Here is a 227471-nt window from a genome sequence, read left to right on the forward strand (position 1 = left end):
CGTACGACCCGGCGTCCTGGCTTCCGGCAGGGCCCGCCTCCGAAGCGCGACGGCTGGAGGCGGCGTGGCGCGGGCTCGACCTGCCGGGGCCGTGGGCCGCGACGGACGACGGGGCCTCCCCGGCGGAGCTGTTCGCCTCCCGGTTCGACCTCCCGGATGGTGCGGAGATCCGTGAGGTCCAGGCGGAAGCCCTGCGGTTGGCGCGTACGATGCCGACGCCCGGGCTGCTGATGATCGAGGCGCCGATGGGCGAGGGAAAGACCGAGGCGGCCCTGGCGGCGGCCGAGGTGTTCGCCGCCCGTAGCGGTGCCGGTGGCTGCCTGGTCGCGTTGCCGACCCGGGCTACAGGCGACGCGATGTTCCCCCGTCTGCTGGGCTGGCTGGAACGACTCCCCCACGACGGCCCCCGCTCGGTGGCCCTCGCACACGCCAAGGCGGCCCTCAACGACATGTGGGCCGGCCTGTTGCAGGAAGGGAACCGGGCGATCGGCGCGGTGGACGCCGATGCCGACCAACGCATCACCCGGCATGACGGCGGGCGGCAGGCCCCCCCGGGCCTGCACGCCCACCAGTGGTTGCGGGGACGCAAGAAGCAGTTGCTCGCGAGCTTTGCCGTGGGCACCGTCGACCAGGTGTTGTTCGCCGGCTTGAAGAGCCGCCACCTGGCGCTACGGCACCTGGCCGTCGCCGGCAAAGTCGTCATCATCGACGAGGTCCACGCGTACGACGCCTACATGAGCCGTTATCTGGACCGGGTACTCGAATGGCTGGCCGCGTACCGGGTTCCGGTAGTGCTGCTGTCGGCCACCCTGCCCGGCGACCGGCGGCGCGCGCTGGCCGCCGCCTACGGGGGCTCCGTCGCCTCGCTCCCCGAGGAGGCGGCCGGGAGCACGGCGTACCCGTTGCTCACCGCCGTGGCGCCAGAGGTGCCCGGGGCGCGGCATACCGCCGTCCTGTGCTCGACGCCCGCGCCTGCCGCCGGGCGGGACACCGTCGTGACGCTGGAACGCCTTGACGACGAGGTGTCGTCACTGGTGCAGCGGTTGACGGACGAGTTGGTGGACGGGGGGTGCGCCCTCGTCGTCCGGAACACGGTGAAGCGGGTGCAGGAGGCCGCGGACGCGCTGCGCTCGCGGTTCGGCGAGGACGTGGTCACCGTCACGCACTCCCGCTTCGTCGACGCCGACCGGGCGGCCAAGGACGTCGACCTCCGGGAGAGGTTCGGCCCAGACGGCACCCACCGTCCAGGCAGGCACATCGTGGTGGGCAGCCAGGTCGTCGAACAGTCGTTGGACGTGGACTTCGACCTGCTCGTCACTGATCTCGCTCCGGTGGACCTGATGCTCCAGCGCATGGGGCGGCTGCACAGGCACCCCCGCTCCCGGCCGGAGAGGCTCGCCGCGGCACGCTGCCTGGTGACGGGCGTGGAGGACTGGGCCTCGACGCCCCCGCTGGCGGACCGGGGATCGCTCTTCGTCTACCGCGCCCACCCCCTCCTACGGGCGGCCGCCGTTCTCGAACCCCACCTGGACGGAAAGCAGTTGCGGCTGCCCGAGGACATCAGTCCGCTGGTGCAGGCCGCGTACGGGGCGGAGCCTGTAGGTCCCGGGGCATGGGCCGATGCGATGCACGAGGCCGCGGCCGATCAACTGCGGTTCGTCCAGGCGCAGCGCGACGCGGCGCGGGGCTTCCTCCTGGACCGGGCGGGACGGGACGGCCGGCCCCTGTACGGGTGGCTCCAGGCGCACGCAGGAGACGCCGACGAGTCGCCTCGGGGGCGCGCCCAGGTGCGTGACACGGAGGACTCCCTCCAGGTGCTGGTGGTGCGGCGGATGCCGGACGGCCGGCTGACCACCCTGCCCTGGCTCGACGGGGGGCGCGGTGGACTGGAGCTGTCGACGGACTTCCCCCCTGAGGGCAGGCCGGCCCGAGCGCTGGCGGCGTGCGCCCTGACCCTTCCCCCGTACTTCTCCCAGCCGTGGATGGTCGACCGGGTGATCGCCGAGTTGGAACGGTTCATGGTTCCGGCCTGGCAGGTGAAGGAGTGCCCCCTGCTGGCGGGGGAGTTGCTGCTCGTCCTCGACGAGGACTGTCAGACCCGACTGGCAGACTTCGACCTCGTCTATGACCGGTTCGACGGCCTACGGGTCACGACCACCGAATCGTCCGGGCGCGAAGGCGCTCATCGTGCGGAAGCGGGAGGACATGGGGAAGGTCTTATCGAGGTGTCCCCGGAGGCTGAACGGGAGCAGCAGGCCGCCGGGGCCGCAGCGGCGTCCGACGGCAGTGGTGGTGAGGCGGTGACCGAGGTGAGTCCCGCGCCCTCCTTCGACTTGGTGGACCGCCCTTGGCTGCTGGTGCAGCGCGAGGACGGCACCACCGGCGAGGTGTCCCTGCGCGAGGTGTTCGCCCAGGCGCGCACGCTGCGCCGGCTCGTCGGGGACCTGCCCACCCAGGAGTTCGCGCTACTGCGGCTGCTGCTCGCCGTGCTCTACGACGCGCTGGATGGGCCCGCCGAACTGGAGGACTGGGAGGAGCTGTGGCAGGCGGACGACCCGTTCGCCCCGGCCCTCGACTACCTGGACGAGCACCGGGACCGCTTCGACCTGCTGCACCCCCAGAGGCCGTTCTTCCAGGTGGCGGGGTTGCGTACGGCCAAGGACGAGGTGTCCTCGCTGAACCGGATCGTCGCCGACGTGCCCAACGGCGAACCGTTCTTCGCGATGCGCAGGCCCGGAGCCGAGGAGCTCTCCTTCGCGGAGGCCGCCCGATGGCTGGTGCACACCCACGCCTACGACCCCTCCGGCATCAAGTCGGGCATGGTCGACGACAGCCGGGCGAAGGCCGGCAAGGTGTACCCGCTGGGTGTCGGATCGGTCGGCATGCTGGGTGGACTCCACGCGGAGGGCAACAGCCTGCACGAGACGCTGCTGCTGAACCTCATTCCGTTGCGCGAGAACGTCCTGGGTGGCGACGAGGAGGTCGGCGGAGCCGGGGTGGACCTTCCGGCTTGGCGCCGTGAGGGCTGGACGGGCGGGGCCTGGCAGCCCCCGGCCGGTCAGGAGCAGGCCGTGGACCTGCGCCCGCACGGCCCGATAGACCTGTACACCTGGCAGTCCCGCCGGGTACGGCTGCACGTCGAGGGGGACGCGGTCACCGGAGTCGTCCTCGGCTACGGGGACCCCCTCGAATCCCGTTCGCCCTGGACCCTGGAACCGATGACGGGATGGCGTCGCAGTCCCACCCAGGAGAAGAAGCGCGGTCGCCCGCTCTACTACATGCCCCGCGCTCACGACCCGAGCCGAGCCGCCTGGCGGGGACTGGCCAGCCTGCTGCCCTCCCGCGGGTCGGCGGAGGAGCGGTCGGACAAGGGCGCCGCCGACGCACTGGTCTCCGGTGTCGTCCGGTGGAACGCCATGCTCGCAACCGAAGGCGATCTGGAACTGAGCACGCTGATCCGGCTGCGGCTGATCGGCGTGGTGTACGGCACCCAGCAGTCCGTGATCGACGAGGTGCTGGACGACTCGGTGGTCCTGCCGGTGATCGTGCTCCACGAGGAGGGTTCGGCGTACCGGGGCGCCGCCCTGGACGCCGTCAAGGCGGCCGAGGAGGCGGTGCGCACCCTCGGGTTCCTCGCCGGGAACCTGGCCAGGGCCGCCGGCGCCGACCCCGAACCGGCGACCGACACGGCGCGCGATCTGGGGTTCGGTGCCTTGGACGGCCCCTACCGCGCCTGGCTGGCCCGACTCGGCGGTGCCCTTTCCCCGGAGGCGGCCCAGGACGAGTGGCGGGCCCGGGTGCGTCGGATCGTGACCGGACTCGCCGATCAACTCCTGGCGGACGCGGGCGAGACCGCTTCCGAGGGGCGGATCGTGGACCTCCCGAAGGTGGGGCCCCGGTGGCTCAACGACGCCCGGGCCGAACTGCTGTTCCGGCGGGAGCTGAAGCGGGTCCTGCCGCCGCCCCCCGTCAAGAAGTCCCTGGACGACGACACTCCGAAGGACGGAGCATGACCACCACCCCGCACACCACCCCGGCGGCTCCGCCGCGACCGGACCGATCACGGCCGGCCACGCCCGTCGCCCAGGCGACCGGACGCTATGTGAGTCGCCTCCAGGCCGAGTACCAGGTGGACAAGCCCTCGGCCGTCGCCACCCTGGCCCGGTTGCGTCGGGGGATCGGGCATCGGGCCTACCTCGCCCCGGCCGGCTGGGGCATCGGCGGCCTGGAGGAGTTGACGCAGCTCACCCGACTCGCGCCCGGCGCCCCGAACGGCCCGGAGGGCTCGGCCCCCGCCCCCGGGTACGGCGACTGGCAGCCCACCGAGGAGGAGGCCGTGCACCTGGCCGTCTCGCTGTGGGCCCTGCACCAGCAGTCGGTCCACAACGCCCCCATGCACGTCCGGGGGTGGGGTCTGGGATACGCGGTCCGACAGTTGGCCAGGGGGCAGTCCCGCGCCACCACCGGCGACACCGGGACTGCGGAACGAGACAGCGCCGCCGAGTTGCACGTCCCCGAGACCCTGCGCAAGCGCTTCGTCCGGATCGGCACCTCCTCCTCCCTCGAATCGCTGAGCGTGCGGCTGCGCGAGATCGTGCTGCTGCTGCGTGGGGCACGCATCCCCCTGGACTACGGCCGTCTGGCGGACGAACTCCACGACTGGCAGAACGAGGCCAGGCGGGCCGGCGTGCGGCGCGGCTGGGGCCGGGACTTCCACCTGGCCGTCGCCCCGCGAGTGGACGACGCCCCGAAGGCGCCGAGCGAAGGCACCGGGGCCGACGTGACCGCCGGCGTGGACGACTCCATGGACTGAGCAACCGCGCGCCACGTCCCTTCCGCACTACCAGCGGACCGCGCACCGGCCCGCACCGATCCTTCACACGAACGGAACCTCCCGATGGACCGAACCATCCTCGACGTCCACATCCTCCAGAACGTCCCGCCCAGCAACCTCAACCGTGATGACACGGGCACCCCGAAGACCGCCCTGTACGGCGGGGTGCGCCGGGCACGCGTGTCCAGCCAGGCGTGGAAGCGCGCAACCCGGAAGGCGTTCGAAGAGCTCTTGCCCGCCTCGGAACTGGGGGTGCGGACGAAGAAGGTGGCCGAGGAACTCGGCGGACGCATAACCGCGCTGGACGGCTCGATCGAAGGGGCCAACGCGTTCGCCCTGGCCGCCGAGGTGATCAAGGCCGCTACCGGTTCCAAGGTGGAGGTCCCCAAGCGCAAGGCCAAGAAGGAAGGCGAGGACACGGCGGAAGAGGCCCCGCCGGAGTCGGCGTACCTGATGTTCCTCAGTCGTCGCCAGTTGGACGCGCTGGCCGCGATCGTGATCAAGGGCAGCGCCGGCGGTGACCTCAAGGCGCTCCAGGACTTCCTGAAGGAGAAGAACAACAAGGCGGCGGCCAAGGCGGCGGTCGACACCCGCCACTCGGTGGACATCGCCCTCTTCGGGCGCATGGTCGCCGACTCCGCGGACCTGAACGTGGAGGCCGCCACGCAGGTGGCGCACGCGATCGGCGTGCACCGCTCGGAGATCGAGTCGGACTACTACACCGCCGTGGACGACCGGAACAAGGACGACGGCGAGTCCGGGGCCGGGATGATCGGCGCGGTGGACTTCAACTCGGCGACCCTGTACCGCTACGCGGCCGTGGACGTAGACGAGTTGGACCGCAATCTGGGGAAGGGCTACCGGGACTCCGAAGGGAGGAACCTTCAAGGCCAGGGCGGCGAAGGCCCCAGCACCCCGGCGGCCCGGGCCGTGAAGGCGTTCCTCGAAGCGTTCGTCCAGTCCATGCCGACCGGCAAGATCAACACCTTCGGGAACCACACCCTCCCGGCCGCGGTGGTCGTCAAGCTGCGCACACGCCGCCCGATCAGCTTCGTCGACGCCTTCGAGCGACCCGTGACACCCGGCGGGAGCGGAGAGGGCGGCTATCTGAAGGCGAGTTGCGACCGGCTGGCCGCCTACGTTCCCGGTCTGGAGGAGCAGTACGGCGTACGGGACGCCGACTCCACCTGGGTCTTCCGGGTCGGCCAGGACACCGCCGCACTCTCAGAGCTGGGGAACGGGGTCACCTTCCCCGAACTGCTGGACCGGGTGGAGCGGGCGGTGGAGCGGGCCTTGAGGGCCGCGGAGGAGCGGCGATCTGGGGCGGACGCATGAGCGTACTGCTGGTACGGCTGGCCGGGCCGCTCCAGTCCTGGGGCTCGGCCAGCCGTTTCGCCCGCCGCACCACGGAGAACGTGCCGACGAAGAGCGGGGTGGTCGGCCTGTTGGCCGCCGCCCTGGGTCGGAGCCGGCAGGCGGACCTGACGGATCTGGTGGCGCTCGGCTTCGGGGTCCGCGCCGACCAACCCGGGACCCGGTTGAAGGACTTCCAGACCGCGCGGCACCTGGACACCGGGAAGGCGATGCCGGTGTCGGAGCGCTTCTACCTGGCGGACGCCGTGTTCGTCGCCGGGTTGGAGAGCGAGGACCACCGTTTTCTGGGAGAGATGTACGAGGCGCTGCTGAAACCCCGGTTCCTGCCGTACCTGGGTCGCCGGTCCTGCCCACCGTCGCGCCCCCTGGACATGGGCCCGCCGCTGCGGGACACCGCCTTGCGGGAGGCTCTGAGCGGGGCGCCCTGGCAGGCCTCCGCCTGGTACCGGAAGCAGCGGGCGCGGCGGGCCGGCCGAGCGGGCGAGGGGACCGAGGAACTGGCCCTGCACCTCGACTGCCCACCCGCCGAGCGCCCCGACCACACCCTGCGGGACCTGCCGGTGAGCTACGACCCGCGGCACCGCAGGTACGGACTGCGGGGGGTGCTGAGCGAGCAGGTGCCGCCGCCGTCGGAGCCGGCGCGTGGCGGCGGTGCGCCGGAGCACGACCCGGTCGCCGCCCTGGCCGGCGTGGCCCCCGTCGAGCGGCCGGCGCAGCACGACCAGGAGCCCAGGAAGGAACCCTGAGAGAACCGATGTACCTGACCCGATTCCGCATCAACACCCAACGCCGCGACGCACGGCGACTGTTGTCGTCACCGCACCTCATGCACGGAGCCGTGAACGCGGCGTTCCCGGAGCTACCTCCCCGAGGTGTCCCGGGACCCCGGGTGCTGTGGCGGGTGGACCACGAGCCGTCCGGTCGGGCACTGCTCTACGTCACCAGCCCGTCTCGGCCCGACCTGACCCATCTGGTGGAGCAGGCCGGGTGGCCGGCGGCGGAGGGGCCCGGCTGGGACAGCTTCCCGTACGGGGACTTCCTCGGGGCCCTGGCGGCCGGGGACTCCTGGGGCTTCCGGTTGACCGCGAACCCGGTGCACGCGGTGCGGTTGTCGGAGGACCGGACGGTTCGTACCAAGCGGTTGGCGCACGTCACCGCCCGTCAGCAGCTCGGTTGGCTGTTGGCACGGCAGGAGGCCAATGGCTTCGAGGTGCTCCGGAAGCCGGAGGAACGACGGCTTCCCGGCGTGGACGAGGGGTACGAGGTGATGCTCCGGGACCGGCTGCCGTTGAGGTTCCGCAGGCCCTCGGCGGCGAAGGGAGACGTCCAGTTCACCCGCGTCACCTATGACGGACGACTGCGGGTCACCGACGTGGACCTGCTGCGTCGGGCCTTGACCCAGGGGCTCGGCAAAGCCAAGGCGTACGGCTGCGGGCTGATGACTCTCGCACCGGTGAGCGGCGCTACGGAGAGGACGGCATGAGCACGGTCGGCAGGCGCGGGGCAGCCACTCCACGCGAACTGACCCGGGTCGGGGACCGGTCGTCGTTCCTGTACCTGGAGCGGTGCAAGGTGAGCCGGGACAACAACGCGATCACCGCGACAGACGCGGACGGGGTGCGGCACATCCCGTCCGCGACGATCGGCACCCTGTTGCTCGGGCCGGGCACCGAAGTGACCCATCAGGCGATGACGCTGCTCGGGGACAGCGGTGCCGGTGTGGTGTGGGTGGGGGAACGCGCGGTGCGCTACTACGCGGGTGGGCGTGCCCTGAACCGCTCCTCCTCCCTCGCGGAGGCCCAGGCTTCGGCGTGGGCGAACCAGCAGCGCCGGCTCGGTGTGGCCCGGGCCATGTACCGACTGAGGTTCCCCGACGAGGACCCCTCCTCGTGCACCCGTCAGCAGCTGCTGGGCATGGAGGGACGCCGTCTGAAGGAGTGCTACCGCCGCGAGTCGGCGCGGACGGGCGTGCCGTGGCTGCGTCGTGATTACGACCGGGAGGACTTCGCCGCGGGCGACGCGGCGAACCAGGCGGTCACGGCCGCGGCCCAGTGCATGTACGGGGTGGCCCACGCCGTGGTCGCCGCGCTCGGTTGCTCCCCGGCCCTCGGCTTCGTCCACTCGGGCCACGAGTTGTCGTTCGTGATGGACGTGGCGGACCTCTACAAGGTCGAGGCGGCGATCCCGGCGGCGTTCGACGCCGCCGCGGAGGGGCCGGAGGACGTCGCGGGACGGACCCGTCGCGCACTGCGGGACCGCATCCACGCGACGGGTCTGCTGGAGCGTTGCGTAGGGGACGTCCAGTCGCTGCTGGGGGCGGCCCCCGGGGGAACGGACCGCATGACGGTCCAGTCCGACTGGGGCATCCGCCTGGAGAGCGGACGCAACCACGACGACGGGAACGAGTGGTGACCGTCATCGTCCTCGCCAGCTGCCCTGCCGGACTCCGGGGCTTCCTCACCCGCTGGCTCCAGGAGGTCTCTCCCGGAGTCTTCGTCGGCCGGCCCTCGGCCCGGGTGCGACAGGTCCTGTGGGACGAGGTGCAGGAGTACTCGGGCAACGGTCGTGCGCTCCTCGTCCACCATGCGGACAACGAGCAGGGTTTCGCCTTCGACGCCCACGAGCACGCCTGGCAGCCGGTGGACCACGACGGGCTCACCCTGATCCGGCGGCCGGCGGCAGGCGGTGGGCGGCAGGCACCGACGTGGACACCCGCGGACGATCTCGACCCGGCACCCGACAGGAAGCCGCCGCCGCCTTCCCACCAGGGCTGGAGCAAGGCCGCCAAGCGTCGGAGATTCGGTCAGGGAAGGTGACGCAGTCCACCGAACGTCCCGTTCCGTACCGGTAAACACTGTGGTGCGGTACTCCTGCGCTCGTGTCAACTCTCCTGCTACACAGGTCATATGAACAGAACCCTCGCTTTGTGCGTTCCCCGTCCCCGTACCGTCGCCCTCACCGCCGTCGCCGGTTCGCTGGCGCTGCTCGCGCTCGCGCCGTTGCCCGTCGCCGCCCGGCAGGGGCAGGCGTCCGTGGTGGAGGCGGCGGCTTCCACTCCGGCCGCGGTGTCCGGGCGGGGCGGGGTGGTGCGGCCGGTCGACGCGGTCACCGCGCTGTTGGTGGAGCGGCTGTTGGTGGCCGACGTGGTGGCCGCGGCCAAGTACGGGACGGTGCTGCCGATCGAGGACCCGGTGCGGGAGCGGCAGGTCCTGGAGGACGTGACGAGGCGGGCGGCGGCGATGGGGCTGGACCCGGTGCACGCGGCGGCGGTGTTCCGGGACCAGATGGAGGCGGGGAAGAAGGTGCAGCGGGCGTTGTTCGCCCGGTGGGACGCCCACCCCGAGGAGCGGCCGAGCGGGCGGCCGGACCTGACCCGGGAGGTGCGGCCGGTGTTGGACCGGATCACCACGCGGCTGCTGGACGCGTTGAAGGCGTCCCAGCGGGAGCGGGCGGCGGCGTCCTGCCCGTTCTCGGTCTCCGTGTCGGCGGCGGGGCAGGCGTACGCACGGGAGTTGGACCGGCTGCACACCGTGAGCCTGCTCCGCGGCTTGCGCAGCGTCTGCACGGGGTGAGCCCCCGTGCCGGGCCCGTCGTGCGCGCCGCAGGCGGCACGGACGACGGGCCCGGGGTCCGGCTACGACACGATGTCCTTGCGCCCAAAGCCGCGGAAGGCCAGGGCGAACAGGACGATCGCGTAGGCGAGGGAGACGGACGCGCCCTGGATCATGCCGCCCCATTCGGGGCGGGGTTGGACGGCGTCGGCCCAGGCGAACTGCCAGTGCGCGGGGAGGAAGTCGCGCCAGTCGCCGAGGGCGGTGACCGCGTCGAGGACGTTGCCGACGATGGTGAGTCCGACCGCGCCGCCGACCGCGCCGAGCGGGGCGTCGGTACGGGTGGAGAGCCAGAACGCCAGTCCCGCGGTGACCAGTTGGGAGACGAAGACGTACCCGATGACGACGACCAGGCGCCCGGCTGCGGTGCCTGCGTCGAGGGTGCCGCCGGTGGGGATGTGCAGCGGGCCCCAGCCGTAGAGGACGGTGCCGACCAGGAGGCCGACGACGGGCAGCAGCACGATCGCCGCGAGGCTCATGCCGAGGGCGACGGTGAGCTTGGACCACAGCAGCCGGGCCCGGGGCACGGGTGCGGCGAGCAGGTAGCGCAGGGACGACCAGCTCGCCTCGGAGGCGACGGTGTCGCCGCAGAACAGGGCGACGGGGATCACCAGCAGGAAGCCCGCGGACACGAACAGGCAGGTGGCGGCGAAGTTGGCGCCGGACGCGGTGGCGGTGTCCATGAGGGAGATCCGCTCGGCGGCGCCCTCCCGTTCGGCGGGGTCGCCGCCGATGGCGAAGGCCGCGGCGAGCACGAACGGGAGCAGTCCGAGGACGGCGCCCATGACCAGGGTGCGGCGGCGGCGCAGTTGGCGGACGAGTTCGACGCGGAGCGGCAGGGTGGCGCCGGCCCGGTAGCCGGGGGCCGACTCGGTGGCGGGGACGGGCCGGGCCGTGGTCTGCGGCTGCTCCACCGGGGGGTTCTCGGTGGCGGTCACTGCGGGCCTCCGATCAGGGTGAGGAAGGCGTCTTCCAGTCGGCGGTGCGGGCCCAGGGAGGTGACGGGGACCTCCAGGCGCACCAGGTCGGCGAGGAGGGTGCGGGAGGTGTCGGGGCCGGCTTCGGCGAGCCGGACCAGGAGTCCGTCGTCGGTGCGCACGGCGGAGGCGACGCCGGGGAGGGCGGCGATCTTCTCGACCAGGGGGTCGGGGACCTCGCCGGCCAGGCCCACGTGCAGGGCGTCGCCGGAGCCGACGATCTCGTCGACGGGCCCGGCCTGGACCAGTTGACCGCGGTCCATGACGACCAGGTGGGTGCAGGACTGTTCGACTTCGGAGAGGAGGTGGCTGGAGACGATCACGGTGCGGCCGGCGGCAGCGTAGCGGATCATCACCTCGCGCATCTCGCGGATCTGTGGCGGGTCGAGTCCGTTGGTGGGTTCGTCGAGGATCAGCAGGTCCGGCAGGCCGAGCATGGCCTGGGCGAGCGCGAGTCGTTGCCGCATGCCCTGGGAGTAGGTGCGCACCGCGCGGGCGAGGGCGTCGCCGAGGCCGGCGATCTCCAGGGCCTCGTCGAGGTGGGCGTCGGCGGCGGGGCGGCCGGTGGCCCGCCAGTAGAGGTCCAGGTTCTCGCGGCCGGTGAGGTGCGGCAGGAAGCCGGCGCCCTCGACGAAGGCGCCGACCCGGGAGAGCACGGGTGCGCCGGGGCGGATGGCGTGGCCGAAGACCCGGATCTCGCCGGCGTCGGGACGGATGAGGCCCATGAGCATGCGCAGGGTGGTGGTCTTGCCGGCACCGTTGGGGCCGAGGAGTCCGAGGACCTGGCCCTTCTCGACCCGGAAGGAGAGCTCGCGGACCGCGTACCGGTCGGTGGCGCCCGCGTACCGCTTGCTGAGGCCGGTGATCTGGAGCGGGACCTCCGCGAGGTCGGGGTCCGGGGCGACGGGGGCGGTCCGGCGGCGGCCGGTCAGCAGCAGCGCGGCGGCGACGACCACGGCGGCCGGCGGCAGCGTCCACACCCAGCTCGGCAGCGGGGCTGCGGCGGTCTCCACGTCCGGTGCGGTGGGCACGTCGAGGGCACCGCGGACGGTGACGCCGTACGTGGCGGGGGCGGTCGGGGAGGCGTAGCCGAGGTCGGTGGAGGACACGGCGAGGCGGAGCCGGTGGCCGCGCTGCACCTCGTGGTCGATGGCGGGGAGGGTGAGGGTGACCTCCTTGCTGCGGCCCTCGCCGAGTCCGTCGACGCGCAGCGGGGCGACGAGTTGGGCGGGCAGCACCTGCTGGGTGCCGTCCGGGCCGACGTCGTACACCTTGGCGAAGAGCACGGCTTCGGGGGCGGTGGAGGTGACCTCGACCCGGACCCGGGGGGTGCCGGTGATGCGGAGGTCCTCGGTGAGCGGCGCCGAGTCGAAGCGGGCGAACTGGCCGGGGAAGTCGAGGGAGATGCCCAGGCCGAGCGCGGAGAGCTGGGAGAGGCCCGCGCCGCCACCGGCGGCGCCGAGGCCGGGGAGTCCGGAGACCGCGGGCGGGCTGGCGCCGGCCGGGTTGGCGAAGGTCTGCGGGCGGCCGGTCAGGGCGACGGCGCGGGTGCTGCCGGTCAGGCCGGGGTAGGTGTCCGCGTCGGCGCCGCGGAGCTGGGCCGCGCCGTTGGTGGAGTCGAGCCCGCCGGTGCGGGTGACCCGGAAGGCGGGGCCGGTGTCGACGTCCTCGTCGCCCTTGAGGTGCCGGTCGAACCAGCGGGTGATGCGGGCCTCGACCCGGTCGCCCTCCTGGTCGCCGCCGTCGTGGCCGCCGTGGGTCCAGTCGACGGCGACGGGGGCGCCGCCCGCGCGCAGCTGCCGGGCCAGGGCGTCGGTCTGGTCCAGGGTGAACAGGGAGTCGTGCTGGCCCTGGACGAGCAGGGCGGGCGCGGTGATCCGGTCGGCGACGGCGGCCGGGGAGCGGGCCTCCAGCAGGGCGCGGGCCGCGTCGTCGGGGGCGCCGCGCTCGGCGATCCGCTCGTACATCCGGCACAGTTCGGGTTCGAAGCGGTGGCAGCCGCCGCCGGCGTTGACGAACAGTCCGGCCCAGGTCTTCTTGAACACGCCGCCGGGGAACAGGGCGTCGGCGAGGTTGCCGTAGGTGATCCGGGGCGCGAGGGCGTCGACCCGGTCGTCGTGGCCGGCGGTGAGCAGGGAGATCGCGCCGCCGTAGGAGGCGCCGGACATGCCGACCCGCGGGTCGCCCTCGCCGTCGAGGCGGACCTCGGGGCGTTCGGCGAGCCAGTCGATCAGCCGGGAGACGTCGGCGACCTCGCCCTTCGGGTCGTTGAGCCCGATGCGTCCGTCGGAGTCGCCGAAGCCCCGGGCGGACCAGGTCAGCACCGCGTAGCCGGCGCGGGCGAGGTCCTCGGCCTGTTCGCGGACGTCGTCCTTGTCGCCGCCGAAGCCGTGTCCGAGCAGGACGGCGGGGCGGCGGCCGGCATCGCCGGCGGTGAAGTACGCGGTGTCGATGCGGGCGTCGCCGGTGTCGAGGACGCGGTCGGTGCGGTGCACCGGGGGCGGGTCGTCTGCGGCGGCGGCCGTCCAGGTGCCGGCCGCGGCGAGCAGCGCGACGCCGGCCACGGCGGCGAGCGTCCGCCGGGGGCGGCGCAGCCGGGGTGGCCGGGGCGTTCGGGGTTCCATGCGCTCCACCGTAAGCGGAGGGCGTCACCGTTCGGACGGCCCGGGGGGTGAACCGGGGCCCGTCCCCGGGGAGTACGCGGCCCGCGGGCCGTACCGCGGGTGCGGTACGGCCCGGGTGCCGGGGCGGCTCAGTGGTTGCGGGGGAAGCCGAGGTCGACGCCGGCGGGGGCGTCGGCGGGGTCGGGCCAGCGGGTGGTGACGACCTTGCCGCGGGTGTAGAAGTGGACGCCGTCCTTGCCGTAGATGTGGTGGTCGCCGAAGAGGGAGTCCTTCCAGCCGCCGAAGGAGTGGTAGCCCACGGGGACCGGGATCGGCACGTTGACGCCGACCATGCCGGCCTGGACCTCCAGTTGGAAGCGGCGGGCGGCGCCCCCGTCGCGGGTGAAGACGGCGGTGCCGTTGCCGTAGGGGGAGGCGTTGACGAGGGCCAGGCCCTCCTCGTATGTGTCGGCGCGCAGCACGCACAGCACCGGGCCGAAGATCTCGTCCCGGTAGGCGTCCGCCGTGACGGGCACCCGGTCCAGCAGCGAGATGCCGATCCAGTGGCCGTCCTCGTGGCCGGGGACGGTGAAGCCGGTGCCGTCGAGGACCACCTCGGCGCCCTGGGCGGCGGCCCCGCGCACGTAGGAGGCGACCTTGTCGCGGTGGGCGGCGGTGATCAGCGGGCCCATCTCGGAGGCGGGGTCGTGGCCGGGGCCGATGGTGATCTTCTCGGCGCGTTCCTTGATGCGGGCGACGAGGTCGTCGCCGATCGCGCCCACGGCGACCACCGCGGAGACGGCCATGCAGCGTTCGCCGGCGGAGCCGTAGGCGGCGGAGACGGCCGCGTCGGCGGCGGCGTCGAGGTCGGCGTCCGGCAGCACCAGCATGTGGTTCTTGGCGCCGCCGAGGGCCTGGACGCGCTTGCCGTGGGCGGTGGCGGTGGCGTGGACGTACCGGGCGATGGGGGTGGAGCCGACGAAGGAGACGGCGGCCACGTCCGGGTGCTCCAACAGCCGGTCCACGGCCACCTTGTCGCCCTGGACGACGTTGAACACGCCGTCGGGCAGGCCGGCCTCGGCGGCGAGTTCGGCGATCCGCAGGGTGACCGAGGGGTCCTTCTCGGAGGGCTTGAGGACGAAGGTGTTCCCGCAGGCCACGGCGAGCGGGAACATCCACAGCGGCACCATGGCGGGGAAGTTGAACGGGGTGATGCCGACGACCACGCCGAGCGGCTGCCGGATCGAGGCCACGTCCACCCGGCCGGCGACCTCGGTGGAGAGTTCGCCCTTGAGCTGGGTGGTGATCCCGCAGGCCAGTTCGACGACCTCCAGGCCCCGGGCCACCTCGCCGAGCGCGTCGGCGTGGACCTTGCCGTGCTCGGCGGTGATCAGTGCCGCGATCTCGTCGCGGTGGGCGTCGAGCAGGGCGCGGTACCGGAACAGGATCGCGGTGCGCCGGGCGAGCGAGGAGGTGCCCCAGGTGGCGAACGCCTCCCGGGCCGCGGCGACCGCGGCGTCCACCTCTTCGACGGACGCGAACGCTACCCGGCCGGTGACCTCGCCGGTGGCGGGGTCGGTGACCGGACCGTGGGCGTTCGAGGTCCCTTCGACGGCCTTCCCGCCGATCCAGTGGTGGACGGTCTTCGTCATGTCGGGTCGCTCTCCCTAGTTCTCGGGTGTTCTCGCGGCCGGTCCGGGCGGGTGGGCACCGTCCGGTGCGCGGGTCGTGCCGGCCGTTGCGGCGGACGGCCCCGGATCACAGCGGACGGTGCCGGGTCGCGGCCCGCCGCTCGTACGCGATGCGGGCCGCGCGGGCGGCTGCCCGGGTCGCGGTGGCCGCCACGGGCACATCCCACCACGCCTGCGCCGGGGGCGCCCCCGACACAGTGTCGGGTGTTCGGGTCTCCGTGTAGACACATGTGGGGACGTCGGCGGCGCGGGCGGTGGCGAGGGCGGTGCGCAGTTCGGCGACGGTGCCGGCGCGCAGCACCCGCATGCCGAGGCTGGCCGCGTTGGCGGCGAGGTCCACCGGCAGCGGGTCGCCGGTGAAGGCGCCGTCCGCGGCCCGGTGGCGGTAGGCGGTGCCGAAACCCTCGCCGCCCACGGTCTCGGAGAGTCCGCCGATGGAGGCGTAGCCGTGGTTCTGGAGGATCACCACCTTGATGGGCAGGCCCTCCTGGACGGCGGTGACGAGTTCGGTGGGGAGCATCAGATAGGTGCCGTCGCCGACCAGCGCCCACACCGGCCGGTCGGGGGCGGCCAGGGCGACGCCGAGGGCGGCCGGGATCTCGTAGCCCATGCAGGAGTAGCCGTACTCCAGGTGGTACTGGTCGCGGGAGCGGGTCCGCCACAGCTTGTGCAGGTCGCCGGGGAGGGAGCCGGCGGCGTTGATGACGACGTCCTCGCCGGTGACCAGGGCGTCGAGGGCACCGAGGACCTGGGTCTGGGTGGGGCGGGCGGTGGGGTCGGGGGCGGCGTAGACGGCGTCCACGCGCGCCTCCCAGTCGGCCTTGGCGCCGGCGTACTCGGCCGCGTACGCCGGGTCGGGGGCGTGGCGGCGGCCGGGGCCCGGGGCGTGGAGCGCCCGGGTGAGGGCCTCCAAGCCGGCGCGGGCGTCCGCGATCAGCGGCAGGCCGGCCATCTTGTGGCCGTCGTAGGGGGCGATGTTCAGGTTGAGGAAGCGGGCGGTGGGCGGGAAGAGGGTGCCGGAGGCGGTGGTGAAGTCGGTCCAGCGGGTGCCGACGCCGATCACCAGGTCCGCGGTGCGGGCCAGGGCGTCGGCGGTGGCCGTGCCGGTGTGTCCGATGCCGCCCACGTCGGCGGGGTGGTCCCAGGGCAGGGCTCCCTTGCCGGCCTGGGTGGCGGCGACGGGGGCGCCGGTCGCCTCGGCGAAGGCGCGCAGCGCGTCCTCGGCGCGGCTGTGCCGCACCCCGCCGCCGGCGACGACCAGGGGCCGGCGGGCGGCGCGGACCGCGGCGACGGCGGCGGCCAGTTCGACCGGGTCGGGCGCCGGCCGGCGCACCGTCCACACCCGCGGGCGGAAGAACTCCTCGGGCCAGGGGTACGCCTCGGCCTGCACGTCCTGCGGCAGCGCCAGGGTGACGGCCCCGGTGGCGACGGGGTCGGTGAGCACCCGCACGGCCTGGAGGGCCGCCGGGACCAGGGCCTCCGGGCGGGTGATCCGGTCGAAGTAGCGGGAGACCGGTCGCAGGCAGTCGTTGACGGACACGTCGCCCGCCCAGGGCACTTCGAGCTGTTGCAGGACGGGGTCGGCGGGGCGGGTGGCGAAGGTGTCGCCGGGCAGCAGCAGCACCGGCAGGTGGTTGACGGTGGCCAGGGCCGCGCCGGTGACCAGGTTGGTGGCGCCGGGGCCGATGGAGGTGGTGACGGCGTGGGTGCGGAGCCGGCCGCACTGGCGTGCGTAGCCGACCGCCGCGTGCACCATCGCCTGTTCGTTGCGGCCCTGGTGGAACGGCATGGCCCCGCCCTGTTCCAGCAGCGCCTGGCCGATCCCGGCGACGTTGCCGTGCCCGAAGATTCCCCACACGGCGTCGACGAGCCGGTGGCGTTCGCCGTCGCGTTCGGTGTGCTGGACGGTGAGGAAGCGGACGAGCGCCTGGGCGACGGTGAGCGTGGTGGTGCCGGTCATCGGTGCCTCGGGGGGTCGGCGGGGCGGGAGTTCACCGGTAGCCCTGCGGGTGGTCGGGGTGGAAGCTGATCAGCCACTCCCGCCGGGGGCCGGCCATCACGTTCAGGTAGTACATCGGGTGGTCGGGGGCGGCGACCGACGGGCCGTGCCAGCCGTCGGGCACCAGCACCGCGTCCCCGCTGCGGACCTCGGCGAGCAGGTCGGTGCCGTCGTCCCGGGAGCGGGAGACCCGCTGGTACCCGAAGCCGGGCAGCCCGTCCCGGGAGGGCTTGCAGCGGTAGTAGTAGATCTCCTCCAGCTCGCTCTCCCGGCCCGGCAGCCGTTCGTCGTGCTTGTGCGGGGGGTACGAGGACCAGTTGCCGCCGGGGGTGACGACCTCCACCGCGATGAGCCGTTCGCAGTCGAAGGCGTCGACCGCGGCGAAGTTGCGGACCTCCCGGGCGGTCAGTCCGCTGCCGCGGGCTTCGACGGGGACCTCCGGCGCGGGGCCGTAGCGGGCGGGGAGCCGGCGTTCGCACTTCGCCCCCGCCAGGGCGAAGAGGCCGCCGGTGCCGGAGCTGATGCCGACGTAGGCGTCGCGGGGCACGTACGCGAAGTCGCTGACCCCCTCGAACACGTCCCGGCGGCCCACCAACTCCATGACCCGGCGGTCCACCCGGACCGTGCAGCTGCCCTCCAGCGGGAGCACGATCCACTCGCTGTCCCCGGTGACCAGGGTGTGCGCGGTGTCCGGTTCCAGGCTCAGCACCCGTAGACCGGCGTAGGACCAGCCGGCGTGGCGCGGCTCGATCATGAGGTCGTAGGCGTCGCGCCGGGCGATTCCGTCGGGGAGGTGGTGGCGGCTGTTCTTCATGGGGTGCCCCTACCCATCCGACGGCCGTCGCTCCCGCGGGGCGGCCGGAAGCGGCCGGGTGCCGGGGGCGCTCGGCCCCTCGGCGGCCCGCGGACGCCCGGGGCCGGTCACCGCACCTCGCCCGCGGTGAGCGCCGCCTCGATCTCCCCCGGTTCGGGCATCGCGGAGGAGCACTCCAGCCGGGAGGCGACGATCGCGCCGGCCGCGTTGGCGTACCGCAGGGTGCGTTCCCGTGCCCAGCCGGACAGCAGTCCGTGGCAGAGCGCACCGCCGAAGGCGTCGCCCGCGCCCAGCCCGTTGAGCACGGTGACGGGCAGCGGCGGCACCTCGACGCGTTCGCCGTCCGCGGCGAGCGCCAGCACCCCGGCGGGTCCCCGTTTCACCACGGCGAGCCGCACCCCGGCCGCGAGCAGCGCCTCGGCCGCCGCCCACGGGTCGCGTTCGCCGGTGGCCACCTCCACCTCGTCGAGGTTGCCGACCGCGACGGTGGCGTGCGCGAGGGCGCGGGCGTAGTGCGGGCGCGCGCGGGCCGGGTCGGTCCAGAACGTCGGCCGCCAGTCGAGGTCGAAGACGGTGACGGCGTCCGGCGGGGCGGCCCGGGCGCGGTGGGCGAGGGCGGCGAGGGTCGCGGTCCGGCTGGGCTCCTCGCTGAGTCCGGTGCCGGTGATCCAGAAGACCCGGGCGGCGGCGACCGCGTCGAGGTCCAGCTCGTGCGGGTGGATCACCAGGTCGGGGGCCTTGGGCCGGCGGTAGAAGAGGAGCGGGAAGTCGTCCGGCGGGAACACCTCGCAGAAGGTGACGGGGGTCTGGGCGCCCGCCACGGGGGTGACCCAGCGGTCGTCCACCCCGAACGCGCGCAGGGCGCGGTGCAGATAGCTGCCGAAGGCGTCCGGCCCGGTGCGGGTGATGACCGCGCTGGTGCGGCCGAGCCGGGCCGCCGCGACGGCGACGTTGGTCGCCGAGCCGCCGAGGAACTTGCCGAAGGTCGTCACCTCGGCGAGGGGCACTCCGGTCTGGAGCGGGTAGAGGTCGACGCCGATCCGCCCCATGGTGAGGACGTCGAACCGGGCCCCGGGCGCGGGGGCGTCCTCCTGCGGCGTGCGGTCCTGCGGGCCGGTCACCTGGGCGTCCCTTCCCCGGGGGCCTACGCCGGTGGTGCGGTGCACGGGCGGTGCACCGGTGATCGTTCCGGCGTCGTGGGGTCCACGTCTAGTGCCCCCGCGGAACGCTGTCAACACATTGTCCGGACATTCGGACCAGTCCTTGACACCCTTCTCGACCGGCCGGAGGGTGATCCGCATGACGACTCCGGCCGGGCCCCGGCCCGCCCCGCCCGCCCGCATCCGCATCGGTTCGGCACCCGACTCCTGGGGCGTCTGGTTCGCCGAGGACCCCCGGCAGGTGCCCTGGCCCCGCTTCCTCGACGAGGTGGCCGCGGCCGGCTACGAGTGGATCGAGTTGGGCCCGTACGGCTACCTGCCCACCGACCCGGCGGTGCTCGCCGAGGAGACCGGGCGCCGGGGACTGCGGATCAGCGCCGGCACCGTCTTCGCCCCGCTGCACCACGGGGACGCCGCCTGGGAGCGCACCCGGGAGCGGGTCGCCGAGGTCGCCGAACTGGCCCGGGCGACGGGCGCGGAGCACCTCGTGGTCATCCCCTCCTTCTGGCGCGACGACCGGACCGGTGCGGTGCTGGATGAGCGGACGCTCACCGCGGCGCAGTGGCGCGCGCTGACCTCCCGGAGCGAGTGGCTGGGGCGCGAGGTGCGGGAGCGGTTCGGGCTGCGCCTGGTGGTCCATCCGCACGCCGACACCCACGTCGACACCGAGGAGAACGTCGTCCGCCTGCTCGACGGCACCGATCCGGAACTGGTCTCGCTGTGCCTGGACACCGGCCACTACGCCTACTGCGGGGGCGACGCCGTGCGGTTGATCGAGACCCACGGCGAGCGCATCGGCTATCTGCACCTCAAGCAGGTGGACCCGGCGGTCCTCGCCGGGGTGCGGGCGGAGGGCCTGCCGTTCGGGCCGGCCGTGGCCCGGGGCGTGATGTGCGAGCCGCCCGCGGGGGTGCCCGACCTCGGACCGGTCCTGACGGCGGCCCGCGCGCTGGACGCGGACCTGTTCGCGGTCGTGGAGCAGGACATGTACCCCTGCGATCCGGACGCCCCGTTGCCCATCGCCCGGCGCACCCGGTCGTTCCTGCGGTCCTGCGGGGTGTGAGCCGGCGCGGGGCGGGGCGCGCCGGCCGCGCATGTCATGGATTCACACGACTTGCGTCACACCTTCCCCACAAGCCCGCGTATCGCCGCCCGCCCCGTCGCCCCGCGGACACAGGCTGGGTGACCGTCAGCGCGCCCGGCCCCACGGTGGCCCCACCACCCCCGCGGCGCGGACGGAAGGCCCGACCGTGACCGACGCCACAGGCACCAACGGCACCACCGACACGACCCTCTGGTCGTACCAGCACATCGCCGCCCACATCCGCGTCCAACGCGCTACCGTCCGCTCGTACCGCAGGCACGGGCTGATGCCCCCGCCCGACGCGGTGCGGGACGGCACGCCCTACTGGTACGCGGACACCGTGCGGACCTGGGCCGCGATGCGCCCGCGCAACCGCCGGGGCGGATGACCGGCCCACTCTTTGCTTTATACCCCCCAGGGGTATATCTTGGGTGGTGTCGGGGCGCCGGAAACGGACCCCGCCCCCGACTTCCCGCGCGCCGCCCGGCCGCGGCCCCGCACACCGAGCACGCCCGAGACACCCGAGGAGAACGCCATGAGCGCCCAGACCCAGGACTCCGTGACCACCGTCTACCAGGTGACGGGCATGACCTGCGGCCACTGCGAGGGCGCCGTCTCCACCGAGATCTCCGCACTCCCCGGAGTCAGCTCGGTGAAGGCGGTCGCCGCCACCGGCCTGGTCACCGTGGTCTCCACCGCCGACCTGGACGACGAGGCCGTGCGCGGCGCCGTCGACGAGGCGGGCTACGAACTCACCGGTCGCGCCTGACCGCCCGAGCCGGACGTCGGTCCCCTCACCCAAGGGGGGCCGACGTCCGGCTCGTTCCGTTTCCGCCCCCCGTACCGACCGTCCGGCGTCCCACGGAGCGAGAATCCCGGCCTCCCTCGCCAAAGCGAACCCGTTTCCGGGCGTTCGGCGCTACCGTAGGCCGCAGCGGCACGAGGGAGAGGCGCCCACCGTTGTCCCGCGGTCCACGCACGAGGTGTGGCCGAGGACATTCCGGTAACTATCCCCGAGGCCCTTCACAGACCCCACGCAACATCCTTACGCTTGAACCCCGATCGCCATATCGGGCTCTTGCGCAGGTAGATGGACATATGCAGGAGACATAGATCACAGCATTCCCGACGTAACCATCGTGGATGCTGTTGAGTCTAAGAAGGCGATGCCAGGAACGTCTTGGGGGGCGTTTCTGACATCGGGGATGTCTTGGGGGACGTCTCCGAAGTGCGTTGCCGGGGCACGTGCACCGGGGAGCTTTGAGCGGCCCTCCCGTACGTACGGGTCCCGGCAGATCGCAGTGCCGCCCGACCCCCAGCAGCAGGTGCTGCCCTTGAGCGCCCGGCCGGATCCCGTGGGGGGAATCCGCACCGGGACAAAGGAAGGCGTCCCGTTCGTCGGCCCGTGGGGGGACTGACGGTGGGACGCCTTCCGCCTTTCTCGGCCCCGGACGCTCGCCCCGGGCACGGCGAACCTCGACGGCACGGCGACTTCGGCGCCCGCCCCCCGTAGACCCTCCGCGCGCCCGTACGCGTCCGCACGCCCCTCAGTGGCAGATTCCCGCACCCCCCACACCCCACGCGCCCCGGTGGACCGTCCCGGCCCCGTACGCCCCGTACGGGCCCGTGGCCCGCCCCGGCGCTCCCGGGCCTCCGGACCTCGACGGCGCGCCCCTCGACAGGCCCGGGAAACGCGATCGGGCACCGCACGCCTGCGATGCCCGATGGACCGTTCCCGTGGCGCGCCCTGCGTGCCACGGCCTCACACTTCACGGACGCCGGGGAACACCGCCCCCCGGACCGGGCGGCGTCCCGTGCGTCCCGCGGTCACGCACCGGCCGGAACCCTCCGGTGCGATTCCATGCCGTTCGTCCCAGCCGGACCCTTCCCGTTCCGGCCGGACGCTCAACGGCGTCCGCCGGTCAGCGGGACTCGACCGGCACGAAGTCGCGCTCGACGACCCCGGTGTAGATCTGCCGCGGACGGCCGATGCGGGAACCCGGCTCCTTGATCATCTCGTGCCACTGGGCGATCCAGCCGGGCAGTCGACCGAGCGCGAAGAGCACGGTGAACATCTCGGTCGGGAAGCCCATGGCCCGGTAGATCAGGCCGGTGTAGAAGTCGACGTTCGGGTAGAGCTTGCGCGAGACGAAGTAGTCGTCGGCCAGCGCGTGCTCCTCCAGCTTGAGGGCGATGTCCAGCAGCTCGTCGGACTTGCCGAGGGCGGAGAGGACGTCGTGCGCCGCCGCCTTGATGATCTTCGCCCGGGGGTCGAAGTTCTTGTAGACGCGGTGCCCGAAGCCCATGAGCTTCACGCCGTCTTCCTTGTTCTTCACCTTGCGGATGAAGGAGTCGACGTCACCGCCGGACGCCTGGATGCCCTCCAGCATCTCCAGCACGCTCTGGTTGGCGCCGCCGTGCAGCGGGCCCCACAGCGCGGAGATGCCGGCCGAGATCGAGGCGAACATGTTGGCCTGCGAGGAGCCCACCAGCCGGACGGTGGACGTCGAACAGTTCTGCTCGTGGTCCGCGTGCAGGATGAGCAGCTTGTCCAGCGCCGCCACGACGACCGGGTCGGGCACGTACTCCTGCGCGGGCACCGAGAAGGTCATGCGCAGGAAGTTCTCGACGTAGCCGAGGTCGTTGCGCGGGTAGACGAACGGGTGGCCGATCGACTTCTTGTAGGCGTACGCAGCGATGGTGGGCAGCTTGGCCAGCAGCCGGATCGTGGACAGGTGCCGCTGCTGCTCGTCGAACGGGTTGTGGCTGTCCTGGTAGAACGTGGACAGTGCGCTGACCACGGACGAGAGCATCGCCATCGGGTGCGCGTCCCGCGGGAAGCCGTCGAAGAAGCGCTTGACGTCCTCGTGCAGCAGCGTGTGCTGGGTGATCTCGTTGCGGAAGACGTCGCCCTCGTCAACGGTCGGCAGTTCGCCGTTGATCAGCAGGTACGCCACCTCCAGGAAGCTGGAGTGCTCGGCGAGCTGCTCGATCGGGTAACCGCGGTAGCGCAGGATGCCCTGCTCACCGTCGAGATAGGTGATCGCCGACTTGTACGCGGCCGTGTTGCCGTAGCCGCTGTCGAGCGTCACCAGGCCCGTCTGGGCGCGAAGCTTCCCGATGTCGAAGCCGGCGTCACCGACGGTACTGTCGATCACGGGGTAGGTGTACTCACCGTCACCGAACCGTACTACTACCGAGTTGTCGCGGTTTTCGAGTTTCTCGCTCACGTCTTCCCTCACCGACGTAGTGCCTCATCTTCGAGGTGCCCTGATGTGTCTCTACCATCCCCCAGGTGGCGCACCGGAGGGTGCACTGGGGGTCGAGCGCTGGGCTACTTGGCGGCACTGAGTGCCGCCAAGCCTGCCTATCCTGCCCCCTTCGCCCTGGTTCCGAAAGCCTCGTGTGACCTTTCCGACTCGTTTGATCGATCAAACCGACCCATGGGGGTCGGATCGGTCGGAACGTTCCCGGAGCCGGACCTCCCGGCCAGCCGGAAGTCCAGGGCGGTGCAGCGACGCCCCGCCGACACCGTGCGCACCGCCTGGCCCAGGGCCTTGCGGGAGCCCACGAGGACGACGAGCTTCTTGGCGCGCGTCACCGCCGTGTAGAGCAGATTGCGTTGCAGCATCATCCACGCCCCCGTGGTGACGGGGATCACGACGGCTGGATATTCGCTCCCCTGCGAACGGTGGATGGTCACCGCGTAGGCGTGGGCGAGTTCGTCCAGTTCGTCGAAGTCGTACGGCACCTCCTCGTCCTCGTCCGTCACCACCGTCAGGCGCTGTTCGTCCAGGTCGAGCGAGGTGACGACGCCGACGGTGCCGTTGAAGACCCCGCTGGTGCCCTTCTCGTAGTTGTTGCGGACCTGGGTGACCTTGTCGCCGACCCGGAAGACCCGGCCGCCGAACCGCTTTTCCGGCAGGTCGGGACGGCCCGGGGTGATCGACTGCTGGAGGAGCGCGTTCAGGTTCCCCGCTCCGGCGGGGCCCCGGTGCATGGGCGCGAGCACCTGGACGTCCCGCCGCGGATCCAAACCGAATTTGGCCGGAATCCGTCGGGCGGCGACATCGACGGTGAGCCGGCCGGCCTCCTCGGTGTCCTCCTCCACGAAGAGGAAGAAGTCCGCCAGATCCCGGGTGACGGGCGGCAGACCGGAGTTGATCCGGTGGGCGTTGGTGACCACCCCGGACTCCTGGGCCTGCCGGAAGATCCTGGTCAGCCGCACGGCCGGAACCGGACCCCCGTCCGCGAGCAGGTCCCGCAGCACCTCGCCGGCGCCGACGCTGGGCAACTGGTCGACGTCCCCCACGAACAGCAGGTGCGCCCCCGGCGCCACCGCCTTGACCAGCTTGTTGGCCAACAACAGGTCCAACATCGACGCCTCGTCCACCACCACCAGGTCCGCGTCCAGCGGACGGTCCCGGTCGTAGGAGGCGTCGCCGCCCGGCTTCAGCTCCAGCAGCCGGTGCACCGTCGACGCCTCCGCCCCGGTCAGCTCGGCCAGCCGCTTGGCGGCCCGGCCGGTGGGCGCGGCCAGCACCACCTTCGCCCGCTTGGCCCGGGCCAGCTCAACGATCGACCGCACGGTGAAGGACTTCCCGCAGCCCGGGCCGCCGGTGAGGACGGCGACCTTGCGGGTGAGCGCCAGGCGGACGGCCTGCTCCTGCTCCGGCGCCAACTCGGCGCCGGTCCGCTTCGCGAGCCAGGCCAGCGCCTTCTCCCACACCACGTCCTGGAACACCGGCATCCGGTCCTCCTCGGTGTGCAGCAACCTCAGCACCTGGCCGGACAGGGACAGCTCGGCCCGGTGGAACGGCACCAGGTACACCGCCGTCACCTCCTCGCCCTCGGCGCCGGGCACCCGCTCGCGCACCACGCCCTCCTCTTGGGCGGCGAGTTGGTCCAGGCACTCGATGACCAGACCGGTGTCCACCTGGAGCAGCTTCACCGCATCGGCTATCAGCCGCTCCTCGGGCAGGAAGCAGTGCCCCTGGTCGGTCGACTGGGACAGGGCGTGCTGGAGCCCCGCCTTGACCCGCTCGGGACTGTCGTGCGGGATGCCGACCGACTGGGCGATGCGGTCGGCGGTGAGGAAGCCGATGCCCCAGACGTCGGCGGCCAGCCGGTAGGGCTGGTCCTTGACGACGGCGATCGAGTCGTCGCCGTACTTCTTGTAGATGCGCACCGCGATGGACGTGGACACCTCGACGGTCTGGAGGAAGAGCATGACCTCCTTGATCGCCTTCTGTTCCTCCCAGGCCGCGGCGATCTTCCCGGTGCGCTTGGGGCCCAGCCCCGGCACCTCGACCAGCCGCTTGGGCTCCTCCTCGATGATCCGCAGGGTGTCCACCCCGAAGTGCCGGGTGATCCGGTCGGCGAACACCGGGCCGATGCCCTTGACCAAACCGGAACCCAGGTAGCGGCGGATGCCCTGCACCGTGGCGGGCAGCACGGTCGTGTAGTCGTCGACGTGGAACTGCTTGCCGTACTGCGGATGGGAACCCCACCGCCCCCGCATCCGCAGGGACTCCCCGACCTGCGCCCCGAGCAACGCGCCCACCACCGTGAGGAGGTCGCCGGCGCCACGGCCGGTGTCCACCCGGGCGACGGTGTAGCCGTTCTCCTCGTTGGCGTACGTGATCCGTTCGAGGACCCCCTCGACCTCCGCAGGATTCGCCATGCCCCGACGCTACACGCGCCGGGTGACACCCCGGGCCCGCTCGACGTCCGCCCCGAACGCACGCCGTCCGCCGGGGCGCGCGCCGTGCGCGCCCCGGCGGGCGGTTGCTCAGGGAGCGGCGTGGGCGAGGTAGCGGGCCACCGTCTCGGTCAGCAGCTCCCGGCCGTCCCGCTGCCACAGCACGTCGCTGAACAACTCGACCTCCACCGGCCCCGGGTACCCGGCGGCGTCCACCCGGGCGTGCCAACCCCGCAGGTCGATCACCCCGTCCCCGAGCTGCCCGCGCCCGTTGAGCACCCCCTCGGGCAGCGGGGTGACCCAGTCGGCGAGCTGGAAGGCGTGCACCCGGCCGGCCCGGGCGGCCCGGTCCAGCTGTGCGGGGGCGTGGTCGTCCCACCACACGTGGTAGGTGTCCACGCAGACGCCCACCCGGTCGGCGGGGAACGCCTCGGCCAGGTCGAGGGCCTGCTCCAGGGTGGAGACCGCGCAGCGGTCCGAGGCGAACATCGGGTGCAGCGGCTCGATCGCCAACCGCACCCCGTGCTCGGCGGCGTACGGGGCGAGGACCTCCAGCGCGTCGGCGATCCGGCCGCGCGCCGACCGCAGGTCACGGTCCTCGGGCGGCAACCCGCCGCAGACCAGGACCAGGGTGTCGGTGCCCAGTTCGGCGGCCTCCCGGACGGCGGCCCGGTTGTCCTCCAGGGCCGCGGCCCGGTCGGCCGCGCCGGTCGCGGTGAGGAACCCGCCGCGGCACAGGGTGCTCACGCCCAGCCCGGCCTCGCGCACCAGCCGGGCGGCGGCCCCGACCCCGTACTCCCGCACCGGCTCCCGCCACAGGCCCACCCAGTCCACCCCGGCCAGGGCGCAGGCGTCGACCAGCTCGGGCAGCGTCAGCCCCTTGACGGTCATCTGGTTGATGCTCAGCCGGGAGAGTTCCGCGCCCCGCGGCGCCGGGGCGGTCACTGCGCGACCCCGTGCAGCGCGAGCAGGGAGCGCATCCGGTGGGCGGCGAGCGCCGGATCGGGGAAGAGACCGAGCCCGTCCGCGAGTTCGTAGGCGCGTGCCAGGTGCGGCAGCGAACGCGCCGACTGGAGCCCGCCGACCATGGTGAAGTGCGTCTGGTGCCCGGCAAGCCAGGCCAGGAACACCACACCGGTCTTGTAGTAGCGCGTCGGCGCCCCGAACAGGTGCCGGGCCAGCGGCACGGTCGGGTCCAGCAGTTCCCGGAACTCCGCCGTTCCCGCCGCCCCGCCCGCGTCCAGCCGGCTCAGGGCCCGGGCCGCGACGGGTGCCAGCGGGTCGAGGACGCCCAGCAGCGCGTCGCTGGCGTGCCGCCCGTCGCCCGCGATCAGCTCCGGGTAGTGGAAGTCGTCGCCCGTGTAGCAGCGCACGCCGGCGGGCAGCCTGCGCCGCAGGTCGACCTCGCGGTCGGCGTCCAGCAGGGAGATCTTGACGCCGTCGACCTTCTCGGGATGGGCCGCGATCACATCGAGGAGGGTGTCCGTCGCCGCGTCCAGGTCCGTCGACCCCCAGTAGCCCTCCAGGGCCGGGTCGAACATGGGGCCGAGCCAGTGCAGGACCACCGGACGGGCGGCCTGACGCAGGAGTTCCCCGTAGACGCTGCGGTAGTCGTCGGGCCCGGACGCGGCGGCGGCGAGCGCCCGGGAGGCCATCAGCACGGCGCCGGCGCCCGCCTCCTCGACCACCGCCAACTGCTCCTCGTAGGCCGTGCGGACCTCGGCGAGCGCGGCGACCCCGGTGAGCTGGTCCGTGCCGGCGCCGCAGACGATGCGGCCTCCGACGGCCCGGGCCTCGGCCGCGGAGCGGCGGATCAGCTCGGCCGCGCCGGTCCAGTCGAGGCCCATGCCGCGCTGGGCGGTGTCCATGGCCTCGGCGACGCCTAGGCCGTGCGCCCACAGGTGGCGGCGGAAGGCGAGGGTCGCGTCCCAGTCGACGGCGGCCGGCCCGGCCCCGTCGCCGGCCTCGGCCGCGAGCGGATCGGCGACCACGTGCGCCGCGGCGAACACCACCCGGGAGGCGAAGGGGCCGTGGCCCTCGGCGGGCGGGGCGCCGACGGTGCTCGGCAGGTGGGTGCGGAGGGTCCCGTCCGCGGCGGGCAGGCGCAGCGTCACAGCGACAGCTCCGGAACGTCGAGGCGACGGCCCTCGGCGGCCGAGCGCAGTCCCAGTTCGGCGAGCTGCACCCCGCGGGCGCCCGCGACGAGGTCCCAGGCGTACGGGGCGTCCTGGTAGACGTGGCGCAGGAAGAGTTCCCACTGCGCCTTGAAGCCGTTGTCGAACTCCTCGTTGTCGGGGACCTCCTGCCAGTCGTCGCGGAAGGCGTGGCCGACCGGCAGGTCCGGGTTCCACACCGGCTTGGGGGTCACCGCGCGGTGCTGCACCCGGCAGCCGCGCAGTCCGGCCACGGCCGACCCCTCGGTGCCGTCGACCTGGAACTCCACGAGTTCGTCGCGGTGCACCCGGACCGTCCAGGAGGAGTTGATCTGCGCGACCACGCCGCCGTCGAGTTCGAAGACGCCGTAGGCGGCGTCGTCGGCGGTCGCCGCGTACGGCTCGCCCCGTTCGTCCCAGCGCTCGGGGACGTGGGTCGCGGTCAGCGCCTGCACGGAGCGCACCCGCCCGAACAGTTCGTGCAGCACGTACTCCCAGTGCGGGAACATGTCCAGGACGATGCCGCCGCCGTCCTCGGCGCGGTAGTTCCACGAGGGACGCTGCGCGGGCTGCCCGTCGCCCTCGAAGACCCAGTAGCCGAACTCGCCGCGGACCGACAGGATCCGGCCGAAGAAACCGCCTTCCACCAGCCGGGCGAGCTTGCGGAGTCCGGGTAGAAAGAGCTTGTCCTGGACGACGCCGTGCTTGATGCCGGCCGCCTGCGCGAGCCGGGCGAGTTCCAGCGCCTCGTCGAGGCCGGGGGCGGTCGGCTTCTCGGTGTAGACGTGCTTGCCGGCGGCGATGGCCCGCTTCAGCGCGGGCACCCGGGCCGAGGTGACCTGGGCGTCGAAGTAGATGTCGACGGAGTCGTCCGCGAGCACCGCGTCCAGGTCGGTCGAGGTGTTCTCCGGGTCCAGACCGTGTTCCCTGGCCAAGGCGCGCAGCGCGGGTGCCCGGCGGCCGACGAGCACCGGTTCGGGCCACAGCACGGTGCCGTCGCCGAGGTCGACCCCGCCCTGGGCGCGGATGGCCATGATCGAACGGACCAGGTGCTGCCGGTGGCCCATGCGACCGGTCACGCCGTTCATCGCGATGCGTACTTTCCTGACGGTCATCGGTGTCCTCCCATGCCCCTCACGGGCCGCGTGCGGCTGCTCACGGAAGGGAACAGTAAGCGCTTTCTATTCTCATGTCACCCATCCGGTCGCACCTCGTGTCGATCGGACCGCCCGGGGTGGCCGCGGGATGAGGGGTTCCGCACCCCCGCTCCCGCGGGTTCGCCGGCCGGCCGACGGGCGGGCCGCGTCCCGGCTAGGGTCCGGATGGCGGATGGGTACCTCCGGGCCGCGCCCCGAACGACCGGGGCGGCCCCGCGCGCGGCGCAGGCGCCGGCGCGCACCGGAGGCACCGACCGGAGGACGGACCGGAGGACGACGAGATGACGGCGACACTGGCTGACGTGGCGGCCCGGGCGAAGGTCTCCCCCGCCACCGTCTCGCGGGTGCTGAACGGCAACTACCCCGTGGCGGCCACCACCCGGGAGCGGGTGCTGCGGGCCGTGGAGGAACTCGACTACGTCCTCAACGGCCCGGCGAGCGCGCTCGCCGCCGCCACCTCCGACCTGGTGGGCATCCTCGTCAACGACGTCGCCGACCCGTTCTTCGGGATCATCGCCTCCGCCGTGCAGTCCGAGATCACCGGCCCGGGGGGCCGGGCAGGCGGGGAGCGGCTCGCCGTGGTGTGCAACACGGGGGGCTCACCGGAACGCGAACTCACCTACCTCACCCTGCTCCAACGGCAGCGCGCCGCGGCCGTGGTCCTCACCGGCGGCACGGTGGACTGCCCCGAGCACGCCGAGGCGCTCGGCGCCAAACTGCGGCGGCTCGCCGGGGCCGGCACCCGGGTGGTGCTGTGCGGCCGGCCGCCCGTGCCCGACACCGACGCGGTGGCGCTGGCCTTCGACAACGTCGGCGGCGGACGACTGCTGACCGAGCACCTGCGGTCCCTCGGGCACCGCCGGATCGGCTACGTCGCGGGGCCGGCGGGGCGGACCACCACCCAGGAGCGGTTGGCCGGCCACCGGGCGGGGCTCGGCGCGGCGCCCGGCGGCGACGGACCGGCACCGGACGAGCGGCTGGTGGTGCACGGCGTGTACGACCGGCAGAGCGGCTACGACGGGGCGGTGGAACTCCTGCGCCGGGAACCGGAGCTGACGGCCCTCGTCGCCGCCAACGACACCGTCGCCCTGGGCGCCTGCGCCGCCCTGCGCGACCAGGGGTTGCGCATCCCCCAGGACGTGTCGGTGGCCGGCTTCGACGACCTCCCGTTCAGCGTGGACGCGATGCCGGCCCTGACGACGGTGCGCCTGCCGCTGGCCGAAGCCGGGGCGCGGGCGGGGCGGATCGCCATGGGCCGGGAGGAGCCGCCGCCCGGGGGCCTCGCCCGGGTGCGCGGGGAACTGATGGTCCGGGGGTCCACGGCGGTGGCCCGGTAGCCGCAGGTCCCCCGCGTTACGGCAGCCCTTCCCGCCCGGTCCGGCCGATCCTTCCCGCCCGGTCCGGCCGGCCCTTCCTCCGTGGCCCGGCGGGGTCCGCGGTCAGCCCGGCTCCGAGCGGGTGCAAGGGGTGGAGATCCCCCCGTTTCACCTGTGCGGGTGAGGAGATGACACCGCTTCCAGGAGTTGTCCACAGCTCCGGCCGCCCCGTTGTCCACAGGGGTTGCGCCTTGTGCGGCGCTCGCCGGATTCTGGATTCCAGTCGAGCGATCCGGAGCGAGGAGTCGGACATGCCGCCGCACATCCCGTCACGTCAACGGCGCCCTTCCCCGCACGAACGGGCATCGGGCCTGCCACGTCATGTCTGCCGTGCACGTCGTGCACATCCGGTGTGCTCGGTGCGCCCGGTGCGCCTTCCCCTGCACCGGCGGGCCGCGCGGGCCGCCCCCGGGCCCTGCCCTCCCTCCGGACGGCACCCACCGGGGTGGCCTCCGATGCCGAGGGTAGGGTCGCCGCCATGAAACTGGCCTTCTCCACGCTCGGTGTGCCGGGCCTGCCGATCCCCGAGGTCATCGCGCTGGCCACCGCGCACGGCTACCAGGGGGTCGAGCTCCGCACCCACCCCGAGGAGCCCGTGCACCTGGAGCTGACCGACCGTCAGCGACGGGCGGTGGCCGATGCGTTCGCCGAGGCGGGCGTGACGGTCCTGGGCATCGCCGGGTACGCGCGGGTGGCGGCTCCGGGGACCGACGGTCCCGTGCTGGAGGAGCTGCGGGCCCTGTTGGAGTTGGCCGGCGATCTCGGCGCCCCCTTCGTCCGGGTCTTCCCCGGGGCGGGCGCCACCGCGTCCGCCGCCGACGTCGAGGCGGCCGAGGAAGCGGCGGTCCGCCGACTGGCCGCAGCCACCGGCCAGGCCGACGACCGGGGGGTCCGGCTGCTGCTGGAGACCCATGACTCGCACCGCACGGGCCGGGCCGCCGGGCGCATCGCCGAACGGGTCGAACATCCCCGGGTGGGCGTGCTGTGGGACGTCCTGCATCCCTGGCTGGCCGGGGAGCAGCCCGCCGCGACCCGGGCGGCGCTGGGACCGCACCTCGGATACGTGCAGGTGAAGGACGTGGTGTCGGCCGAGGACACCACGCCGGTGGGCCTCGGTGCGGGCGCCCTGCCGCTGGCCGCCTGCCTGGCACGGCTCGGCGGCGCGGACCGGGACGGTTGGCTCTGCTGGGAGTACGAGAAGAGGTGGTACGAGCGGGCGGCGCCGCTCGGACGGTTGCTGGGACCCGGCCGGGAGCATTTGCTACGGCTGCTGGCCGACACCGCCGGGTAGCGCACGGGCGATCGCCGTGTCCCCTGGGACGCCCTCCCCGAGGGTCGGGGAGGACGGGGGGACCGCCCCGTCCGGGTCCCGTCCGGGGGCAGCGGGTGGCCGTCCGGGGGTGAAGGAGGTCACCGCCACGCCGGCCACCAGCAGGACGGCGGCGCACCAGCGGAGGGCGCTGACAGTCTCGCCGAGGAGGAGTGCGGCCGAGGACATCCCGAACACGGGGACGAGGAGGGTGAAGGGCGCCACCGTGGAGGCGGGGTACCGGCGCAACAGCCAACCCCAGGCTCCGAAGCCGAAGTTGGTGCTGATCCAGGCGATGAAGACGATCACTCCGACTCCGGCCCAGTCCAGTGAACGCAGGGCCTCGAAGCCGACCGAGGGGCCTTCGAAGAGGAGGGAGAGCAGGTACAGGGGCAGTACGGGGACGAGGCTGACCCAGACGATGAAGTTGAGGGCGTCCGGCGGCGCGGCCTTGCGGGTGAGGACGTTGGAGACGCCCCACCCCGCGGCGGCGGCGACCACCAGGGTGAAGCCGAGCAGGGGCCCAGAGGTGCCCTCGTCGACGGCCGCGACGACCACCCCCACCAACGCCACGGCCATGCCGGCGGTGCGCAGCGGCCCGGGGCGTTCGCCCAGGACGACGGCGGCGAAGACCACGGTGAAGACCGCCTGCACTTGAAGGACCAGGGAGGTCAGTCCGGCCGGCATGCCCTGGTGCATGCCCAGGAACACCAGCCCGAACTTCATGACGCCCAGGGTCACCCCCACAGCAATGATCCACTTCCAGGCCACCTTGGGGCGCCCCACCAGGAAGACGGCGGGTACGGCGGCCACGAGGAAGCGGAGCGCGGCGAAGAGCAGCGGAGGGAACTGTGAGAGGCCGAAGTCGATGACGACGAAGTTGACGCCCCACAGGGCGGCCACGAGAACGGCGAGACCGAGGTGCGCGAGTCGCATGTGACGAGGATCAGGGGCAACGACTGTGAAGCACTAGCGATGATTCCTGCATGCTTGGATTAAGCATTGCTAAATCCAAAGCCTTCTCGACCGACCGTTCCCACGACGAACGGACCTGGACCGCGCCGGGCGGCACCAGCCGGTGGAGAACGAAACAGCAGGTCAACACGGCTACCGGCCGGCCCCCAGCAGCCACTCGTCGGAGCCGGTCGACCGACGGGCGCACAAGCGCCCGGCGGCGGACACACGGGAGCCGGAGCGGGCGGAGCGCATCCGAACCGTTGACACGAAGGAGGCGGACGTCGAAGTGCTCGATCTTCAGAGGCTGCGGGCCCTCTACGCGGTGTCCGTGCACGGGAGCGTCCAGGCGGCGGCGATGTCGCTGGGCTTCACCGCCTCGGCGGTGTCCCAGCAGATAGCGAAGTTGGAGCGGGAGACCCGCACCGTGCTGCTGGAGCGGCACGGCCGGGGGGTGCAGCTCACCGAGGAGGCCCACCGCCTGGCGACGGCGGCCCGGGAACTACTGGCCATCGTGGAGCGCACCGAAACCGACCTGGAGGAACGCAAGGGAACGCCGACGGGAAGGCTCTCCATCGCCGCGTTCGCCTCGGCCGCCCGTGGACTGATGCCCGGCGTCCTCGCGGAGCTGGCCGACCGGCACCCCGAGCTCGACGCCCGACTGTCCGAGGTGGACCCGCACGAGTCGGTGGACATGGTGGCGAAGGGAGTGGTGGACATGGCGATAGCGCACGACTGGGACATCTCCCCGCTGCCCGTGCCGTCCGGAGTGGAGCAGACCCGGATCGGGGACGACCTCTGCGACCTGGTGGTGCCGAGGGGACACCGCTTCGCCCGGCGCGCAACGGTGCGCCGCGAGGAGTTCGAGGGGGAACGCTGGGTCTGCCAGCCTCCGGGGCGGGTGTGCCACGACTGGCTGATGCGGACCCTGCGCACCGCCGGCATCGAACCGGACGTGGCCCACTACGCCGACGAGAACCCCACCCTGGTCGCCTTGGTCGAGGCCGGCCTCGGCATCGCGCTCATACCCCGCCTCGGCCGGGGGCCGCTCCCCGACGCCGTGACGGCCGTCCGGCTGGACCCCGTCCCGGTGCGCCACCTGTACGCCGTGTGGCGCACGGGCGCGGCCCGGCGCCCCGCCGTCGCCGAGACGGTGCGCACCCTGCGCACGCACTGGCCGCGCGCCGCGCAGGGCAGCACCCGGACCCGCGACGACGGCGACTGAGCACCACCGAAGGGGGCGGGGGGGAGGGAGGGGGGCGGGGGGGAGGGCCCCCAGAAGAAGGCGAACGGCCTGCAGGCCCCACCGCAGCAAGCAGCACAGCAAGCAACAACGACAACGGTCCGAGAGGCCAGCCGGCGGTCGGTTCCCGTGTGGTTGCTCCCGCCCTGACCTCGGGTGGTGATGCCCAGGAGCCGCGAGAGGCTTCGGCTCACCCGGTCCCCTCCGACCGAGCGGCATCGGATGCTCCGGTGGGGCCGCCCGTGTGCGGACGCGCGCACCCCCGTCCGCCATGCCTCCCGCTCGAATCCGGCACCGCGGACTACGGTCACACCATCCGAAATTCGCACCGTCCGGACAGGTGCGGAGGGGCGTGCTGCCACGTGTTCGCGCCCCTGAGCCGCCCTGGAGCCCGGGGAACCGCCTCGGAAGGAGCCCCTGTGCCCCACCCGACCCCGCACCCCACGCCCGAGCCCACCCCCGCCCCACCAGCACCAGCACCAGCACCAGCGGACCCCGCGCCCCCGCCCGCCCGCCGCGGGGTCCTCGCGGCCACCGTCGCCGCGCCCCTCGCCCTGTCCGCGGGCCTCGCCGCCGCGCCCACCGCCCGGGCCGCCGCACGACGGGGCCCCGCACGCACCGCCCCCGGTGCCGGCCCGGGCGCCGATCCGGCGGCCGGGCAACGGACCGCGACGGGCGAGCAGCACCTCCGGCGCCTCCTGTCCCGCATGTCGTTGGAGGAGAAGGTCGGGCAGCTCTTCGTGATGCGGGTGTACGGGCACTCCGCGACCGACCCCGAACCGGAGCACGTCGCGGCCAATCTGCGCGAGATCGGGGTGCGCACGGCAGCCGAGTTGGTGGCGAAGTACCACGTCGGCGGGATCGTCTACTTCACCTGGGCGGGCAACACCCGCAGCCCGGGGCAGATCGCCGCGTTGTCGAACGGGATCCAGCGGGCGGCGCTCGCCCGGGACAACCCCGTCCCGGTGCTGATCGCGACCGACCAGGAGCACGGCGCGGTCTGCCGGGTCGGCCGGCCGGCGACCCTGTTCCCGGGGGCGATGGCCGTGGGGGCCGGCGGTTCGGCGAGCGATGCCCGGGAGCTGGGGCGGGTCGCGGGGACCGAGTTGGCCGCGCTGGGCATCCGGCAGAACTACTCCCCCGTCGCCGATGTGAACGTGGATCCGGCGAACCCGGTGATCGGGGTGCGGTCCTTCGGTAGCGATCCGCGGGCAGTGGCGGCGCTGGTGGCCGCCGAGGTCCGCGGGTACCGGAGTGCCGGGGTGGTGGCCACGGCGAAGCACTTCCCGGGCCACGGGGACACCCGGGTCGACAGCCACACCGGGCTGCCCGCCATCGACCACTCGCGGACGGAGTGGGAGCGGCTCGACGCTCCCCCGTTCCGCGCGGCGATCCGGGCCGGTGTCGATGCGGTGATGACGGCGCACATCCAGTTCCCGGCGCTGGACCCGTCGGGTGAGCCGGCGACGCTGTCCCGTCCCGTCCTGACCGGCATCCTCCGCGAGGAGTTGGGGTTCGACGGGGTGGTCGTCACGGACTCCTTGGTGATGGAGGGGGTGCGCGAGACCTACGGCGACGACCGGGTGCCGGTGCTGGCGCTGTTGGCGGGGGCGGACCAGTTGCTGAATCCGCCGGACCTGGGGCTCGCCTTCGAGGCGGTGCTCGGGGCGGTGCGCGGCGGGGAGGTCTCCGAGGAACGGTTGGACGCCTCGGTCCTGCGGGTGTTGCGGCTGAAGGAACGCAGTGGTCTGTTCCGTGCGCCGTTCGCCTCGGGGCCGCGGGAAGTGGCCCGGACGGTCGGTGCCCGGGTGCACCGGGCCGTGGCCGACCGGTTGGCCGAGCGCGGGGTGACCCTGTTGGCCGATCCGGGGCGGTCCTTGCCCCTCTCCCCGGGGGCGGGACGTGACCTGTTGGTGGTGGGCGCCGATCCCTCGTCCCCGTCCGGGACGACCGGTCCGCCGACGGAGGTGTTGGCGGGGGCGCTGGCCCGGTGGGGGTTCGGCACCACGGTCCTGCCGACGGGGACGGCGCCTTCGGCGGGGCGGATCGCCGAGGCGGTGGCGGCGGCACGGGCGGCGGACGCGGTGGTGGTGACGACCTACAACGTGGCGGGGTCCGCCCCGCAGCGTCTGCTGGTGGAGGAGTTGGCGGCGGTGGGGGTACCGGTGGTGGCGGTGGCCCTGCGCGATCCGTACGACGTGGCCTGGCTGGACGGGACGGTGGCGGTGCTGGCCGTGTACTCCTGGGGGGAGGCGGAGTTGCGGGCCGCGGCGAAGGTGGTGGCGGGGGCGGCCCGGCCGCGGGGGCGGTTGCCGGTGCCGGTCCTGCATGCGGGTGATCCGGGGCGGGTGCTGTTCCCGGTGGGGCACGGGCTGACGTACGACTGAGGCGCGGCCGGCCTGCGGGTCCGCACGTGGCGCAGGGCCGTCCCGGGTTCGGGACGGCCCTGCGCGGGACGGGGCGGGTGGGGGTTACGGCCGCAGGGTGGGCTGCTGGAGGGTGCCCGCGCGGTCGAGCTTGCGGTCGTAGGGGGCGAGCGGGGCGACCTCGTGGTCGGGGGCCTTGGCCGCCGCCGTGGCCGCGGTGCCGAGGCCGGCCCAGCTCAGGATGCGTTCGGTGGCCTTGGCCCGCTCGTGTTCGACGAGACCGGCGACGTTGGCGCCGTGGTTGGCGCCGGGGGCGGTGAAGACGTAGGAGTCGCGGGCGCCCTTGCCGAGGCGGAAGGGTTCGGCGCTCCAGGGGTCGTTCTCGCCGTTGACGTAGAGCATGCGGGTGGCGTGGTGCCGGACCCAGCGGTCGACGTCGCGCATGGCGTGCTTGTCGAAGCTCATGGGGATGGAAGCGGGGACGAAGTTGCGGGGCGGCTGGTAGCCGTAGCGGGAGAGGTCGCCGAGCCAGGGCTGACGGACCGTGGGACCGCCCAGCTCGGTGCCGGCCTGGTAGTAGTACGGCGTGTACGGGGCGAGGCCCTGGTCGGTGTAGGCGGACCAGCCGACGATCGCGTTGACGTAGTCGAAGAGTTGCTGGTCGGTGCTGGTGGCGGCGGCCGGGACGGTGGCGCAGTCGGCTTCGTCCTGGTACTGCCAGAAGCCCCAGACCAGGTCCAGGACGACGGCTTCGAACGCCTTGTCGATGGTGCCGGTGGTGGTGAAGGTGCCGCCTTCGGTGGCGGCCAGGGCGGCGTACTTCTCGGTGAGCGCCTCGCGCCGGACCAGGGCCTCGCGCTGGACGGCGCCGAGCGCGGCGCGGCACTCGGGGGTGCCGACGTTGGCGAGGAAGCGGTCGTAGCGGGAGTCCTCGCGGTTGTCGACGTCGTTGGGGGCGACGTAGGCCACGACGCCGTCCATGTCACGCGGGTAGAAGCGCTCGTAGTAGGTGGCGGTCATGCCGCCCTTGGAGCCGCCGGTGGCGATCCAGTTCTTGGCGTAGATCGGCTTGAGGGCCTTGAAGATCCGGTGCTGGTCGCTGGCGGCCTGCCAGATGTTCAGCTTGGACCAGTCGGCGGGGGCCGGGCGGGACGGCGTGAAGAAGCGGTACTCCATGGAGACCTGGTTGCCGTCGATGATGCGGGTGGGTTCGCTGCGGCCCGGGTTGGTGGACACGTTGTAGCCGCTGGTGTGGAACACGGTGGGCCGGTCGGTGTCCTTGTGCAGCACGGTGAGGCGCTGTGAGAACGTGCCCCTGGCGGGTCGCCGGTGGTCGACCGGCTGGGTGTAGTTGAGGACGAAGTACCGGTATCCGGTGACCTGTCGTTCCTGGACGAGGCTCATGCCCGGAATCGCGAGGAGCCGGTCCTTGATGTCGGCCGGTTCGGTCCGGGTCGCGGCGGTGGCCGCTCCTGCCGTGCTGACGGTGCTTATGAGCACCACGAACGACAGCAGCCATCTGAGCGCCTTGGTCATGCGTTCTCCCCTTGGGTCTGCTGATGCCTGCGCGAACCTAGCGGAGCGCCGCCCGGTGCACTAGTACCTCCGGCGGACGGTCGGCCACGTCGTCCGGATGAGGGGGCGTCAGCTCGGGGGGATTGCGGCGAATGCGTCCGGTGTGCCCCCGGGAGGAGACGGGTACGGGCCGGGGGCCGGGTCAGCGGCAGCCGGGGGCGGACGCGTCGGGGTCCGGGGATCGACAACGTCTCGACCACGGTGCCTTCCGCAAGGGTTCGGCCTTCCGTCGGACGACCCCGCTGGCCCCCCGCCCCGTGACCGAGGCCCCCGAAGGGGAGATCACCCCGGCCGTCGAACGGCTGCGGCGGCACTCCCGCCTCCGCCGGACCGGTCCCGCACCGGCTCCCGGGCTGGGCGTCGACGGCATCCACGTGTGGACGTTCGCGCAGGTCGGGGGCGGTGTGCGGGTGAGCACCGAGGAGACCCGCACCGGCACTCGGGCAGAAGCGGACGTCCCCCTGGCGACCGGGGTCCTGCCGAGGACCGGACGTCCGGCCACGCGGACCGGAGGCCGCGGCCGGGGCCCGTAGCCGAGGGGGCCCCGTCGAAGGGGAACCCTTCACGCCGCTTCCCGGTCGAAGGGACCGGGGGGCGACTCGCCCTGCGGTCCGCGGGGTGATAGCTGTGTTCTCCTCGGTGCCCACCGGGCCCGATGCAGACGGGAGGGAACGGAGTTGACGACTGCTACGCACGGGGCGGGGTCAACGGCCGCGCGACTACGGGCGATCGGCGACGAGTTGTCGGACCGCTTCTACGAACGGGACGACGTGGTGCGGGCCCTGGTGGTGACGCTGTTGGCCGGGAAGCACTCCCTGCTGCTCGGCCCGCCCGGCACCGCCAAGTCCGAGCTGGCCCGGGAGCTCACCTCCCGGGTCGAGGGCGCCTCCTACTGGGAGATCCTGCTGTCCAAGTTCACCGCGCCGACCCGCATGTTCGGACCCATCGACGTGGCCGCGCTGGCCCGCGGGGAGTACCGGCAGGTGTACGACGGCCGGGCCACGACCGCGCACATCGCCTTCATCGACGAGATCTTCAAGTGTTCCACCGCCGCGCTGAACGAGACCCTGGGCTACCTCAACGAGCGGATCTACCACCCGGAGAACGGCGGCGAGCCGATCCACTGCCCGCTGATCGGCGCGATCACCGCGAGCAACGAGCTGCCCACCGGGGAGGATTCGGCCGCGATCTACGACCGGCTGCTGGTGCGGATCGAGGTCGGCTATCTGACGGACCCCTCCAACTTCGCCGCCCTGGTCCGCTCCGCCGTGCACCGTGCGACGCCCCCGCGGCGGACCACCGTGGAGCTGACGTCCCTGCAACACGCGGTGACCGAGGAGGTTCCGGCGGTGGCGGTACCGGAGGGGATCGTCGACGCGATGTGCACCCTGCGGGCCGCCCTGCGGCACCGCAACCTCGTCGCCTCGGACCGCCGCTGGCGCCAGACGGTGCGTCTGCTCCAGGCGTCCGCTTACCTCGACGGGCGGCCGGAGGTCGTCGAGGCCGACCTGTCCCTGCTGACCCATGTGCTGTGGAGCCTCCCGACCGAGCGCCCCGTCGTGGAGCGCGAGGTGTTGCACCTGATCAACCCCGATGCCGGGGAGGCCCTCGACCTCGCCGACACCATCGACGAGTTGGAGGCGCAACTCGACTCCATGGCCGGGCAGTCCCGCGAGGCCCTCAGCGAGTGGGTCATCAAGAAGGCGCACGGCAGACTCGCCATGGCGGGGAAGCGGTTGGAGCAGTTGCACGCGGAGGCCGTGGGCGCCGGCCGCTCCACCGCCACCATCGAACGGATCACCGGCCGTCAACGCGCCGTTCGGGTGCGGGTGCTCACCGAAGCGCTCGGCATGGACGCGAGCACCGTGCACGCCCAGCTCTGACCGTGGAGGACCGAAGGCATGGGTGAATCACCTTTCAGCATCCCCGAGTTGACGGGCCGGGCCGGCAGGTGGCTGGACCCGTCCCCCACCCCGCCCGAGGAGCACACCGGAACCGTCCTCGCCGACCGCTTCGACTGGTGCACCTGGCGCGAGACCTACGAGAGTTCGGCCGGACTGCGCGAACTGGACGCCGAGTTGGGCACCCGCTGCGCCTACGCCACCGATCTGCTGGCCGACGTCTTCCTCGTCGCCTACCAGGCCGAGCCCCGGTTGCGGGAACGCGCGGCGACGGCACCGTCCCGGCTGGTCAACCACCAGGTGGTCGCCTCGCTGCTGGAGTCCCCCGAGTTCGCCGAATTGCGTGGGGAGACCACCGGTGACCCCTATGCCGCCGCCTTGGCGGTGATCGCCCAGGGCGCGGCTCTGCGTCGCTTGTTGGAGGGTTCGTCGGAGGCCCGGGAGCGCTCCGAACGGGCGCAGTGGGCGCGACGGGCCGCGGACGGCGCCACCTCCGCCGTGGCCCAGGCGCTCCGCCGGGCCGTCCGGGAGGCCAGCGAGGCCCGCAGTGCGGAGGGGGCCGCGGAGGCGGGAGCGGTGCCGGCGGCGGCCGCCGAGGCGGTGCGGCGGGCGATCGAGGCGGCCGAGGTAGCCGAGGCGGCGGCGCGGCGGGCCGCCCGGGACGCGGCGCAGGCCCTGCGGGCGGCGGCTCCCGGCATCCGGGCGGCCGCCCGGAGCGCGGCGGCCCGGGCGGCCCGGACGGTGCGGAAGGAGGCGGCGCTGATGCGGACCTGGGGCGTCGGCCCGGCCGCCCTGGAACGGTTGCCGTTCGACCGGCGGGCGCGGCTCGCCGAGCGGTTGCGCACCGGGCGACTGGCCCAGTGGGCCGAACTGATCGGACGGTTCCGGCGGATGGCGAGTGGTGAACGCGCCCGCAAGGTGGCGGACACCACCGGTGAGCTGGTCGGGGTGACCCTCGGCGACGACCTGTCCCGGGTGCTCCCGTCGGAGCTGGCCCAGTTGGGGCTGCCCGAGTTGCGGGCGGTGTTCGCGGCCCGCTACGCCGCCGGGGAGTTGATGCTCTACGACAGCCGGGGTGAGCAGAGCACGGGTCGGGGCGCCGTCATCGCGTGCGTCGACACCTCGCACTCCATGTACGCGGCGGGGCCCGGCGGGATCACCCGGGAGGCGTGGGCCAAGGCGTGCGCCCTGGCCCTGTTGGACCAGGCCCGGCACGCGGGGCGGGACTTCGTCGGCATCCTGTTCTCCGCGGCCGGCCGGCTGCGGGTGCACCGCTTCCCGGCGGACCGGCCCGCCGAGATCGATCGGGTCCTGGACTTCGCCGAGACCTTCCTGGGTGGCGGCACCAGTTACCAGAGTCCGCTGTCGGCGGCCGGGGAGTTGCTGGCGGAGGAGTTCGCGGACGCCGCCCGCCGGCGCGGGGACATCGTGCTGCTCACCGATGACGACTGTGGGGTCAGCGAGGAGTGGATGCGCGAGTGGAACGAGGCCAAGGACCGCTTGGGCTTCCGGGTGTTCGGGGTGGCGGTCGGCGCCCCGCGGGCCGCCGAGGCCGGCTCGGTGCTGGAGTCCCTGTGCGACAACCTGCGCACCGTCGAGGACTTCACCGACGTGCACGCCGCCGCGGACCTCTTCCGCACGATCTGACCGTGGTGCCCGTGCGGTGGTTCAGAGGTTCTGGAGGAGTCCGACGCCGAGGGCGATGAGCGCGGCGGCGATGAGCAGCGCGCCGAGCCGGGTGGTGTGGGTGCCCGCGGACGAGCGTCCTTCGGTGCCGAAGGCGAGGTGCAGGAAGAAGCCGCCGGACTGGGCGAGCACCCCCACCAGCAGGAGGATGCCGAACAGCCAGTCGACGCCGGAGGAGAACTCGGCGCGCGGCAGGTAGAGGAAGTAGGCCAGCGACAGGATCAGCAGCACCCCGGCGTGGGCGTGGCCGGCGCGGAAGAAGCGTTCGCGCAGCGGGGTGAGCGTGCCCTGCCGGGTGGTGATGAAGCCGAGCAGCGCATGCCCGCCGAACTCCACCGTGACCAGCATGAGGACGGTGATCGCGGGCAGCAGTTCGGTGGCTTCCATGACGGACCGCCTTCGGTCGGGTCGGGGGGACGGTCGCACGCTACGACTGCCCCGGGCCCGGGGGGGGTGCGCGGCGGCCCGAGCCGGCGGGGTTCACTCGAACGCGGAGGCGGTCGTGGTGGTGGGGTGGGGCATCCGGCCGAGCGCGGTCAGCACAGGATCCATCCGCTGCGCCGTTCGTGGAGGCCGATGGTGCCGCTCACCCGTACGCAGCGTTGGCCGGCGTGGACGGTGACGGAGGCGCTGCGCCTGCTGTGGTAGCCGTGCTTGACCACCTCGCGGCTGCCGCGGACCTGGACGCCGACGGCCATGAACCGCCGCAGGCCCGGATGGCGCGCGACGGTGAGCGCGCACACCCAGCGCACGTTCTTGTAGACGGTGACGTGCCCGCCGGTCAGGGGAAGGGTGCGGACCGGACGACCGGCGCACCGGGAGGCGGAGGCCGGGGCGGCTTCGACCGGGGTGGCGGCCGGTCCCACGGCGGTGAGCAGGGAAGCGATCGTCACGACCGCGGTGAGCAGTGCCACGTACCGGGCGTGTCGTCGCGGATGCACGTGCCCACCCCTCACATCGAGCCTCCTGGCGCGCCCGGCCCCGTGCCCCGGCTTCCGGTGGGAGGGACGCCGTCGCGGCCCCACCGGTTGCGGCAGTCCCGCAACCGGACACCGGCCACCCGCCTTCCCGTCAACACCCCGTGGAACGAAGGGCGTTGGCGGGGAAGAGGTTTCGTGGAATCAGCCGGCGCGCACCGCTGGTGCGGCCTCCCCGGTGTCCTCGTCGCCCGGTCGGGGCGCCGGTGCGTCGGCCTCCCCGACGAAGGTGCGCCACAGCCGTGCGTACCGGCCGTCGTGGGCGAGGAGTTCGGCGTGGGTGCCGTCCTCGGCGACCCGTCCGTGGTCCATGACGACCACCCGGTCGGCGCGGGCGGCGGTGGTGAGCCGGTGGGCGACGACGAGGGTGGTGCGGCGGCCGACGAGCCGGTCGGTGGCCTGGTTGACCTGGGCCTCGGTGGCCAGGTCGAGGGCGGCGGTGGCCTCGTCGAGGAGCAGGATGTCCGGGTCGACGAGTTCGGCCCGGGCCAGGGCGATGAGTTGGCGTTGTCCCGCGGAGAGGTTGCGGCCCCGTTCGGCGACCTGGTGGAGGTAGCCGTCGTCGAGGGTGGCGATCATCCCGTGGGCGCCGACCGCCCGGGCCGCGGCCTCGACCTCGGCGTCGGTGGCGTCGGGGCGGCCGTAGGCGATGGCGTCCCGGACCGTCCCCGGGAACAGGTACGCCTCCTGCGGGACGACGCCGAGGCGGTGGCGGTAGGCGGTGAGGTCGAGGGCGCGCAGGTCGGTGCCGTCGACGGTGACCCGGCCGGCGGTGGGGTCGTAGAACCGGGCGACCAGCTTCACCAGGGTGGACTTCCCGGCACCGGTCTCCCCGACGAACGCGACGGTCTGCCCGGCGGGGATGCGCAGCGCCACGTCGTTCAACGCGACCTCGTCGGCCGGTTCGGCGGCGGAGGGGTCGGTGCCGTAGGCGAAGCGGACGTCCTCGAAGGCGATGTCCCCGCGCAGCGAAGGCACCGGGCGGGGGTCGGCGGCGGGCCGGGTGGAGGTGGGTTCGCGCAGGAGTTCCTGGATGCGGCCGAGGGAGACGGTGGCCTGCTGGTAGCCGTCGAAGACCTGCGAGAGCTGCTGGACGGGGGCGAAGAACAGGTCGATGTAGAGCAGGTAGGCGACGAGCGCACCGGTGGTGAGGGTGGCCGCGTCGACCCGGGCGGCGCCGACGATCAGCACCGCGATGGCCGCCCCGGAGGCCAGGAACTGCACGAACGGGAAGTAGATCGAGATCAGCCACTGGCCGCGGATGCGGGCGGCCCGGTAGTCGGCGCTGCGGCCGGCGAACCGCTGCCGGCCGTGGTCCTCCCGGCGGAACGCCTGCACCACCCGCAGTCCGGCCACGGTCTCCTGGAGGTCGGAGTTGACCACCGACACCCGTTCGCGGGCGAGTTCGTACGCCTTCACGCTCTGCTTGCGGAAGAAGTAGGTGCCCACGACGAGCAGCGGCAGCGTGGCGAAGACGACCAGGGCGAGCTGCACGTCGATGACGACGAGGGCGACCATGATGCCGAAGAAGGTGACGACGGAGACGAACGCCGTGACCAGTCCGGTCTGGAGGAAGGTGGACAGCGCGTCGACGTCGGTCGTCATCCGGGTCATGATCCGCCCGGTCAGCTCGCGCTCGTAGTAGTCGAGGCCGAGCCGCTGGAGCTGGGCGAAGATCTTCAACCGCAGCGTGTACAGCATGCGTTCGCCGGTGCGGCCGGTGAGCCGGATGCCGCCGTTCTGGGCGATCCACTGCACGGCGACGGCCACCAGGCCGAGCAGCGAGGCCGCCCACACCGCGCCGAGGGCGGCCTCGCTGACCCCGGAGTCGATGCCGTGTCGGATCAGCACCGGCAGCAGCAGCCCCATCCCCGCGTCGACGGCGACCAGGGCGAGGGCGAGGGCGAGCGGTGCCCGGAAGCCGCGCAGCAGCCGGCGCAGCCCGTAGGAGTCCTCGGGGAGCACGGCGTGCGCCTCGTCGACGCCGGGCCGGTCGGTGGCCGGGGGCAGCGCCGCCACCTGGGCGAGGAGTTCGGGGGTGGCGGAGGCGTCGTCGAGACCGTCGTCCCCCCGCTCCCGGGGGTCCCCGGCGGGGCGGTCGGCGGTCCACAGGTGGGGGGTGATGCCGCGTTCGGCGTCGTACTCGGCGTCGAGTTCGGCGCGCAGCGCTCCGCCGTCCGGGGTCCGGGCGTCGGGGGTCGCGGGGTGCGCCGGCACGTGGCCGGGGGAGACGCCGCCGAGTTCGTCGGGGTCGGTGAGCAGTCGACGGTACCGGGCGGAGCGGGCGACGAGTTCCTCGTGGGTGCCGAGGTCGGTGAGGCGTCCGTGGTCCAGGACGGCGATCCGGTCGGCGAGGTTCAGGGTGGAGCGCCGGTGGGCGATCAGCAGGGTGGTGCGGCCGGCCATGACCTGGCGCAGCGCTTCGTGGATCTCGTGTTCCACCCGGGCGTCGACGGCGGAGGTGGCGTCGTCGAGGACGAGCAGCCGCGGATCGGTGAGCAGGGCGCGGGCCAGGGCGAGGCGCTGGCGTTGGCCGCCGGAGAGGGTGAGGCCCTGTTCGCCGACCTGGGTGTCGTACCCGTCGGGGAGTTCGTTGATGAACCGGTCGGCGTGGGCGGCGCGGGCCGCCGCCCGTATCTGTTCGTCGGTGGCGTCGGGCCGGCCGTAGGCCAGGTTGGCGCGGACGGTGTCGGAGAACAGGAAGCTGTCCTCGGGGACCAGGCCGATGGCGGCGCGCAGCGAGTCGAGGGTGAGGGTGCGCACGTCGTGGCCGCCGACGAGGACGGCGCCCCGGTCGGCGTCGTAGAAGCGGGGCAGCAGCTGGGCGACGGTGGACTTGCCGGAGCCGGAGGCGCCGACCACGGCGAGGGTCTCCCCGGCGCGGATCTCGAAGCTGAGGCCGTCGAGGACGGGACGCTCGGGGTCGTAGCCGAAGGTGACGTCGTCGAACTCGACGGTGGCGGGGGCGTCGGCGGGCAGGGCGCGGTCGCCGCCCGTGAGCCCGGGTTCGGTGTCGATGAGTTCCAGGACGCGTTCGGCGCCGGCGCGGGCCTGCTGGCCCACGGTGAGGACGACGGCCAGCATCCGGACCGGGCCGATGAGCTGGGCGAGGTAGGCGGAGAAGGCGACGAAGGTGCCGAGGGTGATCTGTCCGCGGACGGCGAGCCAGCCGCCGAGGGCGAGCATCGCGACCTGTCCCAGGGCGGGCACGGCCTGGAGGGCGGGGGTGTAGCGGGCGTTCAGGCGGACGGTGCGCAGCCGGCCGGCGAAGAGGCGGCGGCTGACCTCGCGGAGCTTGCCGGTCTCCTGCTCCTCCTGCCCGAAGCCCTTGACGACGCGGACCCCCGACACGGCGCCGTCGACGACGGAGGCCACCTGGGCGGCCTGGGCCTGGGCGTACCAGGTGGCGGGGTGCAGTCGGCGGCGGCTGCGGGTGGCGATGAACCAGAGGGCGGGCCCCACCGCGAGGGCGACCAGGGTCAGCGGCGGGGAGAGCCAGGCCATGATGCCGAGGGACATCAGGAACAGCAGGACGTTCCCGATGGTCATGGGCAGCATGAACAGCAGGCCCTGGATCAGCTGGAGGTCGCTGGTGGCCCGGCCGACGACCTGCCCGGTGGACAGCTCGTCCTGCCGTCGCCCGTCGAGCCGGGTGAGGGTGTCGTACATGTCGGTGCGCAGGTCGTGCTGGACGTCGAGCGCGAGGCGTCCGCCGTAGTAGCGGCGCACGTAGGTGAAGACGTAGACGGCGACGGCCGCGACGAGCAGCAGCCCCGCCCACAGGGCCATGGAGCGGGTGCGGTCGGTGACCACGTCGTCGATGATCACCTTGGTGATCAGGGGAACCAGGGCCATCACGGCCATGCCGCCGAGGGAGGAGACGAGAGCGAGGACGACGTCCTTGGGGTGGCGCCAGGCGTAGCCGACGAGCCGCCGGCTCCAGGAGGCCGCCGGGCCCGGAGAGGCGGTCGCCCCCGTCGTACCCGTGGCCCCCGTCGTCGCCGGCTGCTCGGCGGGGCGCGGCGGCTCGCCGTCCCGCCGGTCCGTCGGCCCGCCGGTGGGCACCTCTCGGGACGCCCCGCGTTTCTCCCCCTTCGACACTGACACCCGTTCCTCCCGTTCCGACCGGCAGCCGTCGCACCGGTGCCACCGGAAGATGTGAACGCCGGATGATCCGGATTTCATCCCTCCGCAACAATCGGCGGAGGCACGGGGCGCACGTCGCGCACGGAGGGTGTGCGACCCGGGACGGACGGTGCACGCCCGGAAGGGGAGCGTGCCACGGGCGCCGGGCGCGCGCGACCCGGCGCCCGGCGCGCACGGCGCCGTCGAGCGGCGCCGTCGCCTCGGCACGGCCCTCACCCCGGCACGACGGGGATGACCTCCTGCGGCACGGTCGTGGGAACGTAGCGCCGGGCCGCCGGGGTGCTGGGGGCCAGGTCCTTGTGCACGGCCCTGGCGACCCGCTGGACGCTCTCCACCCCGTACTCCATGCTCCGGTTCCCGTGGGTGAGGACGGTCAGGTAGTAGTCCCGTCCGCCGCCCTGGAACGCCCCGACGCTGTGCACCCGCCACCGGTGGGCGTCCCCGCGCGGCAGCCACCCGTTCTTGAGGTGCGCCTTGGCCGCGGAGGGCGCGCCGGCCGGGGTGCCCCAGCGCTGCGAGCGCACCACCTCGTTCATCAGCTTCATCAGGTAGGCCCGGGAGCCGTCGCTGAGGACGGAGTTCTCCGCGGTGATCAGGGACAGCAACCGCTGCTCGTCCTTGATGTTGACACGAGTGAGCCCCCAGTAACGCCCCTGACCCGGCACCGTCTTGGTCATCCCGGCCGCCCGGAGGAAGCCTTTCACCCTGGTGGGACCGAGCTGCTTCCAGAAGGTGCTGGTGGCCGCGTTGTCGGACTTGGTGATCATCGCGCGGGCCAGGCTGTTCTCCCGTGCGGTGAGGCGCCGGTTCGTCTTCTTGTACTCCCACAGCAGCGCCGCGAGGACGGTGACCTTGACGACGCTGGCCGAGTCGTACGAGGTGCCGCCGCGCAGTTCGCAGGTGGTCTTCGTCTTGCGGTCGTGGACTCCGACCGCGATGGTGCCGGTGCGGCCCTTGACCGCCGCCTCGATGTCCTTCTTCAGCTTCGCGGCCAACCCCGCCTTCGCCGAGGTGCACTTCACCGCCGGCGCCGAGGCGACGGCCGTGCCGGCCCCGCCCGCAACCGCTCCCCCGACGACCGCCGCCACGACGGTGCCCGCGACGAAGCCGCGCGTCCCCCGAACCCCCATGATCGTTCCCCTACTTCCTCGTGATCCCGGTGATGTGGTGGTGCGCCGGCTCGCCACCACATCGGGCGGCGCCGGCGCTCCGCGCGGGCGTGACTCCCCCACCCCCGCTACGGCCTTGCGCACTGTTGACCGTTCACCCATCCGCACGGTTGCACGTGTCGTGCAACCATGTCCGAACCCGTGACGTTCCGAGCCTCCCGGGGCTCCCGTGACCGCCGCGCCGGCGCCCGGCTCCGCCCCAACCCCCCTGCGGAGAAAGGCAGTACAACCCTCCCGCTACTCCGGGTGTCCTTCTGAGTGCCTCAGCGCCACCGTCGCGTTCACCGCCGCTGCGGCCGTGGCCGTGGCCGTGAACCCACCGGCCGGTGACACCGCCCGTCCCGTCCGCCGCCCACACCACCGGGAGTCGACACCATGCGCACACCCCTCCGCCTCGCCCTGGCGACCGCCGCCGTCACCGCCCTCACCAGCAGCCTGCTGGTGTCACCGGCCCGGGCGACGCCCGCCTCCCCGGCCGCCGCACGCACCGTGCTCCCCGACGACTTCAACGGCGACGGCCACCGGGACTACGCCGTGGGCCACCCGCACGACGGGGGCGGCCGGGTGGCCGTCACCTACGGCACCTCCCGCGGCCCCGGCAGCACCACCGTGCACCTCGGCCAGCACAGCCCCGGCGTGCCCGGCGCCGACGAGCCCGGCGACGAGTTCGGCGGCGTCCTCTCCCCCGCCGACTTCAACGGCGACGGCTACGGCGACCTCGCCGTCTCCTCCATCGGCGAAGCGATCAACGGCCGGGACAGACGCGGCGCGGTCGTGATCCTGTGGGGCTCGCCCCGGGGCCTCGCCGGCGGCACCTCCGTGCCCTCCGCCGGGTACCAGGCGTGGAACATGTTCGGGAGCGACCTCGCCACCGGCGACTTCGACGGCGACGGTGACGTGGAACTCGCCGCCGTCGAGTCCAGCAACGCCTTCGTCTTCCAGGGCACCTACGCGCGCGGGGCGATCGCCGTGCGGCCCGTGCTCGTCGACCGCGGCCACTTCTACGCGTCCAACCTCATCGCCGGCAAGGTCACCAAGGACCGCGCGACGGACCTGGTCGTCCTCGGCGCCGTCCCCCGCAACAGCCGCCTCACCGGCCACGCCCTCTTCTTCCGCGGCGGCGCCGCCGGGCTCGTCCAGGGCCGCTCGATCCCCCTCGACGTCGTCGAGGACCGGATGGGCTCGGGCGTCGTCGCCGACTTCGACGGGGACGGCTACGGGGACATCGCCATCGGCACCCCGCTCGCCAACCGCGGCAAGGGGTACGTCACCGTGTGGCGCGGCGGCGCGAAGGGCGCGACCACCCACCGCCGCATCGACCAGGCCACCCCGGGCGTCAGCGGCACCCCCGAGTCGGGCGACCGCTTCGGCGCCTCCGTCACCGCCGGCGACGTCGACCGGGACGGCCGCGCCGACCTCGCCGTGGGCGTCCCCGGCGAGGACCTCGGCGCCAAGGCCGACGCCGGCTCCGTGCACGTGCTGCGCGGCAAGCGGTCCGGCCTCACCGGCCGCGCCGCCCAGTACCTGGACCGCGCCACCCCCGGCGTCCCCGGCCCCGCCACCGCCGGCGACGCCTTCGGCGACACCGTGCGCCTGGCCGACCACGACCACGACGGCCGTGCCGACCTCCACACCACCGGCACCACCGGCTCCCTCCGCCTCCCCGGCTCCGCCTCCGGGATCACCACCCGGGGGGCCACGGTGATCCCGGAGGGCCATGTGGTGGGAATCCTGAGGTGAGTTGGGGGCTCGGTGGGGTGGGACGGGATGAGCTTGGTCAAACGTCTGGTCCTGCCCAGGTCAGGGGAACGTCTGCTGGGGGCCGGACGTTTCCCCGAGAGCAAGTGGTCATGGGTGGGGTGGCGTTGACTGCACTGGATGGGGGAAAGCGAGACCTGCACCGCTTCGGGTACCTTGGCAGTGATTTGACCAGTTGGCCGGAGTTTCAAGTTCTCAAGGAAAACGGCCTACTGGTCGACTAACGTCGCAGGTCACGAAGGGTGCTCCCCGCACGCGCGGGGGTGGTCCCACCGTCGCCCAGTACGTGAGGAAGGTGGAGTCGTGCTCCCCGCACGCGCGGGGGTGGTCCCGCCTCGTCGCGGATCTGGCCCATGAACGTCGTGTGCTCCCCGCACGCGCGGGGGTGGTCCCGAGGCGCTGAAGGGCGGAGCGACGCTCACCTCGTGCTCCCCGCACGCGCGGGGGTGGTCCCTCGCCGCCGAAGACGAGGACTCCGCATGAACCGTGCTCCCCGCACGCGCGGGGGTGGTCCCGTGAAGCTGCTCGCCATGACGCAGATGGCGCAGTGTTCCCCGCACGAGCGGGGGTGGTCCCAGGAAGTCCGGCAAGAACGCACTCCGCGCGCGGAGGCACCGGCGCGGCCGGGACCTCGGCGGCCAAGACGTCGGCGGCCTGCGGTCGACGGGGCGGAGCTCAGACGGCGCTGTCAGGTCCGCCGGGGCGGGCCACCGGGGCGGGCCGCCTGTGCTTCCTCTGTGGTCGTCGGGGGGTTCGTCGCGGCGCTGGAAGGAGGCGTCACCGTGAAGTAGTCGAGCGTGCCGGTGATGTCGAGGAGCCGATTCAGTGTCGCGGGCCGGTCATCCAGGTGGAGAAGCACTCCGGCTGCGGCGGCTTGGCGGCCGATCATCAACAGGATCGACAGGCCCATGGAGTCGACGGCGCCGATCTCGGCGCAGTGCAGATGGAGTTCCTTCAGGCCGGGCCGGGCTGAAAGCTCGCGGGTGACCTCGTCCAGGAGGAGGTCGGCTGTGTCGTAGTCGAGGTCCCCGGTGATCTCCATGCGAATGGTGTCCGCGGTGTCGATGGTGGTCAGGCACAGGGCAGGGGGCTGTGTCATGCCTGTGTTCCAGCGGTGGCGCGGTCCGCGGTCAGGGCTTCGAGGCCGTGCCGAAGGATGCGGGAGGCCCGGGGGAAGTCCCTGAGCTCGTGTGCGAGGAGGTCCAGCGCGAGCGGAAGGGCCCGTCCGGGCACTCCTCGGGCCCGGAGGATCCGGGCGGTCCAGGTGACGAAGTGGGTGAAGAGGTCGTCCTCGTCGAGGTAGAGGGCGGTGGCGAGGAACTCCACGATGTGTGCGAGGTCCTCCGCCGTGCGTTCGCGCTGCGTCTCGTCGGCGGCGAGCAGGGCGGGACGGGCGTCCTGGAGTCCGGAGAAGACGGTCCGCACCAGGGCGTCAGCGCTGCGGGCGACCATCGTGTACTCCTGGTCGGCCAGGTGCGGCAGGTCGTCGGTCTGCCGGTGGTCGGCCTGCGGGCGCGCCAGTGGCGCCTCGGCGAGCCGGTCGGCCGCGGAACGGGCGTCCCGGGCCCACGCCTGGGCGCCCAGCAGTTTCGCGTAGCGGCCGTCGGCTCCGAACGCGGCGCCGCCGACCAGGACGGGAACGCCCACCGACTGGCAGGCGGTGATCGTCGCGTGCGCCGTGGGCAGGCGGGTGGCGATCGAACTGGACAGGGCGACCGCGTCGGCCTTCGTGGTGTGCAGGTGGGAGATGAGGTGCGGGGAGGGAACCGGGGCGCCGAGGTAGTCGACCTCCCAGCCGCGCAGCTTCAGCACCTCGGCCACCAAGCGGGCGGGCAGAGCGTGCCACTCACCGTCCACGCAGGCCACCGTGATCCGTCCCCGGTGGGCAGGGGTGCGGGCGGCGGAGTGCTGGGCGAGCGCGGTGACGGCGCGTTCGTTGATGGAGGTCGCGGCGTGCTCCTGCGCGACGCTGATGCGGTTGGCGGCCCATTCCTCGCCGACGGTGCCCTGGACCGCGGCGATCACGTCCAGGAGGACGGATTCGGGGTCGATGCCGTCGTCCAGGGCACGCAGGACGATGCCGGTGGCCGTGTACTCGTCGCCGTCCGCCACGGCCGTCCACAGCTCGCCGGCCAGTTGCCGTACGCGCTCACCGTCGGGTGCGCTGGGCGGGGTGGGGGTGCTCATGTGGTGAACCTGCCCCCGGTGGGGCCGTCCACCGCGCTTGGATGAGGGGTACGGGGCGCGGAGATCGCGACGACGGCCATGTCGTCGTGGCGACGGTTGCCGAGCCACTGGGAGACGAGCATCTGGACGTGTTCCACGATGCCCTCGGCGGGCATCCCGGCGCATCCGGCGAGGGCGCGGCGGAGGCGTTCCTCACCGAAGAGGGCGTCGCCCAGGGGGCCGCCCTTGGCCTCGGTGATGCCGTCGGTGTAGAGGATGCAGGTCTCGCCGGGGGCGAGCGTGACCGCGACGGTGCGGGCGGGGACGTCCGGCAGGACCCCGACGAGGGTTCCGTGGGTGTCGGCGGTGTGGACCGTGCCGTCCGCGCGGATGACCAGCGGGTTCGGATGGCCGGCGCTGGTCAGCCGTACCTGGACCTCCTGGCCCCGGCGGACGGCGGAGGCGAGCACCAGTGTCGCGAACCGGGTGTGGTGGGAGTTGAGCAGTGCGGTGTTGAGGAGGGTGAGCATCCGCTGGTGGTCGTCGGCCAGGGGGAGCAGGGCGTGCAGGGTGTTGCGGATCTTGCCGGTGAGGACGGCGGCTTCCAGTCCCTTTCCGCACACATCGCCCAGCGTCACCAGCGAGGGCTCCCCCTCCACGGCGGCCGGGTGCACGTCGTAGAAGTCCCCGCCTATGCGTTCGTGGTCGGCCGAGGTCCGGTAGCTTCCGGCGAAGTCCACGCCGGAGATCTGTTGCAGGGCCGGGGGTAGCAGCTCCCGCATGAGCACCTCGGTGATGGCCGTCTGCTCCGCGTACAGGCGGGCCGCCGACATCGCCGCCCCCGAACGCGCGGCGAACAGGCGGGCGAAGACCTCTTCCTCTTCGGTGAAGGCGGCACCGCCTTCACCGCGCAGCATCACCAGCGCACCGGCCGGAACGCCGTGCCCGGGCAGCGGAGTGATCACCATCGCCCCGACGGGGCCGAAGCCTTCGGGAATCATCCAGGCAGGGGCGGCAGCGGGGTCGATCCACCGGGACGGCACCGGCGGAAACCCGCGCAGGGCTTCACCGAGGCCGGGCACCTCGTCCGGGTCGCCCGTTTCCTGCGAGGAAACGGGCACGCCGCCCCGTAGACACGTCACCACCGGAAGCCGACGGCCGCGGGCCGGCGCGATGACCAGGGCCGCGTCGGCCAGGTTCTCTGCGGCCAGCTGCGCGGTCACGTCCATGCAGCGACCCAGGTTGAGTGAGGAAAGGAGAGTGCTGGACGCCGTCGAGAGGAACGCGGTCCGCTCCCGCTCCATGCGCAGGGCCTCGCGGGCAAGCTGGTGATCCGTGTCATCCACCAGCCACCACGCCACCGTGCCGTCGTCCCGCACGCTGGGGTGCGCCTCGAACCGGCGTGCTTCGATCGCACCGGACAGCGGCCCGTCCGAGTCCCGTGCGGCCAGCGGGCCGCCCGGGTGGATCGCCCGGTGGGCCGCGGCCAGCCAGTTCGGCGCCACGTCGGCCAGGCGGCACGACGGTCGGGCCGCGGGCAGAAGCGCCCGCGCCGCGTCGTTGCACTCCACGACTAGGCCCGCCGCGTCAGCGACCAGGACCGGGTAGGGGGCGCGACCCCACGGGAAGTCCGGATCCGTGTCCGCGACAGTCTGCGCTCGGGTGGAGACCAAGAATCGAGGATCCGCTGGGCGAATCCCTCACCTCACCAACTCAGTCGGAATTGCTTTCTCGGGGCAACGATCGCTCACGGGTCTTCCTCCTGGCAACCCGCCTCCTCCCCTCCCCTTCATCTGCACAGATGTGAAGATCACGAGCAGGGGTGCCCGGCCAGAGCGACGGGCCCGCCGCCCCCAGGAGGGAGCGCCGGGCCCCGCAAAACCGTCGAGGGCACCCCGCCCGTTCGCCGACGCACACCGTCCTCGGCCCTCACCGAACACCCCCACTTGGTTTCCGTCATGAGTTCCACGGGGCCCGTCCGGCGAAGGCGTACTCCATGCGTACGCCTCCCATGGCTAAACGCGCCCTCGGTCGCTGGCCGGCAGCGATGCTCTCGCCCCCCGTCCGGACGTCTTGCTCCGCTACCGTGCGCCGAGGTCGACGACGGGTGCCGGGAAGGGGCGAGGGATGAACACGGTGGGAGCGCCGACGGGTGAAGGCTCCATGAAGCGTCGCCTGGGGCTGTTCGACGCGGTGGTGATCGGCCTGGGTTCCATGATCGGGGCTGGGATCTTCGCCGCGCTCGGCCCGGCAGCCGGGGCCGCCGGTTCCGGGCTCTTGCTCGCCCTGGCCCTGGCCGCGGTCGTGGCCTACTGCAACGCGACGTCTTCGGCGCGGCTGGCCGCCCTCTATCCCCGGTCCGGTGGCACCTATGTGTACGGCCGGGAGCGTCTGGGCGACTTCTGGGGCTACCTGGCCGGCTGGGCGTTCGTCGTCGGCAAGACCGCCTCCTGCGCGGCGATGGCGCTGACGGTCGGCTCGTACGTATGGCCGGGCCAAGCGCACGCGGTAGCGGTGGCCGCCGTGGTGGCGCTGACCGCGGTCAACTACGCCGGGGTGCAGAAGTCCGCACTCCTCACCCGCGTCATCGTCGCGGTCGTCCTGGCCGTGCTCGCCGCGGTGGTGGTCACCGCCCTGACCTCGGCTGACACGGGCGTCGCCCGGTGGGACACGGGCTCGGACGCCACCGTCGGCGGCGTGCTCCAGGCGGCGGGCCTGCTGTTCTTCGCTTTCGCCGGATACGCCCGCATCGCCACGCTCGGCGAGGAGGTCCGCGACCCGGCGCGCACCATCCCCCGCGCCATCCCGATCGCGCTCGGCATCACCCTCGTCGTCTACGTCCTCGTCGCGATCGCCGTCGTGAGGGTGCTGGGCCCGGATGTGTTGGCGGACGCCACCGCACCGTTGTCGGACGTCGCCCGGACCGCGGGCGCCGACTGGCTGGTGCCGATCGTCCGCGCGGGTGCCGCCGTCGCCGCGCTCGGTTCGCTGCTCGCGCTGATCCTCGGGGTCTCCCGCACCACCCTGGCCATGGCCCGGGACCGGCACCTGCCGCACGCGCTGGCCGCTGTCCACCCCCGGTTCGGTGTCCCGCACCGAGCCGAACTGCTCGTCGGTGCGGTGGTCGCCGTGCTCGCCGCGACCACCGATGTCCGTGGCGCGATCGGCTTCTCCTCCTTCGGGGTGCTGGCCTACTACGCGGTCGCCAACGCCTCCGCCTGGACCCTCACCCCGGCAGAACGCCGGCCGAACCGGCTCGTCCCCCTCCTCGGCATGGCCGGCTGCGCGGCCCTCGCCTTCGCCCTTCCCCTGGCCACCGTCGTCTCCGGCACCGCCGTCCTCGCCCTCGGGGCCGCCGTCTACGGCCTTCGCAGGGGTGTGACCAGCGGCTCCGACCGCTGACGCTTCGTGAAGTTCCGACTGTTCGCCGCGCTGTCACCGCCCGACGACGTGGCCGGCCCGTGGATGAGCTGACGGGCGGGGGCCGCGTACTTCCCCGCCGGAGCCCTCGACGCCCTCCCCGGTGCTCGGTCCGCCGGTGAGCCAGCGGACGAGTTGCTCGTCCTCACCCGCGAAGCGGGCTTCCGCGTTGCCCAAGTGCACTGGAGACAGGGCGGTGATCCCCGTCGGACAGTCGTACGTCACGCATCCCGCGGTCCTTGACGGCCGCTCCCCCGCGGGCCACCGGGTTCCGGACGGCGCGGGGCGGGAACGGTCCACGGCCCGTGGACTCCCGCCGCGTCGAGTTCGTCGGGGATGGGGGCGGGGGTCAGGGTGAGGGCGCAGTGGGGGCAGGCGTCTATGGTCCTGGCCCCCGAGCCGGACTGTCGGGGGACGCGGACGGGGAGGGGCGCGAGGGTCGGCCGGTGACAGGCACAGCAGGTGGCTTCGTGGTGGGCGGGTTCGGTGGCGGTGAGGGCTTCGGGAGTCATGCGGGGAGTCGGTCGGGGACGGGGTCCTCGGTGGCCCACTCGGCTTCCTGTTGGGCGATCCAGTCGCCGAGGTAGGGCGGGACGCGGTGGCCCCAGGGGGACGGGGCGGTGCGGGCGAGGACGTGGGGCGGGACGGGGAGGCGGGCGGTGCAGATGACGGTGGGCGGCAACGGGGCTCGGGGTGCGAGGTGGGCGGCGGTGTGACGGCCGGGGCGACGGCGGCGACGGCGACGGCGACGGGCCAACGGCAGGACGTCCAACACCCGTACGAGGGCACGGGAGATACGCTCACGCATACGTCGGGCAGCTCCTAGGCAAGCTGGTTCGGCGAGCCCGGTGGACCGTTGGCGCGGTCCACCGGGCGCTTTCGGTTTTCGGGAGGAGGCGGGGGTGGTGCCGCCCCCTGCCGGGCGGGGCTTCAGCGGGGCAGGGGGCGGGGACTCGGGTACCGCGGGCGGGCGGTCAGGGCGGGGGTGCGGGGCGCAGGGCGATGCCGAAGCGGGGGAGGGTGTTCATGGCTTCGGTCGCTTCGCTGACGGTGCGCCGGGCCGGGTCTCCCCGGCCGATGCGACGCAGGGCCTCGGCCTGCCAGCCTTCGGGGAGCGCGGCGAACCGTCGGGCAGCGTCCCTGCCCAGCCAGCCCTCCGGGCGGTCGGGCGACGGCGGGGCCTCGTGAACGGCTCGGCGTTGGGCGTCGGCCAGGGCGTCCCACACGCAGGAGGGTTCGACCCAGTCCGGGCGGCCCGGGCCCGCTGCGGGGTGCGGTGCGGAGTCGGTGGTGGCGGCGCTCCGGTCCGGCTCGGGGGTCGGGCGGGGAACGGTGTGGAGGGTGTGGAAGACCTCGGCGCGCCAGGTGGGGTGGAGGTCGTGGAGCCAGGCCAGCTGGTGGAGTGCGGCCTCGCGCTGTTCGCGACGCCCCTCGGCCTCGGGCCAACGGTGGACCCGGCGGGGCTCGCAGTGGGCGGCGAAGTACGCGCAGTCCCGGACCAGTTGGTTGACGGCCCGGCCCTCGTCGTCGGCGATCGGAGACAGGTCGAGGTGGAGGTGGTGGCTCACGGCCAGGGTCCAGTACAGCGCCGCCCGGTCGGTCGGGATGAGCTTGTCCCACGCCCCGGTGGCCTTCAGCTCTCCCCACACCAACGGGACGGCCACGCCGACCAGTTCCCGTTCCCGGGGGTGGGTGAGGGCACCGGGACGAGTACCCAAGGAGTCCAGGGTTGCGCGGAGTTGGTCGAGGCCCGGCCCGGGGCCGGTGGATGTGCGGTCGGTCATGGCTCCCTGCCGATGCGAGTGACGTGACACGAGTGACGGGTGGCGGGCTGTTGCGGCGCCTTGCCGGAACGTGCGGACACAGAAAGGCGGTTCACGTGCTGACACCGGGGAGCGAGTGTGGGTCGAGATCCGCGGGCGGGTCCCACTGGACCCGGTCGAAGAGCACGCGGTCATACCGACGATGTCCCGTCACCCGAAAGTGTTCCTCGGTCCACGCCAACACGTCCTCGGGACTCCGCTCGCCCGGCCGGCCCGGCGGGACGGCACCGCAGCGCGGTTCCGCCGAGACGCACTGGACGTGGGCCCACGCCTTCGCGTCCATCCGCTTCAGCGTCCACTCGACGTGACGGAAACGCCTGGTCATCCCCATGGCGCGCTCCGTCGACTCCAGGCGTTCAGCTCGGCGACCGCGGGTCGCAGTCGGTCCGAGGCGAGCGCCGGACGGACCTGGTCCGGGGGCACCTCCCACTCGACACCGCCGTGCGGTGGGCGGAGGTAGTACTGAGCCCCGATTCGGTCCATAACCACTCCGACAACACCCTTTCGAGTGTCGAACGCGAGGTCTCCCACGCCTAGTTCACCTTTGAACACAGGGCGCTTCCTCTCCGTAGCTGGTTCACTACCAAGAGCCCTCAGCGTGGACCACGGCAGGGATCAGTTCAACTTGGAACGACAGCAAATAAATTGGGCGGACGCGCATGGTGAACATCAAGGACCTGAACCCGGACGAGAGCCCTCAGGCGGCGTTGGGCGCACGCCTGCGCCAGAAGCGCCTGGATCTCGGCCTCAAGCAGAAGGAGCTGGCACGGAAGCTCGGCTACTCGCCGACCCAGCTGTCCCACACCGAAACTGGTCGGAAAATGGCTACTTTGCGGTTCGTGCAAAAGGTCGACAGTCATTTCGGCCTCACGGACACCAGCGAATCGTTCGAACGCCAGTGGCGTGAAATCAAGTTCGGTGCCCTGTTGGAGGGCTTCCCCGAGTACCTGGGCCTGGAGGAACGCGCCTCGGAGATCCGACTGTTCGAGGTGGGCGTGATCCCTGGGCAGCTCCAGACCAGGGGGTACGCGCAAGCCCTCGCCGACGCAGCTGTGGAACGCGGGGAGATCACCCCCGAAAAGGCCGCAGAACGCATCGAACACTTGATAAGGCGTCAGAATGCGCTGAATCGCACCACACCACCGCTGATCTGCGCAGTTCTGGACGAGAGTTGCATCCGACGCCCTGTCGGCGATGACCCCAAGATCATGCAGGATCAATTGGCGCACCTGATCAGATTCGCCCGACTGCCGCACACCTCGTTCCAGATTGCCCCGTACTCCATGGGTGCACGACGCCCGTTCGACCGTCTAGTCAGCCTACTGACCCTCCCCGACCGCTCCGTGGTCTCCTACGTCGAGTCCCAGGCCCAGGGACAGCTGGACCGGGAACTGTCCTCCGTGCTCCCTCGGGTGAGGAACTACCATTTGCTCCAGACCGAGTCAGCTTCTCAGGCGGAGTCCGTCGCCATGATCGAGCAGCTCAGAAAGGGCACTCTGTGAGCACCCCCTCTCCTACTCTCCGCTGGGTCAAGTCCTCCTACAGCAACAACGGCGGGTACTGCGTCGAATGGGCACCCATACACGCCGCTCTCCACGGCATCGTTCCGGTCCGCGACTCCAAGAACGCGAACGGCCCTGTTCTCGCCTTCCCCACCCAGGCGTTCTCTTCCTTCGTAACGGGCATCAAGACCGAAGGACTCGGTTCGGCCTGAGTACCACCAGACCAGACCGCAGCCCGAAACGACCCAACGGGCCTCACCGCGCCCTGCACGGTGAGGCCCGTACCCGTACCGCTCGCCAGCCCGAGCGCACCGACACGAAGGGGAACCCGTGGCCTCCGACCTCGCCACGTACCACTGGGTCAAGTCCTCCTACAGCAACAACGGCGGCTCCTGCGTCGAATGGGCACCCACGCACGTCAGCCTCCACCGCACCGTCCCCGTCCGCGATTCCAAGGACCCCGGCGGCCCCGTGCTCACCTTCCCGGTAGCCGCCTTCACCACATTTGTCGCGGCTCTGAAGGCCAGGCGTTCACACCCTTCCTGACCTCGAAGCAAGACCGTCTGTGTCACCCTGGCGCGGACGCAGCGAGGGTAGTTGATAGGCAGTGGGGATCGAGTGGGCGATATGCCGGAGTTTCAAGTTCTCAATGAAAAGCGCCTGTCGGTCGACTAACGTCGCAGGTCACGAAGGGTGGTCCCCGCACGCGCGGGGGTGGTCCCTTGCTCCGCCACACGGGCCCGCGGGGACCGTCGTGGTCCCCGCACGCGCGGGGGTGATCCTTCTGGATCAGCCGGAACATGGCGGTGGCCGAGGTGGTCCCCGCACGCGCAGGGGTGGCCCCGACGGCGGCAAATCCGGCGCCATGTGATTTGAGTGCTCCCCGCGATGCGCGCGGGGTTGACCCACTCGTCGGCTACGGTCGCGCCAACCACGCCGGATGTTCCCCGCGCTCAAGCACCAAGCGGGGGTGGCCCCTCGTACGGGACGCCGACCGCGTCGCCGCAGGCCGCGCCCGACCCGTGATCCCCACACCCCGCGGGGCTGAGCCTCGGGGCCAGGCACGAGGCCGAGCCCGCACCCGACGCCACCCACCCCACCTACAGCACCCCCAGCTCCCCCGCCCCCACCCGCAGCACCACCACCGAAGGTCCGGCGGCGCCCAGGGCCTCCCCCAGCACGGTGCCCAGGTTCTCCGGGCCGGCCGAAGCAGCCGTGACCCCGAACGAGGCGGCGAGGGCGACCAGGTCGGGCCCGGGGGCGTCCAAGGGGGCGGCGGCGACGGGGCCGGCATAGTTCTCGGCGAGCTGGTGGCGGAGGTAGCCGTGGCCGGAGTCGTCGACGATCAGCCAGGTGAGGTCCAGGCCGTACTGACGGGCGGTGGCCAGTTCGGCGAGGGAGTGGAGGGCGCCGGCGTCGCCGGAGACGGCGAGGACCGGGTACGAGGGGTCGGCCACGGCGGCGCCGATGGCGGCGGGCAGGGCGTAGCCCGGGGCGCCGGCGCCCTGCGCGGAGTGCAGGGTGTTGGGGCGGCGGGCGTCGAAGGCGGCCCAGGCCCAGCGGGTGAGGACGGTCAGGTCCCAGAAGGAGGGCGCGACGTCGGGCAGGGCACCGCGGAGGGCATCCAACAGGACTTCCTCCAGGGCCGGTTCCGAGGTGGGGGCGGAGTTCCCGGCACGGCTCCGGGCGACAGCGGCGAGGGCCTCGCGGACGCGGTCGGAAGCCTGGGCAGAAGCGGCGGCGGTGTCGTCCGGCCGGGGGCGGACCGTGTCCAGGAGGGCGTCGAGGGCGAGGCGGGCGTCGGCGTGGATGCCGAGGGCGGGGTGGTTGGACTCCAGCTTGCCGGGGTCGGCCTCGATCTGGACGATCCGGCCGCGGGGGTGGAACCCGCCTCCCCCGGTGGTGAGTTCACCGAGGCCGGAGCCGACGACCAGGAGGACGTCGGCGTCTTCGAGGAGGTCGAGGACGGGGCGGGCGGTGAGGTGGGACCGGAGGGAGAGGGGGTGGTGCCAGGGGAAGGCGCCGTGGCCGCCCACGGTGGTGACGACGGGGGCGGTCAGCTTCTCGGCGAGGGCGCGGAGTTTGCCGGTCGCGTCGGAGCGGATCACACCGCCGCCGGCGATGATCGCGGGGCGGTCGGCGGTGGACAGCCACTCGGCGGCGACGGCGGTGAGTTCGGGGCGGGGCACCACGTCCTCGGGCATGGCGTCCAGGCTGGTGACGACGGGGATGACGGTGGGCTCGGCGAGGACGTCGTGGGGGATCTCGACCAGGACCGGGCCGTGCGGCACGGTCAGCGCGGACTGCCAGGCGGCGGCGACGGCGGAGGGGATCTGCGAGGGGGTGCGGGCGGTGTGCACCGACTTCACCACCTCGCGGAACGACGCCTGCTGGTCGCGGAGTTCGTGGAGGTGGCCGTGGCGGGCGCCGCCGAGGCCGGCGGCGGGGACCTGGGAGACGACGGTGATCACGGGGGCGGAGGCCGCGGCGGCCTCCTGGAGCGCGGGCAGCGCGGCGAGGGCGGCGGGGCCGGTGGGCAGCAGCAGCGGGGCGGCCTCGCCGGTGCGGCGGCCGTAGGCGTCGGCGGCGAAGGCGGCGCCGGCGGCGGTGCGCAGGCCCACGTAGGGGAGGTGGCTGCGGCGCAGGGCGTCGTACAGGGCGAGGGTGTCGCGGCCGGGGACGCCGAAGACGGTGGTGGCGCCGAGGCAGTCGAGGGTTTCCAGGACGAGATCGGCGCCGCGGCGGCCGGCGGGCGGGTTGAGGGCGGCCTCGGTCTGGGCGGGCGTCGGCAGCAGTTCCGGCCCGTGGTGGTCGTGCGTCACGTTCTCGCCACGCTCCCTGTGGTCCGTCCCGCCCCGGGGCGTGGGGGCGGGGGTGGTTCGGTCATCGGTGCCGTGCGCCGGCGTGCGGGCCCGTGACGGGCCCGGTGTGCGCGCCGGCGCGCGGCACCCCTGGCGTCAGCTCGCGGTGTTCCCGGCGTCCGTGGTGCGGGAGGCCGCGATCTGTCGGGCCATGATCGTGGTCAGCTCGTAGGCGGTGTGGGAGGCGGCCACGGCGGTGATCTCGGCGTGGTCGTAGGCGGGGGCCACCTCGACCACGTCGGCGGAGACCAGGTTGCAGGAGGCGAGGCCGCGCAGGATCTCCAGGAGTTCGCGGGAGGTCATGCCGCCGGCCTCGGGAGTGCCGGTGCCGGGGGCGTGCGCCGGGTCCAGGCAGTCGATGTCGATGGAGATGTAGAGGGGGCGATCGCCGATGCGCTGGCGCAGTTGGTCGGCGACCTCGTCGGCGCCGCGCCGGTACACATCGGCGGAGGTGACGATGCCGAAGCCCATCTTCTCGTCGTCGGTGAGGTCCTGCTTGCCGTAGAGGGGGCCGCGGATGCCGACGTGGGAGAGGGCGGAGGTGTCGAGGATGCCTTCCTCGACGGCGCGGCGGAAGGGCGTGCCGTGGGTGTACTCGGCGCCGAAGTAGGTGTCCCAGGTGTCGAGGTGGGCGTCGAAGTGGAGCAGGGCGACGGGGCCGTGCTTCTTGGCGACGGAGCGCAGCAGCGGCAGGGCGATGGTGTGGTCGCCCCCGAGGGTCATCAGCCGGGCGCCGGTGGCGAGGAGGTCGTCCGCGGCGGCCTCGACGGTCTCCACGGCCTGGTGGATGTCGAAGGGGTTGGCGGCGATGTCGCCGGCGTCGGCGACCTGGGCAAGGGCGAAGGGGGAGGCGTCCTGCGCGGGGTTGTAGGGGCGCAGCAGCCGGGACGCCTCGCGGATCGCGTTGCCGCCGAAGCGGGCGCCGGGCCGGTAGGAGACGCCGGTGTCGAAGGGGACGCCGACGACGGCGACGTCGGCGGCGGGTACCTGGTCGATGCGGGGCAGCCGGGCGAAGGTGGCGGGGCCGGCGTAGCGGGGGATGCGGGAGGAGTCCACGGGTCCGACGGGGTGGGCGGTGCCGGTGGGCGGGGTGGTGGCGGGGGTGCCCTCGGCCGGGTTCTCGGTGGTGCTCATCGTCGGACTCCTCCTGGCGTGGTGCGGGGCGGTGGTCGCCGGGGCCGGGGGTGTCCCGGGCCCGGGCCGTCGCCTGGCGCTCGTGGCTTGCGGTGCGGTCCGGGGTCCCGGACCGCGGGGGTGCGGCCTCGGGGGTGCCCCCGGGGCCGCGGGGGTGCGGGCCGGGGATGCCGGGCCGCGGGGGTGCCGGGTCCGGGGCGGCGCCCGGGTCGACGGTTCAGTGTGGCGTACGCCGGCGCGTGTCGCGCCCGGGGGACCGGGTGGCCGGTGCCGGGGCAGGGGCGCACGCGCCCCCGGGGATGCCGGCACCCCCGGGCGGCCGTGCGGGAGTCGGCGCGCTTCCCGGCCGGTTCGCGCCTCCGCACCCCTCCCCAAATGTCACAGCACTGTTATATTAGCGCTGTGACATCTCCGGATCCCACGGTGCACCGTGACCCCTGGTACTCCCTGTACGCGCTCCTGTCGGCGATGGACGCCGAGATCGAGAAGGTCTACGTCGAGCACGGCATCCAGGGGGTGCGCCCCCGGTTCGCCTATCCGCTGATCCGGCTCGCCCACACCGGGCCGCTGACCATCCGGGAACTCGCCGAGTCCCTGGACCGTTCGCACTCGGCGATCAGCCAGACCGTCGCCGCCATGCGCAAGGAGGGGCTCGTCACCTCGGAGCCGGGGCCCGACGCGCGCACCCGGCGGATCGACCTGACCGAGCGGGGCCGGTCGATGGTGCCGTTCCTGGAGGCGGAGTGGCGGGCCACCCATGCGACGGTCGCCGAACTGGACCGGGAGGTGCCGTACGCGATGACCACCGTGGTCGAGGAGGTGCGGCGGGCGCTGGAGCGACGGCCGATGCGGGAGCGGATCCTCCACCACCTCGTCGAACCGACGCGATGAGGGGGCGGGTCCGCGGCCGGTTCCTCGACACCCGGCCGCTGCGCCACAGCCCCACCTACCGGGACCTGTGGATCGGCATATCGGTCGCCCAACTCGGCGTGCAGATAGCCAACGTGGCGGTGCTGACCCAGGTCTGGGAGCTGACCGGCAGCCCGGTGGGCACCGGCGCCATCGGCTTGGCCACCGGGGTGCCGATGGTGCTGTTCGGGCTGCTCGGCGGCACCCTCGCCGACGCCGTCGACCGCCGCGCGCTGGTGCGGGCCACCGCCGCGGGCCAACTGCTTTCTGCCGTGGGGCTGTTCGCCCAGGCCCTGGCCGGCAACCGGAACGTGGTGCTGCTGCTCGCCCTGGTCGCCGCGGGGGCGAGTTGCAACGCGCTCGGTGCGCCCGCCCGGCGTGCCTACCCGGTCCGGCTGCTGCCGAGCGACCAGATCGCCTCCGGCCTCGCCCTGGCCAGCATCTCCTTCCAGACGGCCATGCTGGCCGGGCCCGCCGTGGCCGGGCTGATCATCGCCCGTTGGGACCTGCCCGCCGCGTACGCCGTCCAGGCCGTGGCCACGACGGTCGCCATGCTCACAGTGCTCCGGCTGCCCTCCATGCGCCCCCAGGGCGTCGACCCGGCCGGCGGCAAGCGCCGGCCGCGGCGCGGGGGTTGGCGGATCGTGCTGCGCCGGCCGAAGCTCTGGGGCTCGATGGCAACCGATCTGTCGGCAACTTTGCTCGCCATGCCCGTCGCGCTCTTCCCACTGGTCAACGAGGCCCGCTTCGGGGGAAATCCGCAAACCCTCGGCCTGTTCCTCTCCGCCGTCGCGGTCGGCGGGATCACGGCCGGCCTGTTCTCCGGCACGGTGACCCGTTGGCGTCGCGCCGGCCTGGTGCAGTTGGTCGCCGCCGGCATCTGGGGCCTGGCACTGGCCGGTTTCGGACTCGCGGGGCCGCTGTGGCTGGCGCTGGGGTGCCTGGCCGTGGCGGGCGCTGCCGACACCGCGTCCGTCGTCACCCGGGGCGCCCTGGTCCAGTTGGAGACCCCGGACGCGTACCGGGGACGGGTCACCTCGGTGGAGCACGTCATCGGGGTGGCGGGTCCCGAGCTCGGCAACTTCCGCGGCGGCCTGCTGGCCTCGGCCACCTCCGTCCCGTTCGCCCTGGTCTTCGGCGGGCTGTCGGCAGCCGTGGCGGTCGCCGTGGTCGCCGCGACCAACGCCCCCCTCCGCGGCTACCGCACTCCGTCCCCCGCCGGGCGGACGGCCGCCGCCGGAAGCTTCGGCGCGACGGCCGAAGAACGGCGGGAACTCTCCGGTGACGGGAGGGGCGAGCGGGAATAGCATGCGCATGCGAACGGCGACCAATCATCATTTTTCATGATGTTCCCGTATCGAAGCGCACCGCTCCCGGAACCACCGGAGGGACCGCATGTCATCGCCCGTCACCCCGACCCTGTACGACCTGGCGCCCCCGGGCACCGACCCCGACCAGCAGCCGGAAGCCCTGTACCAGCGACTCCACGCGGAAGGCCCCGTCCACCGGGTGCGCATGCTCGACCTCGGGGACGTCTGGCTGGTGGTGGGCCGCGCGGAGGCCCGCGCCGCGCTCGCCGATCCGCTGCTCCGCAACGACCTGCGGCACTCCGCCGGCTGGTCGGACGACGGCAGTTACGGGCCGGGGCGCAACATGCTCCAGACCGATCCGCCCGAGCACACCCGGCTCCGCGCCCGGGTCACCCGGCACTTCACCCAGGCCCGGGTGACCGCGTTACGCCCCCGCATCCGGCAGATCACCGCGGAACTGGTCGACGCACTGCCCCGGTCGGGCACCGCCGACCTGGTCGACGCGTTCGCCGTCCCCCTCCCGATCACGGTGATCTGCGAACTGCTGGGGGTGCCCGAACAGGACCGTCCGACGATGCGCGCCTGGTCCCGCGACCTCATCACCCCCGACTCCGACGAGGTCGGCCGGGCCTCCTCCGCGGCGATGGCCGGATACTTCGGCGAACTGCTGGCCCGCAAGCGACGGCTCCCGGAGGACGACCTGCTGAGCCTGCTCGCCGCCCCGGACGACGAGGACCCCCTGTCGCCCGAGGAGTTGATCGGCATGTGCTTCCTGCTGGTGGTGGCCGGCCACGAGACCACCATGAACCTGATCTCCGGCGCCCTGTACACGCTGCTCTGCCAGCCGCCGCTGCTGGCCTCGGTGCGGGCCGACCCCTCGCTGCTGGGCGGGGTCGTCGAGGAGACGCTGCGCTTCCACTCCCCCGCCCGGGCCGCGGCCTTCCGGTACGCGGCCGGGGACACCCGGATCGGCGACACGGCCGTCGCCCGCGGCGAGGCCGTCGTCATCTCGCTCGGTGCCGCCGGGCAGGACCCGCGCGGGTGCCCGCACGCGGAACGCTTCGCCCTCGGCCGGGAACGTCCGAACCACCTCGGGTTCGGGCACGGCGTCCACCACTGTCCCGGGGCGCCGCTCGCCCGCGCCGAAGGGGTCATCGCCCTGACCGAACTGCTCGCCAGGCGGCCCGAGTTCCGGCTGGCCGTGCCGCCGGACGCGGTCCGCTGGCGCGCCTCCGTCCTGCTGCGCGGCATCGACGAGCTGCCCGTACGGTTCGGCTGACCTCGATGCGCCGGGCGGACGCGCCCGGCGCATCCGCGCACCACGCGACGGGGCCGGGTGCCACCACCGGCCCCCACCCCACCCACTCCGGCATACTGCGCATCCATGAAGGAAAGGGACGAAGGGTCGGAGGCTGCGACCGGCACCGGTGACGGCGGCGAGAGCGTTGCGACGGTGCTGGTGGCCGCCGCGGCCAACCTCGGGATCGCGGTGGCGAAGGCCGTCGCGGGGCTCACCAGCGGCTCCAGCGCGATGCTGTCCGAGGCCGCCCACTCGGTCGCCGACACCGTCACCGAACTCCTGCTGCTGACCGCCCTGAAGCGCGGCGAGAAACCCGCGGACGAGGACCACCCGGTGGGCCACGGCGCCGAACGCTACATCTGGGCGCTGCTCGCCGCCGTCGCCACCTTCGTCGGCGGGGCGGTGTTCGCCGTGTACGACGGGGTGCACACCCTCACCCACGGCGAGGAACCCGGCGACCCGCTGCTCTCCTACCTGGTGCTCGGCGTCGCCTTCCTGCTGGAGGGCTACTCGCTGCGGACCGGAGTGCGCCAGGCCCGCCGGGAGGCGCGCGGCTACGGCCTCCCGCTCCGCCGCTACCTGCGGCGCACCCCCGACACCGCGGTCAAGGCGGTCGTCCTGGAGGACACCGCGGCCCTGGTCGGGCTGTTGCTCGCGGCCGGCGGACTGCTCGGCGGGCAACTCACCGGCTCGGGGGCGTGGGACGGCACCGCCTCGCTCTGCATCGGCGCCCTGCTGCTCTGGGTGGCCTGGGAGTTGGGCCGCTCCAACGCCGAGCTGCTGATCGGCCGACCGCTGCCCGCCCCGGTGCGGCGGGAGATCCGGGCGCTGCTGCTGGCCGATCCGCACGTGGACGGGGTGCTGGAGCTGACCACCCGACTGCTGGGACCGCGCGAGGCGCTGGTGGCGGCCAAGGTCGACTTCCGGGACGTCTCCACCGCCGCCGAGGTCGAGCAGGCGTGCGAGCAGGCCGAGCGGCGGCTGCGCGGACGGTTCCCGGTGATCAGCCGGGTGTACCTGGACCCCACGCCCGGCCCCTCCCGCGACCGCAGGCCCTGAGCCGGCCGGGCCGCGGGTCAGCGGGCGGCGGTGAGCCCCGCAGCGGCCAACAGGTAGGCCACCATCGGGTCGTAGTAGCGGGGGCTGCGGACGTGGTCGTCCAGGGGCACCGCCACCTGGACGGTGCCCTCCGCCTCCGCGATGAACAACGCCGGGTCGTTGCAGTCGGCGTACCCGACCGAGTCGATGCCGCGCTGACCGGCCCGGCCCGCCCACCCGTGGTCGGCGACGACCAGGTCGGGCGGGGCCTGCCCCAGCTGTGCCAAGCCGTCGAGCACCGCGTTCAGCGGCTGGGGCGAGTGGGTGTGCCACAGCGAGGCGCCGCCCGCCTGCATCGCCACGTCCGCGAGCTGGAAGACGACGCCCTCGTCGGCGAGGAGCCCGTCCGGGATGACGACGACGTCGCAGCCCGCCGCGCGCAGCGCCTCGGCGGTGGCCCGGTGCACGTCCAACAGGGCGCCCGGGTGGCCGGTGGCGACCAGCACCCGCTCCCGCCCGGCGGCGGCCTTGCGCAACCGGGCGGCCATCCGGTCCAGGCCGTCGACGGTCAACTCCGGGTCGATGGTGTCCTGGCCCTGCCGGTGCTGCGGGTCGTCGTTCACCCCGCACCGTTCCGCCATCACGGCCAGCACGTCCTGCTCGTCGGTCCACCGGTCACCCAGCTCCAGGCCGAACCAGTAGTGGCGGTCCCCGTTGGCGAGCCTGCGGTAGTGGTCGAGGTTGTTCTCGCGGGGGGTGGCCACCTCGCCCGCGATGCGCGTACGGATCAGATGGTCGACGAGCTCGGCGCGGCTGGGTGTCCCGGGTATCGGCATACCGCCCATTGTGCCGCCGGGGTCCCCCGGCCGGGCGGAGATCCACCAGCCCGTGCGCCCACCACGGCCGCGGGAGCCGCGCGCCGCACCCCGGGTTGAGACCCGGCCCCCGCCTCCGCCCGTGTTTCCGGGCCGGGAGGCGGCCCGAACCTCACCGGGAGGTTCAGTGGAACGATGGAGGCAGGAAGCACGGCCCCGTGCGGCGGGGGTCCGCATGCCGGACGCCCGGCGTCGACGGGACCGGCGCCGACCCGGATCGTTCCGTCGGCGCCCGCACCGGGAACCCGCGGCAGGCCCCGCCACAGGCCACCACCGAGACCACCGGAAGAGGTACCGCCATGAGGTTCGTCCTCGACGTGCACGTCCCCGACGACGCCCCGGCCGAGGAGGCGGTGAAGGAACTGTCCCGGGCGCTGCGCTACTGGGCCGGCAACCTCCACCACTACCCGCTGACACCCGGCTCGGGCGAAGCGGTGTACGACTCCGGGTACCGGGAGATCGGCCGTTGGACCCTCACCGCCTCGCCCGACCCGGAGGCCGCGGGGTAGCGGTGCCGGTGTCCCCCGGGAGCCGGCGGGCACCGGGACGGCCGCGGACTACCGGGGCACCCGGACGACACCCTCCTGGATGACGGTGACCGCCAACCGTCCGTCCCGGGTGTAGATGCGGCCCTGCCCCAGCCCGCGCCCGCCGGAGGCGGAGGGCGACTCCTGGTCGTACAACAGCCACTCGTCGGCGCGGAACGGACGGTGGAACCACATCGCGTGGTCCAGCGAGGCGCCCACCACGTCCCCGACCGCCCAACCGCCCCGCCCGTGCGCCAACAGCACCGAGTCGAGCAGGGTCATGTCGGAGACGTAGGTGACCAGGCAGACGTGCAGCAGCGGATCGTCGACCAGCTTGCCGACTGCCCGGAACCACACCTGGGAGCGCGCCTCGCGCGGCCGGCCGGGCGAGGCGAACGGCGGCTCGTCGACGTACCGCAGGTCGATGGCGCGCCGGGCCTCGGCCAGCCGGTCGGGGACGCCCGGCAGCAGCACGTCGGCGTACCGGTCCAGGGTCTCGGCTGCGGTCGGCAGGGTCTCCGGATCGACGGAGGGGGGCACCGGCGCCTGGTGCTCCAGGCCCTCCTCGTGCACCTGGAACGAAGCCGAGAGGTGGAAGATGGGCTGTCCGTGTTGGACGGCGACCACCCGGCGGGTGGTGAAGGACCGGCCGTCGCGGATGCGGTCCACGGAGTAGACGATGGGCGCGCCCGGGTCGCCGGGGCGCAGGAAGTAGGCGTGCAGGGAGTGCGCCGGGCGGTCGGCGGGCGCCGTGCGCCCCGCCGCGACCAGGGCCTGCGCGGCCACCTGGCCGCCGAAGACCCGCGGCACCACGGAGGCGTGGGACCGTCCGCGGAAGATGTTCTCCTCGATCCGTTCCAGGTCCAGCAGGTCGAGGAGCGACTGGAGTGCTTCAGGCATGTTCCGACCCTCTCAGAGCCCAGCATCCTTCGCGACGACCGTCTCCACGACTTCGCCGGTGCCGCCGTGATCCGGGTGGCACGCGCGTCCGCCGTACGGGCGGGCCGGGGGGTGCTCGTCGCGCAGCAGGTGCTAAGCGCCCGCTCAGCCCCGTACGCTACCCGCCGGTCACATGACCGTCCAGGGCCGGACCCGGGTTCGACCGACACGGAACCCGGCATGATGGGCCGGTGGAACACCTCCCCGTCGACGTGCGCGCCTCGCTCCGGCTGTTCGCCTTCTACCTGGCGAACGGCACCGTCGACGTCGACCTCCTCGACGGCATCGACTACCGTCCGGCCCTCGTCCAGTTCGGCTCGCCCCTGGAGCAGGTCTTCGCGATCTACTGCAACGTGCTTCGGGTCGACGAGGAGGGCGAGGTGCTGAACGAGGCGGACGCCCAGTACCGCGCCGCACAGTGGATCCGCGCCCACTGCGACCCGAGCTACCGCGTCGAGCCGCCGTTCCAGCCCTGGGAGACCGAACTCCACGGCCCCTGAGCACGGCCGCCGACCACGACCCACGGGCTCCGGGCCGCCCCGAGCGATGTGGGTTCCTGACGACCGAAACGAAGGCGACGGAGAGCCGAGCCGTCCTCGCGCTCCTTGCCGGTAGCCCACCCGCCCGTCGCCGGCCCGTCCTGCCCAGGCGACGCACATCCCGCCACGGGCCAACAAGCCGACCTTGATCGGCACGAGTCGTTGACCCACTTACAGATCGGTGTAGTCGAAAACCCTCGTAGCGTGAGGGTCATCGGCACCTTCGTCCCTGCGCCACTCCTCTTCGTCGAAGGGCGACAGCATGGCCAGCAGCGCCGTCAGCGCACCGCCGGGACGAACGTCGGCGGCGATCACTCCAACGACACCCGAGCTGTCCAGATAGAGCCGGAGTCGTTCCGGAGCCCTGAACAGGTATCCGCGGAGGCGTACGCGGGAACGACCTTCACGTCTCGGGCGGGCGAGTGTCGACAACAGGGTCTCGGCCCAGTCGTCCTTCGTGAACGGTGCTTCGCCAACGGCTTCCGGGTCGACGCGGGCGAGAGGCATGCCCATGACCGTTCCGACCGTGCGAAGGGATCCCACCACGGCGAGTTGGGCTCGGAGCAGGGCGACGACGCTGTAGGTGGTACGCAGGTCTCCGTCCTCCGCACGGAGAGGGACCTCGTAGGCCACGGGGTGGCGGGAACCTCGACGGGGACCGACGACGACCCGGACCGCCTCCGCGCCGTCGGGTGCCGGGAGCACGCCCCGCACGTGCTGGTCGCCGACCAGGGGAGCCCAGACGTGACGCAAAAGGAGTTCGGCGATGGCGACCTGTAGCTCTCCGAGCTCCTCGACCTCGCCGGGGTCAGTATCCGCAGGAGATCTACCGCCGTTTCCCATACTCACTGATTAACCCATTCTGGACACTTGCGCACGCCCTTGCAGTACGCAGTGATCACGCCGATCTTCTCGCCTCTTGCGACTTTGAATCGACCGTCGTCCGTCGCTTGCGCATACCTAGCCTTGACTACGATCTGGATTCGACGCCCATCAGTTCGCCATGCCCAGCCAAAGTATTGAATGTTGGCACCGTCGACAACATCGACGTTGCCTGAGAGCGCGGCGTTGACGACCGCGCACTTCTTAATGTTATGACGCAGGGCAAAGTGATTCCATCCCAGTTCATTATTGCCGATCCGGGTAGGTATGACCCTCCCGTCAGGGTCCTTCTGCTTGCACTTGACAGTTGTATTGAGATGTGGCGGGGCAGCATGAGTTGATGCGGAGAATCCGCTCAGGAGCAGTATCGAAGCAGTGGCGAACAACTGCGGCAACCCTCACACGCGCCATCTTTCCCCCAGACATGAGATCCGCACCGGATGACCCTTTGCGCCAACCACCCAAACACACCAGCAGCGTTTCACCCAGGGGAATACGCGCCAAAAACTCACTCCATGCGGTCGAAAATCAAGAATCATGAGAAGTCCGGCGCGCCACCTTGACCAACCACCTCGTGTCGACCCTCGCTGCGATATGGCGGTCTTCCCGTTCTGATAGATCATTGAATCCTCGACGATCTACGGCAACGTGCTCCGATTGCTGAGGTTGAACTCGTGATGTCGTGCTGCTGATCAGGCGGGTCTGATGGTCAGACCGGTCTCGGCGAGGCACCCGTCTATGAGATGGCTGCGGTACTGGATGTGCCGTAGACCGCGTCGTATGCGCTGGACGAGGTGTTCGGGAGTGCTGAAGGCGACGTTGGAGAGCCAGCCGCGTCGCAGAAGGGACCAGATCCCTTCGACGGGGTTGAGGTCGGGTGCGTAGGGCGGCAGGTAGCGGATGGTCAGCCAGTCCTGGGCTGCCGCCCATTCCCGCAGGCCGGAGGCTTTGTGGACGTTGAGGTTGTCCCAGACGAGCACGACCGGGCCGCCGACCTGCTGATGCGCGGCGATCAGCAGGTCCCGGTAGTCGCGCCAGGAGAAGCTCTTGCGTCCGTCGCGCTGACCGTCATCCCGGCGCGGCCGGTAGATCAGCCGAGACCGTTGACCGGGTTTGTAGCAGGTCAGCGCAGCGATGGATATCCGTCTGCGGGAACGGCCGCGGACTCTCACCACCGGGGTCCTGCCGCGCTGGGACCAGGTCTTCGCCTGCGGCGGCGTCATGGAGAATCCGGCTTCGTCCTCGAAGACGATCCAGGCTCCACGGGCCGCCGCGAGCCTTCCGCGCAAGGCCACACCTCCCGGGCCCACCCGGCCACCGTCTCGTCGTCCCGCTCCACCGCGCGTCGGACTGGGACCTGGCAGGACCAGCCGTTGCGTACCAGCAGCTTCCGAACGCCTTGAACCGTGTAGGTCAGGTGGAAGCGCCGGCCGATCACCGTCTTGACCCGCGCCAACGTCCACCGCTGGTCCTCCCAGCCATGCGCGGCCGGTCCCTTGGCCAGCTCGGCCTCCAGCTACGTGAACTGCTCCTGGCTCAGCCTCGGAAGCGACGCCGGCCCTTGCGACTCCAGAGCCCGCGGACCGCCCTCGTTCCACGTCTGCCGCCACCGCTGCACCGACCGGACGCTGACCCGCAGGTCTTCGGCGATCGCCGCGCTTGCCTCACCCAGGGCGAACCGTTCCGCGGCCCGGAGTCCTAACCCCTCGCGGAACTGCTGCCATTCGGCAGTCAGCCCGCCCCCTTGTGGATACCGCATGTCCCCGGTGGTACCGCAGCTGATGGCCAGCCGTCAGCCCCTACGACACCACGAGTTCAACCTCAGTAGATGGGAAGGGAGAGGTGCTGAACGAGGCGGACGCCCCGTACCGGGCCGCACAGTGGATCCTCGCCCACTGCGACCGGAGCTACCGCGCCGAGCCGCTGTTCAGCCCTGGGAGAGCGAACTCCACGGCCTCCGAGCACGGCCGGACCTGGCCGCTCCGGCGAGCCCGACGACGAGGCGGACTGCGGATGGCTCGCCCACCTCACTGGCGTGCGCAGCGACCGCGGCCTACACACTGGGAATGAGCCCTTCCCGGTCACACCACTCAGCGAAACCACCCGGCTTGAAGGGCAGGCCGGACGCCGTGCTGAGCAGGTCGTCAGCGAGCGCGGAGACCAACGGCACCGTGAGGAGACCCGCCCGGATCGCGTCGCACAGCAGCCCGAGGGTCCGGCGCAAGTGACGCCCCGCCCTCGCACGGCCTCAACGGCCACCCGGTCGTCGACGACGGCCACGGGGGCAGGCAGCCGCACGCACCCGCCACTCGCCTCACCGTACGAACGGGTGCAGTCGCGGAGAGAAACCGCCCGCCCGGTCCGGACGGCATACGCGCCCCCCTACCGCCCGAGGACCCCCGCGCCCACTGCCGAGAAGGCGCCGCGGGCGAGGCGGTGCAGGAGTTCCGCGGCTTCGGCGCGGGTGGGGAGGGCGTCGGGGCGGCTGAGGTGGGGGGTGGAGTTGAGGAGGCCGAAGACGGCGTGGACGGCGGCGCGGGCCTCCGGCTCGGGGAGGTCGGCGTAGCGGGCCCGCAGGGCGTCCACCCACAGTTCGAGGTACTGGCGCTGGAGCTGGCGGACCAGCTTGCGGTCGCTGTCGCGCAGGCGGTCCAGCTCGCGGTCGTGGAGGACGATCAGGGGCCGGTCGTCGAGGGCGAAGTCGATGTGGCCCTCGATGAGGGAGTCCAGCAGGCCGGCGGGGTCGCCGACGGACTCCTCGACGCGCCGCCGGGCGCCGGTGAGCAGCTGGCCGCTGATGCCGACGAGGAGTTCGGCGAGCATCGCGTCCTTGCCGGCGAAGTGCCGGTACAGGCCGGGGCCGCTGATCCCGACGGCGGCCCCTATCTCGTCCACGCCCACCCCGTGGAACCCGCGCTCGGCGAAGAGGCGCGCGGCCTCCTTCAGGATCTGCTCGCGGCGGGTGGAGGCGTCGGTTCTGGTGGCCATGACGTCGATTCTAGACAGGCGGGTTAGCGCTCGTTAACCTGAAGGCGTCGACGTTAACGCTCATTAACCGAGTGGCACGGGCAAGGGGGCTCGACACCATGCAGGAGGCACCGGTACTGGCGACCGCGGCCGACCCCGCAGCGGAGGCGTTCCAGGCCAACGGGGCGGCCCACCACGCGCTGGGCGAGGAGCTGCGGAGCCGGCTGGCCCGCGCCCGGCTGGGCGGGGGCGAGCGGGCCAGGGCCCGGCACACCGCGCGCGGCAAGCTGCTGCCCCGGGACCGGGTGGACGCCCTGCTGGACCCGGGCTCCCCGTTCCTGGAGCTGGCGCCGCTGGCCGCGGAGGGCCTGTACGACGGGGCGGCCCCCGCGGCGGGCGTGGTCGCGGGCATCGGCCGGGTGTCGGGGCGGGAGTGCGTGATCGTCGCCAACGACGCCACGGTCAAGGGCGGCACCTACTACCCGATGACGGTGAAGAAGCACCTGCGCGCCCAGGAGGTGGCGCTGGAGAACCGGCTGCCGTGCCTGTACCTGGTGGACTCCGGGGGCGCGTTCCTGCCGATGCAGGACGAGGTGTTCCCGGACCGGGACCACTTCGGGCGGATCTTCTACCACCAGGCCCGGATGTCGGGCGCGGGCATCCCGCAGATCGCCGCGGTGCTCGGGTCCTGCACCGCGGGCGGGGCGTACGTGCCGGCGATGAGCGACGAGGCGGTGATCGTGCGCGGGCAGGGCACCATCTTCCTGGGCGGCCCGCCGCTGGTGAAGGCCGCGACCGGCGAGGAGGTCAGCGCCGAGGAGCTGGGCGGCGGGGAGGTGCACTCCCGGGTCTCCGGGGTGACCGACCACCTCGCCGAGGACGACGCGCACGCGCTGCGGATCGTCCGCACCATCGTGTCCACCCTGCCTCCCCGCACGGCGCGCCCGTGGGCCACGGCACCGGTCGAGGAGCCGAAGGCCGACCCGCAGGAGCTGTACGGGGTGGTGCCGGTCGACCCGCGCACCCCCTACGACGTGCGGGAGGTGATCGCCCGGCTGGTGGACGGTTCGCGGTTCGCGGAGTTCAAGGCGGAGTTCGGGCAGACCCTGGTGACGGGCTTCGCCCGGCTGCACGGGCACCCGGTGGGAATCGTCGCCAACAACGGCATCCTGTTCTCCGAGTCCGCCCAGAAGGGCGCCCACTTCATCGAGCTGTGCGACCAGCGCGGGATTCCGCTGCTGTTCCTCCAGAACGTCTCCGGCTTCATGGTGGGCCGCGCCTACGAGGCGGGCGGCATCGCCAAGCACGGCGCGAAGATGGTGACCGCGGTGGCCTGCACCCGGGTGCCCAAGCTGACGGTGGTCATCGGCGGTTCCTACGGGGCCGGCAACTACTCGATGTGCGGCCGGGCCTACGGGCCGCGGTTCCTGTGGATGTGGCCCGGCGCCAAGATCTCCGTGATGGGCGGCGAGCAGGCCGCCGCCGTCCTGGCCACGGTCAGGCGCGACCGGTCGGCGGCCCGCGGCGAACCGTGGACGGCCGAGGACGAGGAGGCGTTCAAGGCGCCGATCCGCGCCCAGTACGAGACGCAGGGCAACGCCTACTACGCCACCGCCCGGCTGTGGGACGACGGGATCATCGACCCCCTGGAGACCCGTCAGGTCCTCGGCCTGGCCCTGACCGCCTGCGCCAACGCCCCGCTGCCGCCCCGCGGCGACGGCTTCGGCGTCTTCCGGATGTGAGGCCCCGATGAGCGACGCACCACGCACCCCCACTCCCCCGCCCGGCGCCGGCGGGGCGCTGTTCGACACCGTGCTGGTGGCGAACCGGGGCGAGATCGCCGTCCGGGTGATCCGTACCCTGCGCGCCCTGGGCATCCGTTCGGTCGCGGTGCACAGCGACGCCGACGCCGACGCCCGCCACGTGCGGGAGGCCGACACCGCGGTCCGGCTCGGCCCGGCCCCGGCCGCGGAGAGCTACCTGTCGATCGAGCGGGTGCTCGACGCGGCCCGGCGCACCGGCGCCCAGGCGGTCCACCCGGGGTACGGGTTCCTCGCCGAGAACGCCGCGTTCGCCCGGGCCTGCGCCGAGGCGGGGCTGGTCTTCATCGGCCCGTCCGCGGAGGCGATCGCCCTGATGGGCGACAAGATCCGCGCCAAGGAGACGGTGGCCGCGGCCGGGGTGCCGGTGGTGCCGGGTTCCTCGGGTGCGGGATTGGACGACGCCGAACTGGTCGCCGCCGCCCGGGAGATCGGGATGCCGGTGCTGTTGAAGCCCTCGGCGGGCGGCGGCGGCAAGGGCATGCGGCGGGTGGTGGACCCGGCGGCGCTGCCGGAGGAGATCGCCGCCGCCCGGCGGGAGGCCCGGGCCTCCTTCGGGGACGACACCCTGTTGGTGGAGCGGTGGATCGACCGGCCGCGGCACATCGAGATCCAGGTGCTGGCCGACGCCCACGGCAACGTCGTCCACCTGGGGGAACGCGAGTGCTCCCTGCAACGGCGGCACCAGAAGCTGATCGAGGAGGCGCCCAGCGTGCTGCTGGACCCGGCGACCCGGGCGGCGATGGGCGAGGCGGCCGTGCGGGCGGCCCGGTCCTGCGGCTACCGGGGTGCGGGGACGGTGGAGTTCATCGTGCCGGGGGCCGACCCGGGCCGGTTCTCGTTCATGGAGATGAACACCCGGCTCCAGGTGGAGCACCCGGTGACGGAGCTGGTCACCACGGTCGGCGGGCGGCGCGGCATCGACCTGGTGGAGTGGCAGGTGCGGGTGGCCGCCGGTCAGCCGCTGCCGTTCGCACAGCAGGACGTCGGTCTGACGGGGCACGCGGTGGAGGCCCGGATCTGCGCGGAGACGGTGTCGGTGCGGGAGGGCGCCCGCGGGTTCCTGCCGTCCGGCGGCACGGTGCTGTTGCTGCGGGAGCCGGACGGCGAGGGGGTGCGCACCGACTCGGGGCTGAGCGAGGGCACCGAGGTCGGCAGCCGGTACGACCCGATGCTCTCCAAGGTGATCGCCTACGGGCCGGACCGGGCGGGCGCGCTGCGCCGACTGCGGGCGGCGCTCGCCGGGACGGTCACCCTGGGGGTGCCCACCAACGCCGGGTTCCTGCGGCGGCTGCTGGCCCATCCGGCGGTGGTGGCGGGCGAGTTGGACACCGGGTTGGTGGAGCGGGAGGTGGACGCCCTGGTGCCGGACGGGGTGCCGGAGGAGGTGTACGAGGCGGCGGCCGCGGTGCGGCGGGCGGCCCTGGCCCCGGCCGAGCGGGCGGACGGCTGGCGGGACCCGTTCGCGGAGCCCAGCGGGTGGCGGCTCGGCGGTGAGCCGCTGGTACCGGCCTTCGCGCTGCGGGTGCCCGGGTGCGAACCGGTGCTGCACCGGCCGCGCGGCACGGCCCGGGTCGAGGTCGACCGGGTCGACGTCACCCTGGACGGGGTGCGGCACTCCTTCGACCGGGCCGGCGAGTGGTTGGGCCGTGACGGGGACGCCTGGCAGGTGCGCGACCACGACCCGGTGGCGGCGGCGCTCACCGGGGCGGAGCGGGCGGGCGCCGACTCGCTGACCGCCCCGATGCCGGGCACGGTGACGGTGGTGAAGGTGGCGGTCGGGGACGTGGTGGAGGCGGGGCAGAGCCTGCTGGTGGTGGAGGCGATGAAGATGGAGCACGTGGTGTCCGCCCCGCACGCCGGCACCGTCACCGGGGTGGACGTGCGGCCGGGGAGCACCGTGGCGATGGACCAGGTCCTCGCCGTGGTGGAGCCCGCGGCCCCGCCCGGGGAGGCGTCGTGACCGCGGCCGGGCTGCCGATGCGGGTGCCGGCGGCGGATCTGCCGGCGCGGGTGCGGATCCACGAGGTGGGGCCGCGCGACGGGCTCCAGAACGAGTCGGTGAACGTGCCCACCGAGGTGAAGGCCGAGTTCGTGCGGCGGCTCGCGGACGCGGGGCTGACCACCATCGAGGTCACCAGCTTCGTCCGCCCCGAGTGGGTGCCGCAGCTCGCCGACGCGGAGGAACTGTACCCGCAGGTACGGGAGTTGCACGAGGAACGGGGCGTCGCGCTACCGGTGCTGGTGCCCAACGCCCGCGGTCTGGAGAGGGCGTTGGCCCTGGGGGCACGGCGGATCGCCGTGTTCGCCAGTGCCACCGAGTCCTTCGCCCGGGCCAACCTGAACCGCACGGTGGACGAGTCGCTGGCGATGTTCGAGCCGGTGGTGGCCCGGGCCAAGAGCGGCGGGCACGGCCCGGTGCACGTGCGGGGCTACCTGTCGATGTGCTTCGGCGACCCGTGGGAGGGCCCGGTGCCGATCGCCCGGGTGGTGCAGGTGTGCCGGGCGCTGCTGGACATGGGGTGCGACGAGCTCAGCCTCGGCGACACCATCGGGGTGGCCACCCCGGGCCACGTGCTGGCGCTGCTGGCCCGGTTGAACGGGGCGGGGGTGCCCACGGACCGGCTCGGGGTGCACTTCCACGACACCTACGGGCAGGCGCTGGCGAACACCCTGGCCGCCCTCCAGCACGGGGTGGCCACCGTCGACGCCTCGGCGGGCGGGCTCGGCGGCTGCCCGTACGCGAAGTCCGCCACCGGCAACCTGGCCACCGAGGACCTCGTGTGGATGTTGTCCGGCCTCGGCATCGACACCGGTGTCGACCTCGACCGGTTGAGCGCCACCAGCGCCTGGCTGGCGAAGCGGCTGGGTCGCCCCAGCCCGTCCCGTACCGTCCGCGCCCTGATCGGGGCACCCCAGGAGGAATCGCGATGACGCTGGACCACCGGCTCGCCCCGGAGCACGAGCAACTGCGGCGCACTGTCGAGGAGTTCGCCCACGACGTGGTGGCGCCGAAGATCGGCGACTACTACGAGCGGCACGAGTTCCCGTACGAGATCGTGCGCGAGATGGGCCGCATGGGGCTGTTCGGCCTGCCGTTCCCGGAGGAGTACGGCGGGATGGGCGGCGACTACCTGGCGCTGGGCGTGGCGCTGGAGGAGTTGGCCCGGGTGGACTCCTCGGTGGCGATCACCCTGGAGGCGGGGGTGTCGCTGGGGGCGATGCCGCTGCACCTGTTCGGCACGGAGGAGCAGAAGCGGACCTGGTTGCCCCGGCTGTGCTCGGGCGAGGTGCTGGGCGCCTTCGGCCTGACGGAGCCGGACGGGGGGTCCGACGCGGGCGCCACCCGCACCACGGCCCGGCTGGACGGGGCGAGCGGCGAGTGGGTGATCAACGGCACCAAGTGCTTCATCACCAACTCCGGCACCGACATCACCGGCCTGGTGACGGTCACCGCGGTGACCGGCCGCACGCCGGACGGGTCCCCGCTGATCTCGGCGATCCTGGTGCCGTCCGGGACGCCCGGGTTCACGGTGGGGGCCCCGTACTCCAAGGTCGGCTGGAACGCCTCCGACACGCGGGAGTTGGCGTTCTCGGACGTGCGGGTGCCGGCGGCGAACCTGCTCGGCGAGGAGGGCCGCGGGTACGCGCAGTTCCTGCGCATCCTGGACGAGGGCCGGATCGCGATCGCCGCGTTGGCGACCGGGCTGGCGCAGGGGTGCGTGGACGAGTCGGTGAAGTACGCCAAGCAGCGGCAGGCGTTCGGGCGGGCCATCGGCTCCTTCCAGGCGATCCAGTTCAAGATCGCGGACATGGAGGTGAAGGCGCACACGGCCCGGCTGGCGTGGCGGGACGCGGCCAGCCGGCTGGTGGCCGGGGAGCCGTTCAAGAAGGAGGCCGCGCTGGCGAAGCTGTACTCGTCGACGGTGGCGGTGGACAACGCCCGGGAGGCGACGCAGGTGCACGGCGGGTACGGGTTCATGAACGAGTACCCGGTGGCCCGGATGTGGCGGGACTCCAAGATCCTGGAGATCGGCGAGGGCACCAGCGAGGTGCAGCGGATGCTGATCGCCCGCGAGCTGGGGCTCACCGGCTGAGCGAAGGGCGCCGGGCCGGGTGCGAGACGTAGCGCACATGCGGACCGGCCCCGTTCCCCGGGTACTTAGGGTGGGCTAACCTGCCTGGCGAGAGCAGGGCGCCGGGCCCCACCGCACGGCGCCGCCCCCGCACCGATGGGAGTTGAGCCCCGTGCCCGCCGCCGTGGCCACCGCGTTCCGTTTCTTCCGCGCCAGCGTGATCGGGGTGGCGCCGCTGGGGCCGTCCCTGGTGCGGGTCACCTTCGGCGGGCCCGAGCTGGCGGAGGTGGCGTCCGGCGGGCTGGACCAGAGCGTGTCGCTGTTCCTGCCGCACCCGGGTCAGTCGGAGCCGGTCGTCCCGGTCGAGGCGGGCCACGACTGGTGGCAGGCGTGGCGGGCGCTGCCGGAGGCGGAGCGGGCGGTGATGCGCACCTACACGCTGCGGGCGCAGCGCGTGCGCCCGGACGGCACCACCGAGGTGGACGTCGACTTCGCCCTGCACGGCGCCGGGGGTTCGGGGGGCGCGGGTCCCGCGGCCCGTTGGGCGGCCGGTGCGGTGCCGGGCGACCGGGTGTTGCTGTACGGGCCGGCGGTCGCGGACAACCGGGCGGTGAAGTTCCGTCCGCCGCACGGCACCGACCTGGTGGTGGTGTGGGCCGACGAGACGGCGCTGCCGGCGGCGGGCGCGATCCTGGAGTCGCTGCCGTCCGGGATGCGGGGAGTGGCCTGGCTGGAGGTGCGGCACGAGGACGACCGGCAGCCGCTGGCCACCCACGCCGAGGTCACCTGGCTGGTGACCGGGCGGGGCGCGCCCGCGGGCCCGGCGGCGATCCGGGCCGCGGAGTTCCCGGCGGCCCGGGCGCCGTACGTGTGGCTCGCCGGGGAGGCCGGCACGGTGAAGGAGCTGCGCCGCCACCTGGTGGGCGAACGGGGCCTGGACCGGCGGGCGGTGACGTTCACCGGCTACTGGCGGCGCGGCATGTCGGAGGACCGGATGCGGGCGGAGGGCGCCGGCGCGGAGTGACGCGCACCCCGGCGGCCGGCGCCCCGCCGCCCGCGGCGGCTACTGCTGCGGCCAGGGCACCTGCGGGGAGCGGTGGTAGCGGATGCCGAGGGCGTCCCAGCGGGGCGCCTGGGCGGCGAGCCGCTGCCGGTAGCCGTCCCAGTCGTGGGTGGCGCGCGGGGACCAGCCGAGTTCGGCGATGCCGGGCAGCCGCGGGAAGGCCATGACCTCCAGTTCCGCAGAGGTGGCCAGGGTCTCCGTCCACAGGGGCGCCTCGACGCCGAGGAGCGCCTCCTCGGGGAGCCCGTCGAGGTAGGTGGCCGGGTCCCAGTCGTAGGAGCGGCGCACCTCCACCCGGCCCGCCCAGTCCAGGCCGAGTTCGGTGGCCTCGGTGTACTTCATGTCGAGGTAGGAGCGGTCGGCCGGGGAGAGCACCACCTTGGCGCCGGCGAGGGCCGCGTCCACGACCTGTCGGCGTTCCTCCTCGGAGGTGGCGTCGTAGCCCCAGTACTGGATGACGGCGCCGGCGACGGGTCGGGCGCCGGCGAGCTGGTGCCAGCCCATGACCGTCTTGCCGTGCCGGGTGACCAGGGCCTGGGCCCGGTCCATGAAGTGGGCGTACTCGTCCTTGGGGGTGGCGTCGGCCTCGTCCCCGCCGATGTGCAGGAGGTCACCGGGGGTGAGTTCGGCGACCTCGCGCACCACGTCGTCCACGAAGTGGTAGGTGACCTCCTCGGGGACGCACAGCGTGCTGAAGCCGACCTCGACTCCGGTGTACGGCTCGGGGGCCTCGCCGTCGGGGTTCAGCTTGGGGTAGGCGGTGAGGGCGGCGTGGGTGTGGCCGGGCATGTCGATCTCGGGGACGACCTCCAGGTGGCGGGCGGCGGCGTACCGCACGATCTCCCGGTACTCGTCCTTGGTGTAGTGGCCGCCCGCGCCGCCGCCGACCTGGGTGGCGGCGCCCTTGGTGGTCAGCTCGGGCCAGGAGTCGACGGCGATGCGCCAGCCCTGGTCGTCGGTGAGGTGCAGGTGGAGGGTGTTCAGCTTGTAGAGGGCGAGCTGGTCGACGTAGCGCTTGACCTGGTCGACGGTGAAGAAGTGGCGGGCCACGTCGAGCATGGCGCCCCGGTACCCGTAGCGGGGCACGTCGCGGACGGTGCCGCCGGGCACCGTCCAGGGGCCGGGCTGTTCGGTGCGCTCCTCCACCGCGGCGGGCAGCAGTTGGCGCAGGGTCTGCACCCCGTAGAAGAGTCCGGCCGGCCGGCGGGCGGTGATCGTCACCGCCTCGGGGCCGCTGTCCAGCAGGTAGCCCTCGTCCCCGAGGTCCGGTTCGCCGTCGGTGAGCAGCAGCCGGATGCCGTCCGGGACGTCCTCCTCGACGGGCAGCGGATGGCCGGTGGAGGGGCGCAGCAGTGCGGCGAGGTGGTCGGCGACCTCCTGCACCCCGGGCGCGCCCCGGGTGCGGATGCGGGTGTCGGCGGTGATCCGGTAGGGGGTGCTGCGCGGCTCGACGGAGGCGGGCGCGGGTATGACCCGGCCCAGGGCGGGGGTCGAGGGCGGCGCGGCGCCGCCGCCCTCCCCCGGTTCGACGGCGCCCGGGCTGCCGGTGGCGAGCAGCAGCGAGCCGAGGAGCACGGACGATTCTCTGTGACGGGGGTTCACCTGCGGTCCCTTCGAGGTGTTCCGGCCCCGCCCGGGCGGGCGGGGGCGAGCGGCGGCGAGCGGTCCGGTCCGCACCCGTGGACCCCTCGACGGTTCCACCTTCTACCCCGCGGGACGGATGGGAGAATCCCCGTATGGCGGAAATCATCCAGCGCGACGGGACCTGGACCTTCGACGGCGGCACGGTGCGGCTGGTGCCGGGCCGGGACAAGGCCGTGAGCCTGTTGCGCCGGACCCTGGGCGAACTGGCCGTGCCCCTGGAGGCGGTGGCGGGCGTCTCCTTCGAGCCGGGCCGCAAGGCGGGACGGCTGCGGCTGCGGCTGCGGGAGGGCGCCGATCCGCTGCTCCAGGCGGCGGGCGGGCAGCTGACGGACGGGATGGACCCGTACCAGTTGACGGTGGAGCCGGACCGGGGCGGGGTCGCCGAGTACTTCGTGGACGAGGTCCGCAACGCGCTGCTGCTGGACGAGGTGCCGGCCGGGCCGACGGACGGCTATCTGCTGGCCGGGCCCGCGGTGCCGTTGTCGGTGCAGGCGGGCGACGGTTCGGCGAGCTTCGACGGGGAGCACGTGCGGCTGGAGTGGAACTGGAAGACCGAGGAGGCCAAGGCCGCGGCGGGCACCCGGTCGATGCCGGTGGACACCGTGCAGGCGGTGGAGTGGCAGCCGGCGGTGGGGTTGGAGAACGGCTTCATCCGGTTCACCCTGAAGAACGTCCCGCCGACGAAGGCCCCGCCGAAGTACGACCCGCACGCGGTGGTCCTGTGGGGCTTCCGCCGGGATCCGCTGATGGCGTTGATCGCCGCCGCGGTGCAGGCGCGGCTGCCGCACCCCTCGGCGCCGGCCCGGGGGGACGAGCCCCGTAGGGAGCTGTCGCCGACGGGCCCGGAGCCGGAGGCGGCCAGGCCCGTCGAGGACGACCACGACGCCCTGCTGCGGCGGCTGCGGGAGCTGGGCGAGCTGCGGCAGGCGGGGGTGCTGACGGAGGAGGAGTTCAGCGTCGCCAAGCAGGCGGTGCTGCGCCGGATGTGATGCGGGCCACGGGGGAGGAGCTTCCCACCTCCGCACGAACGGCACCTGACCGGCAATCGAGCGGAATCCTGCCCGAAATCGGGCAGGATTCTTGCGAAACCCCGAAGCGGTCGCCCAGGATCATCGAGTGCACGACGACCTGGTCGATCATCTGACCCGCAGCACGCCGCTGAACCGCGGCGAGGCGCTCCGGGTGGTCCAGGACGTCCTCGCGTACTTCGACGAGACGACCGAGCAGTACGTCCGTCGCCGCCACCGCGAACTCCAGGGTCAGGGCCTGGTGAACGCGGAGATCTTCGAACGGATCTCGGCGGACCTGAACTACCGTGCGGTCGCGCCGCCGACCCTCTCACTGAGGCAGCTGCGCCGCATCGTCTACGGCTGACGGGGGCACCCGCCAGGCCGGGCCCGGGGTACGCCCCGGCCCCGCGCGGCCGTCCGAGCGACAGGAATATAGGGGAACACGTTCTATGTGCGGAATCGTGGGATACATCGGCAAGCGCGATGTGGCGCCGTTGCTCCTGGAGGGCCTCCAGCGACTGGAGTACCGCGGGTACGACTCGGCGGGCGTCGTCATCACCGGCCCGAAGACCGGCGGGCTGAAGATGGTCAAGGCCAAGGGCAGGGTCCGGGACCTGGAGGCCAAGGTCCCCAAGCGCTTCCACGGCACCACCGGCATCGCCCACACCCGCTGGGCCACCCACGGCGCCCCCTCGGACGCGAACGCGCACCCCCACCTGGACGGCTCCGGCAAGGTCGCCGTGGTCCACAACGGCATCATCGACAACGCCTCCGACCTGCGGGCCAAGCTGACCGCCGAGGGCGTGGAGTTCCGCTCCGAGACCGACACCGAGGTGCTCACCCACCTGATCGGCCGTAGCGAGGCCCCCACCCTGGAGGAGAAGGTCCGCGCCGCGCTGCGCCTGGTCGAGGGCACCTACGGGATCGCCGTGCTGCACGCCGACTTCGCGGACCGGATCGTGGTCGCCCGCAACGGCTCCCCGGTGGTGCTCGGCATCGGCGAGAAGGAGATGTTCGTCGCCTCCGACGTGGCCGCGCTGGTCACCCACACCCGGCAGGTCGTCACCCTCGACGACGGCGAGATGGCGACGCTGAAGGCCGACGACTTCCGCACGTACACCACCGAGGGCACCCGCACCACCGCCTCGCCGACCACCGTGGAGTGGGAGGCCGAGTCCTACGACATGGGCGGCCACGACACGTACATGCACAAGGAGATCCACGAGCAGGTCGAGGCCGTGGACCGGGTGCTGCGGGGCCGGATCGACGACCGGTTCTCCACCGTCCACCTGGGCGGGCTGAACCTGGACGCCCGGGAGGCCCGCGCGGTGCGCCGGGTGAAGATCCTCGGCTGCGGCACGTCGTTCCACGCGGGCATGATCGGCGCCCAGATGATCGAGGAGCTGGCCCGCATCCCGGCCGACGCCGAGCCGGCCTCCGAGTTCCGCTACCGCAACCCGGTCGTGGACCCGGACACCCTCTACGTCGCGGTCTCCCAGTCCGGCGAGACCTACGACGTGCTGGCCGCCGTGCAGGAGCTGAAGCGCAAGGGCGCCCGGGTGCTCGGCGTGGTCAACGTGGTGGGGTCCGCCATCGCGCGGGAGGCCGACGGCGGGGTGTACGTGCACGCCGGTCCCGAGGTGTGCGTGGTGTCCACCAAGTGCTTCACCAACACCACCGTGGCCTTCGCCCTGCTCGCCCTGCACCTGGGCCGCACCCGCGACCTGTCGGTGGCGGACGGCAAGCGGATGATCGAGGGGCTGCGCCGGCTGCCCGGCCAGATCGCGGAGATCCTCAAGCAGGAGGACGAGATCAAGAAGCTGGCCCAAGGCTTCGCCGAGGCCCGCTCGATGATGTTCATCGGCCGGGTGCGCGGCTACCCGGTGGCCCGGGAGGCGTCCCTGAAGCTCAAGGAGGTCTCGTACATCCACGCCGAGGCGTATCCGGCCTCGGAGTTGAAGCACGGCCCGCTGGCACTGATCGAGCCGGCGCTGCCGACCGTGGCGATCGTGCCCGACGACGACCTGTTGGAGAAGAACCGCGCGGCGCTGGAGGAGATCAAGGCCCGCAGCGGGCGCATCCTCGCCGTGGCCCACCAGGAGCAGGAGAAGGCGGACCGGACCATCGTCGTCCCCAAGAACGAGGACGAGCTGGACCCGATCCTCATGGGCATTCCGCTGCAACTCCTCGCCTATCACACGGCGTTGACGCTCGGCCGGGACATCGACAAGCCGCGCAACCTGGCCAAGTCCGTGACCGTGGAGTAGGGACGCGTCGCCCGGGGACCGGGCCGGTGATCCCCGTGCGGGCCGCCGGGGTCGCACGGGGATCACCGCCGTTCGGGCCGGTGGCGCACCGCCGCCGGCCCGTCACCGTCTCAGCCGGTGGCCGTCACCCCCCGGCCGGCGGCGCGTCGCGGGAGCGCGGTGGGCCAGTGGGCGAGGGCGGCGGTGGCCGCGTACCAGGCCGCGAGGCCCGCCACGGCGGCGAACCAGCCGCCGACCTCGGCGAGGGTGCCCGACTCGGCGAACTGCCCGACGGCGAGCAGCAGCAGGGCCACGGCGGTCAGTCCGTAGGCGCCGCCGATCAGCAGGGCGTCGCGCGGTGCGGCGGCGGTGAGGCTGAGGGCGACGAGGGCGAACAGCAGCAGGAAGAGTCCGGCCGCGTTGTGGCTGACCAGTCCGTCCGCGCCGACGCCCCAGGTGAACCAGAGGGCGCCGAAGGCGGCGAAGGCGGTGCCGGTGAAGGCGTCGTGGTCGCGCAGGGCCAACAGACCGGCGAGGAACAGGGTGATGCCCCCGACGTAGGTGGCGGGGGCGACCGCGTCGGCGGCGGTCACCCCGTCGATGATCCCGGTGTGGCCGATGCCGAAGGCCAACAGGGTGAGGCCGAGCGCGAGATGGCCGAGGGCGGCGGTGCTGCTTCCCGCTGGGACTGGACTGTTCACGGCGGGCTCCCTTCACATGCAGTCGTGCTGCGTGGTGTGGGGCCGAGGGTGACGACCCGTGTGCGCGTTGTACCCGCGGCGGAGGCGCGTTCCACTCCCTACGCACGAGTAGATTTGTCGACCTGGCGCACCCGCGCACGCCCGGCGCAATCAGCGCTGGAACGGCTGGGGCGCATGCACCGGCGGATGCGGGAGCGGGCGAAGTGACCTACGGGACGGGGAAGTTGCGGGTCGGTGCGGGCCGCTACGGAATGACGATGACGGGGCGCTTGGCCCGACGGGCGAGCCGACCGGCGACGGAACCGAAGAGGCGTCCGACGATGCCGTGCGTGGAGCCCACGACGATGGCGTCGGCCTCGTACTCGCAGCCGACCTCCTCCAGTTCGTGGCAGATGTCCCCGCCGCGTTCGACGAGGATCCAGGGGACCTCGGCGAGGTAGTCGGCGCAGGCCAGTTCGAGGCCGAGCACCTCGGTGCGGTGGTCGGGCACGTCCACGAAGACCGGGGGTTCGCACCCCGCCCACACCGTGGTGGGCAGCCTGTTGGCGACGTGCACGATGATCAGTCCGGAGCCGGAGCGGTGGGCCATGCCGATGGCGTAGGCGAGGGCGCGCTCGCTGGAGGTGGACCCGTCGAAGCCGACGACGACTCCGTGACGGAAGGCTGGATCGCAGGGGTGGCGTGCGTCTTCCGCCGCCAACGGGTCGGCCGCCGGATCGGCGACCTGACGCTTGCGGTCCGCGGGTTCGAAGGATTCGTGACCGGCCATGGGTGTCTCGACGAAGGAGATCCTCTGAGGAGGGGCGGCTGCTTGCGGTGTTCGCTGTCTTCTCGGGGATGCGGCTGTCAAGGTGTCCAGGGTGCCAGGAGAGCCGATCGGCCGGTCCGGGCGGAGGTGGCGGAACCGGAGGAACCACCAGGGTTGGGGATAACGCTCCGATACCCGGAGCCGTGTCCGGGAATCATCTTCCCAACCCCATACCCCCAAGGGTACGGCGACACTCCCCTCCTGCCCAGCGGGACCGCACGGCACCCGGGCGGGCCGCACGGACTGCGCGCACCGTTGCGCACCGCGCCGCGGCGGCGCACCCCGGAGCATGCACGAGCCGCCGCCCCGCTGGCAATGGTGGCTGCCGGGTACAGCCGCTTCCCGCTCCGAAGGGGTGCGGTCTCGGACAGGAGTTGGTTCAAAACCAGACGACCTTACCTGCCCGATACAGGCGTTATGCGTGGTACGCATACATCATCTCACCCCCCTGGACGGCGCCCCGCCCATCGACCGCCACCCGTGCTCCCCCACCGGCGCACACCGTCAGGCGGGCGCACGGCAGCGCACAGGGGGCGCACAGATGGCACGCCAGAGCGGCGACACAGGGCCCCCGTGCTTTGATCTTTGCGAACTCCTGATGGGGGAGGTGCAAACGCCGCCCCAGCCCCCACCCGTCCCCCGTCCGCCACCCCGTGATGGTGGCGGTGCGCTGGCACGATCCCGGAACGGACGACTCCCCGGACCCCACCCGCCCCGGGCGGCCGGCTCGCAGGAGCAACCGGCACGAGCCGCACCCGTCCGCACGAAACGGAGCCCATCACATCGAACCCCCGGGCCCGACCCCGGCCACCGCACGGGAACCACCGGACACCCCCGCTCCGGGACCGATGGTCGGCACACCCTTCACCTCCCCGGCGCACACCGGCGAGCTGACCAATTCCCGCGCACTGACCCATAAGATTTCAGCCAACTTGGCCAGGGGGTACTTCCTTTGGCCCGGACCCCTTCCGCACCCACCTCCACCTGGGAAGAAAGGACCAGCAGCCAGATTCGCACCCTACGCGGACCGGCCATGCGCCGCATGCGCGCTTCCCTGCGCACTCCCACGGCGACACGCTTCGTGATCGAATGCTTCACGCCAAGTTGCCATGTCGACAATGCGCCGGGGTGCAGAAGTGGTCACGTAGGCACCCCGCAACGCAGTAGATTCGATCTTGACTGTCTTACGGCGGGGGACTCGTGCAGGTACCGAGGGGAATTGTGCTGGAGCGACAGGCCCGACACGTCAGGGACGCCGCGACCACCGAGGGGGGCTTAGCGCCATGAGCCACGACTCCGCAGCCACGACCGACGTCGCCGTCCGGAAGCTCTCCGGACGGCGGCGCAGGGAAATAGTCGCGGTGCTGCTGTTCAGCGGCGGCCCCATCTTCGAGAGCTCGATCCCGCTGTCGGTGTTCGGCATCGACCGGCAGGACGCCGGCGTGCCGCGCTACCGACTGCTGGTGAGCGCCGGCGAGGACGGACCGCTGCGCACCACCGGCGGACTCGAACTCAGCGCGCCGCACGGCCTGGAGGCGATCGCCCGCGCGGGCACCGTCGTCGTCCCGGCCTGGCGGTCGATCACCGCGCCGCCGCCCGAGGAGGCGCTCGACGCGCTGCGCCGCGCCCACGAGGAGGGCGCCCGGATCGTCGGCCTGTGCACGGGTGCCTTCGTGCTGGCCGCCGCCGGCCTCCTCGACGGCCGGCCGGCCACCACCCACTGGATGTACGCACCGACCCTCGCCAAACGGTACCCCTCGGTCCACGTGGACCCGCGGGAACTGTTCGTCGACGACGGTGACGTCCTCACCAGCGCGGGCACGGCCGCGGGCATCGACCTCTGCCTGCACATCGTGCGCACCGACCACGGCAACGAGGCCGCCGGCGCCCTCGCCCGGCGTCTGGTCGTGCCGCCCCGGCGCAGCGGCGGTCAGGAGCGCTACCTCGACAGGTCTTTACCAGAGGAGATCGGCGCCGACCCGCTCGCGGAGGTCGTCGCCTGGGCGCTGGAGCACCTGCACGAGCAGTTCGACGTGGAGACCCTGGCCGCCCGCGCCTACATGAGCCGCCGGACCTTCGACCGCCGGTTCCGCTCGCTGACCGGCAGCGCACCCCTCCAGTGGCTGATCACCCAGCGGGTCCTCCAGGCGCAGCGGCTCCTGGAGACGTCCGACTACTCGGTCGACGAGGTGGCGGGCCGTTGCGGCTTCCGCTCCCCCGTCGCCCTGCGCGGACACTTCCGGCGCCAGCTGGGCTCCTCGCCCGCCGCGTACCGGGCCGCCTACCGGGCGCGCCGGCCGCAGGGCGAGAAGCTGCTCGACGCCGGGTCGCTGCCCGGACCGGAGAACCCGGTCCCGGTGCAGTCCCGGCGGGCCTCGGCACCCACCGGTGCCCTGGGCCACCCGGCCCTGGCCAACGACCCGGGGCGCCACGTGTCCGGTGCGGACCTCTACGCATCGGGCCTGATGGGCCGCCCGAGCCTGCCCGGTCAGCGGAGCGCGCCGTAGGGTAAGGCGCATGAACGATCGCATGGTGTGGATCGACTGCGAGATGACCGGACTCTCGCTGGCGAACGACGCGCTCATCGAGGTGGCCGCACTGGTCACCGATTCCGAGCTGAACGTCCTCGGCGACGGGGTGGACATCGTGATCCGCCCGCCCGACGAGGCGCTGGAGACCATGCCCGAGGTGGTGCGGCAGATGCACACCGCCTCGGGCCTCCTCGCCGAGCTGGCGGGCGGGACCACCCTGGCCGACGCCCAGGAACAGGTCCTCGCCTACGTGCGCGCCCACGTGAAGGAACCCGGCAAGGCCCCCCTGTGCGGGAACTCCGTCGGCACCGACCGCGGGTTCCTCTCGCGTGACATGCCCGAGCTGGAGTCCTTCCTGCACTACCGCATCGTGGACGTCTCCTCGGTCAAGGAGCTGGCCCGGCGCTGGTACCCGAGGGCGTACTTCAACAGCCCCGACAAGAGCGGCAACCACCGGGCCCTCGCCGACATCCGCGAGTCGATCGCCGAGCTGCGCTACTACCGCGAGGCGGTCTTCGTCCCGCAGCCCGGACCCGACTCGGAGACGGCCCGGACGATCGCCGCCCGCCACGTGGTGCCCACCGCCCCCACCCCCTGAGAAACGGGTGCACGAGCACCCTCCCGGACCCTGTACACTTTTTCTCGGCCGGTCGGTGAACCGCAAGGGAAACCGCCGCTCGTGGTGGGTGTAGCTCAGCTGGCAGAGCACCTGGTTGTGGTCCAGGATGTCGCGGGTTCAAGTCCCGTCACTCACCCTGATGGGTCTGAGGGCCGATCCGCTCCGGCGGGTCGGCCCTCAGCGTTTGCCCGGGCTCACCGGGTCCTCCGTCCCTCCCGTTCGAGCACCGGCACCAGGTAGTCGGCGCGCGGGCCGGTCAGCCCCGACAGTTCGGCCACGGACCCGAGGAACACCAACTCCACCAGCTCCGGCTCCCGCCCCCGGGCGCGCTCGGCCCGTACCAGCCCCGCGAAGCCCGCCCGCAGCTCGGCCTCGGACCGCGGCGGCGCCAGGTACAGCGCCCCGACCCCGCCCCCACGGGCCCGGGTGACCCCCGCCAGCTCCAGTTCCCCGTGATCCACCACCACCCCCAGCTCCTCCACCAGCTCCCGGGCCGCCTCCCGGGCCAGCGCCGTCCCGTCCAGCACCCCGCCCGGGGCCGGCGGCTCCACCGAGCCGCCCGGCAACTGCCACCGTCCCGGAGCCGAGGTCCACGGCGCCATCCGCACGACCAGCACCCGCCCGTCCTCCACCGGCTGCACCACCCCGACGAACAACGAGGGCAGGGCCCCGACCGCACCCGGCAGCCGGCGCAGCCACCGGTGCCGGTAGGTCGCCCGCGACCACTCCAGCACCAGCCCGCCCGGCCCGTCCGACGCCAGCCCCGCACAGGCCACCACGGGCCCGTCGAACAGCTCCGGATTGGCCCGCACGGCCTCCTCCCACACCCGGTCCCGCGCCGCCACCAGCGCGGGCGACAGCACCGGCGGCGCCACCTCCGTGAGTCGGACACGATCGACGTCGAAGAACTCCGGCCCCGTGACGGGCGGTGCGTGGTGGGTCATCCGGGCATCGTAGGGGGCGGTGTGGGTTCGGGTTCAGCGCTGTTTCCTCTGCCCCATGGCGGTGTGGAGCCAGTCGAGGGTGTCCTGGGCGAGGAGGGCGTCGGCGAGGTGCTGGGCGGTGGCGGTGGTGAGGCGGGCGCGGCTGTTGTCGATCCAGCGTTGGGCGTCGGCGTGGCCGCGGGCGCGGTACTCGATGCCCTGGAGGAGGCATTCGAGTTTGTCGGCGTCCTTGGCGCAGCGCGCTTCGGGGGTGTCGCCGGTCTCGTACTCGTCGATCCAGGCGCGGACGGGGGTGGTGAGGGCGTCGGGCATGCCGGTGGTCTGGTCGGCGGTGACGGTCCGGGGGTCACCGGGCGCGGCGTAGCGCTTGCCGAGGTGGTTGACGTCGCCGGTACGGGTCTCCTGGGTGTCGTGCCACACCGCGAGCAACGCCGCACGGGCCGGATCGGCACCCTCCAACGGCGCGATGACCGAAGCGATCAACGAAGTCCGCCACGCGTGCTCGGCCACGCTCTCCGGATCCCGCACCCCCGCCATCCACCACCCCGTACGCCGCGCGTTCTTCAACGTCCCCGCCTCGTACAGGAAATGCGCCACCCGGCTCAGATCGCGGTCACTCACGTCATGCTCCCTTCACGCCTGGACCAGGCGCAGTGCGTAGCGGATGCTCTCCAGCTCCTGACGGACTCGGGGAATGAGCCCGTGGCCATCCAACAGCACGTGCAGTTGTGCGCACAGGACATCGTTGGAGGTCGGGTTCGTTCGTAACAGGGCGGGGCGGACAGCAATCAAGGACCACAACGAATGGACGTTCAGCTCGAAGAACCCGTGTGATGGATCAAGCCCGGACGTCAGGTGCTGGAACAAACGCCCGCCCGACCAACCTCCCAGTGCCCGGTCGCCAATAAAGTCATCTGACAGTTGGACCTCTTGGTACTCACCCACCCAATAGGCCCAGTAGTTGAGGTTGGCTGCCCTTCCCGCATCATCGGCCAGTGTCTTCGCGATGAAGTGGCGCATGGGTTCGTGGTCTCCTTGCCGCGCGGCCACAGCGGCAACCGAGCGTGCATTGAGCCAGGATTCGAGCCATCCCTGAGGACGTTCGGAGCGCTGCTGGTGCCCGAGCCAGTCCGACTTGGTCCGGTCCTCGTCGAACCCCGCCAAGTACAGGGCCTGTCGCCGCAACAGGAAGTCGTCACGCGCGTGCTCGGCTGTCCACCTCATCACCTCGAAGAAGCGGGACCGCTCGTCAACGGATAGTTCCGGTCCGTCCGGCACTGGTCCTCTACGGGTACGTGCGGGAAGAGCAAGGGAACGCAATGCATTGGGCTTCACGCCGTTGAGCGGCCAGGTCAGCACTTCGACGAGATCCCGCCGCAATACACACGAACCGATGGGGACTTCGCCGTCATCGGCTGCTTCATCCAGGCAACCGGTCAGCAAGGCGTCAGCCTCCCCTGCTCTCTCCAGAACGGACAGAAGCGCGGGAGCGGCGCCCATCCGCATGAGAGCGCGCCGGTGCTTGAGCATCTGCCAGACCGGCATGGCGATCACCGGGCGCCGCCCGGACTCCCACCCTGCGGCGGTATCGACGGACACCCCAAGGCGCTCGGCGAGGGCATCCTGGGTGAGGCCGAGTTGTTCGCGGATGACTCTAAGGGCGTGGCCGGAGACGACACCGACGCGTGATACTCGACCGATTCCCTGACCGGTGGTCAGTCCATGTGATCGCCCTCTGCTCATGGACGCCCTCATTCCGCGCATGGCAGCCGACCAACCCGTACTGGTGGTCACTGGGTTGACCTGCCTGGCTTCTCTACTGTCGAGCCACACGCAGTGGGCCCGCGACAGAGAGTAGCGAAGGTTGTGCGGCAATGAACGAACTCAAGGAAATGTCTGGGACTGACCTCCTAGCAACGACCGAACTCCTGACCGACCGTCTCACCGTCTGGGCCGGGACCCGTGGCCCCACCGAGCGGGTGGCCGTCGCCGCGCTGATCGAGGAGGGCGACGTTCTCGCGCGAGGGGACGTGCGGGACCTCCTCGTCGTCGACACCAGGGCGTCTGCTTCCTGTGATTGGCCGCGGTTCGAGGCCCGGTACCGGAACTCGTTGGTGTTGGACGCGAGTGAACGGGCCTTCCTGGACTTCGTGGTGGCGGTCAGTTTCCCGAGGCTGGTGCCGTTGTGGCAGGTGGAGCACCTCGGCGAGCGTCGACTGGTGGTGGTGTTGCGGGCCTTGGCCGCCTTGGCCGGGGCGGATGGTGTGACGGTGTCGGTGGGGGCGAGCGCATGCTGAACCTGTGCGTGCAGTGTCGTGAGCCGATCGAGGTGCGGGAACTCTCCGACGAGGTGCCGGGTGGGGCGATCCACCGGCGGTGCACCGAACCGGCCCGCGCTGCGGAGGAAGTGGAACGGGCAGCCTGGCGTGCCTACCTCAGCCATGTCGGGACGTGTGACGCCTGCCTGCCCGATCCGATCGGTTGCCCGAAGGGCAAGGAGTTGCGACGGGCGTGGAAGTCAGCGGACCGGGCCCACTTCGCCACCCTGGAGCAGCCCGCCCCATGAACGTCCACCCCTTGGCGGCCGTCCTGTCGGCGCGGGAGGTGCAGGAGCAGTGGTTGCGGCGGAGCATCGCCCTCGTCCCCTGCGGGCACGCCTTCGCCGCCGTCCGGATGCCCACCAACCTCGTCCACACCGCCGCCCGCACCCGCGAACCCGAGCAAATTCGCATCTACCTCACCCACACCCTCCACGGCCCCGTCCTCACCGACCGCACCACCCACCACCACTACGCCCTCATCCCACCCCACACCCCACCCATCAACCACCCCCACACCCGCTACCTCGGCACCAACACCTACCTCGGCCTCCCCCGCCCCGACCTCACCCACCCCACCACCCACCACCGCTGCCACTGGATCATCCCACCCAACAGCCAACAACTCTGCCCACCCCAAGCCGTCACCGCACTCTTGCGCCGAGCAGTGCGGTGAGCCCTCGAACGGACCAGTTCCTCTGCGTCCTGAGCATCGCCGCACTCCTCGGCGCACTCGCCCTCGGCGCCGTGCGGGCCGTCTGAGCCCGCCCCGCCGCCGGTGCCGTCAGGTGGATTCCCTGACCACGAGTTCGGTGGGCAGGACGAGTTGGGGGCCGTTGCCGTGGCGACGGACCCGGGGGTCCTTGGCGATCTCGCCGAGGAGGACGTCGACCATGCGGCGGCCCATCTCCTCGACCGGTTGGCGCACGCTGGTCAGCGGCGGGTCCATGTGGCGGGCGATGGCGGAGTCGTCGAAGCCGACGAGGGCCACGTCGTCGGGGATGCGGCGGCCCCGGGCGCGCAGTGTCCGGCGGGCGCCGGCGGCCATCACGTCGGAGGCCGCGAAGACGGCGTCCACCTCGGGGTGTCGGTCGAGGAGTTGGGTCATGGCGCGCTCGCCGCCGCGTTCGGTGAAGTCGCCGGGGACGATCAGCGTGTCGTCGACCCAGTGGCCCGCCGACCGCAGGGCCGCGCGGTAGCCGTCGACGCGGCGGGCGGCGCCGTACACGTCCGGGCGACCGGAGATGAGGGCGATGCGGCGGCGGCCCCGGGCGAGCAGGTGCTCGACGGCGGCGCGGGCGCCGGTGTGGTTGTCGGCGTCGACGGCCGGCAGCATCTCCCGGCCGGTGCGACGGCCGCTGATGACGGTGGGGATGCGGAGTTGGGCCAGCAGGTCGGGCAGGGTGTCGTCGGTGTGGACGGAGACCAGCAGCACGCCGTCCACGCGGTGCGCGGAGAGGTACTGGGCCAGGCGGCGGCGTTCGCGGTCGTTGCCGGCGAAGACCATCAGTAACTGGAGTTCGGTTTCGGCGAGTTCGGCGCCGACGCCGCGCAGGATGTCGGAGAAGTACGGCTCGGCGAAGAAGCGTGCCTCGGGTTCGGGGACCACCAGGGCGACGGCGTCGGTGCGGTTGGCGGCCAAGGCCCGGGCCGCGGTGTTGGGGACGTAGCCCAGTTCCGCGATGGCAGCCTGGACGGCGGCCCGGGTGGTGTCGCTGACCCGTGGCGAACCGTTGATCACCCGGGACGCGGTGCCCCGTCCGACGCCCGCGCGGGCGGCGACCTCTTCCAGCGTGGGGCGCCCGGAGCCCCGTCGACTCGTACCCAGAACCCTCATGCGCCCGCAACCTCCCGTAGTCGCTCCGCCGTCGGGGGCCGGTCCGGGTGTCGTCGGCGGCACGGTGGCCGCCGGCGGCGCTGGGTGCCCGCGAGCGGCCGGCCGTGCGGTCCGCGTCGTCCGCCGGACCGCCGTTCGGCGGTACCCGCCCCGCAGCAGGGCAGGAATCTAACAGCCTTCCGACCGGGCCCCGTTCGGCGGTGCGCCGACGGGGCCTGAGGGATACCGGGCCCGGGTCCGGGGCCGGGTCCGGACCCGGGCTCGGTGGACTGAGCCCGGTGCGCCCCGGTCGCGTGGGGGGAAGTGTCGACCGGGGCGCATCTTGGGTGGGGGTTGTGGCGATTCGTCTTCTTCTGTGGGTGTTCCTCGCGCGGCGTTCCGGTAGGTGGGGTTCACCGGGAGGGGGTCAGGGGCTCGATGCTCCCCTGGGGTGGTGCGTGGGGGGCGGGCCGGCCGGGGCGTGGAGGAAGGGGGCCCCGGGCCGGCCCGGTCTGGGGGTGACCAGGTGGGGGGAATCCAGTGGGGGTGTTCCGGTGCGGAACCTGGACCCTGGCGGTGGATCGGACGGCGACCGCCTCGGTGCGGGCGGGGCCGGTCCCCGGCGGACCGGTGTGGATGGCCGGTCCGCCGGGTCGTGCGCGGTGTGGGGGGATGCGTCCGCGTACGAGGTGATCACCGTGGTGGTCCCGCCCGCGGGGGGCGGGACCGTGTGGGGGGCACGAGCGGTGTGGGGGTGCCACTCGCGGTGGGGGTGGTGCCCGCGGGCCGACCGGGCGACGGTGTGGGGCCGTCCTCGGGGGCTCGGTGGGCGGGGTTGAGCGGCCGGGCCGCCGGGTCCGTGCCGTGGGGGGCGGTGGACCCGGCGTGGGTGGTCCGGCCGGAACTCGATCCCGTGCTCGGGAAGGCGGTCCGCGCGGTGGGGTGCTGTCCGTCGACCGTGGCGGTCGCGTCCCGCGGGGAGTCGAGTCCGGTGTCCGACGGGCGGGACGTGGGGGTCCGTTCCGTCGGGTGGGCGGCCGGTCGGTTCGTCGTCGCGCATCGGCCGGGGTAACCGCCCGGCCGGGTGCTGGGGGCGTGCTGCGCGGCGACGAACGTCACGGCTCGGGCCGTACCCGTGGGACGGCGGGCGCCCCGGGTGACGACGACGCCCGCGGCGGGCACGGTGGCCGCTGGGGGGCGGTGGCCGGTCCGGTGTCGCAGTGTCGTGGTCATGGGGTTTCCCTGTCTCGGGGTACGGGGTGCGGCGTCCCCCTGGGGGAGGGGCGCGGTCAGCACGCTAGCGACTCCGAGTCCGGCAAATCGCCCCCTCGGACGTCTCCGGGTTGCTTCTTATGCCGCTCTTAAGGACCACATGGGAGAGCGAAAAGGGAATCCCGGCGGGCTCCTGGGGTTCTCCCAGGGGCCCGCCGGGACGTCTCACCTGCGGTGACGAGGGGGTCACACGCCCACGGGGGCAGCCGTCGGGGCCGGCGGGGTGCCTACCGCCCGGGTCGGTGGGATCGGCGGGTGCGGTGGTGGCCCTCGGCGCGTCGCGCACCGCGCGGGGCGGTGCGTACGGCGCGGGCGGTACGGGTCCGCGGGGATCGCGGGGCGGGGGCCTGTACGGAACGCGGTGGGGGCCCGCCCGCCCGGCCTCAGGCGCGACGCAGGGCGAACCGGCGCTTGCGGACCTTGCCCCGGTGGCCTCGGCCCTCCACGCGGGCGGCGCCCACCTGGATCCACACCCGGACCTCCGTACCGCCGAGCACCGAGCGGCCGATCCGGACGTCGCCGCCGGTGGCCTCGGCCATCCGGCGCACGATGTCCAGCCCGAGGCCGGTGGAGCCCTCCTTGCCGGAGCCGGAGCCGCGGGCCATCGCCGTGGTGGGGTCGTCGATGCCGGGGCCGGCGTCGGAGACCAGCACGATGACCGCGTCCTCGCCGTTGTGGACGTCCACCGCGAGGGCGGTGCCCTCCGGGGTGTGCCGGAAGACGTTCCCGAGCAGGGCGTCCAGGGCAGCGACCAGATCGGCACGTGCCACCGGGATGCGGACCGGGCGCTCCACCCCGGCGACCCGCACCTTGCGCCCCTCGTCCTCGGCGAGCGCCGACCAGAAGTCCATCCGTTCCCGGATCACCTCGGCGGCGTCGCAGCCGGCCCCGGGCCCGGCCGCGGCGGTCTGCGGCTTGGCCTCCCGGGCGGTGCGGATGATGGTGTCGACCTCGCGTTCGAGCTGGTGCACGGCGGCCCGGGTCTGTTCGGCGGCGGGGCCGTCGCCGAGGCTGGCCGCGTTGAGCCGCAGCACGGTCAGCGGGGTCCGCAGCCGGTGCGAGAGGTCGGCGGCCAGTTCCCGTTCGTTGGCGAGGAGTTGGACGACCTGGTCGGCCATGGAGTTGAACGCGACGGCGGCGAGCCGTAGTTCCTTCGGCCCCTCCTCGGGCACCCGGGCGCCGAGTTTGCCCTCGCCGAGTTCACCGGCGGCGCGCACCAGCCGTTGGGCGGGCTGCACCATCCGGCCGCCGAGGCGGTCGGCGACGGCCACCGAGCCGATGACGAGTCCGATGCCGACGCCGCCGAGCACCAGCCAGGCCATGACGACGCCGTTGCTGACCTCGGCGTCGGGGACGAACACCTCGACGACGGCGATCTTGCCGCCGCCGATGGCCACGATGTGCATCAGCGCGGAGCCGCCCTCGACGGGGAGGATGACGGCCCTGCTGGCCGACCTGGCCTTGGCCAGCATCTGTTCGCTGACGCGCGAGGTGCCCACGGTGAAGGCCGTGTGCCGCTCGGAGACGGGAACGTGGACGGCCATCCGTCCCTTGTCCCCGGGCCAGGTGGTGGCGACGGCCCCGGCGAGTTGCTTGGGGTCGGTGGTGATGGTGAGCATCGGCCCGAATCCGGCGGCCTGTCGTTCCGCGTCGGAGATGGCGCGGTCGCGGGCCATCTCCTTGATGACCAGTCCGAGCGGGACGGCGAAGGCGACGACGACCATCGTGGTGACCGCGAGGCACACCTTGACGAGAGCCCATCTCATCGCGGCGGCTCCAGCTTCACGCCGACCCCGCGCAGGGTGTGGAGGTAGCGCGGGCGGGCCGCGGTCTCCCCCAGTTTCCGTCGTAGCCATGACAGATGGACGTCAATGGTCTGGTCGTCGCCGTAGGACTGTTGCCACACCTCGGCGAGCAGTTCCCGGCGGGCGACGACCACCCCGGGCCGTCCGGCGAGGAACGCCAAGAGGTCGAACTCCCTTCGTGTCAGGTCGAGCGGGAGGCCGTCGAGTTCGGCCTGCCGGCGCAGCGGGTCGATGGAGAGTCCGCCCACCTGGATGACCCGGCTGGGCGGGGCCTCGGCGGTGCCGCCGCGGGAGCGTCGGAGCACCGCGGCCATCCGGGCCGAGAGGTGCTCCACCGAGAACGGTTTCGTCAGGTAGTCGTCGGCGCCGTCGTTGAGGAGGCGGACGATCTCGTTCTCGTCGTCGCGTGCGGTCGCCACGATCACGGGGACGTCGGTCAGTCCGCGCAGCATCTTCAACGCCTCGGAGCCGTCCAGATCGGGTAGGCCGAGGTCCAGGATGACCAGGTCGAAGGAGAAATGCGCCACTTCGCGTAGCGCCTCCAGGGCCGTTCCGACGCTGCGTACCGTATGGGACGCCTCGGTGAGATGCCGGATGAGGGCCGAGCGGACGAACTGATCGTCCTCGACCACGAGCACACGTGCCATGGGCGGCAACCGTACGCCATGTGGGTGACCCCTCGTCCGATCCGGACGAAGACGGCCGAGGACGTCCGAGGGGGCGACAGCGGGGGGTGGAGTGGGGCAGGATGGCCGACGATGCGCAGGGGACTCCTTCACTTCTCGGCTTGGACGCTCGCGACGGGCGCAGCGGTCACGCTGTCGTGGTGGGGCGTGCACACGGTCATGTCCGGAACGGCCTACGATCCACCGCTGGCGCTGCCGCTCCCCGCACCGGACGACGACGATGACGACGACGAGGAAGAGCGCGAGGAGCGGCCGGCGGCGAAGGAGCGGCCCTCGCCGGAGCGACCCTCCACGCCCTCCCAGCCGCGGACGCCGACCGCCGCGTCGAGCGGCGACCGCCCGCCGGCCGGGCAACCGAGCGCCCCGCCCACCACCTCGGCCACCGAACGGGGCAAGCCCGCCACCCGGGAGCCCGAGGACACGGGGGTCTCGGAGCAGATGGGTTCGTCCGGGTCCGCACCGAGCGCGATCAAGGCCACCAGCACGGAGGGCGGCCGGGTCGTCTTCGACATGGGGGTCGTCTCGGCGGAGTTGGTGTCCGCGACGCCCGCCTCCGGCTGGTCGGTGGAGGTGTTCGACAAGCCCGAGGTCAAGTGGATCCGGGTGGTGTTCGCCTCGGGCGACAAGCGGATCACCGTGAACTGCGGCTGGCACGACCAGGCACCCAAGGTGACCGTGTGGTGAGCGTCTCCTGACGTTCAGTCGAAGGTGCCGGGCGGCGGCGCCGGGGACGCGGTGGCCGTGGTGTCGTGGACGGGGCGCGCGCCGGCGGTGAAGTCGACCAGTGCCCGGCCGTGTTCGACCCGGGCCGGATGGGGGTCGGTGGCGACGCGCCGGCCGAGGGCGGCCACCGGCAGCGGGACGCCCGCCGCGAGGAGGATCGCGTTGCCGAACCGGCGACCGCGCAGCGTCGGGGCCGGGGCGATCAGTGCGCGTTCGGGGAACAACGTTGCTGCCGTGGCGAGTTGGCTGCGCAGATAGGTGAGCGGGCCGCCGTCGGTGAGGTTGGCGACGTAGTGGCCGCCGGGCGCCAGGACCCGTCGCACCTCGGTCAGGAACTCGACGCTGGAGAGGTGGGCGGGGGTTCGGGCGTCGGCGAACGCGTCCGAGATGACCAGGTCGGCCCAGCCGTCGGCGAATCTGCCGAGAGCTTCCCGGGCGTCCGCGGTCCGGACCCGGACCCGTGCCCGTGCCGCGGGGTCCAGGGGGAGTTCGGCGCGGACGAACGCGACCAGGGCGGCGTCCCGTTCGACGACCTGCTGGGTGGAACGGGGCCGGGTGGCGGCGACGTAGCGGGCGAGGGTGAAGGCGCCCCCGCCGAGGTGCAGCACCTTCAGTGGGCGGCCGGGCGGGGCCACCAGGTCCACGACGTGGCCGAGGCGGCGCTGGTACTCGAAGGCGAGGTGCGCGGGGTCGTCGAGGTCGACGTGCGACTGGGGGACGCCGTCGACCAGGAGGGACCAGGCCCCCGGGTGGTCCGGGTCGGGTTCCAGGACGGCCGCGCCGCCGTCGACCTCGGCCCGCCGGGGTGCGCGTCGCTCCCGCCGGCCCCGGTCCCTCGTCCGTTCGCGTGCCATGCGCCCATTATCGTCGGGCGCCGTCGCCGGGACCGCCCCGCGGGTGCGGGGCGGCGCGGGGCGGTCAGCAGCGGTTGTCGGCGGCCTCGATCATCCGGGCGGCCCGGCCCAGCGCCTCGCGGAGCACCGCCGGATCGGTGACCTGTCCGGTGGTGCCGGGCGGGAGCAGCCAGCCGGTGCCCGGGGGCTCGTCGACCAGGTCCGCGGGGGCGGTCGGCCCGGGGTCGGGGGGTGGTGGGGCGGGCGCGGCGGGGCCCGCCGGCCGGTCGTCGGCGAGCCCGTCCGTGGGGATGCCGCGGCCGAGGGTGCGGGTGCAGGAGCTGCCGGGCAGGTCCCAGCCCTCCGCGGTACCCGGCGGCACCAGGAAGCCCAGGGTGCGGCACCGGTTGTCGTGCAGCACCGGGCCCACCGAGGCGTCGGCGTCGCGGCGCAGGATGTCCACGGCCTCCAGCCCCTGTCGGGCGGGCACGGTGACCAGGTCGCATCCGACCGCCGCCCCGGGCAGTGGCAGAACGTTCCCGCTGGTGTCGGCACCGACACGGCCCGACTCGTTCGTCGCACTCATCACACTCGTCGCACTGGTCACGTCCATCGAGCTCATGGCGTTCGTGGTGTTCGTCGCGGGCGCCGGGCCCCCTTCGGGCACGGCGCCCGGCGGCGCCTCCGGCACGGCAGGTGCGCTGGGTTTCGTCCCGGCCTCCAACACGGACCCTCCTCGGTCGAGCGGATCGCTGACGGATGGCTCCCCGTCCGCCGGGTTCAACGGAGGAACGGCGTCAACGGCTACGGCGCCACGCCGCCGCAAAGGATGGCAGTTCATGGCAGATCACGGATGGGATATCCGTTTTGTACGCAAACGCTGTGTGGCGACCCGTTCACAGCCGGTACGTTCGTGCTCCCCCGAGCCCGTGCGGGCCTCGGCACCCGGTGCGGGGCGACGCGGCACACGGTCGGCCGGAGACGGCCGGGGCCGGTGGGGTCCGGCACGCGCGCACGAGAGGTCCGGCCATGGCGTCGTCACCCGAGCACCCCGACACAGCACCGGCGCGGTCGACGCGGACGCCCGCGCTCCCCCCGCCGACGCCGGCCGCGACCGCGCCCCGGACCAACACGGCCTTCCGGGCACTGCGCGGGGCGCGCTCGCCCGGCGAGTTCGCGGCGGCGGTGCGCCGGGCGGCCCGGGAGATCGGGGAGCGGGTCAGCTGCGACGCCCGCTACATCGGGCGGGTGGAGGCCGGGGAGATCCGCTGCCCCAACTACGCCTACGAGCGGGTGTTCCTGCACATGTTCCCCGGACGCAGCCTCAGCGACCTCGGTTTCGCCCCGCGGTCGGCCGTGCGGGGCCGGGCGGCGCGCCCCACCGGCCCCGAGCGGCCCCGCGTCCCGGGCCCCTCCCCCTCCCCCGCGCCCGACGCCCGCGCGCCGGGCCCCCGCCCCGAGGCGCACCGGGCGCGGCGACACGTGTGCACGGCCGCGGCCTCGGCGGGCGGGCCCCCGCCCGTGGGCCTCGGCCCGTTGGACGCCCCCGACGGCCCGAAGCCCGGCGGGCGGGCCGGGGCCGCCGAGGCCGCGGCCGTGGAGGAGGCCGTGCGGCGCATCCGGGTGCTGGACGACCGGCACGGCGCGGACGGCCTGTACCGGCGGGCCGCCGCCCCGCTGCGGACCGCGTTCGAACTCCTCGACGCGGCCACCGCCCGGCAGTCGACCGCCGACCGGCTGCACGCGGGCGCCGGCGAACTCGCCATCTCGGTGGGCTGGCTCGCCCACGACTCCGGCCGCTTCGCGGACGCCCGCTCGCACTACGCCGAGGCGCTGGCGACCGCCCGGATGTGCGGGGACGCGGGCGTGGAGGCCCACGCCTTCTGCAACACGTCCTTCCTGGCCCGGGACACCGGCCATCCCCGGGAGGCGGTGCGGACCGCCCAGGCCGGGCAGCGGGCCGCCCGGGGCCTCGGCTCGGCGCTGCTGCTGTCCCTGCTGGCGCTGCGGGAGGCGGGCGGCTGGGCCGGCCTCGGCGACCGGGCCCGCTGCTCCCGGGCGCTGGCCCGGGCCCGGGTGCTGTTCGAGCGCGGCCGGACGCACGGGGACGCCGAGCGCGGGGCGGCGCCCGAGTGGATGTCCTTCTACGGTGCCGCCGAGTTCGCCGGGCTGGAGGCGCAGTGCTGGTCGGCGCTGGGCGAGTGGTCGCGGGCGGCCGACCACGCGGAGCGCGCGGTCCGCCTCCAGGAGCCCCACTTCGTGCGCAACACCGCGCTGTACACCGCGGAACTGGCCGACGACCTGGCCCGGGCGGGCCGCCCCGACGAGGCGGCGGCGGCCGGGGAGCGGGTGCTCGGCCTGCTGGACGAGGTGCAGTCCTCGCGCGTCCAGTCGATGGTGGCGGCCACCGCCCGGGTCCTGCTGCCCCACCGCCGTTCGGCGGGGGTGGGCGCGTTCCTGGACCGGTACGCCGCGCTGCCCCGGCCCGCCTGAACCACCCCCGGTCGGCCCGCGTTCCGCCGCCCGGGAGAACGCCGTGCGGGCTCCGCCGGACGGCGGGCGGGACGGCGGGAGGCCGTCCGGCGGGCAACCGGTCGACCGGTCCGGGCGTCCTCGCCGACCGGGGGCGTCCACCCGCGTCCCGCGCCCGCACACCGTAGGGTGGGCGGGCCGTCAGGGCAGCACGCAGGAGTGAGGAGACCTTGGATGCCGAAGCGCGGACCGTCCGACATCCGGACGGCGACCGGACCGGCACCCGGGGCCGCGCCCCCGCGCCGCTGGTGGACCGAGCTGGTGCTCGTCCTGCTCGTCTACCTCGCCTACACGGCGGGTCGGCTGCTCGCCCGCGGTGACGTGACCACCGCCGTCGACCACGGACTGGCGATACTCCGGGCCGAGAAGGCACTCTCCCTCAACGCCGAGCACCCGCTGAACCGGCTCTTCACGGAGCACGCCTGGATCGGGGTGCCGGCCGACTTCTGGTACGCGTCGCTGCACTACGCGGTGACGCCGGTGCTCCTGGTGTGGCTGTTCCGCTCCCGCCGGGTGGAGTACCGGGCGGCCCGCAGCTGGCTGCTGATCTCCACCTTCCTCGGCCTGATCGCCTTCACCCTGGTGCCCACCTGCCCCCCGCGGCTGCTCTCCGTGGGCCACGGCTTCGTCGACACCATGGCGCAGTACAGCTCCTACGGCTGGTGGGGCGCGGAGGCCAGCGCCCCGCGCGGCATGGGCGGCATGACCAACCAGTACGCGGCGATGCCGTCCCTGCACGTGGGGTGGGCGCTGTGGTGCGGGGTCATCCTGTGGAAGTACGGGCGGGGTCCGCTGATGCGGACCGCCGCGGTGGCGTACCCGCTGGTGACGACGGTCGTGGTGATGGGCACCGCCAACCACTACTTCTTCGACGCGGTCGCCGGCGCCGCGGTGATGGGCCTCGGACTGCTGCTCACCCGGCCCGCGCTGCGGCTCGTCGACCGGACGACGGCCCGTTTCACGACCCGGACCGCCGCGCTGGCGCCCACCGTGGCGATGGCGTCCGCGGGCGGTCGTTCGGCCGGAAGTTCCCCGATTGTCGGTGGCGAGTGCCAGACTGCGGCGGGTGAGCGATTTCCCCGACAGCGCCAGCAGTCCGCCGAGCCGGCCGGACCGGGTTCCCGCCCCTCCGACAGCCGGGACGGCGCTCCGGCACCGGCTCGCTGAGCTGCGCGGCCCGGCACCGGCCCGGGCCATGGACGCCCGTTCCCTGGCCGCCCTCGCGGTGAACCCGGGGTGCGGCCGGCGGGCCCTGCTGGACGGGGCGGGCGTCGACAAGGCGAAGGTCGCCGCCCGGCTCGGGGCGCCCGCGGTGGCCGGCCAGTCGCAGTTCGCCATCGTGCGGGGACACGCCTTCGAGGCCCGGGTGAAGGGCGACGGCGGCGGAGCCCTGCTGCGCCTCGCGCACGCGGAACTGGACCCGACCGCCCCCGCTCCCGTCGCCGACGCGGTGCGGGTGCCGCCGCTCCCCTCGGACGGCGGGACCGACGCCCGGGTGGCGCGCACCGCCCTGGCGCTGCGCGAGGCGGCCCGGGCCCGCGGGTCCTGGACGCTGCTCGACCATCCGATGCTGGTGCTGGACGTGGCGGGCACCCCCGCGTTTCTGGAGCCCGACGCGGTCGTCGTCCACCCCGACGGGCGCTGGTCCGTCGTCGAGATCAAGTCCTTCCCCATGGTCGACGGGGCGGCGGAGCCGGCGAAGGTGGGGGCCGCGGCCCGACAGGCCGCCGTCTACGTGCTGGCCCTGGAACGGGTCGCCGAGCAGCTCGCGCCGGCGCCCGAGGTCGGCCACCACGTCCTGCTGGTGTGTCCGAAGGACTTCTCCAACCTGCCGACGGCGGCCGCCGTCGACGTGCGCAAGCAGCGCTCGGTGACGCGGCGCCAGCTGGCCCGGCTCACCCGGGTCGAGGAGCTCGCCCGGCACCTGCCCGCCGGGGCCACCTTCGACGTGGAGCAACCGGGCGGGGCGCTCGACGCGGCCGTGGCAGCGGTGCCCGCGGCCTACGCGCCCGAGTGCCTCTCCGCGTGCGAGCTGGCCTTCCACTGCCGCTCCCGGGCCCGGGCGGCGGACGCGGTGACCGCGCTCGGCCGCTCGCTCCGCGGCGAGTTGGGCGGGCTGAGAACCGTCGCGGAGGTGCTCGCCGCCGCCGAGGGCCGGCGCGGGGACCCGGCCGATCCGACCGTCGCCGCGCTGCGGCGGGCGGCGGCGCTGCGCACCGAGGCCCTGGCCGGGGCGGGGGCCGCCGCGTGCTGAGCGCCCCGCGTCCGGTCCCCGGCCCGGGTGCGGCCCGAGGGGGCCCCGGATGTCGCTGATCGGCCAGCTCGCCCGGTTGGAGGCGGTCCGCAGCGGGCGCGCCCAACCGCTGTCGACGGTCCGCCACCGTCATCTGTCGCACCGGCCGCTGGTGCTCGTCCCGTTGACCACCGCCGGTGAGGCGGGGGCGCCGCTCGCCGCGCTGGTGGGGACGGAGCGCACCGCGCCGCGGGTGCTGTTCGTGCCGCAGCCCCGGGACCGGGAGCTGCGTTCCGCGTTCCTGGCCGCCCTCGCCGACGCGGTGCTGCCGTACGTCGAGGACTTCGCCGGCTCGGTGGAGGTCGCCGAGCGCGCCGAGACCGACCCGGAGACCGGCAAGCGGGTCAAGGTCGAGGTCGAGTTGTGCGCGGACGCCCCGCAGATCATCGTGCCCGGCCGCGGCGGCGTGGACTTCGTGCGGCTGCTCGGCCGGTCGATGCGGTTCCGCCGCACTCTGGAGCAGGACCCGGACGCCCCGTACCCGGCGCCGCCGCGGGTGCCGCTGCTGGGGCGCTGGCTGACGCACTTCGGGGAGCGGGCGCGGGTGCCGGGCTCCTCGCTGCTGTTGGCCATGACGGACCTGCTCGCCCGGCACTGGGCGACCGGCCAGTCCGCGGTGGAGGACCAGCACCTGGGGGCGTTGCTGGCGTGGCTGGAGGCGCCCGAGGGCACCTCCGGCGCGGCGGCGGCGCTCCGCGCCGAGCTGGCCCGGGACGCGGAGGGCCAGTTGCTGCACCCGCCGGCCGGTCCGGCGACCGACCCCGCGTTCGACAACAAGCTGCTGGCCCCCGCGATCGAACGCTACGACCGGGCCCGCACCGCGCTCGCGGCGGCCGAGGACGGCACCGAGGCGGACGCCCGGCTCGGCGCGCTCACCGAGGCGGAGCACGCCTTGCGGGCCCTGGTGGTCAGCCGCACCCGGCCCACCTGGGACGCGGTGTGGCGGGGCCTGGACCTGCTGTGCACCTTGCCGGCGGGCGCCCGGGTGCAGGAGCGCTGGACCCGGGACCGCTGGTCGTTCACCGGCCACCGGGACCGGGTGCTGGCCGGCGAGCCCCCGCAGCCGCGCCGCGACGACGCGGTGACCGCCGCGAACAAGCTGGCCGCCCGGGAACGGGAACAGGCCCGGCTGGACGCCCAGGAGGCGCTGGACGACCCGCTGGTGATGGCGGCCCGCCGGCTCGCCGGGGAGGCGTTCGCGGGCGAGGTGGTCGACGTGGAGATGGCCTACGGCGAGGGCAAGCGCCCGACGCCCCGCCCGCTGGTCACCGTGCGCACCGCGGACCGGCCGCACCTCGCCGAGGGCACCAAGGCGTACCGTTCGCTGGCCGGCAAGCCGCAGACGGCCCGGTTCGTGGGGTACGTCGAGGAGGACGGCGAGCCCGCGGCGGAGACGGCGGACGGCACCGTCACCCTGGTGCTGCGGATCGTCGACCGGATGGGCCGGGGCAAGGAGCCGGAGCCCGGTTCCGTCCCGGAGAAGGGCGACCGGTCCTGCTGGACGCTCTTCGAGCACGACCAGCGCGGCGGGCCCAAGCTGCCCGAGCCGGAGGACACCCCCTGGACCCACGGCGGCCCGCCCGGGGAGGCCGGCCCCGAACGGCCCGACCCGGTGACCGGAGAGGACATCCTGTGAGCCTGACCAGCGGCATCCGCCATCCGGCCGCCCCGGAGGCGGTGGACGACCCGGGCGCCGCCGCGCACCGCGCCACCGAGGCGATCCTGGCCGACACCCTGCGCGGCGCGCACCGGGGCGTGGTGGTGGACTCCCCGCCCGGCGCCGGGAAGTCGACGCTGGTGGTGCGCGCCGCGCTGGAACTCGCCGCCGCCGGTCGTCCGCTGATGGTGGTCGCGCAGACCAACGCCCAGGTGGACGACCTGGTGCTGCGGCTCGCCGAGAAGGCGCCGGACCTGCCGGTGGGGCGGCTGCACAGCAGCGACCCGGATGCCTACGACAAGGCGTTGGACGCGTTGCCGCAGGTGCGGACCGCCACCCGGGCGGCCGACCTCGCCGGTTTCGACGTGGTGATCTCCACGGCCGCCAAGTGGGCCCATGTGAAGGGCGTGGAGCCGTGGGGGCACGCGATCGTCGACGAGGCGTACCAGATGCGTTCGGACGGCTTGCTCGCGGTGGCGAACCTCTTCGAGCGGGCGCTGTTCGTGGGCGACCCGGGGCAGCTCGACCCGTTCTCGATCGTCGGGGCGGAGCAGTGGGCGGGGCTCTCCTACGACCCGTCGGCGAGTGCGGTGTCCACCCTGCTGGCGCACAACCCGGAGCTGCCGCAGCACCGGCTCCCGGTCTCCTGGCGGCTGCCCGCATCGGCGGCGCCGCTGGTGTCGTCGGCGTTCTACCCGTACACCCCGTTCCGCAGCGGGACCCGGGCCGGGGACCGGACGCTGGCCTTCGCGTCGGCCTCGGACGGTTCGGGCCCGGACCGGGTGATCGACGAGGCCGCCGCCTCCGGCTGGGGCCTGCTGGAACTGCCGCCCCGGCACACCCCGCGCACCGACCCGGAGGCGGTGCGCGCGGTGGCCCTGGTGGTGCGCCGGTTGCTGGACCGGGGCGGGGCGACGGTCTCGGAGCGGGGGCCCGACCCGGTGCCGCTCACCGCCGGCCGGATCGCGGTGGGCACCGCGCACCGCGACCAGGCGGCGGCGGTGCGCGCGGCCCTCGTCGACCTGGGGGTGGCCGGGGTGACCGTGGACACCGCCAACCGCTTGCAGGGCCGTGAGTACGACGTCACCGTGGTGCTGCACCCGCTGTCGGGGCGGCCCGACGCGACCGCGTTCCACCTGGAGACGGGCCGGCTGTGCGTGCTGGCGTCCCGGCACCGGCACGCCTGCATCGTGGTCTGCCGGGGCGGGGTGACCGAGTTGTTGGACGACCATCCGTCCACGGAGCCGGTCGCGCTGGGCGTCACGCTGAAGTTCCCGGACGGGTGGGACGCCATGATGGCCACCTGGGACCACCTCTCGCACCACCGGGTGACCTGGACGCCGCCCGCCTGACCCGGGGAACCGTTCTCCCCCGCCCGGCCTGCCCCGTCGCGGTCTTGCGGGGCGGGGGACAATGGGAGGCGGCCCGGAAGCACCCCGCCCCGGGACACGTCGGTACACGCCGGGAGGCAGCAGATGTCGGAGTCCGAACCCGTCCGCGCCGAGCGACGGATGCGGCCCGCCCCGCTGCTGTTCGAGCCCACCGCCGCCACCGGCGACCCGGAGCACTTCTTCGACCTGGAGTCCATCGAGGACCCCCGGAAGCTGCTGACCCGGGCGACCGAGCTGACCCACGCCTTCCGGGCCGCCACCGACCGGGCCGTCGAGTTCCAGGCCATCGCCGCGGCCCGGCTCGCGGACCCGCGGCGCTTCGACCGGCTCACCCCGGCGGCGATCGCCGAGCGCGCGGAGTGGAGCGAGGAGTACGCGGTGAAGATGGTCGAGTACGGGCGCGACCTGTTGCGCGCCGCCCCGCCCGACGAGCGCTGACCCCTCGGCGGGCGTGGACCACCCGCCGGGCAAGGGCTTTGGTCATATGCAGGGTGCGCAAGGTACCCCACACGGCCCCTTGCCGTCTCACTTTCCGGCAACTCACGGAAATCGACCCCTCACGGCGGGTAAACATGCCTGCCATGAGCACCCACCCTCACGCCGCCGTCCCCGGGGACCGCTCCTGCTCCGCCGACCCCGCCGCCCCGGGCTCCCGCGTGCGGCCGCCCGCCGGCCCCGCCCCCTCGGGCGAGGGCTCGGCGCCCCTGCCGGACACCGGGGAGGCGGCCGCGGCCGGCGCCGCCTGGCTGGCCTCCGCAGGAACGTATCCGCAGGAGCTGCTCGACCGCTGGGCCGACCGGCCCGCCGTCCCGCTGGTCCTGCCCTGCGGCACCGTCTTCGACGTGGTGAACACCACGGCGCTGTTCGGCCGGGCCCTGCTGGACCGGCTCTGGGGCGAGGGCCCCGGCTCCGGGCCCGTCGCCACCCACCGGGGTCGCACCCTGCTGTTCGCGGCGCCCGGCACCGCCCACCGACTGCCCACCCTGCTGCGCTGGGAGGAGTGGGGCGCGGGCCTCGGCGCGGTGCCGCCGCTGCTCTGCCACGGCACCGGCGACGCGGTGACCGTCCCCCCGCTCGCCACCGGCCCGACCCCGGCCCCCGGCCCCAGCGCCGCCGATGCGAACACCCCGGCCGTCCCCGAGCCGGCCGGGTCCCGGTGGGTGGTGCCCCCGGCCGCCCGACGCCCCTGGCTACCGGGGCCCGAGGTACTGGTCTGGGCCTGCGTCCGGGCGGCCCGGGCAGCCCGACGAACATCGATTTCACCCGCCCCCGACCAGGGTGCTAAGGTCTACGACGTCAGCAGGCGCCGCTAGCTCAGTTGGTTAGAGCAGCTGACTCTTAATCAGCGGGTCCGGGGTTCGAGTCCCTGGCGGCGCACAGACGGCAGAGGCCCTCCGCAGCAGCGGGGGGCCTCTTGCATGCCCCACCACGGGCCGCCGTCACCGGGTCGAGATCCGCACCACCCACTCCCCCGTGGGGGTGCGCTCCGTCACCTCCACGCGCACCGGCACCCGCTCGTCGGTGACCGTGAGGCCCTCCCCCGCGCCGAGCGGGGCGTCCGCCAGTGGCGGGTACACGGACCGTTCCCAGCAGGCGTCCGTCTCCGGATGGCCGTCGACCACCCGCACCGGGCCCTCGCCCGAGGCCGCGACGCTGCGCACCCGGTACACCAGGACGCCCTCGGTGCAGGTGGTCCGGTCGTTGCCGACCGCGGCCCGGGCCTCCACCGCCACCGCGGTGGTGCGGCCGGTGCGGACCACCGCGAGCTTGGTGCCGCGCCCCGGCCCGGGCGGATCGGCGGTCGCGTCCGGAGCCACCGCCCGGGCCACCGGCCCCACCAGCACCGCGGCGCCCGCCACGGCCGGGCCCGCGGCGGACCCGGGCTCCGGGGGGCGGACGGAGACGGGCTCCAGGGTCAGCGGGGACTCGTCGCGGCCCTCCACGCACACCACCTGGTCGTCGGCGAGCCAGCCGAGCTTCCACTTGTGCCAGGCGAACAGGTCCGGGGCCATCCCGAACTGGCTGCCCATGACGTCCCAGTCGCCGACGTGGGTGTCCCAGTCGCCCGTCTCGTCCTCGGGGCGGTGGTAGAGGTCGGGCAGGTCGAAGACGTGGCCGGTCTCGTGGGCGAGGACGTTGCGGTCGGGCGGATGGCGCTCGAAGACGGTGACGATCCGCCGCAGGGCCGTGCCGTCCGCGCGCAGCGGCCGGTCGAAGTTGACGACCTTGGTGGCGTCCGAGTCCACGCCGGGGGCGTCCGGATCGGCGACGAAGTACACGATGTCGTAGGCGCCGAAGTCCACGTGCGGGTCGACCGCCGCGACCGCGTCGCGCAGGTAGGCGGTGCGGTGCTTGGCCTTCCAGTCCCGTTCTATCGCATAGGCGGTGGACGGCTTCGGCATGCTGATCCAGTCCTCGCGCGGATGCGGTCGCAGGGTGAACGCCCCGTAGGACGCCTGCTCGTAGAAGCGGTCGGTGGCCGGGAAGTGGTCGGCGGCGAGTTCCTGCGGCGAGACCAGTGGAACGGAGTCCGGGAAGGCGAGGAAGACCATGAGCGCGTCCAGCGCGCGCTCGGGCCGCGGGTAGCCGGAGTGCCAGGTGTCCAGCCCCTCCGAGTGGTGGGCATCGGTGCGCTCCAGGGCGCACGAGCCGGCGCGCGCCTCGGCCACGGCCGGGCCCGCGACCAGGGAGGTGGCCGCGAGGGCGGCCAGCGAGGTGGCCGCGGCGGTGGAGCGGGCCCAGCGTTCGCGCCGGATGCCCGGCACGGCGGCGCGGGCGGCACGGAACGGACGGGGCACGACGACCTCCGGGGGACGGCGGGGGACGGCAGCGGGACCGCACCGACCCCACCTTGTTCCGGTTCGCCCGGGATCGCCCTGCTGAAGGGGCCCGGGCGGGTGAGACGCGGGCCGGCGGGGCGGGATCGACGGCCGCGCGGAGGGGGGCCGCCGCCGCAGGGCCGCCCGCCGGAACCGGTCACGGCCCGTACCGGCCATCCGGGCGATCACCGAGCGTCACCCTGGAGCGGGGGCTCGCCGCGGGCCGCACGCTCCCTACGAAGGAACGATTCAGCAACCGGCGCACACCGGAGCGCACCGGAGCGCGAGTGGCTCGCACTCCGGAGCAGCCTCTATGATCAGCCTGTTTTCCGCGTGATTCCGGCCTCTGCGGCCCCGTCCGCGCGTTCGACCCCTCACCGGCTGGGAGATGACCCGGAGCACGACCACGCACGACGGCAACGACGCACTGCGGGAGTGAGCGGTGAGCGGAACGTCCGAAGGTCCCACGCCCACGACAGGCCCTGTCCCCCCGACCGTCACGCACAGTCGCCCCGATCGCCCCCCGCCCCCCGTCGAACGTCCGCGGCGCCCCGCCCCCGGCGTCCCGGCGGGCGGCTCGGGCGAGCCCTACCGCGCCGCGTTCGGTTCCGCCCCGCTGGCGATGGCCGCCATCGGCGCGGACGGCACGGTCATCACCGCGAACGACGCCTTCCACGCCCTGTTCGCCCGCGCCGCCGCCCCGGACGGCTCCCGGGGCCCCGTCGGCCGGCCGGCCGCCGAACTGGTGGACCTCGCCGCCGACGCCCGCACCCGACGCTCCTACCAGGAGGTCCTGCGCGGCCGGCGGGCCCGGCTGAGGTGCGACCGGCGACTCAAACACGCCGACGGACACGCCCTCTGGGCCCGTGTCACCCTCGCCCCCCTGCCCTCCCCCGCCGGCCCGGCCGTCGCCCTGCTGTCGGTCTCCGACATCAGCGCCCGCCGCGAACTCCAGTCCCGACTGCGCCACCTGCGGATGCACGACCCGGTGACCCGGCTCCCCAACCGCACCCTGTTCTTCGAACGGCTCGCCTCGGCGCTGGAGAACGGGGCGTACGAGGACGGGGGCACCGGCCGGATCGGCCTGTGCTACCTGGACCTCGACGGGTTCAAGGCCGTCAACGACACCCTCGGGCACCGGGTCGGCGACCACCTGCTCACCGCCGTCGCCGACCGGCTGACCCGCTGCGCCGACCGGGCGGGACTCGCACGTGCCAACACCCCGCTCGTCGCCCGCCTCGGCGGGGACGAGTTCGCCCTGCTGGTGGAGGACTCCACCGGCACCGAGCAACTCGCCGACCTCGCCCGGGCCGTGCTGCACGCCCTCCAGGAACCCTTCGACATCGCCGGCCAACGGCTGTCGGTCTCGGCCTCCATCGGTGTGGTGGAACGCCGCGCCGAAGGCACCACCGCCACCGGTTTGATGCAGGCCGCCGACACCACGCTGTACTGGGCCAAGGCCGACGGCAAGGCCCGCTGGACCCTCTTCGACCCGGAGCGCAACGCGCACCGGATGACCCGTCAGGCCCTCGTCTCCGCCCTGCGCCCGGCGGTGGAGCGCGAGGAGTTCACCCTCGCCTACCAGCCGCTGGTGGGGCTCGGGGACGGCACGCTGCACGGGGTCGAGGCCCTGGTGCGCTGGGAGCACCCCCAGTTCGGAACCCTGGCGCCGAATCGGTTCATCTCCCTGGCCGAGGAGGACGGGTCCATCGTGCCGCTGGGCCGCTGGGTGCTGCGCACCGCGTGTCGCCAGGCCCGGCGCTGGCAACTCGACCACCCCGAGGCCCCGCCCGTCTTCGTCAGCGTGAACGTGGCGGTCCGGCAGGTGTGGGACTCAGACCTGGTGGCCGACGTGCGGGAGACCCTCACCGAAACCGGACTCGCCCCGGGGCTCCTCCAGTTGGAGCTGACCGAGTCCGCGGTGATGGGCTCGGCCGGCCGCCCGCTCCAGGCCCTCCAGGCCCTCAGCGACATGGGCGTGCGCATCGCCATCGACGACTTCGGCACCGGCTACTCCAACCTCGCCTACCTCAGCCGCCTCCCGGTCTCCACCCTCAAGCTGGACGGCTCCTTCGTCCGCGGCTTCCGCTACGAGGACGGCACCCACCCCAACCCCGCCGACGAGGTCATCGTCGAGGCCCTGGTCCACCTCGCCCACCGCCTCGGCCTCACCGTCACCGCGGAGTGCGTGGAAACCGCGGGCCAGGCGTCCCGCCTCCAACGCATCGGCTGCGACACCGGCCAGGGTTGGCTCTACTCCCGCCCGGTGGCCCCCGACCTCATCCCCGCGCTGCTGGGCACCCGGGTGGGGCCGCCGCGGTAGGGGGCGCGGAGCCGTCCCGCACCGGTGCTGCGCTTCCGCGCGCCGGGGGTCGTTCCGACCCTCGCCCCGGCGCCTGGTGAAGACTTCTCCGTGTCGTTGTCGTCGGAGATCTGCGAGGTGCGCCATGAGCGAGGGGCCCGTGCTGCGGACGGTCATCGGTGGGCAGGCGGTCGACCTGCCCGCCAGCCTGGACGGCATCCGGGCCGCCCTGCCTGAGGAACAACGGGAAGCGTTCGACCGGGAGGTCGGCGCGGCCCCGATCGCCGACGTCCCCCTCATCGCCGCCCGTTGGTCCCTGCCCCAGGAGGCCCACGACGAGGAGGAGGAGATGCTCCGACGACTCAGGGACGGCGACTTCAGCGGCTTCAGCGACGTGGACGACGCGGCGGAGGCCGGTCGGTGAGCGCGAGCACCTACCGCGTGCAGTACTCGGACGTAGCACGCGCATCCGTGGCGGCACTCCCCGCACCGGTTCGCCGATCCTTCGACACGGACCTCCGACGGCTCGCGGCAGATCCCTACGACGTCGGTTCGAGAGCCCTCAAGGAACAGGACTACCGACAAGCCCTGGTGGGCGGCTGCATCGTCTCGTACTACGTCTCCACCACAGTACGGATCGTGTCCGTCACCCGGGTCCAGGGACCGCCCTGACCTCATGGTCCTCGGCAAAGGTCACCGGGGAGAAGTCCCCGGATCGGACCCGCCCGAGCAGTTCCTCTTCGGCCGCGTCATGTGGGGTGGGAATGTTCATCACCCAGCGGACCAGGGTGAACTGGAGCTGGTCGGCCGGCGCCGACTCGATTTCGGCGATGAACCGCTCCCGCAGTCCATCGGGAAGGGCTTCGCGCATCGCGCCGATCGTGGCGGGCACCCGCACCGGCCCGCCCGTCATGTACATCGTCAAGTAGGAGACGCGCTCGGTCATTCGTCTCCTCCACGGGCTACGCAGCCTTGCGTTCCCGTCATCGTAGGAGTCCAGGCGGCCGGCTCCGATGCCCGTGAGCCCGGCGCACCAGGGTGCGCGGCGGGCGTGTACTGCCGGACGTGCGCGGCGGGCGGTATCGGCACACACCAACGACGGCCCGAACCTAAGACCGGGCGAAGCCGCCGCTCACCGCGCCGCCCAGGAAGCTGGCGAACGCCTCCGGCGCCAGCAGCAGTACGGGCCCGCCCTGGTTCTTCGAGTCACGCACCGCGATACCCGCGTGGGCACGCGCGTCGGCGATCTCGACGCACTGCGATTGGCCGCCTCCGCTGTAGGAGGACTTCCTCCAGACCACTCCTTCAAGCACGTTCACTGTGCTGGCAAGCCTGTTCCTCATGCGTGCAGTCCTTCCAGGTAGTGATTGAGGCGATCCCTCGATTCGTCCACGGGGAACGCGACGGAGGAAATGGCGGAGAAGTCCCTCTGCAGGACGCCTACATGCTCGGCGTCATCCGTGTGGTGACCGCCCAAAGGGGTGTCCACACTGCCCACCGCTGACCAGGGATCCCGATAGGACAGGATGGTCATGGCGCAGCTGGCCCCATAGGTCGGGTGAACGGTGAGCGGAATGAGTTGCAGCTCGACGTTCGGCATTTCCGAGACATCGATGAGCCTACGAATCTGGTCCTTCATGACCGCGGACCCGGATGCAAGTCGGGCGTGCAGCGCCGATTCGGGTACAAGCGCGTGCACCTTGACCACCCTGCCCATCACGGCCTGGCGCGCCAAACGGACCGACACGAGATCCTCGGCCCTCCCCGGAGATACCGCAGCCGGCTGCTGGAAGATCATCTCCCGCGCATAGCCCGGCGTCTGGAGAAGCCCGGGAACGACGACCGGGTGATGCATCTGGATCTCTTGGGCTTCGACTTCCAGTTCGATGAAGTCCCCGTAGGACTGCGTGAGGTGCTTGGAGTACGCCGCCCACCACCCCTGCCCGGTCGGCTCCTCGGCGGCGCGGGCGACCTCTTCCACTCCGTCCGGGTCATCGATGCCGAGCTTCACGCAGAGGCCGTACACCTCTTCCCGCGTGATGCGGTAGTAGCCACGTTCGACTCGCGAGAAGCGCGCCTGGCTCCAGCCCATGGCACGAGCCGCGTCAGCCGATGACACCTCAACCGACTCGCGCCAGCGGCGCAGTTGGCCGCCCACCCGTCGCCGCTTGATTGACGGCGTCGCCCTCTTCTGAGTCATGGGCGCAGTCTGGCACGCCTTCGTCGTCCGTCGCCATGCGCACAGTTGTTCGCGCTAATTTTGGGTTTCTTGCAAAGAGTTGCGAGAGAAACCAAAAAAGGAGCAAGCTAACCCCGGACATGAAGTGACCGTGCTCTCACTCACGGTCACAGGGGCGTGCCCTGGTGCGTGCCCCTACCGGAACGGACGGTCGGCGGCTCACCTCGCCCCGGCCGTGGGCCGCCGCCGTGACCGGTCCGGTCGGGCGCGGCGGTCCGCTTCTCCCTCATCCAGAGCCGAGGCCCCATGAGCCACCACGTCACGACGGACCGCCACACCGGGCGGTTCCCCGTCGTTCCCACCCAGGACGTCCGCGACGAACTGACGCTGTTCCTGCCGTGCGAACCCCGCAACGGCGACGACGACGAGCGCACCACCGGCCCGGTCGAAGGCCGCTGGATCGGTCAGCTGCGCCGCGTCTACCGCGCCCAGCTCCACTACTGGGGGATTCCCCAACTCGCCGACGACGCGGAACTCCTGGTCAGCGAACTCGCCACCAACGGGCTCCGGCACGGCCGCGGGGACCGGATCCGCGTCCAACTCCTCATCGCCGCCCGGCTGGTCGTGATCGAGGTGGACGACGGCTCCAGCCGTCGCGCACGGGTGAGGGAGGCCGGGGCCGGGGACGAGAACGGGCGCGGCATGTTCCTGGTGGACGCGATCGCCGCCGCGTGGGGCGTCAGTCCAGACGGCACGCGGACCTGGTGCGCGCTGACCACGCCCCATGCCGTGCGGCGGGCTCCGCGGTGATCACCGCGGAGCCCGGAACCGTCCTCGTGGCGAGGCTGTTGGAAGCGCTCCGGGACGATCTGGCCCTGGTACCTGGTCCACGACGACCTCGAACGGGCCGTCGGCGCCGTGCCTCCCCCGGGGCCGGAGGAGGTCGACCGGCTCACCGGCAGGCTGCGCCGGTCGCTCGCCCAACTCGTGCGGGTGCTCCTGAAGCGGCGCGGCGGGCGTCCGTGCACCGTGGAGTCGGCCGCCGTGGCCCGGGCGCGGCGGGCCCTGGCGGAGCCCGCTCCGTACGAGAACGCCCGTCGTCACCCCGATGCCGCGCTCGGGCACCTGCGCAGGGTCGACCTCGTCACCCTCGACCTGCTCGACGCGCTGGACGAGGCACCCCACGGGTCTCCGCCCCCTCACCCCCGCGGGAACCCGTAGGCGTCGGCGATCAGTTCGTAGGAGCGGAGCCGGGCCGGGCCGCTGTGGGCGTTGGCGACGAGCATCAACTCGTCCGCGCCGGTGCGCTTCTGGAGCTCGTCGAGGCCGGCGCGGACCTCGTCGGGGGTGCCGTGGACCACGTCGGCGTTCCAGGTGTCGACGAACTCGCGCTCCATCGGGGTGTACGGGTGGTGCTCGGCCTCGTCCGGGGTGGGTACCAGCCCGGGGCGGCCGGAGCGGAGCCGGAGCATGCTGAGGGCGGCGGTCAACACCTGACGGCGGGCCTCGGCGGGGTCCTCGGCGGCCAGGGCGGAGACGCCGATCAGGGCGTAGGGCTCGGCGAGCACCGCCGAGGGGCGGAACGCCTGCCGGTACAGGTCGAGGGCGGGGACGGTGTTGCGGGCCGAGAAGTGGTGGGCGAAGGCGAACGGGAGTCCCAGGGAGCCGGCGAGGCGGGCGCTGAAGCCGGAGGAGCCGAGCAGCCACACGGGCGGCCGGTACGGGGACTGGACCCCGCCGGGGGCGGTGGCCTGGACGGGGCCGGGCACGGCGTGGATGCGGGCGTAGGGGTGGCCGGGCGGGAAGTCGTCGTCGAGGAAGCGGACCAGTTCGGTGACCTGCTCGGGGAAGTCCTCGGCGCCCTCGCCGGGGCGGTCGGTGCGACGCAGGGCGGCGGCGGTGGCACCGTCGGTGCCGGGGGCGCGGCCGAGGCCCAGGTCGACGCGGCCGGGAGCGAGCGCCTCCAAGGTGCCGAACTGCTCGGCGACCACCAGGGGGGCGTGGTTGGGGAGCATGATGCCGCCGGAGCCGAGGCGGATGCGCTCGGTGTGCGCGGCGAGGTGGGCGAGGATCACCGCGGGGGACGAGGAGGCCACTCCGGGCATCGAGTGGTGTTCGGCGACCCAGTAGCGGTGGTAACCGCGGGCTTCGGCGCGACGGGCGAGTTCGACGCCGGTGCGCAGGGCGTCGGAGGCGGTGTGCCCGACGCCCACCGTGGCCAGGTCGAGGACGGACAGAGGGACGGGGGCGGTGCCCTGGCGGAGGCCGCTGATGTCGTCGCGGGTGGCGGCGGGGTCGGGCCCCGCGCCGGCGGCTCCCCCGGACGCTGCGGTCACCCTGCTGCCGTCGCCGTGCACCGTGCTCGTCGTCACTGCCACCGTGTGCCCTCCCCTGCCCGCGGACCCGTGCCGGGGCAGCCTTCGTCGTCGCCTTGACGACCTACTGAACAGGAGGGGCGCTCCGGTTGTTCCCGGGAGCACCGGTCGTTCCGGGGATCGTGGGGACGGACGGGGTCAGACCGCGTACGTCCACACCACCAGCATGTGCGCCCCGTACCAGGCGCCGAAGAGCCCGGCGGCCGTCAGCGTCGGGACGAGACGGCGCCGGGGCAGTCGGGCCAGGGCGTGCGCGAGCGGGATCAGGAGCAGCAGCGCGGGCACCAGCAGCCGCAGCTTGGAGTGGTAGAAGTTCGACTGGCCCAGGGTCAGCACCAGCATCGCCGTGCCGTAGCCGAGCAGCGGCGGCCAGGTGGGGCGGCACCAGGCGAGCGCGGTGAGCGCGCAGGCGGCCAGGAGCAGGCCCGCGGTGCTGAGCGGCACCCAGCCCTCGCCGCGCAGAAGGGTGTCGAGGAGGAAGTCGACGGTGGCGGCGCCGTAGTCCCAGTGGGTGCCCCAGCCGGCTTCCTGGACGACGAAGTAGCCGTCGAGCCGGCCGGTGCGGTGGGCCACCCACAGCAGGTAGCCGGGGGTGCCGGCGCAGGCCAGGGCCAGTCCCGCCAGGGGGCGCCAGGTGAGCCGGCGGGTGCGGCGCAGTTCGGCGAGGACGGCGACGGCCAAGGCCAGGGCGAGGGCGGCGGCGGCCGGGCGGGTGAGCCCGGCGAGCAGTCCGAGGGTGCCGGCGGCGAGCCAGCGGTGACGGTGGGCGGCGAGCAGCGCGCCGGCCGCGAGGGCCAGGAACAGGGCTTCGCTGTAGGCCATGACGAGGGCCACCGCCATCGGCTGGGCCACGGCGACGAGGACCAGGGCGACCTCGGCGGTGCGCCGCCCGTACAGCGCGTCGACCAGCCCGTGCACGGCGAACAGGGCGCCGACGAGCGCCAGGTGGGTCACGACCAGGGCGGCCGTGTGGACGTCGAGCCCGGTGACGGTGTGCAGTCCGCGGGCCAGCAGGGGGTAGAGCGGGAAGAAGGCGAGGTTGTTGCCGAGGGGCTCGCCGTCGGCGTAGACGATCTCCTCGGGGTACCCGGTGCCGGCTATCTCCGCGTACAGCTGCCCGTCCCAGGAGAGCAGCCGCTGGTGCACCCCGCCGAGGCCACGGGCGGAGGCGAGGACGAACAGGGCGGTGAGGTGGGCGGCGGCGGCCACCGCGTACACGGTGAGGACCGTCCACACGGTGCGGTACCGCTCGACCGCCGGGACCTCCGGGCCGCCGGCGGGGGTGGCGGAGGCCGTGCGGCGCAGCGGGGACGGCAGGAGGACCCTCGGGGTGCGGGGGCGGGTCTGGGCGGCCATCTGGGTCTCTCCTCGCGCGGGGCGGCGGCTGCCATCCTCGCGCACCCCGGGGCCGGGCCGGTGGCCGGGCCGGGTGGAGCAGTGCAGGTCAACGGGGTGGGGGTCGGTCCGCGGGCATCTGGACCAGGGGTTCGCGGGTGAAGAGGGCGCCGAGGCGGGGGGCGTTGACCCGGCGGTCGGTGAGGCGCAGCGCCTCCCAGACGGTGACCTGGTTGGCGGTGAGCACCGGTTTGCCGAGGTGCTGCTCCAACGCGGTGAGGTGGGCGGCGGTGCGCAGCGGGGTGCCGGGCAGCAGCACCGCGGTCGCCTCGGGGACGTCGGCGGCGCGGGCCAGTTCGGTGAGCGCGGTCAGCCCGTCCGCGGGGGCGGGGGCGCCGGTGGCGCTGGGGGCGGACACCACCCGGGCGCCGGACTCGGCGGTCAGGAACCGGGCGAAGCGTTCGGTCAGCTCGGGCCCGTACACGGGGGCCACCGCGAGGCGTTCGGCGCCCAGCTCGCGCACCGCGTGGGCGAAGGCGAAGGAGGTGCTGGAGGCGGGCAGCCCGGCGGCCAGGGCGAGGGCGCGCACCTGGGCGTGGGCGCCCTCCTGCCGGAGGGCGAATCCGGGGCCGGCCCACACCAGGGCCTCGGCGCCGGCCAGCCGCAGTTCCTCGACGGCGGGGGCGAGGCGTTCGCCGTCCGGGGGCACCGGGACGGCGGTCAGGGCGGGCCCGGGGCCGTCCGGGGCCGCGGCGGCGGGGTCGGAGGCGTCGACGGAGGCGGGCGCGGCGCGGACCGCGTGCAGTCTGATCCCGCCGCCCAGCAGTTGCTCGACGCGCACGTAGTCGTCCGCCGCGGTGCCTTCCGGGTACAGGAATCCCAGCGAGGTCACGTACTGCCTCCTTCTGCGCCGGCCCGGGTGCCCTCCTCCCAGGATGCCCCGCGGGGGCGTCCGCGGCCCGCCGGGAGGAGGCCCCGCGCGGGTCGGGTACATCCTTCGGTGTAGCGGGGGTTCATCAACGATCACGACGTATCGACCGGGCGCCGCCGGAACGATGGGGGCATGACAGAAACGCTGCCGCCCCACCGGACCGAGGCCCCGCCCGCTCCGGTGCAACGGAAGCCCCGCAACCCCCTCCTCGACGTGGTGCGGGGGGTGGCGATCCTGGGCACCCTGGCGACCAACGTGTGGATCTTCGCCTCACCCGGTGGGGAGGGCGCGCTGTTCACCACCGCCGGGGAGACCTCGTTCGCCTCCTTCCCCGACGCGGTCGAGGGCACGGTGAGGCTGTTGGCGAACGGCAAGTTCCTGTCCCTGTTGACGGTGCTGTTCGGGGTGGGCCTCGCCATCCAGTACGCCTCCGCCGCGCGCCGCGGCCAGCCCTGGCCGGGACGGTACCGGTGGCGGGCGCTGTTCCTGTTCGCCGAGGGCACCGTGCACTTCCTGCTGGTGTTCGCCTGGGACGTGCTCATGGGGTACGCGGTGACCGCGCTGCTGGTGGCCTGGCTGCTGACCCGCTCGCAGCGGGCCCGGAACCGGGTCATGTGGACGGCGGCCGGGGTGCACCTGGCGTTGATGGCGGTGCTGACGGCGGGGCTGGCGGCGATGGGCTCCGAGGCCGGGGAAGTGGACCGCGCGGCGGAGCGCGAGGTGATCGACCTGTACGCGCACGGCGGCTACCCGGAGCAGATCGGCTTCCGCCTGGACAACGTGCTGTTCTTCCGGATGGAGCCGGTGCTCTCCTTCGCGCTGCTGGTGTTCCTCTTCCTGCTGGGCGTGCGGCTCTTCCGGGCGGGCGCGTTCGGCGCCGACGACACCGGGCGCCGCATCCGCAACCGGCTGCTGGGCTGGGGCCTGGGCCTCGGGCTGCCGCTGTCGGTGGCCCTGCCGCTGGCCGGCTCCGAGTTCTTCCTGCTCGACCGGTACGTGGTCGGGCCGCTCACCGCGCTCGGTTACCTGGGCCTGGTCGGGCTGCTGGTCGACCGGGCCACCCGCGCCGGCCGCGCCCCCGGCCCGCTGCTGCGCGGCCTGACCAACGTGGGACGCACCGCCCTGTCCGGCTACGTCCTCCAGAACCTGCTGTGCATGCTCGCCGCGTACGGCATCGGCCTGGGCCTGGCGCACCGGCTCGGCGAGGAGTGGTGGCCCTGGTGGCCGCTGGCCCTGTGGACGGTGGTGTGCGCGGTGCTGATGGTCGGCTCCACCCTGTGGCTGCGCCGCTTCACCGCCGGGCCGTTCGAGTCGGTGCAGCGGTGGGCGCTGCGCCGCTGACGCCCCGCTCCGCACGGGTCGGGGCGGGCGGCCCTGGGTATGCCTGACCCGGAACCAAGGGGGGCGTGCCCACGGGAGGGGTGTCATGCGTCAGCTCGCGCGGCTGTCGGCGGTACGGATGCTGGACGGGTACCGGAAGGGGGAGTTCAGTCCGGTCGAGGTGACGGAGGCGGTGCTGCGCCGCTGCGAGGAGGTGCAGCCCGCGCTGAACGCGTTCGTGCGGCTCGACGCCGACCGGGCGCTCGACGCCGCCCGCGCCTCCACCGAACGGTGGCGGCGCGGCCGACCGGCGGGCCTGCTGGACGGGGTCCCGGTCAGCGTCAAGGACCTCCTGCCGCAGCACGGGGTGCCCACCCTGCGGGGTTCGCGCACCGTCGACCCGGCGGCCCGGCTCGCCGACGAGGACGCTCCCGCGGTGGCCCGGCTACGGGAACACGGTGCCGTGTTCACCGGCCGCACCACCACCCCCGAGTTCGGTTGGAAGGGCGTGACCGACTCCCCGCTGACCGGGATCACCCGCAACCCGTACGACGTGGGCCGCACCGCCGGCGGCTCCAGCGGGGGCAGCGCCGCGGCCCTCGCGGCCGGAGCCGGCCCGCTGTCGGTGGGCACCGACGGCGGCGGCAGCGTCCGCATCCCGGCCGCCTGCTGCGGGGTGTTCGGCCTGAAGCCCACGTACGGGGTGGTCCCGGTGTACCCGGCCAGTGCCTTCGGCACCCTCTCCCACGTGGGGCCGATGGCACGGGACGCCGCGGACGGCGCCCTGCTGCTGGACGTGCTCGGCGGCGCCGACCCCCGCGACTGGGACCGGGCCGCGCCCCCCTCGGGCACCTTCCGCGACCCGGCCGAGGGGGTGCGCGGACTCCGGGTGGCGTTCTCCCCCGCCCTGGGCGGGCAGGTCGCCGTCCAACCGCAGGTGGCCGCCGCGGTGCGGCGCGCGGTGGAGGCCCTGGCCGGGCTCGGCGCCCATGTGACGGAGACCGACCCGGACCTCGCCGACCGGGTGGACGCCTTCCACACCCTGTGGTTCAGCGGGGTCGCCCATGTGACCCGGGCCCTGGGCCCCGCCCAGCTCGCCCTGGTCGAGCCGGAGCTGCGGGCGGTGCGCGCGGCCGGGGAACGCGTCTCGGCGCGGGAGTACCTGACCGCGCGGGACGCCCGGGCCGACCTCGGCCGCCGGATGGGCCTCTTCCACCGCCGCCACGACCTGCTGGTCACCCCCACCCTGCCGCTGACCGCGTTCGCGGCCGGCGTCGAGGTCCCGCCCGGCAGCGGGCTGCGCCGCTGGACCGGCTGGACCCCGTTCACGTACCCGTTCAACATGACCACCCAGCCCGCGGCGAGCGTCCCGGTCGGGCTGGACGCCGAGGGGCTGCCGATCGGCTTGCAGATCGTGGGCGCCCGGTTCGCCGACGCCACCGTGCTACGGCTCGCGCACGCCCTGTACGCGGCCGGGATCGCCGGGGTCCCCGCGCCCGAGCCGCCGGCCACCGCGGCGGACTCCTCCCGCTGGCGCCCGGAGCCCCTCGCCGACTGATCGGGGCGCGAACCGATCGGCATGAGTCGGTGGGGCCGGGGTAGCCGCGCGCCCATGGCCCCACCACTGAGAGACCACTCATCCGCCGGGCGTCCGCCCGGCCCCGCGGCCGGCGGCGCACGGCCCGGGCCGTCGGCGATAGCCGGCCCCCGGCCGCGCCGGAGGGCCCTGCTCAGCGGGGTCGTCGCGCTCGGCGCGGCGGGGGCGCTGGGCGCCGCGGGCTGCTCCCGGGTGCCCACCGGCGACACCCTCGCCCGGCTGCGCTCCCAGGGCACCGCCCGCCTCGGCATCGCCGGGGAGGTGCCCTACGGCTACGTCGACGAGGACGGCGAGTTCACCGGGGAAGCGGTGGAACTGGCCAAAGTGATCTTCCAGCGGTTGGGCGTGCCGAAGGTGCAGCCCGTGGCCACCGACTTCAGCTCGCTGATCCCCGGCCTGAAGACCCAGCAGTTCGACGTGGTCTCCGCCGGCATGTACATCAACAAGGAGCGCTGCCAGCAGGTCATCTTCTCCGACCCCGAGTACCAGATGCTGGACTCGTTCATCGTCCGCAAGGGCAACCCGCTGGGCCTGCGCGACTACGCCGACGTCGTCGGTCGCAAGGCCCGCTTCGGCACCGGCACCGGCTACGCCCAGCACGGGTACGCGGTCGCCGCCGGCTACCCGGAACGGGACGTGGTGGTCCTCCAGGACCAGGTGGCGGGGCTCAACGCGGTGGAGTCCGGCCGGATCGACGTGTTCGGCGGCACCGCCCTCACCACCCGGCAGGTCGCCCGCCGCAGCCGGCGCGCCGAGGCCACCGAACCCTTCGCCCCGGTGGTGGACGGGAAGGAACGCGTCGACGGCGGCGGCTTCACCTTCCGGCCCGCGGACACCACCTTGCGGGACGCCTTCAACGGCGAGATCCACCGGATGAAGGACAACGGCGAACTCTTCCGCATCCTGCGCCCCTTCGGCTTCACCGAGGCGGAGATGACGGACCTGACCGCCGAGGAGTTGTGCGCATGACCTCCGGACTCTGGCAGAACTGGATGCTGCCCGGCATCTGGACCACCCTCCAGCTCACCCTGTACAGCGCCGCCCTGGCGACCGTCGTCGCGTTCGCGGTCGGCACCGCCCGCACCCACCGGTCGAAGCCGGTGCGCTTCCTGGCCGGCTTCTACACCGAGGTGTTCCGCGGCACCTCGGCGCTGGTGCTGATGTTCTGGCTGTTCTTCGTGCTGCCGCAACTCGTCGGCTGGGCCCTGGTGCCGATGTGGGCGGCCGTCCTCGCCCTCGGCCTCTCCTACGGCGCCTACGGCGCGGAGGTCGTCCGGGGCGCCCTGAACGCGGTCGCCCCGGCCCAGCGCGAGGCGGGCGTGGCGCTCAGCTTCACCCCCTGGCAGCGGCTGCGGCTGATCCTGCTGCCGCAGGCGGTGCCGGAGATGATCCCCCCGTTGAACAACCTGCTGATCGAGCTGCTGAAGGGCACCGCGCTGGTGTCGCTGCTGGGCATCGGCGACGTGTCGTTCGCCGCCTACCTGGTGCGCCTGGCGACCCAGGACAGCGCCCAGGTGTACGGGATCACCCTGGTGGTCTACTTCGTGATCGCGTTCGTCCTCACCCGGGGCATGAAGGCCCTGGAACGCCGGACCCGGGCGGGCCTCGGCAAGGCGCCGGTCCCGGCCGGCGCGGGCGGGGGTGCCGCATGACCCGCCACCTGGCCGCCGCGGGCGGCTCCTGGGACTGGTCCGCCGTCGTCGACTTCCTGCCGCACTTCTGGGACGGGGTCCTGGTCACCCTCCGGGTGCTGGTGCTCGGCTCGCTGATCTCGTTCGCCCTGGGGCTGGTGTGGGCGCTGGCCCTGCGCGCCCCGAGCCGCTGGCTGCGCTGGCCGGTGGGCGCGTTCACCGAGTTCGTCCGCAACACCCCGCTGCTGGTGCAGCTGTTCTTCCTCTACTTCGTCCTCCCCGAGTGGGGCGTCCAGTTCTCGGCGCTCACCACCGGCATCGTGGCGATCGGCCTGCACTACTCGACGTACACCGCGCAGGTGTACCGGGCGGGCATCGACGCCGTGCCGGTCGGGCAGTGGGAGGCGGCCCGGGCGCTGAGCCTGCCGCGGCGCAGGACCTGGACGGTGGTGATCCTGCCGCAAGCCGTGCGGCGGGTGGTCCCGGCACTCGGCAACTACGTCATCGCCATGCTGAAGGACACCCCGCTGCTCGCCGGGATCGGGGTGCTGGAACTGCTCCAGCGGGCCCGCCTGGAGGCCGCCGACACCTTCCAGTACACCGAGGCGCTGACCGTCGTCGGGATCGCCTTCGTCCTCATCGCCTATCCGTCCTCGCTGCTGATCCGATCCCTGGAGCGCCGCCTTGTCCACTGAACCCACCACCCCGACCGGTCCCGCCCCCGATCCCTCCCCTGCACCCGGGTCCGGCCCGGCCGGCGCCGCGGCCGAGGAACTGGTCCGCTTCGAGGACGTGACCAAGAGGTTCGGGAGGACCACCGTCCTGGACCACCTCGACTTCACGGTCGGGCGGGGCGAGCACGTCACCCTGATCGGCCCCTCCGGCTCCGGCAAGACGACGATCCTGCGGCTGCTGATGACCCTGCTCACGCCCGACGAGGGCCGGATCGCGGTCGGCGGGCGCTACCTGACCCACGAGGAACGGGGCGGCAGGCTCGTCCCCGCCCGGGAGAAGCACGTCCGCGAGGTCCGCAAGGACATCGGCATGGTGTTCCAGCACTTCAACCTGTTCCCCAACATGAAGGTGCTGCGCAACGTCACCGAGGCCCCGGTGACCGTCCTCGGGCTCTCCCGCGACGAGGCCGAGCAGCGGGGCCGCGAGCTGCTGGACATGGTGGGCCTCGCCGACCGCTGCGACGCCTACCCCTCGCAGCTGTCCGGCGGGCAGCAGCAGCGGGTGGCGATCGCCCGCGCGCTGGCCATGCGCCCCGAGGTGCTGCTGCTGGACGAGGTGACCTCGGCGCTCGACCCGGAGCTGGTCGCGGGGGTGCTGGACGTGCTGCGGGACGTGGCGCGCTCCACCGACATCACCCTGATGTGCGTGACCCACGAGATGTCCTTCGCCCGGGACATCTCCGACCAGGTGTTGATGTTCGACGAGGGACGGGTGATCGAGTCGGGGCCCCCGGAGAAGATCTTCAGCGAGCCGGAGCTGGAGCGGACCCGGGAGTTCCTGAGCGCGGTGCTGTGAGGTGCCCCCGGCCGATGCCGGCGTCACGGTCGGGGGAACCACCCTGACGGGCGATACGGGGCACGCCGAAGGCATATGCCTCGGCACTATCACCCCTGTTCGGGGCCGCAAGCATCCCGTCAACCACAGTCGCCCATCTCCGCAACAGCCCCCTTCGGGCAGGGCTCCGACGGCTATCGTGGACGGTGCCCAGCAGCATGGACCGGGACCCGTCCAGGGGGACGCAGTGGCGCTTCAGCACGAGTCGACCGCCCCGTACCACTCGGTGCAGCGTGCCCTGCGGATACTCGACCTGCTCTCCACCCGGCCCGACGGGGTCACCGAGGCCGAGCTGTCCCGCGCCACCCGCTCCAGCGGGCCGCCGCTCACCGGACTGCTGCGGATGCTCCGCCGCGAGGGCTACCTCGTCCAGACCCCCGACGGCGCCTACCTGCGCGGCGAGGCCCTCGGCCGGCTCGGCGACGGCCCCGGGGCCGGTCGGGAATCCCTTCAGGACACCCTCGACCGACTGCGCACCGACCTCGGCGCCGCCGTGTACGTGGGCCGGTACGAGGACGGGGAGATCCGGGTCCGCCACCTCGCCGACGCCCCGGACACCCCCGCCGTCAACGAGTGGGTCGACTTCCGCGCCACCGGGCACGCCAGCGCCATCGGCAAGTGCCTGCTGGCCCAGCTCGACGCCGAGGCCCGCCGCGAGCACCTGTCCCGCCACCGCCCCGCCCGGCTCACCTCCCGGACGATCACCAACGAACGGGTCCTGGCCACCCGGCTCTCCGGCCAGCCCCCGACCGTGCCCGTGCTCGACCTCCAGGAGTACGCGGTCGGCACGGTCTGCGCGGCCGTCCCCCTGACGGCGGGCGCCGCGGTCGGCTGCCTCGCCCTCTCCCTGCCCGTCGAACAGACCCACCGCCTGCGCCCCGCCGCGGACGCCCTCAACCGCGCCGCCGCCTCCGTCCTGCTGGCCCTCGCCCTCTGATCCCGCCCGCCCCGGAACGGGCGGGTCGGGAGCACCCCCAGGCAGGGGGTATGATTTTCCCGTCAGCAGGCGCCGCTAGCTCAGTTGGTTAGAGCAGCTGACTCTTAATCAGCGGGTCCGGGGTTCGAGTCCCTGGCGGCGCACCGACAAGATGGGCCCCTCGTTCGCGAGGGGCCCATCGTCGTGCCTCCACCGCCCGATCAGACCGTGGAGGCGATCCAGCCCACCGTCTCGGTGGTGTGGGTGCCGTCCGAGGTGACCTTGCCGTTGGCGTGGAGCTCGTTGATGCGGATCTTGAAGCCGACGGTGGTGACGTCGGCGATCCGCAGGCCGGGGGTGTCCGGGCCGTTGAAGGTCTGGACGAACGGGATGACGATCACCGATGACCCGTCGGGGAAGGCGCTGGGGAAGACGACCTGGGTGAAGGTGGAGGTGTCCCCGCCGCTGGTCGCCACGGGGTTGGAGGAGCTGAGCTGCACCTTGCCGGTCTGGAACACGCTCACGGTTGGTCCGCCTCTCAGTGACCGGCCCGCGGTGTCGCGCCCTCGGGGCGTCCGCGGGGCCGGTGGCCCGACCGCCCCTCGTCGGGCGGCCACCGGGACCCTGCCCGGACGGTCGGAGGTTTAGCGGAGAGGTCGCCCGATGGGGTCGTCATCGCCGGAAGGCACGGCGGGAGCACGGAAGCGGGGTCAGGCCGTCGCGGTCGGGGCTCAGAGGCCCGTCTCGAAGCCCGTCTCGACATCGGTCAGGACGTCGTCGGGCATGGCCGAGACCATCATCATGAAGAGCACGCAGAACACGACGACGACGCCGAGGAACACCAGCTGGCCGGTCACCCCGGCGAGGTGCGCGAGCGGGGACGGGGCCTGGGCGGTGGCCCGCTCCGGGCGGTTGGCAGCGTAGTGGACGGGCACGGTGTCGCCCGCCAGGACCGTGCCGGGCAGGTCCTCCTCCTCGAACCGCACGGTGCGGCCCCGTCCGCGGTGAACTCGCAGACGAGAGGGAAGAAGGCGTTGGTGAGGTCCCCCCGCGTCGATTCCCCCGCACGTCGCGCGGCCACGGGCGACGTACGGGGAATCCTAGGAGTGGGGGGTCACGGGGGGACCCCGGGTCGGTACGCGTTCCGTACCGGTGGTGCCGACGTGCGTTGCTACGTCAGCTCAGTGCGTCAGAAGCTGACGTCCGAGCAGGCGTAGAAGGCGTTCGGGGTGTCGTGGACCGTCCACACCGCCAGGATCACGTGGCTGCCGGACTTGCCGGTGGGCACCTGACCCGAGTGGGAGAAGCTGAACGGCGGGCGCTGACCGTTGTACGGCACCGTCAGGAACGGGGCGGGCTCCAGGGCGTCGCGGGTGAGCGCGGCGTTCTGGTTCCAACCGTCCTTGGTGATGTAGTACTTGAAGTCGGTCGTGGCGTGAGCCGCGGTGAACTTCCACTTGAAGTTGTAGTTCTGACCACCCGTCAACTTCGTGGTGGGCCACGGGTTGCCGTTGGGCTGCTTGTGGTGGTCGAGAGCGCTGAAGCCACCGTTGCCGGCGGAACAGATCTTGCCGTCGGCGGGGCCCTTGGCCGGGAAGCCCTTCGGGCCCTCGACGCTCTGCGGCTCCCACTGGATCGAGCCGCAACCCTTGACGGTACCGCTGTTGGAGCACGCCTTCTGACGGCTCGTGGGCTCCTCGGTGTACCCGTGGCTGCTGGCACTGCCCGTGGCGAACGACATCGCACCGACGGTGGCGAGGCCGAGCATGGCCGCGTACATCTTCTTTCGCATGCTGCCGCTCCTGAAGAACGTGGGGGTTCTGTGAGGCGTACGCACTGATTTCCGGTCTAGACCAAGGCACAGGTTACGAGCGTTAGTTGAACATGTCCATACCGGTGGTGGAGCGATTCCGGTCACGGGGAACCAGGCCCCGTACGCCGTTCGTCCCGGTACGCGTCGGCGCGGCGCCCGGGAAACCGGGCGCCGCGCCGGTACGGATCCGGTGCGACTACTGCGGGTCGGTCGTCCCCCGACCCGTGTAGAAGGCCACCGTCAAGTCCTTCACCAGGGCCTTGCGTTCGTAGTCGTCGAGCTCCACCAGTCCACGGGTGGTCAGCCGGGTCACCGTGTCCTCGACGGAGTCCACCACCGAGGTGAGCACCGAGTCCCGGTGCTGCGCGTCGATCGCCGCGACCCGACGCCGCTGCATCGCCGCGGCCACCTCGGGCGCGTACTCGATCCGGGTGGGCTGCGCCGAGAACACCTCGACGCCCACCGGCAGGGCGTCCGCCGCGATCCGCCGGGTCAACGCGTCCCCCACCGCCTCGGCGTCGCGCAGGGTCGGGGCGTCCTCGTGGAAGGCGTCGGCGGGCAGTTGGGACAGCACCCGCGCCATCGCCGCCTCCACGCACTCGCGCAGGTACTCCTGGTGGTCCTCGACGGCCAGGGCGGCCCGGGCGGTGTCCCGGATGCGCCACACCACCAACACCACCACCCGCAGGGCCACCCCGTGCGCGTCCACCGCCGGCATGGGCTCGCTGCGCCAGTGCCGCAGGCGCACGTCCACCCGGCGGCGCAGCAGCAGCGGGTTCACCCACATCAGCCCGGTGCGCCGGACCGAACCCCGGTAGCGGCCGAAGAGGGTGAGCACCCACGCCTCGCCGACCCGGCCGCGGGCGATGCCCCCGAAGCCGAACAGCAGCAGCACGGCCCCCACCGCGATCAGCGCCCAGTGCCCGGGGTCCAGCGGCGAGGTCGCCCCCGCCGCTCCGGCGCCCGAGCGGGCGGTGATCGCGTCCAGCGCCCGGCCCACAGGGCCGGCGTCGACGCCGTAGGCGGGGAGGCCGAGCAACCGGACCGCTTCGGCCGGCAGGGCGCCGGCCCACCACAGGCCGACGACGAGTCCCGCCAACCCCAGGAACCCGGCGAGCAGCCCGAGCGGGCCGGGCAGTGCCCGGCCGGCCCGTTCCACCAGCGCCGGGTCCGGCGCCGGCACCGGACGCTCGTCGCGGGCCCAGGCGGCTTCGGCCCGGGCGGGGGCCCGGTGCCCGGCGGGGCCGTCCCGGTCGGTGCGGACGGGGCGGGCGACGGGCGGGCCCTTCGGCTCGGTGCGGGGCTGTTCGCCGGTCCCGCGCCGGCGGCCCACCACCACGGGGCCGGCCGGGACCGGGGTGCCGGTGGCGTCCTCGCGGAACAGCAGGTGCACCGGGATCTCGGTGGTGGCCTCGTTGTGGATCAGCCGTCGGATGCCGGGCTCGTCCGGCCGCACCGGCCGAGCCGGGGCGCCGGAGGTGCGGAGCGACACCGGGGGGTCCGTGTTCCCGGCGGGGCCGGTGGAGCCGGACGGGGTGGGTGGGGTGGGGGATGTGGGTGACTGGGGGGCCGCTGAACCCATCCGTGCCTCCGTCATGAGAAGAGTCGCCGCCAGGTCTCCGGGCCGGGGTAGCCGTCGGCGTCCTGGCCGCGCCAGCCCTGGGCGCGCTGGAAGGACTCGACGTTGCGCCGGTCGCTCTCGCTCCAGCGCGGGCCGGGGCCCTGCGTGTAGTGCTTGTCGAAGCCCTTCCGCTTGAGCTGCTGCCCGAGCCGGGTGACGTGGGCGTTGTTCTGCCCGGGCCGGAAGTGCCCGCGGCCGGGGAACGCCTTGTCGGCGGGGGAGGTCGGGGGCTGGACACCGCTGCCGGGTCGGGAGCCGCCGCTGCCGGGACTGGGAGCGCTCCCACCCGCGGCCGGGATGTCCCGGCCGGTGCCGCGGACCAGGTGGTTCCAGGTGGCGGGGCCGGGGATGCCGTCGGCGTCGTCCCCCTTCCACCCCTGGGCCTGCTGGAACGCGCGGGTCGCCTTCCGGTCGGCCTCGCCCCAGCGCGGGCCGGGGCCGCTGTCGTAGAAGCGGGCGCCGCCGCGCGCCCGTAGCAGCCGGCCGAGTTCGGTGACGTGGCGGTTGTTCGCGCCCGGGCCGAACTTGTCGGCGCCGGGGAAGGCCGTGCTGCTCGGCGGGGTGGTGGGGGCGGGCCCGGAGGAGCCGCCCCCGCCCTGCACCCCGCGGTAGCGGTAGGGGACGTAGCCGCCGACGTTGTTCCAGTAGGGATAGGGGGTGGCCTGCTGGCGGGCCCTCGGCGGGGTCTGCTCGTAGGCGACGTAGTGCTGGCGGGTGTAGTCGGTCCAGCCGCCGAAGATCGTGACGTGCGAGCCCTTGTTCGGGTTGGACGGGTCGTGGAACAGCAGCATGTCGCCGGGCTGGAGTTCGTTCTTGGTGATCCGGACGGCGAACCGGTCGAGGCTGCCGGTCCACTCGTTGCTCTTGAGGCCCCAGGCCATCGAGACGAAGCCGGAGCAGTCCTGGCGGTACCCGTCCGACCAGTACTTGGACATGCTGTACGGGACCCTGACGTTGGTCCAGGTCTTGGCCCGGTTGATGATCTCGGCCCGGGTGGTGGTGGGGAAGTTCAGGGCGGCGGGCGCGGCGGCGGGGGTCGCGTCGGCCGGGGCTCCGTGCAGCGGGCCGGTGAGGCCCTGCCCCGCCCGGGCGTCCCCGGGGGTGCCGGGCGCCGGTGGCGCAGCGCGGACGTACGGGGTGCCGGTGACCTGCGGGGCGCCGGGGACCGCGGGGTCGCCCGCGGGGGCGGGGGCGGGCAGGATCGCTCCGGCGGCGCCGAGCAGGGCGGCGGCTCCTCCGGCGGGGTGTCCCTGGTCGAGCGGGCGGAACTCGGCCGCCGCCGTCAGTTGCGATCCGCTGAGCACCGTGCCGGCCGCCGCCGCGAGGACCACCACCTGGCGCCGTGCGCCGTGGGCCGCCGGGCTGCCGCCGAGCCGGACCGGCAGACCGCGGGCGCCGGCCCGGCGCCGGTCGGCACAGCCCGGGCAGTGGCAGTCGCTCGCGGGCGCCACCTCTTCGAACACGGGAGCGTCCATTCGATTCCCCTCACCTACCGGAGTGACCTCCGCGCACCATCCGCACAGGCATCAGCTTCTCAACTGTCCGGACATATCGCACGTTGACTGCCAAATGATGCACAGTCAGACATACAATATTTCAACCCCCTGAGCGTACGTCAGATTCCGTAGCGCTTCTGCGACCGGGCAAGCACCCACACAAGGGTCAAAGGTCACCAGCAGGCAGGGTTGCTCCAGAAGGTGCAAGTGTGATCAAGTGATTACGGAAACGGCGGTACGCCGGATCGCTCCTGAACTTCCCCTGTCTATTTTTTTGCCAGGAGCGCCCCGGAAAGCCTCGGTATCCACCCGGCCCCCATCCGGACGTTCCTCCGATATGCCTACGTCTGATGCGGTACGGGTACAGGACCGATGACGTACCCCGCCTCCATGCAGACGCCGGACACCCCCGTCCGGAGCCGAGCCCACATCCCATCCCCCGGGACCGGACACCCCCCGTCCGGTACACACGGGCCCGGCAGTGCAGGTCCCGGGGCTCCCCCGCCCCGGGGCCGCGCCACCCGAGCGTGATCCCCGTCACGCGCCGGGGTCGGGAGCGGCAACGGCCTCCGCCGCCCCGACCCCCATCGGTGGCCGGGAGCACTCCCGGACATCGGGTAGAGTTCTCCAGGTCAGCAGGCGCCGCTAGCTCAGTTGGTTAGAGCAGCTGACTCTTAATCAGCGGGTCCGGGGTTCGAGTCCCTGGCGGCGCACCGACAGACGGAGCCCTCCGGCCAAGGCCGGAGGGCTCCGTTCCTGTTCGGGGCGGGGTGCCCGGCCGCTACGGTGACCCCCATGGCGCGCGACATCCAGGAGCGGATCAAGAGGTTCATCATCGATCGGCGGCTGCGCTCCGGCGCGGTCCTGCCCCCCGAGCCCGAACTGATGGAGATGCTCGGCGTCAGCCGGAACTCCCTGCGGGAGGCCCTCAAGGGGCTCCAGGCCATGGGGATCGTGGAGGTCCGGCACGGCTTCGGGACCTACGTCGGCCCGATGTCGGTGGCCCCGATGATGGAGGGGCTGGTCTTCCGCACCGTCGCCGGGCACTACCGGGGCGAGGCGAGCCTGCTCCAGCTCCTCGAACTCCGCGCCGCCCTGGAGACCGGGCTGGTCTCCCGTCTCGCCGGCCGGCTGCCCGCCGCCGACCTGGCCGAACTGGAGATGCTGGCCGATCGCATGGAGGTGCGCGCGGCCGGCGGCGAGTCCCTGTTCGAGATCGACCGCGCCTTCCACGCCACGCTCTACCGCGGACTGGGCAACCCGTTGCTCGGCGAGGTCCTCGAAGCCTTCTGGGACGCCTTCCACCGGGTCCGCACCGACCTCGTCGACGTGCCGCACGACCCCCGGGTGACCTGCCGCCAGCACCGCGAGATCCTGGACGCCGTACGGTCCGGAGACGTGTTGCGCGCGGAACGTGCCATCCAGGACCACTTCGGTCGCATACGCGAGCGGTTGACCGCTACCCTCACCGTCAGCTGACCCCCCGGGCCCCCACGCGCCACCGGTGGCCCCCGCACCTCCCGCCCCCCGTGCGCAACCACTCCTGGTGAGCGCGCGACCACCCGACCCGGTCGACGGGGCGGCCCAAGGGGCCCCCGGTGCACGGGCGGACACCGAGGGGGGCATCATGCAACCGGAGGGCCCCCTTCGCTGTCTAAGCTGGAAGGGGCTTGCCATGACGCGTCCGACGCCGGAAGGGGAACCGGTCCGGACGGAGGAGAACGAGGAAACACACGCATGCGACGTGTGTGGGGGGATGGCTCATGACGTCGCCTTCAGGCGCGGGGCAAGACTTCGATCCGACGGAAACGACTCAGCTGCGCGTGCACCGCACCGGCGGGCTGCGCCGCATCAAGAAGTCACTGCCGCGCTACGACTACGAGCACTACAGCCGGCTCGCCGGCCCCCTCACCCAGCCCGACCCCCACCAGCCCTACACGGTGCGCTACCGCTCCCTGCTCTCCCAGGAGCCGCACCGGGTGCGCGCCGCGCTGATGCTGGGCGCCGCCCCCGTGGTCTCGCTCATCCTGCTGTTCTGGCTGCTCCAGCCGGAGCACTGGACCAAGCGCGACTACCCCGCCTACGACTTCCTGCCCACGCTGGACGTCGTGATGCTGGTCTCGATCGGCCTGATCGAGTTCTTCCGCTGCATGAACGTGCTCTCCAACGCGCACGCCACCATCGTCGCCCGCGACCCCGTCCCCGTGGTCCCCGAGACCGGCACCCGGGTCGCCTTCCTCACCTCCTTCGTGCCTGGCAAGGAGCCGTTGGAGATGGTGACCAAGACGCTGGAGGCGGCGGTCAAGATCCGCCACCGCGGCACGATGCACGTGTGGCTGCTCGACGAGGGCGACGACGACGAGGTCAAGGCCGTCTGCGAACGGCTCGGCGTGCGCCACTTCTCCCGCAAGGGCGTCGCCAAGTGGAACACCGTCAAGGGTCCGCACCGCGCCAAGACCAAGCACGGCAACTACAACGCCTGGCTGGACGCGCACGGCGACGACTACGACTACTTCGCCTCCGTGGACACCGACCACGTGCCGCTGCCCAACTACCTGGAGCGGATGCTCGGCTTCTTCCGCGACCCGGACGTCGGCTTCGTCATCGGCCCGCAGGTGTACGGCAACTACGACACCTTCGTCACCAAGGCCGCCGAGTCGCAGCAGTTCCTCTTCCACGCGCTGATCCAGCGCGCCGGCAACGCCTACGGCGCGCCCATGTTCGTGGGCACCTCCAACGCGGTGCGGATCAAGGCCCTCAAGCAGATCGGCGGCCTGTACGACTCCATCACCGAGGACATGGCCACCGGCTTCGAGATCCACCGGCACAAGAACCCGGCCACCGGCAACAAGTGGCGCTCGGTGTACACCCCGGACGTGCTCGCGGTCGGGGAGGGCCCCAACGCCTGGACGGACTTCTTCACCCAGCAGCTCCGCTGGTCCCGCGGCACCTACGAGACGATCCTCACGCAGTACTGGAAGGGCTTCTACTCCCTGCCCCCGGGCAAGCTCTTCAACTACACGATGATGATCATCTTCTATCCGATGTCGGCCCTGAACTGGATCCTCGCGGCCCTCAGCTGCGCCCTGTTCCTCGGCCTCGGCGCCTCCGGCGTGAACATCGACCCGACGATCTGGCTGATGCTCTACGGCAACGCCTCCGCCCTCCAGATCGGCCTGTACGTCTGGAACCGCCGGCACAACGTCTCCCCGCACGAGCCCGAGGGCTCCGGCGGCGTCGCCGGCATGGTGATGTCGGCGCTCTCCGCCCCGATCTACGCCCGCTCGCTGATGGACGCGGTGCTCCGCCGCAAGAGCAAGTTCGTGGTGACGCCCAAGGGCGACTCGGCCAGCCCCGACACCCTGTTCGGGACCTTCCGCATCCACCTGTTCTTCATCGCGGTCTTCGGCGCCTCCATGGTCGCCTCGTTCTTCCTGGGCCACGCCCATCCCGCCATGATCATCTGGGCCTCGTTCGCGCTGCTGATCACCGCCGCGCCGATCTTCGCCTGGCAGTGGATGATGCGCCAGGAGAAGAAGAAGGGCCCGGCCGGCCCGGCCGCACCCACCCCGCCGGAGTCGGCGGCCGTACCGGACGGCGTCCCCGCCGGCGGGGACGCCGAGCCCGAGGCCACCGCCGAGCAGCCGGCCGCCCGCCGGGGCCGCCACGCCGCGCCGGCCGCCGGTGCGCACATCCCGCAGCAGCGCCCCACCTGGGCCGCCGGCGACGACCGCACGCTCCAGATCCCGTTGGCGCGCCCGCGTCCCTCGGACCGGGCCGTCCCCTCCGGGCCGCTGCCCGACACCCAGGTGCTGCCCGGCGGGCGGGCCGAGGCGCAGGGCGCGGCGCCCCGGCAGCGGCGCGGCCGGCACGGTGCGCCCGAGGCGTACGAGGTCCCCGGCGCGCACTCCGCCGGCCGCGGCGCGACGCCGCCCCCCTTCGACGTGCACGACGTGCACGGCACCCGCGGGCCGGGGCAGCCGTACGGCACTCCGGGGGCCACGGGGGCGCCGCAACCGCCGTACGGCGGGCCCCTGCCGCCGAGCAACTGACCGGGCCCCTCCCCCGCAGTCGTTCCCCCACCCCGCGCGCATCCGCGCGCGCCCGTTCCTGAACCCAAGCCACTACCAGCCGCATCGGGGTGTAGCCGTGAAAGACCGTTCCAGCCGACGCCGTGCCCGCCGCATCGCGATAGGCGCGGCGGTCGTGGTCGCCCTGACCGCGATGAACGGTCCGGCGCTCTACCGGTTCGGGACCGAGACCTACCACGACTACAAGATCAACAAGCCGGAGTACAAGGCGGCCAACGGGCAGTGGAAGATCGTCGACTTCCCCGACGAGTTCCGCCAGAACACCATCCACGCGGCGCTGTTGCACACCGGCAAGGTGCTGATGGTCGCCGGGTCGGGCAACAACCAGGAGAACTTCGACGCCCAGCGGTTCGACACCCGGCTCTGGGACCCGGAGACCAACGAGGTCAAGCGGGTGGAGACGCCGACCGACCTGTTCTGCGCCGGCCACACCCAACTCGGCAACGGCAACCTGCTGATCGCGGGCGGCACCAAGCGGTACGAGAAGCTGGAGGGGGACGTCACCAAGGCCGGCGGGCTGATGGTCGTCCACAACGAGAACCCGGACAAGCCGATCACGATCCCGGCGGGCACCCGGTTCGTCGGGAAGACCAACGGCAAGGCGTTCGTCTCCAAGGACCCGGTCGTCGTGGAGCGGGCGAAGAAGGTCTTCGACAAGGAGACCGGTCGGTTCCTGCGCAACGACCCCGGGCTGGGCCGGATCTACGTCGAGGCCGCGAAGAGCGGTGCGAAGTACGAGACGGGCACCCAGGACAACTACCGGATCGAGGGCCTGAAGGGCGACGACGCCCGCAACACCTACGGCATGGCCGAGAAGCTCGCCCTCGACAAGAAGGACTTCCAGGGCATCAAGGACGCCTTCGAGTTCGACCCGGTGGCCGAGAAGTACATCCCCGTCGATCCGATGAACGAGGCCCGCTGGTACCCGACGCTGACCACCCTCAGCGACGGCAAGGTGCTCAGCCTGTCCGGGCTCGACGAGATCGGACAGCTGGTGCCCGGCAAGAACGAGGTGTACGACCCGAAGGACCAGGACTGGACGTACACCGAGGGCGTCCGTCAGTTCCCCACCTACCCGGCCGTCTCGTTGATGCAGAACGGCAAGCTGTTCTACTCCGGGTCGAACGCCGGCTACGGCCCCGCCGACAAGGGCCGCGACCCCGGGATCTGGGACCTGGAGTCCAACGAGTTCACCAAGGTGCCCGGGTTGAGCGACCCGAAGCTGATGGAGACCTCGCAGACCGTGCAGCTGCCGCCCGCCCAGGACGAGCGGTTCATGGTCGTCGGCGGCGGCGGGGTCGGCGAATCCCGCCAGGCCAGCAGGAAGACCCGGATCGTGGACCTGCTCGCCGATACGCCGCGCTTCGAGGACGGCCCCGAGCTCTCCGAGGGCACCCGCTACCCGCAGGCGTCGATCCTGCCCGACGACACGGTCCTGATCTCCGGCGGCTCGGCGGACTACCGGGGCCGCGGCTCCTCGGACATCCTCCAGGCCCGGTTGTTCGACGCGAAGGACGACACCATGGAGCGGGTCGCCGACCCGCTGGTGGGCCGCAACTACCACTCCGGTTCCGTGCTGCTGCCCGACGGGCGGGTGATGTTCTTCGGCTCCGACCCGCTCTACGCCGACAAGGCCAACACCAAGCCCGGCACCTTCGAACAGCGCGTCGAGATCTACACCCCGCCCTACCTGTTCCGCGACGAGCGCCCCTCCCTCAGCGGCGGCCCGCAGACCGTCCGCCGCGGTGGCTCCGCCACCTTCACCACCCGCGACAGCGCCCCGCTGAAGACGGCCCGGCTGATCCGGCCCAGCGCCTCCACCCACGTCACCGACATCGACCAGAAGTCCGTCGCACTGGAGATGGAGAAGGGCGAGGGCAGCGTCACGGTCACCGTGCCGAAGAGCCGCAACCTGGTCCCGTCCGGCTGGTACATGCTGTTCGTCACCGACGACCGCGGCACCCCCAGCAAGGCGCAGTGGGTGCGGGTGCCGTAGGGCGCGCCGCGGGGCCGGCGCGGTGCCGCGCCGGCCCGAGAGGCCCTACCCCTTGGCGGCCCGCGCCAGGCCCAGCGCGTACTCGGGCCACCAGTCGCCCGCCTTGGGGCCGCCCTTGCACTCGCCGTCCGACTCGCCGGGGCGCTTGATCCACAGGAAGGCGTGGACCTGCGGGTCACCGGTGACGGTGGTGGGGACCTCGCCGAGCGCGCGGCCCGGCGGATTGCACCAGCGTTCGGACGGGTCGCCCTCGGCGTGCGGGCCGTTGCCGTTGCGGCTGGTGTCGACGACGAACGGCTTGCCGCCGACCTTCGCCGACAGCTCCTTGCCGTAACGGACGCTGTCCGCGGTGGAGTAGAAGTTGGAGACGTTGACGGAGAAGCCGTCGGCGATCTGCACCCCGGCCCGCTTCAGCGGCTCGAAGATCTGCTCGGGCTTGCCCCAGCCCGCGTTGCCCGCGTCGACGTACACCTTGGTGCCCTCGGCGGACTTGAGCTTCTCGACCGCGCCCCACAGCAGTTGGTAGCGCTCCTCGTGGAACTGCTGCGGGGTGCAACCGTCCACCAGGTGCAGGACCGCGTCCGGTTCCAGGACGACCGTGGTGGGCCGGTCGCCGATGCCCTTGACCACGGCGTCGATCCAGCTGCGGTAGGCGTCCGCGTCGGCCGCGCCGCCGCCGGAGTACTGGCCGCAGTCGCGGTGCGGGATGTTGTAGAGGACCAGCAGCGCGTCCCGGTCGGCCTCCTGCGCGGCCCGGGTGATGTCGCGGACCTCGGCCTCGGGGTCCTCGGGGCCGACCCAGTTGGCCGTGGGCTGTTCGGCGATGCGGCGGATCAACTCCGCCTCCTCGTCCTTGCCCTCGCGCTCGTAGGCGGCGACCTGGTCGGCGGCCTTGCCGTCGGGGTTGACCCAGTACGGGTCCTTGTCCTTGGGCTGCTGGCTCACCGGCTTCGACGACGTCCCGTCGGAATCCTCCCCGGACGAGGAACACCCCGCCATCACCAGCACCGCTCCCACGGCAGCCACCGACGCCCTGAACCTGCCGTACATCCGCTCCCCCTTGGTGCGCGGTCCGAGGTCCAATCCTGACATACGCGACCCGAAGGCCCGTGGGGCACACCCCCCGCCCCGCGGTCAGCGGCGGGCGCCCGCCGGGCCGGTCACCCCCGTCAGGTACGCGGAGACCACCACGTTGGCGCTGTACGTGCCGCTCCCCCGGTCGAAGGTGCCGGCGCAGGTGAGCAAGCGCAGTTCGGCGCGGCCCGGCCGGTGCGGCCCGTACGCCCGGGCCGGGTCGAAGGCCCCGCGGTCCACGGTGCGCACGTCCTCCACGGTGAAGGCGGCGACCGTGCCGTCCGCCCGGAACACCCGGACCAGGTCGCCGGGGACCAGGGTGCGCAGCCGGTGGAAGACGGCGGGGCCGGTGCGTCCGTCCGCGTGCCCCACCAGCAGCGCCGCCCCGGCCGCCCCGGGCGCGGTCCCGGACCCGTACCAGGCGACGGTGCCCGGCTGCGCCAGCGGCGGGGCGGCCACCGCGCCCACCCGGTCCAGCCCGCGGGCCACCACCGGGGCCCGCACGCCGGCCAGCGGCACGTCCACCCGTTCGGGGCGGGCCGGCGCCAACGGGCGGTGCGGCGCGGGCGGTTCCCGGTCGACCGGGCGGCCCACCGCGGCCACGTCGCCCCGCACCGGGGCGCCGGGTCCGGGCACCGCGGTGATCTCCCGCCCCCACAGCCAGGCCCCGGAGAGCAGCACCGCCCAGGCGGTGCCGGTGGCGAGCCGGGCCGGGGCGCTCACGAGGGGCTCCGGTCACCGTCCGGGCGGCGGGCCCGCAGCACCACGACCAGTCCGGCGGCGCAGGTGAGGAGGAGTCCGACGACGACCTGCCGCAGCCCGGGGCCGGTCGCCTCCGGACCTGCCGCCCCGGGGCCCTGGGCCCCGCCGCCGCCCGCGCTGACCGGGGCGGTCGGCGTGGCCGCCGGACGGTCGCCGGGCTCCCCGACCCGGACGGCCTCGGGCAGCGCGTGCGCACGGCCGGCACAGCTCACGGTCACCGCGTACGGGCCCGGGGCGGCGCCGGAGCGCAGCCGGGCCTCGGCGAACAGTCCGGTGCCCCGGGGTGCGGGGGCGAGGTCGGCGGGGGCGACGAACGCGTCCGACAGGGCGCGGGCGGTGCCGGCCGGGCAGCCGGTGACGGTCAGGTCCACCTCGGTGCCGGGCGGCGCCGTCGCGGGGTGGACCTCCAGGGCGGGGGCCGGGGCGGGGGTGGCGCCGGCGGCGGCACCGGCGGCGGTCAGGGACAGGGTCGCGAGGGCGACGGCCACTGTCGCGGTGCGCTGTGCGAGCGGGCGAGTACGCATCGTGAACCTCCTGGTGCCTCCAGGTTCACGGGTCGATCGGCCGCCCGCCTCGTGACCTCGCCCCTGCTCCTCCGTTCAGGCGACACAATCACCGCGGTCCGGTGGGCGCGGTGCGGCCGGGCGGCCCTGCCCGGTCGGACACCGGGTGCGGCGCGGGCTCCCCGGCCGGTGCCGGGGCGGACGGGCCGGGCGGGCGGACGGCGAGCTGCACCCGGAGGACCCCCACCCAGACCAGGGCGGCGCCGAACAGGTGCAGGATCACGACCGGCTCGGGCAGCCCGGCCAGCGACTGCACCAGGCCGACCAGTCCCTGGGCCAGCAGCACCGCCAGGAGGATCGTCGTGCGGCGGCGGGCGACGCCCCCGGTGCCCTGGCCGGACAGCTCCGCGAAGAGCGCCGCCGCCAGGGCCAGCACCAGGGCCGCGAGCACCCCGTGGACCACGGTGACCCCCGTCCAGTCCAGGGGGATGCGGGGCACGTCGGAGGAGTCGCCGGCGTGCGGGCCGGTGCCGGTGGTGACCGTGCCGGCCACCACCATCACCGCGGTGAGGGAGGTCAGGGCGGTGGCCAGGCTCCGGGCGCGCCCGGACGGCGCGGGCCGGGCGGGGGCTCCGTCCGTCGTCCCCTCCAGGGTCGCCTCCCGGGTGATCACGGCCGCGGTGAGCAGCAGCATCGCGGCCAGGAAGTGCGCCGCGACGATGTACGGGCTGAGCTCCAGCCAGACGGTGACCCCGCCGACCAGGGCGTTCAGCACCACGACCCAGAACTGTGCCCAGCCGCCCCGGAGCACCCGGGGCACCGGGGTGCGCTGGAGCCGGGCCGCGACGATCACCCAGCCGACCACCGCGCAGAGCACGCCGGTCAGCAGCCGGTTGGTGAACTCGATCACGCCGTGCACGCCCATCTCGGCGGTCGGCGCGAGGGTGTCCTCGGTGCACATCGGCCAGTCGGAGCAGCCGAGGCCGGAGCCGGTGACCCGGACGACGCCGCCGGTCACGATGATCCCGACGGCCGCCAGCACCGAGGCGGTGGCGGCCGTCCGGACGCTCCGCGGCCCGAGTGCGTGGCGTTCCGCTAACCAGGACAGGGGAGTTCGTGCCATCGGGGCCTTCCTCGGTCGGGTCGTCGGACGACCCGACCCACCCTACTGACGGCCCGGGGGCGGTGTTCGGCCGGTGTCAGACGAGGTCGACCAGGTCCGCGATGGAGTCGACGACCCGGGACGGGCGGAAGGGGAACTTCTCGATCTGTTCCCGGGTGGTGAGTCCGGTGAGCACCAGGAAGGTCTCCATGCCGGCCTCCAGTCCGGCGAGGACGTCGGTGTCCATCCGGTCGCCGATCATGGCGCTGGTCTCGGAGTGGGCGCCGATCGCGTTCAGCCCGGTCCGCATCATCAGCGGGTTCGGCTTGCCCGCGAAGTACGGGTCCTTGCCGGTGGCCTTGGTGATGAGCGCCGCCACCGATCCGGTGGCGGGCAGCGGGCCCTCGGTGGAGGGGCCGGTCTCGTCGGGGTTGGTGCAGATGAACCGGGCGCCGCCGTTGATCAGCCGGACGGCCTTGGTCATCGCCTCGAAGGAGTAGGTGCGGGTCTCGCCGAGCACCACGTAGTCGGGGTCGTGGTCGGTGAGCACGTAGCCGATGTCGTGCAGCGCGGTGGTGAGTCCGGCTTCGCCGATGACGTACGCGGTGCCGCCGGGCCGCTGGTCCTTCAGGAACTGGGCGGTGGCGAGGGCCGAGGTCCAGATGTTCTCGACGGGCACGTCGAGGCCCATGCGGGCGAGCCGCGCGTGCAGGTCGCGGGCGGTGTAGATGGAGTTGTTCGTCAGGACGAGGAAGGGCCGGTCGGACTCCCTCAGCTTCTTGACGAACGCGTCCGCGCCGGGGATCGGCACGCCCTCATGGATCAGGACCCCGTCCATGTCGGTGAGCCACGATTCGATGGGCTTGCGCTCTGCCATGTGCCGGTCTCCTGGGATGTACGTGACTGCGGTGCTGGTGGGCGCCGGAACGACGCTGTGCCGACGCCGACCAGCGTAGTCACCGTGGCCGGATACCGACCCCCCGCCGGAGGCACGGAACGGGGCCGGGAGGTCAGCGGCGGCCCCGCAGCTTGCCGAGGACCTGCTGGGCCTGGGCCCGGCGCCGCGGGTCGGCGGCGGCCCGACGCACCTCGGCGACGGCGCGCTGCCCCTGCGGGCTCCGCACGAACAGCATGATCTTGGTCAGCAGCTTGGCCATCCTGTGTCCCTCCCGGGTCGTCCGCGACGGCGACGACCACCGGGGATTCGGTGGCCATCGCCTCGTCGTTCCTGCTCCTACCCACTCCAACGCCGCAGGTGCCCGAAGGATTCCGGCCGCCCGGCGCCGGTGACGGGGCGTCCGTCGGTCAACCTCGTCGAGGACGGGGCGCAGGGGCCCGTCGTCCGGTGCCGAGCGGGTACAAGTGTCTGGCCGCGGCCCGTGCCCGGCACCGTACCGACCGCACCATCCGCAACGGAGGCACCACCGTGACGACCAGCCAGACGCCCGCGCGAGCCGGGCGGCGGGAGTGGGTCGGGCTCGCCGTCCTGGCCCTGCCCACGCTCCTGATCTCGATGGACGTCACGGTCCTGTACCTGGCGGTTCCGCAGCTGAGCGCCGACCTCGACCCCTCCTCCACCGAGCTGTTGTGGATCATGGACGTGTACGGCTTCCTGATCGCCGGCGCCCTGGTCCCGATGGGTGCGGCGGGCGACCGGTACGGGCGGCGGAGACTGTTGCTGGCCGGTGCCGTGCTGTTCGCGGGGGCTTCGGTGCTCGCCGCGTACGCGGACTCCGCGCAGATGCTGATCGGCGCGCGGGCCCTGCTGGGGCTCGCGGGGGCGACCCTGATGCCCTCGACGCTCTCCCTCGTCCGGGTGATGTTCCCGGACCCGGCGCAGCGCGGGGTCGCGGTCGCGGTGGTGATGATGAGCTTCTCGGTGGGCACCACGGTGGGGCCGCTGCTCGGCGGACTGCTGTTGGAGCACTTCTGGTGGGGTTCGGTGTTCCTGCTGGGCGTTCCGGTGATGGTGCTGCTGCTGGTGCTCGGCCCGCTGCTGCTGCCGGAGTACCGCGATCCCGAGGGCGGGCGGGTCGATCCGCTCTCGGCGGTGCTGTCGGTCGCCGGCATGCTGGGCATCGTCTACGCGGTCAAGGAGACCGCCGCGCACGGCCCCGCCTGGACGGCCGCGGCGGCGGGACTGGCGGGGCTGGCGCTGGGCGTCTGGTTCGTGCGCCGGCAGCTCTCCCTGCCGGAACCCCTGCTCGACCTGGGGCTGTTGCGGGACCGGATCATCAACACCTCGCTGGGCACGTACCTGCTGGGGCTGTTCGCGATGGGCGGCACCCAGGTGTTCATCGCGCTGTACCTCCAGGAGGTGCTGGGGCTCTCGCCGTTGCTCGCGGGGGCGTGGATGGTGCCGGCCTCGCTGGGGACGGTGGTGGGTTCGCTGCTGGCGCCGGTGCTGGTGCGGCGGTGGCGGCCGGCGACGGTCGTCGCGGTCGGGCTGGCCCTGGCGGGCCTCGGCTTCGGGGTGCTGGCGGTGACCGGGCCGGACGACCTGGCCCTGCTGGTGGTCGGCTACCTCTGGGTGGCGCTGGGCCTCAGCCCGATGATCACCGTCTGCACCGACCTGGTGATCGGCACCGCGCCGCCGCGCCGGGCGGGCGCCGCCTCGGCCCTGTCGGAGAGCAGCGGGGAGTTGGGGGTGGCGCTCGGGGTGGCGCTGCTGGGCAGCGTGGGAACGGCGGTGTACGGGGCCGCGGTGGCGGACCGGTTGCCGGCGGAGTTGCCGGCGCCGGCGGCGGAGGCGGTGCGGGAGACGGTGGCGGGGGCCCGGGAGGTGGCCGCGGAGCAGGCGCCGGAACTGGCCGGGCCGCTGTTGACGGCCTCGCACCAGGCGCTGACTTCCGGGTTGAACGTGACCGCGGCGGCGGCCGGGGCGGTGGTGGTGGGCACCGCGGTGTGGGCGGGTCGGCGGCTGCGGCGGGTGCCGGTCACCGGTGCGGCGGCACCGCAGGACGCCCCGGGTGCGCACGAGGACACCGACGCGGACGGCGTCGGCGGCGGTGCGCCCGCGGGGCGGTCGGCGTGAGGGCGGCGGGCGTCACGACCGGGGCGGATGGCGGTGCCGGACCGTCAGGTAGAGGGCGACCCCGGTGAGCAGCAGCGCCGCCGCGGCGGCGACCAGGGCGGAGGCCCGTTGCCCGGTCGTCGCCAGTTCGTGCGGGGCCGGTCGGGTGCCGTCGACGGGGGCGGGTGCGGTGGCGGAGCCGGCCCGGTCCGGCGCCGCGGGGTCGCGCCCGGCGGGCGGGCCGGTGTCCTGCGGCGGGGACGGGGCGGGGGTGGTGCGATCGGTGGGTGCGGGGGTCCCGGGCGGGGCGTCCGGGGCGCCCACCCGGAAGGCGTACGGGGGTGCTTCGCCGACCCAGGTGCCGTCGTCGCCGTCCCGGCGGACCAGGACCACGCCGGCGGTGACGGTGTCGCGGGGGGCGTCGGCGGTGAGGGCGAGCCGGGCGCGGACGGTGAGCGCGGCGTGGGCGTCGACGGTGAGGCCGGGGTAGTCGTCGTCGGGCACGACCACGTTCTCGTCGTGTGCGGTGGCTTCGGTGCGGGTCGGCCACCAGCGGTGCCCGTCGTGGAGTTCCAGCCGTAGGTGGGCGGGGCGCAGGGCGCGCCGGGTGTCGGTGAGGACGACGACGGGGTGCACGGAGCGCAGGGCGGTGCCGGTGCGGTTGGTGACGACGAGGGTCCAGTCGGTGGCCGGCCCGCCCGCGCGGTGGCCGGTGGGCACGTGGAGGCGGGCCGTCAGCGGGAACGTCTCGGGCCGGGCGGTGGCGGAGGGGAACCCGGCCGGCAGCGGCAGCGGGGGGCCCGCGTCGGCCCGGGGGGCGTGCGCCCCCGCCGGGGCGGGTGCGAGGGCCCAGGGTGCGGAGAGGGCCACGAGGAGGGCGGTCACGGCGAGGAGCGGTACCCCGGGCCGTGGGCGACGGCCGGGGCGGGACGGATGGGGCGGCTGGGGCGGCTGGGGCGGGGTCATGGCGCGGCCTCCCGGATCGTGGCGTCGGAAGGCTTCCAGCACGGCGTCCGGGGCGAACGGCCGGCCCCGCTCCCCCACCCGTTCAGCGTCCTGCTGTCGCCTGAACACCGGGCCGGATCCGTACCGTTCGGGTGGTTCCGGGGGCTTCCGGGCGGCCGGAGAACCGGTGGGACGCCGGAGGCAACCGGCCCGACGCGTCGACCGTCCTCCGGGGCACAGGCCCCGCGAAGGGCGCCCGATGTCGAGGGGGGTCCACCGTGCCCCGCGCGCCGGAGCCGCCGCGGTACCGGGCCCCGCGCACGCCCCCGCCGGGTCGGCTCGGGGACGGCCCTGCGGCTCCGGGTGTTCCCGCACCGCCACCCGGACGAGCCGCCGGTGACCGGCACGGTGCGCAGGGGTTCCGTGCGGGACGCGTAGCGCCCGCCCCCGAGCAGGCGTCGGGCGCCGACCCCCGTACGGGGCCCGACGCCGCCGGGGCCCGGAGACCACGTCATTCCCCGTGGTCTCCGGGCCCGTGATCCTTGTTGCACCCCGGTACGGGCGTTGGTTGAGTGGCGCCATGACCTCAGACGCCACCGGCCGCTCGCCCCTGCGGGTCGGCCTCATCGGCTACGGAGTCGCGGGCTCCGTCTTCCATGCCCCGCTGATCGCTGCCGACCCGGGCCTCGTCCTGGACACGGTGGTCACGGCGAACCCCGAGCGCCGGGCGCGGGCCCTGGCCGCGCACCCCGGCGTGCGCGCGGTGGACTCCGTCGACGCGCTGTGGGCGCGGGCCGACGACCTGGACCTGGTGGTGGTGGCCTCGCCGAACCGGACGCACACCGCCCTGGCCACCACCGCCCTGACCGCGGGCCTGCCGGTCGTCGTGGACAAGCCGATCGCGCCCACCGCCCGGGAGGCACGGGAGTTGGGCGCCCTCGCCGAAGCCCGCGGGCTGGTGCTGTCGGTGTTCCAGAACCGCCGCTGGGACAGCGACTTCCTCACCCTGCGACGGCTGCTCGCCGGCGGGGAACTGGGCGAGGTGTGGCGGTTCGAGTCCCGTTTCGAGCGCTGGCGCCCGCAACTGAAGGGCGGCTGGCGCGAGTCGGGGAACCCTGCGGAGGTCGGGGGCCTGCTGTACGACCTGGGCAGCCATCTGGTGGACCAGGCGCTGGTGCTGTTCGGTCCGGTGGCCTCGGTGTACGCGGAACGCGAGGTGCGCCGGCCCGGGGCGAGCGCCGACGACGACACCTTCCTCGCCCTCGCCCACACCGGCGGGGTCCGCTCGCACCTGTACGTCTCCGCCACCGCCGCCCAGCTCGGTCCCCGGTTCCGGGTGCTCGGCTCCAGCGCCGGCTACGTCACCTACGGCCTCGACCCGCAGGAGGCGGCGCTGCGGGACGGGGCCCGGCCGGAGCCCGGGACGCCCTGGGGCGTGGAGCCCGAGTCGGCCTGGGGACGGGTGGGGTCCGGCGAGTCGCCGCTGACCGGCGGGGGGCGCCCCGAGCCGAGCGTGCCCGGGGACTACCCGGCGTTCTACACGGCGGTCGGCGCGGCGATCCGCGACGGCGCCCCCGTCCCGGTGCCGGCCGGGGAGGCCGCCGCCGCGCTCGACGTGCTGGAGGCGGCCGTCCGGTCCGCCGAGCACGGCGCGCCGGTAGCGGTGCGCTGATCCCGCCGCCGGAGCCGCCGGCTCAGCGGCCCGCGGCCGGGGCGCCGGCCGGCAGCCGGTACAGCAGGGCCCGTTCGGCCACCGTCCAGGCGGCGCTGGTCACCACGTAGAGGGCGGCGGCCAGGGGCACGAGGGCGGCCGTCGCCAGGGTCAGGAAGGACACCATCGGCATCATCCGGGTGATCGCCGCCGCGCCCGGCAGCGTCCCGCCGTCGGGAGCCGTGGCCGGCAGGGGGTTGGCGGCGAGCTGGGCCTTGGTCAGCCGGTAGCCGAGGGTCGCCACGACGGCCACCACCAGGAACAGCACCAGGTAGACGGTGCCCGCGGCGCCGAACGGGCCGCCGTGCGCCAGTGCGTCGGTCCAGCGTCCGCCGAGCGGTGCGGCACCGAGCTGCTGCCCGAGCAGGGCGTTGGGTTCGCCGTCGATCCGGGAGCTGGAGAACACGTGGTAGAGCAGGAGGAACGCCGGCGCCTGGAGCAGGCTCGGCAGACAACCGGCCAGCGGGGACACCTTCGTCTCGGCGTGCAGCTCGGTCAGGGCGCGGCGCAGCCGGTCGGGGTCGCGGCGGTGGCGGGTGCGCAGGGCGGCGATCCGGGGGGCGAGGGCGGCCCGGGCGCGCTGGCCGCGGGCCGCCGCCCGGGACAGCGGGTGGACCAGCAGCCGCACCAGGGCGGTGAACAGCACGATCGCGGCGGCGGTGGCCCAGCCCCCGGCGAGCGGTTCGAGTCGGTCGGCGAGGTGGTGGACGAGGTCGGCGAAGAGTTCGGGTACGGACACGGTGGTTTCCCCAGGGCTGTCGGCCGGTCCGGGCGCGGCTCCGCAGCAACGCACGCGGGCGCGCACCGGGGTGCGGCGAGTGCGGGGCGGGGGGCGCGCGCCGGCCCGTGGCCGGGCGGTCGTCGGCGTGCGGCGTCCTCCGGCGCCGCCCCTGCACGGCCGGGGCCGGTGGGGTGGTCGCGCCGGAGGCGGGGTGACGGTTCGCCGGGTGCGCGGGGCGCACGGGGTCGGACCGCCGCGGCGGGCGGTCGGACCGGGTCAGGCAGCCGTCACCGGGGCACGGCCGGGGGCCCGGGGGCGGGGGCGGCCCGCCGCGTCGGGGTCGCGTTGGGGCAGGAAGGCGGTGCGTCGCTCCCGGTCGCGCAGCGCGGTGCGGATCCGGGTGCGCGGCACCGCGGGCACCCGCCGGGCGGCCAGCAGCAGCCCGACCGCGCAGGCGGTGAGGGTGGCGGCGGTCGCGGCGAGCGTCACCGCGGCGAACAGGCCGCCGGTGTCCGCGAGGGACGGGACCAGGAGTGGGACCAGGGCGAGTACGAAGGCCAGGCGCAGTGCGCCGCCGGAGGTCAGCAGCCGTGACCGGCACGCCGGTGGTGCCGTCTCGCCCCGCCCGTGCACGTCCGTTCCCCTCCCCCGTCGAGCCGGTTCCCGCGCGCGGCGCCGACGGCGCCCGCCACGGGGCCGACACCGTACCGGTGTTCGGTCGAGCGTCGTCCTCCAGGTATAGCAGAGGCGGAGCCCGGGCCGAAGACGGAGCGGTCGCCCCGAGCGTGCGCGCGGCGGTCACGCCGGCGCGCTGTCGGCGGGCCGCAGTACGGTGTGGGCCATGCGCCCCGTCACCCCTGCCGAAGCCGCTGCCGACCACCTCGCCGAAGCCGACCGCCTGGAGCAGACCGCCGAGCGGTATCCGCAGGACGCCGAGCACCTGCTGTCCCGGGCTGCCGCACACCTCGAACTCGCCGGCGAACGCGCCCGGGCCAGTGCCCTGTACGACCGGCTGTTGGCGGACGGGGCGGCGTCCTTGGAGGACCCCGCCCTGGTGCGCGCCCTGAAGGCCGCGAACCTCTGGGAGTACGGCCACGAGGCGGAGGCCCGGGCGGTCATCGACGGGGTGCGGGCGGCGGCCCCGCGCACCCCGGAGCCCTGGGTGGTCGCGGCGGAGGCCCTGGAGGCGCACGACGAACTGTCGGCGGCGCTGGAGACGTTCACCGAGGCGCTCGGGGCGCTGGGGGTCGCGGCCGACCCGGACCGCGAGCCGCCCCGGGCGGTGGGTCCGGTGCTGTTCGGCCGGCACCGGGTGCGGCGGATGCTCGGTGCGGCGCACGACGGGTGGGACGCGCTCGCGGACCGGCTGCACGAGGGCTCGGTGCCGCTGGACGAGCTGCACGACCCGAAGCGGGTGTGGTCGCTGGGGTCGGACGACCCGACGGAGTTGGCGGCGGAGATCTCCCGGCTGCGGGCCGAACTCGGCGGCTACCGGCAGCTGCTGTCCCGTCCGTTCCCGGTGGCGGTGCTGCACTGGCCGGCCGGTGAACTCGCCGAACTCCTCGCCGGCCACCCGGCGCTGGCCGCCGAGTACCCCTCCCACCCCGAGCACTTGGCCGCGGTGGAGGGGGCGCTGCGCGAGCTGGCCGCCTCGGGCACCGCGAACCTCGGGGTGGTCACGGGGACGGTGCCCGCGTACGAGGCGTTCGCCGCCGCCGAGGGGGCGAACCCCGCGGACGCCGCCCTGCTCCCCCAGTTCACGACGGTGCTGGCTTCCCGGGGCCGGGCCCGGGCCTGGCCGCCGGCGGTGACGGAGCCCTGTTGGTGCGGGTCGGAGCGGACGTACGGGGAGTGCCACGGGGTGCGGTGACGCCGCCGCTCACAGCCGGGCGGGCGCCGCGGCGCGCAGGGCGCCGAGGTCGACGGCCTCGGCCATCCGGTGGTAGCCGGCGTCGTTGGGGTGCAGGTGGTCCCCCGAGTCGTAGTGCGGGTGCAGGGCCTCGGGGTGGTAGGGGTCGCGCACGGCCCGGTCGAAGTCGGCGACCGCGTCGAAGACGCCCCCGGCCCGGATCCCGGCGTTCACCGCCCGGCGGACCTCCTCCAGCTCGGGCCGGTGGCCGCGGTGGCCGTGGAAGGGCATCAGGGTGGCGCCGACCACCCGCAGCCCGTGGGCGTGGGCGTGCCGGGTGAGGGTGCGCAGCCCCTCGGTGATCCGGGTGGGGTCGGTGGTGTGCGGGGGGCGCAGGATGTCGTTGATGCCGAGGGCGATGACGACCACCCGCACCCCGCTGCGGTCCAGGACGTCGGAGGGGAAGCGGCGCAGCCCGCTCGGGTTGGCCGCGGGCCGGCCGGGTCCGCCGGTGAGCAGGCGGTTGCCGCTGATGCCGAGGTTGGCGACGCCGTAGCGGGGGGCTCCCCCCTGGGTGCGGAGCCGGTCGGCGAGCACGTCCGGCCAGCGGCGGTTGGCGCCGGGCGTGGCGCTCACCCCGTCGGTGAGGGAGTCGCCGAAGGCGACCAGGGTGCCCCGGGCGCCGCCGCCGCGGACGTCGAGGGCGACCACCTGGCGCCAGCCGGGGGTGCGCTCGGTGTACGCGGCTCCGCTGACCGCCGCCGCGTGGTCGCCACGGGCCAGGTAGGAGGTCTGGCGGGCCCGGGGGTGGTAGGTCGCCGGGCCGCCCGAGGTCGGCGCGTAGGTGGTGATCAGCAGGTCGGTGTCGGCGGGCACCGGCAGCGCCACCGGGTCCGACACGACCTGTCCGCCGGGCGGTACGCGCACCCCGGTGCGGCCGGCGAAGGTCAGCCGGCGGACGGTGCCCGGGACCGCCGAGGGCGAGCCGGGGCCGGCCGCCAGGGCGAGCGTGGCGTGGGCGAGGTGCAGCGGGGCGGTGCCGTAGCGGTGCGAGAGGGTGACCCGGGCGCCGGTGCCGCCGACGCTGGTGTGCACCACGTTGCGCACCGTGCGGTCGGTGACCTCGCCGTCCGGGGCGGTGGCCCGGGGTTCCGGGCCGACGGGTGCGGCGGCCCAGGTGGTGACCCAGCGGCCGAGGGCCGCGGAGTCCGCGTCGGTGCCCCGCTCGGCGGGCACGGTGGTGGTGCGGGGCCCCGCCAGGGCGCGCGGCGGGCCGGCGGGCGCCTCGTCCGCCCCGGGCGAGGCACCGACCCAGACGCCGGTGCCGACCAGCAGCACCAGGCCCAGGGCGGCGGCCGACAGGGCGCCGCGGCGCGGGCGGGGCGCCCGGTCGGTCGCGGACGGGGGGCGCTCGGTCATGCGGCGCAGGCTCCTCGGGCGGGGCTCCGGTCTGATCACCTCATCATGCGTCACCCGGCGGGCACGGGGGCGGGAGTCCGGAGAAACCCCCGCTTTCCGGTGGTCGCGGGAACTCGTACGGCGTTTCGGGAGTACCTGAGGGGGAGGGAGGACGGGCCCGGGCGCGCGGCCGGACCGCACGGATGCGGTGACAATGGCCGGCGGGCCACCCGTCGACCCCCGGGCCGACCGGCCCGCGTACCGAAGCGGACGAGAACGGACAGGATCGGAACGGGAACGGATGGAGCGGATGGAACGGGCCGAAGGGCCGCAGGAGCCCGAACCCCCGGAACGGGCCGGCCCCCCACCCCGGGGGACCGGCCCGGGGCACGGCGCGACGGGGCGGGGCGGGTTCGCGTTCAACGCCGCCGACGCCGAGCGCCAGCGCGGGGTGCGTCGGATGAAGCTCACCGCGACGGGGCTGCTGGTCTTCGTCGCGGTGGTCTACGTGCTGGCCAAGTGGGCCCAGCACAGCGGCGCGGGCGCCTGGACGGGGTACGTGGCCGCGGCGGCGGAGGCCGGCATGGTGGGCGCGCTCGCGGACTGGTTCGCGGTGACCGCGCTGTTCCGGCACCCGCTCGGGCTGCCGATCCCCCACACGGCGATCATCCCGACGAAGAAGGACCAGTTCGGGGCCTCGCTCGGGGAGTTCGTGGGCGAGAACTTCCTCTCCCGGGAGGTGGTCCGCTCCCGGCTGCGGTCGGTCGGCATCGCCGGCCGGCTCGGCACCTGGCTGGCCCGACCGGAGCACGCCGACCGGGTGACCGCGGAGCTGGCCACCGCCCTGCGCGGGGCGCTGACCGTGCTGCGGGACTCCGACGTGCAGGCGGTCGTCGGCGAGGCGATCACCCGGCGCGCCGACGCCCAGGAGATCGCGCCCGGCATCGGCAAGACCCTGGACCGGGTCGTCGCGGACGGCGGCCACCGGCGTCTGGTGGACCTGGTGTGCGCCCGCGCCCACGACTGGCTGGTGGAGCACGGCGACTCGGTGATGAACGCCGTGCAGGGCGGGGCCCCGGGGTGGACGCCCCGGTTCGTGGACCGCAAGGTCGGCGAGCGGGTCTACAAGGAGCTGCTGCGGTTCGTCACCGAGATGCGGGACATGCCCGACCACCCGGCACGGCACGCGGTGGACCGCTTCCTCTCCGACTTCGCCTCCGACCTCCAGTCGGACACCGACACCCGGGAGCGGGTGGAGCGGCTGAAGCGCGAGGTCCTGGCCCGGGACGAGGTGCAGGACCTCATCGCCTCCGCCTGGTCCGCGGTCCGGGCGATGATCGTCGCCGCGGCCGAGGACGAGCGGAGCGAACTGCGGCTGCGGGTGCGCACGGCGCTGCTGTCGCTGGGCGCCCGACTCTCCGCCGACACCGCCCTCCAGGGCAAGGTGGACGGCTGGATCGAGGGCGCCGCGGAGTACGTGGTCACCACCTACCGGGGCGAGATCACCTCACTGATCACGGAGACCGTGGCCGGCTGGGACGCCGAACACACCTCGAAGAAGATCGAGGCGCACATCGGGCGCGACCTCCAGTTCATCCGGATCAACGGCACCGTGGTCGGTTCGCTGGCCGGGCTGCTGATCTACACGGTCTCGCACGGCCTCTGGCCCTGACCCCGTGGGGTCGGGGGCGGGGCCGGCTCACTCCCCGGCCCCGCCCCCGGGCAGCTCCCGCCGGTCCGACCGGCCCCGGCGCCGCTCCAGCTTCTCCCGGCGCCGCTCGGCCTTCAGCCGTTCCTTCTCGGCCCGGGTCACCTTGCGGCGGACCCCGACCCCGCCCCAGAAGGCGAAGCCGGTGACGATCACCCGGGGCGCGCCGGGCACCGGGTGTTCCTCCGGCTCGGGGTGGTCGAAGCCGCCCATGATCCCGACGCCCCGGGAGATCACCTCGACCCCGGGCGGCACGATCACGTCGACCCCGCCCATCACGGCGATGACGTTGATGACGACCTCGCGGTCCTCGAAGTCGGCGTCCCGGAGGTCGATCACCCCGCCGCCCATGACGGTCAGCGCGTTGAAGCGGCGCGGGGCCGTCCAGCGCCCCTTGCGGTCGAAGCCGCTCATGATCGCGACGCCGAAGGTGGAGGTGGGCTCGCCGCCGATCCGCGCCGGCCAGTTCGGCCCCGCGCCGGGCGCCGACGACTTCACCATCGACACCGGCGCCGCCGCGACGGCCGGCAGGTCCCGGGTGAGCAGTTCCAGTTCGCCGTAGGTACGGGCCTCGTACGCGGCCTCCAGCCGCTCCCCGAACTCCTCCAGGTCCAGCCGCCCCTCGGCCACCGCCTCCCGCAGCCGTTCGGCCACCTGGTCGCGGTCCGCGTCCGAGGCCCGCAACCGCGCCGGGCTCACCCCCTCGGCACGGGGCACGGGGGTGTTCGGGGAGCCGGGCTCCCGTGCGGGGTCGGCGGGTGCGGGATCGGGGTCCGTCATGCGTTCAGCCTACGAGTTCGTCCCTGTCCGGACCACGACGGGCGTCCCTGACAGGGCCCTGATGTCGGGCGGAAGCCGACGGACGGGGCCGGTGCGTCCCCTATCGTCGGGCGGATGACGACGCATCAGAGTGCCGCCGTACGGGTCGACGCGATGCTCCGGGACCTGCGGACCCTCGTCGAGGTCGAGTCCCCCTCGCGCGACCCGGGCGCCCTGGATCGGTCGGCCCGTGCGGTGGCCGCGCTCGTCGAGGACCGGCTGGGCGGCCGGGCGGTCCTGGTGACGGGCGAGGCGGGACCCCATGTGCACTGGTCGGGCGGCGGCCGCCCGCGGGTCCTGGTCCTCGGCCACCACGACACCGTCTTCCCGCTCGGCACGGTGCGGCGCCGCCCGTTCCGGGTGAAGGACGGACGGGCGACGGGCCCCGGGGTCTTCGACATGCTCGGTGGCCTGGTGCAGGCCGTGCACGGCCTGGCCTCGCTGGCGGACCTGTCGGGCGTGGAGGTCCTGGTGACCGCCGACGAGGAGATCGGCTCGGGTACCTCCCGGGCCCTGATCGAGGAACGGGCCCGGGCCTGCGGCGCCGTCCTCGTCTGTGAGGGCGCGGCCGAGGACGGAGGGCTGAAGACGGGGCGCAAGGGGTGCGGCACCTTCGAGGTGCTGGTCCGGGGGCGGGCCTCGCACGCGGGGCTGGAGCCCGAAGCCGGGGTGAACGCCCTGGTGGAGGCGGCCCACCAGGTCCTGGAGATCGCCGCGCTGAGCCGCCCGGAACTCGGGACGACGGTGACGCCGACGGTGGCCGCGGCCGGCACCTCGGACAACGTGGTGCCGGCGGCGGCTACGGTGTCGGTCGACGTCCGGGTCGGGTCGGCCGCGGAGCGGGAGCGCGTGGAGTCGGCGTTCGCGGCGCTGACCCCCCGGCTGCCCGGCGCGGAGATCGTGGTGCGCGGGGCCGTGGGCCGGCCCCCGATGCCGGAGTCGGCCTCGGCGGGGTTGTTCGCGCTGGCGCGGAAGGTGCTGCCTGGCATCACCGGCAGGGCGGTCGGCGGGGGCAGCGACGGCAACTTCACCGGCGCCCTGGGCGTGCCCACCCTCGACGGGCTGGGGGCGGTCGGCGGCGGCGCCCACGCCGACCACGAGTACCTGCTGGTCGACGCGATGGCGGAACGGGCGAACCTGATCGCGGGCCTGGTCCGCGAGATCCGGCGCTCCACCGGAGGGTGACGCGGCACCGGCCGCCCCGCGCCACCCCCGCCGGTCATCCGGCCCTCCTCACGCCCCGGGGGCGCAGGGGTCGCAGCAGCAGGGCGCCCGGGTGACGCACACGGTGACACTGTCGGCGTTGTCGGTGAGGTCGGGGTCCCTCTCGCTGCCGGTCACGGTCGCGGTGTTGGTGATCCGGCCGGGGGCGGTGGCCTTGGCCCTCAGCACCAGGGAGGCGGTGGCGCCGCTGGCCAGGGCGCCGACGGTCCACTGCCCGCTCGCGGGGTCGTAGGCCCCGGCGGAGGGCTCGGCGGACAGGAAGACGAGCGAGCCGGGGAGGGGGTCGGCGACGGTGACGCCGGTCGCCGGGTTCGGCCCGGTGTTGCGGGCGGTGATCCGGTAGGTGACGGTCTGCCCCACCGTGACCGTGGTCGCGTCGGCCGCCTTGGTCACGGTCAGGTCGGCGGCCGGGAGGACCTCGACGGCGACCTCGTTGGAGGTGGCGGACAGCTGTTCGGGGGTCTGCCCGAGGCGGTTCTCGTAGCTGGCCGAGGCCGTGTTGACGATCCGTCGGCCGCTGCTCGCCGCGTCCACGGTGACCCGGTACTCGATGGTGCTCCCCGCGGGCAGGGCGGCGGTGTTGGCCAGTGCGCCGCCCTGCGCCGCGGAGGCGCCGGTGCCGAGCCGGAAGACCACCTTGTTGCCCGCGGCGTCGAAGTTCGCCTGGTCGTCGCCGCTCTGGTCGGTCTTCGCGCCCGCGCCGGGGCCGTCGACGATGCGCAGGGAGCCGGGTACGTAGGTCGTGCCGGCCGGGACGGCGTCGGTCAGGACGAGGGCTTCGGCCGCGTCCCCACCGGTGTTCACCGCCTTGACGCGGTAGGTGAGGACGCTGCCGGCGTCCACCGGGCCCGCCGGGGAGACGGTCTTGTCGAGGACCACGATCGGGGCGGTGCCGAAGAAGACCCCGTCCAGGAAGTTCCCGACCGACGGGCCTCCGACGGAGGAGACCGAACGGAAGGCGAACCGGGTCAGGGTCTGGCCCGTCGGGACGGTGTAGGTCCCGGTGTAGTAGCCCCACGCGGTGTTGCCGTCGCTGAAGGTCCGTTGCTGGACGGCGGCGCCGGGCGCGCCGATGTCCAGCGCCATGACGTCCGTGCCCGCCCGGCCCCGGTGGTACAGCCTCCAGTAGAGCTTGGTCCCGGGTGTGGTCGGCAGGTCCTGGTAGAGCGTGGACACCTGGTAGGCGTTCAGCTCCGCGAACTGCGAGCCGTGGGCCGCCGGGACGCCCTGGAAACCGGAGCGCCACAGCTCGATCTGGTGGTCGGTCGCGGTGGTGGTCCAGCCGGGCACCCTGCGCGTCCGAGGCTGGGTGGAGTCCGGCAGGATCTCGACACCGCTGACGACCGGCTCCTCGAAGCTGCCGTTGATCAGGGCGACCCGGAGCGGAGTGGGCGGGGGTGTGGTCACTGTTCTCCCCTTGTTCGGCGCTGCTGGGGGTGCGGCCGGACGACCGGACCGCAGGCATGGACCCCGGCACAGCCGGGATTGATGGAGGATCAGAGCACAGGTGGAAAGGGATGAAAAGCGACGCTGACGGCTCCTCGCCAATCCCCTGCTCCGGGTTTGCCCGGCATGCTCGCCGTCCCCGTCGCGCACGCTCCCCCGTCCACGGTTCCCTTCCGTTGCACGGGGCTCACTCCTCCCAGCCATGCCGTGGCCGATCGCCCGAGAACAGTCTGGCGCTCCTCCCCGAGCGCAACCCGCAAGAGTGGTTTGCCGGATTCCGGGACGGTTTCGGGGAGCGCCCGGTCCGGACGGACCGCCGCGTCCTCCCCCACGGGTCCCGCACCGCGTGCTCATTCGCACAGGGCTGCCGTCTGTGCCTTCCACAGCCCCTCGCTCCGCGGGAAGGGGCAGCTCGTTCCTCAGGTCCGCGCCGAGATCGAAGACGTCGGCGGCGAGGACCAGTTGTCGCTCGCCGTTGGTGGTGGTGAGCGACAGGCTGGTGAAGCCGGGTCCGCCGCCGTCGGTCGCCCAAACGCCGACCGGCTCGGTGCCCGGTCCCGAGCCGCACGCCGCCTCCCCTGCGCTGCAGGTCCACGAACCGTCCGGCGGGTGCGGCCGGCGAGGGTCTCGCCCAGGGGGACGGACTCCGGATCGTGCTCGCCCACCATCGCGAACAGGCCAGGTTCGTTCGGCGAGCGGACAGTCACGGTGACGTGGGCCCAGGCGGTGCCGACGGACACTCCGAAACCAGCGGTGATCCGGGGGAGGTCGGCATGGCAGCGGGCAGGTACACCGGGACGAGGAACGCCCGCTGGGGCGGCGGGAGAGCGATGTACCCTGCCGATCAGGCAGCCGTGCCGGACTGAGGGCGCACACGGCTGCACCTGTTCGCTGAGGCTCCAGACGGACAAGGGGAGACGAAGGTGTCATTCGCCGAGGAATGGGCCGAGTTGCCGCCGCACTCGCTCGCCGACAGGAAGCCACTCGAACGCAGTTGAACCAGGCCCCGGCAGGCAGTGGCCATCCAGGGGCTCCGGGCACCAACGGTGACGGATTCTCAGCGCACTCCGCTTCGATCGACGGGAGTTCGCATCTACTGATGGAGATCGCGGGACTCCTCTACGAAGGCCGGATGGACGGAGAGAACGCGACGATGTGCCGGGCTCCGCGTGCGCATGTCGACGTGGCGTCGAACGTCACCGACATGCAGCGTGACCAGGTGGTGTCCGCGATCAAGGACCCGGCGAAGAACATCTTCATCGCCTCCGAGTACCTGGCACAGCTCAAGGCCGAGAGCGGCTTCGCCGAGGTGCCGCCGGAGCAGATGACGCGCGCCCAGATGCAGGAACTCGCGGCTCGCTACAACGGCGGCCCCTACTACGAGGACGAAGCCGCCCAGGCATACGGTAGGGGCTTCGACCAAAGGGTGGACCAAGCGAAGGAGGCCCTCGGGTGAGCGGGAGCACGGGTCCAATGATCGACGCGTGTGGGAGCCGTTCGCCTCGATCACCGAACCGGGTGGGCACCGCTGTGTGCGCTGTCGTCCTGGCAGTCAGCAACGCCGGCTTCGCAGCAGGCGTCGGGGCGGCGTTCTCGGTCGTGACGGCTCTGCTCTCCTGGGCGTTCGTGAAAGCCGGGTGGCTGCGCGGATGGTGGTACGCATTCCCTGCCGGACTGGCCTTCGCCGCTCTGCTCCGTCTGACGGTTCTCGCTCCTGAGCTCTGACGCCCCTCCCGGGGCACGCCCTCCTCGGCAGGAGTCCGCCACCCCCGCCGCCCCACCTCCTACCGCTCGTCGAACGACAGCGGCGCCGGCACCACGACGGGAGCGGCCATCCCGTCGTGGTACCACTGGATCTCATGGGCACGGGGCGCGAATCGGCGGCACGCCGGCTGGTCGCGGAGCCCGGCTCCCGTGCCGCCGGCCCGAGGGGCGGGCACGCAGCGGGAGGCTCTGAGAAGCCTCAACTCCCTTGCGGCACAAGCCGTTCCGCGAAGATGATCGAACTGCGGGTCCGGTACGCGGACCGGCGGACGATCACGGGAGGTGCGTCCGGGTGCGCACTCGGGGGCTCGAAGTGGACGGCGTGTCCAAGCGGTACGGAACCCACCGGGCACTCGACTCGGTGTCCTTCGAGGTGGGGCCCGGCGAGGTCTTCGGCTTCGTGGGCGGGAACGGCGCGGGCAAGACCACCACGATGCGGATCGTCATCGGCGTGCTGGAGCAGGACGGCGGAACGGTGCGGTGGCAGGGGCGGGCGGTGTCCGCGGGCGACCGGGCCGGCTTCGGGTACATGCCCGAGGAACGCGGGCTGTACCCGAAGATGACGGTGGCCGACCACCTCGTCTACCTGGCCCGGCTGCACGGGCTGCCCCGGCGGGAGGCACGGGACTCCATGCTCCGGTGGACCGAGCGGCTGGACGTGGCCGGGCACCGCGACCAGGCGGTCGAGACGCTGAGCCTCGGCAACCAGCAGCGGGTCCAGTTGGCCGCCTCCCTGGTCCACAGCCCCTCGTTCCTGCTGCTGGACGAGCCCTTCTCCGGCCTCGATCCGCTGGCCGTGGACACCATGAGCGAGGTGCTGCGCGAGAAGGCCGCCGAGGGCGTGCCCGTGCTGTTCTCCAGCCACCAACTCGACCTGGTGGAACGGCTCTGCGACCGGGTCGGCATCATCGCGGCCGGGGCCGTGGTGGCCTGCGGCACCGTCGCCGAGCTCGGCGCCGGCGCCGGGGACCGGCTGTACGTCGAGGTGGACGGGGCGCCGGACGACTGGGTGGACCGGATCGCGGAGGTCGAGGGCGTCGAGACGGCCCGACCGGACGGCTCCGGGGCGGCCCTCGGCGTGGTCGCGGACTTCGACGAGGCCCGACTGGTGCACCGGATCCTGTCCCTGGGTCGGCTGCGCGCCTTCCACCGCCGCCGGGCGGGCCTGCCGGAACTCTTCCGGCACCACGTCTCCGCCCGGAGCGTCCCCTCCCCGGCGGACGGCGGGACGGACGCGGACGGGCGGGTGGCGGCGTGAGCGCCCCTCGCGACCGGCTGCCCTGCCGCAGGGACGCGGTGCTCCTGGTGGCCCGGCGGGAGATCGGGGCCCGCGTGCGGAACCGGGCCTTCGTCATCGGCACCCTGGTGAACATCGCGGTGATCGTCGGACTGCTCTTCTTCTACGCGCCCTCGACGGACGAGGACGCACCCGCCGTCGCGCTCACCGGCACCTCCGTGGACGCGTTCGCCCCCGGCGGTGGCGGGGAGGGCCCGATCGACTGGCGGGCGGCGCCCACCGAGGACGACGCCCGGGGACTCCTGACCGACGAGGAGGTGGCTGCGGCGCTCCTGGTCCGTGACGGCACCACCCGGCTGCTGGTGCGGCAGGACACGTCCGAGCAGGTGCGCGCCGCGGTCGCGGCGACGGTGCGGCAGTGGGCCACCACCCGGGCCCTGGAGGCCCGGCAGGTCGAGGTGGCGGTGCTCGACGACGAGGTCCGCCGGGCCCTGCCGGTGGTGGAGGGCGTCGACGGGGACGCGCCGGACACCGCACCGGGCGCGGCGGTCGGTGTCGTGACGGTCCTGTTCTTCCAGTTGTTCGCCTACGGCCTGATGGTGTCGCAGGGCGTGGTGGAGGAGAAGTCGACCCGGGTGGTCGAGGTCCTGCTGGCCACCGTCACCCCGCTGCGGCTGATGACCGGCAAGGTGCTCGGGATCGGTGCGACGGCCCTGGTGCAGATCCTGCTGTTCGGGGTGGCGGTGGTGGGCGCGGACGCGCTGTGGGGCGTCCTGCCCGGGGAGTTCCCGGCGACCACGGCCCTGCTCGCCGCGGTGGTGTGGTTCGTCCTCGGCTTCGGGTTCTTCGCCTTCCTGTTCGCCGCCGCCGGCTCCCTGGCGTCCCGGATCGAGGACACGTCGACCACGGTGATGCCGGTGCTGATGGCCACCCTGCTGCCCTACGGCACCGCCATCGCCGCCGTCTCGGACCCGGGCGCCGGCTGGGTGGAGGTCCTGCGGTACGTGCCGCCGTTCTCCATGCTGATCATGCCGTTGCAGGTGAGCGTGGGAGCGGCGGGCTGGCTGCCGAACCTGGTGGCGGCCGTGCTGCTCCTCGCCGCCGCCGGGGGGCTGGCCGCGTTGGCGGCCGGGGTGTACCGGAGGTCCATCCTGCGCGTGGGAGCGGCGGTGCCCTGGCGGACCGCGCTCTCCCGGCGGCGGTCCGCGTCCCGGTGACGTCCCGTGACGCGCCGCGCCCGCTACCGTCCCGCCGCGTACATCCGGGCGATGACCGCCTCGATGTCGGGTTCCCGCACCGACAGGTCGGCCAGCGGGTACTCGGCGGCGATGCGGGCGACCAGCGGGGCCGCGGAGCCGTCCGCGGGGAAGGCGAGCCACTGGCGGGGGCCCTCGACCCTGACCACGCGGGCGGCGGTCCCCACGTCGATCGGCGGCAGTGCGCGTTCCAGGTCCACGACGAGGGTCCGTTCGCTCTCGCCGGCCTCGTGCAGGCCGGCGAGCGGGCCGTCGTACATCAGGCGCCCGTGGTCGATGACCATCACCCGGCGGCAGAGTTGCTCGATGTCGGTGAGGTCGTGCGTGGTGAGCAGGATCGTGGTGCCGCGCTCGGCGTTGAGGTCGCGCAGGAACTCGCGGACCCTGACCTTGGAGACGATGTCCAGTCCGATCGTCGGCTCGTCCAGGTACAGCACCTCCGGGTCGTGCAGCAGCGCCGCCGCGATGTCGCCGCGCATCCGCTGCCCCAACGAGAGCTGCCGCACCGGCACGTCCAACAGGTCGCCGAGTCGGAGGAGTTCCACGCAACGGTCGAGGTTCTCGCGGTAGCGGCGGTCGGGCACCCGGTACATGCGGTGGGCCAGGCGGTAGGAGTCGGTCAGCGGGAGGTCCCACCACAGGGTGGTGCGCTGCCCGAAGACGACCCCGATGCGTCGGGCCAGCCGGGTGCGTTCCCGGCTCGGGTCGATGCCCGCGACCCGGATGCGGCCGGCGCTGGGGGTGAGGATGCCGGTCAGCATCTTGATGGTGGTGGACTTCCCGGCGCCGTTGGGTCCGATGTAGCCGACGACCTCGCCGCGGGCCACGTCGAACGACAGGGTGTCCACCGCGCGCACCTCGCTGCGCTCGCGGCGCAGGAAGCCCGTCCGGCGGCGCACGTCGAAGACCTTCTCGACCCCGTCGAGGGTGATCAGCGGCCCGGTGCTGGTGCCGTCGGCGCCGTCGGTGGTCTGCGGCATCGTTCCCTCCGTGGTTCCCGTGCTTCCTGCGGTCCCCGTGCTTCTGGTGGTGTCCCCCATGTGCCCGTCGCGCCACCGCACGTCATGGCAACCCCATGCGCAAAAACCCCGACGACCGTAGATCGTCGGGGTGTCCCGCACCACCTTATTTCACGGGGCGGCGGCCGGTTCTGCGTCTGAGCGGTAGCTTCCTGGGGCTACTGTCAGTCGCCCGGAGCACGTCCGCTACCGGAGGACGAGGGTCGACTACGCCGTCGCTGTGCCGTGAGGTGGTCAGATGGCCTGGAGCCCGACGAGCAGGCTCCGAAGGAGCCAGGGATCTGCCCGTGCCGCAGGCCTGACGATGGAGCGCTCCGACCTACGACGGCGCGGCAACGCGGAAGAACTGGCCTCGGGCACGGGGATCTGAGCCCAGACCAGCTTCCCCCGCGGTGTGCGGTAGGAACCCCAGTCCTTCGCTGTCTCCTGGACGAGTACGAGGCCGCGTCCGCCTTCGGTGTCGTCGTCCGGCCTCCGGAGGACGGGCATCTGCTGCGACACGTCCCACACTTCGATCACGACACTGGTGTCGAGACCGACCAGGCGCACGGTGACGAGACTCATGGTCTCCAGCTCCACCCAGGTCGGCTGACGGTCGATGACGCCGGTCACCTTCACCGCGTTCGTCACCAGCTCGGAGACCACGAGGACGGCGTCCCCCTCGATCGAGCGTGCGTGCCACTTGGACAGCGTCAGCCGAATGAAGTGGCGGGACACACTCACCGCCGAGCCGACCGCCGCCAAGTTCAGCTCATCCGTGAAGCGTGCGCGCTGAGAGAAGTAGTGGGGTTCTTCGTCTTTCGGGTGTGGGTTCACAAGCGCCCGTCCAGGCTGACGATCTGGGCACCGGCTGTCTGCTCCAGGTGCAGGGTCATGACGTCTTGGAGCGGTCGGGTGAGGGCCAGGTCGTGGTAGGACGGCACGATCACGTGACGAGCCTCGACCCGCTGGACTGCCTCGGCCATCTCTGCGAAGGCGTTGACCTCGCCGTTCATGAACTCGTGGAACACGGTCGCCAGGGTGAAGCCCTCGACCTCCGCGTACCGGGTCATGTCGTCCTGCTTCTGCTGCACCTCCTCGTCGCTCATGCCGTCCGGTACGCGCATGTACCCGAAGATGAGCGGCTTGCTCCCGAAGTCGCTCATCCTCGCGCCCCCTGGACGATCCACAGTCGGGCGCCGATCTCCCGTTCGATGTGCTGCCGCATGGCCTCTTGGAGGCCAGGAAGGCGCGCGAAGTGCCAGAGGGAGGGCGCGATCACGTTCTTCACGTCGGAGCCCTTGATCCCTTCGACCATCGCGAAGAAGGCCCCCTCAGAACCGGGAGCGCCTTCCGTGAACACACGCTCCAGTACGAATCCCTCGCGTTGTGCGTAGCTCTCCAACTCGCTTTGCATCGAGTGGCCTTCGTCACCCTCTTCGCCGCTGGGCGAGCGGCGCAGGTAACCGAACATGACGGGTCGCATCCATCCTCCTGGCGGGCCTGGATGGACGGGGCAACGGAAGGCGTCGACTCACTGCCGAAGCCCCGTCCGGCCAACCAGAAAAGCCACTTGACCAGGCAAACACCACCGCACGCGTGACGCACCCATGACGCAGTGTTGTTGCATCGCTTGTTCGGCCTGCACCGATATGACCCAACTGGCTAAGGTGAAACGTCGACATACACCCGGAGAGGTGACAGATGGCAGCCAAGCGGGTCCGGCTGACCCAGCGTCGGAAGGCTTCCGGCTTCACGCAAGAAGAACTCGCCACCTTGCTCGGGGTCGAGCGCACGACCGTCGTCCGGTGGGAGAACGCAGAGACCGAGCCGCAGCCGTGGCACCGCCCAAAGCTCGCACAAGCGCTCGGAATCTCAGGCGACCAGTTGCAAGAGCTCTTGGCCGATGTCACCGTCATTCAGCGACAACCGAACGAACGTATGAAATACGTTCTCCAGCACCCCGGCTCCGCCGACTTGGTTGCCGTCGCCCACCTGCACGAGCAGCTTCGGCAACTCGACGAGTCCTACGACCAAGCGGCGTCGGCTGGTCTGCTGGGGCCTGCGGGCCACCTCCACGGACAGGTGAAGTTCCTTCGCGAGAACGCGACGAACGCACGTGTGCGCCGCGCTCTCTTCGAGGTCGAGGCCGATTCGGCAACCTTCATGGGACAACTGGTCTGGGACGTCAGCCAGAGACGCGACCACCAGGCCCCGATGAGCTACTTCGAGGAAGCGGTGTCGGCAGCCCGCCACGTCCGTGACGCATCGGTCGAGTCCTACGCGACCCTGCGCATGAGCTTCGTGGCACTGTACGGGGAGAAGAACCCACGGCGGGGAACGACGCTCGCCGAGCAAGCGGCAGTGGTAGCGAAGAAGACCAGTCCCTCCCTTACCGGCCTCTCCTTGCTCCACGTAGCCGAGGGGCACGCCATGGCCGGCGCGCACGCCGACTGCGAGAAAGCGCTGAGGAAGGCAGAGGCCCAGTTCGATCGGGTGGACACCGATGACGTGGCAGCCCGGTACTACACGGTCAACGAGTTCAACCGGCTGTCAGGCTCGTGCTACCTGTTCCTCGGTCTGCCGGAGCTGGCGGAACCCATCCTCCGCACGACCACCCGAGCCCTGGCGGGGAAAAAGAAGTCTCAAGCCATCGTGCTGGGCAACTTGACCCTCGCCCTGATCCGCCAAGGAAAGCTCGACGAGGCCGTACATGCCATGCACCGCACCATTGATGCCGTAGAGCTGACCCGTGGCGGTGGGGGGCTTAACCTGGCGTTCTCTGCTGGGCGGGAACTCAAGCAGTGGCGACAGGAACCCTGGGCGCAGGAAATCAACGACCGGCTGTTCGCCCTGATGGCAGCGATCTGAGAACGGGTGGCGACATATGGCAGACATGGACCAGGCCAAGCAGGCGCTGCGAGAGAAGGCGTGGCGTCGCCTCATCGACGGCGGCGGCGCCCCCGCGGATTCGTACGGGAAGATCCCCGGCTTCTACGGCACGGAGGCCACCGCCGAGCGGCTGGCCGAACTGGACGAGTGGCAGCAGGCGACCACCGTCAAGGCCAATCCTGACTGGGCGCAACTACCGATACGGACTCGTGCGTTGGAAGACGGAAAGCTTCTGTACATGGCGGTGCCGAGGATGGCCAGCCTTGAACCGTTCTTCCTGCTGGAACCTGAAGAACTCACCGTCCCTGCCGGTGAAGCCGCCGAGAAGAAGGGGGCGGCCAAGGTTGCCCGGCGGGTCGGCGTGGCAGCGATGCGCCCGATCGACGTCGTCGTCTGCGGCAGCGTCGCGGTGAACCGCTCCGGAGCGCGCATCGGTAAGGGGGCCGGGTACTCCGACCTTGAAGTGGCGCTCCTTGTCGAGGCCGGCCTGGTCACTGGGTCAACCGTGATCGTCGCACCCGTCCACGCGCTCCAGGTGGTCGAGGACGAGATCCCGGAGACGGAGCACGACTTTTCGGTGGACTACATCGTCACGCCCGACGAGGTGATCCGCTGCACCAACCGCAGGCGTCCGCCCGGCTTGGTCTGGGGCGACCTCACCGCCGAGAAGATCGCAGCGATTCCGGTGCTGGCAGCCCGTCACCGGCTCGGATAGCGGCACCGCGGCCCTGGGGTCCTCAACTGCCCGTGCTGCGGTAGGCGCGCAGGCCGGCGCGCCAGGCCAGTCCGGCCAGGGCGCAGCACGCCAGCGCGACCAACGGCGGTGTGAAGGCCAGCCAGCGGGGCAGGTCCAGCGGATAGGGGCGCCCGAGCACGTACAGCGCGGGCAGCCAGTTGACGAAGGCGAGCGGCAGGACGAAGGTCGCCGCGCGCACGATCTCCTGGGCGAACACGGTCGGCGGGTAGATCAACAGGGTGACCCCGCCGTAGGTGAAGGCGTTCTGCACCTCGGCCGCGTCCCGGGCGACGAACTGGAACGCGGCCCCGCACACGAACAGGGCACCGAAGATCAGCGCGCCGCTCAGCACCATCAGCGGCACCATCGCCGCGGTGAGCGGCGTCCAGTCGACGTCCACGGACACCACCCCGTAGCCGAGGACCAGCAGGCCCTGGCTGATCCGGCCGATGCGGCGCAGGGCGAAGCGGTCGGCGGCGACCTGGGCCAGCACCGGCGCCGGTCGGACCAGCAGGGTGTCCAGGGTGCCGTCCCGGACCCGGCGGCCCAGTCGGTCGACGGTGCCCAGGGCGAGGTCGACGAGGCCGAAGGAGGTGCTGGCGGTGCCGTACAGGAACGCGATCTCGGCGAGGTCGTAGCCGCCGAGCGCGTCGACCTGCGAGAACATCAGCAGGATGGCGACGAAGTCGAGGCCGGTGGCCACGAAGTTGCCGAGCAGGGTCAGGGCGAAGGACACCCGGTAGGCCATCGTGGAGCGCACCCACATGCGGACGATCAGGCCGTAGGCGCGGAGCCCGTCCCGCAGCCGGTGCCAGGGGCCCTCGCGGTCCCCGAAGGTGCCTTCCGGTGCCGCCCGCTCGGGTAGGCCGCGGGGGGCGGGGACCCTGCGCGGGGGTTCCTCCCGGAGGACCTCGGTCGGTTCAGCCACCCTGCACCACCACCCGGCGCGTCGCCGCGGCCTGGAGCAGCCGGCCCAGCAGCAGCAGGGCGAGCGCCCATCCGGCCTGGAAGGCGAAGGCGCCCAGCAGCCGGGGTCCGGGGTACGTGCCCAGCAGCACGTCGGCGGGGACCTGGATCAGCGCCGACCAGGGCAGGGCGCGGGCCACCTCGCCGAGGGTCCCCGGGAAGACGTTGAGCGGCAGCAGCATCCCGGAGAAGAAGATGGCCGAGAGGAATGCGATTTGCGCCACACCCGCACCGTCCAGCAACCAGAACGCGGCCAGGGCGACGAGGTAGCGCAGGGCGAAGCTGACGACCGCTCCGAGGAGGACGGAGCAGAGGAACGCGAGCCAGGGCAGGGGGTGGGCGGGGAGCGTCAGATCGAAGACCACGGCACCCGCCACCATGGGCAGTACACCCCGTCCGACCAGGTGGAACGCGGCTCTGCCCAGGTCGGCGGCGAGCCACCAGAGCTGGAGGTCGACGGGTCGGTACAGGTCGACGGCGATGTCCCCGGTGCGGATGCGCTCGATGAGTTCGTCCTCGAATCCACCGCCCATGGTCGCCATCACCGCGAGGAGTCCCTGGCTGATCCAGACGAAGGTCAGGGCATCGGAGAGGTCGTAACCGCCGAGGCCCGGACGCTCGTCCCACAGGGCGTGGAACGTGTAGGCGAGAATGAACCCGAAGACGGTGTTGGTGAACACGCCCGCGGCGGTGGCCGTGCGGTAGGTCGCGTAGCGCCGGAATCCGCCCGCGGCGACTTTTCCGTACAACCGCCCGGTGCGCACGTACAACCCCTCCCGCCTCTGCGTCGTCTCCTGTTACAGGCCGAAGTCCGAAACCCTAGTGGCCCACGTCACGCACCACCACCGATTTCCGGCTCCGGGGCGTGCATGTCGCCGACACCCGAGCAAGGGTGCGAAAGTTAAGGACCTGGGGCGAAGAGGTGTACGGGGCAGGTACCCCCGCGCGAACCTCCATGGGGCATATGCGACATCTGTGGTATGTGACCCGGATGTCCGCGCACACGGCACCACCGGTCGGTCCGCCGGCCCGGTGCGACCCGTCCCGCAGCAGTACCCGCAGTACCGGAAGAATTCGGCGCACGACGTGAATCGGGAGTTTCGCGAACCATGAGCGACGAGCCGCAGCAGCACGATGAGGGCACTTCGGGCCCGGAGCCCGAACGCCCCGCGGCACCGCCGTCCGGGGAGGGTGAACAGACCTCCGGCGGCCCGTCCGGCGCCGGCGCGAAGCCCACCGGCCCCACCGGGCCCGCGCGCGGCGCCAAGCCCGCGGGCCCTGCCGAGCCCGCCGGCGGCGCGAGGCGCCCCGGCTCCCCCGCCGCCGCGGGGAAGCCGTCCACGGAGAAGCCGGCCACGGAGAAGCCGGCCACGGAGAAGCCGGCCGCGGCCGGCGCCGCGGGCACCGGCGGGACGTCCGCCGGGGACGGGAAGCCCGCCGCCGCGGCCCCCAAGCTGCCCACCCGCAAGCCCACCGGCAAGGCCGACGCCCCGGGCGGCGGCGGCTCCTTCGACGCCTTCGCCCGCCGGCCCCGTTCCGGCGTGCCCCGGCCCCCCGCCCCGTCCGGCGCGGGCCCGGCGCCGGCCGCGGACGGCGGACGGCCCGCCCCCGGCAAGGACGCGGACACCGGTGACGCCGCCCGGCGCCCCGGCAAGGACGCCGGCCCGGCCCGGCCTCCGGCCGGCGGACCGGCGAAGAGCAGCACGGACGGGCCCGCGAAGGGCGGGGTCGTCCCGCTGGCGAAGCGCGGGCCCGACCCGACCGAACAATCCCGCGGCAAGGCTGCCGGCACCGGCGCCGCCGCCGACCGGACCGCGAAGCCCGCGCCGAGCACCCCGAAGCCCGCCGGCTCCGCACCGTCCACGGGCGCCCCGAAGTCCACGGGCGCCCCGAAGCCGGCCGGGACCACCGGCGCCGCCGCGCCCACCAGCACCACCGGGTCGAAGGGCCCGGGCAAGCCCGCCGGCCCCGCGGGCGCCGGCAAGGCGGCGGGGGCGGCGGCCGGTGCCCCGGGCGCGACCCCGAAGCGCCCCGGCGGCCCGGACGGGCCGGGCAAGACGCCCGGCAAGGCGACCCCGCCCCGGGCGGCGTCCGCCGAGGAGGCCCCGGCCGAGCGCACCACCCAACTCGGCACCGTGCGGCCGAAGAGCCGGCCCGAGCACCCCGCCGAGCGCACCACCCAACTCCGCCGGCAGCCCGCGGCCCCCGGCGGCCCGAAGGGCGGCCCCGCGGGCGCCGCTGCGGTGCCCGGGCCGGAGCGGACCGCCGCCCTGGCCGCCGCCGGCGGCGGACCCGGCGGGCCCGAGGGCCCGACCGGTCCGGGGACGGACGGGAAGAAGAAGCGCAAGCGGCCCAAGCGCAAGGGCTGGCGCCGCGCGATCCCGACCTGGCGGTTCACCCTGGCCGCGGTCTTCACCGTGCTGCTGCTGGGGACGGGCGCGTTCGTCGCCGGCTACATGATCGTGAAGATCCCGGAGGCGAACGCCGCGGCGGTCAAGCAGAGCAACGTGTACCTGTACGCGGACGGCTCCCAACTCGCCCGCGACGGCGAGGTCAACCGGGAGAACGTGAAGCTCTCGCAGATCCCGCTGGAGGTACAGCGCACCGTCCTCGCCGCCGAGGACCGCGACTTCTTCAGCGCGCCGGCCGTCGACCCCAAGGCGATGGTCCGGGCCGGTTGGAACACCATGACCGGCAAGGGCAAGCAGTCCGGTTCGACGATCACCCAGCAGTACGTGAAGAACTACTACCTGGCGCAGGAGCAGACGCTCTCCCGCAAGGCGCAGGAGTTCTTCATCGCCATCAAGCTGGACCGGGAGCAGTCGAAGGACGAGATCCTGGAGGGCTACCTCAACACCAGCTTCTTCGGCCGCAACGCCTACGGCATCCAGTCCGCGGCGCAGGCGTACTACGGGGTGGACGTCGAGAAGCTGACCGTGGAACAGGGCGCCTACCTGGCCGCGCTGTTGAACGCGCCGAGCGCCTACGACGTGGTGGCCAACCCGCAGAACCGGCCGCAGGTCGAGGCCCGCTGGCGGTACGTGCTGGGCGGCATGGTCAAGGAGGGGTGGCTCACCGACGAGGAGCGGGACGCGATGGAGTTCCCGGTCCCCCGCGAGGCGAAGGGCTCGGCCGGCATGTCCGGCCAGCGCGGCTACCTCGTCCAGGCGGTCAAGGACTACCTCTTCGAGAACGAGATCGTCAGCGAGGACGTGCTGGCCGCCGGCGGTCACCGGATCACCACCACCATCCAGAAGGGCAAGCAGGACGCCCTGGTCAAGGCGGTGGACGACCAGTTGATGTCCCGGGTCGACAAGAAGGCCCGCAAGATCGACCGCAATGTGCGGGCGGGCGGGGTCTCCATCGACCCGAAGACCGGGCAGGTCGTCGCGATGTACGGCGGCATCGACTACACCCAGCAGTTCGTGAACAACGCGACCCGCCGGGACTTCCAGGTCGGTTCGACGTTCAAGCCGTTCGTGTTCACGGCGGCCGTGGAGAACGACTCGAACACCCAGGACGGTCGGCCGATCACCCCGAACACCGTGTACGACGGCACCAGCAACCGGCCGGTCGAGGGCTGGAACGGCCCCCGGTACGCACCGCAGAACCAGGACCAGGTCAGCTACGGCCCGATCACCGTCCGCGAGGCCACCGACAAGTCGGTGAACTCGGTGTACGTGCAGATGGCCGTGGACGTGGAGTCGGAGAAGGTGCAGCGCACCGCGGTCGCACTGGGCGTGCCGAAGACGACCCCGAACATGCACCCGTCCCCGTCGATCGCGCTGGGCGCGGCGACCGCGAGCATCCTGGACATGACGGGCGCCTACGCCACCCTCGCCAACCACGGCAAGCACGTCCCGTACACCCTGGTCGCCAAGGTGACCAAGAACGGCAGCGAGGTCGCGCTCCCGGAGCGGGCCGCCAAGCAGGCCGTCAGCCGGCAGGCCGCGGACACCACCACCTCGCTGCTGCGCTCCGTCGTCACCAGCGGTTCGGGGACCGCGGCCCTCGCGGCCGAGCGGCCCGCCGCGGGCAAGACCGGCACCGCGGAGAAGGACAAGGCCGCCTGGTTCGCGGGGTACACCCCGGACCTGGCGACGGTGGTCTCCGTGATGGGGCAGGACCCGGTGACCGGGGTGCAGACCCCGCTGTACGGGGCGCTGGGCGAGACGCGCATCAGCGGTGGCGGTCCGCCGGCGCAGATCTGGGCGCAGTACACCAAGAACGCGCTCCAGGGCACTTCCCCGCAGGAGTTCACGCTGCGGATGCAGGACGGCTCGGACAGGCGGCTGGAACTGCCCGGCGCCGCCGGCACGGGTTCCCCGGACGACGAGGGGACCACGGAGCCGGGCGACACCGAGAGCGAGTCGCCCGAGGAGAAGGAGGAGAAGGAGGAGGAGACCACCCCGTCCCAGGAGGCCACCACCGGCCCGGAGGAGTCCGCGGACCCGGGCGACGGGAGCGGCGGCACCGACGGCGGCACCTCGACCACGGGCGGCGGCCAGGACGGCGGCACCGCGAGCACCGGCACCACCGGGGCGACGGACGGCCAGACCACCGAGGGGAACACCAGCACCGGCACCACGGACGGCGGGGTCATCGGCGGTCAGCCGAACACCGGCGGCACCGGCACCTCCACCGGCGAGAGCACCGGTTCCACCACGGACGGGAACACCAACACGGGTACCACCACCGGCGGCACCACCCCGGGGTTCCCGCCCGCTCCGTGACGGACGGCCCCGCGTGACGCGACCGACCCCCGGGTACTCGGTACCCGGGGGTCGGTCGGTGCGCGGTGCGGCTCAGTGGCCGGAGGTGGCCTTCAGGCCGACGACGGCCACCAGCAGCAGCGCGATGAAGAAGATCCGTGCGGCGGTGGCGGGCTCCCCGAGCACCAGCATCCCGAGGATCGCGGCGCCGCCCGCGCCGATGCCGACCCAGACGCCGTAGGCGGTGCCGATGGGGAGGGTCTTGGCCGCGTAGGACAGCAGCACCATGCTGGCGACGATCCCAGCGCCGGTGAAGACGCTCGGCCAGAGCCGGGTGAACCCCTCGGTGTACTTCATGCCGATCGCCCAGCCGACTTCCAAAATGCCGGCGATCACCAACAGGACCCATGCCATGACGGCACCTCCGCGTTTCCGATGTGGATCAACAGGGGTGCGTCGTCTTTGCGTGTCCCGGTACGGCGCGTCTCGTCGGGTGGCCCCCACCGTAGCAAAGAACGACGAAAGGGCTGGTGACGGCGGTCACCAGCCCTACGGAAGCCGGAACGGGAGGGCGCGGGGCCTACAGGTACAGCCCGGTGGAGTCGTCGGAGCCCTCGAAGCGGTCCGCGGCGACGGCGTGCAGGTCCCGCTCCCGCATCAGCACGTAGGCCACCCCGCGCACCTCGACCTCGGCCCGGTCCTCCGGGTCGTACAGCACCCGGTCCCCGACCTCCACGGTCCGCACGTTCTGCCCGACCGCGACGACCTCGGCCCAGGCGAGCCGGCGGCCGACCGCCGCCGTCGCGGGGATCAGGATGCCGCCGCCGGAGCGCCGCTCGCCCTCCGCGGTGTCCTGTCGCACGAGCACCCGGTCGTGGAGCATCCGGATGGGCAGCTTGTCGTGCGTGGTGTTCAAGTCCTTGTTGGTGCTCACGCCCCCGAACCTACCTGCCGCGGGGAGGTGTGCGCCGCCTGGGTGGTCGTGGGCTCCTGCGGGGCGGCGCTCCCGTGCCGCCCCGCGGTGGCGTCGGAGGCGCCGCCCGGGCGTCGCGCTCCCGGCGGTGGTGGGGGCGGTCAGTCCCGGCCTTTGCGGGAGCCGCCGAGGGTCATCAGTCCGACGAGGCCGACGACGACGATCGCGACCGGCACGATCCGCTCCAGGCGGGGGCTGCCGTCCTCGGTGACGAAGCCGCCGGTGACCCGGGAGACCGCCCGGTTGGCGCGGACGTAGACGCGGCCCACGGTGCGGTCGACGGTGGCGGCGGCCCTGGCCTTGGCGTCGCCGACGATGGTCTTGGGGTGCACTCGGACGCCGATCTCGTCCAGTGTCTCGGCGAGGCGCTGACGTCGGCGTTCGATGTCCGCCTCGATCTGCGCCGGGGTCCTGGTATCCGATGTCTCCGACACCGTGCTCCTCCGTGCTCGTGTCCGGCGTGGGGTCGGGGCCCGCAGCGGGGCGGCCACCCGTGGACGGTGGGTCCGCTCGTGAGCGGAACCACCGTCCACAGTCTGTCAGCTTCCCGGGCACACCACCCCACGGCACCCCCATTACGCTCGTTTCCGTGACGACGTCCCGGGCTCGACCGGCCCGGGCACCCTTCCTTCGAGGAGACCCGAGATGAGCGAGCGACTCCAGCCCGGCGACACCGCCCCCGCCTTCACGCTGCCCGACGCCGACGGCAAGGAGGTCTCGCTGGCCGACCGCAAGGGCCGCAAGGTCATCGTGTACTTCTACCCGGCGGCCCTCACCCCCGGGTGCACCAAGCAGGCCTGCGACTTCACCGACAACCTGGAGTTCCTCGCCGGGCACGGGTACGACGTCATCGGCATCTCGCCGGACAAGCCGGAGAAGCTGGCGAAGTTCCGCGAGAAGGAGGAGCTGCGGGTCACCCTGCTGGCCGACCCCGAGAAGGCGGTGCTGGAGGCGTACGGCGCGTTCGGCGAGAAGAAGCTGTACGGCAAGACGGTCACGGGCGTCATCCGCTCCACGGTGATCGTCGACGAGGAGGGCAAGGTGGAGCGCGCCCTCTACAACGTGAAGGCGACCGGCCACGTGGCCAAGGTCATCAAGGACCTCGGTCTCTGACGCCCTCTACCCGGGTGGAACCGGGGCGGTGGGGAACTCCCGACCTGGCGTGCCGTAAACGAGCAAAAGACCACTAGGATGGGCGCGCGGACGCGGCCGTGGTGGAACTGGCAGTCACGCTGGGTTTAGGTCCCAGTGGGGTAACACCCGTGAGGGTTCGAGTCCCTCCGGCCGCACCGGACCGGGCCCGCCCCCGACACCTCGGGGGCGGGCCCGTGCGCGTTTCCGGCCCGGCTACGGCAGCAGCTCGCGCAGCACGGGAACGAGGGCGCGGAACGCCTTGCCGCGGTGGCTGATGGCGTTCTTCTCCGCCGCGGTCAGTTCGGCGGTGGTCCGGGTGTCGCCCTCGGGCTGGAAGACCGGGTCGTAGCCGAAGCCTCCGGTGCCGGCCGGCAGGTGGCGCAGGGTGCCCTCCAGCCGGCCCTCGACGACGCGTTCGGTGCCGTCCGGCAGGGCCAGCGCGGCGGCGCAGGTGAAGTGGGCGGCGCGGTGCGGTGCGTCGATGTCGGAGAGCTGGGCGAGCAGCAGCTCCAGGTTGGCCCGGTCGTCGCCGTGGCGGCCGGCCCAGCGGGCGGAGAAGATGCCGGGGGCGCCGCCGAGGACGTCGACGCAGAGGCCGGAGTCGTCGGCGACGGCGGGCAGTCCGGTGGCCCGGGCCAGGGCGTGGGCCTTGAGCAGGGCGTTCTCGGCGAAGGTGACCCCGGTCTCCTTGACGTCGGGGACCTCCGGGTAGGCATCGGCACCGACCAGTTCGTGGGTGAGGTCGGCGGCGGCGAGGATCTCACGCAGTTCGGTGAGCTTGCCGGGGTTGCGGGTGGCCAGGATCAGACGGGTCATGACGGGATTATGCCTGGTCACCGGGGTGCGCCGGCGGGGCGGGCCGGGGCCGTGAGGCCCGCCCCGGCCGGTCCGGTCCCTCAGCGGGCCGCGGGCCTCACGGCGAGCAGACCTTGGTGAGTTCGCCGGCGGCGTCCGCGACGGGGGTCACGTCCGGGGTCTGGTCGCCGCCCTCGATGGCGGTGCCGACGTTGTCGACGGCCTTGGCCAGGTCGTCGACCGCCTTGGACAGGTCGGCGTTGTCGGTGGTGTCCCCGATCTCGTCGAGGTTCTTGTCGATGGCGCGGAGCGACTCCTCGGCCTGGAGGGGGTCGTTGGCGGCGTTCTCCACGGCTTGCTGGAGGTCGTTCACGCTCTGGGCTATCGCCTCGGCGGTCCGGACGCAGTCGAGTGCCTTGTCGATGGCGCCGCATCCGACGGCGAGCGGGGCGACGAGCGTCGCCCCGGCGACGGCGAGAGCGGTGATGGTGCGGCGGCGCGCGGCCATGTGACGGTCCCTCCCGGAGGTCGGTACGGGCGACGGGGAGCCTCCCGTCACCCGTACTAGTGAAACGCGCGCCGAGGCGTTTTGGTTGCCGCCGGGGTGCGCCGGCGGCCGGGACTACTGGTTCTCCAGGGCCTTGCGCTGGAGGGCGGCGAGTTCGTCGCAGCCGGCGACGGCCAGGTCGAGGAGGGAGTTCAACTCCTCGCGGGCGAAGGGCTCGGCCTCGGCGGTGCCCTGCACCTCGACGAAGCGGCCGTCGCCGGTGCAGACCACGTTCATGTCGGTGTCGGCCTTCACGTCCTCCTCGTAGCGCAGGTCGAGGAGGGGGACGCCGTCCACGATGCCGACGGAGACCGCGGCGACGGTGCCGACGAGGGGTTCGCGGCCGGCGCGGATCAGCTTGCGGCCCTTGGCCCAGCCGATGGCGTCGGCCAGCGCCACGTACGCGCCGGTGATGGCGGCGGTGCGGGTGCCGCCGTCCGCCTGGAGCACGTCGCAGTCGAGCACGACGGTGTTCTCGCCGAGGGCCTTGAAGTCCACGACGGCGCGCAGGGAACGGCCGATCAGCCGGGAGATCTCGTGGGTGCGTCCGCCGATCCGGCCGCGGACGGCCTCGCGGTCGCCCCGGGTGTTGGTGGCGCGGGGCAGCATCGCGTACTCGGCGGTCACCCAGCCCTCGCCGCTGCCCTTGCGCCAGCGGGGGACGCCCTCGGTGACGGAGGCGGTGCAGAAGACCTTGGTGTCGCCGAAGGAGACGAGGACGGAGCCCTCGGCGTGCTTGCTCCAGCCCCGGTCCAGGGTGACGGGGCGGAGCTGATCGGGGGTGCGGCCGTCGATGCGTGACATGCGCCCGAGCCTATCGCCCGCACGGCGGGGCGGGACCTGCCCGGGTGACCGTCACCGGCACCCTGCGCGCGGGCGCGCACGCCGGTGGCGGCGGCCGGGAGGGCACGGGGCCGGGGTGCTACATCATGTCCTCGATCTCGCCGGCGATGGGGTCGGCGTCGGTGCCGATGACGACCTGCACGGCGGTGCCCATCTTGACGACGCCGTGGGCGCCGGCGGCCTTCAGCGCGGCCTCGTCGACCTTGCCGGGGTCGATCACCTCGGTCCGCAGGCGGGTGATGCAGCCCTCGACCTCTTCGATGTTCTCGATCCCGCCGAGGCCGGCGACGATCTTCTCAGCCTTGCTGGCCATCACTGCCTCCCTGACCCGTTTTCATCTGCTTCGCCACGTTAAACCACTGTTGGCCCAACTTCGCGAGCGGTGACCGTTCCCGTGCCGAAGGATGACGAGCACGACGCGCCACCCGACCGGGTGGCGTGCGTCATCCCGGGAGGTCGCCCATGAGCGCCGAGAGCGCGGCAGCGTCCGGCCGCACGCGGTGGAACACCCTGTTCCAGGGCTTGCAGAAGATGGGCCGCAGCCTCCAGCTGCCGATCGCCGTCCTGCCCGCCGCAGGCATCCTCAACCGACTGGGCCAGCCGGACGTCTTCGGTGACGAGGGGCTGGGCTGGACGGACGTCGCGAAGGTCTTCGCGGCCGCGGGCGGCGCGCTGTTGGACTCCTCGTTGGGCCTGCCGCTGCTGTTCTGCATCGGCGTCGCGATCGGCATGGCGAAGAAGGCGGACGGTTCCACCGCCCTCGCCGCGGTCGCCGGCTTCCTCGTCTACTACGCGGTGCTGCGGGCCTTCCCCGACACCTGTCCGTCGGGGGCCGACTTCTTCGGTGCGGGCATGTGGAGCGGGCTGTGCGTGGCGGAGGACGGCACCTCGGCGCAGGCGGCGTACCAGAACCCGGGGGTGTTCGGCGGCATCGTGATGGGGCTGATCACGGCGTACGTGTGGCAGCGGTACCACCGCACCAAGCTGGTGGACTGGCTGGGCTTCTTCAACGGGCGCCGGCTGGTGCCGATCATCATGGCGTTCATCGGGCTGGTCTTCGCCGGGCTGTGTGTGTGGGTGTGGCCGCCGATCGGTGACGCGCTCACCAGCTTCTCGGAGTGGCTGTCGGACCTCGGTGCCTGGGGTTCGGGCATCTTCGGGGTCGCGAACCGGGCGCTGCTGACCGTGGGGCTGCACCAGTTCCTCAACACCTTCGTCTGGTTCCAGTTCGGCGACTACACCAAGCCGGACGGCACCGTCGTGCACGGCGACATCAACCGGTTCCTGGCCGGGGACCCGACCGCCGGGCAGTTCACCACCGGCTTCTTCCCGATCATGATGTTCGCGCTGCCGGCCGCGGCCCTGGCGATCACGCACACGGCCCGCCCGGAGCGCCGCAAGATCGTCGGCGGTCTGATGCTGTCGGTGGCGCTGACCTCGTTCGTCACCGGCATCACCGAGCCCATCGAGTACTCGTTCCTGTTCATCGCCCCGGTGCTGTACGCGATCCACGCCGTGCTGACCGGGGTGTCGATGGCGGTGACCTGGGCGTTCGGGGTGAAGGACGGGTTCAGCTTCTCGGCCGGCCTGATCGACTACGTGATCAACTGGAGCCTGGCGACCAAACCCTGGCTGATCATCCCGATCGGGCTCTGCTTCGCGGTGGTGTACTACGCGGTCTTCCGGTTCGCGATCGTCCGGTTCGACCTCCAGACGCCCGGCCGGGAGCCGCCGGAGGAGTCGGCGGCGGAGGACCGCGAGAACGTGAAGTGACCCGGACCGTCAGACGGTGTAGCTGGCCCCGGGGGCGGCGAGTTCGGCGGGGCCGGCGTACGCCTGGCGGGCGTCCCAGAGGTTGACCTGCGGGTCGGTCCACGGCGGGATGTGGGTGAGCAGCAGCCGGCCCACCCCGGCCCGGCGGGCGGTCTCGCCGGCCTCGCGGCCGTTGAGGTGCAGGTCGGGGACGTCCTCCTTGCCCGCGGTGAAGGCGGCCTCGCACAGGAACAGGTCCGTGCCGGCCGCGAGTTCGTCGAGCGCGGTGCAGGCGCCGGTGTCCCCGGAGTAGGTGAGGGAGCGCCCGCCGTGCTCGACCCGGATGCCGTACGCCTCCACGGGGTGGGCGACGCGTTCGGTGCGGACGGTGAAGGGGCCGATCTCGAAGGTGCCGGGCGTGACCGTGTGGAAGTCGAAGACCTCGCTCATCGAGGACGTGGCGGGGGTGTCCGCGTAGGCGGTGGTGAGCCGGTGCTCGGTGCCCTCGGGTCCGTACACCGGGACCGTGCCACAGCGCCCGCCGTCGTGGCGGTAGTAGCGGGCCACGAAGTACACGCACATGTCGATGCAGTGGTCGGCGTGGAGGTGGCTGAGGAAGATCGCGTCGAGGTCGTAGAGGCCGCAGTGGCGCTGGAGGGCGCCGAGGGCTCCGTTGCCCATGTCGAGGAGCAGCCGGAAGCCCTCGGCCTCGACGAGGTAGCTCGAACAGGCCGAGTCCACGGACGGGAACGACCCCGAGCAGCCGACGACGGTGAGCTTCATGGGAGCTGGAACCTCCGCGCTGACAGGACTGGAGGGACGGGTGCGGCCCCTCCGGAGGGACGGAGGGGTGTGGTCCCCGGTGGGGACGGGGTTGGTGCGGTGTGCTGAGCGTAAGGCGCGAAAGGGTCGGACGCTCCCCCGTCACAGACCGTTGTGGGCGAACTCACCCGCCGTGTCACCGATTCGGGTCCCCGTCCCGTCCGTACGGGCGGGTTCCCGGGCGGTCCCGGGGACGGCAGCGGCCCGGCGGGGCCCGGAGCGGGCGCCCTGCCGGGCCGTGGTGGTGCTGGGGTCAGGCCCAGAGCTGTCCCTGGACCCGTTCGATGGCCTCCTCGGTGGTGGCCGCGGTGTAGACGCCGGTGGAGAGGTACTTCCAGCCGCCGTCGGCGACGACGAAGACGATGTCGGCGCCCTCCCCCGCCGCCACGGCCTTGCGGCCGACGCCGATGGCGGCGTGCAGGGCGGCTCCGGTGGAGACGCCGGCGAAGATGCCCTCCTGCTGGAGCAGTTCCCGGGTCCGGGTCACGGCGTCGGCCGAGCCCACCGAGAACCGGGTGGTGAGGACGGCGGCGTCGTAGAGCTCGGGCACGAACCCCTCGTCGAGGTTGCGCAGCCCGTAGACCAGGTCGTCGTAGCGCGGCTCGGCGGCCACGATCTTGACGTCCGGCTTGTGTTCGCGCAGGTAGCGGCCGACGCCCATCAGGGTGCCGGTGGTGCCGAGCCCGGCGACGAAGTGGGTCACGGACGGCAGGTCCGCGAGGATCTCCGGGCCGGTGGTGGCGTAGTGGGCGCCGGGGTTGGCGGCGTTGCCGTACTGGTAGAGCATGACCCAGTCCGGGTGCTGCGCGGCCAGTTCCTTGGCGACCCGCACGGCCGTGTTGGAGCCGCCCGCGGCGGGCGAGGAGATGATCTCCGCGCCCCACATGGCGAGCAGGTCCCGGCGCTCCCGGGAGGTGTTCTCGGGCATCACGCAGACGATCCGGTAGCCCTTGAGGCGGGCGGCCATGGCGAGCGAGATGCCGGTGTTGCCGGAGGTGGGTTCGAGGATGGTGCAGCCCGGGGTGAGCTTCCCCTCCTTCTCGGCCTGCTCGATCATGTGGAGCGCGGGGCGGTCCTTGATCGAGCCGGTCGGGTTGCGGTCCTCCAGCTTCGCCCAGATCCGTACCTCCTCGGAGGGCGACAGCCGCGGCAGGCGGACCAGCGGGGTGTTGCCGACCGCGGCGAGGGGGGAGTCGTAGCGCATGCCGCTCAGGCCATCCCGCCGGCGACGGCGGGCAGGATCGTGACGTTGTCGCCGTCGGTGAGCTTGGTGTTGATGCCGTCGAGGAAGCGCACGTCCTCGTCGTTGAGGTAGACGTTGACGAAGCGGCGGAGCTGGTCCCCGTCGACCACCCGGGCCTGGATGCCGGTGTGCCGGGTCTCCAGGTCGGCGAAGAGGGCGGCGAGGGTGTCCCCGGCGCCCTGGACCGTCTTCTCCCCGTCGGTGTACGTGCGGAGGATGGTCGGGATGCGGACCTCGATGGCCATGGCGTGGGCTCCTGTCGGATGCGGGCGTTCTGGTTCTGGCGGGCTGATCGGGCGGAGTGGACTGCGGGCCGGACGGCTCGGCGGTGGTGCGGGCGCCCGGGAGGGCGGGCGGGCCCGCCTTCCGGCCGCCGGTGGGGCGGGGCCGCACGGGCGTCCGCCGCGGCTCAGGGCCGTGCGGCGGCGGGGGTCAGCACGGACAGATGGCGCTGTCGGACCGGCACAGGTCGACGTGCAGCCTCGCCACGAGCAGCGGTGTGCCCGGAGTCTTCTCGCTCACGTCTGGGGGAACCATGCGGTCATCGTATCGATTCCCGGTACGGCTTCCCGAGGGTGATTTCACATCGCGGACGGATTTCGACCACGATGTGGGAAGCGGAGGCGGGGAGGCGCACCTCAGTACGCCTCCACCACCGCCACCTCCTCCTCGGTGACCTCCCCGTCCACGATCCGGTACGAGCGGAACTGGAAGGGGCCGGCGTCCTCGGTGTCGGCGGTGGAGACCAGGACGTAGTGCGCGCCGGGCTCGCTCGCCAGGTTGATGTCGGTCCGGGAGGGGTACGCCTCGGTCCCGGTGTGCGAGTGGTAGATGATCACGGGTTCCTCGTCCCGGTCGTCCATCTCGCGGTACAGCTTGAGCAGATCGCCCGAGTCGAACTCGTAGAAGGTGGGCGAGCGGGCGGCGTTCAACATGGGGATGAATCGTTCCGGCCGCCCCGAGCCCACGGGCCCGGCGATGACCCCGCACGCCTCGTCGGGGTGGTCCTCGCGCGCGTGGGCCACGATGCGGTCCCACAACTCCTGGGTGATGGTCAGCATGGGCCCAGGATAAGCAGCGGTCCGGTGCGTACCGGATTTCGGTACGCACCGGACCACATGCTGGACTTGGTTGACGGGAGCGGGGTGCGGGTGCAGGTCAGGCGTCGTCCGCGCCCCGCGCGGGACTCCGATCGGCCCCGTCCCGCTCGTCCCGGCCGGACGCGGTGGCGCCGGCGGCGCGGCGCTTGAGCACCAGGTGGGAGACGCCGAGCAGGAGCGCCCAGACGGGGGCGCAGTACAGCGAGATCCGGGCGTCCGCGTCGATGGCCATCATCACGATCACCATGCCGATGAAGAGCAGCGCGAACCAGCTGGTGTACGGGGCGCCGGGGGCCTTGAAGGAGGAGTGCGGGACCACCCCGCGGTCGGCCAGCGCGCGGTAGCGGAGCTGGCTGACCAGGATCATGATCCAGGCCCACATCCCGGAGATGGTGGCGAAGGAGACCACGTAGTGGAAGGCATCGCCGGGCCAGCGGTAGTTGATCCAGACGCCCACCATCATCAGCGCGGCGGAGAAGGTGGTGCCCACCAGCGGGGTGCCGCCGGCGGTGAGGCGGGTGAACGCCTTGGGGCCCTGGCCGTTGAGGGCGAGGTCGCGCAGCATCCGACCGGTGGAGTACATCCCGGAGTTGCAGGAGGAGAGCGCGGCGGTCAGCACGACGAAGTTGACGACGGCGGCGCCGAGCGCGAAGCCCATCTCCTCGAAGGCGGCGACGAACGGGCTGACGCCGGGCCGGAACTCGGTCCAGGGCACCACCGAGAGGATCATGATCAGGGCGCCGACGTAGAAGACGGCGATCCGCCACGGCACGGTGTTGACGGCCTTGGGGAGGTCCCTCTGGGGGTCCTTGGACTCGCCGGCGGTGACGCCGACCAACTCCACGGCGGTGAAGGCGAACATCACGATCTGAAGGGTCATCAGGGTGCCGACGACGCCCTCGGGGAAGAAGCCGCCCTGGTTCCACAGGTGGGCGACGGTCGCGGTGTCCCCCGCGTCGGAGAAGCCGACGGTCAGGATGCCGGCGCAGATGAGGATCATGCCCACGATCGCGGTGACCTTGATCATGGAGAACCAGAACTCCAGCTCACCGAAGAGCTTCACGGAGATCAGGTTCGCCCCGTACAGGACGAGGGTGAAGACGAGTGCCGACAGCCACTGCGGGATGTCCCACCAGTAGGTCATGTAGGTGGCCGCCGCGGTCACCTCGGTGATGCCGGTGACCACCCAGAACAGCCAGTACGTCCAGCCGGTGGCGAAGCCGGCGAAGGGGCCGACGAACTCGCGGGCGTACTCGGAGAAGGAGCCGGACACCGGCCGGTACAGGAGGAGTTCGCCGAGCGCGCGCATGATGAAGAAGATCACGAGGCCGGCCACCGCATAGGCCAGGACCAGACTGGGGCCGGCCTTGGAGATCGCCTTGCCGGCGCCGAGGAAGAGCCCGGTGCCGATCGCGCCGCCGATGGCGATCATCTGGATCTGACGGGCGCCGAGCCCGCGTTGGTAGCCCTGGCCGTGTCCGTCCGCCGCCTGGTCGTGGGGGGTCGGGCGCGGGGCGTCTTCGGCGTCTTTGCCGACCTGCGTCGAGGCCATGGTCGAGGAACCTTTCGCCGGGTGAGTGGGGGCCCGTCGGGTCCGGAAGGTCTACCACGCGGCCTTCGAAGATCGAACGAGGCGCGTGTGGCGTACGCCACAGGGAGAACCGGAGGAAACCCTCCCCGTCCGGCAAACCCCGCGGGGGCGGTACCACGATCGTTATGCGGATTTGAGGACCGCCTGAGCGAATGCGTGCCCCACGCGCACCACTTCACGCCCCCCGCGTACGGAACGACCCTTGCGCGGGCACCCCCTCGGGCAGGTATTGTTCTAGTTGAACTAGAACTAGCGCACACAAGTGCGCTCGCCACCGGTTCCGAACGGGGGAAGCCATGACCCGCACGATCCGACCCGACCGACTCCCCGGCTGGCGCAGGCCCGCCCCCGTGGCGGCGGCCGCGGTGCTGGCCGCCGGCGGGTTCCTCGCCGTCTTCGCCGCCGTGCACGACCGACTGCCGACCGAACTGGCCACCCACTTCACCGCCGACGGCACCGCCGACGACGTCACCGGACGGGGCGCCTTCGCCTTCCTCGTCCCGCTGCTGGTCCTCGGACAGGCCGCCCTGTTCGCCGTGTTGGGCCACCGGGCCCGGGGCTCCACCACCACCGCCCGCCTCCTCACCGCCGTGGGCACCGGCACGGCCGCCTTCCTCGGCCACCTGACGGTGGCGCTCACCCTGGCCAACGCGGGCAGCGACGACCCGCACGCCGTCCACTTCCCCGGTTGGCACGCGGCCCTCGCCCTCGCCACGGGGGTCCTCGCCGGCGCGCTCGGGTACGCCCTCGCCGGAACCGACCCGGCCGCCTCCCGCACCGCCGACGGGCCGCCCCCCACCAGCGCGGACCGGCTGCCCCTCGCCCCGCGGGAGCACCTCGTCTGGAGCCGCACGGTCGACTCCCCCGGCCTGTGGGGGATCGGCGTCGTCAGCGCCCTCGCGACCGTGCCGCTGTCCGCCCTGGTGAGCCCCTGGGCGCTGCTGCCGACGCTGGTGACCGGCGTCCTCGCGGCGGCGACGGCCCGGGTCCGGGTCACCGCCGACGCCCGGGGGCTGACCGTCGCCCCCGCCCTGCTCCCCCGACCCCGGCTCCACGTGCCGCTGGCGCAGATCGCCGCCGCCGACGCCGGGCGGGTCAGCGCCCTGAAGGACTTCGGCGGCTGGGGGTACCGGGCCAGGGGCGACCGCAGCGGGATCGTGCTGCGCTCCGGCCCGGCCCTGAGCGTGCGCCGGGCCTCCGGGCGTACCTTGGTCGTCACCGTGGACGACGCGAGCACCGCCGCCGCCGCGCTCAACGCCCTGGCCGACCGTGCTCGGTCCCGAACGGACGAGGACGACGAGAACTAGACGATGCTGTTCCGAATCGACCCCCAGTCCCCGCTGACCCTCAGCGACCAGGTCGCCGCCTCGGTGCGCCGCGCGGTCGCCGAGGGCACGGTGGGGCCCGACGAACGCCTGCCCGCCGCCCGCGAACTCGCCCGTTCGCTCGGCATCAACCTGCACACCGTGCTGCGGGGCTACCAGCAGCTGCGGGACGAGGGGCTGGTGGAGCTGCGGCGCGGTCGCGGCGCCGTGGTCACCGGCCGGGCCGACCCGGAGCGCGGCCGGCTCGCGGAGCGGGTGGGCGAGGTGGTGGCCGAGGCCCGCGCCGCGGGCCTCTCCGATGCGGAGTTCCTCGACCTCGTGCAGCAGGCCCTGGGCCGCGCCTGACGGCCCAAGCTACGGGAGCAGGGTGGTGACCAGGGTCTCCTGGAGGCCGCCGAGCCAGAGGTAGGCCATGACCATCGGCTTGCGCGGGTCCTCGTCGGGCAGCCGGTACAGCAGGTCGGTGTCGTCCTCGTCGGTGATGTCGAGCCGGGTGCCGATCGCCAGCCGCAGGTCGTTGAGGGCGCCGAGCCAGCAGCGGCAGTCGTCGGGGGCCAGCCGCAGCACGGCGACGCCCTCGCCGTCGAGCGCGAGCCCGTCCAGGGCGCGGACCACGGCCAGCGCGTCCTCCCGCTTGCGGGCGCGCAGGTCGTTCTCGGTGAACCGGCGGAACTCCGAGGAACGGGCGGTCCGTTCGGCCGCCTCCTCCGGTGTCCCCGCCGGGTCGGCGGGGCTTGCGTAGGCGTCCGGGAAGAGCCGGTGCAGCACCGGGTCGGCGGGCGGCTCGGTGGGGCCGTCCGCGAAGAGTTCGGCGAGCGGGTCGGCGGGGGCGTCCCCGCCGGGTCCGGGCCCGACCAACTCCAGGAGTTGGACGGCGAGCGAGCGGATGATGGAGATCTCGACCTCGTCGAGCGAGACGGCCGCGCCGCCGCCGGGGGTCGGTTCGAAGTGTCCTGGCATGGAGTCAGTCGCTACTTCCGGTCCTGCTGGAGGGTGGCCCACAGGCCGTACCCGTGCATGGCCTGCACATCGCGCTCCATCTCCTCGCGGGTTCCGCTGGAGACGACGGCACGGCCCTTGTGGTGGACGTCCATCATCAGCTTGGTGGCCTTGTCCTTGGGGTACCCGAAGTACGTCTGGAAGACGTAGGTCACGTAGCTCATCAGATTGACCGGGTCGTTGTGGACGAGGGTGATCCAGGGGACGTCCGGCTCGGGTTCGGCGAACACCTCTTCCGCCGACTCGGGTTTCTCGATCTCTAGGGGAGCGGGAGCCGTCACACCGCCCATGCTGCCACTTCACACGGGCGTACGCACAAACGGCCCGCGCCGGGTCCGGCACCCGGGTGGGCCAGCCGCCCGCCGACTGAAATCGTCAAACTGACGAAATGGGGGTAGCATTTCCGCCATGAACACTGCGGATCTGGGCCTGCCGGTGGACGTGCCGTCGACCGCGCTCTTCACCGACCACTACGAGCTGACCATGCTCCAGGCGGCACTGGCCGCGGGCACCGCCGAGCGGCGCTCGGTCTTCGAGGTCTTCACCCGACGGTTGCCCGAGGGGCGCCGGTACGGGGTCGTCGCGGGCACCGGCCGGGTGCTGGACGCGGTGGAGAACTTCCGTTTCGACGAGCCGGTGCTGGCCTTCCTGCGCGAACGCCGGGTGGTCGACGAGCGCACCCTCGACTGGCTCGCGCAGTATCGTTTCTCCGGCGATGTGTGGGGCTATCCCGAGGGCGAGGTCTACTTCCCCGGCTCCCCCGTGCTGCGGATCGAGGGCTCCTTCGCCGAGTGCGTGCTGCTGGAAACCGTCGTCCTGTCGATCCTCAACCACGATTCGGCCATCGCCGCCGCGGCCTCCCGGATGGCCTCCGCCGCCGGTGACCGCCCCCTCATCGAGATGGGCGCCCGGCGCACCCACGAACTCGCCGCCGTGGCCTCCTCCCGCGCCGCCTACGTCGGCGGTTTCGCCACCACCTCCGACCTCGCCGCGGGCTTCCGCTACGGCATCCCCACCGTGGGCACCTCCGCCCACGCCTTCACCCTGTTGCACGACAGCGAACGCGACGCCTTCCGCGCCCAGGTCGACTCGCTCGGCGCCGGAACCACCCTCCTGGTCGACACCTACGACGTGGCCGAGGCCGTACGGGCCGCCGTCGACATCGCCGGCCCCGACCTCGGCGCGGTCCGCATCGACTCCGGGGACCTGCTGCTCGTCGCCCACCGGGTGCGCCAGCAACTCGACGAGCTGGGCGCCACCCGGACGAAGATCGTCGTCACCTCCGACCTCGACGAGTACGCCATCGCCTCGCTCGCCGCGGCCCCCGTCGACGCCTACGGGGTGGGCACCCAACTGGTCACCGGCTCCGGACACCCCACCTGCTCCATGGTCTACAAGCTGGTCGCCCGGGCCGCCTCCGCCGACCCCAAGGCCCCGCTGGTGCCCGTCGCCAAGCGCTCCACCGGCGGCAAGACCTCCATCGGCGGACGCAAGTGGGCCGCCCGCCGCCGCGACGCCCGGGGCGTCGCCGAAGCCGAGGTGATCGGCACCGGACCGGTGCCCGCGGACCTCGCCGACCGACAGCTCCTCGTCGAACTGATCAAGGGCGGCTCGGTGCTCGCCCGCGAGTCCCTGGACGTGGTGCGCGACCGGCACGCCGCCGCCCGGGACGCCCTGCCCCTGTCGGCCACCCAGCTCTCGCGGGGCGAGGCGGTCATTCCGACGGAGTACGTATGAGCGCCCCGACGGAGTAGGGACGCTCATTGGGACGGGATTCGGCCCGTGCCACCGGGGTAGGTGCGACTACAGGAAAGCCCGTGACACGGGGGGTGGCGCCCCTCCCGTCCGGGCCCCGCCCCTCCCCCATCCGTTCCGCTCCGACCCCGGCAACCCCCGCCACCCTGACAGCCCCTCCAGCCCAACCCGTCCCACCACCCTCACTCCGATCGACAAGGACAACCGACATGCGCCGCGCCCTGATCGTCGTGGACGTGCAGAACGACTTCTGCGAGGGCGGCAGCCTCGCCGTCACCGGCGGCGCCGACGTGGCCGCCGCCATCACGGAGCTGATCGGGCAGGCGCCCGCCGGCTACCGTCACGTGGTCGCCACCCGCGACCACCACATCGCCCCCGGTGACCACTTCTCCGAGGAGCCCGACTACGAGAACTCCTGGCCGGTGCACTGCCTCGCCGGCACCGAAGGCGTCGGCTTCCACCCCAACTTCGCCCCCGCCGTCGCCTCCGGCGCCGTGGAGGCCGTCTTCGACAAGGGCGCCCACGCCGCCGCCTACAGCGGCTTCGAGGGCGCCGACGAGAACGGCGTCTCCCTCGCCGCCTGGCTGCGCGACCGGCAGGTCACCGAGGTCGACGTGGTCGGCATCGCCACCGACCACTGCGTACGGGCCACCGCGCTGGACGCCGCCCGCGAGGGGTTCCGCACCAACGTCCTGCTGGACCTCACCGCCGGCGTCGCCCCGGGCACCACCGAGCGCGCCCTGGACGAACTGCGCACCGCCGGCGTCACCCTCTCCGGCAAGCCCGTCGTCGCCGCCTGACCGCGGGCGCCCGCCCCTGCCACCGGCCCGGGGGCGGGCCCGCTGTTACCCGCTCACCACGTGTTCATGGCGCCACCACCACGTACGGCCACCACAGTGGCCCGCATGATCACGCGCACCGGCACCACCCCGCACCGGCACCGGCGGGCCCTGTCCGCCCTGCTGGCCCTGTCCACCGCCACCGTCGGACTGGCCGCGGCCGGCAGCACGGCCACCGCCCGCGCCACCCCCGCACCGCCCTCCTCCCTGGTCTGGGGCGACTGCCCCCGGGAGGATCCGCCCCACCCCAGCCCCCGGGCGGAGTGCACCACGGTGCGGGTGCCGGTGGACTGGACGAAGCCGACGGGCCCGAAGATCGGTCTCTTCGTCGCCCGCCACCGGGCCACCGATCCGGCCCGCCGCATCGGCGTCCTGATGTCCAACCCCGGTGGCCCCGGCAACCCCGGGGCCGACGACGCCCTGCGCGCCGACGACCCGTACGACGGCTACGCCCCGGCCATGCTCGAACGCTTCGACATGATCGGCTTCGACCCCCGGGGCGTCGGCCGCAGCGAGGGCGCCCGCTGCGACGAGGGCTTCGCCGCCTCGGTGCCCAACCGCCCCCGCACCGCTGCGGAGTTCGAGCGGATGCGCACCCTCAACGGCAAGCTGGCCAAGAGCTGCCTCCAGCAGACCGGGCCGCTCGCCGCGCACATGGACACCGAGAGCGTGGCCCGCGACATGGACGCCGTCCGCGCCGCCCTCGGCGAACGGAGGATCAGCTTCCTCGGCCACTCCTACGGCACGCTGGTCGGCGAACGCTACTCCCGGCTCTTCCCCGACCGGCTCCGCGCGCTGGCCCTGGACAGCGCCATGGACCCGGACCGCCCGGACGCCGAGCGCTACCTCACCGACGGCAGCACCACCACCGACGACACGTTGAACCGACTCGCCGCCTGGTGCAAGGCCGACGCCTCCTGCGCGCTGAAGGGCAAGGACGTGCGGACCGTCGTCGCGAAGCTGTACGCCCGCGCCGACGCCGGGACGCTCCGCGAGCCGGGCCCCACCGGCCCGACCCGGGCCCGGATCGACGCCGACCGCTTGACCGACCACCTCACCTTCGCCCTCGGCAGGTGGAGCCCGGAGACGACCGCAGCCGAACTCGACGCGCTGCGCACCGGCAAGGGCGAGATGAGGCAGTTCGGTTCGACCGTCGACCTCACCGGGCGACTGGTGCTCTGCCGGGACTACGACTTCCGCCTCCGCGACTTCGCCCACTACCAGGCCGTCCGCAAGCGCCTCGCGAAGGCCGTCCGGCACGTCCGCTACAACTCCCAGGCCCTGGACACCGTCCTCGCCTGCCAGGGCTGGACCCTGCCGCCCGAGCCCCGCCCCGCCCAGGCGAAGGGCACCCTGCCGCCGGTGCTGGTGGTCAACGCCACCCACGACCTGGCGACCCCGCTGCCCGGCGCCCGACGCATGGCCAGGGCGTTCCCGAAGGCGTCCCTGCGCATCGTCGACACCGTGGCCCACTGGCTCTACAACAAGACCTCCCGCGAGGAGATCGACGCCTACCTCCTCCGCCCGAAGGGCTGACCCGCCGGGGACGGCCCTCCTGCTCACGGCTGCGCCCCCACCAGGTCGCCGGACGCGGCGTAACGCTTGCCGAGGTGGTTGACGTCGCCGGTACGGGTCTCCTGGGTGTCGTGCCAGACCGCGAGCAGCGCGGCACGGGCCGGGTCAGCGCCCTCCAACGGCGCGATGACCGAAGCGATCAACGAAGTCCGCCACGCGTGCTCGGCCACGCTCTCCGGATCCCGCACCCCCGCCATCCACCACCCCGTACGCCGCGCGTTCTTCAACGTCCCCGCCTCGTACAGGAAGTGCGCCACCCTGGTCAGATCGCGGTCACTCACGTCGTACTCCCTTCATGCCTGGGCGAGTCGGGGTGCGGGGTGTCGGTCATGTCCGGGACGCCCGTTCGGGGTGGGCGTTGTCTACTGCGTCGTAGCAGAGGTGCCAGGGGTAGGGGTGCCGGGTGCCGGGCTGGTTGGGGACGAAGCCGCCTTCCCCGTAGAGCACGGTGACGCCCATGTCCCGTAGCTCGGCGACACTGCGGTCCAGGCGGTGGTGGCGGGCATAGGCCGCGTTCACGCAGGGCATGGCCACGGTGGGGATGTCCTTGCCGATGGCTTCGGCGACGACGCCCACGACGAACCGGTCCGTGAGTCCCAGCGCCCACGCGTTGAGCGAGTGGAAGGTGACCGGTGCGAACAGGATCACATCGGCGCGCGGCCACACGTCCGGCGCGCCGGGACGCTTGTACGCCGAGCGCACCGGGTGTCCGGTCAGTGCCTCCAGCGTTCCGATCCGGTCGTCCAGCCAGTCGGCGGCCGTGGGCGTCAACCCCAGACACACGTCCCACCCACGCCGGTGCAGTTCCCCGACCGCCCCGTCCACCTCCAACACGGGCGGGGCCGCGCTCCCGAACAGGTACACAGTCCTTGTCATACGCCCCATCCGACCACACCGGCGTCGTCCTGAAGCGTTGATGAGTGAGGACCAGATGGGACGCGCCGCAGTCGCTTACGGGTACCGTTCCCATGATGAGTTGGGAACGGAGATCCCGTATGTCCACCTTCGGTGACGACCACGTTGGAACTCGCATCAAGGCGCAACGCAGGCTTGCGCGCCTCAGTCAACGGCAGCTCGCCGACCGCTTGCCGTACTCGTACAGCCTTCTGAACCAGGTGGAATGTGGTGCACGGCGTGCTACCGATGACTTCCTGTCGGCCGTAGCCGATGCACTGGGTATCGAGGTGACCCTGCTCACCGACCTGCCGAGCGATGGGCCGGGACGAGGCAACACCGCCACCTTGGTCGCGCCGATCCGTGAGGCCTTGGACATGTACGACCTTGAGCCTCTGCCCGGGCCTGGGCCTCGCAGCATCGACGTCCTGACTTCTGAAGCAGACCAGGTGTGTCAACTCGTGAGATCAGCTCGCTTGAGGAAGGCGACGAGCCTCCTTCCCGCGATCATCGGCGAGCTATCTCATCAAGCCTGGAATGATTCAAATTCCTCGGTCTGGAAAGCCCTTTCATCCGCGTATCGCACGGCCCACGATATCGCCCTGAAATTGGGGCATCCAGACTTGTCCAGAGTGGCGCTGGAACGCATGTCGTGGGCTGCGGAACGCGCATCGGATCCGTGCCTTGCGGCCATCTGTCAGTACAAGCGGGCGTTGCTCTACAAGTCGGGCGGTCACGACACGGGACTGCGACTCATCGCAGCGGGACACAAAATACTGGAGGGCAATTCAACGCATGAGGCTCTGGTGATTGAGGGGCAACTACACCTCGGGGCATCCGCGCTCGCCGCACGGGCAGACCGGAGCGGGTTGGTTGCAGCACACCTTGACTCGGCCCGGGAGCTTGCTACCCGCGTCGGCGGTGAGGCTCCAAACGTGCACTGGCTGTCCTTTGGGAACCGTAACGTCGACCTTCACGCATTCGGGGCGAACGTAACAATGCGCCTGTACGACGATGCTCTCTCCCAGGCCCGCAGGATGAAGTCGCAGAATTCGACTTTGACCAGCCGACGCGCTCGCTTTCTGATCGACAGGGCTCGCGTGGAGATGGAGACAGGGAACACAGAGGCGTCGCTCAAGCATGTCGCTCAGGCCAGGAAAGCGGCCCCTGAGCAGATCCGGTACTACCCGGGAACAAGAGAGACGATCTCTCGTCTGGTACACCTCAGCCGTCGAACACCAGATAGCCTCGGACACATGGCTCGGTGGATCGGACTCTAGCTCGCTCACAGAGCTGTGAGCATTACCCCCTTCGCCAACACTCATTGTGGAACAGCAGTGTTGAACGACAGAGCGAGGGTGTATGACGACAGCACATGATCTCCAGGTGAAGGATGCACCGCTGCTCCTCACCGACCGTCTCGCCGCCTGGGCCGGTACCCGCGGTACCACTGAACAGGTTGCCGTCGCCGTGTTGATCGAAGAGGGGGACGTTCTCGCGCGGGAGGACGTGCGGGACCTGCTCGTCGTCGACACCGGAACGGCCGCGTCCTGTGACTGGCCGCGGTTCGAGGCCCGTTACCGCAACTCGTTGGTGTTGGACGCGAGTGAGCGGGCGTTCCTGGACTTCGTGGTGGCGGTCAGCTTCCCCAGGTTGGTCCCACTCTGGCAGGTGGAGCACCTGGGCGAACGTCGGCTGGCGGTGGTATTGCGGGCGTTGGCCGCACTGGCCGGGGCGGCGGACACGGTGACGGTGTCGGTGGGGGCCGGTCCGTGCTGAATCTGTGCGTGCAGTGTCACGAGCCGATCGGGGTGCGGGAACGCTCCGACGAGGGTCCGGGAGGTGGGGCGATCCACCGGCGGTGCACCGAGCCCGCCCGGGCCGCCGAAGCCGTGGAACGGGCCGCCTGGCGCGCCTACCTCAGCCACGTCGGGACGTGTGACGCGTGTCTGCCCGAGCCGATCGGCTGCCCCGAGGGCAAGCGACTGCGGCGGGAGTGGAAGGCGGCGGACCGGGCCCACTTCGCCACCCTGGAGCGCCCCACCCCATGAACACTCACCCCCTCTCGGCGGTCCTGTCGGCGTGGGAGGTGCAGGAGCAGTGGGTGCGGCGGAGCATCGCCCTGGTCCCCTGCGGGCACGCCTTCGCCGCCGTCCGGATGCCCACCGACCTCGTCCACACCGCCGCCCGCACCTGCGAACCCGAACAAATTCGCATCTACCTCACCCACACCCTCCACGGCCCCGTCCTCACCGACCGCACCACCCACCACCACTACGCCCTCATCCCACCCCGCACCCCACCCATCGAGGGCCCCAACGCCCGCTACCTCGGCACCAACACCTACCTCGGCCTTCCCCGCCCCGACCTCACCCACCCCACCACCCACCACCGCTGCCACTGGATCATCCCGCCCAACGGCCAACAACTCTGCCCACCCGAAGCCGTCTCGGCACTGTTGCGCCGAGCAGCGCGGTGAGCCCTCGAACGGACCAGTTCCTCTGCGTCCTAAGCATCGCCGCACTCCTCGGCGCTCTCGCCCTCGGCATCACCCGCCCCTGACCTCGGGGCGGGGGTGTCGTGGTGGGGGCAGGCGACGCGTGACTGCGAATCCGACCAGAGGCGTTCGGGTGGCACGGGCGGGCGAAGTGCGGCACACGGAGGCGGGACGCATCGCGCTACCGCTGGTAGTCGAGAGGAGAGCACCCGGCCCGGAAGTCGGCGCGGGCGCGCTCCGCGCGATCCCGCCGGAGACGCCGTCCCCTAGCCGTCCCGTTTTCCCTTCCCGCCGACCCTGAAGTCCGCTTCGCAGTCCAGGGTCTGGACGTAGTGCAGGCCACCCTGCCGGTACGCGAACCGGCAGTAGCGGAGGTTCTTCTCCGGCGGCGCGGTGATCTCTACCTTGACCTGGTAGTAGACGTCACTGGACGTCCGGGCGGCGACCTTCAGGGGGGCCTTCGCGTAGTCCTTGAGGCTGTCGAAGTCGGGTGCCGTCGGGTCGCCCTCCTTCGACAGCAGCGGCAGCCCTTCCGTGTCGTCCATGTGGTAAGCGCTGTATCCCAGCACCTTCACGCCCCGGGGTACTCGTTCGACCGCGACGGCCGTGATCTCGATGGGCCGCGAGGACACGTTGTCCGGGACCGGCAGGGCGAAGTACCAGATCTCCCCCACCCGGGCGTGGTGGTTGCCGACGACCCCGCTGGACTGGGTGCCGTCCGTGGCCAGCGCCCGCCCCTTCAGCGGTCCGGTCACCGCTGCACCGGCGGAGCATCCGGCGAGCGCCAGAAGCGTGAGGAGCGTGAGTCCCCTAGTACGAGTAGAAGAGGCCCGGCTTCCCGTCCACCCTGTCATTCTTCCCCCGCGTTGATGGCCTGGAAATCGAGCGTGCCAGGGGCCCGCGCCCCGGGTGTCGTTTCCGGGGACAGCGGGACGTTATCCCCGCATCCGCCCGGATGGCTACGGACGGCGGAGTCCCTCTGGCCGGGCAGCGCCTGTGTACAAACTGTGCCCATCTGGTTCAGCAGGGTGTACATGTAGTGAGCAATTCGCCATCAAGTCATCAAGGGTGACGGCTGATCACCGATTCGGTGCGGCTGGAACACGACTCTGGAAGTCTCAGAGAACCCTCAAGTTTCCGCAGGTCAAGCGAGGGTGGCGAGACGTCCGGGAGACACGTGGGCGCTCGATGGCTGGTTCGGCGGGGCGCCGGACGGCCCCCGGGCCTCCCGGGCCGCCGAAGCGGTGGAACGGGCAGCCTGGCGTGCCTACCTCAGTCGTGTCGGGACGCGTGACGCCGGTCTGCCCGAGCCGATCGGTCGTCCGAAGGGCAAGGAGTTGCGGCGGGTGCGGAAGGCAGCGGACCGGGCCCACTTCGCCACCCCGGCGCTCTCGCCCTCGGCATCACCGGCCCCTGACCTCGGGGCGGGGGTGCCGTGGTGGGGGCGGTCACGACCCACCCCACCACCCGGTCCCAGAGCCTCAGCCACCGGTCAGGGTGCGGTCGAGCAGGGGCAGCAGACGGTCCCAGTGGCGCTCCAGCCCGGCGGGGTCGAAGGCGTCGGTGTCCGACATGGTGAAGCCGTGCCGGGTGCCCGGGTAGATCTCGGAGGTGTGATCGACGCCTCCGGCGTCCAAGGCACGGTTGAGATCGATCAGTTGATCTGGAGTCAGGTCGCTCTCGGCGTGGCCGAAGTGGACCCGGGCGGCGAGCCCGGTGAGGGCGTCGAGGCCGTCCGCGCCCACCGGCGCGTGGAACGCGGCGAGGGCGGCCACCCGGTCCGGGTGGGCGACGGCGGTGCGCGTCGCCAGGAGGCCGCCGAAGCAGTAGCCGGTCACCGCGACCGGGCCGGGGGCGACCTCGGGCCGGGCGGCGAGGAAGGTCAGGTAGGCGTCGGCGTCGCGCAGGGCGTGGTCGACGGTGTGCGCCTCGATCATCGGCATCAACTGCGCGAAGAGCGCGGGCCGGTCCTCCTCTCCGATGTGCGCCGGAAGCTCGATCACCGGGGCCGGGCCGTGCCGGTGGAAGTAGTTGGGGACGAGCACGTAGTACCCGTGCCCGGCCAGTTCGCGGGCCATCTCCCGGAGCACGGGGCGGATGCCGAACCCGTCCGGGTACATCAGCACCGCCGGGTGCCGTGCACCGCGGTCGGGGAAGGCGGCGAAGGCATCCGCCGTGCCGTCGGGGGTGGGAACGTACACGGTCTCGGTGTGCATGGGGTCTCTCCTGTCGCGGTCGACGCGTCGAACGGCGACCAACACGACGGGGGCGGGGCCCGCGCGGCGGGGCCGGGCCCCCGACCGCACGGCGGGCCGGCAGCGCTCCGGACGGCGCTCAGGGCGCCACCGGGTCACCGATCCGCGAGTGGCGCGTGGCCGTCCCGGTAGTCATCGCCGTCCAACCTAGTCCACTGGTCAGGACAGGTACCAGGACCGCGGGTGCCGGGCCGGGCGGCGGCGGGTCGAGAATCGACGGAAGGATGCCGAAGTCTGTCAACTCGCCCTGCATCCAACGCAGTTGCTCCTATACAGTGCACGCACCGCACAGGAACGGGCCGCTCCCGCTCCCGCCCCCGCAGGTGCCGGTTCACGGCCGTGCGACGCACGACGGGGAACGGGTGACGCGTCCGGCGGCTCGCTCGACGGCCGTCGACTGGAGGAGATCCGTGACCGGCACCCTGAGAAGGACGCTCGCGACGGTGGCGCTCTGTGGGCTCGTGGCGGTCGGCCCGCCCGGCGGTGCCGCGGCCGCGCCCGGCGGCGGCACGACCTCGTCGACGGGGACGGACTGTCCCGTTCCCCCGGTCCTGGGTGGCTTCCACTTCGCCTCCTCGGTCGCCGCCGGTGCCACCGACACGAGCGTGGTGCTCACCCCGGGGGCCGGTGACCCGAGGATCCAGTGCGGGGCGGTGGGGACCAGCCTCCAGCAGGGGATCACCTACGCGACCGTCCCCGGGGCGGGCGGGCAGCCCCGCCCGCTGAAACTCGACGTCCAGACCCCGACGGCGGGCGGCGGGCCCCGGCCGCTGGTCGTGTTCGTTCCCGGCGGCGGATTCATCACCTCGAACAAGGAAAGTTCCCCCGGCCGGCGCACGCACCTCGCCGAACGGGGCTACGCGGTGGCGTCGATCGAGTACCGCACGATCCGGGACGGGGCCACCTACGTCGACGGCGTGGCGGACGTCAAGGCGGCGATCAGGTTCCTCCGGGCCCGTGCCGCCGAGTACGGCCTCGACCCGCACAGGGTCGCCGTCTACGGCGAGTCCGCGGGGGGATACCTGGCGTCGATGGTCGGCACCACCGGCGGTGTGAGCGGGTTCGAGGCGGGCCCGCACCAGGACCAGAGCAGCCGGGTCCAGGCGGTGGTGAACTGGTACGGCCCGTCCGACCTGTCCAAGACCCCCGCCGACTTCGATCCCGCGACGCGCGCGGCGCAGGAGAACTCCACCGACGACGCCCGGGTGAAGTACGTCCTGGGTCCGAACGACCCGACCCGGTTGCTGGACGCGCCGGCCGCCGTGGCCGCGGCCGACCCCGCCACCTACGCGAGCCCCGACGACGCCCCGTTCGTCCACTTCCACGGGTCCGTCGACCGGATCGTCTCCCCGAGCCAGAGCCTCCTCCTCCACCACGCGCTCCTGGCCAAGGGGGTCCCGACCACGAGGTTCCTGGTCGAGGGCGCGGGGCACGGCCCGGCCGTCCCCCCGGGGGACGCCTCCACCCCGGTGTGGAACACCCTCCGGGTGATGGGCCCCCTCACGACGTTCCTCGGGACGCGACTGTCCTGACCGGCCCGGCGGGAACGCCGGTCAGGACTCCCGGGCCGCCGTGTCGACGAGGTCGGCGACCTCGACCGGGCGGGAGGCGAGGGAGGCGTGGCTGGCGTCCAGCTCGATGGTCCGGCGGGGGTTCATACGGCGGGACATCGCGTACTGGTTCTCGGGGTTGATCATGCGGTCCTCGGTGGAGACCTGGTACCAGCTGGGCTTCCTGCGCCAGGCGGGGTCGGTGATCGGGGTGCCGAAGGTCTCGCCGAGGGGGGCCTTCTGGGTGACGGCGAGGACGAAGCCCTCGTCCTCGGTGAGGTCGTGGCAGAAGCTCTCGTGGTACTTCTCGGGCTTGATCCAGAGGTAGCCGTCGGAGTCGGGGACGATGTTGGCGAACGCGGCCGGCGGGACGTCCTGGCTGAGCTGGCCGGGGCTCTCGCCTGCGTCGGGGGCGAAGGCGGCGACGTAGACCAGGCCCGTGACGTTGGGCAGGTCGCCCATCTCGGTGAGGACGGCGCCGCCGTAGGAGTGGCCGACCAGCAAGACCGGGCCGTCGATCTGCTGGACCATCTTGCGGGTGCGTTCGGCGTCGTCGGCGAGGGAGGTCAGGGGGTTCTCGACGGCGTGCAGGTCGGTGTGGCCGCGGCGCTTCAGTTCGAGGATGACCTTGGTCCAGTGGGCGGCGCCGCCCCAGAAGCCGTGGACGAGGACGATCGCGGGCAGGTCAGCCATGGGCACGGACCCTTCGTGTGGCACGGGCACGGAAAGGGGCCGACGGCCCCGTTTCACCGTAGGGGCGCCGCGCCGGGGCCGCCACCGTGACCACCGGGCCGGGGAGGGAGGGCCCGCGGGCGCCCCTCAGGCGCTCTTGACCCGGGGGGCGGGCCGTCGGGGGCCGGTGCCGTGCTTCAGGAGGCTGCGGATGGGGTGCCAGAGCTCGGCGTCGTCGTCGGGGGCGGTGCGCCAGACCAGGCCGTCCGGGTGGTGCAGGACCGCGGTGATCTCGTCGGGGGTCGGCGGTGCGAGGTTGCCGCGCAGGTAGACGGAGCGCAGCCCGAGGTTGCGCAGCCGGGTCAGGGCGCGGGCCCGGTTGCCGGCGACGACCAGGACCCGGACCCGGGCGCCGGGCTCGGTGCGGGTGGCCGGGGCGGCGCCGGGGTCCGGCAGGTTCAGGGCCACGACCACGTCGCCGTTCGGCAGTCGGCAGAATCCTCCGGCACCCATCCCTCGTCACACCTCCTGTCGGACGCCTCCGGAGATCCTCGGGAGCGGGCCGTCCGTTGAATCTTGTAAGACATCGCGTCAATAGGACCGTACTCCGGCACCTAAACACGAGCGGCCGCCACCCCGCTAGGGGGTGGCGGCCGATCATGGCTTGACCTGCGGAAACGTCCTTACTTGGTGGAGGGCCCCACCTGGACGGTGATCGTGGAGCCGTCCCACGGCTGGTTCACGATCTTGATCTTGGTGTTGGTGTCCGGGACCTTGACGCTGGCGCCCGGGTTGGCGGCGTCCCAGTAGGTGCCCTTGCGGTCGTCGAAGACCGAGACGCCGCGGTGCGCCGGGACCTTCGTCGGGACGCCCGCACTGTGGAGCGTGAACGCCTCCGAGCGGCGCAGGCTGAAGGTGGAGTCGAAGGACTGGATGCGGTTGCGCATCAGCGTGCCGTCGGACCACTTCAGCGGGGCCGGGCTGGCGTCCACCGGCAGGACCAGGCCCTCGCCCGGGTGCTGCTTGGTGTTGTTGTTCTGCTGGGAGGTGTCCCAGAGCCAGACCAGCAGGCCGCGCTGGTACGCGTAGTGCTCCACCCAGTCCGAACGGGCCGGGGCGAAACCGAAGTTGTACGGTCCCACGGCCAGGGTGCGGTCGTAGGAGACGTACTGGCGGTTCTCGGCCAGGTAGTACTGCTCGTACTCGTTGGTGAAGGATTCGCCGATGCGGGAGAAGCCCTTGGTGACCCAGCCGCCCGCGTCGGTCTCGGCGCCGTCCGCGAAGACGGTCGTCCCGTCCGCGGTGACCTTCAGCGCGTCACCGGTGAAGCCGAGGCCGCCGGCGCCGCCGTCGGTGGCGTAGCGCAGCCGCAGGTCGACCTTCTTGCCCGCGTAGGCGTTCAGCGGGTAGACGAGGGCCTTGTGGCCGCCCGAGACGCCGCTCAGCGCGGGCCGGTCGGCGCCGTCGCGGACGAGCGGGCCGCCGCCGGCGGTGCCGTCCAGGGCCGTCCAGTTGGCGCCGCCGTCCGTGGAGACCTCGGCGTACAGGTAGTCGTAGTTCTCCTCGATGTCCCACCAGCCCTGGAGGGACAGCTCCGCCGTGGTGCGACCGGTCAGGTCCACCGAGCGGGTCAGGGCGTTCTGGAGGTTGTCGCCGCGACCGCTCCACCACTGCTGGGCGCCCTCGGCGGGCGTCGTGACCTTGGTGGTCTTCTTCTTGTTCGGCAGTTGGACGATCAACGCCTGCGGGTTCTTGGTGTTGTACGCCGACACGCCCAGACGGTGGGTGGACGCGGTCGCCGCGCGGGCGAGGTCGTAGTCCAGCCAACCGAGCTGGAGCTTGTCCCAGGCCGTCATGTCACCGGGCAGGTCACCGATGGTGTCCTTGCCACGGCCGAGCCACGAACCGCTGGACATCAGCGACCAGAAGCCGGTGGAGTTCTCGGCGCCGCCGCCGGAGGTGTCGTACAGGTCGGGCAGGCCCAGGTCGTGGCCGTACTCGTGGGCGAAGACGCCGAGGCCGCCGTTCTCGGGCTGCACGGTGTAGTCGCCGACCCAGACGCCGGTCTCGCCGATCTGGGTGCCGCCGGCGCGGTTGTTGCCCGGGCCGGTGCGCCCGGCGTCGCTGCCGTACGCGTACCAGCGGTGTGCCCAGAGCGCGTTGGGGCCCTCGGCACCGCCGCCCGCGGACTCGTCCTCGCCCGCGTGGACCAGCTGGAAGTGGTCGATGTACCCGTCGGGCTCGTTGAAGTTGCCGTCCTGGTCGAAGTCGTACCGGTCCCAGGCGTCGTAGGCGGAGAGCTGCTGCTTGATCTGCGCGTCCGTCTGGCCGGCCGCCTTCTGGTCGCGGACCCAGGCGTTGACGCCGTCGCGGACCGCGTCCCAGGCGTTGACGCAGTTGGAGGAGCCGCAGAAGTTGGAGCCGTAACGGGCCTCGTTGTAGTCGACCTTGACCCAGTCGGAGACGGTGCCCTCGACGGAGTAACGGCCGGAGGACGCCTTCTCGTAGTACGTCTTCAGGGACTCCTTCTTGTGGCCCTTGCCGTCGAAGCCGGTGCCGAAGTAGAGGTCCTGGAAGTGCTCGCGGTTGTAGTCCGCCTGCCACGCCGTCGAGTTGTCCTGGGCGCGGTCCGGCTTGGGGATCTTGTTGTGCGCCGGACCGGGCGTGCCGCCGTACTTCAACACGGGCGGCTTGGGGCCCTCCGGCCCGTCCGGGTCGTGCTGGGTGGTGTTGTCGACCTTGTCGCCGAACTCCAGCAGGATCGTGAAGATCTTGTCGGTCTTCTCCCGGCCGAGCTCCACGTACTTCCGGTCGTCGAGCTTGACGACCTTCGACGCGCCCCGCCGCTGGACGGTGGCGTCGCCCGCGAGGACCTGCTCCAGCGCGGATTCGCGCTGCTCCGCCCGGGCCTCGCTGAAGGGTCCTTCGAGGTCGTGCTCGACGTGCCCCTTCACCGTGGCCGGGTCCTTGCGGTCGGCGGCCGGGACGGGGGCCCCGGTCTCCGGTGCGGCCAGGGCCGGGCCGGTGTACGCGGCGGTGGCCGCGGCGAACGCCACGGCCACCGCGGCGGCCCTGAACGTCCTGCTTCTTCTGGTCACGTGACGGTGTCCTCCCCTGCGCCCCGCGGATCGCGGCCGTTTGGGGGGTCCCGGAGCGGGGAAGGCCGCGCGCGGTGTGCGCGTCACAAGTGCGGTCATTCGATCGGAGTTACAGAAGAAAAGACAGACCTTGACTTGAACATCTCAACGCACTATGCAGGGCGGCGGATCCGCTATCCGGACGCCCGGTACGCCCCGTCGTACGTGCCTCCGCGACCCAACCGGCGCACCTCGCAGCCCACTTGGCGGAACCGGTGAATCCGTGCGCCCCCTCGTGCACCCGGACCGTGGGGTGCGTCACGCTTACCGTCGGGTTCCCTGGGCATGGAGGCGGAGGAGTCGCCCCGGACGTGCCCCCGTACGATGTTCCCGCGCCCGGGAAGCACCGCAGCACGTCCTAAGCCCCGTACCCGAGAAGTCCCGAGGACTGATACGCGATGCCTCGTCCGACTGCCGCACAGATCGCCTACGGAACCGTCACCGTCGTCTGCTCGACGATCGTCATGCTGCTGCTCTCCCGGACGGGTTCGGGCATCGCCGTCGCGGTGGTCACGGTCGCCGCGCTCGGCCTCGGCCTCCTGGTGGCCGCCACCGTGCCGCTGGCCGCACGGGTCCCCCGGACCGCCCGCGTCTCGCCGCGGGCCGAGGACGTCTCGGTGCCGCGCATCCCCGGGCAGCGCACCGGCGGTTCGCCCCGGCCGGGCGCCGGCCCCTTCGACGTGCGGGGCGGGGCGGCGCGGCGACCGGACGGCGTGCGACGGGGCGCGGTGCCACCGGCGCGGACCCCACGGCCCTGACCGCACGGACCCCGCACCGGCTCAGACCGTGCTGACCTCGACGGTCTTGGCGGGCTTGTCGTGCAGGCCCTGCTTGTACGGCTTGTCGAAGAAGCTCCAGCCACCCGCGATCGCGGTCCACACGCAGGCGCAGCAGAAGGCGAACGGCAGCCAGAGCACGGCCGCCCGGAGCAGCGAGGTCTGCACGGACGGGGTGGCGCCGTCGGAGAGGTTGGCCACCCGCATCTTGAACAGCCGTTTGCCGACGGTCTGTCCGGTCCGGGAGATCAGCACCGTGTCGTAGCCGATGTAGAGGACCGCGGCGAGCACCGACTGTCCGAAGGACTTTCCGTACTCGACGTCGTCCGGGTCCACGGAGTAGCCGGAGAGGCCGAAGCCCCAGGAGAGCAGCCAGACCACCACCCCGACGATGACCATGTCGACGATCCGGGCGAGGACGCGTTTGCCGCTGTCGGCGAGCGGGGGCATGCCGGCCAGCGGGTCGGGGGCGCCGCCGTACCCGCCGTATCCGCCGCCGTACGGGCCGCCGCCGTAGGGGGAGCCGCCGCCCGCGGGGGGCGGCGGCGCTCCGTACGGGGAACCGCCCCCCGGCGGGGGCGTGCCGCCGGGCGGCGGGGGGCCCCAGGCCGGGCCGCCACTGGAGGGGGGTGGCGGCCCGCCGGGTCCTCCGGGCGGCGGCCCGCCCGGAGGGCCGGACGGCGGGGAGCCGGACGGCGGAGGGCCGGACGGCGGAGGGCCGGACGGCGGAGGACCGGCCGGCGGGGGGCCGTTGCCGGCCGGCGAGCCCTCCGGGGGCGGGTCGTAGGGGGAACCGCCGGGGGACGGCGGCGGCTTGCTGAACGGGTCGTCGTCTTCCGGCTGTCCGGGCCGCGGCGGTTCGCTGCTCATGGCCCGAGTGGACCGCGAACCCCCTGGTCCCGCATCCGGCGCGCATCCGTCCGGGCGACCGTGCGCCGGGCCGTCAGCGGGCGACGAAGGTCCCGGCCGCCTTGTCGTGCCAGCCCTGGCGCCACGGCCGGTCGAAGACCGCCCACACCACCCCGACCAGGCCGACCAGCAGCAGGCCCGGCACGGTCAGCACCAGGAACCGGCGCAGCGCCGACGCGAACGACGGGCGGTCGTGCGCCTCGATGTCCTGCACCCGCAGCCCCAGCAGTCCCTTGCCGGCGGTGCGGCCCCAGCGGGCGGTGGGCAGCACCTCGAACACCAGGCCCGCCAACAGCAGTGCCGCCAGGACCGCCCCCAGGTAGGTGGCGGTGGTGCCGTCCAGCAGCCACACGGTGACCGTCCGGCCGGAGAGCTTCGCCGCCTCGATCTTGTGGTCGAGGTGGTCGGCGGCCCGCAGGCCGAGCGGTACCGCCACCGCTCCGGTCGCCGAGGCGATGAGGGCCGAGTCGAGCAGCCGGGCCAGCAGCCGTCGACCCCATCCCGCGGGCCGGGCCGCGGCCTGGGCCTGGGCCACGGCCAGGAAGGGGTCGCTGGTCGGCGGCTTCCACGGGATCACCGGTGCCTCCGCCCGGCCCTCGCCCGGGCCGGTGGCCGGCGGCACCGGCACGGTCGCGGCGAGGGCGGCGGGGGGCTGCGCCCAGGGGGCGGCGCCGCCGGGGCCCGCCGTCTCGGCGGGCGCGGGCAGCGGCGGCGCCGGGGCCGGCGTGGCGACGGGGGTCGTACGGGGTGCCGGCGCCGTGGGGGTCGCGGGGGGTGCCGGGCTCGCGGCGGGCGGCCGTCGGTCGCCGCCGGGGCCCTGCTGGTGCGGCAGGGGCGGGGCGGAGTCGGTGGCGGCGCGGGGCGGGCGGTGGAAGGTCAGGGTGCCGTCGTTCGGGCGGGCGCCCCGGTCGCCGCCGGGACCCGGCAGGGCCGGCGGGGCCACCGCTTCGGGGGCGGGCGAGGGGGTCGGGACGCCGGGGGCGGCCACCCGGGGGTCGGGGACCGGGGAGCCCCAGGAGACCTTGCGGTCCGGGTCGCCGGGGACGGCCGGCCGGGCCGGGCTCGTGCCCCAGGAGGCGGCCGGCCCGGGGCGGTTGCCGTGCGGGGACGGCTGCGGCTCCTCGTCGAAGAAGACCGGGCCGGTCTCCTCGGCGGGCGGGGCGGGCGTCGGTGCCTGGGGGGTGTGCGGGAGGGCACCGTCGACGGGTGCGGGACGGCTGGTGCCGGGGACCCAGGCGGCGCCGTTCCAGTACCGGACGTAGCCGGGGATGGAGGGGTCCGGATAGTAGCCCTCGCGGGGCGTCTCTTCGCCGGGTGCCGGGGTTGGGGCACTCATGTCCGTCGTCCCGTATCTGCTCGGTGGTGGGTGATGAGGGTTCCACATCTACCAGACGCGCGCCCCCGACTGCCCGGCTCCGGCGGGACGCCCCCCTTTCCGGGCAACGCGCTTCCCCCACCGGGACGGTGGTCCTCCCGGAAGCCGCCGGGGAGCGAATCGATCGCGCCACGGACCGATGCGGAACGGTCCGCTTCGGTCTGGAAAAAAACTTCTGGGAACTCGCGTAATGCTCCCGGGCCGGCGCGCTCTCCACTCGTAAGGGCCCGCTCCGGGTCCGTGACGAGGAGAGGACGTACGACATGCACACCGTGGTGGAACGCGAGCTGGAACTCCGACTGGTCCTGTCGCCCGAGCGCAGCATCCCGGTGCCGGCGCTGCTGGCGTACCGGACCGAGGACCCGTTCGCCGTGCACGTCACCTTCCACATCGGCACCGCGCACCCGGTCAACTGGACGTTCTCCCGGGAACTGCTGATCGAAGGTGTGTTCCGGCCCTGCGGGCAGGGCGACGTGCGGGTGTGGCCGACCAAGGCGGACGGGCGCAGCGTGGTCCTGGTGGCGCTGACCTCGCCGGACGGTGACGCCCTGTTGGAGGCCCCGGCCGCGCCCGTGTCGGCGTGGTTGGAGCGCACCCTGCGGATCGTCCCCCCGGGGACGGAGGCCGACCGGTTGCGGATCGACGACGGGCTCGCGGCGCTGCTGGCGCCCACCCCGGACCGGGGGCAGGAGGAGTCCCGGCCCTCCGACGGGGCGCAGGACGCGGAGTGAACGGGCCCGTCACCGACCGGCGCCGGTCGGGGCGGCCCGTCCGGGTCGGGGACGCCCGGCGGGTCGGAACCCGCCGGACCCGTGCCGGGGCGCGGGGCCGCACCGCCGGTGGGGCCTATCCCGCGTCCGGGGCCATCGGTGTGAACCCGCACGCGCTCCCCCTCGCCCGCCGGGGCGGCGGCGCCGGGCCGGGCCACAGTGAGCCCCATGAAGGCCAGCACAGCCAGCACCACCAGCGCGATCCGGGCCCTGGAGCACCTCGACGACGACCCGCCGCCACCGGTGCCGGGTCCCCGGTGGCGGCGGGTCCGCCGGGCGTTGCGGGTGGTGGGCGTCGCGGGCCTGGCGGGCGCGGGCGCGGCGGTGCTGGTGTGGTGGCCGCAGCCGCGGAACGCCGCGCCGGCGGCGCCGGCGCCCGGGCCGGGGGCACGGGCGGTGAGCGCGGTGGAGGGCGGCGCCCCGGCCACCACCGCGGAGTTGACGGCGCTGGTCGTCGAGCGGGAGCGGCACCTGCGGGCGCACCCCGGGGACCACGCCTCCTGGGCCCTGTTGGGCACGGCGTACGTCGAACGGGGCCGGCGCACCGGCGACTCGGCGGACCTGCCGCGCGCCGAGCGGGCCCTGAACGCCTCCTTGGCGGCCCGGCCGGAGGGCAATGCGGGGGCGTCGACCGGGCTGGCGCGGTTGGCCGCGGCCCGCGGCGACCATCCGGCCGCCCGCACCTGGGCGCAGCGGGCGGTGCGGCTGGCGCCGCGGCGCTGGCAGGGCTATCCGCCGCTGATCGAGGCGCACCGCGGGCTCGGCGACTTCGCCGCCGCCGGGACGGCCTTGGACTCCCTGCGGGAGTTGCGGGTGCCGGCGGCGGTCACGCGGACGGTGACGGGGGCGCTCTACCGGGAACGGGGGTGGCGGGAGGACGCGGCGGCGAACCTGACGGACGCGGTGGCGGCGGCCCGCACCCCGGCCGAGGAGGCCCGGGCCCGGCACCTGCTCGGCGGGGTGGCGGCGGACCGGGGTGAGGCGGAGGCGGCACTCGGACACTTCGACGCGGCGCTACGGGCCGACCCCGGTCTGCACGAGGCGCTGGCCGGACGGGGGCGGGCGCTGGCGGCGCTCGGCCGCGACACGGAGGCGGTGCACGCGCTGCGGACGGCGTCCGCCCGCCGGCCGGTGCCGGAGTACGCGTTGGAACTCGGGGAGTTGCACGAGGCGACGGGAGCGGCGGACGCGGCCCGGGCGCAGTACCGGTTGGCCCGGGAGCGGCTGCGGGCCCGCGCCGCGCACGGGGTGCGGGACGTCCTGGTGCGCGCCCGGTTGGCAGCGGACCACGGGGACGCGGCGGAACGGGAGGCGGTGGCCCGGGAGTTGGCGGCGGAGGCGGGCCGGGCGCCCCGGCCCGCGGTCTCGGACGCGCGGGGCTGGGTGCTGTTCCGCCAGGGCGATGCCGAGGGGGCGCTGGAGTTGGTGCGCGAGGCGCAGGACCGGGGTCCCCGGATGCCGCTGGTCGCCTACCACCGGGGGGAGATCGAGCGGGAGTTGGGGCGGACTGCCCGGGCCCGGCGCCATCTGGCCGACGCCTTGCGCTGGAACCCCGGCTTCTCCCCCCTGTTCGCCCCCCGGGCCCGTACCGCGCTGGCCGGCCTGGGTTCCCCGGCCCCCGGCGGCCCGGCCCGGACGCACGGCCCGGCCGAACCCCTCACCCCGCCCTCGCCCACGGCCTGAGGAGGGGAGGCGGCCCGGGGGCCGCGGGGGTCACAGGTTGCCGCGCTTCTCCTGCTCCCGCTCGATCGCTTCGAACAGCGCCTTGAAGTTGCCCTTGCCGAAGCCCATCGAGCCGTGCCGCTCGATGATCTCGAAGAACACCGTGGGCCGGTCCTGGACCGGCTTGGTGAAGATCTGGAGCAGGTAGCCGTCCTCGTCCCGGTCGGCGAGGATCTTCAGCTCGCGCAGGGTCTCTACGGGGACCCGGGTGTCGCCGACCCATTCGCCGAGGGTGTCGTAGTACGAGTCGGGGGTGTCGAGGAACTGGACGCCCGCGGCGCGCATCGTCCGCACCGTCTCCACGATGTCGTTGGAGGCGAGGGCGATGTGCTGGACGCCCGCGCCGCCGTAGAACTCCAGGTACTCGTCGATCTGCGACTTCTTCTTGGCGACGGCGGGTTCGTTGATGGGGAACTTGACCTTGAGGGTGCCGTCGGCGACGACCTTGGACATCAGGGCGGAGTACTCGGTGGCGATGTCGTCGCCGACGAACTCCTTCATGTTGGTGAAGCCCATGACCTCGTTGTAGAACGAGACCCACTCGTTCATGCGACCGAGTTCCACGTTGCCGACGCAGTGGTCGACGGCCTGGAAGGTCCGCTTGGCGGGGGGCGCCACGAGGGGTTCGGCCGCGGTGTACCCGGGCAGGTAGGGGCCCTCGTAGGCGCGCCGCTCGACCAGGGAGTGCCGGGTGCTCCCGTAGGTGGCGATGGCCGCGAGGACGACGGTGCCGTGTTCGTCGGTCACCTCGTGCGGTTCGGTCAGGCCCCGGGCTCCGTGCGCGACCGCGTACGCGTAGGCCGCACGGGCGTCGGGTACCTCGATGGCGAGGTCGACGACGCCGTCACCGTGCTCGGCGACGTGCTCGGCGAGGAAGCGGCCCCGGTCGCTGACCGCCTTGATCACGGAGGTGAACACGAAGCGGGCCGAACCGTTCTCCAGGACGTAGGAGGCGGTCTCCCGACTCCCGTTCTCCGGGCCTGCGTAGGCCACGAGCTTCATCCCGAACGCGGTCGCGTAGTAGTGGGCCGCCTGCTTGGCGTTGCCCACGGCGAAGACGACCGCGTCCATGCCCTTCACCGGGAAGGGGTCGGCCCCGCGTGCGGTGGTGGGGGCGGGGTTCAGGTGCGCAGGAGTAGCTGCCATGCCGGCAGGCTCCTCCCGTTCCACAAGGTGCGCAATAGTTTGCGTTTTTAGTGGGCATTCTGACTAGGCAGAAGCCCGTCGGACCGGTCTTTCTGTACAAGGTGACCATGCGGAGGCCCTGGTGGCGATCGATCATTTGGACGGCCGGTTGCTCGTGCTGTTGGCACGCGAACCGCGCTTGGGGGTGCTGGAGATGTCCCGCCGCCTGGGGGTGGCCCGGGGCACGGTGCAGGCCCGGTTGGACCGGCTCCGGTCGAACGGGGTGATCCGCGGCTTCGGCCCGCAGGTGGACCCGGCGGCGCTCGGCTACCCGGTGACCGCCTTCGCCACGCTCCAGATCCGGCAGGGCCAGGGAGCCGACGTGCGGGCACACCTGGCGACCGTCCCGGAGGTGCTGGAACTGCACACCACCACCGGCAGCGGGGACATGCTGTGCCGGCTGGTGGCGCGTTCCAATGCGGACCTCCAGCGGGTCATCGACCTGGTGGTGGGCTTCGACGGCATCGACCGGGCGGCCACCGCCATCGTCATGGAGAACCCGGTGCCGCTGCGGATCATCCCCCTGGTCGAGCAGGCGGCCCGGGAGTGAGCCGGGCCACGGACCCTTCACGCAAAGAGCCCTTTGCATAGAACCCTTTGCATAGCTATCTTTGGATGCATGGACGAGAACGCGCCCGGCGCCACCGGGACCCCCGACCCCCGTGCGTCCGCGCAGGAGCCGACGCCCCCCGCCCACCGACGGAGGGTCCGTCACCTCGACGCCCGCACCCTCCGCGGGCTCGCCCACCCGCTACGGATGGCACTGCTGGGCGCACTGCGCCGCGGCGGACCCGCCACCGCCTCCCAACTCGCCGGGAAACTGGGTGAGTCGAGCGGAGCGACCAGCTACCACCTGCGCCAACTCGCCGTCTACGGCTTCGTGGAGGACGCCCCCGAGCAGGGCCGGGGGCGGGAGCGGTGGTGGCGGGCCGTGGACGAGGGCACCGACTTCGGTCACGAGCTGATGCAGGACACCGACCCGGAGACGCGGGGCGCGGCGAGCGTGTTCCTGCACGAGATCGCGAACATCCACAGCCGGGAGCTGACCACCTGGATCGCCACCCGCGAGGACTGGTCCGAGGAGTGGGCGCGGGCCACCGACCTCAGCGACTTCACCCTCCGGCTGACGCCCGAGGAGAGTCGGGAGCTCTCCGAGCGGATGCACGCCCTCCTCGCCGAGTACCGGCCGGCGACGACCGAGGACACCGACGCGGCCACCGACCGGGTCCGCGTCCACCTGCACCTCTTCCCGCAGCACACCTCCTAATGCTGTTGTCAAGCGGCGACTGTGACAGGGAGTTCACGTTGGAAGCGCTGTCCGTCACGGATGAGGGCCCACAGGACGTTGACCCGTCGTCGGGCCAGGGCGAGGAAGGCCTGGGTGTGCCGCTTGCCCTCAGCGCGCTTGCGTTCGTAGAAGCGGCGCGACTCCTCGCAGCTGCGGATGCTGATGAGCGCGGAGGTGTAGAAGACGCGCTGCAGGCCGCGGTGGTAGCGCCGGGGGCGGTGCAGGTTGCCGCTGACGTTGCCGGAATCGCGGGGCATCGGGGCGACCCCGGCGAAGCCCGCCAGGCGGTCGGCGCTGCCGAAGCGGCTCATGTCGCCGGCGGTGGCGGCCAGGAACTCCGCTCCCAGCAGGGGGCCGATGCCGGGCATGCTGGCGATCACGTCGGCGAGGTCGTGCTCGCGAAACCGGGCCGCAACGAGCTTGTCGATCTCTGCGATCTGCTCGTTGAGGCCCATCACCTCCTTCGCCAGGGTGTGGATCACCTGCGCGGCGACCTTCTCCCCGGGGAGGGCGGTGTGCTGGCGCTCGGCGGCTGTCAGGGCGGCCTGGGCCAGCGTGTCGGCCCCGCGGACCTTGCGATTGCGCAGCCAGGTCTCCAGCCGGCTGCGGCCGGTCCGGCGCAGGGAGGCCGGTGTCTGGTAGCCGGTCAGCAGAACCAGCGGGCCGACGTTACCCAGGTCCAGGGCGCGCTCCAACGCGGGGAAGATGCTGGTGAGTTGGCCGCGGAGGCGGTTGATCCGGCGGGTGCGGTCGGCGTTCAGGTCGGCGCGGCGGTTGGTGAGGATCCTCAGCTCGACGGCGTGCTCGTCGTCCGGCCGGATGACGGCCAGGTCCCGGCGCATCCGGGCCTGGTCGGCGATGACGGTGGCGTCCTTCGCGTCAGTCTTGCCCATGCCCCGGTAGCCGGCCGAGGCCCGGTTGACCGCCAGGCCGGGTATGTAGACCAGTTGCTGGCCGTGGTTGAGGAGCATGTTGATCAGCAGGGCGGCCATGCCGTCGGCGACGTCGACCGCCCAGACCACGTTCTCGTCGATGGCCAGTACGTCGGCGAGCAGGGCCAGCAGTTCCGGCTCGTCGTTCAGGACCCGGCGCGAGAGCAGCTTCCTGCCCTCTGTGTCCAGGACCACGCAGTGGTGGTGGGTCTTGCCGATGTCCGTCCCCGCCCAGATCTGGACCACCTGTTCCTCCGGTCGTTCGATGTGCACTGTTCGTCCGGACGACCTCGCCAGCGTGGTCCTACTCAGCGATGCACCCGAGGGGCCCGCAGCTCCTAATCAGCGGTCGAGTCGTCGTGAGACACCGGGCGGCCAGGTGAGCTGAACCATCGAGGGCAACCGACTGAAAGCCATACCCGGTGTCTCTGGATCTCTGGACCCTACGACGGCCCGTCCGACCCACCAACAACGTAGGACCGACTGACCGCCGCCCCGGGGCCCTCGCCCGTCCGCCGTCCCCTCCCCGCACCCGTTCCGTCCCGGAAGGAGCACGTCGTGCATCCCGACGTCCATCTGTTGCTGCACCACCAGCGCGCCGCCGCACTGCACGCGGCGGCGCCCCCGAGGCCCGCCCCGGCCCGGGCGCCCCGCGCCCTGCGGGCCCGACTGGGCTGGACCCTGGTCGAACTCGGACTGCGCCTGGCCACCGCGCCCCCGCGGCTCGGGCACGGCGGCGCCTGACCCGGCGAACGGGGCGGGCGCGGCCGTCCGGACGGGCGCGCCCGCCCCGTCACTGACGGCGGGGGCCGCTCCCGGTCAGCAGCTGGGGACCTTGCCGCCCGCGTCGAGGGCCTTCAGGGAGTCCACCGCGCCCTTGAGGTCGGTGACCGGGATCAGCCGCAGCCCCTCCGGGAGTTCGGCCCGGGCGTCGCCGCACTCCGCCCGGGGGACCAGGAAGACCGTCGCGCCGTCGCGCCGGGCGGCCTGGGTCTTCAGGGAGACCCCGCCCACCGGACCGACCTGGCCGTCCGCGGTGATGGTGCCGGTGCCGGCGATGGTCCGGCCGCCCGTGAGGTCGCCGCCGCTGCCGTCGCCGTCCAACTTGTCGATCACCCCGAGGGAGAAGAAGAGTCCGGCGCTGGGGCCGCCCACGTCGGCGAGCCGCAGGGTGACCCGCACCTCGTCGGGGCTGCGGCCCAGGTAGCCGAGGGCGGCCTGCACCGCGGTGTGCTGGGACTTCTCCATCTCGCGGGTGTTGTGCTGCTCGATCTCCCGGGTGGAGTCCCCGGCCGGGTACACCGCGTCGTAGGGCATCACGGCCCGGTCCTCGCGGAACCAGCCGTCCCAGACGGAGCCGAAGTCGACGTCGGTGCCCGGACCCGTGGCCTCGATCGTGGTCATCCGCAGCTGGCCCTCGGTGCTGCGGACCGGCGCTCCCTCGATGGTGATCACGGGGGTGCCGTCGTTCTTTCCGAGGACGTCCGCGGTCAGCCCGGGTTGGGCGATGACGAAGGGCAGCGGGGCGAAGAGCGCGGTGGCCACCAGGGCGAGGACCGGGACGGCGCACAACGCGATGGCCTGGAGACGTGTGAGGCGTGGGAGCACCCTGCAACCTTACGGGCACGGGGTGCTCCGTCCCGTGCCCCGGGGACGGTCAGCGCAGGGCGTCGGCGACCTCGCGGGCCGCGTCCACCACCCGCAGCCCCACCCGCTCCGGCACCGAGTCGGAGAGCATGACCACCCCGACGCTGCCCTCCACCCCGGTCACCCCGAGCAGGGGCGCCGCCGCGCCGCTGGCGCCGGCTTCGAGTTCGCCGTGGGTGAGGGTGTAGCCGGGCTGGTCGCGCACGCCCTGTCGGGCGGCGAGGATGGCCCTTCCCGCGGCGCCCCGGTCCAGGGGGTGGCGGAACCCGGTGCGGTACGCGACGTGGTAGTCGGTCCAGGTGGGTTCGACCACCGCGACGGCGAGGGCCTCGGCTCCGTCCACCAGGGTGAGGTGGGCGGTGGCGCCTATGTCCTCGGCGAGCGCGCGCAGCGCGGGCAGCGCCGCCTCCCGGACCAGGGGGTGCACCTGTCGGCCCAGGCGCAGCACGCCGAGCCCGACCCGGGCCCGGCCGCCGAGGTCCCGGCGGACCAGGGCGTGCTGCTCCAGGGTGGCGAGCAACCGGTACACGACGGTGCGGTTCACCCCGAGCTTGGTGGACAGTTCCGTCACGGTGAGGCCGTGGTCGGTGTCGGCGAGCAGCTTGAGGACGCGCAGTCCTCGGTCGAGCGTCTGAGAAGTCTCCGCGGTCACGACGCCCACTCCTTCGGTGATGAGGGGTCCGTGGCGTCCTCCGCGGACGGTCGGACCCGCCCGTCCCGGGGCGGTGCGCCCGCGGAGGTTGCCGGCAGCCAAGGCGGCCCGGGGCCCACGGGCGTGGCCCACCGGCACACCGGCTGCGCTCCGCGGCGGCGCTGCCACGGGGCGTGTGCGTTGCGGGGACCCTAGCGACCCGGTTCGCTCAGCGGAAGGCTCCGTCCAGAATCCGGTCTCCAACTGACGAGTAGCGTCCGTTTAATGGCATTTTGCTCCTGAGTTCTGTCATTTCCGGACCTCGTTGGGGGGGCGTACGCCGGCGCGGGGTCGGTCCGGAGCCTTCGAAGCTCCGGACCGACCCCGCGCCCTGGGCAGAAGAAGCGCCTCAACGCATCCGGGTGGCCCACTCCCGCACCTTGTCGATGCGCTGACGGAGCTGGCCCGCCGTGGCCTCCGCGCTGGGCGGGCCGCCGCAGACCCGGCGCAGCTCGGTGTGGATCACCCCGTGCGGCTTGCCGCTCTGGTGCACGTAGGCGCCGACCAGGGTGTTGAGCTGCTTGCGCAGTTCCAGCAGTTCCTTGTGGGAGACCACCGGCCGCCGCTCGGCCGGCAGTTCCAGCAGGTCGGCCTCCTCGTCGGGCTTGCGGCGCGAGTGGGCGATCTGCCGGGCCTGCCGCTTCTGGAGCAGCAGTTGCACCTGGTCGGGTTCGAGGAGCCCCGGGATGCCCAGGTAGTCCTGCTCCTCCTCGCTGCCGGGGTGCGCCTGCATGCCGAACTCGGCGCCGTCGTAGAGGACCCGGTCGAACACGGCGTCCGACTCCAGCGCCTCGAAGGGCAGCGCGTCCTGCTCGCCGGTGTCCTCGTCCTGCTCCCGGTTCGCCTCCTCCAGTTCCTTCTCGGACTCGGCGTACGGGTCCTCCTCGCCCTCCTTCTTCGGCTTGTCGAGGACGTGGTCCCGCTCCACCTCCATCTCGTTGGCGAAGCCGAGCAGGTCGGGCACGGTGGGCAGGAACACCGAAGCGGTCTCGCCGCGCCGGCGGGAGCGCACGAAACGGCCCACGGCCTGCGCGAAGAACAGCGGCGTGGAGATGGTGGTGGCGTAGACGCCGACGGCCAGCCGCGGCACGTCGACCCCCTCCGACACCATGCGCACCGCGACCATCCAACGGTCGTCGTTGTGGCTGAACTCGTCGATGCGGTCCGAGGCGCCCGAGTCGTCGGAGAGCACCAGGGTGGCCTTGTCGCCGGTGATCTCCCGGATCAGCTTGGCGTAGGAGCGGGCCGAGTCCTGGTCGGAGGCGATCACCAGGCCGCCCGCGTCGGGGATGCCCTTGCGGACCTCGGTCAGCCGGCGGTCGGCGGCGCGCAGCACGTTCGGCATCCAGTCGCCGCGCGGGTCGAGCGCGGTCCGCCACGCCTGGGAGATCGCGTCCTTGGTCATCGGCTCGCCGAGCCGGGCCGCGATCTCGTCGCCGGCCTTGGTCCGCCACCGCATGTTGCCGCTGTACGAGAGGAAGATGACCGGGCGCACCACCCCGTCCCCGAGCGCGCTGCCGTATCCGTACGTGTAGTCGGCGGAGGAGCGGCGGATGCCGTCGTTGCCCTCCTCGTAGGTGACGAACGGGATCGGGTTGGTGTCCGAGCGGAACGGGGTGCCGGTGAGCGCCAGGCGCCGGGTGGCCGGCTCGAACGCCTCCAGGCACGCCTCGCCCCAGGACTTGGAGTCGCCCGCGTGGTGGATCTCGTCGAGGATGACCAGCGTCTTGCGCTGCTCGACCCGGTTGCGGTGCAGCATCGGCCGCACCCCCACACCCGCGTAGGTCACGGCCACGCCCTGGTACGTGCGGCCCAGGGGGCCCGCGCTGTACTCGGGGTCGAGCTTGATCCCTATCCGGGCGGCGGCCTCGGCCCACTGCTTCTTCAGGTGCTCGGTCGGGGCGACCACGGTCACCTGCTGCACCACGTGGTGGTGGAGCAGCCAGGAGGCGAGGGTGAGCGCGAAGGTGGTCTTCCCGGCTCCCGGGGTGGCGACGGCGAGGAAGTCGCGCGGCTGTTCCTGGAGGTACCTGTCCATCGCGCCTTGCTGCCAGGCGCGCAGCTTGCTGGCGGTTCCCCACGGGGCTCGGCCCGGGTAGGCGGGCGACAGGTGGTGCGAAGAGGTGGCGGTGGTAGTCACGGTCTCCGGTTCGACGTGGTCCGGTTCCGGCGGGCCGGTCGAGCTGCCCGCACGGGTATGACAACCGGGCCACCCTACCGGTGGCCGACCCCCGTTCCGGGCGCGAAGGGGCCCGGTCCGCAGGGGGTGAGACCCGCCTCACACACCGGCCCGACCGCCCCCGCGCACCACGTTTCCCGGGGTCAGCGGCCCGGTGCGGGGGCGCCCGCCGGAGGCGCGGCCGGCCCCGGGCGCCGCACCCGGGTGGCGACCCAGACCCCGAGCACGGCCACCACCGCCATCGGCAGGAACACCACCACGAACGCGCCGGTGTGCGCGCCGGCGCCCCCGGTGGTGGCAGCGCCGTGCGCGGCCCCCACCGCGCCGCCGCCCATCGCCGCGAAGGCCGCCCCGCCCACCGCGAGCAACAGCACGTTGGAGAGCCCGTCCGAGATCTGGAGCGCCGCCGAGTTGCTGCCGGCCTCCTGCGGCGCGGACAGTTCCAGCAGCAGCACGCTGGTGGCCGAGATCACCAACCCCATGCCGAGGCAGCCGAAGCCCCAGGCGACCGCCACGATCCAGACCGGCACCGCCGCGAGGAGCACCGTGGGCGCGGTCGCGATCGCCGCGGCCACCAGCACCATCCCCCACGCCATCAACCGGTGCCGGTACGGGGCCACCCGGGCCCGCGACTGGATGAAGCTGCCGAGCGCCCAGGTCGCACCGCCCGCCGCCAGGGAGAGCCCGGCCAGGGTCGGCGACAGCCCGCGCTGGGTCACCAGCATCAACGGGACGAAGGACTCCGCCGCGATGAACGAGCCGGCGGCCATCCCGCGCAGCAGCACCACCGAGGGCAGCCCGCGGGCGGCCCGGTAGGTTCCGCGCGGCAACAGCCCCAGCACCGCCGGGACGAGCAGCGCACCGCCCAGCGCCGCCGGGAGCAGCGAGAGCCAGCGCAGGTCCTGGGCGGCGTACTGCAACAGCCCGGCACCGGCCGAGATCATCAGCGCCAGGCGGATGCGCCGGCCGCGCGGTTCGGCCGTGGTCCCCGGGCCGCCCTCGGGGAGGTCGGCGGGCGGCGGGCCCGAGGCCCGACGGCGTATCTGCGGCAGCGCCAGCGCCAGCGGCACCAGCACCAGGGCCGGGACGCCCAGGAACACCCAGCGCCAGCCCAGGTGCTCGGTCACCGTGCCGGAGGCCAGCGGGCCGACCACCGAGGGCACCACCCAACTCGCCGCGAACGCCGCCATGATCGCCGGCCGCAGCCGCTCCGGGTACGCCCGGCTCACCACCACGTACAGCGCGACGATCACCAGCCCGCCGCCGAGCCCCTGCACGGCCCGCCCCAGGATGAACAGCCACATCAGCCCGGCGGTGCCGGACAGGACGAGCCCCACCCCGAAGGCGAGGATGCCGAGGGCGAGCGGTTTCAGCGGCCCCTGCCGGTCCGCCCACTGCCCGGCCAGCACCATCCCGAACAGGCTGGTGGTGAAGTAGCCGGAGAAGGCGAAGGCGTAGAGCGCGACCCCGTCCAGTTCCCGGGCCGCCACCGGCATGGCGGTGCCCACTGCCGTCGCTTCGAACGCGATCAGCAGGACGACCGACACGATGCCGATGCTCAGGGACCGGTACGCGGGCCCCAGCACCCCGCCCTCGGCGGCCTCGGCGGGCGCGGCACCGGCCGCGGGGGCCGGGGCACGCACCGCGCTGGACGCCGAACCCTTCGGGTGGGCCGGTTGACCGGCGGATTCGGTGATGACGGGGACGGGATCGGGCTCGCCGGGGTCGAAGGGGCTCATGACCACCAAAGGTAAGAGGCGCACCCGGCACCTGGCCATTGCCGGTGCGCGGAAAGCGCCTCCGCCGTTGGTCGTACGTCCCCCCGCACGGGCACCCGCGGGGACGACGGTGGTCGCCGTCCCCGCGGGCCGGGCCCGAGGAACGGTCCCGGGCCACCGCTTGCCGGCGGCGGGGGCCCGACGGAGGATGGCCGGGACCCGCGCCCCGCGCCGCCCGGGACCCCGCACGCCCGGCCGCGGCCCCGGCCCCACCGGCCGGCGGGCAGGCAGGCAGGCAGGCAGCAGCGGAGACGACCCGACGAGAGGCACCGGAGAGCACCATGAGGATCCATCTGACCAGCGTCTTCGTCGACGACCAGGAGAAGGCCCGGCGCTTCTACACGGAGGTCCTGGGCTTCGTGGTGAAGCACGACGTCCCCCTCGGCGAGGACCGCTGGCTGACGGTGGTCTCCCCCGAGGACCCGGAGGGCACGGAACTCCTGCTGGAACCGGACGGGCACCCCGCCGTGCGGCCCTACAAGACGGCCCTGGTCCAGGACGGCATCCCGGCCGCGTCCTTCTCAGTGGCCGATGTCGGCGAAGAGTTCGCCCGGCTGCGCGGGCTCGGGGTGCGCTTCACCCAGGAGCCGTTGGACGCCGGCCCGGTCACCACCGCCGTGCTGGACGACACCTGCGGCAACCTGATCCAACTCCTCCACCAGCGCTGACCCTGCCCGGTCGACGACGCAGGGCCCGGCCGGGGCGCACCGGTACCGGCCGGCGCCCGGGTGTTAGGGTGGGCCCGTACCGCACCTCATGGCGGCCTCCCCCGTTTCCACTCCACGGAGGCATCGTCATGCCCGCACCCCTGAACGTGCGCACCTTCCACCGCGAGGACCGCGACCAGCTCACCGACCTGGTCAACGCCCATGTCGCCGCGGTCGTCCCCGGGGCCGGAGTCTCGGTCAACACGGTACTCAGCAGCCTGGAACGCCAGCCCGACGAGTTCGTCCTCGACCCCTGGGTCGCCGAGCGGACCACCCTCGTCGTCGAACACCGCCACCGCATCGTCGCCGCCGCCCACCTGCTGCGCTACCGCGACGACCTCGACACCGGTGACGACTACCGCGGCACCGGCCACGTCCAGTGGTCCCTCCACCTGCCCGCCGACCCCGACGAGGACACCCCGGACGAGGGCACAGCCGCCGCCGACCTGCTGCTCTCCGCGTGCCTCGCCCAACTCGACCGCTGGCAGGTCCGGGCCCGTCACGCGGACGGACAGCTCCCCTCCCCCGGCGTCTACGGCGTCCCGGCCCCCTGGCCGCACGTCCGGGCGGCGCTGGAACGCGCGGGCTTCGTCCACACCGGTCACACCGAGATCCTGCTGCTCGCCCGTCTCGTCGACCTCCCCGCGCCCCGGTCGGCGGTGCCCGTCCCCGGGCTCACCGTCCACCGGACCCTCGGCCCGTTCGGCACCCGGCTCACCGCCCGGGTCGGCACCGAGGAGCTGGCGCACGTCGAACTCGACACCTCCCTCGACCGCCCCGAACGCCACGCCCGCACCGGCGGCACCGCCGACCTCGTCGACTTCACCCTCGCACCGGACGCCCACCCCGAGTTGTTCCCGTGGCTCCTCGGACGGGCCCGCGCCTGGCTGGAGCTGTGCGGAATCGAGCGGGTGACGGCCTGCGCCACGCCCGACGAGGAGGAGGACCTGGCCCTGCTGGGCGCCGTGGGCTTCCAGGAGCTGACCCGTACGGCACGGGGCTGGGAGCACCGACCCGGCTGAGTCCGCACGCAGGGGGCCCCGCGGTCACGGGGCCCCCTGCCGTCACCCGGTCACCGGTTCAGGTGGTGGAACTTCACCTCCGGGTTCCCCGCGGTCGGCCCGGCCAGCACCGGGCGGGGCCTCCCGCTCAGGTGCCGGTCGAGGAAGGCCGCGACATAGGTCCGGGTGATCCCGGTGGTCCGGGCCGCGGTCATCGGCTCCCGCCCCGGCAGCGCGTAGTGCTCGTTCAGCACCGGCACGTCGGAGAAGCTCAGGTGATTGGTCCCGGCCACCGTCAGCCAGCGCTTCCAGCCGTTCAACCCCGGCCAGGTCTCGTCCCAGGTCCGGTCCGCCCCGCCGGGACGGTGCACCTCGTCGTCGGTCCCCAGGAGCAGGAACGGCCGCCCGTCGACGCCCTGCGGCGGCAGCGCCTCCCAGAAGGCGCCGTCCATGTTGACCCCGGCGCGCACCCGCCGGTCGGCCACCATCGCGGAGGCCGCCGCCGCACCGCCGATGGAGTGGCCGACCATGCCGATCCGCTTCCGGTCGATCGACCCGGAGTGGCGCCAGGCCGGCTCGGCACCGGTCAGCCGGTCGAGGAGGAAGGACACGTCCTTCGCCCGGGTCCGGGTGACCACGCTCGGCGGGACCCCGTCACGGTCCAGCGCCGTGCAGGCGACGCAGGTCAGGAAGCGGCCGTCCGGCATCGAGGTGCCGAAGGACTCGTAGGCGTGGTCCACGGACGCCACCACGAAACCCCGACTCGCCAGGTCCTCCGCCAGGTTGGTCTGGGTGAACCGGGAACCGCTGAAGCCCGGCGACAGCACCACCAGCGGGTAACGCCCCTTCGATATGGGGGCGTTGACCTTTCCGTGGGTGCGCATCCGGCTCACCTGCCCGGCCGGGACGCCGGGCGCGAACCCGTCGACCATGGCCTTCGCCTCCTCGACCGTGGCGTACCGGGCCGGGGCGCCCTTGGCCGAGCGCGCCGTGGGGTAGTGCATCGTGACCAGCAACTCCCGCCCGTCCGCCGTGGGCACCCACGGATCGGTGCGGGAACGGTCCACGAGGTGGAGCACCGAACTCCCCACCCCGTGCTTGCCGGTGGGCTCGGGGAGTCGGGGTGCGGTGGTGGGGACGGCCGGCGCCGTCGAACCGGAGGCGGACGCGGGCTGGGCGACCGCCGTGCCGGCCAGACCTGCGGGCACGGCGAGCGACATCGCGAGGGCGGCCACGACGGCCGCCCGGCTCATTCGGGTCATGGCCACACGGTAGGGCGGCCGCCCGCCGTCCGCATCACCCTGCGGTCGTCCCCGTCCGGGACCGGCCTCACCCCCTGGGCCGAGGGGAACCCGGACCGCATCGCCCTGAAGTACCGCACCGCGTAGGCCCGTTCGCCCGACGGCCAGGTCCCGGATCGACCCGCGGGCCCGTTCGTGAACGGCTCGTTGCGGTCGTGTGACAGGCCCCCGGCCCTCCTTGAGCCCGCCCGCCCCGCCCGCCTACGGTGAGGACGTCACCAGCACACGGCCGTGTGCCCGAGTGGTTCAGGGACTCGCCTGCAAAGCGAGTTACGTGGGTTCGATTCCCGCCACGGCCTCTCCCGCCCCGAACGGGCACGACGGATGGGCGGCACCCAGAGCGGGTGCCGCCCATCCGTCCGTCGGGTCCCGTCCCGCCCTCCCGCCCTACGAGGACCGCCCGGCCCGAACGCGGCGGCAGCGTACGGGCGCACGGGTGTCCCACCCGCTCCCCCGGTGCCGGGCCAGCAGCGGGTCGGTGGCCTCCAGAACGGCACGGACCGCGTCCGCGAGGAGGGGGCGGACGGACGGGGCGGTGAGGGCGTGGGAGCGGGCGGCGGCGTCGACGTGGTGACGGAGCCAGAGGGTGAACGCCAGCGTCGACACGTCGGTGTTGAGGGGGCGGGGCTGGGGGTCGGGCCAGTGCCGGGCGAGGACCTCGCCGGTGGTGCCGTCGACCACCACGTCGGTGTCGGGCACCAGACGGCCGACCGGCACCAGGCGGGCGGCGCGCGGGGGGAGGTCCTCGGGTCCGCCGGTGGCCGGGTGGGGGCGGGCATGGTGGTCGGCGAGGGTGCGCAGGGGGAGCCGTGCGGCGACGAAGTCGCCCTGGGCCTCGGGGAGTCCGACGTCCTGGAGGAAGCGGCGGGTGGGTTCGTGGCGGAGCGCGGCGGGGAGGTCGACGTCCTCGCAGCGACTGATCCGGGCGGCGCCGAACTCCTCCGTCAGCAGCCGGCCCGGCAGTTCGAGGTGCAGGTGGAGTCCGGGGGCCGGCACCCGGGCCAAGGGCCGCACCAGGGCGGCGACCTGCCAGCGGGGCGGGACGGGGGCGCCGTGGAGTTCGGCCCGGAGGAGGTCGAGGAGCCCGCGGGCGGCCTCGGTCGCGGCGGGGAGTCCGTAGCCGGCGTCGGGGGACGGGGCGCCGGTGGTCCAGGGCATCGGCTCCGCGGCCCGGCTCAGCGCCCGTTCGAAGCGGAGGAGCGCCCCGGGATCGCACCCGGGTGCTGCGGGCGTCTCGGTCGTGTCCATGCGGCGGGCCCCCGTGGCGTGTCGGCGAACGGTCGACGGGCCGCGGCCGGTCGTGGTGCGCCGTGGCCCCGAACGCCTGCGACGGTACGGGACCCCACTGACAGGGACCGGGTCAGGCGGTCGGGGAGGTCACCACGGCGGCCTGCGGGCGGATGGGCAGCCGGGCCACCGGCCGGCCGGTGGCCGCCCGCACCGCGGAGGCGATGGCGGCGGGGCTGGTGACCACGGGCACCGCGCTGACGGCCTTGGCCCCGAAGGGCGCGACCACGTCCCGTTCCTCGACGAGTTTGACGATCCGGATGCTGGGGGCGTCGAGGGCGGTGGGCAGGGCGTACCCGGTGAGGTCGGGGTGGCGGACCAGGCCGCGCGGGGTGCGGAGGTTCTCGGTGAGGGCGGCGCCCACGCCCTGGGTGACCCCGGCTTCGATGCGGGCCCTGAGCTGTGCGGGGTTGAGGATCCGGCCGACGTCCTGGGCGACGGCGAGTTCCACCACCCGGACGGAGCCGAGTTCGATGTCGACGTCGACCACCGCGCGGACGGCGCAGAACGCGAGCCCCACGAAGGCGTCGCCCTGGCCGGCCTCGTCGAGGGGCTCGGTGGGGTGGGGGCGGCACTGGGCGGTGGCCCAGAGCTCCTTGCCGTCGAGCGCCTCGCTGACGGTGGTGGACAGCACCCCGTCGTAGGAGGTGATCTTCCCGTCGGCGATCTGGAGCAGTTCGGTGGACATGCCGAACTTGTGGGCCAGCGGCTGGAGGAGTTGGGTGCGGACCATCTTGGCCGCGCGTTCCACCGCGCCGCCGGAGACCCAGGTGTGACGGCCCCGGCAGGCCGCGCCGGCGGAGGGCTGGTCGGTGTCGACGGGGGCGATGTGCACCTCGTCGACGCCCAGCGTCTCCTGGACGATCTGTTGGGCGAGGGTGCTGAAGCCCTGCCCGGTCTCGACGGCGGCGCAGATGACGGTGGCGACGCCGTCGTGGACCTTGACGGTCGCGGTGGAGACCTCGTCGGTGCCCTCCGCCCCGAGCATGTGGACCATGCCGAGGCCGTAGCCGACGCCGCGGCGGATCGCGGAGGGCTCGCCGGCGCCCTCGGGGCCGCCGGGCAGCAGCCACTCGTCCTCGGGGGTGTCCTTGGGCAGCGGGGGCAGCGGGAACTCGCGGACGGCGGTGAGGAGTTCCGCGACGGGCGCGGGGCAGGTGACGGTCTGCCCGGTGGGCAGGGCGTCGCCGGTGGCGAGGACGTTGCGCATCCGCACCTCGGCCGGGTCGGCGCCGAGCGCCCGGGCCAGTTTGTCCATCTGGGCCTCGTAGGCCGCGCACACCTGGAGCGCGCCCTCCCCGCGGACGTGTCCGGAGGGCGGGTTGTTGGTGCGGACCGCCCACCCCTCGACGAAGGCGTTGGGCACCACGTACGGGCCGCAGGCGAAGGCCACCGCGGCGGCGAGCGCCTCCGCCGAGGTGTCGGCGTAGGCGCCGGCGTCCAGCAGCACCTGGGCCTCGACCTTGACGAGGCGGCCCTCGGCGTCGGCGTGGTGGCGGTAGCGCAGCAGGGTGGGGTGGCGGTGGGCGTGGCCGAGGAAGGACTCCTCGCGGGTGGCGGTCAGTTTGACGGGGCAGCCGGTCTTCAGGGCGAGCAGCCCGAGCGGCAGGTGGAAGCCGGGGTCGTCGCGGTCGGCGGTGGCGCCTGGCACTCCGGTGACGACGACCTTGACCCGGTCCGGGGCGAGTCCGTAGCAGGCCGCGGCGAGGTCGCGGTCGCGGTGCGGGTCGGTGGAGGCGACGTACAGTTCGACGCCGCCGTCCGGGCGGGGCACCGCGAGCCCGGCCTCGGCGCCGATGGGGGCCGGGTCCTGACGGCCGATCCGGTAGACGCCCTCGACGATGACGGGGCCGGTGGCCCCGGGGTCGCCGTGGGCCAGCGGGATGTGCCGGATGAGGTTGCCGTCCGGGTGCAGGGCCTCGGCGGAGAACGCCTGCTCCGGGTCGACGACCGGCTCCAGCACCTCGTACTCGACGAGGACGGCGGCGGCGGCCAGCCGCGCGGTGTCCGGGTGGTCGGCGGCGACGGCGGCGATGGGTTCGCCGTGGTGGCGCACCACCTCGGAGGCGAACACGGGGCGGTCGCCCCGGCCGCGGCGGCCGAACACCGGGCTGCCGGGCACGTCCTGGTGGGTGATGACGGCCCGGACGCCGGGCATCGCCCGGGCGTGGGAGGTGTCGACGGAGAGGATGCGGGCGTGCGGGTGCGGGGAGCGCAGCACGGCGGCCCACAGCAGTCCCTCGGCCCACAGGTCGGCCGCGTACGGGAAGGTGCCCTCGGTCTTGGCGCGGGCGTGCGGGGAGGGCACCGAGGCGCCGATGCCGTGCGGCAGCGGTTCGGAGACGGGCGCGGGGTGGGCGGTGGCGGCGGTGATCACGGTCGTCGTGGTCGTGTCGTTGCTCACGCCGCGCCTCCGTCCTGGCCGTAGGGCTCCTGCGCGGTGGGGTGGACGCCGCCCGCGCCGGGGCCCGCCTGGTGCGGGATGCGGGGTTCCCCGGGTGGTTCGGGCTCGGACGCGGCGGCGTGCGCCCGGCGTTCGGCGACCACCTCCTGGACGGCTTCGAGGACGCCGCGGTAGCCGGAGCAGCGGCACAGGTTGCCGCACAGCGCCTGGCGGGCCTCCTGGTCGGAGGGGGCGGGGTTGCCCTCCAGCAGGTCGTGGACGGTCATCGCCATGCCGGGGACGCAGAATCCGCACTGCACGGCGCCGCAGCGGGCCAGGGCCCGTTGGACGTCCGAGGGGTGGCCGTCCGCGGCGAGGCCCTCGACGGTGCGGATCTCGCTGCCCGCGGTGGTGGCGGCGGGCACCAGGCAGGAGGCGACGAGCCGGCCGTCCACCTGGATGTTGCAGGCGCCGCACTCGCCCTGGGAGCAGCCGTCCTTGGCGCCGGCGAGGCCGAGGCGTTCGCGCAGGACGTAGAGCAGCGATTCGCCGATCCACGCCTCGGTGACGGGCCGGTCGACGCCGTTGACGCGCAGCACGTAGGAGATCAGCGGGTGTTCGTCGTGGCGGGCCCCGGGGGCCGGGGCGCCCTCGGGTTCCTCGGCCGCCGGTTCCTCCGCGGGGAGGTCCTCGGGTGCTTCGGCGGTCGGCTCCTCCGGGGCGTCCGCCAGCGGGTCGGCCGGGGACTGCGCGGAGGGTTCCGCGTCCGCGGCGGGTTCCACCTCCGGCTCGGGCCGGTCGGCGGGCGGTTCGGGGGCGGGGTCCGCGGCGACCGGCGGCTCGGGGGCGACGGGTCCGGCCGGGGGCGGCTCCTCGACGGCCGCGGGCTGCGGGGCCGGCGGCTCGGGGGCGGCGGGCGGGCGGTGCGTCGGGGCGGTGTCGGTGCCGTGCGCGGGGGTCGCCTCGTGGACCGGCGTGCCGTGGACGGGGGTGGCGTCGGCGGGGGTGCCGTGCCAGTCGGGGGCCGGGGCGGTGGCCCAGGGCGCGGAGGCGCCGCCGGGCAGGGTGGCGGGCGGGGCGGCGCTCCACTGCGAGGCCAGCACGGAGGTGGTGAACTCGCCGGACTCCTCCGGCAGCTCGCTCTCGGCCAGCGGGATGGACCACTGGCCGGTGGTGCTCGGGGCCGGGTCCTGGCCGGGCGTGGCCGGCTCGGAGCGGGTCGGCAGGGCGTCCGGGAAGGTCCACTGCGCGGTGTCGCCGGTGTCGTAGCCGCCGGTGCGGGGCCGGGGTGCGGCGGCGCCCGCCGGGGCGTGCGCGGTGCCGGTGGTGTGGGCGGTCTCGGTGCCCTGCGCGGGGGTGGGCCAGTCCGGGGCGTGGGGCGGCGCGCCGGAGCTCTGCGGGGCCCAGGCGTCGGCCGGGCCGGCCGCGATGTGCGGCGGGACGTAGCCGTGGCCGGGCGCCGCCAGCGGGGAGCCGGGCAGCCGGTCGAAGACGCCCTCGGGGAGTTGGACGAAGGCGGTGGCGTCGGCACCGGCCTCCGGGTCGTGGTCTCCGTGCGGGATCGGCTCCCAGCCGCCCGTGCCGCGGTGTGCGTCGGTCACGACAGCGCCCTTCCCAGTGCTCGACGGGCCAGCACGGCGACGGTGCGCCGCAGGTGCAGTACGGCGGGCGGCAGCGGCTGGGGCGTGCCGTCCTCGGCGGGTGGTGCGTCCGGGACGCAGGCGGCGGCGACGTACTCGCCGAACGCCCGGAGCGCCTCGGGCACCAGGGTGCGGCTGCCGTCCCAGTCGATGAGGGAGGCGACCCACTGCTCCGCCTCCAGGGGGCGCAGCGGCATCGGGGCGACGGCGCCCACCGCGCAGCGCACCCCGCGTCGGGCCGGGTCCAGGACCAGGGCGACGGAGGCGGTGGCGCGGCCGGGGCCGGTGCGGCCGGTGGCCTTCAGGAAGACCTGGGGGGCGTGCAACAGGGGCACCCGGACGTAGCCGATGAGTTCGCCGCCGCCGAGCCCGTCCATGCCGGTGAGCAGGTGCGAGACGGGGATCTCGCGGCGGGAGCCGTCGGGGCCGGCGAGGATCACGGTGGCTTCGAGCGCGGCGAGCACCGGGAGGGCGTCGCCGGTGGGGGCGCCGGAGGCGATGTTGCCGCCGAGGGTGCCGGCGTTGCGGATCTGGGGCGGGCCGGCGGCGCGCGCGGCGGCGGCGAGCGCCGGGATCAGCGCGGCGAAGTCGGGCCGGCCCATGCGGGCGTGGGTGAGTCCCGCGCCGAGCAGGGCGTGGCCGTCCTGGTACTGCCAGCCGCGGATCTCGCTGATGCGGCCGAGGCCGACGAGCGCGGCGGGCCGCAGCTGGCCGGAGTTGACCGCGGCCATCAGGTCCGTTCCGCCGGCCACGGGTACGGCGGCGGGGTGTGCGGCGAGTGCCGCGACCGCCTCGTCGAGTGAGCCCGGCAGCATCACGGATCGCGTCGTCTGCGGTGCGTGCGTGGTCAAACCGGCTGCCCCTTCCCGCTGTCCCGCCTGGTCGTCCTGTGGCCCGTACGGTACGTGCTCACGGGCCGGACGTGGCAACTCTGGCACATCTTCACCGGTGCTCGACGCGGGGGTCCGCTAGGAGGTTTTCTTCCGAACTCCGGGGGAATGGCCCGGTTTCCACCCCGTTCGACGGTGCACGCGCATTGCCACTCTTTTGGTGGCAGCCGTGCGCCCCGTCCGCCGGGCGCACGCCGGAGCACGCGCCCCTCGCGGAAACATCTCGGGAGCGGCCGATACATTCCGGACATGCTGCCGTCATCCGTGCGCGGGCACGGGCGCGCCCCCGGCGGGCGCGGAAGTCCCGCGCCCGCCGGGGGCGGACGGCTGCCGGGGCGGACGCCCCGGCGCACTCACACGTTCGGCGGCGGGCCGTCGATCGGGCGGCCCAGCAGACCGGGCCGCTGCTGCCAGGGCAACGGGCCGGTCGGCGGCCGGTACTGGACGCCGAGGGCGTCCAGGCGCCGGTAGTGCTCCGTCATCCGGTCCTCGAAGCCGGCGAAGTCCCGGTCGGCGGAGGCGGGCAGGGTGCTCCAGGCGACCTCGGCGAAGGCGGCCAGCCGGGGGAAGACCTGGTAGTCCATGCGCGAGGAGTTCTCCATCACCTCGGCCCACACGTTGGCCTGGGTGCCGAGGACGTGCCGGGCCTCCTCCGGGGTCAACTCCGGCGGTACCGGCTCGAAGCGGTACACGTCCTCCAGGGTGCGGACGAAACCGATCGGCACCGGCTCGTCGGGGCCGTCGTGCTGCCGGTGGTCGAGGTAGACCTGCTGTTCCGGGCACATGACGACGTCGTGTCCGGCGCGGGCCGCGGTGATGCCGCCGCCGTAGCCGCGCCAGGAGGAAACCGCGGCGCCGGGTGCCAGACCGCCCTCCAGGATCTCGTCCCAGCCGATGAGCCGACGGCCGCGCTCGGCGATCCAGGCGTCGAAGTGGCGGATGAACCAGGACTGGAGTTCGTCCTCGTCCTTGAGCCCGAGTTCCCGGATGCGGGCCTGCGCGGCCGGCGACTGCCGCCACTGGTCCTTGGGGCACTCGTCCCCGCCGATGTGGACGAAGGGCGAGGTCTCGGCCGGGAAGAGCGCCAGCACCTCCTCCAGCACGCCCTCGTAGAAGCGCAGGGTGTGGTCGGTGGGGGCGAGGACGTTGGGGCTGACCCCCCAGGTGTCCCAGACCGTCATGGCCGCGGTGTCCACGACGTCGGCGTTGCCGAGTTCGGGGTAGGCGGTGATGGCGGCCTGCGAGTGGCCGGGGACGTCGATCTCCGGGACGATCCGGATGTGCCGGGCGGCGGCGTAGGCGACGATCTCGCGGATGTCGTCCTGGGTGTAGTAGCCGCCGTGCGGCTTGTCGTCCCAGAGCGGCGAGGCCCGGTGGCCCCACTTGGTGCGGGAGCGCCAGGCGCCGGCCTCGGTCAGCTTGGGGTAGCGCTTGATCTCGATGCGCCAGCCCTGGTCGTCGGTGAGGTGGAAGTGGAAGACGTTCAGCTTGTGGGCGGCGAGCAGGTCCAGGTACCGCAGCACGCCCTCCTTGGGCGTGAAGTGGCGGGACACGTCCATCATCATGCCCCGCCACCCGAAGCGCGGCGCGTCCTCCACGGTGACCTGCGGCAGCGTCCACTGCCGCGCCGGGTCGATCGGGGCGCGGCGGTGGGCGTCGGCGCCGAGGAGTTGACGCAGGGTCTGGGCGCCCCAGAACACCCCGGCGGGACTGCCGCCCTCGATGCGGGTGGTGGGCGCGGCGACCGTCAGCCGGTAGCCCTCGGCGGGGAGTTCGGGGTCGACGACCAGGGCCAGGCGGTCGATCCGCCCGGGGTCGTCCTCGGGGGCCGGGGTGCCGGCCGGGGCCTCGCCGAACGGCAGTCCGGTGGCGGCGCCCAGGTGGGCGCGGAGCCAGCGGGCGGTCGGTTCGGTGCCCGGGCCGGTCTCCAGCAGGGTGCCGGTGTGCAGCGCCGGGCGGCCGTCGCCGGTGCGGACCAGTCGCCGCGGGGCGGGGACCAGGGCCCCCTCCGCGGTGGGATCGTCGCCTTCTGCTGACCTGTTCGTCGCGGCTTCACCCGTCATGACGTCTTCCGTTTCCGAATCGGTGGTGTGTGCGTGCGTTCGTCGGTCGTCCGTCCGCCGGTCACGGCGGCGTCGGTCCTTTCCGGGTTCCTTCGATGGTCATTCGGGTGGGGGTGGGCAGTGGTCAGTCCTTGACCGCTCCTCCGAGCCCGGACACCAGTCTGCGCTGGACGAGCACGAAGAAGATCAGTACCGGAATGGTCATCACGGTAGACGCCGCCATGATGCCGCCCCAGTCGTTCTCGTCCGGTTTGAAGAAGACGAGCAGGGCCATGGGCAACGTGGATTGCGAGGTGTCGCTGATGATGAAGGACTTGGCGAAGAGGAAGTCGTTCCACGCGGAAATGAACGAGAAGACGCTCGTCGCGACCAGTCCCGGGAACACCAGCGGGAAGAGGATCTGCCAGAGGAACCGGCTGCGGCTCGCGCCGTCCAGGGCCGCGGCCTCCTCCAAGGCCTCCGGGACGGCCTTCACGAAGCCCCTGAGCATCCAGATCGCGAAGGGCAGCGAGAAGGCGATGTGCGGCAGGATCAGTGCGCCCAGGGTGTTGAGTTGGCCGAGGTCCCGCATGAGGAAGAACAGCGGGATGGCCAATCCTTCGACCGGAACCATCTGCGCGATGAGGAACATGATGAGCAGGGTGGTGCGGAACTTGAAGCGGAATCGGGTGACGGCGGTCGCGGCGAGGAACGCGATGATCGCGGACACCAGGACGACGGACACCGCCACGATGAGGCTGTTGAGGAAGTAGCGACCGAATTCCTGCTGCCCGAAGAGCCGCTCGAAGGAATCCAACGAGGGGTTGAACGTCCAGGGCCGGGGTTCGGTCGACTCGATCTCCCCGGCCGGCTTGAACGCCGACAGCACCATCCAGTACAGCGGGAAGGCGACCACCACGGCCACCACCAGGGCGGTCAGTTCGGCGGCCAGTCGCCAGGGCCGCTGGATGAGCCGGCGGCCACCGGACCGGGGTCGCGGTCGGCCGCCGCCGGACGCCGTCGACTCCTGCGGGTTTGGGGAACCGTCCGTGCGGTCCTTGGCGGGGGCGTCCGGGAGGGTGCCGGGGCCGCCGTCGCGCGCTGCGTCCGGGTGGCCGCCGCCACCCACCGCCGTGCCGGTCACAGTTCCTCCCCCTGGCGCCGCAGCAGCCGCAGATAGACGAGCGTGACCACCAGCAGGATCACCAGCATGACCACGCCGATGGCGGACCCGAGGCTGTACTG

203 protein-coding genes, 6 tRNA genes, 2 pseudogenes, 1 CRISPR repeat array and 1 riboswitch (2 of these 213 running past the window's edge) are annotated in these 227471 nt (G+C 73.2%); of the genes and pseudogenes, 102 read left to right on the forward strand and 109 right to left on the reverse strand.

Annotated features, from left to right (window positions below; translation table 11 throughout):
* The 8 genes from casA to aroQ all read left to right on the forward strand — a co-directional run.
* A protein-coding gene (gene casA / locus ACSMX9_RS08040; RefSeq protein WP_445401134.1) for a type I-E CRISPR-associated protein Cse1/CasA crosses the window boundary here: on the forward strand, window positions 1–4013 show its 3' portion. 751 nt of this gene lie to the left of the window's left edge; only the last 4013 of its 4764 coding nucleotides appear in the window; its start codon lies off the left edge, out of view; it ends in the stop codon at window positions 4011–4013.
* Window positions 4010–4813, forward strand: coding sequence for a type I-E CRISPR-associated protein Cse2/CasB (casB, locus tag ACSMX9_RS08045; RefSeq protein ID WP_445401136.1), 804 nt, complete (start codon window positions 4010–4012; stop codon window positions 4811–4813). The genes casA and casB overlap by 4 nt, the downstream gene beginning before the upstream one ends.
* A gap of 84 nt (window positions 4814–4897) precedes the next feature.
* Window positions 4898–6169 carry a type I-E CRISPR-associated protein Cas7/Cse4/CasC gene (gene cas7e / locus ACSMX9_RS08050; RefSeq protein ID WP_445401138.1) on the forward strand — a complete coding sequence of 424 codons (1272 nt, stop codon included), beginning with the start codon at window positions 4898–4900 and terminating at the stop codon, window positions 6167–6169.
* The gene (gene cas5e / locus ACSMX9_RS08055; RefSeq protein ID WP_445401140.1) at window positions 6166–6954 is read left to right on the forward strand and encodes a type I-E CRISPR-associated protein Cas5/CasD; all 789 of its coding nucleotides are present in this window, start codon (window positions 6166–6168) and stop codon (window positions 6952–6954) included. The genes cas7e and cas5e overlap by 4 nt, the downstream gene beginning before the upstream one ends.
* An 8-nt stretch (window positions 6955–6962) precedes the next feature.
* The gene (cas6e, locus tag ACSMX9_RS08060; protein WP_445401142.1) at window positions 6963–7691 is read left to right on the forward strand and encodes a type I-E CRISPR-associated protein Cas6/Cse3/CasE; all 729 of its coding nucleotides are present in this window, start codon (window positions 6963–6965) and stop codon (window positions 7689–7691) included.
* Complete coding sequence (cas1e, locus tag ACSMX9_RS08065) at window positions 7688–8620, forward strand: type I-E CRISPR-associated endonuclease Cas1e (protein ID WP_445401144.1); 933 nt, start codon at window positions 7688–7690, stop codon at window positions 8618–8620. The genes cas6e and cas1e overlap by 4 nt, the downstream gene beginning before the upstream one ends.
* Window positions 8617–9024 (forward strand): type I-E CRISPR-associated endoribonuclease Cas2e, encoded by a 408-nt coding sequence (cas2e, locus tag ACSMX9_RS08070; RefSeq protein WP_445401146.1) that lies wholly within the window; start codon window positions 8617–8619, stop codon window positions 9022–9024. The genes cas1e and cas2e overlap by 4 nt, the downstream gene beginning before the upstream one ends.
* A gap of 90 nt (window positions 9025–9114) precedes the next feature.
* Window positions 9115–9780, forward strand: a complete 666-nt coding sequence (gene aroQ, locus ACSMX9_RS08075) for a gamma subclass chorismate mutase AroQ (protein ID WP_351243256.1) — start codon at window positions 9115–9117, stop codon at window positions 9778–9780.
* A gap of 62 nt (window positions 9781–9842) precedes the next feature.
* On the opposite strand, the gene ACSMX9_RS08080 is transcribed toward aroQ, so the two are convergent.
* The 6 genes from ACSMX9_RS08080 to iolC form a co-directional block, all read right to left on the reverse strand.
* Window positions 9843–10757: an ABC transporter permease gene (locus tag ACSMX9_RS08080; protein WP_445401148.1), complete on the reverse strand. Its 915-nt coding sequence runs from the start codon at window positions 10755–10757 to the stop codon at window positions 9843–9845.
* Window positions 10754–13420, reverse strand: coding sequence for an alpha/beta fold hydrolase (locus ACSMX9_RS08085; protein WP_445401150.1), 2667 nt, complete (start codon window positions 13418–13420; stop codon window positions 10754–10756). Before ACSMX9_RS08085 ends, ACSMX9_RS08080 begins: the two co-directional genes overlap by 4 nt.
* Window positions 13421–13548: 128 nt before the next feature.
* Window positions 13549–15051 (reverse strand): CoA-acylating methylmalonate-semialdehyde dehydrogenase, encoded by a 1503-nt coding sequence (locus tag ACSMX9_RS08090; RefSeq protein ID WP_445401152.1) that lies wholly within the window; start codon window positions 15049–15051, stop codon window positions 13549–13551.
* Between the two features lie 106 nt (window positions 15052–15157).
* On the reverse strand, window positions 15158–17050 hold the full coding sequence (gene iolD / locus ACSMX9_RS08095) for a 3D-(3,5/4)-trihydroxycyclohexane-1,2-dione acylhydrolase (decyclizing) (RefSeq protein WP_445401154.1): 1893 nt from the start codon (window positions 17048–17050) through the stop codon (window positions 15158–15160).
* 31 nt (window positions 17051–17081) lie between these two features.
* A complete protein-coding gene (gene iolB / locus ACSMX9_RS08100) occupies window positions 17082–17903 on the reverse strand; it encodes a 5-deoxy-glucuronate isomerase (protein ID WP_445401156.1) in 822 nt (273 codons plus the stop codon).
* Between the two features lie 107 nt (window positions 17904–18010).
* Window positions 18011–18952 carry a 5-dehydro-2-deoxygluconokinase gene (gene iolC / locus ACSMX9_RS08105; RefSeq protein WP_445402929.1) on the reverse strand — a complete coding sequence of 314 codons (942 nt, stop codon included), beginning with the start codon at window positions 18950–18952 and terminating at the stop codon, window positions 18011–18013.
* 250 nt (window positions 18953–19202) lie between these two features.
* Here iolC and ACSMX9_RS08110 point away from each other — a divergent pair, with 250 nt between their 5' ends.
* The 3 genes from ACSMX9_RS08110 to ACSMX9_RS08120 all read left to right on the forward strand — a co-directional run bounded on the left by ACSMX9_RS08110 (window position 19203) and on the right by ACSMX9_RS08120 (window position 20916).
* A complete protein-coding gene (locus tag ACSMX9_RS08110) occupies window positions 19203–20126 on the forward strand; it encodes a sugar phosphate isomerase/epimerase family protein (RefSeq protein WP_445401158.1) in 924 nt (307 codons plus the stop codon).
* A gap of 187 nt (window positions 20127–20313) precedes the next feature.
* A complete protein-coding gene (locus ACSMX9_RS08115; RefSeq protein WP_445401160.1) occupies window positions 20314–20535 on the forward strand; it encodes a MarR family transcriptional regulator in 222 nt (73 codons plus the stop codon).
* A gap of 147 nt (window positions 20536–20682) precedes the next feature.
* Window positions 20683–20916 carry a heavy-metal-associated domain-containing protein gene (locus ACSMX9_RS08120; protein ID WP_351243272.1) on the forward strand — a complete coding sequence of 78 codons (234 nt, stop codon included), beginning with the start codon at window positions 20683–20685 and terminating at the stop codon, window positions 20914–20916.
* A gap of 1153 nt (window positions 20917–22069) precedes the next feature.
* Here the strand turns inward: ACSMX9_RS08120 and ACSMX9_RS08125 are convergent.
* The 5 genes from ACSMX9_RS08125 to ACSMX9_RS08145 form a co-directional block, all read right to left on the reverse strand.
* A complete protein-coding gene (locus ACSMX9_RS08125; protein WP_445401162.1) occupies window positions 22070–23389 on the reverse strand; it encodes a citrate synthase in 1320 nt (439 codons plus the stop codon).
* Between the two features lie 125 nt (window positions 23390–23514).
* Window positions 23515–25830 (reverse strand): SF1B family DNA helicase RecD2, encoded by a 2316-nt coding sequence (recD2, locus tag ACSMX9_RS08130; RefSeq protein ID WP_445401164.1) that lies wholly within the window; start codon window positions 25828–25830, stop codon window positions 23515–23517.
* A 108-nt stretch (window positions 25831–25938) separates the two neighbouring features.
* Window positions 25939–26739, reverse strand: coding sequence for a sugar phosphate isomerase/epimerase family protein (locus ACSMX9_RS08135; protein WP_351243304.1), 801 nt, complete (start codon window positions 26737–26739; stop codon window positions 25939–25941).
* A 50-nt stretch (window positions 26740–26789) separates the two neighbouring features.
* A complete protein-coding gene (locus ACSMX9_RS08140) occupies window positions 26790–27962 on the reverse strand; it encodes a dihydrodipicolinate synthase family protein (RefSeq protein WP_445401166.1) in 1173 nt (390 codons plus the stop codon).
* Entirely contained in the window at window positions 27959–29116 is a 1158-nt protein-coding gene (locus ACSMX9_RS08145; protein WP_445401168.1) for a Gfo/Idh/MocA family protein, read from the reverse strand. Before ACSMX9_RS08145 ends, ACSMX9_RS08140 begins: the two co-directional genes overlap by 4 nt.
* 323 nt (window positions 29117–29439) lie before the next feature.
* On the opposite strand from ACSMX9_RS08145, the gene ACSMX9_RS08150 reads away from it, so the two are divergent.
* Window positions 29440–30495: a LacI family DNA-binding transcriptional regulator gene (locus tag ACSMX9_RS08150; protein ID WP_445401170.1), complete on the forward strand. Its 1056-nt coding sequence runs from the start codon at window positions 29440–29442 to the stop codon at window positions 30493–30495.
* A gap of 517 nt (window positions 30496–31012) precedes the next feature.
* Window positions 31013–31825, forward strand: coding sequence for a sugar phosphate isomerase/epimerase family protein (locus ACSMX9_RS08155; RefSeq protein ID WP_445401172.1), 813 nt, complete (start codon window positions 31013–31015; stop codon window positions 31823–31825).
* Here ACSMX9_RS08155 and ACSMX9_RS08160 read toward each other — a convergent pair.
* The gene (locus ACSMX9_RS08160; RefSeq protein WP_445401174.1) at window positions 31796–32779 is read right to left on the reverse strand and encodes an EamA family transporter; all 984 of its coding nucleotides are present in this window, start codon (window positions 32777–32779) and stop codon (window positions 31796–31798) included. The genes ACSMX9_RS08155 and ACSMX9_RS08160 overlap by 30 nt on opposite strands.
* 307 nt (window positions 32780–33086) lie before the next feature.
* Here ACSMX9_RS08160 and ACSMX9_RS08165 point away from each other — a divergent pair, with 307 nt between their 5' ends.
* Window positions 33087–34022: a LysR family transcriptional regulator gene (locus ACSMX9_RS08165; RefSeq protein WP_445401176.1), complete on the forward strand. Its 936-nt coding sequence runs from the start codon at window positions 33087–33089 to the stop codon at window positions 34020–34022.
* A 572-nt stretch (window positions 34023–34594) separates the two neighbouring features.
* Window positions 34595–36427: a glycoside hydrolase family 3 protein gene (locus ACSMX9_RS08170; RefSeq protein WP_445402930.1), complete on the forward strand. Its 1833-nt coding sequence runs from the start codon at window positions 34595–34597 to the stop codon at window positions 36425–36427.
* 84 nt (window positions 36428–36511) lie between these two features.
* On the opposite strand, the gene ACSMX9_RS08175 is transcribed toward ACSMX9_RS08170, so the two are convergent.
* Window positions 36512–37942, reverse strand: a complete 1431-nt coding sequence (locus ACSMX9_RS08175; protein WP_445401178.1) for a S28 family serine protease — start codon at window positions 37940–37942, stop codon at window positions 36512–36514.
* A gap of 296 nt (window positions 37943–38238) precedes the next feature.
* Between ACSMX9_RS08175 and ACSMX9_RS08180 the strand changes: the two genes are divergently transcribed.
* From ACSMX9_RS08180 to ACSMX9_RS08190, 3 genes are all read left to right on the forward strand, one after another.
* Window positions 38239–38514, forward strand: a complete 276-nt coding sequence (locus tag ACSMX9_RS08180; RefSeq protein WP_445401180.1) for a hypothetical protein — start codon at window positions 38239–38241, stop codon at window positions 38512–38514.
* A 144-nt stretch (window positions 38515–38658) separates the two neighbouring features.
* Window positions 38659–39864 (forward strand): AAA family ATPase, encoded by a 1206-nt coding sequence (locus ACSMX9_RS08185; protein WP_445401182.1) that lies wholly within the window; start codon window positions 38659–38661, stop codon window positions 39862–39864.
* Between the two features lie 18 nt (window positions 39865–39882).
* The gene (locus ACSMX9_RS08190) at window positions 39883–41529 is read left to right on the forward strand and encodes a vWA domain-containing protein (protein ID WP_445401184.1); all 1647 of its coding nucleotides are present in this window, start codon (window positions 39883–39885) and stop codon (window positions 41527–41529) included.
* A gap of 21 nt (window positions 41530–41550) precedes the next feature.
* On the opposite strand, the gene ACSMX9_RS08195 is transcribed toward ACSMX9_RS08190, so the two are convergent.
* The 4 genes from ACSMX9_RS08195 to ACSMX9_RS08210 form a co-directional block, all read right to left on the reverse strand.
* On the reverse strand, window positions 41551–41955 hold the full coding sequence (locus ACSMX9_RS08195) for a hypothetical protein (RefSeq protein ID WP_445401186.1): 405 nt from the start codon (window positions 41953–41955) through the stop codon (window positions 41551–41553).
* A 149-nt stretch (window positions 41956–42104) separates the two neighbouring features.
* A complete protein-coding gene (locus ACSMX9_RS08200) occupies window positions 42105–42509 on the reverse strand; it encodes a hypothetical protein (RefSeq protein ID WP_445401188.1) in 405 nt (134 codons plus the stop codon).
* Between the two features lie 180 nt (window positions 42510–42689).
* Entirely contained in the window at window positions 42690–46652 is a 3963-nt protein-coding gene (locus ACSMX9_RS08205; RefSeq protein WP_445401190.1) for an ABC transporter ATP-binding protein, read from the reverse strand.
* A 251-nt stretch (window positions 46653–46903) separates the two neighbouring features.
* Window positions 46904–47821, reverse strand: coding sequence for a serine hydrolase (locus ACSMX9_RS08210; protein WP_445401192.1), 918 nt, complete (start codon window positions 47819–47821; stop codon window positions 46904–46906).
* Between the two features lie 414 nt (window positions 47822–48235).
* Between ACSMX9_RS08210 and ACSMX9_RS08215 the strand changes: the two genes are divergently transcribed.
* On the forward strand, window positions 48236–49600 hold the full coding sequence (locus ACSMX9_RS08215) for an FG-GAP and VCBS repeat-containing protein (protein ID WP_445401194.1): 1365 nt from the start codon (window positions 48236–48238) through the stop codon (window positions 49598–49600).
* Window positions 49601–49860: 260 nt separating this feature from the next.
* Window positions 49861–50194: direct repeats of the CRISPR family, unit length 29 nt; unit sequence GTGCTCCCCGCACGCGCGGGGGTGGTCCC.
* Between the two features lie 112 nt (window positions 50195–50306).
* Here the strand turns inward: ACSMX9_RS08215 and ACSMX9_RS08220 are convergent.
* The 3 genes from ACSMX9_RS08220 to ACSMX9_RS08230 are packed head-to-tail and all read right to left on the reverse strand — an operon-like array spanning window position 50307 to window position 53355.
* Window positions 50307–50717 (reverse strand): STAS domain-containing protein, encoded by a 411-nt coding sequence (locus tag ACSMX9_RS08220; RefSeq protein ID WP_445401196.1) that lies wholly within the window; start codon window positions 50715–50717, stop codon window positions 50307–50309.
* A complete protein-coding gene (locus ACSMX9_RS08225; RefSeq protein ID WP_445401198.1) occupies window positions 50714–51805 on the reverse strand; it encodes a cobalamin B12-binding domain-containing protein in 1092 nt (363 codons plus the stop codon). The genes ACSMX9_RS08220 and ACSMX9_RS08225 overlap by 4 nt, the downstream gene beginning before the upstream one ends.
* Window positions 51802–53355 (reverse strand): PP2C family protein-serine/threonine phosphatase, encoded by a 1554-nt coding sequence (locus ACSMX9_RS08230; RefSeq protein ID WP_445402931.1) that lies wholly within the window; start codon window positions 53353–53355, stop codon window positions 51802–51804. Before ACSMX9_RS08230 ends, ACSMX9_RS08225 begins: the two co-directional genes overlap by 4 nt.
* Window positions 53356–53947: 592 nt before the next feature.
* Here ACSMX9_RS08230 and ACSMX9_RS08235 point away from each other — a divergent pair.
* The gene (locus tag ACSMX9_RS08235) at window positions 53948–55186 is read left to right on the forward strand and encodes an APC family permease (RefSeq protein WP_445401200.1); all 1239 of its coding nucleotides are present in this window, start codon (window positions 53948–53950) and stop codon (window positions 55184–55186) included.
* 33 nt (window positions 55187–55219) lie between these two features.
* On the opposite strand, the gene ACSMX9_RS08240 is transcribed toward ACSMX9_RS08235, so the two are convergent.
* The 3 genes from ACSMX9_RS08240 to ACSMX9_RS08250 form a co-directional block, all read right to left on the reverse strand.
* Window positions 55220–55429, reverse strand: a complete 210-nt coding sequence (locus ACSMX9_RS08240; protein ID WP_445401202.1) for a hypothetical protein — start codon at window positions 55427–55429, stop codon at window positions 55220–55222.
* Between the two features lie 283 nt (window positions 55430–55712).
* On the reverse strand, window positions 55713–56012 hold the full coding sequence (locus ACSMX9_RS08245; protein ID WP_445401203.1) for a hypothetical protein: 300 nt from the start codon (window positions 56010–56012) through the stop codon (window positions 55713–55715).
* 166 nt (window positions 56013–56178) lie between these two features.
* Entirely contained in the window at window positions 56179–56988 is an 810-nt protein-coding gene (locus tag ACSMX9_RS08250) for a hypothetical protein (protein ID WP_445401205.1), read from the reverse strand.
* A 698-nt stretch (window positions 56989–57686) separates the two neighbouring features.
* On the opposite strand from ACSMX9_RS08250, the gene ACSMX9_RS08255 reads away from it, so the two are divergent.
* From ACSMX9_RS08255 to ACSMX9_RS08265, 3 genes are all read left to right on the forward strand, one after another.
* Window positions 57687–58529 (forward strand): helix-turn-helix domain-containing protein, encoded by an 843-nt coding sequence (locus ACSMX9_RS08255; RefSeq protein ID WP_445401207.1) that lies wholly within the window; start codon window positions 57687–57689, stop codon window positions 58527–58529.
* A complete protein-coding gene (locus tag ACSMX9_RS08260; protein WP_445401209.1) occupies window positions 58526–58741 on the forward strand; it encodes a DUF397 domain-containing protein in 216 nt (71 codons plus the stop codon). The genes ACSMX9_RS08255 and ACSMX9_RS08260 overlap by 4 nt, the downstream gene beginning before the upstream one ends.
* Before the next feature lie 118 nt (window positions 58742–58859).
* Window positions 58860–59075, forward strand: coding sequence for a DUF397 domain-containing protein (locus ACSMX9_RS08265; protein ID WP_445401211.1), 216 nt, complete (start codon window positions 58860–58862; stop codon window positions 59073–59075).
* A 554-nt stretch (window positions 59076–59629) separates the two neighbouring features.
* Here the strand turns inward: ACSMX9_RS08265 and ACSMX9_RS08270 are convergent.
* On the reverse strand, window positions 59630–61351 hold the full coding sequence (locus tag ACSMX9_RS08270; protein ID WP_445401213.1) for a thiamine pyrophosphate-binding protein: 1722 nt from the start codon (window positions 61349–61351) through the stop codon (window positions 59630–59632).
* 135 nt (window positions 61352–61486) lie between these two features.
* Window positions 61487–62524, reverse strand: a complete 1038-nt coding sequence (gene speB, locus ACSMX9_RS08275) for an agmatinase (RefSeq protein ID WP_445401214.1) — start codon at window positions 62522–62524, stop codon at window positions 61487–61489.
* Window positions 62525–62926: 402 nt separating this feature from the next.
* Here speB and ACSMX9_RS08280 point away from each other — a divergent pair, with 402 nt between their 5' ends.
* From ACSMX9_RS08280 to ACSMX9_RS08295, 4 genes are all read left to right on the forward strand, one after another.
* Window positions 62927–63415 carry a MarR family winged helix-turn-helix transcriptional regulator gene (locus tag ACSMX9_RS08280; protein ID WP_445401216.1) on the forward strand — a complete coding sequence of 163 codons (489 nt, stop codon included), beginning with the start codon at window positions 62927–62929 and terminating at the stop codon, window positions 63413–63415.
* On the forward strand, window positions 63412–64740 hold the full coding sequence (locus ACSMX9_RS08285) for an MFS transporter (protein WP_445401218.1): 1329 nt from the start codon (window positions 63412–63414) through the stop codon (window positions 64738–64740). The genes ACSMX9_RS08280 and ACSMX9_RS08285 overlap by 4 nt, the downstream gene beginning before the upstream one ends.
* An 88-nt stretch (window positions 64741–64828) precedes the next feature.
* Entirely contained in the window at window positions 64829–66022 is a 1194-nt protein-coding gene (locus ACSMX9_RS08290; RefSeq protein ID WP_445401220.1) for a cytochrome P450 family protein, read from the forward strand.
* A gap of 105 nt (window positions 66023–66127) precedes the next feature.
* Entirely contained in the window at window positions 66128–67102 is a 975-nt protein-coding gene (locus ACSMX9_RS08295) for a cation diffusion facilitator family transporter (RefSeq protein ID WP_445401222.1), read from the forward strand.
* A gap of 17 nt (window positions 67103–67119) precedes the next feature.
* Here the strand turns inward: ACSMX9_RS08295 and ACSMX9_RS08300 are convergent, their stop codons facing one another.
* Window positions 67120–67917, reverse strand: a complete 798-nt coding sequence (locus ACSMX9_RS08300) for a phosphatase (RefSeq protein WP_445401224.1) — start codon at window positions 67915–67917, stop codon at window positions 67120–67122.
* A gap of 338 nt (window positions 67918–68255) precedes the next feature.
* On the opposite strand from ACSMX9_RS08300, the gene ACSMX9_RS08305 reads away from it, so the two are divergent.
* Window positions 68256–68465, forward strand: a complete 210-nt coding sequence (locus ACSMX9_RS08305; protein ID WP_445401226.1) for a hypothetical protein — start codon at window positions 68256–68258, stop codon at window positions 68463–68465.
* 48 nt (window positions 68466–68513) lie between these two features.
* Here the strand turns inward: ACSMX9_RS08305 and ACSMX9_RS08310 are convergent, their stop codons facing one another.
* The gene (locus ACSMX9_RS08310) at window positions 68514–69383 is read right to left on the reverse strand and encodes an acyl-CoA thioesterase (RefSeq protein ID WP_445401228.1); all 870 of its coding nucleotides are present in this window, start codon (window positions 69381–69383) and stop codon (window positions 68514–68516) included.
* A gap of 230 nt (window positions 69384–69613) precedes the next feature.
* Between ACSMX9_RS08310 and ACSMX9_RS08315 the strand changes: the two genes are divergently transcribed.
* Window positions 69614–69922: a DUF7677 family protein gene (locus tag ACSMX9_RS08315; protein WP_445401230.1), complete on the forward strand. Its 309-nt coding sequence runs from the start codon at window positions 69614–69616 to the stop codon at window positions 69920–69922.
* Between the two features lie 210 nt (window positions 69923–70132).
* On the opposite strand, the gene ACSMX9_RS08320 is transcribed toward ACSMX9_RS08315, so the two are convergent.
* The 3 genes and pseudogenes from ACSMX9_RS08320 to ACSMX9_RS08330 all read right to left on the reverse strand — a co-directional run bounded on the left by ACSMX9_RS08320 (window position 70133) and on the right by ACSMX9_RS08330 (window position 73831).
* Window positions 70133–70810, reverse strand: a complete 678-nt coding sequence (locus ACSMX9_RS08320) for a hypothetical protein (protein WP_445401232.1) — start codon at window positions 70808–70810, stop codon at window positions 70133–70135.
* A gap of 725 nt (window positions 70811–71535) precedes the next feature.
* Window positions 71536–72602, reverse strand: a pseudogene (locus ACSMX9_RS08325) (IS630 family transposase).
* A gap of 623 nt (window positions 72603–73225) precedes the next feature.
* The gene (locus tag ACSMX9_RS08330; protein ID WP_445401234.1) at window positions 73226–73831 is read right to left on the reverse strand and encodes an SACE_7040 family transcriptional regulator; all 606 of its coding nucleotides are present in this window, start codon (window positions 73829–73831) and stop codon (window positions 73226–73228) included.
* 98 nt (window positions 73832–73929) lie between these two features.
* Between ACSMX9_RS08330 and ACSMX9_RS08335 the strand changes: the two genes are divergently transcribed.
* The 5 genes from ACSMX9_RS08335 (at window position 73930) to ACSMX9_RS08355 (ending at window position 80730) form a co-directional block, all read left to right on the forward strand.
* The gene (locus ACSMX9_RS08335; protein ID WP_445401236.1) at window positions 73930–75552 is read left to right on the forward strand and encodes a carboxyl transferase domain-containing protein; all 1623 of its coding nucleotides are present in this window, start codon (window positions 73930–73932) and stop codon (window positions 75550–75552) included.
* 7 nt (window positions 75553–75559) lie between these two features.
* Window positions 75560–77593: an acetyl/propionyl/methylcrotonyl-CoA carboxylase subunit alpha gene (locus ACSMX9_RS08340; RefSeq protein ID WP_445401238.1), complete on the forward strand. Its 2034-nt coding sequence runs from the start codon at window positions 75560–75562 to the stop codon at window positions 77591–77593.
* A 17-nt stretch (window positions 77594–77610) separates the two neighbouring features.
* On the forward strand, window positions 77611–78564 hold the full coding sequence (locus ACSMX9_RS08345; protein WP_445402932.1) for a hydroxymethylglutaryl-CoA lyase: 954 nt from the start codon (window positions 77611–77613) through the stop codon (window positions 78562–78564).
* Window positions 78565–78566: 2 nt separating this feature from the next.
* Window positions 78567–79727 (forward strand): acyl-CoA dehydrogenase family protein, encoded by a 1161-nt coding sequence (locus ACSMX9_RS08350; protein ID WP_445402933.1) that lies wholly within the window; start codon window positions 78567–78569, stop codon window positions 79725–79727.
* Window positions 79728–79869: 142 nt separating this feature from the next.
* The gene (locus ACSMX9_RS08355; protein WP_445401240.1) at window positions 79870–80730 is read left to right on the forward strand and encodes a siderophore-interacting protein; all 861 of its coding nucleotides are present in this window, start codon (window positions 79870–79872) and stop codon (window positions 80728–80730) included.
* A gap of 39 nt (window positions 80731–80769) precedes the next feature.
* On the opposite strand, the gene ACSMX9_RS08360 is transcribed toward ACSMX9_RS08355, so the two are convergent.
* Window positions 80770–82371 carry a beta-N-acetylhexosaminidase gene (locus tag ACSMX9_RS08360; RefSeq protein ID WP_445401242.1) on the reverse strand — a complete coding sequence of 534 codons (1602 nt, stop codon included), beginning with the start codon at window positions 82369–82371 and terminating at the stop codon, window positions 80770–80772.
* Between the two features lie 134 nt (window positions 82372–82505).
* Between ACSMX9_RS08360 and ACSMX9_RS08365 the strand changes: the two genes are divergently transcribed.
* The 3 genes from ACSMX9_RS08365 (at window position 82506) to glmS (ending at window position 85690) form a co-directional block, all read left to right on the forward strand.
* A complete protein-coding gene (locus tag ACSMX9_RS08365) occupies window positions 82506–83402 on the forward strand; it encodes a DUF4429 domain-containing protein (RefSeq protein ID WP_445401244.1) in 897 nt (298 codons plus the stop codon).
* 127 nt (window positions 83403–83529) lie between these two features.
* Window positions 83530–83787, forward strand: a complete 258-nt coding sequence (locus ACSMX9_RS08370) for a hypothetical protein (protein WP_351246439.1) — start codon at window positions 83530–83532, stop codon at window positions 83785–83787.
* Between the two features lie 85 nt (window positions 83788–83872).
* Entirely contained in the window at window positions 83873–85690 is a 1818-nt protein-coding gene (gene glmS / locus ACSMX9_RS08375) for a glutamine--fructose-6-phosphate transaminase (isomerizing) (protein ID WP_445401246.1), read from the forward strand.
* A 110-nt stretch (window positions 85691–85800) separates the two neighbouring features.
* Here the strand turns inward: glmS and ACSMX9_RS08380 are convergent, their stop codons facing one another.
* Both ACSMX9_RS08380 and ACSMX9_RS08385 read right to left on the reverse strand, forming a co-directional pair.
* Window positions 85801–86370 (reverse strand): GPR1/FUN34/YaaH family transporter, encoded by a 570-nt coding sequence (locus tag ACSMX9_RS08380; protein WP_445401248.1) that lies wholly within the window; start codon window positions 86368–86370, stop codon window positions 85801–85803.
* 244 nt (window positions 86371–86614) lie between these two features.
* Window positions 86615–87139: a universal stress protein gene (locus ACSMX9_RS08385; RefSeq protein WP_445401249.1), complete on the reverse strand. Its 525-nt coding sequence runs from the start codon at window positions 87137–87139 to the stop codon at window positions 86615–86617.
* Window positions 87140–88461: 1322 nt separating this feature from the next.
* On the opposite strand from ACSMX9_RS08385, the gene ACSMX9_RS08390 reads away from it, so the two are divergent.
* From ACSMX9_RS08390 to ACSMX9_RS08400, 3 genes are all read left to right on the forward strand, one after another.
* Window positions 88462–89685: a helix-turn-helix domain-containing protein gene (locus ACSMX9_RS08390; protein ID WP_445401251.1), complete on the forward strand. Its 1224-nt coding sequence runs from the start codon at window positions 88462–88464 to the stop codon at window positions 89683–89685.
* Between the two features lie 10 nt (window positions 89686–89695).
* A complete protein-coding gene (gene orn / locus ACSMX9_RS08395; protein ID WP_445401253.1) occupies window positions 89696–90307 on the forward strand; it encodes an oligoribonuclease in 612 nt (203 codons plus the stop codon).
* A gap of 84 nt (window positions 90308–90391) precedes the next feature.
* Window positions 90392–90464: transfer RNA gene (locus ACSMX9_RS08400), tRNA-His, on the forward strand.
* A 58-nt stretch (window positions 90465–90522) separates the two neighbouring features.
* Here ACSMX9_RS08400 and ACSMX9_RS08405 read toward each other — a convergent pair.
* Genes ACSMX9_RS08405 through ACSMX9_RS08415 form a run of 3 tightly spaced genes read right to left on the reverse strand, consistent with a single transcriptional unit; the run spans window position 90523 to window position 93015 of the window.
* Window positions 90523–91272: an NUDIX domain-containing protein gene (locus tag ACSMX9_RS08405; RefSeq protein ID WP_445401255.1), complete on the reverse strand. Its 750-nt coding sequence runs from the start codon at window positions 91270–91272 to the stop codon at window positions 90523–90525.
* Window positions 91273–91305: 33 nt separating this feature from the next.
* Window positions 91306–91893: an HD domain-containing protein gene (locus tag ACSMX9_RS08410; RefSeq protein WP_445401257.1), complete on the reverse strand. Its 588-nt coding sequence runs from the start codon at window positions 91891–91893 to the stop codon at window positions 91306–91308.
* A gap of 12 nt (window positions 91894–91905) precedes the next feature.
* On the reverse strand, window positions 91906–93015 hold the full coding sequence (locus ACSMX9_RS08415) for a helix-turn-helix domain-containing protein (protein WP_445401259.1): 1110 nt from the start codon (window positions 93013–93015) through the stop codon (window positions 91906–91908).
* Between the two features lie 149 nt (window positions 93016–93164).
* Between ACSMX9_RS08415 and ACSMX9_RS08420 the strand changes: the two genes are divergently transcribed.
* Genes ACSMX9_RS08420 through ACSMX9_RS08430 form a run of 3 tightly spaced genes read left to right on the forward strand, consistent with a single transcriptional unit; the run spans window position 93165 to window position 94266 of the window.
* Window positions 93165–93569: a hypothetical protein gene (locus ACSMX9_RS08420; protein ID WP_445401261.1), complete on the forward strand. Its 405-nt coding sequence runs from the start codon at window positions 93165–93167 to the stop codon at window positions 93567–93569.
* Complete coding sequence (locus ACSMX9_RS08425; RefSeq protein ID WP_445401263.1) at window positions 93563–93838, forward strand: hypothetical protein; 276 nt, start codon at window positions 93563–93565, stop codon at window positions 93836–93838. Before ACSMX9_RS08420 ends, ACSMX9_RS08425 begins: the two co-directional genes overlap by 7 nt.
* On the forward strand, window positions 93835–94266 hold the full coding sequence (locus ACSMX9_RS08430; protein WP_445401265.1) for a hypothetical protein: 432 nt from the start codon (window positions 93835–93837) through the stop codon (window positions 94264–94266). Before ACSMX9_RS08425 ends, ACSMX9_RS08430 begins: the two co-directional genes overlap by 4 nt.
* A gap of 108 nt (window positions 94267–94374) precedes the next feature.
* Here ACSMX9_RS08430 and ACSMX9_RS08435 read toward each other — a convergent pair whose 3' ends face one another.
* From ACSMX9_RS08435 to ACSMX9_RS08445, 3 genes are all read right to left on the reverse strand, one after another.
* A complete protein-coding gene (locus tag ACSMX9_RS08435; RefSeq protein ID WP_445401267.1) occupies window positions 94375–95427 on the reverse strand; it encodes a LacI family DNA-binding transcriptional regulator in 1053 nt (350 codons plus the stop codon).
* A 1634-nt stretch (window positions 95428–97061) separates the two neighbouring features.
* A complete protein-coding gene (locus ACSMX9_RS08440) occupies window positions 97062–98444 on the reverse strand; it encodes a sensor histidine kinase (protein WP_351246415.1) in 1383 nt (460 codons plus the stop codon).
* Window positions 98441–99130, reverse strand: a complete 690-nt coding sequence (locus ACSMX9_RS08445) for a response regulator transcription factor (protein ID WP_351246413.1) — start codon at window positions 99128–99130, stop codon at window positions 98441–98443. Before ACSMX9_RS08445 ends, ACSMX9_RS08440 begins: the two co-directional genes overlap by 4 nt.
* A gap of 111 nt (window positions 99131–99241) precedes the next feature.
* Here ACSMX9_RS08445 and ACSMX9_RS08450 point away from each other — a divergent pair, with 111 nt between their 5' ends.
* Window positions 99242–99853: a hypothetical protein gene (locus tag ACSMX9_RS08450; RefSeq protein WP_445401269.1), complete on the forward strand. Its 612-nt coding sequence runs from the start codon at window positions 99242–99244 to the stop codon at window positions 99851–99853.
* 14 nt (window positions 99854–99867) lie between these two features.
* Here ACSMX9_RS08450 and ACSMX9_RS08455 read toward each other — a convergent pair whose 3' ends face one another.
* Together ACSMX9_RS08455 and ACSMX9_RS08460 are read right to left on the reverse strand one after the other, a co-directional pair.
* On the reverse strand, window positions 99868–100746 hold the full coding sequence (locus ACSMX9_RS08455) for a spermidine synthase (protein WP_445401271.1): 879 nt from the start codon (window positions 100744–100746) through the stop codon (window positions 99868–99870).
* Window positions 100747–100810: 64 nt separating this feature from the next.
* Window positions 100811–101311, reverse strand: a complete 501-nt coding sequence (locus ACSMX9_RS08460; RefSeq protein ID WP_445401273.1) for a hypothetical protein — start codon at window positions 101309–101311, stop codon at window positions 100811–100813.
* 443 nt (window positions 101312–101754) lie between these two features.
* Between ACSMX9_RS08460 and ACSMX9_RS08465 the strand changes: the two genes are divergently transcribed.
* The 8 genes from ACSMX9_RS08465 to ACSMX9_RS08500 all read left to right on the forward strand — a co-directional run bounded on the left by ACSMX9_RS08465 (window position 101755) and on the right by ACSMX9_RS08500 (window position 109975).
* Entirely contained in the window at window positions 101755–103218 is a 1464-nt protein-coding gene (locus ACSMX9_RS08465; protein ID WP_445401275.1) for a hypothetical protein, read from the forward strand.
* Between the two features lie 213 nt (window positions 103219–103431).
* Complete coding sequence (locus ACSMX9_RS08470) at window positions 103432–104424, forward strand: phosphatase PAP2 family protein (protein WP_445401277.1); 993 nt, start codon at window positions 103432–103434, stop codon at window positions 104422–104424.
* Window positions 104324–105511: a hypothetical protein gene (locus ACSMX9_RS08475; protein ID WP_445401279.1), complete on the forward strand. Its 1188-nt coding sequence runs from the start codon at window positions 104324–104326 to the stop codon at window positions 105509–105511. The genes ACSMX9_RS08470 and ACSMX9_RS08475 overlap by 101 nt, the downstream gene beginning before the upstream one ends.
* Window positions 105512–105560: 49 nt before the next feature.
* A complete protein-coding gene (locus ACSMX9_RS08480) occupies window positions 105561–107186 on the forward strand; it encodes a hypothetical protein (protein ID WP_445401281.1) in 1626 nt (541 codons plus the stop codon).
* Entirely contained in the window at window positions 107183–108559 is a 1377-nt protein-coding gene (locus ACSMX9_RS08485; RefSeq protein WP_445401283.1) for an AAA family ATPase, read from the forward strand. The genes ACSMX9_RS08480 and ACSMX9_RS08485 overlap by 4 nt, the downstream gene beginning before the upstream one ends.
* Before the next feature lie 123 nt (window positions 108560–108682).
* Window positions 108683–109036, forward strand: coding sequence for a hypothetical protein (locus ACSMX9_RS08490; RefSeq protein WP_445401284.1), 354 nt, complete (start codon window positions 108683–108685; stop codon window positions 109034–109036).
* Between the two features lie 143 nt (window positions 109037–109179).
* Complete coding sequence (locus ACSMX9_RS08495; protein ID WP_445401285.1) at window positions 109180–109911, forward strand: hypothetical protein; 732 nt, start codon at window positions 109180–109182, stop codon at window positions 109909–109911.
* A tRNA-Lys gene (locus ACSMX9_RS08500) sits at window positions 109902–109975 on the forward strand. The genes ACSMX9_RS08495 and ACSMX9_RS08500 overlap by 10 nt, the downstream gene beginning before the upstream one ends.
* Window positions 109976–110037: 62 nt before the next feature.
* On the opposite strand, the gene ACSMX9_RS08505 is transcribed toward ACSMX9_RS08500, so the two are convergent.
* Window positions 110038–111396, reverse strand: a complete 1359-nt coding sequence (locus tag ACSMX9_RS08505; RefSeq protein WP_445401287.1) for a M6 family metalloprotease domain-containing protein — start codon at window positions 111394–111396, stop codon at window positions 110038–110040.
* Between the two features lie 463 nt (window positions 111397–111859).
* Here ACSMX9_RS08505 and ACSMX9_RS08510 point away from each other — a divergent pair, with 463 nt between their 5' ends.
* The 3 genes from ACSMX9_RS08510 (at window position 111860) to ACSMX9_RS08520 (ending at window position 114391) form a co-directional block, all read left to right on the forward strand.
* Window positions 111860–113740: a putative bifunctional diguanylate cyclase/phosphodiesterase gene (locus ACSMX9_RS08510; protein WP_445401289.1), complete on the forward strand. Its 1881-nt coding sequence runs from the start codon at window positions 111860–111862 to the stop codon at window positions 113738–113740.
* Between the two features lie 124 nt (window positions 113741–113864).
* The gene (locus ACSMX9_RS08515) at window positions 113865–114143 is read left to right on the forward strand and encodes a hypothetical protein (protein WP_445401291.1); all 279 of its coding nucleotides are present in this window, start codon (window positions 113865–113867) and stop codon (window positions 114141–114143) included.
* On the forward strand, window positions 114140–114391 hold the full coding sequence (locus ACSMX9_RS08520; protein WP_445401293.1) for a type II toxin-antitoxin system RelE family toxin: 252 nt from the start codon (window positions 114140–114142) through the stop codon (window positions 114389–114391). Before ACSMX9_RS08515 ends, ACSMX9_RS08520 begins: the two co-directional genes overlap by 4 nt.
* Here the strand turns inward: ACSMX9_RS08520 and ACSMX9_RS08525 are convergent.
* The 3 genes from ACSMX9_RS08525 to ACSMX9_RS08535 all read right to left on the reverse strand — a co-directional run bounded on the left by ACSMX9_RS08525 (window position 114366) and on the right by ACSMX9_RS08535 (window position 115919).
* Window positions 114366–114665: a hypothetical protein gene (locus tag ACSMX9_RS08525; RefSeq protein ID WP_445401295.1), complete on the reverse strand. Its 300-nt coding sequence runs from the start codon at window positions 114663–114665 to the stop codon at window positions 114366–114368. The two genes, ACSMX9_RS08520 and ACSMX9_RS08525, sit on opposite strands and share 26 nt — an antisense overlap.
* Window positions 114666–114828: 163 nt before the next feature.
* Window positions 114829–115032, reverse strand: a complete 204-nt coding sequence (locus tag ACSMX9_RS08530) for a DUF397 domain-containing protein (RefSeq protein WP_445401297.1) — start codon at window positions 115030–115032, stop codon at window positions 114829–114831.
* Between the two features lie 26 nt (window positions 115033–115058).
* A complete protein-coding gene (locus tag ACSMX9_RS08535; RefSeq protein WP_445401299.1) occupies window positions 115059–115919 on the reverse strand; it encodes a helix-turn-helix domain-containing protein in 861 nt (286 codons plus the stop codon).
* A 285-nt stretch (window positions 115920–116204) separates the two neighbouring features.
* Here ACSMX9_RS08535 and ACSMX9_RS08540 point away from each other — a divergent pair, with 285 nt between their 5' ends.
* Entirely contained in the window at window positions 116205–116708 is a 504-nt protein-coding gene (locus ACSMX9_RS08540) for an ATP-binding protein (RefSeq protein WP_445401301.1), read from the forward strand.
* 72 nt (window positions 116709–116780) lie between these two features.
* Entirely contained in the window at window positions 116781–117119 is a 339-nt protein-coding gene (locus ACSMX9_RS08545; RefSeq protein WP_445402934.1) for a DUF6415 family natural product biosynthesis protein, read from the forward strand.
* Here the strand turns inward: ACSMX9_RS08545 and ACSMX9_RS08550 are convergent.
* The 3 genes from ACSMX9_RS08550 to ACSMX9_RS08560 all read right to left on the reverse strand — a co-directional run bounded on the left by ACSMX9_RS08550 (window position 117098) and on the right by ACSMX9_RS08560 (window position 120500).
* Window positions 117098–118171, reverse strand: coding sequence for an LLM class flavin-dependent oxidoreductase (locus ACSMX9_RS08550; protein ID WP_445402935.1), 1074 nt, complete (start codon window positions 118169–118171; stop codon window positions 117098–117100). The genes ACSMX9_RS08545 and ACSMX9_RS08550 overlap by 22 nt on opposite strands.
* 240 nt (window positions 118172–118411) lie before the next feature.
* A complete protein-coding gene (locus ACSMX9_RS08555) occupies window positions 118412–119629 on the reverse strand; it encodes a hypothetical protein (protein WP_445401303.1) in 1218 nt (405 codons plus the stop codon).
* An 88-nt stretch (window positions 119630–119717) separates the two neighbouring features.
* Entirely contained in the window at window positions 119718–120500 is a 783-nt protein-coding gene (locus ACSMX9_RS08560; RefSeq protein ID WP_445401305.1) for an aspartate racemase/maleate isomerase family protein, read from the reverse strand.
* A 171-nt stretch (window positions 120501–120671) separates the two neighbouring features.
* Between ACSMX9_RS08560 and ACSMX9_RS08565 the strand changes: the two genes are divergently transcribed.
* The 8 genes from ACSMX9_RS08565 to ACSMX9_RS08600 all read left to right on the forward strand — a co-directional run bounded on the left by ACSMX9_RS08565 (window position 120672) and on the right by ACSMX9_RS08600 (window position 127736).
* Entirely contained in the window at window positions 120672–121880 is a 1209-nt protein-coding gene (locus tag ACSMX9_RS08565; protein WP_445401307.1) for a DUF418 domain-containing protein, read from the forward strand.
* An 85-nt stretch (window positions 121881–121965) separates the two neighbouring features.
* The gene (locus ACSMX9_RS08570; protein WP_445401309.1) at window positions 121966–123417 is read left to right on the forward strand and encodes an amidase; all 1452 of its coding nucleotides are present in this window, start codon (window positions 121966–121968) and stop codon (window positions 123415–123417) included.
* Between the two features lie 54 nt (window positions 123418–123471).
* Window positions 123472–124425, forward strand: coding sequence for an ectoine/hydroxyectoine ABC transporter substrate-binding protein EhuB (gene ehuB / locus ACSMX9_RS08575; protein ID WP_445401311.1), 954 nt, complete (start codon window positions 123472–123474; stop codon window positions 124423–124425).
* Window positions 124422–125108: an ectoine/hydroxyectoine ABC transporter permease subunit EhuC gene (ehuC, locus tag ACSMX9_RS08580; RefSeq protein ID WP_445401313.1), complete on the forward strand. Its 687-nt coding sequence runs from the start codon at window positions 124422–124424 to the stop codon at window positions 125106–125108. The genes ehuB and ehuC overlap by 4 nt, the downstream gene beginning before the upstream one ends.
* The gene (ehuD, locus tag ACSMX9_RS08585) at window positions 125105–125782 is read left to right on the forward strand and encodes an ectoine/hydroxyectoine ABC transporter permease subunit EhuD (RefSeq protein ID WP_445401315.1); all 678 of its coding nucleotides are present in this window, start codon (window positions 125105–125107) and stop codon (window positions 125780–125782) included. The genes ehuC and ehuD overlap by 4 nt, the downstream gene beginning before the upstream one ends.
* On the forward strand, window positions 125772–126617 hold the full coding sequence (ehuA, locus tag ACSMX9_RS08590) for an ectoine/hydroxyectoine ABC transporter ATP-binding protein EhuA (protein WP_445401317.1): 846 nt from the start codon (window positions 125772–125774) through the stop codon (window positions 126615–126617). Before ehuD ends, ehuA begins: the two co-directional genes overlap by 11 nt.
* Window positions 126618–126843: 226 nt before the next feature.
* Window positions 126844–127593 carry an IclR family transcriptional regulator gene (locus ACSMX9_RS08595; RefSeq protein WP_445401319.1) on the forward strand — a complete coding sequence of 250 codons (750 nt, stop codon included), beginning with the start codon at window positions 126844–126846 and terminating at the stop codon, window positions 127591–127593.
* A gap of 69 nt (window positions 127594–127662) precedes the next feature.
* A tRNA-Lys gene (locus tag ACSMX9_RS08600) sits at window positions 127663–127736 on the forward strand.
* A gap of 57 nt (window positions 127737–127793) precedes the next feature.
* Here the strand turns inward: ACSMX9_RS08600 and ACSMX9_RS08605 are convergent.
* The 5 genes from ACSMX9_RS08605 to ACSMX9_RS08625 form a co-directional block, all read right to left on the reverse strand.
* Complete coding sequence (locus ACSMX9_RS08605) at window positions 127794–128096, reverse strand: hypothetical protein (RefSeq protein ID WP_366116883.1); 303 nt, start codon at window positions 128094–128096, stop codon at window positions 127794–127796.
* Between the two features lie 207 nt (window positions 128097–128303).
* Window positions 128304–128558, reverse strand: coding sequence for a hypothetical protein (locus ACSMX9_RS08610; protein ID WP_445401321.1), 255 nt, complete (start codon window positions 128556–128558; stop codon window positions 128304–128306).
* Between the two features lie 203 nt (window positions 128559–128761).
* Window positions 128762–129364, reverse strand: a complete 603-nt coding sequence (locus tag ACSMX9_RS08615) for a lytic polysaccharide monooxygenase auxiliary activity family 9 protein (RefSeq protein ID WP_445401323.1) — start codon at window positions 129362–129364, stop codon at window positions 128762–128764.
* Window positions 129365–129581: 217 nt separating this feature from the next.
* On the reverse strand, window positions 129582–130877 hold the full coding sequence (locus tag ACSMX9_RS08620) for an SPFH domain-containing protein (RefSeq protein WP_445401325.1): 1296 nt from the start codon (window positions 130875–130877) through the stop codon (window positions 129582–129584).
* Window positions 130878–130978: 101 nt separating this feature from the next.
* The gene (locus ACSMX9_RS08625) at window positions 130979–132481 is read right to left on the reverse strand and encodes a peptidoglycan-binding protein (protein ID WP_445401327.1); all 1503 of its coding nucleotides are present in this window, start codon (window positions 132479–132481) and stop codon (window positions 130979–130981) included.
* Window positions 132482–133141: 660 nt separating this feature from the next.
* On the opposite strand from ACSMX9_RS08625, the gene ACSMX9_RS08630 reads away from it, so the two are divergent.
* The 4 genes from ACSMX9_RS08630 (at window position 133142) to ACSMX9_RS08645 (ending at window position 138589) form a co-directional block, all read left to right on the forward strand.
* Window positions 133142–133215: transfer RNA gene (locus tag ACSMX9_RS08630), tRNA-Lys, on the forward strand.
* Window positions 133216–133297: 82 nt separating this feature from the next.
* Window positions 133298–133981: a FadR/GntR family transcriptional regulator gene (locus tag ACSMX9_RS08635; protein WP_445401329.1), complete on the forward strand. Its 684-nt coding sequence runs from the start codon at window positions 133298–133300 to the stop codon at window positions 133979–133981.
* 284 nt (window positions 133982–134265) lie between these two features.
* Entirely contained in the window at window positions 134266–136554 is a 2289-nt protein-coding gene (locus ACSMX9_RS08640; protein WP_445401331.1) for a glycosyltransferase family 2 protein, read from the forward strand.
* 97 nt (window positions 136555–136651) lie between these two features.
* Window positions 136652–138589 carry a galactose oxidase-like domain-containing protein gene (locus ACSMX9_RS08645; protein WP_445401333.1) on the forward strand — a complete coding sequence of 646 codons (1938 nt, stop codon included), beginning with the start codon at window positions 136652–136654 and terminating at the stop codon, window positions 138587–138589.
* A gap of 45 nt (window positions 138590–138634) precedes the next feature.
* Here the strand turns inward: ACSMX9_RS08645 and ACSMX9_RS08650 are convergent, their stop codons facing one another.
* From ACSMX9_RS08650 to ACSMX9_RS08675, 6 genes are all read right to left on the reverse strand, one after another.
* Window positions 138635–139681 (reverse strand): glycoside hydrolase family 6 protein, encoded by a 1047-nt coding sequence (locus tag ACSMX9_RS08650; RefSeq protein WP_445401335.1) that lies wholly within the window; start codon window positions 139679–139681, stop codon window positions 138635–138637.
* A 42-nt stretch (window positions 139682–139723) separates the two neighbouring features.
* Entirely contained in the window at window positions 139724–140386 is a 663-nt protein-coding gene (locus ACSMX9_RS08655; RefSeq protein WP_445401337.1) for a class F sortase, read from the reverse strand.
* Window positions 140383–140949 carry a hypothetical protein gene (locus ACSMX9_RS08660; protein ID WP_445401339.1) on the reverse strand — a complete coding sequence of 189 codons (567 nt, stop codon included), beginning with the start codon at window positions 140947–140949 and terminating at the stop codon, window positions 140383–140385. Before ACSMX9_RS08660 ends, ACSMX9_RS08655 begins: the two co-directional genes overlap by 4 nt.
* 88 nt (window positions 140950–141037) lie before the next feature.
* Complete coding sequence (locus tag ACSMX9_RS08665; protein ID WP_445401341.1) at window positions 141038–142051, reverse strand: COX15/CtaA family protein; 1014 nt, start codon at window positions 142049–142051, stop codon at window positions 141038–141040.
* Window positions 142052–142127: 76 nt separating this feature from the next.
* Entirely contained in the window at window positions 142128–142907 is a 780-nt protein-coding gene (locus ACSMX9_RS08670; protein WP_351244638.1) for an HAD-IIA family hydrolase, read from the reverse strand.
* A 133-nt stretch (window positions 142908–143040) separates the two neighbouring features.
* Window positions 143041–143187: a hypothetical protein gene (locus ACSMX9_RS08675; protein WP_351244639.1), complete on the reverse strand. Its 147-nt coding sequence runs from the start codon at window positions 143185–143187 to the stop codon at window positions 143041–143043.
* A 269-nt stretch (window positions 143188–143456) separates the two neighbouring features.
* On the opposite strand from ACSMX9_RS08675, the gene ACSMX9_RS08680 reads away from it, so the two are divergent.
* Window positions 143457–145064 (forward strand): MFS transporter, encoded by a 1608-nt coding sequence (locus tag ACSMX9_RS08680; RefSeq protein ID WP_445401343.1) that lies wholly within the window; start codon window positions 143457–143459, stop codon window positions 145062–145064.
* 12 nt (window positions 145065–145076) lie between these two features.
* Here the strand turns inward: ACSMX9_RS08680 and ACSMX9_RS08685 are convergent, their stop codons facing one another.
* The gene (locus tag ACSMX9_RS08685) at window positions 145077–146009 is read right to left on the reverse strand and encodes a hypothetical protein (RefSeq protein ID WP_445401345.1); all 933 of its coding nucleotides are present in this window, start codon (window positions 146007–146009) and stop codon (window positions 145077–145079) included.
* Window positions 146010–146568: 559 nt separating this feature from the next.
* Here ACSMX9_RS08685 and ACSMX9_RS08690 point away from each other — a divergent pair.
* Window positions 146569–147660 (forward strand): Gfo/Idh/MocA family oxidoreductase, encoded by a 1092-nt coding sequence (locus tag ACSMX9_RS08690; RefSeq protein WP_445401347.1) that lies wholly within the window; start codon window positions 146569–146571, stop codon window positions 147658–147660.
* A 22-nt stretch (window positions 147661–147682) separates the two neighbouring features.
* On the opposite strand, the gene yidC is transcribed toward ACSMX9_RS08690, so the two are convergent.
* Window positions 147683–148438 (reverse strand): membrane protein insertase YidC, encoded by a 756-nt coding sequence (gene yidC, locus ACSMX9_RS08695; protein ID WP_445401349.1) that lies wholly within the window; start codon window positions 148436–148438, stop codon window positions 147683–147685.
* Window positions 148439–148696: 258 nt separating this feature from the next.
* Window positions 148697–149008, reverse strand: a complete 312-nt coding sequence (locus tag ACSMX9_RS08700; protein WP_445402936.1) for a DUF6412 domain-containing protein — start codon at window positions 149006–149008, stop codon at window positions 148697–148699.
* 253 nt (window positions 149009–149261) lie between these two features.
* Between ACSMX9_RS08700 and ACSMX9_RS08705 the strand changes: the two genes are divergently transcribed.
* The gene (locus ACSMX9_RS08705) at window positions 149262–150290 is read left to right on the forward strand and encodes an SEC-C metal-binding domain-containing protein (protein ID WP_445401351.1); all 1029 of its coding nucleotides are present in this window, start codon (window positions 149262–149264) and stop codon (window positions 150288–150290) included.
* A 9-nt stretch (window positions 150291–150299) separates the two neighbouring features.
* Here ACSMX9_RS08705 and ACSMX9_RS08710 read toward each other — a convergent pair whose 3' ends face one another.
* Window positions 150300–151688 carry a GDSL-type esterase/lipase family protein gene (locus tag ACSMX9_RS08710; protein ID WP_445401353.1) on the reverse strand — a complete coding sequence of 463 codons (1389 nt, stop codon included), beginning with the start codon at window positions 151686–151688 and terminating at the stop codon, window positions 150300–150302.
* Between the two features lie 289 nt (window positions 151689–151977).
* Between ACSMX9_RS08710 and ACSMX9_RS08715 the strand changes: the two genes are divergently transcribed.
* Window positions 151978–153339: a DUF445 domain-containing protein gene (locus ACSMX9_RS08715; RefSeq protein WP_445401355.1), complete on the forward strand. Its 1362-nt coding sequence runs from the start codon at window positions 151978–151980 to the stop codon at window positions 153337–153339.
* Window positions 153340–153366: 27 nt separating this feature from the next.
* On the opposite strand, the gene ACSMX9_RS08720 is transcribed toward ACSMX9_RS08715, so the two are convergent.
* Window positions 153367–154155, reverse strand: a complete 789-nt coding sequence (locus tag ACSMX9_RS08720; protein WP_445401357.1) for a DUF1707 SHOCT-like domain-containing protein — start codon at window positions 154153–154155, stop codon at window positions 153367–153369.
* Window positions 154156–154269: 114 nt separating this feature from the next.
* Here ACSMX9_RS08720 and ACSMX9_RS08725 point away from each other — a divergent pair, with 114 nt between their 5' ends.
* On the forward strand, window positions 154270–155379 hold the full coding sequence (locus tag ACSMX9_RS08725) for a M20 family metallopeptidase (RefSeq protein WP_445401359.1): 1110 nt from the start codon (window positions 154270–154272) through the stop codon (window positions 155377–155379).
* Between the two features lie 48 nt (window positions 155380–155427).
* On the opposite strand, the gene ACSMX9_RS08730 is transcribed toward ACSMX9_RS08725, so the two are convergent.
* Window positions 155428–156825, reverse strand: coding sequence for a DUF7507 domain-containing protein (locus ACSMX9_RS08730; RefSeq protein WP_445401361.1), 1398 nt, complete (start codon window positions 156823–156825; stop codon window positions 155428–155430).
* Window positions 156826–157996: 1171 nt separating this feature from the next.
* On the opposite strand from ACSMX9_RS08730, the gene ACSMX9_RS08735 reads away from it, so the two are divergent.
* The 3 genes from ACSMX9_RS08735 (at window position 157997) to ACSMX9_RS08745 (ending at window position 161082) form a co-directional block, all read left to right on the forward strand.
* A complete protein-coding gene (locus ACSMX9_RS08735; RefSeq protein WP_445401362.1) occupies window positions 157997–158320 on the forward strand; it encodes a hypothetical protein in 324 nt (107 codons plus the stop codon).
* Window positions 158321–158920: 600 nt separating this feature from the next.
* The gene (locus ACSMX9_RS08740; RefSeq protein WP_445401364.1) at window positions 158921–159886 is read left to right on the forward strand and encodes an ABC transporter ATP-binding protein; all 966 of its coding nucleotides are present in this window, start codon (window positions 158921–158923) and stop codon (window positions 159884–159886) included.
* The gene (locus ACSMX9_RS08745) at window positions 159883–161082 is read left to right on the forward strand and encodes an ABC transporter permease (RefSeq protein WP_445401366.1); all 1200 of its coding nucleotides are present in this window, start codon (window positions 159883–159885) and stop codon (window positions 161080–161082) included. Before ACSMX9_RS08740 ends, ACSMX9_RS08745 begins: the two co-directional genes overlap by 4 nt.
* A gap of 23 nt (window positions 161083–161105) precedes the next feature.
* Here ACSMX9_RS08745 and ACSMX9_RS08750 read toward each other — a convergent pair whose 3' ends face one another.
* The 4 genes from ACSMX9_RS08750 to ACSMX9_RS08765 all read right to left on the reverse strand — a co-directional run bounded on the left by ACSMX9_RS08750 (window position 161106) and on the right by ACSMX9_RS08765 (window position 163593).
* The gene (locus tag ACSMX9_RS08750) at window positions 161106–162101 is read right to left on the reverse strand and encodes an ABC transporter ATP-binding protein (RefSeq protein WP_445401368.1); all 996 of its coding nucleotides are present in this window, start codon (window positions 162099–162101) and stop codon (window positions 161106–161108) included.
* A 273-nt stretch (window positions 162102–162374) separates the two neighbouring features.
* Window positions 162375–162863 (reverse strand): ATP-binding protein, encoded by a 489-nt coding sequence (locus ACSMX9_RS08755; RefSeq protein ID WP_445401370.1) that lies wholly within the window; start codon window positions 162861–162863, stop codon window positions 162375–162377.
* Window positions 162864–162952: 89 nt separating this feature from the next.
* Window positions 162953–163285, reverse strand: coding sequence for a recombinase family protein (locus ACSMX9_RS08760; RefSeq protein ID WP_445401372.1), 333 nt, complete (start codon window positions 163283–163285; stop codon window positions 162953–162955).
* Window positions 163282–163593: a hypothetical protein gene (locus tag ACSMX9_RS08765; protein ID WP_445401374.1), complete on the reverse strand. Its 312-nt coding sequence runs from the start codon at window positions 163591–163593 to the stop codon at window positions 163282–163284. The genes ACSMX9_RS08760 and ACSMX9_RS08765 overlap by 4 nt, the downstream gene beginning before the upstream one ends.
* Before the next feature lie 230 nt (window positions 163594–163823).
* On the opposite strand from ACSMX9_RS08765, the gene ACSMX9_RS08770 reads away from it, so the two are divergent.
* Together ACSMX9_RS08770 and ACSMX9_RS08775 are read left to right on the forward strand one after the other, a co-directional pair.
* Window positions 163824–164990, forward strand: a complete 1167-nt coding sequence (locus ACSMX9_RS08770; protein WP_445401376.1) for a helix-turn-helix domain-containing protein — start codon at window positions 163824–163826, stop codon at window positions 164988–164990.
* A 16-nt stretch (window positions 164991–165006) separates the two neighbouring features.
* On the forward strand, window positions 165007–165726 hold the full coding sequence (locus ACSMX9_RS08775; RefSeq protein WP_445401378.1) for a 5-formyltetrahydrofolate cyclo-ligase: 720 nt from the start codon (window positions 165007–165009) through the stop codon (window positions 165724–165726).
* Between the two features lie 22 nt (window positions 165727–165748).
* Here ACSMX9_RS08775 and ACSMX9_RS08780 read toward each other — a convergent pair whose 3' ends face one another.
* Window positions 165749–166552 carry an ABC transporter permease gene (locus ACSMX9_RS08780; RefSeq protein WP_351244773.1) on the reverse strand — a complete coding sequence of 268 codons (804 nt, stop codon included), beginning with the start codon at window positions 166550–166552 and terminating at the stop codon, window positions 165749–165751.
* A gap of 115 nt (window positions 166553–166667) precedes the next feature.
* Complete coding sequence (locus ACSMX9_RS08785) at window positions 166668–167477, reverse strand: ABC transporter permease (protein ID WP_445401380.1); 810 nt, start codon at window positions 167475–167477, stop codon at window positions 166668–166670.
* A 1479-nt stretch (window positions 167478–168956) separates the two neighbouring features.
* Between ACSMX9_RS08785 and ACSMX9_RS08790 the strand changes: the two genes are divergently transcribed.
* Entirely contained in the window at window positions 168957–171446 is a 2490-nt protein-coding gene (locus ACSMX9_RS08790) for a transglycosylase domain-containing protein (RefSeq protein ID WP_445402937.1), read from the forward strand.
* 72 nt (window positions 171447–171518) lie between these two features.
* Here ACSMX9_RS08790 and sugE read toward each other — a convergent pair whose 3' ends face one another.
* The 3 genes from sugE to ACSMX9_RS08805 all read right to left on the reverse strand — a co-directional run bounded on the left by sugE (window position 171519) and on the right by ACSMX9_RS08805 (window position 172832).
* Window positions 171519–171839: a quaternary ammonium compound efflux SMR transporter SugE gene (gene sugE / locus ACSMX9_RS08795; RefSeq protein ID WP_351244689.1), complete on the reverse strand. Its 321-nt coding sequence runs from the start codon at window positions 171837–171839 to the stop codon at window positions 171519–171521.
* A gap of 36 nt (window positions 171840–171875) precedes the next feature.
* Window positions 171876–171940, reverse strand: a riboswitch (guanidine-III (ykkC-III) riboswitch).
* A gap of 65 nt (window positions 171941–172005) precedes the next feature.
* Window positions 172006–172308: a GroES family chaperonin gene (locus ACSMX9_RS08800; RefSeq protein ID WP_351244777.1), complete on the reverse strand. Its 303-nt coding sequence runs from the start codon at window positions 172306–172308 to the stop codon at window positions 172006–172008.
* A 191-nt stretch (window positions 172309–172499) separates the two neighbouring features.
* Window positions 172500–172832: a DUF3618 domain-containing protein gene (locus ACSMX9_RS08805; RefSeq protein ID WP_445401382.1), complete on the reverse strand. Its 333-nt coding sequence runs from the start codon at window positions 172830–172832 to the stop codon at window positions 172500–172502.
* 211 nt (window positions 172833–173043) lie between these two features.
* Between ACSMX9_RS08805 and bcp the strand changes: the two genes are divergently transcribed.
* Entirely contained in the window at window positions 173044–173511 is a 468-nt protein-coding gene (gene bcp, locus ACSMX9_RS08810) for a thioredoxin-dependent thiol peroxidase (protein ID WP_351244693.1), read from the forward strand.
* A 92-nt stretch (window positions 173512–173603) separates the two neighbouring features.
* A tRNA-Leu gene (locus tag ACSMX9_RS08815) sits at window positions 173604–173687 on the forward strand.
* Between the two features lie 58 nt (window positions 173688–173745).
* Here ACSMX9_RS08815 and rdgB read toward each other — a convergent pair.
* The 4 genes from rdgB to ACSMX9_RS08835 form a co-directional block, all read right to left on the reverse strand.
* The gene (gene rdgB / locus ACSMX9_RS08820; protein ID WP_445401384.1) at window positions 173746–174348 is read right to left on the reverse strand and encodes an RdgB/HAM1 family non-canonical purine NTP pyrophosphatase; all 603 of its coding nucleotides are present in this window, start codon (window positions 174346–174348) and stop codon (window positions 173746–173748) included.
* Window positions 174349–174445: 97 nt separating this feature from the next.
* Window positions 174446–174835: a hypothetical protein gene (locus ACSMX9_RS08825; protein ID WP_351244697.1), complete on the reverse strand. Its 390-nt coding sequence runs from the start codon at window positions 174833–174835 to the stop codon at window positions 174446–174448.
* A 114-nt stretch (window positions 174836–174949) separates the two neighbouring features.
* Window positions 174950–175678: a ribonuclease PH gene (gene rph / locus ACSMX9_RS08830; protein WP_445401386.1), complete on the reverse strand. Its 729-nt coding sequence runs from the start codon at window positions 175676–175678 to the stop codon at window positions 174950–174952.
* Between the two features lie 118 nt (window positions 175679–175796).
* Window positions 175797–176030 (reverse strand): glucose PTS transporter subunit EIIB, encoded by a 234-nt coding sequence (locus tag ACSMX9_RS08835; RefSeq protein WP_445401388.1) that lies wholly within the window; start codon window positions 176028–176030, stop codon window positions 175797–175799.
* A gap of 149 nt (window positions 176031–176179) precedes the next feature.
* On the opposite strand from ACSMX9_RS08835, the gene ACSMX9_RS08840 reads away from it, so the two are divergent.
* The gene (locus ACSMX9_RS08840; RefSeq protein WP_445401390.1) at window positions 176180–177490 is read left to right on the forward strand and encodes a PTS transporter subunit EIIC; all 1311 of its coding nucleotides are present in this window, start codon (window positions 176180–176182) and stop codon (window positions 177488–177490) included.
* Between the two features lie 9 nt (window positions 177491–177499).
* Here the strand turns inward: ACSMX9_RS08840 and ACSMX9_RS08845 are convergent, their stop codons facing one another.
* The 6 genes from ACSMX9_RS08845 to ACSMX9_RS08870 all read right to left on the reverse strand — a co-directional run bounded on the left by ACSMX9_RS08845 (window position 177500) and on the right by ACSMX9_RS08870 (window position 182186).
* Window positions 177500–178252 carry an MBL fold metallo-hydrolase gene (locus ACSMX9_RS08845; RefSeq protein ID WP_445401392.1) on the reverse strand — a complete coding sequence of 251 codons (753 nt, stop codon included), beginning with the start codon at window positions 178250–178252 and terminating at the stop codon, window positions 177500–177502.
* A 292-nt stretch (window positions 178253–178544) separates the two neighbouring features.
* Window positions 178545–179495, reverse strand: coding sequence for a PLP-dependent cysteine synthase family protein (locus ACSMX9_RS08850; protein WP_351244707.1), 951 nt, complete (start codon window positions 179493–179495; stop codon window positions 178545–178547).
* Window positions 179496–179500: 5 nt separating this feature from the next.
* Window positions 179501–179779 (reverse strand): MoaD/ThiS family protein, encoded by a 279-nt coding sequence (locus tag ACSMX9_RS08855; RefSeq protein ID WP_366115441.1) that lies wholly within the window; start codon window positions 179777–179779, stop codon window positions 179501–179503.
* 187 nt (window positions 179780–179966) lie between these two features.
* Window positions 179967–180071 (reverse strand): putative leader peptide, encoded by a 105-nt coding sequence (locus tag ACSMX9_RS08860; RefSeq protein WP_445401394.1) that lies wholly within the window; start codon window positions 180069–180071, stop codon window positions 179967–179969.
* Between the two features lie 101 nt (window positions 180072–180172).
* On the reverse strand, window positions 180173–180595 hold the full coding sequence (locus tag ACSMX9_RS08865; protein WP_445401396.1) for a Mov34/MPN/PAD-1 family protein: 423 nt from the start codon (window positions 180593–180595) through the stop codon (window positions 180173–180175).
* Window positions 180596–180692: 97 nt separating this feature from the next.
* The gene (locus ACSMX9_RS08870) at window positions 180693–182186 is read right to left on the reverse strand and encodes an amino acid permease (protein WP_445401398.1); all 1494 of its coding nucleotides are present in this window, start codon (window positions 182184–182186) and stop codon (window positions 180693–180695) included.
* Window positions 182187–182521: 335 nt separating this feature from the next.
* On the opposite strand from ACSMX9_RS08870, the gene ACSMX9_RS08875 reads away from it, so the two are divergent.
* Window positions 182522–183532, forward strand: coding sequence for a DUF1648 domain-containing protein (locus ACSMX9_RS08875; RefSeq protein WP_445401400.1), 1011 nt, complete (start codon window positions 182522–182524; stop codon window positions 183530–183532).
* A gap of 3 nt (window positions 183533–183535) precedes the next feature.
* A complete protein-coding gene (locus ACSMX9_RS08880; protein ID WP_445401402.1) occupies window positions 183536–183895 on the forward strand; it encodes a GntR family transcriptional regulator in 360 nt (119 codons plus the stop codon).
* Between the two features lie 9 nt (window positions 183896–183904).
* Here the strand turns inward: ACSMX9_RS08880 and ACSMX9_RS08885 are convergent, their stop codons facing one another.
* Both ACSMX9_RS08885 and clpS read right to left on the reverse strand, forming a co-directional pair.
* The gene (locus ACSMX9_RS08885; protein WP_445401404.1) at window positions 183905–184510 is read right to left on the reverse strand and encodes a DUF2017 domain-containing protein; all 606 of its coding nucleotides are present in this window, start codon (window positions 184508–184510) and stop codon (window positions 183905–183907) included.
* 11 nt (window positions 184511–184521) lie between these two features.
* Window positions 184522–184839 (reverse strand): ATP-dependent Clp protease adapter ClpS, encoded by a 318-nt coding sequence (gene clpS / locus ACSMX9_RS08890; RefSeq protein WP_351244723.1) that lies wholly within the window; start codon window positions 184837–184839, stop codon window positions 184522–184524.
* A 118-nt stretch (window positions 184840–184957) separates the two neighbouring features.
* On the opposite strand from clpS, the gene ACSMX9_RS08895 reads away from it, so the two are divergent.
* The 3 genes from ACSMX9_RS08895 (at window position 184958) to ACSMX9_RS08905 (ending at window position 188679) form a co-directional block, all read left to right on the forward strand.
* A complete protein-coding gene (locus tag ACSMX9_RS08895) occupies window positions 184958–186286 on the forward strand; it encodes a nicotinate phosphoribosyltransferase (protein WP_445401406.1) in 1329 nt (442 codons plus the stop codon).
* Window positions 186287–186513: 227 nt separating this feature from the next.
* On the forward strand, window positions 186514–187104 hold the full coding sequence (locus tag ACSMX9_RS08900; protein ID WP_445401408.1) for a nicotinamidase: 591 nt from the start codon (window positions 186514–186516) through the stop codon (window positions 187102–187104).
* 105 nt (window positions 187105–187209) lie between these two features.
* Complete coding sequence (locus ACSMX9_RS08905; protein ID WP_445401410.1) at window positions 187210–188679, forward strand: alpha/beta hydrolase; 1470 nt, start codon at window positions 187210–187212, stop codon at window positions 188677–188679.
* 44 nt (window positions 188680–188723) lie between these two features.
* Here the strand turns inward: ACSMX9_RS08905 and ACSMX9_RS08910 are convergent.
* A pseudogene (locus tag ACSMX9_RS08910) lies at window positions 188724–188999 on the reverse strand (HD domain-containing protein); the annotation flags it as partial.
* Between the two features lie 46 nt (window positions 189000–189045).
* Window positions 189046–189594, reverse strand: coding sequence for a flavoprotein (locus ACSMX9_RS08915; protein WP_445401412.1), 549 nt, complete (start codon window positions 189592–189594; stop codon window positions 189046–189048).
* 119 nt (window positions 189595–189713) lie between these two features.
* Here ACSMX9_RS08915 and ACSMX9_RS08920 point away from each other — a divergent pair, with 119 nt between their 5' ends.
* From ACSMX9_RS08920 to ACSMX9_RS08935, 4 genes are all read left to right on the forward strand, one after another.
* Entirely contained in the window at window positions 189714–190892 is a 1179-nt protein-coding gene (locus ACSMX9_RS08920) for a helix-turn-helix domain-containing protein (RefSeq protein ID WP_445401414.1), read from the forward strand.
* A gap of 106 nt (window positions 190893–190998) precedes the next feature.
* Window positions 190999–191391 carry a hypothetical protein gene (locus ACSMX9_RS08925; protein ID WP_445401416.1) on the forward strand — a complete coding sequence of 131 codons (393 nt, stop codon included), beginning with the start codon at window positions 190999–191001 and terminating at the stop codon, window positions 191389–191391.
* Window positions 191385–191663: a hypothetical protein gene (locus ACSMX9_RS08930; protein ID WP_445401418.1), complete on the forward strand. Its 279-nt coding sequence runs from the start codon at window positions 191385–191387 to the stop codon at window positions 191661–191663. The genes ACSMX9_RS08925 and ACSMX9_RS08930 overlap by 7 nt, the downstream gene beginning before the upstream one ends.
* The gene (locus ACSMX9_RS08935; protein WP_445401420.1) at window positions 191660–192091 is read left to right on the forward strand and encodes a hypothetical protein; all 432 of its coding nucleotides are present in this window, start codon (window positions 191660–191662) and stop codon (window positions 192089–192091) included. The genes ACSMX9_RS08930 and ACSMX9_RS08935 overlap by 4 nt, the downstream gene beginning before the upstream one ends.
* 284 nt (window positions 192092–192375) lie before the next feature.
* Here the strand turns inward: ACSMX9_RS08935 and ACSMX9_RS08940 are convergent, their stop codons facing one another.
* Both ACSMX9_RS08940 and ACSMX9_RS08945 read right to left on the reverse strand, forming a co-directional pair.
* Window positions 192376–192864: a hypothetical protein gene (locus tag ACSMX9_RS08940; RefSeq protein WP_445401421.1), complete on the reverse strand. Its 489-nt coding sequence runs from the start codon at window positions 192862–192864 to the stop codon at window positions 192376–192378.
* 726 nt (window positions 192865–193590) lie between these two features.
* Window positions 193591–194325: a dienelactone hydrolase family protein gene (locus ACSMX9_RS08945; RefSeq protein ID WP_445401423.1), complete on the reverse strand. Its 735-nt coding sequence runs from the start codon at window positions 194323–194325 to the stop codon at window positions 193591–193593.
* A 449-nt stretch (window positions 194326–194774) separates the two neighbouring features.
* On the opposite strand from ACSMX9_RS08945, the gene ACSMX9_RS08950 reads away from it, so the two are divergent.
* The gene (locus ACSMX9_RS08950; RefSeq protein ID WP_445401425.1) at window positions 194775–195896 is read left to right on the forward strand and encodes an alpha/beta hydrolase fold domain-containing protein; all 1122 of its coding nucleotides are present in this window, start codon (window positions 194775–194777) and stop codon (window positions 195894–195896) included.
* 21 nt (window positions 195897–195917) lie between these two features.
* Here ACSMX9_RS08950 and ACSMX9_RS08955 read toward each other — a convergent pair whose 3' ends face one another.
* The 3 genes from ACSMX9_RS08955 to ACSMX9_RS08965 form a co-directional block, all read right to left on the reverse strand.
* A complete protein-coding gene (locus ACSMX9_RS08955) occupies window positions 195918–196607 on the reverse strand; it encodes an alpha/beta hydrolase (protein WP_445401427.1) in 690 nt (229 codons plus the stop codon).
* A 126-nt stretch (window positions 196608–196733) separates the two neighbouring features.
* Window positions 196734–197099 carry a hypothetical protein gene (locus ACSMX9_RS08960; RefSeq protein ID WP_351244751.1) on the reverse strand — a complete coding sequence of 122 codons (366 nt, stop codon included), beginning with the start codon at window positions 197097–197099 and terminating at the stop codon, window positions 196734–196736.
* Between the two features lie 170 nt (window positions 197100–197269).
* Window positions 197270–199684 carry an immune inhibitor A domain-containing protein gene (locus ACSMX9_RS08965; RefSeq protein WP_445401429.1) on the reverse strand — a complete coding sequence of 805 codons (2415 nt, stop codon included), beginning with the start codon at window positions 199682–199684 and terminating at the stop codon, window positions 197270–197272.
* Between the two features lie 437 nt (window positions 199685–200121).
* Between ACSMX9_RS08965 and ACSMX9_RS08970 the strand changes: the two genes are divergently transcribed.
* Window positions 200122–200481: a hypothetical protein gene (locus ACSMX9_RS08970; protein WP_445401431.1), complete on the forward strand. Its 360-nt coding sequence runs from the start codon at window positions 200122–200124 to the stop codon at window positions 200479–200481.
* A gap of 21 nt (window positions 200482–200502) precedes the next feature.
* Here the strand turns inward: ACSMX9_RS08970 and ACSMX9_RS08975 are convergent, their stop codons facing one another.
* Together ACSMX9_RS08975 and ACSMX9_RS08980 are read right to left on the reverse strand one after the other, a co-directional pair.
* Window positions 200503–201369 carry an RDD family protein gene (locus ACSMX9_RS08975; RefSeq protein ID WP_445401433.1) on the reverse strand — a complete coding sequence of 289 codons (867 nt, stop codon included), beginning with the start codon at window positions 201367–201369 and terminating at the stop codon, window positions 200503–200505.
* Window positions 201370–201442: 73 nt separating this feature from the next.
* Window positions 201443–202744: an RDD family protein gene (locus ACSMX9_RS08980; protein WP_445401435.1), complete on the reverse strand. Its 1302-nt coding sequence runs from the start codon at window positions 202742–202744 to the stop codon at window positions 201443–201445.
* Window positions 202745–203046: 302 nt separating this feature from the next.
* Between ACSMX9_RS08980 and ACSMX9_RS08985 the strand changes: the two genes are divergently transcribed.
* Together ACSMX9_RS08985 and ACSMX9_RS08990 are read left to right on the forward strand one after the other, a co-directional pair.
* Window positions 203047–203514, forward strand: coding sequence for an SsgA family sporulation/cell division regulator (locus tag ACSMX9_RS08985; RefSeq protein WP_445401437.1), 468 nt, complete (start codon window positions 203047–203049; stop codon window positions 203512–203514).
* 207 nt (window positions 203515–203721) lie between these two features.
* Window positions 203722–205236 (forward strand): tetratricopeptide repeat protein, encoded by a 1515-nt coding sequence (locus tag ACSMX9_RS08990; protein ID WP_445401439.1) that lies wholly within the window; start codon window positions 203722–203724, stop codon window positions 205234–205236.
* Between the two features lie 30 nt (window positions 205237–205266).
* On the opposite strand, the gene hppD is transcribed toward ACSMX9_RS08990, so the two are convergent.
* Window positions 205267–206421, reverse strand: coding sequence for a 4-hydroxyphenylpyruvate dioxygenase (hppD, locus tag ACSMX9_RS08995; RefSeq protein WP_445401441.1), 1155 nt, complete (start codon window positions 206419–206421; stop codon window positions 205267–205269).
* A 121-nt stretch (window positions 206422–206542) separates the two neighbouring features.
* Between hppD and ACSMX9_RS09000 the strand changes: the two genes are divergently transcribed.
* Together ACSMX9_RS09000 and ACSMX9_RS09005 are read left to right on the forward strand one after the other, a co-directional pair.
* Window positions 206543–207010, forward strand: coding sequence for an Lrp/AsnC family transcriptional regulator (locus ACSMX9_RS09000; protein ID WP_445401443.1), 468 nt, complete (start codon window positions 206543–206545; stop codon window positions 207008–207010).
* Between the two features lie 69 nt (window positions 207011–207079).
* On the forward strand, window positions 207080–207727 hold the full coding sequence (locus ACSMX9_RS09005) for an ArsR/SmtB family transcription factor (protein WP_445401445.1): 648 nt from the start codon (window positions 207080–207082) through the stop codon (window positions 207725–207727).
* An 8-nt stretch (window positions 207728–207735) separates the two neighbouring features.
* On the opposite strand, the gene ACSMX9_RS09010 is transcribed toward ACSMX9_RS09005, so the two are convergent.
* Complete coding sequence (locus ACSMX9_RS09010) at window positions 207736–208926, reverse strand: IS110 family transposase (protein ID WP_445402938.1); 1191 nt, start codon at window positions 208924–208926, stop codon at window positions 207736–207738.
* A 312-nt stretch (window positions 208927–209238) separates the two neighbouring features.
* On the opposite strand from ACSMX9_RS09010, the gene ACSMX9_RS09015 reads away from it, so the two are divergent.
* A complete protein-coding gene (locus ACSMX9_RS09015) occupies window positions 209239–209424 on the forward strand; it encodes a hypothetical protein (RefSeq protein ID WP_445401447.1) in 186 nt (61 codons plus the stop codon).
* Between the two features lie 75 nt (window positions 209425–209499).
* Here the strand turns inward: ACSMX9_RS09015 and ACSMX9_RS09020 are convergent, their stop codons facing one another.
* The 4 genes from ACSMX9_RS09020 to ACSMX9_RS09035 all read right to left on the reverse strand — a co-directional run bounded on the left by ACSMX9_RS09020 (window position 209500) and on the right by ACSMX9_RS09035 (window position 214936).
* Entirely contained in the window at window positions 209500–210288 is a 789-nt protein-coding gene (locus tag ACSMX9_RS09020; RefSeq protein ID WP_445401449.1) for a S16 family serine protease, read from the reverse strand.
* Between the two features lie 49 nt (window positions 210289–210337).
* Window positions 210338–210979 (reverse strand): IclR family transcriptional regulator, encoded by a 642-nt coding sequence (locus ACSMX9_RS09025; RefSeq protein ID WP_351249342.1) that lies wholly within the window; start codon window positions 210977–210979, stop codon window positions 210338–210340.
* 388 nt (window positions 210980–211367) lie between these two features.
* A complete protein-coding gene (locus ACSMX9_RS09030; protein ID WP_445401451.1) occupies window positions 211368–213158 on the reverse strand; it encodes a DEAD/DEAH box helicase in 1791 nt (596 codons plus the stop codon).
* A 182-nt stretch (window positions 213159–213340) separates the two neighbouring features.
* Window positions 213341–214936 (reverse strand): MFS transporter, encoded by a 1596-nt coding sequence (locus ACSMX9_RS09035; RefSeq protein WP_445401453.1) that lies wholly within the window; start codon window positions 214934–214936, stop codon window positions 213341–213343.
* 320 nt (window positions 214937–215256) lie between these two features.
* On the opposite strand from ACSMX9_RS09035, the gene ACSMX9_RS09040 reads away from it, so the two are divergent.
* Both ACSMX9_RS09040 and ACSMX9_RS09045 read left to right on the forward strand, forming a co-directional pair.
* Window positions 215257–215643 carry a VOC family protein gene (locus tag ACSMX9_RS09040; protein ID WP_445401455.1) on the forward strand — a complete coding sequence of 129 codons (387 nt, stop codon included), beginning with the start codon at window positions 215257–215259 and terminating at the stop codon, window positions 215641–215643.
* 128 nt (window positions 215644–215771) lie between these two features.
* The gene (locus tag ACSMX9_RS09045) at window positions 215772–216704 is read left to right on the forward strand and encodes an N-acetyltransferase (RefSeq protein WP_445401457.1); all 933 of its coding nucleotides are present in this window, start codon (window positions 215772–215774) and stop codon (window positions 216702–216704) included.
* 50 nt (window positions 216705–216754) lie between these two features.
* On the opposite strand, the gene ACSMX9_RS09050 is transcribed toward ACSMX9_RS09045, so the two are convergent.
* On the reverse strand, window positions 216755–217945 hold the full coding sequence (locus tag ACSMX9_RS09050) for an alpha/beta hydrolase family protein (RefSeq protein ID WP_445401458.1): 1191 nt from the start codon (window positions 217943–217945) through the stop codon (window positions 216755–216757).
* Between the two features lie 266 nt (window positions 217946–218211).
* Here ACSMX9_RS09050 and ACSMX9_RS09055 point away from each other — a divergent pair.
* Window positions 218212–218283, forward strand: a tRNA-Cys gene (locus ACSMX9_RS09055).
* An 88-nt stretch (window positions 218284–218371) separates the two neighbouring features.
* Here the strand turns inward: ACSMX9_RS09055 and ACSMX9_RS09060 are convergent.
* The 7 genes from ACSMX9_RS09060 to ACSMX9_RS09090 form a co-directional block, all read right to left on the reverse strand.
* A complete protein-coding gene (locus ACSMX9_RS09060) occupies window positions 218372–219232 on the reverse strand; it encodes an SUKH-4 family immunity protein (protein WP_445401460.1) in 861 nt (286 codons plus the stop codon).
* 112 nt (window positions 219233–219344) lie between these two features.
* Entirely contained in the window at window positions 219345–221675 is a 2331-nt protein-coding gene (locus ACSMX9_RS09065; protein WP_445401462.1) for a xanthine dehydrogenase family protein molybdopterin-binding subunit, read from the reverse strand.
* The gene (locus ACSMX9_RS09070; RefSeq protein ID WP_445401464.1) at window positions 221672–223255 is read right to left on the reverse strand and encodes a 2Fe-2S iron-sulfur cluster-binding protein; all 1584 of its coding nucleotides are present in this window, start codon (window positions 223253–223255) and stop codon (window positions 221672–221674) included. Before ACSMX9_RS09070 ends, ACSMX9_RS09065 begins: the two co-directional genes overlap by 4 nt.
* Entirely contained in the window at window positions 223252–224145 is an 894-nt protein-coding gene (locus tag ACSMX9_RS09075) for an FAD binding domain-containing protein (RefSeq protein ID WP_445401466.1), read from the reverse strand. The genes ACSMX9_RS09070 and ACSMX9_RS09075 overlap by 4 nt, the downstream gene beginning before the upstream one ends.
* A gap of 392 nt (window positions 224146–224537) precedes the next feature.
* A complete protein-coding gene (locus tag ACSMX9_RS09080) occupies window positions 224538–226247 on the reverse strand; it encodes a beta-N-acetylhexosaminidase (protein WP_445401468.1) in 1710 nt (569 codons plus the stop codon).
* Between the two features lie 124 nt (window positions 226248–226371).
* The gene (locus tag ACSMX9_RS09085; RefSeq protein ID WP_351249189.1) at window positions 226372–227196 is read right to left on the reverse strand and encodes a carbohydrate ABC transporter permease; all 825 of its coding nucleotides are present in this window, start codon (window positions 227194–227196) and stop codon (window positions 226372–226374) included.
* Between the two features lie 170 nt (window positions 227197–227366).
* A protein-coding gene (locus tag ACSMX9_RS09090) for a carbohydrate ABC transporter permease (protein WP_445401470.1) crosses the window boundary here: on the reverse strand, window positions 227367–227471 show its 3' portion. 858 nt of this gene lie beyond the right edge of the window; only the last 105 of its 963 coding nucleotides appear in the window; its start codon lies beyond the right edge, outside the window; it ends in the stop codon at window positions 227367–227369.

This window comes from Streptomyces sp. LE64, from assembly GCF_052606915.1.

Coding starts and splice junctions, on each gene's coding strand:
- iolB (WP_445401156.1), bottom strand. CDS start 17,903: ATGAAGAACAGCCGCCACCACCTCCCCGACGGAATCGCCCGGCGCGAC.
- ACSMX9_RS08310 (WP_445401228.1), bottom strand. CDS start 69,383: ATGCCTGAAGCACTCCAGTCGCTCCTCGACCTGCTGGACCTGGAACGG.
- iolC (WP_445402929.1), bottom strand. CDS start 18,952: ATGGGGCGGATCGGCGTCGACCTCTACCCGCTCCAGACCGGAGTGCCC.
- ACSMX9_RS08625 (WP_445401327.1), bottom strand. CDS start 132,481: ATGGACGCTCCCGTGTTCGAAGAGGTGGCGCCCGCGAGCGACTGCCAC.
- ACSMX9_RS08850 (WP_351244707.1), bottom strand. CDS start 179,495: ATGCGCTACGACTCCCCCCTCGCCGCGGTCGGCAACACCCCGCTGGTC.
- ACSMX9_RS08295 (WP_445401222.1), top strand. CDS start 66,128: ATGAAGGAAAGGGACGAAGGGTCGGAGGCTGCGACCGGCACCGGTGAC.
- ACSMX9_RS09005 (WP_445401445.1), top strand. CDS start 207,080: ATGGACGAGAACGCGCCCGGCGCCACCGGGACCCCCGACCCCCGTGCG.
- ACSMX9_RS08750 (WP_445401368.1), bottom strand. CDS start 162,101: ATGCCGCAGACCACCGACGGCGCCGACGGCACCAGCACCGGGCCGCTG.
- ACSMX9_RS08425 (WP_445401263.1), top strand. CDS start 93,563: ATGCTGAACCTGTGCGTGCAGTGTCGTGAGCCGATCGAGGTGCGGGAA.
- cas1e (WP_445401144.1), top strand. CDS start 7,688: ATGAGCACGGTCGGCAGGCGCGGGGCAGCCACTCCACGCGAACTGACC.
- ACSMX9_RS08190 (WP_445401184.1), top strand. CDS start 39,883: ATGGGTGAATCACCTTTCAGCATCCCCGAGTTGACGGGCCGGGCCGGC.
- rph (WP_445401386.1), bottom strand. CDS start 175,678: ATGTCACGCATCGACGGCCGCACCCCCGATCAGCTCCGCCCCGTCACC.
- ACSMX9_RS08880 (WP_445401402.1), top strand. CDS start 183,536: ATGCTGTTCCGAATCGACCCCCAGTCCCCGCTGACCCTCAGCGACCAG.
- ACSMX9_RS08405 (WP_445401255.1), bottom strand. CDS start 91,272: ATGACCCACCACGCACCGCCCGTCACGGGGCCGGAGTTCTTCGACGTC.
- ehuC (WP_445401313.1), top strand. CDS start 124,422: ATGACCTCCGGACTCTGGCAGAACTGGATGCTGCCCGGCATCTGGACC.
- ACSMX9_RS08905 (WP_445401410.1), top strand. CDS start 187,210: ATGATCACGCGCACCGGCACCACCCCGCACCGGCACCGGCGGGCCCTG.
- bcp (WP_351244693.1), top strand. CDS start 173,044: ATGAGCGAGCGACTCCAGCCCGGCGACACCGCCCCCGCCTTCACGCTG.
- ACSMX9_RS08145 (WP_445401168.1), bottom strand. CDS start 29,116: ATGACCGTCAGGAAAGTACGCATCGCGATGAACGGCGTGACCGGTCGC.
- ACSMX9_RS08235 (WP_445401200.1), top strand. CDS start 53,948: ATGAAGCGTCGCCTGGGGCTGTTCGACGCGGTGGTGATCGGCCTGGGT.
- hppD (WP_445401441.1), bottom strand. CDS start 206,421: ATGGCAGCTACTCCTGCGCACCTGAACCCCGCCCCCACCACCGCACGC.
- ACSMX9_RS08525 (WP_445401295.1), bottom strand. CDS start 114,665: ATGACCGAGCGCGTCTCCTACTTGACGATGTACATGACGGGCGGGCCG.
- ACSMX9_RS08110 (WP_445401158.1), top strand. CDS start 19,203: ATGACGACTCCGGCCGGGCCCCGGCCCGCCCCGCCCGCCCGCATCCGC.
- glmS (WP_445401246.1), top strand. CDS start 83,873: ATGTGCGGAATCGTGGGATACATCGGCAAGCGCGATGTGGCGCCGTTG.
- ACSMX9_RS08430 (WP_445401265.1), top strand. CDS start 93,835: ATGAACGTCCACCCCTTGGCGGCCGTCCTGTCGGCGCGGGAGGTGCAG.
- ACSMX9_RS08450 (WP_445401269.1), top strand. CDS start 99,242: ATGCGCAGGGGACTCCTTCACTTCTCGGCTTGGACGCTCGCGACGGGC.
- cas6e (WP_445401142.1), top strand. CDS start 6,963: ATGTACCTGACCCGATTCCGCATCAACACCCAACGCCGCGACGCACGG.
- ACSMX9_RS08155 (WP_445401172.1), top strand. CDS start 31,013: ATGAAACTGGCCTTCTCCACGCTCGGTGTGCCGGGCCTGCCGATCCCC.
- ACSMX9_RS08335 (WP_445401236.1), top strand. CDS start 73,930: ATGCAGGAGGCACCGGTACTGGCGACCGCGGCCGACCCCGCAGCGGAG.
- ACSMX9_RS08920 (WP_445401414.1), top strand. CDS start 189,714: ATGTCCACCTTCGGTGACGACCACGTTGGAACTCGCATCAAGGCGCAA.
- ACSMX9_RS09040 (WP_445401455.1), top strand. CDS start 215,257: ATGAGGATCCATCTGACCAGCGTCTTCGTCGACGACCAGGAGAAGGCC.
- aroQ (WP_351243256.1), top strand. CDS start 9,115: ATGAACAGAACCCTCGCTTTGTGCGTTCCCCGTCCCCGTACCGTCGCC.
- ACSMX9_RS09080 (WP_445401468.1), bottom strand. CDS start 226,247: ATGACGGGTGAAGCCGCGACGAACAGGTCAGCAGAAGGCGACGATCCC.
- ACSMX9_RS08660 (WP_445401339.1), bottom strand. CDS start 140,949: ATGCGTACTCGCCCGCTCGCACAGCGCACCGCGACAGTGGCCGTCGCC.
- ACSMX9_RS08420 (WP_445401261.1), top strand. CDS start 93,165: ATGTCTGGGACTGACCTCCTAGCAACGACCGAACTCCTGACCGACCGT.
- ACSMX9_RS08840 (WP_445401390.1), top strand. CDS start 176,180: ATGAGCGCCGAGAGCGCGGCAGCGTCCGGCCGCACGCGGTGGAACACC.
- ACSMX9_RS08690 (WP_445401347.1), top strand. CDS start 146,569: ATGACCTCAGACGCCACCGGCCGCTCGCCCCTGCGGGTCGGCCTCATC.
- ACSMX9_RS08440 (WP_351246415.1), bottom strand. CDS start 98,444: ATGAGATGGGCTCTCGTCAAGGTGTGCCTCGCGGTCACCACGATGGTC.
- ACSMX9_RS08555 (WP_445401303.1), bottom strand. CDS start 119,629: ATGGCCGCCCAGACCCGCCCCCGCACCCCGAGGGTCCTCCTGCCGTCC.
- ACSMX9_RS08250 (WP_445401205.1), bottom strand. CDS start 56,988: ATGACCGACCGCACATCCACCGGCCCCGGGCCGGGCCTCGACCAACTC.
- ACSMX9_RS08120 (WP_351243272.1), top strand. CDS start 20,683: ATGAGCGCCCAGACCCAGGACTCCGTGACCACCGTCTACCAGGTGACG.
- ACSMX9_RS08960 (WP_351244751.1), bottom strand. CDS start 197,099: ATGGGTGCCGGAGGATTCTGCCGACTGCCGAACGGCGACGTGGTCGTG.
- ACSMX9_RS08970 (WP_445401431.1), top strand. CDS start 200,122: ATGCCTCGTCCGACTGCCGCACAGATCGCCTACGGAACCGTCACCGTC.
- ACSMX9_RS09035 (WP_445401453.1), bottom strand. CDS start 214,936: ATGAGCCCCTTCGACCCCGGCGAGCCCGATCCCGTCCCCGTCATCACC.
- ACSMX9_RS08385 (WP_445401249.1), bottom strand. CDS start 87,139: ATGGCCGGTCACGAATCCTTCGAACCCGCGGACCGCAAGCGTCAGGTC.
- ACSMX9_RS08955 (WP_445401427.1), bottom strand. CDS start 196,607: ATGGCTGACCTGCCCGCGATCGTCCTCGTCCACGGCTTCTGGGGCGGC.
- ACSMX9_RS08735 (WP_445401362.1), top strand. CDS start 157,997: ATGGACGGAGAGAACGCGACGATGTGCCGGGCTCCGCGTGCGCATGTC.
- cas5e (WP_445401140.1), top strand. CDS start 6,166: ATGAGCGTACTGCTGGTACGGCTGGCCGGGCCGCTCCAGTCCTGGGGC.
- ACSMX9_RS08870 (WP_445401398.1), bottom strand. CDS start 182,186: ATGGCCTCGACGCAGGTCGGCAAAGACGCCGAAGACGCCCCGCGCCCG.
- iolD (WP_445401154.1), bottom strand. CDS start 17,050: ATGACCGGCACCACCACGCTCACCGTCGCCCAGGCGCTCGTCCGCTTC.
- ACSMX9_RS08990 (WP_445401439.1), top strand. CDS start 203,722: ATGAAGGCCAGCACAGCCAGCACCACCAGCGCGATCCGGGCCCTGGAG.
- ACSMX9_RS08865 (WP_445401396.1), bottom strand. CDS start 180,595: ATGCTGACCATCACCCAGGAGTTGTGGGACCGCATCGTGGCCCACGCG.
- ACSMX9_RS08855 (WP_366115441.1), bottom strand. CDS start 179,779: ATGGCCATCGAGGTCCGCATCCCGACCATCCTCCGCACGTACACCGAC.
- ACSMX9_RS08570 (WP_445401309.1), top strand. CDS start 121,966: ATGCGTCAGCTCGCGCGGCTGTCGGCGGTACGGATGCTGGACGGGTAC.
- cas7e (WP_445401138.1), top strand. CDS start 4,898: ATGGACCGAACCATCCTCGACGTCCACATCCTCCAGAACGTCCCGCCC.
- ACSMX9_RS08300 (WP_445401224.1), bottom strand. CDS start 67,917: ATGCCGATACCCGGGACACCCAGCCGCGCCGAGCTCGTCGACCATCTG.
- ACSMX9_RS08615 (WP_445401323.1), bottom strand. CDS start 129,364: ATGCGAAAGAAGATGTACGCGGCCATGCTCGGCCTCGCCACCGTCGGT.
- ACSMX9_RS08705 (WP_445401351.1), top strand. CDS start 149,262: ATGCGCCCCGTCACCCCTGCCGAAGCCGCTGCCGACCACCTCGCCGAA.
- ACSMX9_RS08715 (WP_445401355.1), top strand. CDS start 151,978: ATGGAACGGGCCGAAGGGCCGCAGGAGCCCGAACCCCCGGAACGGGCC.
- ACSMX9_RS08775 (WP_445401378.1), top strand. CDS start 165,007: ATGGCAGACATGGACCAGGCCAAGCAGGCGCTGCGAGAGAAGGCGTGG.
- ACSMX9_RS08835 (WP_445401388.1), bottom strand. CDS start 176,030: ATGGCCAGCAAGGCTGAGAAGATCGTCGCCGGCCTCGGCGGGATCGAG.
- ACSMX9_RS08470 (WP_445401277.1), top strand. CDS start 103,432: ATGCCGAAGCGCGGACCGTCCGACATCCGGACGGCGACCGGACCGGCA.
- ACSMX9_RS08945 (WP_445401423.1), bottom strand. CDS start 194,325: ATGCACACCGAGACCGTGTACGTTCCCACCCCCGACGGCACGGCGGAT.
- ACSMX9_RS08515 (WP_445401291.1), top strand. CDS start 113,865: ATGAGCGAGGGGCCCGTGCTGCGGACGGTCATCGGTGGGCAGGCGGTC.
- ACSMX9_RS08195 (WP_445401186.1), bottom strand. CDS start 41,955: ATGGAAGCCACCGAACTGCTGCCCGCGATCACCGTCCTCATGCTGGTC.
- sugE (WP_351244689.1), bottom strand. CDS start 171,839: ATGGCATGGGTCCTGTTGGTGATCGCCGGCATTTTGGAAGTCGGCTGG.
- ACSMX9_RS08860 (WP_445401394.1), bottom strand. CDS start 180,071: ATGGTTCCCCCAGACGTGAGCGAGAAGACTCCGGGCACACCGCTGCTC.
- ACSMX9_RS08445 (WP_351246413.1), bottom strand. CDS start 99,130: ATGGCACGTGTGCTCGTGGTCGAGGACGATCAGTTCGTCCGCTCGGCC.
- ACSMX9_RS08415 (WP_445401259.1), bottom strand. CDS start 93,015: ATGAGCAGAGGGCGATCACATGGACTGACCACCGGTCAGGGAATCGGT.
- ACSMX9_RS08800 (WP_351244777.1), bottom strand. CDS start 172,308: ATGCTCCACGACCGGGTGCTCGTGCGACAGGACACCGCGGAGGGCGAG.
- ACSMX9_RS08480 (WP_445401281.1), top strand. CDS start 105,561: ATGTCGCTGATCGGCCAGCTCGCCCGGTTGGAGGCGGTCCGCAGCGGG.
- ACSMX9_RS08495 (WP_445401285.1), top strand. CDS start 109,180: ATGAGCACCCACCCTCACGCCGCCGTCCCCGGGGACCGCTCCTGCTCC.
- ACSMX9_RS08770 (WP_445401376.1), top strand. CDS start 163,824: ATGGCAGCCAAGCGGGTCCGGCTGACCCAGCGTCGGAAGGCTTCCGGC.
- ACSMX9_RS08845 (WP_445401392.1), bottom strand. CDS start 178,252: ATGAAGCTCACCGTCGTCGGCTGCTCGGGGTCGTTCCCGTCCGTGGAC.
- ACSMX9_RS08720 (WP_445401357.1), bottom strand. CDS start 154,155: ATGACGGACCCCGATCCCGCACCCGCCGACCCCGCACGGGAGCCCGGC.
- ACSMX9_RS08710 (WP_445401353.1), bottom strand. CDS start 151,688: ATGACCGAGCGCCCCCCGTCCGCGACCGACCGGGCGCCCCGCCCGCGC.
- ACSMX9_RS08175 (WP_445401178.1), bottom strand. CDS start 37,942: ATGACCAAGGCGCTCAGATGGCTGCTGTCGTTCGTGGTGCTCATAAGC.
- ACSMX9_RS08465 (WP_445401275.1), top strand. CDS start 101,755: ATGGCGTCGTCACCCGAGCACCCCGACACAGCACCGGCGCGGTCGACG.
- ACSMX9_RS08685 (WP_445401345.1), bottom strand. CDS start 146,009: ATGACCCCGCCCCAGCCGCCCCAGCCGCCCCATCCGTCCCGCCCCGGC.
- ACSMX9_RS08215 (WP_445401194.1), top strand. CDS start 48,236: ATGCGCACACCCCTCCGCCTCGCCCTGGCGACCGCCGCCGTCACCGCC.
- ACSMX9_RS08210 (WP_445401192.1), bottom strand. CDS start 47,821: ATGGGGGTTCGGGGGACGCGCGGCTTCGTCGCGGGCACCGTCGTGGCG.
- ACSMX9_RS08535 (WP_445401299.1), bottom strand. CDS start 115,919: ATGACTCAGAAGAGGGCGACGCCGTCAATCAAGCGGCGACGGGTGGGC.
- ACSMX9_RS08760 (WP_445401372.1), bottom strand. CDS start 163,285: ATGAGCGACTTCGGGAGCAAGCCGCTCATCTTCGGGTACATGCGCGTA.
- ACSMX9_RS08725 (WP_445401359.1), top strand. CDS start 154,270: ATGACGACGCATCAGAGTGCCGCCGTACGGGTCGACGCGATGCTCCGG.
- ACSMX9_RS08825 (WP_351244697.1), bottom strand. CDS start 174,835: ATGGCCGCGCGCCGCCGCACCATCACCGCTCTCGCCGTCGCCGGGGCG.
- ACSMX9_RS08675 (WP_351244639.1), bottom strand. CDS start 143,187: ATGGCCAAGCTGCTGACCAAGATCATGCTGTTCGTGCGGAGCCCGCAG.
- ACSMX9_RS08985 (WP_445401437.1), top strand. CDS start 203,047: ATGCACACCGTGGTGGAACGCGAGCTGGAACTCCGACTGGTCCTGTCG.
- ACSMX9_RS08290 (WP_445401220.1), top strand. CDS start 64,829: ATGTCATCGCCCGTCACCCCGACCCTGTACGACCTGGCGCCCCCGGGC.
- ACSMX9_RS08340 (WP_445401238.1), top strand. CDS start 75,560: ATGAGCGACGCACCACGCACCCCCACTCCCCCGCCCGGCGCCGGCGGG.
- ACSMX9_RS08975 (WP_445401433.1), bottom strand. CDS start 201,369: ATGAGCAGCGAACCGCCGCGGCCCGGACAGCCGGAAGACGACGACCCG.
- ACSMX9_RS08650 (WP_445401335.1), bottom strand. CDS start 139,681: ATGTCAGGATTGGACCTCGGACCGCGCACCAAGGGGGAGCGGATGTAC.
- ACSMX9_RS08345 (WP_445402932.1), top strand. CDS start 77,611: ATGCGGGTGCCGGCGGCGGATCTGCCGGCGCGGGTGCGGATCCACGAG.
- ACSMX9_RS08540 (WP_445401301.1), top strand. CDS start 116,205: ATGAGCCACCACGTCACGACGGACCGCCACACCGGGCGGTTCCCCGTC.
- ACSMX9_RS08900 (WP_445401408.1), top strand. CDS start 186,514: ATGCGCCGCGCCCTGATCGTCGTGGACGTGCAGAACGACTTCTGCGAG.
- ACSMX9_RS08365 (WP_445401244.1), top strand. CDS start 82,506: ATGGCGGAAATCATCCAGCGCGACGGGACCTGGACCTTCGACGGCGGC.
- ACSMX9_RS08915 (WP_445401412.1), bottom strand. CDS start 189,594: ATGACAAGGACTGTGTACCTGTTCGGGAGCGCGGCCCCGCCCGTGTTG.
- ACSMX9_RS08455 (WP_445401271.1), bottom strand. CDS start 100,746: ATGGCACGCGAACGGACGAGGGACCGGGGCCGGCGGGAGCGACGCGCA.
- ACSMX9_RS08640 (WP_445401331.1), top strand. CDS start 134,266: ATGACGTCGCCTTCAGGCGCGGGGCAAGACTTCGATCCGACGGAAACG.
- ACSMX9_RS08885 (WP_445401404.1), bottom strand. CDS start 184,510: ATGCCAGGACACTTCGAACCGACCCCCGGCGGCGGCGCGGCCGTCTCG.
- ehuB (WP_445401311.1), top strand. CDS start 123,472: ATGGCCCCACCACTGAGAGACCACTCATCCGCCGGGCGTCCGCCCGGC.
- ACSMX9_RS08765 (WP_445401374.1), bottom strand. CDS start 163,593: ATGTTCGGTTACCTGCGCCGCTCGCCCAGCGGCGAAGAGGGTGACGAA.
- ACSMX9_RS08285 (WP_445401218.1), top strand. CDS start 63,412: ATGAGGGGGCGGGTCCGCGGCCGGTTCCTCGACACCCGGCCGCTGCGC.
- ACSMX9_RS08330 (WP_445401234.1), bottom strand. CDS start 73,831: ATGGCCACCAGAACCGACGCCTCCACCCGCCGCGAGCAGATCCTGAAG.
- speB (WP_445401214.1), bottom strand. CDS start 62,524: ATGAGCACCACCGAGAACCCGGCCGAGGGCACCCCCGCCACCACCCCG.
- ACSMX9_RS08225 (WP_445401198.1), bottom strand. CDS start 51,805: ATGAGCACCCCCACCCCGCCCAGCGCACCCGACGGTGAGCGCGTACGG.
- ehuD (WP_445401315.1), top strand. CDS start 125,105: ATGACCCGCCACCTGGCCGCCGCGGGCGGCTCCTGGGACTGGTCCGCC.
- ACSMX9_RS08635 (WP_445401329.1), top strand. CDS start 133,298: ATGGCGCGCGACATCCAGGAGCGGATCAAGAGGTTCATCATCGATCGG.
- ACSMX9_RS09060 (WP_445401460.1), bottom strand. CDS start 219,232: ATGGACACGACCGAGACGCCCGCAGCACCCGGGTGCGATCCCGGGGCG.
- clpS (WP_351244723.1), bottom strand. CDS start 184,839: ATGGGCGGTGTGACGGCTCCCGCTCCCCTAGAGATCGAGAAACCCGAG.
- casB (WP_445401136.1), top strand. CDS start 4,010: ATGACCACCACCCCGCACACCACCCCGGCGGCTCCGCCGCGACCGGAC.
- ACSMX9_RS08875 (WP_445401400.1), top strand. CDS start 182,522: ATGACCCGCACGATCCGACCCGACCGACTCCCCGGCTGGCGCAGGCCC.
- ACSMX9_RS08390 (WP_445401251.1), top strand. CDS start 88,462: ATGAGCCACGACTCCGCAGCCACGACCGACGTCGCCGTCCGGAAGCTC.
- ACSMX9_RS08665 (WP_445401341.1), bottom strand. CDS start 142,051: ATGGCACGAACTCCCCTGTCCTGGTTAGCGGAACGCCACGCACTCGGG.
- orn (WP_445401253.1), top strand. CDS start 89,696: ATGAACGATCGCATGGTGTGGATCGACTGCGAGATGACCGGACTCTCG.
- ACSMX9_RS08670 (WP_351244638.1), bottom strand. CDS start 142,907: ATGGCAGAGCGCAAGCCCATCGAATCGTGGCTCACCGACATGGACGGG.
- ACSMX9_RS08305 (WP_445401226.1), top strand. CDS start 68,256: ATGAGGTTCGTCCTCGACGTGCACGTCCCCGACGACGCCCCGGCCGAG.
- ACSMX9_RS08135 (WP_351243304.1), bottom strand. CDS start 26,739: ATGACCGTCAAGGGGCTGACGCTGCCCGAGCTGGTCGACGCCTGCGCC.
- ACSMX9_RS09050 (WP_445401458.1), bottom strand. CDS start 217,945: ATGACCCGAATGAGCCGGGCGGCCGTCGTGGCCGCCCTCGCGATGTCG.
- ACSMX9_RS09045 (WP_445401457.1), top strand. CDS start 215,772: ATGCCCGCACCCCTGAACGTGCGCACCTTCCACCGCGAGGACCGCGAC.
- ACSMX9_RS08895 (WP_445401406.1), top strand. CDS start 184,958: ATGAACACTGCGGATCTGGGCCTGCCGGTGGACGTGCCGTCGACCGCG.
- rdgB (WP_445401384.1), bottom strand. CDS start 174,348: ATGACCCGTCTGATCCTGGCCACCCGCAACCCCGGCAAGCTCACCGAA.
- ACSMX9_RS08160 (WP_445401174.1), bottom strand. CDS start 32,779: ATGCGACTCGCGCACCTCGGTCTCGCCGTTCTCGTGGCCGCCCTGTGG.
- ACSMX9_RS08255 (WP_445401207.1), top strand. CDS start 57,687: ATGGTGAACATCAAGGACCTGAACCCGGACGAGAGCCCTCAGGCGGCG.
- ACSMX9_RS08245 (WP_445401203.1), bottom strand. CDS start 56,012: ATGCGTGAGCGTATCTCCCGTGCCCTCGTACGGGTGTTGGACGTCCTG.
- ACSMX9_RS08565 (WP_445401307.1), top strand. CDS start 120,672: ATGACAGAAACGCTGCCGCCCCACCGGACCGAGGCCCCGCCCGCTCCG.
- ACSMX9_RS08460 (WP_445401273.1), bottom strand. CDS start 101,311: ATGAGTGCGACGAACGAGTCGGGCCGTGTCGGTGCCGACACCAGCGGG.
- ACSMX9_RS08435 (WP_445401267.1), bottom strand. CDS start 95,427: ATGAGGGTTCTGGGTACGAGTCGACGGGGCTCCGGGCGCCCCACGCTG.
- ACSMX9_RS08085 (WP_445401150.1), bottom strand. CDS start 13,420: ATGGAACCCCGAACGCCCCGGCCACCCCGGCTGCGCCGCCCCCGGCGG.
- ACSMX9_RS08490 (WP_445401284.1), top strand. CDS start 108,683: ATGTCGGAGTCCGAACCCGTCCGCGCCGAGCGACGGATGCGGCCCGCC.
- ACSMX9_RS08220 (WP_445401196.1), bottom strand. CDS start 50,717: ATGACACAGCCCCCTGCCCTGTGCCTGACCACCATCGACACCGCGGAC.
- ACSMX9_RS08090 (WP_445401152.1), bottom strand. CDS start 15,051: ATGACGAAGACCGTCCACCACTGGATCGGCGGGAAGGCCGTCGAAGGG.
- recD2 (WP_445401164.1), bottom strand. CDS start 25,830: ATGGCGAATCCTGCGGAGGTCGAGGGGGTCCTCGAACGGATCACGTAC.
- ACSMX9_RS08150 (WP_445401170.1), top strand. CDS start 29,440: ATGACGGCGACACTGGCTGACGTGGCGGCCCGGGCGAAGGTCTCCCCC.
- ACSMX9_RS08980 (WP_445401435.1), bottom strand. CDS start 202,744: ATGAGTGCCCCAACCCCGGCACCCGGCGAAGAGACGCCCCGCGAGGGC.
- ACSMX9_RS08935 (WP_445401420.1), top strand. CDS start 191,660: ATGAACACTCACCCCCTCTCGGCGGTCCTGTCGGCGTGGGAGGTGCAG.